The organism is Xanthomonas nasturtii (assembly GCF_023337365.3).
In the GTDB taxonomy this organism is placed as follows: Bacteria; Pseudomonadota; Gammaproteobacteria; order Xanthomonadales; family Xanthomonadaceae; genus Xanthomonas; species Xanthomonas nasturtii.
The window spans coordinates 1,259,016-1,489,701 of record NZ_CP142084.2; the positions used below are offsets into that span (position 1 = coordinate 1,259,016).

Below are 230,686 nucleotides of genomic sequence, written 5' to 3' on the forward strand. Positions count from 1 at the left end.
TGGCATCATGGCGTGCTGCTGGGGGCGGGCAGGGGAGTCTGCCGCCCTGTGCGCCGCACGGCAATTGCATGAGTGAGGCCCCATGAATGGGGCCATTTGACAGGGCCACTGCGGGTCTTTAACATTCTGCGGCTTATGTCCGCGAACGTACCCGAAATGCTGGATGCTTGGCGGATGGTCGCAGCGCGCAGGCGCTTCGATGGCCGCATCCCGCTCTCTGCGATGACCCGTCTGCAAGGAAGCCTTGTCGATGCCGAGGGTGAATGCGTCTATTCGCTCCAGTTCGACCAGGACGATCTGCTCAAGGTCGCCTATGTCGAACTCAGCATCGATGTCGAGCTTCCGCTGGCCTGCCAGCGCAGCCTGCAGCGTTTTCTGTATCCGGTGCAAATCAGACAGCGTCTTGGTTTGATCCGTGACGAAGCCGACGAAGCCGCATTGCCGGCCGAGTACGAAGCGTTGCTGGTTCCGGAAGATGGCATGCTGCGGGCCGTAGACATGGTCGAAGACGAACTGGTGCTCTCGGTACCAGTGGTGCCGATGGCGCCGGGTAGCGAAGCGATCGATGCCGAATGGGTTCCGACCCAGGAAGAGCAAGACAAGGCCAGCCCGTTCGCGGCGCTGGCAGCGTTGAAGAAACAGTAACCGCCGCTGTTAAGGGCGGTAAGACAGGTCGACGCGGGCTTAGAGCGTGCTGTTCGACTCAACAGACAAGTTATCGAACTAAAGTTGGAGCAACCCCATGGCTGTGCAGAAATCCCGTGTCACCCCGTCCCGTCGCGGCCAGCGTCGTTCGCACGATGCCCTCACCGCCAAGCAGTTGTCGACCGACCCGACCAGCGGCGAGATCCATCTGCGCCACCACATCACCGCTGACGGTTACTACCGCGGCAAGAAGGTGATCACGACCAAGTCGTCGGCCGTCCAAGAAGATTGATTCGTGGCGCCCGCCGCGCTCGACGCGGCCGGGCGACCCTCGCTTCTTCCGGAGCCGCCGGTCACCGCGGCTCTTGCAACAGGAAACAGTATGAGCAAGCGGATCTATTCCAGAATCGCGGGCACGGGTAGCTATTTGCCCGAAAAGGTGTTGACCAACGACGACATGTCCAAGATCGTCGACACCAGCGATGAATGGATCTTCTCGCGCACTGGTATCCGAGAGCGCCACATCGTCGCCGACGACCAGACCACCAGCGATCTGGCGTATTTCGCCTCGCTCAAGGCGATGAAGGCGGCCGGCGTCACCGCCGACGAGATCGACCTGATCGTCATCGGCACCACCACCCCGGACCTGATCTTCCCGTCCACGGCCTGCCTGCTGCAGGCGCGGCTGGGCAACGTCGGTTGCGGTGCGATGGACGTCAACGCCGCCTGCTCGGGCTTTGTCTACGCCCTCAGCGTGGCCGACAAGTTCGTGCGCAGTGGCGACGCCAAGACCGTGCTGGTGGTTGGCGCAGAGACGCTGACCCGTATCGTCGACTGGACCGACCGCACCACCTGCGTGCTGTTCGGCGACGGGGCCGGCGCGGTAATCCTCAAGGCCGACGAAGAAACCGGCATCCTCAGCACCCACCTGCATGCCGATGGCAGCAAGAAAGAGCTGCTGTGGGACCCGGTGGGTGTGTCGGTCGGCTTTGGCGAAGGCAAGAATGGCGGCGGCGCGTTGCTGATGAAGGGCAACGACGTGTTCAAGTACGCGGTCAAGGCGCTGGATTCGGTGGTCGATGAGACCCTGGCCGCCAACGGCTACGACAAGCACGACCTGGATTGGCTGATCCCGCATCAGGCCAACCTGCGCATCATCGAGGCCACCGCCAAGCGGCTGGACCTGCCGATGGAGCAGGTGGTCGTCACCGTGGATCGCCACGGCAACACCTCGTCGGCCTCGGTGCCGCTGGCGCTGGATGAGGCGGTGCGCTCGGGCCGCGTGCAGCGTGGCCAATTGCTGCTGCTGGAGGCCTTCGGTGGTGGATTTACCTGGGGCTCGGCGCTGCTGCGCTACTGAGGGTAGCTAACAATACTGCTGCGCTGCCGCCAGGCGGGCGCGGCCGGTGCTCGGTGGGGCATGTACAACTCGTACACTCCGGTTTCTTCGCTGCCCTCCACACCCACCTGACCTCGCTCGCTACGTTTGTTGGTGGCTACTGAGGTCCCAGGCGCTGCCGCGTTCGCCGGCGGTGCTTTCGATATCGATCCGGACTGCCGCGCACCTGCGTGGCGGATGCGATTGCATGCCCGATCCGGACCGAACCGGCGCGCGGTTTTGCGACTTCGGGCCCCGCCCCGACGGCCCCTGCATACGCGGCAGTACAGACGCCAGGGCGATTTCGCACGTATGATCCCGGCTCGATTTTTGCAGGCAGCAACGCGTGACCGAATCCACTCTCGCCTTCGTGTTTCCCGGCCAGGGCTCGCAGTCCTTGGGCATGCTGGCCGAACTGTCCGAATTGCATCCGCAGATCCGCGAAACGTTTGCCGAAGCCTCCGAAGGCGCTGGCGTCGACTTGTGGGCGCTGTCCCAGAGCGGCCCGGAAGAAATGCTCAACCGCACCGAATACACCCAGCCGGCCTTGCTCGCCGCAGGTGTGGCGGTGTGGCGTTTGTGGACTGCCCAGCGCGGGCAGCGCCCGGCGCTGCTGGCCGGTCACAGCCTGGGCGAATACACCGCCCTGGTCGCCTCTGGGGCCTTGTCGCTGCACGATGGCGCGCACCTGGTGCGGCTGCGCGGCCAGTTCATGCAGGCCGCCGCGCCGGCGGGCGTTGGCGCGATGGCGGCGGTGCTGGGCGCCGAAGACGCCATGGTGCTGGAGGTCTGCGCCGAAGCGGCAGCCAGCCAGGTGGTGGTGCCGGCCAATTTCAATTCGCCCGGTCAGATCGTGATCGGTGGCGATGCCGCCGCAGTGGACCGCGCGCTGGCATTGCTGGCCGAGCGCGGCGTGCGCAAGGCGGTCAAGCTGGCAGTGAGCGTGCCCTCGCACACCCCGCTGATGCGCGATGCCGCCAATCAGCTGGCCGAAGCAATGGCCGGGCTGAGCTGGCAGACGCCGCAGATTCCGGTGGTGCAGAACGTCGATGCGCGTGTGCACGAGGGCAGCGCCGCAATCCGCCAGGCGCTGGCCGAGCAGCTGTATCTGCCGGTGCAATGGACCGGGTGCGTGCAGGCGCTGGCCTCCCAGGGCATCACGCGGGTTGCCGAGTGCGGCCCGGGCAAGGTGCTGAGCGGGCTGATCAAGCGTATCGACAAGAGCCTGGATGCGCGCCCGCTGGCAATGCCTTCCGACTATGCCGGTGCGCTCGACGCGTGGGCGCACTGATCCAACGCCGTTGCCGGTCATGCCGGCACCCCTCGACGTTCGCAGCCCCGGTTGCGACGTCCCCCTTCGAGGAACAGCATTCATGAGCAAGCTTCTGCAGGGAGAAATCGCCCTCGTCACCGGTGCCAGCCGCGGGATCGGCGCGGCCATTGCCGACACGCTGGCTGCCCAGGGCGCCACCGTTATCGGCACTGCCACGTCGGCCTCCGGCGCTACGGCAATCGGCGAGCGCCTGGCCGCCCACGGCGGGCATGGTCGCGAACTCAACGTCACCGATGCGGCAGCGGTCGATGGCCTGATCGATGCGATCGGCAAGGAGTTCGGCGCGATTTCGATCCTGGTCAACAACGCCGGCATCACCCGCGACAATCTGTTGATGCGGATGAAGGACGACGACTGGCAGGCCATCATCGACACCAACCTGACCAGCGTGTTCCGCACCTCCAAGGCGGTGATGCGCGGCATGATGAAGGCGCGCAAGGGCCGTATCGTCAATATCGCCTCGGTGGTCGGGGTGACCGGTAATCCGGGCCAGACCAACTACGCCGCGGCCAAGGCCGGCATCATTGCGTTCTCCAAGTCGCTGGCCAAGGAAATCGGCTCGCGCGGAGTCACCGTGAATGTGGTGGCGCCCGGTTTCATCGACACCGACATGACCAAGGCGCTGCCGGACGAGGCCAAGACCGCCTTGCTGCAGCAGATCGCGCTGGGGCATCTGGGCGTCCCGGAAGACATCGCCAATGCGGTGGCATTCCTGGCTGGCCCGACCGCACGCTACATCACCGGCGAGACCCTGCACGTCAACGGCGGCATGTACATGCCGTGAGCGTGCGGCGCCGGGAGGCGCTAAGTGGTTGATCGGCCGGGACTTGTGATGCAATGCAAGGCTCGGGCGCTTCCACTACACTATCCAACGCGGCCATCGCAGCGGCGATGGCGTTTTTTTGTACCACCACTACTCCATCTGGAGCGATATCCCCAATGAGCACCATCGAAGAACGCGTCAAGAAAATCGTCGTCGAACAACTCGGCGTCAAGGAAGAGGAAGTCACCACCAGCGCATCGTTCGTCGATGACCTGGGTGCCGACTCGCTGGACACCGTCGAGCTGGTGATGGCGCTGGAAGAAGAGTTCGAGTGCGAGATCCCGGACGAAGAGGCCGAGAAGATCACCTCGGTGCAGCAGGCGATCGACTACGTCAAGTCTCACGTCAAGAGCTGATGCGTTGTCCCTGATCGTGGCGGCGCGCGTCAAGCCGCTGCCGCGTCAGACATTCCATGGGGCCGCTGATGCGGCCCTGTGTTTTTACGCGTCACCCGCAAACCGCAAGCACCGTTCGTTCCGTGGTGAGGAGATCTGCAATGAGTCGTCGTGTTGTCGTTACCGGCATGGGCATGGTGTCGCCGCTGGGCAATGATCTGGCCAGCAGCTGGGATGGAATCATCCACGGGCGCTCCGGCATTGGCCCGATCACGCAGATCGATGCCTCGCAGTTCACCACCAAGATCGCCGGTGAAATCAAGAATTTCGACCCCACGCTTTTTGTGTCCGCCAAGGACGTCAAGAAGATGGATTCGTTCATCCACTACGGTGTCGGCGCCTCGTTCATGGCGCTGGACGATTCCGGGCTGGAAATCGACGAAAGCAATGCCGAACGCATCGGTGCCATTCTCGGCTCCGGCATCGGCGGGCTGCTCGGTATCGAAGAGCAGACCATCAAATTCCACGAGGGCGGCGCGCGCAAGATTTCGCCGTTCTATGTGCCCAGCACCATCATCAATATGCTGCCGGGCCAGGTCAGCCTGATCAAAGGCCTGAAGGGCCCGACGTTCTCGGCCGTGTCCGCGTGCGCCACCTCCAACCATTCGATCGGTACCGCGATGCGGATGATCCAGTACGGCGATGCCGACGCGATGCTGGCCGGCGGCGCCGAGCGCGGCTCCTCGCCGAGTTCGGTGGGCGGCTTCTGCGCGATGAAGGCAATGTCCACCCGTAACGACGACCCCACCGCTGCATCGCGTCCCTGGGACAAGCAGCGCGATGGTTTCGTGCTGGGCGATGGCGCCGGCGTGCTGGTGCTGGAAGAGTACGAACACGCCAAGGCGCGTGGTGCGCGCATCTATGCCGAGCTGGTCGGCTTCGGCGCCAGTTCCGATGCCTTCCACATGACCGCCCCCAGCGAAGACGGCGAAGGCGCGGCGCGCAGCATGGTTGCAGCGATGCGCGATGCCAAGCTCAATCCCGAGCAGATCGGTTACCTCAACGCGCACGGCACCTCCACGCCGCTGGGCGATCTGGCCGAAACGCTGGCGATGAAGCGCGCGCTGGGCGACCACGCCTACAAGACCATGGTCAGCTCGACCAAGTCGATGACAGGTCATCTGCTTGGCGCGGCCGGCGGTGTGGAAGCGATCTTCTCGGTGATGGCGCTGCACACCGGCATCATTCCGCCGACCATCAACCTGGAAGAACCCAGCGAAGGCTGCGACCTGGATTACGTGCCGAACGTGGCGCGCGAGGTGCAGGTGGACGCGGTGATGTCCAACGGCTTCGGTTTCGGCGGCACCAACGGCACGCTGGTGTTCAAGCGCGTCTGAGTCGATGCGCCGTTTTCTTCGCAGAAAACGGTGTGCAATGTGCCTCAGCTGCCACGCGTGATGCATCCGCGTGGCAGTCGCTGCTGCCGTTTCCGAATGACAGTCGATCCATCTCATCGCGCGCGCTGCGTTTACCGTAGCGGCGCGCGTCTGCACCTTACGCCACGCCGGACCGATGACGCTCACCCGATCACTGCACGCGGACATCGACCTGCTGGCGCTGCATCGGCTGGCACCGCAGCGCTATCCGGCCCTGCTCGAATCCAGCGCCTCCGGCACCGCCCACGGGCGCTGGGATGTGCTGCTGCTGGCAGAGGGCCCCAGCCTGCGGCTGGATGCCGATGGCCGCACCCGCGATGGCGAGGGCCGGGTACGCGAATGCACGTTTCTGGACGCGCTGGATGCCGCCTGGCAGGCCGAGCGTCTGCCGCACGATGCGGCAAGCCCATGGCCGTTCCGTGGCGGTTGGGCGGTGCTGCTGGATTACGAACTGGCCGCGCAGGTCGAACCGATTCTGCAGCTGCCCGGGCGCACCGATGGCTTGCCCACTGCGCTGGCGTTGCGCGCGCCGGCAGCGGTATTGCGCGACCGCGTGGAAGGGCGCTGCGTTGCGCTGGCCGAAGCGGGGCGCGAGGACTTGCTGCAGCAGATCGACGACGACATCGCTGCGTGCGCTGCACTGCCGCCGTTGCCTGCGTGGAGCGGGCCGGTTGCGGTGGAAGAAGACGCGCCCGAGCGCTTCACCGCCGCGGTGGAGCGCGTGCTCGATTACCTGCGCGCCGGCGATGTCTTCCAGGCCAATATCTCGCGCGCCTGGCATGCGGTATTCGCTGCTGTGGTCGACCCGGCCGCGCTGCACGCGCGTTTGCGTGCTGCAAATCCGGCACCGTTTGCCGGCCTGTTTGTGGCGGCCGGGCGTGCGGTAGCCAGTTCCTCGCCCGAACGGCTGGTGTCGGTGCAGGGCGATGTGGTGCAGACGCGCCCGATCGCCGGCACCCGCGCGCGCTTTGCCGGCGACGACGATGCCGCACGCATCCGCGAGCTGGTCGGCCATCCGAAGGAGCGCGCCGAACACGTCATGCTGATCGATCTGGAGCGCAACGACCTGGGCCGCCTCTGCGCGCCCGGCACGGTGGAGGTGGACGAGCTGATGTGCGTGGAGAGCTACGCGCATGTGCACCACATCGTCAGTAACGTGCGTGGCCGCCTGCGCGCCGGGGTGACCCCGGGCGCGGTGATCGCGGCGGTGTTTCCCGGCGGCACCATCACCGGTTGCCCCAAGGTGCGCTGCATGCAGATCATCGCCGAGCTCGAACAGACCGCGCGCGGCGCCTATACCGGCGCACTCGGCTGGCTCAACCGCGATGGCGACATGGATCTGAATATCCTGATCCGTACCGCCGAAGTCGCAGGCCAGCAGGTGCGTTTCCGCACCGGCGCCGGGATCGTGGTGGATTCGGACCCGCAGCGCGAGCTGGACGAAACCCGCGCCAAGGCGCGCGGCGTGTTGCGCGCGATCGAGCAGACATGAGCGCTTCAACGGGACATCACCGGCGCGCGGTATCCTGCGCGGCGCTGGGGCAATGACGAGGTGGGTGTGGCGGTGACTGGCAAACGCGGATGTCTGGCCGTGCTGGGCACGGCATTGCTGCTCGCAGCGCTGCTGGCGATTGCCGCGGTGGTGGCGTGGCGGCATTACCTGCACTTCGCCGATACACCAGTGAGCGCGAGCGCGCCCAGTGTGGTGATTGCGCCCGGCGATTCGCTCAATGTCACGCTACGCAAGTTGCGCGATGCCGGCGTGGCGCAGGGCACGGATCTGGAATGGCAGCTGCTCGCGCGCCAGGTCGATGCGGCCGGCAAGCTCAAGGTGGGCGAATATGCGCTGGCGCCGGCCTTGTCGCCGCGCGAGTTGCTCGTGCGCATGCGCCAGGGCCGGGTGATCCAGTACCGCTTCACGATCGTGGAGGGCTGGAATTTCCGCCAATTGCGCGCGGCACTGGCTACCGCCACGCCGTTGCAGCACTCCATCGGCGCGCTGGACGATGCGGCTGTGATGGCGCGGTTGGGATTTGCCAAGCAGCATCCGGAAGGGCGCTTCCTGCCGGAAACCTATCTCTACCAGCGCAGCGACAGCGATCTGGACGTGCTCAAGCGCGCACACGCGGCCATGGACAAGACATTGGCGCAGGCCTGGGAACAGCGCGCCCCCGATCTGCCGCTCGGCTCGCCGGAACAGGCATTGATCCTGGCGTCGATCATCGAAAAAGAAACTGCCCTGGGCTCCGAGCGCCCGCTGATTGCCGGGGTGTTCCTGCGCCGCCTGCAGCGGGGTATGAAGCTGCAGACCGACCCGACCGTGATCTACGGCATCGGCAGCAGCTACGACGGCAATATCCGCCGTCGCGACCTGACCACCGACACGCCGTACAACACCTATACGCGCACAGGCCTGACGCCGACGCCGATTGCCATGCCGGGCCGTGAAGCCTTGCTGGCGGCGGTGCGCCCTGCGCCCGGGGATGCCTTGTACTTCGTCGCGGTTGGCGATGGCACCGGCGCGCACGCGTTCTCGGCCACGCTGGCCGAGCACAATGCGGCGGTGGCGCGTTACCTGCGGCGCCGCCGCCTGCCGAGCGCCCCGCAAACGGAGCCCACGCCATGACCGCCACATTTTCGCCCTGGCAGCAACGCGCCTTCGACCAGACCGTGGCCGCGCTGGATGCCGGACGGCTTGGACACGGGTTGCTGATCTGCGGCCCGGAAGGGCTGGGCAAGCGCGCGGTCGCCCTGGCGTTGGCCGAGCATGTGCTGGCCAGTTCGCCGGACCCGGCGTTGGCGCAACGTACGCGGCAGTTGATCGCCGCAGGCACCCACCCGGACCTGCAACTGATCTCGTTCATTCCCAATCGCACCGGCGACAAGCTGCGTACCGAGATCGTCATCGAGCAGGTGCGCGAGATTTCGCAAAAACTCTCGCTCACACCGCAGTACGGCATTGCCCAGGTGGTGATCGTGGACCCGGCAGATGCGATTAATCGCGCTGCCTGCAATGCCTTGCTCAAGACCCTGGAAGAGCCGTCGCCGGGCCGCTATCTGTGGTTGATCAGCGCCCAGCCGGCGCGCTTGCCGGCGACCATCCGCAGCCGCTGCCAGCGCCTGGAATTCAAACTGCCGCCGGCGCACGAAGCGCTGGCCTGGGTGCTGTCGCAAGGCGTCAACGAAGGCGTCGCGCAGGAGGCGCTGGACGCCGCCCGTGGCCATCCAGGCCTTGCCGCGCAGTGGTTGCGCGAAGACGGCCTGGCGGTGCGGCGTGCGGTGGCGCAGGATCTGGAGCAGATCGCCAGCGGCCGCGTCGGCGCGGTGGATGTCGCGCAGCGCTGGACCAACGACGGCCAGGCCGATCAACGCCTGCGCCATGCCGCCGATCTGGCACTGGCGCAGGCATCGGCCGGCTTGACCGATCCATCGCGGTTGCACAAGCTGGCGACCTGGTTCGACGCCGCCAACCGCACCCGCGACCTGCTGCGCACCACCGTCCGCGCCGACCTGGCAGTGACGGAACTGTTGCTGGCCTGGCGCGAGGGAGAGCGCCAGCCACGTTCTAGGGGAACTCGATGAGTGCAATGAATGCACGCCAAGGCATTTTGTCGCTGGCGTTGAAAGACAAGCCAGCGCTCTACAGCGCCTACATGCCGTTCGTGAAAGGTGGCGGCATCTTCGTGCCCACGCCCAAGCGCTATATGCTGGGCGACGAAGTGTTCCTGCTGCTGACCCTGCCGGACTCCAGCGAGCGCCTGCCGGTGGCCGGCAAGGTCATCTGGACCACCCCGGCCGGTGCCCAGGGCAACCGCGCCGCCGGCATTGGCGTGCAGTTTCCCGATGGCCCGGAAGGCGAGGCGGTGCGCAACAAGATCGAGACCCTGCTGGCGGGGTTGACCACATCGGATAAGCCGACGCATACGATGTGACGTAGTTGGTGCCACGGCACCATCTTGCGCGAGGCATACGGCTGAGCCGCCGTGTCAGATCGCCAGCGAGACGGGTGTGGATTCGTTGCGTAACAGGCGCATGTAAACAACTGTTGACGACTGCTGCAGCTGCCCTATAATGTGCGGCTCGCGTCACCGGGCGGTTAGCTCAGCGGTAGAGCATTGCCTTCACACGGCAAGGGTCACAAGTTCGAACCTTGTACCGCCCACCATTGAAATCCAGTAGCAGCAAGGGTTTCAGCGCGAGAAGAAAAGAGCCGGCCACGTGCCGGCTTTTTTGTGGGTCATCTTCAGACGTTGTCGATTGGCAGATCAAGGTAAAGCGTCCTTTTCGCGCTCAATCATTTCAATCGCGTCACATAGTGCGTGACATATCCGAGCATGCTGTCGACCAAGTCGAACTAAGAACCTGTTCACGATCTTCGCAGATCAGTGCAGACTATGCGGATGCGCCAAAAGACCTATCCGAGTGACATGAGCCGGGAGCAGTTCGCACACGTGCTGCCGATCCTGGAACAAGCGCGCAAGCGCACCAAGCCACGCCGTGTGGATTTATATGAGGTGTGGTGCGCAGTGTTGTACGTGCTGCGAACCGGTTGCCAATGGCGAGCGCTACCCAGCGACTTTCCGAAGTGGCGGACCGTGCACTCGTACTTTGCCAAGTGGAGCGAGTGCGACGATGAGGGGGTGAGCCTGCTGGAGCGGGCGCTCAAAAAATCAGGTTGGCGTGGCCCGCGTGAGACAGGGGCGCAACGCTTGCACCAGGTTCTTGATCGTGGACGCGCAGAGCGTCAAGAACACGGACACAGCTGGGCAAAAGGGGTATGACGCAGGCAAGAAGGTGTCGGGCATCAAACGGCATATCGCTGTTGATAGTCAGGGGTTGCCCCACGCAATCGCGGTGACGACGGCGGAGGTGACCGACCGCAAAGGTGCGCTGCAGGCGTTGGAGCGCTGTCAGTCAAACCTGACGCTTGTACAAAGCTTACTGTGCGACGGCGGTTACACCGGAGTACCGTTTGCCAGCGGCGCGCGAGAGATTTTAGGCGAGCAGCTCACGGTGCAGATTGCCAAGCGCAGCGAACTGCACACCTTCAAGGTCATGCCCAAGCGATGGATTGTCGAGCGTAGTTTTGCTTGGCTGGAGAAGAACCGAAGGCTATGGAAGAACTGCGAGCGCAAACTCAACACCAGCCTGCAGTTCATCCATTTGGCCTTCTTGGCACTGTTACTCAGAAGATTGTGAACAGGTTCTAACACGCTGACGTATGAGGCGGGCATCACGGTTTCGTGCTGCACCCATCCGGCCAAGGTTGAGAGTGGCACCGAGAGTGCTCGTGCCATAGGGTGTTGCCAACGGGTTCCGTAGATGCGGGATGCAATTGCTTGTAACGCTTGAAGACGGGGGTACAACGCTGTCGGTTGCATGGTCGCCATTCCTGTTTTGAAAGCTTGGCAGTACACCAGATCGGCGCGCCCGTTCAATGGTTGGTACTCGACTTGAAGCGAACCGAAGACACTTCACCCAGCCCAGGCGCCTCTCGCTCGTGCCTGCTTGTTGCGAGCTCAGCAAGGACTTGCCATCCTGCGAGGCCCCGCGTTGAAGAGGTGTGGCGATGAAGGCGCTGCTTGGAAGTGCTCTGGTTGCGATGGTGTTGCTGAGTGGCTGTGCCCGCGATGTGGGCGAGCAGTACGTGGGCAAGTGGGTCAATGTGAAGTCGGAAAAGAACGTGCTGAGCATCGAGCACAATGGCGAGAGCTTCATCATTCGCGACACCCGGCCGGAGCTGTTCGGCAACGGCGTCAAGACCCGGAATCATCCGGCGCTGCTGACCAAGGGCATTCTGCAGGTGTCCAACGGGGTTGGCACGGTCAACTACGCGATCGACGAGGCGACCGGCAAGCTGAGCACGGGCGACACCGAGTACACGCGGGTCAAGTGAGCGCGAAGCGCTCGGTCAGTGGGCGTGCGCTGGAGTGAGCGACGCTGCCCTGGCGACATGATGGCTTCGCCAGGCAATCGGAATATGTCGCCTCGAGTGCACAGCGCGGCGTTGCGATTGCGGACCGCGCGTCTGCGGGTTTACCCGCGCAATGCCGCGTGTTTGTCTGCAGCCTGGGCGGGGAAGCCCAAGCGTGCGCGTAGTTCGATGGGTCATGGAAGTACGCGCCTGTGTCTTACGCGCGCGATGCTGCCGCCTGCGCCTGCATCCAGCGCCACAGCGTCGTACGTGAAACGCCGAGTGCCTGCGCGGCAAGCGCGCGGTTGCCGTTGGCGCGATCGAGTGCGGCGCGGACTGCGGCGGCGGTGAGCTGCAGGCGGGAGGTTGCCAGGTTGGAGTGCTCAAGTGGGGCGTCGCGGTTGCGCAGATGCGTATCGAACAGTTCCGGTGCCCAGCGTTCGAGTTGTTCCAGGCTCAGGCTGTCGTGCGGTTGGGCTTTCCAGTGAATGCACAGGCGTTCGACCAGATTGCGTAGCTCGCGCACGTTGCCGGGCCAGGTGTGTTGTTGCAGCCGTTGCAACGCGGTAGGCGACAGCGGCGAGGCGATGTTGCCGAGTTGCTGGAAGTAATGCGTAAGCAGCAACGCGATGTCGTTGCTGCGATCGCGCAGCGGCGGCAGTGCGATGCGCAACGCGGCAAGGCGATAGAACAGATCGCGGCGGAAGCGGCCTTGTTCGACCAGCTGCTGCACCTCTTGCAGGCTGGCGGCGACCACGCGCACGTCGACTGCGACGGGCACGGTTGCGCCGACGCGCAGCACTTCGCGCTCTTCCAGCACGCGCAGCAGCCGTGTCTGTAGCGGCATCGGCAGCTCGCCGATTTCGTCGAGAAAGAGCGTGCCGTCCTGCGCGGCTTCGATCAGGCCGGTGTGGCCGCCGCGGCGTGCGCCGGTGAAGGCGCCATCGCTGTAGCCGAACAGTTCCGCTTCCAGCAACGACTCGCTGATGGCGCCGCAATTGATCGCCACGAAGCGGCCGCGGCGGCGACTGCCGGCATGCAGTTGCCGCGCCACCAGTTCTTTGCCGGTGCCGGTCTCGCCGCTGATCAACACGGTGCCGGCATGTGGGGCGTACAGCTGCACCAATGTGCGCACCTGCAGCAGCGCGCTGTCTTCGCCGAGCAGGGCGTCGGTCCGGCGTGCGCGTCGCGTGGCAGTGCGGCCGGCAACGCGGTCGGTGCCTGGTGCGATGCCCAAGGTGATGGCCTGTTCCAGCGCATGGCGCACCGAATCGGCCGAATACAGCAGCACGCCGGGCAGCCCGGCCTGTTCGGCGAAATCGATCGCCATGCCGGTGCCGACGATGACCTGGATGCCGCTGGCGCGCAGGTCGGCAATGCAGTCGCGCGCGTCTTCGGCGGTGACGAAGCGGCGATGTTCGATGTCCAGTTCGAAGCTCTGCTGGAAGGCACGAAACGACGGTACATCGCTGGCATGGGTGACCACGCCGATACGTGGCGCGATGCGGCGCGCGCGCGCCAGTGCTTCCATCAGATCGAACCCGGTGGCCTGGATCGGCGCCAAGGGCAATGCAAGCCGGCTGCGCAGGTACGCGGCATTCGAACCGCCGGCCACCAGTGCGTCGCAGCGTTCGCGGCGCAAGCGCTGGCCGATGACCTCTACCGCTTCGGCAAAGCCGAGGTTGATCTGCTCGATGCGCGCGCGCTGGTCGAACTCGGGAATGACATCGGCCAGCAACCCGGTCAGGCGCGAGACGCTGACGGTCCAGATGACGGGCAGGGAGGTGTCTGTGGACTCGGCAGGCAGATGGCTTTGCACAGGATCGCCGCGTTACGAGATGTTTCATGCTGAAACAAGCGATGCATGATTGCAACATCTGGTGGAGCGATGCGCATAAGAATCAACGGCTTGCGCTTGGCACGATGTTTGCGCATAAGCCACTGTACCCACTCAAGGAACCGCCATGACGCCCACATCCACCTCTTCCGCCGGAGCACGTTTCCGGGCTGCGCTGGCTGCCGAATCGCCGCTGCAGGTGATTGGCGCGATCAACGCCAACCATGCGTTGCTGGCCCAACGCGCCGGCTATCAGGCGATCTACCTGTCTGGTGGTGGCGTGGCGGCCGGGTCGCTGGGCCTGCCGGACCTGGGCATCAACACGCTGGAAGATGTGCTGATCGACGTGCGCCGCATCACCGACGTGTGTGCGCTGCCGCTGCTGGTGGACGTGGACACCGGCTTCGGCCCGAGCGCGTTCAACATCGAACGCACCATCAAATCGCTGATCAAGGCCGGCGCGGCCGGTTGCCATATCGAAGACCAGGTGGGCGCCAAGCGCTGCGGCCACCGGCCGGGCAAGGAGATCGTGAGCCAGGGTGAGATGGTGGACCGGGTCAAGGCGGCGGCCGATGCCAAGACCGATGCGGCGTTCTTCCTGATTGCGCGCACCGACGCGATCCAGATGGAAGGCGTGGACGCGGCGATCGAGCGCGCCATCGCCTGCGTGGAAGCAGGTGCCGACGGCATCTTCGCCGAGGCGGCATACGACCTGGAGACCTATCAGCGCTTTGTCGACGCGGTGCAGGTGCCGGTATTGGCCAACATCACCGAATTCGGCAAGACCCCGCTGTTTACGCGCGACCAGCTGGCGCAAGCCGGTGTGGCGATCCAGTTGTTTCCGTTGTCGGCGTTCCGCGCCGCCAACAAGGCGGCCGAAGCGGTTTACACGGCGATCCGGCGCGATGGTCATCAGCAAGCGGTGCTTGGCAGCATGCAGACGCGCGAAGAGCTGTACGAACGCATCGGGTACCACAGTTACGAGCAGCGCCTGGATGCGTTATTTGCACGCAAAGGCGCATGATCGCGCTCTGCCGATCGCCTTCGTTGCCACCTCGTCAGTCACAACGCGACACGCCATAGTTTGGGAGCTCATTGCATGAACGACACCGTCAACCCTGGTTTCAAGCCGAAAAAATCCGTTGCCTTGTCCGGCACTGCCGCCGGCAACACGGCCCTGTGCACGGTGGGGCGCAGTGGCAACGATCTGCATTACCGCGGCTACGACATTCTCGATCTGGCCACCAGCAGCGAGTTCGAAGAAATTGCGTACCTGCTGGTGCATGGCAAGCTGCCCAATAGCGGCGAATTGCGCGGTTACAAGGCCAAGCTGCGCTCGCTGCGCGGTGTGCCGGCGGCGGTGAAAACCGCGCTGGAACAACTGCCGCCGTCGGCGCATCCGATGGATGTGATGCGCACCGGCGTCTCGGTGCTGGGCTGCCTGCAGCCGGAAAAAGACGACCATAACCACCCGGGTGCGCGCGACATCGCCGACAAGCTGATGGCCTCGCTGGGCTCGATGCTGCTGTATTGGTACCACTACAGCCACAACGGCAAGCGCATCGAAGTGGAGACCGACGACGATTCGATTGGTGGTCACTTCCTGCATCTGCTGCATGGCTTTGCGCCGAAAGACTCGTGGGTGCGCGCGATGCACACCAGCCTGATCCTGTATGCCGAGCACGAGTTCAATGCGTCCACGTTTGCGAGCCGGGTGATTGCCGGGACCGGTAGCGATATGTACAGCGCCATTGCCGGTGGTATCGGCGCGTTGCGCGGGCCCAAACATGGGGGCGCCAACGAAGTGGCCTTCGAAGTGCAGAAACGCTACGACACCCCGGACGAAGCAGAAGCCGATATCAAGGCGCGTGTGGAGCGCAAGGAATTAGTGATCGGCTTCGGGCATCCGGTGTACACGGTGTCCGACCCGCGCAACAAGGTGATCAAGGACGTGGCGCGCGAACTCTCTGACGAACAGGGCAGCCGCAAGATGTACGACATCGCCCAGCGCCTGGAAAGCGTGATGTGGGACATCAAGAAGATGTTCCCGAACCTGGACTGGTTCAGTGCGGTGAGCTACCACATGATGGGCGTGCCGACGGCGATGTTCACCCCGCTGTTCGTGCTGGCACGCACGGCCGGCTGGAGCGCGCACATCATCGAGCAGCGTGTCGACGGCAAGATCATTCGCCCTTCGGCCAATTACACCGGGCCGGAAGATCAGGTGTTCGTGCCGCTGGATCAGCGCAGCTGAGGATGCCGTGTAGGCGTTGACTTGCCCGCCTTGGTCGCCTTCTTCAATGAAGGCGATTGCGCCTTGCGAGTGCGATCAGCCGCGGCAAAGTCTGCAGGCCTATGAAACGCTGACTTCGATTCCCGATTCCCGATTCCCGATTCCCGATTCCCGCTCCAAAGCCCCCGCCCGCCTCGTGATGTCGCCAGCCATGAACAGCCAGTACCGCAAGCCCTTGCCGGGCACCTCGTTGGATTACTTCGATGCGCGCGCCGCCGTCGATGCGCTGCAGCCCGGCGCGTACGCGACCTTGCCGTACACCGCACGCGTGCATGCGGAAAACCTGGTGCGGCGGGCCGGGCCACAGATGCTGGAGGCGTATCTGCGCCAGCTGATCGAGCGCAAGCGCGAGCTGGATTTTCCGTGGTTTCCGGCGCGCGTGGTCTGCCACGACATCCTTGGGCAGACCGCATTGGTGGATCTTGCCGGCTTGCGTGATGCGATTGCCGAGCAGGGCGGCGACCCGGCGCAGGTCAATCCGGTGGTGCCGGTGCAGCTGATCGTCGATCACTCGCTGGCGGTGGAATACGCCGGCTTCGACAAGCAGGCCTTTGCCAAGAACCGCAGCGTGGAAGACCGCCGCAACGCCGATCGCTTCCATTTCATCGAGTGGACCAAGCGTGCGTTCGAGAATATGGAAGTGATTCCGCCGGGCAACGGGATCATGCATCAGATCAATCTGGAGAAGATGTCGCCGGTGATCTATACGCTGGACGGTGTGGCGTTTCCGGACACCTGCGTGGGCACCGACAGCCACACCCCGCATGTGGATGCGCTGGGCGTCATCGCGGTGGGCGTGGGTGGCCTGGAAGCGGAGAACGTGATGCTGGGGCGCGCCTCGTGGATGCGCTTGCCGGACATCATCGGGGTGGAATTGACTGGTCGGCCGGCGCCCGGCATCACCGCCACCGACATCGTGCTGGCATTGACCGAATTCCTGCGCCAGCAACGCGTGGTGGGCGCCTATCTTGAATTCTATGGTGCAGGTGCCAGTGCGCTGACCATCGGCGACCGCGCGACCATTTCCAACATGACGCCGGAATTTGGCGCGACTGCGGCGATGTTCTACATCGACCAGCAGACCATCGATTACCTGCGGCTCACCGGTCGCGACGACGCGCAGGTGGCATTGGTGGAGAACTATGCACGCCATACCGGGCTGTGGGCCGACGATCTGGCCACCGCGCAGTACGAGCGTGTGCTGCAGTTCGATCTGTCCAGCGTGGTGCGCAACATGGCCGGGCCCTCCAACCCGCACAAGCGCGTGGCGACCAGCGAGCTGGCTGCGCGCGGCATTGCCGGTACGTGGGAAGACGTGCCAGGCCAGATGCCCGATGGCGCAGTCATCATCGCGGCGATCACCTCGTGCACCAATACCTCCAACCCGCGCAATGTCATCGCCGCCGGCTTGCTGGCGCGCAATGCCAACGCGCGTGGATTGACCCGCAAACCATGGGTGAAAAGTTCGCTGGCGCCGGGCTCCAAGGCAGTGCAGCTGTACCTGGAAGAAGCCGGTTTATTGAGCGAACTGGAACAGCTGGGCTTCGGCATCGTGGCGTTCGCCTGCACCACCTGCAATGGCATGAGCGGTGCGCTGGACCCGACCATCCAGCAGGAGATCATCGACCGCGATCTGTATGCCACGGCCGTGTTGTCGGGCAACCGCAATTTCGATGGGCGCATCCATCCGTATGCCAAGCAGGCATTTCTTGCCTCGCCGCCGTTGGTGATCGCTTATGCAATCGCCGGAACCGTGCGCTTCGATATCGAGAAGGACGTGCTGGGCATCGATGCCGACGGCGTGGCGGTCACGCTCAAGGATCTGTGGCCGAGCGATGCGGAGATCGACGCAGTGGTGGCGCGCAGCGTCAAGCCGGAGCACTTCCGCAGCGTGTACGACCCGATGTTCAAGCGCAGCGTGGGGCAGGGCATCAGCGTGAACCCGCTGTACGACTGGCGGCCGACCAGCACGTACATTCGCCGCCCACCGTATTGGGAAGGTGCATTGGCCGGCACCCGTACGTTGCGCGGCATGCGCCCGTTGGCGGTGCTGGGCGACAACATCACCACCGACCATCTGTCGCCGTCGAACGCAATCATGGCCGGCAGCGCGGCAGGCGAATATCTGGCGCAGATGGGCGTGCCGGAGGAAGACTTCAATTCCTACGCCACCCATCGCGGCGACCACCTCACCGCGCAGCGCGCTACTTTTGCCAACCCTAAATTGATCAACGAAATGGCGGTGGTCGATGGGCAGGTCAAGGCCGGCTCGCTGGCGCGCCTGGAACCGGAAGGCCAGGTGCTGCGCATGTGGGAGGCGATCGAAACCTATATGACCCGCAAGCAGCCGTTGATCATCATTGCCGGCGCCGATTACGGGCAGGGTTCCTCGCGCGACTGGGCGGCCAAGGGTGTGCGGCTGGCCGGTGTGGAAGCGATCGTGGCCGAAGGCTTCGAACGAATCCACCGCACCAACCTGATCGGCATGGGCGTGTTGCCGCTGGAGTTCAAGCCGGGCACCGATCGCAAGACCCTGGGTATCGATGGCAGCGAAACCTTCGATGTGGTGGGTGAGCGCACGCCCGGCGCCACGCTGACGCTGTCGATCCACCGGGGCGATGGCGAGCAGCTGCAGGTGCCGGTCACGTGCCGGCTGGATACTGCAGAAGAAGTATCGATTTACGAGGCCGGTGGTGTGCTGCAGCGGTTTGCGCAGGATTTTCTCGAGAGCCGGGAATCGGGAATCGAGATTCGTTGAAAGCGAGATCTGCACCGCAAGCGCACTAACGGCACTGGCTGCCGCCATCGCACCGCCGCCCTAATCCTCAATCCCGGCCTCCCATGACCCATCTTCCCCAACTCCGTATCCCCGCCACCTACATGCGTGGCGGCACCAGCAAGGGTGTGTTTTTCCGTCTGCAGGATTTGCCGACGGCCGCGCAGCAGCCGGGCGCTGCACGCGATGCGCTGTTGCTGCGGGTGATCGGCAGCCCGGATCCGTATGCCAAGCAGATCGATGGCATGGGCGGGGCGACGTCCAGCACCAGCAAGAGCGTGATCGTCTCGGCCAGTACGCGTGACGGGCACGATGTGGACTATCTGTTTGGCCAGGTGTCCATCGATAGCGCATTCGTGGATTGGAGCGGCAACTGCGGCAATCTGTCGGCGGCGGTAGGTCCGTTCGCGATTGCCAGCGGCTTGATCGATCCGGCACGCGTGCCGCGCGATGGCGTGGCCACGGTGCGGATCTGGCAGGCCAATATCGGCAAGACGATTGTGGCGCATGTGCCCATGACCGATGGCCAGGTGCAGGAAACCGGCGACTTCGAACTGGACGGCGTGACCTTTCCGGCGGCCGAAGTGCAGCTTGAGTTTCTCGACCCGGCCGATGATGCCGAAGGCGAGGGCGGGGCGATGTTTCCCACCGGCAATCTCATCGATCGATTGGAGATTCCCGGGCTGGGCACGCTGGATGCCACGCTGATCAATGCGGGCATTCCGACCATCTTCGTCAACGCGCGCGATCTGGGCTACACCGGCACCGAGTTGCAGGAGGCCATCAATGGCGACCCGCGGGCGTTGATCATGTTCGAAACGCTGCGCGCGCACGGCGCGGTGCGGATGGGCTTGATTGCGAAGATAGAAGACGCCGCTACACGTCAGCACACGCCCAAGGTCGCCTTGGTGGCGTCGCCGGCCGACTACACCGCATCCAGCGGCAAGCCGGTGCACGCGGCCGAGATCGACCTGCTGGTGCGTGCGATGTCGATGGGCAAGTTGCACCACGCGATGATGGGCACGGCAGCGGTGGCGATCGGCACTGCTGCGGCGGTGCCGGGCACCTTGGTCAACCTGGCTGCCGGCGGCGCGGCGCGCTCGGCGGTGCGCTTCGGGCATCCGTCCGGCACGTTGCGGGTGGGTGCGCAGGCGCAGCTGGTCGACGGGCAGTGGCAGGTGACCAAGGCGCTGATGAGTCGCAGTGCGCGAGTCGTGATGGAAGGCTGGGTGCGGGTGCCAGGTGCCGTTGTCGAGGTTGAGTGAGCGGCACTGGTTGGGCGCTCGATGTTTGGGTGAACGACGATAGTTTGCGATCAGGATTGCCGCCACGCTCCCGCCCAGGCGCCACATGTTGCAAGCATCGCTGACTGAGACTCTGTATGTCCCAGCGCACAAATTGCGCCGGCGTGTTGCATTAATTCGAACGCTTTCCTAAATCCTGGACACTTTTTCGTACGGGTTCTGCCATATTTGTGTAAATCGTGTTAATTCTGTTGCGCCGCGGCACGCAGGCCGGGCCGCCCCGCCACCAGAATCCGGAGTTCTCCCCATGTCCGCCAGCCGGTCGCTCAAGATCAGCGCGCTCGCCGTTGCCGTCGCTTCCCTTCTTCCGCTTTACGCCGCCGCCCAGCAGGCGCCCAGTGACGACGGTGTGGTGCGTCTGGATGCGGTCAAGGTCACGGTCGAGCGCCGCTCGGAAGACTCCAAGGACGTGCCGGTGTCCGCCTCGGTGTTGCGTCCGGAATTTCTGGATGCCATCTCCACCAGCGGCTCGGATATCCGCGTGCTGGCCGGCAAGGCGCCCAGCCTCAACATCGAATCATCCAACGGCCGTGTGTTCCCGCGCGTGTATATCCGCGGCTACGGCAACACCGACTTCAATACCTACGCCTCGCAGCCGGTGTCGTTGATCTATGACGACGTGGTCCAGGAAAACGCATTCCTGAAGGGCTTCCCGATCTTCGATCTGGAAGGCCTGGAAGTGCTGCGCGGCCCGCAGGGCACGTTGTTCGGCCGCAATACGCCGGCCGGCGTGGTCAAATTCAATTCGGTCAAACCGACGATCGGCGCCAATGACGGCTACGCCAGCCTGTCCTACGGCACCTACGGCACCATGACCCTGGAAAGTGGCCTGAGCATCGCGATGGGCGAGCACTGGGCAGCGCGTCTGTCCACCTTGGGCCAGCGCCGCGACGATTGGGTGGAAAACCGCGATGGCCGCGATCTGGAAGGCTATACCGATTCGGCCGTGCGCCTGCAGCTGCTGTACCAGGCCAGCGACGATTTCAGTGCGTTGTTCAACGCGCATGCGCGCCATCTGGACGGCACTGCGCGGCTGTTCCGCGCCAACATCATCCAGCCCGGTACCAATCAGCTGGTGGACGGTTTCGACGAAGAAAAATCCTTCATCGACGGCGCCAACAACCAGGAACTGCAGACCTACGGCGGCAGCGCCAACCTGACCTGGGACCTGGGCGACATCGCGCTGCACTCGATCACCGCGTATGAGGGCATCGGCAAGTACTACAGCCGTGGCGACATCGACGGCGGCTTCGGCGCGGTGTTCGCGCCGCCGTCCGGCCCGGGCGTGATTCCGTTCCCGGTGGAAACCGCCGGCGGCATCAAGAGCCTGGACCAGTACAGCCAGGAACTGCGTGCCGAATCGCAGTACGAAGGCCCGCTCAACTGGCAGGCCGGCCTGTACTACTTCCACGACGATGTGGAAGGCGAAAATTACACCTACAACACCTTCAGCGGCGGCGACCTGGCCAGCTACCAGCTGACCCGCCAGCGCAACACCTCGTGGGCGGCATTCGGCTCGTTGAACTACGCGGCCACCGACCGCCTGAACCTGCGCGCCGGCATCCGCTACACCTACGACAAGAAGACCTTCGACGTGCTGGCGCTGGACCGCGTCACCCTGGTCGAGCCATCCAGCGGCGAGACCGACAACTCCAAGGTCACAGGCGATCTGGCCGCAACGTTCTCCATCAACGACGACGTCAACGTGTACGCACGTGCGGCACGCGGCTTCCGTGGCGCCAGCTTCGGCGTGCCCTCGGACACCGCGCCGCTGACCGTGGCCGAGCCGGAGACGGTGGATTCGTTCGAGGTCGGCATCAAGTCGGACCTGTTCGACAACCGTGCGCGTCTGAGCTTCGACATCTACGATTTCCGGGTCAAGAACCAGCAGCTCACCGCAGTGGGCGGCACGTCCAACGACGTGCGTCTGCTCAATGCCGACAAGACCAAGGGGCGCGGCGCCGAGTTCGACTTCGAAGCGCTGCTCACCCAGAATCTGCGCGTCACCGCCGGCGGTGCCTACAACTGGACCCGCATCGACGACCCGGCCCTGTCGGTGGGCGTGTGCCGTACCTGCACCGTGACCGACCCGCTCAATGCGGCCGGCAACGCGTTGATCGACGGCAACGACCTGCCGCAGGCGTCCAAGTGGATGGCCAACGCCACGCTGCGTTACGGCATCCCGATGGGCAACGACGGCGAGCTGTTCTTCTACACCGACTGGTCGTACCGCAGCGAAGTGAATTTCTTCCTGTACGACTCCAAGGAATTCACCGGCCAGCCGCTGGTCGAGGGCGGCGCCAAGATCGGTTACAACTGGGGCGCGGGTGCGTACGAGTTGTCGGTGTTCTGCCGCAACTGCACCAACCAGATCCGCGTGACCGGCGCGATCGACTTCAACAACCTCACCGGCTTCATCAACGACCCGCGCATCGTAGGCGCGCAGTTCCGCGCCAACTTCTGATCGGCGTTGTGGTGTAGCACCATCGAACCGCCGGCGATCATGCCGGCGGTTTTTTTATGGCGGCAGGAGGAGATGCATGCGGCGGATCATTCGAAATGCGTGGTTGACTGCGGGGCTGTGCTGCGCGGCTGCCGTGGCCCAGGCGCAGGCGGCTGCGGTGACGACAGCGCAGGCCGCGCAACCGCCCACGGCCACCGAGCTGCTGGTGGTCTCCACCGACATTGGCGACGACATCGACGATGCGTTTGCGCTGGGGCTGCTGTTGCGCAGCCCGCAGTTGCAGGTGCTGGGCATCGCATCGGCATGGGGCGACACCTCGTTGCGTGCGCAACTGTTGCAGCGCTTGTTGCAGCAGGCCGGGCGCAGCGAGATTCCATTGGCGGTGGGTGCACGCACGACCAGCAGCATTGCCTTCAGCCAGGCACGCTGGGCCGCCAAGGGACAGTTGCCCGGCAAGCTGCCGGATGCGGCGGCAATGATCCTGCAGCAGGCGCGCCGGCATCCGGGCGAAGTCACCTTGCTGGTATTGGGGCCGATGACCGATGCGGCGTTGGCGCAGCAGCGCGACCCGGCCGGCTTTGCCAAGCTCAAGCGCATCGTGGCGATGGGCGGCTCGGTGCGGGTGGGTTACGGCAAGTCTGCCTATCGGCCGGCAAGCGTACCGGCGCCGGAGTACAACATCCTCTCCGATGTCTCGGCGGCGCAACGTGTGTTCGCGGCTGGTGTACCGATCGTGCTGCTGCCATTGGACGCCACCCAGATCATGCTGGAAGAACCCGAGCGCATCGCCTTGTTCGCCCATGGCGACGGCCTGACTGACGCACTGACCCAGCTCTATTACCAGTGGCGCACTACCGACCAGCCCTGGGCCAGCGCCACCCCGACCGTGTTCGACGTGGTGCCGGTCGCCTGGTTGCTGGATCCGCGCTTGTGCCCGACCACGCCGCTGCATCTGGATGTGGATGGGCAGGGGTACACGCGCGAAGGCGCGGGCACGCCGAACGTGCAGGCCTGTTTGCGCGCGGACAAACCGGCGCTGATCGAGATGTACATGCGTACGGTGCTGCAGTTGCGCTAGGAGTGACTGTCAAAATGTGGTGAGCGCCGACTTGGTGGCGAGCGCAGTGGTTTCATTGGCCGTACTTTTGGGATGCAGTCAAAAGCCTGGTTGGTCGTGCGCACGGTGTCCTCACCGCTCGCGGGACACGCCGCAAGTACGTCCTTGTAGGCTCGGTGGCGGCATCCATGCCGCCACACGGTCCCGCAATCGGCGAGGACACCGCACCAGAAAATGCGTCGGTTGCTTTGTTGAACGCCTGCTTGTTGCTCTGCTTGTGATGGAACGTTTGTTGGACGCACCATCATCCGAACAATGCACGCCATGCCCTGTTTGCGCCCTGCACACCGACCATCTTGACTGGTCCTTGCACGCCCACCATCGCGGGACCTTACGCGGCATGGATGCCGCGTAAGAGCCTACAGGGACGTACTTGCGGCGTGTCCCGCGATGGTGGGCGGGCAAGGGCCCTGCAGCCAAGCCGCAACTCAGCGATCTGCCATGGACCGGCGTCAAACCACTGCGCTCACCGTCGGTCGGGCACGCAGGTGCCATCGCAGCGCTGGCCCGGTGGCGCATCATCGCCGCCCATCGGCAAGTCGCTGCGTCCTCCCATGCCACCATCGGTGACGTGAACGGCATCGCTATACTTGCGTCCTCAGTCATGGGGTAGCACGAATGGACAGCCAGGGATCACGGATGATGCGGTCGGGCACGCGGCGCATGCTGCTGTGGGTGGTGCTGCTGACCGTGGCGATCGGCGCGGTGGCGTGCAAGCGCAACGAAAGCGGGCAGCTGCCTGCCGCCAGCGGCGAGGCGATCAAGGCCGACAAGCAGGCCATCACCGGGTTTGCGTTGGCGCGTGCCTATCCCGACCAGACCGGCGACGGCCTGTCGTTGGCGCTGGAATTTTCGCGTCCGCTGGTGGGTACGCAGGATTTCGATGCGCTGGTGCGCTTCGAAGAAAAGGTCGGCACCGGCGACAGCAGCTGGTCGCTGTCCGAGGACGGCAAGACGCTGCGCTATCCGTACGTGGAAGCGGCCAAGGACTATACGGTTCTGGTCGACGGCAACCTGCTGGCCGCCGACGGCAGCCGCCTGGGCAAGCCGCTCAAGCAAAAGGTCTACACCGGCGAACTCAAGCCTGTGGCCGGGTTCGCTTCGCAGGGCAGTGTGCTGCCGGCGCGCGAGAGCCGCGGCCTGCCGGTGGTGTCGGTGAACGTGCCGGAAGTGGATGTCGAGTTCCTGCGCGTGCGCGAGAAGTCGCTTCCGGCGTTCTTCCAGCAGTTCCAGCGCGGCGGCCGTCGTGGCAGCTGGGAGCTGGAGAGCGAATACAACGACAAACAACCGCTGTCCAAGCTGGCCGAGCCGGTGTACGTCAACCGTTTCATCCTGGGCGGCAAGCAGAACGAGCGTGTGCTGACCTACCTGCCCACGCAGGACATCAAGGAGCTGCAGGAGCCTGGCCTGTACTTTGCGGTGATCAAGCGCGCCGGCAGCTTCGAGAACGAACAGGAGACGTCGTTCTTCACCGTCAGCGACATCGGCCTGCACACGCGCGCCTACAGGGACAAGCTGTTCGTGCACACCGCCTCGTTGCAGAGCGGTGAGCCGATCAAGAACGTGGAAGTGCGCATCCTCGATGCCAAGGGCGAGCTGTTCCTCAAGGGCGCCACCGACGGTAACGGCAATGCGCTGCTCAACTACACGCTCGACGCCGGCCATGTGCTGACTGCGCGCAGCAAGACCGGTATCTCGGTGTTGCCGTTCAACCAGCCGGCGCTGGATCTGAGCGAATTTGCGGTAGCCGGGCGCCAGGGCGCGTGGTTCGACGTGTTCGCCTGGGCCGGCCGCGATCTGTACCGCCCCGGCGAAACCATGCGGGTGTCGGCGATCCTGCGCGACAACGACGGCAAGCCCACCAAACCGCAGCCGGTGTTCCTGCGTCTGAAACAACCGGACGGCAAGACGTTTCGCGAGACCAAACTGCAGCCCGGCGAACAGGGCTATTTCGAATTCACCCAGCAGATTCCGGCCGATGCGCCAACCGGCCGCTGGCAGGTGGAATTCCGCACCGACCCGGCCAGCAAGGACGCCGTGCAGGGCATGACCGTGCGCGTGGAAGAGTTCCTGCCCGAGCGCATGAAGCTGGACCTGGACAGCACGCAAAAGACCTTGAGTGCAGGGCAGCCGTTCAAGCTGGTGGCCAACGCCGCATACCTGTACGGCGCGCCGGCCGATGGCAACCGTTTCACCGCCAAGTTGGCGGTCAGCGTGGAGCAGCATCCGCTCGAATCGTTGCCGGGCTGGTTCTTCGGCGACCCCACGCTGGAGTTGCCGCGCGACGCCAAGGACGTGATCGACACCGAGTTCGGCAGCGACGGCATCCTGCGCGAAGACATCGCATTGCCGGCCGAAGCCAAGCCGGTCAGCACGATTGCCGCGGTCGTCTCCGGCAGCGTGTATGAAACCGGCGGGCGCACCGTCACCCGCACCCTCAAGCGTGTGCTGTGGCCGGCCAAGGCTTTGGTCGGCGTGCGCCCGTTGTTCGACGACAAAGACGGCGCCGATGCGAATGGCACGGCGCGCTTCGAGGTCACACGCGTGGATGCCGACGGCAAGCCGCAGCCGGCCAAGGGCCTGAAGGTCACCCTGGTACGCGAGCTGCGCGATTACCACTGGAACTACACCGACAACCACTGGGACTACGACTTCACCCGGCGCTTCGAAAACAAGGACACGCGCACGCTCGACGTGGGCAGCGTCAATGCCAAGATCGATTTCCCGGTGGAGTGGGGCGAATATCGCCTGGATGTGTTCGACCCGGCGAGCGGGCTGACCACGCGTTACCCGTTCCGTGCGGGCTGGAGCTGGAACGACGAAAACCGCGGCCTGGATGCGCGCCCGGACAAGGTCAAGCTGGCGTTGGACAAGACCGGCTACCGCGCCGGCGATACGCTGAAAGTGACGCTGACCCCGCCGCATGCCGGCAAGGGCGTGTTGCTGGTGGAAAGCGACACGCTGCTGTACGTGCAGGACATCGACGTCAAGCCGGGCAGCACGTTCGAGATTCCGGTGACCGAGGCGTGGGAGCGCCACGATGTGTATGTCACCGCACTGGTCTTCCGCGGCGGCAGTGCGCCCAGCAAGATCACGCCGGCACGTGCGGTGGGCGTGGCCTATGTGCCGATGGATCGCAAGGCACGGCGTGTGGCGGTGGGCTTGTCCGCACCCAAACAGATGCGTCCCGAGCAACCCTTGCCGGTGACGGTGAGCGTGCCCGAGCTGGCCGGCAAGGCTGCGCACGTGACCATTTCGGCGGTGGACGTGGGCATCCTCAACATCACCCGTTTCCCGGTGCCCGATGCCAACGCGCAGTTCTTCGCGCAACGTCGTTTGGGTACCGATGCCTATGACATCTACGGGCGGGTGATCGAAAGTTTTGAAGGCGCCAGCGGCAAGCTCAAGTTCGGTGGCGACATGGCATTGGAAGCCTTGCCGCAGGCCAAGCGCCCGACCGCGCGCGTGCAGACGGTGGACCTGTTCTCCGGCTCGGTGACACTCGATGCCCGTGGCAATGCGCGGGTGCAACTGCCAGTGCCGGATTTCAACGGCACTTTGCGGGTGTCGGCATTGGTGTACTCGGACACGCGTTATGGCAACCGCGACATGGAAACCATCGTGCGCGCGCCGATCCTGGCCGAAGCCAGCATGCCGCGGGTGATGGCGCCAGGCGACCGCAGCACGGTGACGCTGGATGTGCAGAACTTCACCGGCAAGCCGGGCGAGTTCAACGTGCGCGTGGAGGGCATCGGCCCGCTCGCCATCGCCGAGGCGGCGCGCAGTGTCAAGCTGGGCGTGGACGCCAAGCAGACGCTGAGCTTCCCGCTGAGCGCCACCGAAGGCTATAGCGTGGCCAAGGTGCGCGTACGCGTGGACGGCAACGGCTTCAAGGTCGACCGCAGCTATGAGCTGCCGGTGCGCGCCGGCTGGCCGCAGGTGTTGCGTGCGCAGACGCGCGTGCTCGACCCGTTGGCGCCGATCACCCTGGACAGCGGCTTTGCCGACGGCCTGATGTCTGGCTCGGTGACCGCGCGCATGGTGGTCAGCGCGTTGCCGCCGATTCCGTTCGCCAGCGCCCTGCAAGGCGCGTTGGAGTATCCGTACGGCTGCGCCGAACAGACCACCAGCAAGGGCTACGCAGCGCTGTTGCTCGACGATGCCACCGCCAAGGCGCTCGGCAGCAAGGGGCTGGACGCGGCGACCCGGCGTGCGCGCATGGAAGGTGCGTTTGGCCGCTTGGCGTCGATGCAGATCGCCAGCGGGCATTTTTCGATGTGGGGCGACGATGGCTACATCAATCCGGGCCTGACGCCCTACATCGCCGAGTTCCTGCTCGATGCCAAGGATGCGGGTTTTGCGGTGCCCGACAACGTGCTGCAGAAGGCGCTCAATCGCCTCAGCGAAGACCTGTTGTCCGGCGGTAACGAGTTCTACGGGCAGGACCGCCGCGATAACTTGAAGTTCGCCAATCAGGCCTGGTCGGGCTATGTGCTGGCACGCGTCAATCGCGCTCCGCTGGGCACCTTGCGCGCGCTGTACGACAACCAGCGCGACAAGGCGCTCACTGGCCTGTCGCTGGTGCATCTGGGCATCGCCTTGTCGCTGCAGGGCGACACCAAGCGGGGCGATGCGGCGATCAAGGCCGGGTTTGCCAAGGACAGCAGCGAGCGCCCGCCGTACTTCGCCGATTACGGCAGCGCCATCCGCGACGATGCCTTGATGATGGCGTTGCTGCACGAGCGCGGCTTGTCCAAGCCCGAGTACGACACCCGTGCGGTGGCACTGGGACGCGCGCTGGACGCACGTCGCGCCACCGGCTGGCTGTGGCTGAGCACGCAGGAGCAGGTGGCGTTGGCGCGGTTGGGCAAGGCCTTGATGGTCGGGCAGGGCAAGCAGGTCTCGGGCAGTTTGACCATCGGCGATGCGGTGCAGCAGATCGCGCCGGCACGTGTGTTCGGGCGCAGCTTCGACAGTGCAGCGTTGGCGCGCGGCGTGCAGTTTGCGCCGCAAGGCGAGGCACCGATGTACGCCAGCCTGGAAGTGGCCGGCATTCCGCGCAGCGCACCGGAGCCGGACACGCGCAACCTCAGCGTGGAGCGCAGCTGGTACACCACCGACGGCAAACCGTGGACACCGCGCCCATTGAAGGAAGGCGAAGCGTTGATCGTGCGCGTCATCATCACTGCCAACACCAGCATGCCGGACGCATTGCTTACCGACCTGTTGCCGGCCGGCCTGGAGATCGAGAATTTCAATCTCGGCGATGCCAAACAATGGGCCGACGTGGTGGTGGACGGCATCGGCATCAGCGCGCGTTCCAGCGCCGCCGACGTCAAGCACGAAGAGTTCCGCGACGACCGCTACGTGGCCGCGCTGGCGCTGTCCTCCGGCAGCAAGGCGCAGGTGTATTACCTGGTGCGCGCAGTCACGCCGGGCACGTACACGGTGCCGCCATCGCTGGCGGAAGACATGTACCGGCCCGAGCTACGCGGTGTAGGCCGCAGTACGCCGGCCACGATGACGGTGGTGCAGCCGTAAGTGATGCGTTGGGTCTTATCCCGTCGGGAGAATGAGGATGGTCGGCCGCTGAAGCTACCCTTCTCCCGTTGGGAGAAGGTGCCCCGTAGGGGCGGATGAGGGTACGTGTGCAGCCTGGCGTGTTTGGAACGACAGGAGTAGCTTCGCCCCGTACCCTCACCCCAATCCCTCTCCCGGTGGGAGAGGGGCTTATCGTTGCAGCGGGCGAGTTCCAGGTAGTTGCTGAGTGCTTGCTTCGCCCGCTGGGACATCACTGCGCATTGTCTTTTCGATGCGATGCGCGCGACACGCAAGGGTCATTTTTACGGGCTACGGTGGCGTGCTTTCTCATCGGCGCGGCGTGATTGCTGCGCGACTTACGGGATTCCATGCAGCGTCCCGATTCGTACCGTGTACACCTGTCCGGTCTTGCCGTGGCCATCGCGGCCTGCTCGCCAGCTCCGCAGGCATACGCCAGCGAGGGTACGGCGGTTCCAGTCGACCCCGTAGTTCCTACCTCCTCCGATGCGCTGCCCACCACTCCATCAGGTGTGCAGACCCTCGATGCCATGCAGGTCACCGGCGTGCGTCGTGCCAATGCCGCCGCGGTGGAAAGCAAGCGCGCGGCGACCAACATCACCGATGTGATCAGCGCCACCGACGTACGCGCCTTGCCCGACAGCACCATCGTCGAGGCGCTGCGCCGCGTGCCCGGCTTGTCGGTGTTGCCGGCCACCGACAACGAGCATCCGCGCGATGAAGCGGCCACGCCGGTGTTGCGTGGTCTGGGGCCGTCGGGCCGACAGTTGCGCTCAAGGATGTCTGCATGTCGCTCATGTTCCGTGCCTGGCCGATAGTCAGGCATCTGGTGTGGTTGGTCGTGTTGGTTGTCTCTCTGCAGATCCGCGACATCGCCAAGGCCATCGGTCTGCCCATTCCCAAGATCCCGGTGCCCTACGGCGGCGGAATTGCCGACAATTTGCTCAGCGTGGTGGCTGTGCTGATCGCGGCCGCACTACTTCATCGCAGTACGCCTGCCGACATCGCTGCGCGGCTGGGGCTGCGCTGGAGCGGGTTGCGCGGCCCGGTACTGACGCTGCTCGCCACCGTGCCGTGCTGGCTCGGCTTGTGGACGCAGGCCGCCTCGATGGGGACGGACGATTTGCGCGGCCTGTTGTGGTTGGCGCTGCTGTTCCCGCTGGCCGAGGAAATCGTGTTCCGCGGATTCGGATTCGTGTTTGCGACGCGTGCGCTCGGTTGGCGTCCGGCGATCGCCGCGCCGGTGCAGGCGGCCGTCTTCGGTTGCGTGCACTGGCTTGGCGCGGGTGGCGGCGGTGGCGAGGCGCTGCTGATCTTCGCCATCACCGCGATCGGCGCGCTGCTGTTTGCGATTGTGGATGCGCAGGACGGCTACGCGCTCTGGAGCGGCTGGGTGTTGCATGCCTCGCTCAATGCAGCCTGGACCGTGTTTGCAGTGTCAGACTCGGCGGCCAGCGGTTGGCTGGGCATGGCATTGCGCCTGTCGGCGGTGTTTCTGGCCATGGGCGTGCTACGCGCGTTCGTGACGCCGCGCGGGATGGCGTCTGTGCCAGTGGCCGCTGGTGCGCGCCGCGTCCAGTAACCCGTCGGCAACACGCAGCGTCGCCTGGTAACTCGCCCCTGCCTCGCGCCTTCTGTGACGTAGCAGTGGCCGAAAACCGGTTTGCCCTGCATCCTTTGCAGGATGGAAGAGCAATCTCAGGCGCAGGCAGGGACAGAGCGGACGCCGCAGCGCCCGGCAGCAACGAAGGAGCCAGGCCGACCAGGGCGCCGGCCCTGGTTGAAATGGCTGCGCTGGAGCGCAGCAGCACTGCTGAGCGTCTTGCTGCTGCTGGACCTGGCCTTCCCATTGCCGCTGCCAAAGTCGCGCGACACCTCCACCTTGGTGGTTGCGCGCGACGGCACGCCGTTACGTGCGTTCGCCGACCGAAATAGCGTTTGGCGCTATCCGGCCACGCCGCAGAGCGTGTCGCCGTTGTATCTGCAGGCACTGTTGAATTACGAAGACCGCTGGTTCTGGCGCCACCCCGGCGTCAATCCGTGGGCGCTGCTGCGTGCCGGCGGGCAGTGGATCGGGCAGGGCCGCATCGTGTCCGGCGGTTCCACGCTGACCATGCAGGTGGCGCGCATTCTGGACCCGCACACGCGCACGCCATGGGGCAAGGCCAAGCAGTTGCTGCGTGCGCTGCAGCTGGAAGCGCATCTGAGCAAGCGCGAGATTCTCAACCTGTATCTGGAACGCGCGCCTTACGGCGGCACCATCGAAGGCGTGGAAGCGGCCAGCTGGGCGTATCTGGGCAAACCGGCGAAAGCGTTATCGCAGGCCGAAGCCGCGTTGCTGGCGGTGCTGCCGCAATCGCCCAGCCGGCTGCGCCCGGACCGTCACCCGGAAGCGGCGCAACGGGCGCGCGACAAGGTGCTCGATCGCATGGTGGAGCTGGGCGTGTGGTCGCGCGCGCAGGTGGACGATGCGCGCATCGAGCCGGTGGTCACACGCTCGCTCAAGCCGCCGTTGCATGCGGCCTTGCTTGCCCAGCGCCTGCACAGCGCGCAGCCGCGTGCAGCGCGTATCGTCACCACGCTGGATGTGGAGTTGCAGCGCACGCTGGAAGAGCGCGTGGCCACGTATTTTTCGCAATTACCCGAGCGTACCTCGGCCGCCTTGTTGGTAGTCGACAACGCCACGATGGAGGCGCGCGCCTATGTCGGCTCGGCCAGCTTCGGCGACCGCAAACGCCTGGGTCATGTGGACATGGTGCAGGCGTGGCGTTCGCCGGGCTCCACGCTCAAGCCATTTCTGTACGGCATGGCGCTGGACGATGGCCTGATCCACTCCGAAAGCCTGCTGGTGGATGCGCCGCAGAGCTTTGGCGACTACCGGCCCGGCAACTTCGATGCGGCCTTCAACGGGCCGGTCAGTGCGGCTACTGCGTTGCGCCTGTCATTGAACGTGCCGGCGGTGGATCTGCTCGATCGCATTGGCCCGGCACGCTTTGCCGCGCGGCTGTCCAATGCCGGCATCGCACTGCATTTCCCGTCCGGCCGCACCCCCTCGCTGGCGTTGATCCTGGGCGGTACCGGCGCGCAGCTGCAGGAGTTGGTGGGCGCGTTCGCCGCGCTCAATCGCGGCGGCATCGCCGGGCGTGTGCGCTATACGCCGGACGATGCGCGCATCGATCGGCGGTTGATGTCGCCGGGTGCGGCCTGGATCGTGCGCGAGATCCTGCAAAGCAATCCGCGCCCCGGCTACGGCAGCGGTACCTTCGATACCGCCGCGCGCCCGGGCGTGGCATGGAAGACCGGCACCAGTTATGGCTACCGCGATGCCTGGGCCATTGGCGGCACGCGGCGTTACACCGTTGGCGTCTGGGTGGGGCGGCCGGACGGCACGCCGTTGCCGGGCCAATACGGGGCAGTGACCGCGTTGCCGTTGATGTTCGAAGTCATCGATGCCTTGCCACGCAGTGCCGGCGACAGTGCACCGTTGCCAATGCCGTCCACGGTGCAGCCCGTGCAGATCTGCTGGCCGTTGGGCGGCGCTGCCGAGCAAACACCGCCGCCCTTGTGCGCGCGCCGTGCCGACGCCTACGCGCTCGACGGCGCAGTGCCGCCCACCTTTGCCGAACGCGATGCACGCCTGTGGCAGAGCGGGCAGCTGCACTTCGAGGTGGACGCACGCAGCGGTCAACGCCTGTCGCAGGACTGCGCGCAGCCGCACGCGCGTGCGTCGCGCGCAGTGGCGCGCTGGCCGGCGCTGGTATCGCCCTGGCTCAGCACCGCCGAACGTGCAGCTGCGCAACTGCCGCCATTGGCTGCAGATTGCGTGCCGGACGGGCGCATGACCGGCGGCGGTGTGCTGCGCATCGACGGCCTGAGCGACCGCGCCACGCTCGCGCGCGCCAACGACACTGCACGCCCGGTGCGCTTGCAACTGCGCGCACTGGGCAGCGAAGCGCGCATCGACTGGCTGCTGGATGGCCGCTGGATCGCGCAGACCAACGGACGACAAGGATTCCAGCGAGACTTCGAAGAAGTCGGGATGCATACGCTTACCGCAATGGCCAGCGATGGTGCATGGACGCAGGTGCGTTTTCGCGTTTTGCGTTGAGCACCGCAGCAGCGTGATCGATCGCTAGCTGACACATAGCGGTGCGCCGGGCGCGATTGGCGTTATCGGTAAGGCCCATCGCGCCCAAGGGCGCTCCTACGAGAAGCGGTGGGTATCGAGATTGCGATGTGTCGACAGGGGCGTGGTTGCGTTGTCGTGCGACATGCGCCGAAAACAGACAGGGCGCACGCGGCGCCCCGTCTGTTTCGTCATCGCTGTCGTGGTGCCCACGTCATGCCGATGCAATCATCCGGCATGACGTAGCGCATCGCGGTTGCAGGCACGTACAAATGATCGACGGTGCCTGCGCGCGTACTGCATGCAGTGCGCAGCACCACACCGATCACCTCACTCGCCGATCCAGCCTTCCAGCATGTCGGCGAACTCGTCGGCGTGCTTTTCTTCCTGGGCCAGGATGCTTTCGAGAATGCGCTTGGTGGTGGTGTCCTTGTCGCCGATGAAATCGATCATCTCGCGGTAGCTGTCGATGGCGATGCGTTCGGCGATGAGGTTTTCCTTGACCATGTCGCGCAGGTCGGTGCCTTCCTTGTATTCGGCATGCGAGCGCTTGGTCAGGGTGTCCGGGTTGAGGTCGGGCTCGCCACCCAGTTGCACGATGCGCTCGGCAAGTTTGTGCGCGTGCGCCTGTTCCTGCTGCGCATGCTCCAGGAACTCGCCCTTCACTGCGTCGGCCAACATGCCCTTGGCCATGAAGTAGTGGCGGTAGTAGCGCAGCGTGCACACGTATTCGGTGGCAAGTGCGGTGTTGAGCAGGGCGATCACTGCCTCGCGGTCGGCGTGGTAGCTCTCGGTGATGGCGCCGTCTTCGATGCTCTGGCGTGCGCGGGCGCGCAGGGTGGCAGTATCGGTGATACCGGCGGGAGTTGCGTTGGCTGGCTGATCAGACATGGCTGGCCGTTTTCCTTCTGAGTGGATGGGAGAATCGATACATCAATCCGGCAGGTGCTGCAGCACGTAATCGGCGGCAGAGACCTTGAATTCGCCGGGTTCTTCGACAAACAACGCCTTGACCACGCCGTCGTCGGCATACAGCGCATAGCGGCGCGAACGCAGGCCCATGCCCGAACCGCTCGCGTCGATCTCCAGGCCCAGCGCGCGAACCAGTTCGGCGTTGCCGTCGGGCAACAGGTGCAGGCCTTCGGGAATGAGCTGGCTGCGGCCCCAGGCCTGCATCACGAACGGGTCGTTGACCGCAGTGCACAGCACTCCGATACCGCGTTTGCGGAATTCGTCGAAATGTTCCACATAGCCCGGCAGGTGCTTGGCCGAGCAGGTTGGGGTGAAGGCCCCCGGCACCGCGAACAGCAGCACCTTGCGGCCTGCGAACAAGGTGTGGGTGTCGACTGCCTCGATGCCTTCGCGCATGCGCTTGAGCACGACTTCGGGAATGCGGTCACCAACGTGGACGGTCATGCGGCAGGCTCCTGTGGCTGAACGAATTCTAGAAAGTGGCGGGGGAAAAGCGCGTCAACGTGCTTGAAATCCGCACGGCGACGCCTATGTGACGCACACGGCCGGCGCAACTGCGTATGCCGCGGTCGCCGGCCCTTTCATCCACCCTTCTGGAGGCTCGCAATGAATATCGTTCGTTATCCCCAGTGGCCCACCCACGCCCTGCAAAACGAGATCAAGCATGTGTTCGACCGCTTCTTCGAGCAGAACAGCGATACCGACGAATCGGCCGTGGTCACCGCGCAGTGGGTGCCGCGCGTGGACATCAAGGAAGAGCCCAATCACTTCGTGCTGTACGCCGATCTGCCGGGCATTGACCCGAGCCAGATCGAGGTGCAGATGGACAAGGGCATCCTGTCGATCAAGGGCGAGCGCAAGAGCGAATCCAGCACCGAAACCGAGCGTTTCTCGCGTATCGAGCGCCGCTACGGCAGCTTCCATCGCCGTTTCGCACTGCCCGACAGTGCCGATGCCGATGGCATCACTGCCGCAGGCCACAACGGCGTGCTGGAAATCCGCATTCCCAAGCGCCCGGCGGCCACCCCGCGCCGTATCCAGGTCGGCAACGGTCAGGACACCAGCGGCAGCACCGTGCAGTAAGCGCAGCGGGCACCGCGGCGCCGCGCCTGATTGACGCGCGGTCCTGGCAGGGCTGGCCTGTGCTGTGCACGCAGGCCGGCTCAGCCACCGGGGCATCTGGCCGGCAGCCCTGCCGGTCATTGCCGCCCGCTGCAAGACGCTGGACCTGGAGCGAAGTCACCGGCTTCGCTCCCCGGCGACAGGCGCGCCGTAGAATAGGCGCGGTTGTCCGCCCGGCTGCGAATAGATTGGCCAACACCTCGGTTGCGTGACCGCGTTGCGGGCGCGGCTGGTATGCGAACCCGGCACGTACGCCCGTACGGTGCAGGTCTGCATATCGCCCGCCTCGCTACGCGCTGTCCACCGGAGTGCTGGCCGCTCGAACTGGCTCGTGGCCTCGGCTGCGGGCCGTTTTTTTTCCAGAGGTGATTAGATGGAATTCAAGGATTACTACGCAACGCTCGGCGTGGAGCCCAGTGCAGGCGATGCGGAGATCAAGACCGCCTACCGCCGGCTCGCGCGCAAATATCACCCCGACGTCAGCAAGGAAGCAGGCGCCGAAGACAAGTTCAAGGCAATCAACGAAGCCTACGAAGCGCTGCGCGACCCGCAAAAGCGCAAGGCCTACGACCAGTTGAAGGCGCAGGGGTTCCGCCCGGGCGACGAGTTCCAGGCCCCGCCCAATTACGGCGGCGGGCAGGGCTTCGATTACGAAGAGGTGTTCGGCAATGGCGGGGCCGGTGGCGGCTTCAGTGATTTCTTCGAGAGCCTGTTCGCCGGCCAGCGCGGCGGCCGGCCGCGCGGCCCGGGGGCCGGGCCCGGCGCAGGGGCCGGCCCGCAGGCGCGCGGCGACACCCGTGCCAAGCTCGCAGTGCCGCTGGAAGCGGTGCATTCGGGCGACAGCGTGCGCATCACCATCAACGGCAAGCAGCTGGACGTACGCGTGCCCAAGGGCGTGCAGCCGGGCCAGGTGATCCGCCTGAGCGGGCAGGGCAACGGCGGCGGCAACCTGCTGCTGGAGATCGAATACGCGGCGCACCCGCAGTTCGAGGTGGACGGGCGCAACATCCTTTACACCCTGCAGGTCATGCCCTGGCAGGCCGCGCTGGGCACCACCATCAGCGTGCCCACCCTGGGCGGCTCGGTGGAACTGAAGGTGCCGGCCGACTCCGACGCCGGCCGCAAATTGCGACTGCGCGGCCGCGGCCTGCCCGGCACCACCCCGGGCGACCAGATCGTGGAACTGGAAATCCTGGCCCCGGCTCCGACCGACGACGCGCAGAAAAAGGCCTACCGGAATCTGGCCAAGGCGTTCGGCGAGACGGTGTGAGTGAGCTGATCCGCGCGGGCTAGAAGAGCCCCTCTCCCCGCGGGAGAGGGGTTGGGGTGAGGGTGCGGTAGGTCAGCAATGTGGCAGTCGACCTTGACCTGCGCCATCGAACCGCAGCCGTACCCTCATCCGGCGCTACGCGCCACCTTCTCCCGACGGGAGAAGGAATAAGCCCCTCTCCCCGCGGGAGAGGGGTTGGGGTGAGGGTGCGATAGGTCAGTAATGTGGCAGTCGACCTCGACCTGCGCCATCGAACCGTAGCCGTACGCTCACCGGCGCTGCGCGCCACCTTCTGCCCGATGCAGGAGGGCAATGTCCCGATGGGAGATAGGGAATCAACGTCGCTGTCCGTCGATTCCTTTGCTGAATCCAATCGTGCTGGTTCGACGTAGCACTCCTGCAGTCGTCTACAAGAGAATCTCGTGCGCCAGCTCATTGCGTGTCGCAACACTTGCGTGCACCAACCACCAGCCAGGCCCAGCTACCGCAAGCGCGGCCGGCGCACTACACTCGCCGCGCATACTAGGGGAAACACATGGCACGTATTTTGATCGTCGACGACTCGCCGTCGCAGCTGCTGGGGATTCAGCGCATCGTCGAGAAGCTTGGGCACGAGACCATTACGGCCACCGATGGCGCCGCCGGCGTGGAAGCGGCCAAGGAGTCGCTGCCGGATCTGGTGCTGATGGACGTAGTAATGCCCAACCTCAACGGCTTCCAGGCCACGCGCACGCTCAAGCGCGAGCCCACCACCCAGCACATTCCGGTGATTCTGGTCACCACCAAGGATCAGGACACCGACCGCATGTGGGGCATGCGCCAGGGCGCCCGCGCCTACATCACCAAACCGTTTTCCGAAGACGAGCTGCTGGAAGTGATGGAGCGGGTGTTCAGTCAAAAAGACGAACCGCCCAAAGCGTAAGTGCGCCGGCCAGGCGTGATCGACGCCAGAGGTCGGAAATAGGTTTGAGTGAGGGTAGACGGGGGAGAAGGGCAAGCCCCTCTCCCGCGCGGCGAGAAGGCACTGCTTGCGCGCCAGTGGCGAGCGTGCCCTTGAGCGCCCGCGCTGCAAGTGCGCGCCGGGGTGCGGAGCGGAGGCAGGTGAGGGTGCGGGGGTAATCACCTCTGTGCATAGAAACCACGATCGGGTTGAAGGCATGGGCTCCAAGCAAGCGATCGTCTCGCAACGCGCCCGCTTGCCAGATCGCATCACCGCGCCGGCACTCAAGCCCAGCCAAGCAGGTGCGCGCTCGGCAACCCGATGCCACCCGGCCACCGGCGGATCAGTGGCTCGGCTGGGGCCAACGACACGCGTGCACAGCTCCCGGGCAGGCATGGCCCGTGCCAGCGTTCGGCGCATACCCGCGTACCCCCGGGTTCGCGGGTTCCCGGAGCGCCATCCCTTCGTACGAAAACCGCTGCGGTGTTCCCCACCCGCCCAATCCACCCCGCCGGCTAAACCAACAATGCACCGAACCGGGCCTTTCAAAACGGTCGGTCTGCCCCATCTAGTAGAATCAGCGAATCAAACAACACGGCGGCACTGCGGGACTGGCCCGCACAGCCCCTCGATCATGGAGCGTGCATGGCCTGGAACACACCCGGCAACAAGGGCGGAGACGGCCCGGATCCCAACCGTCGCAGGTCCTGGGGCCCGCGCGGTGGTGGCAACGGTGGTGGCTGGGGCAATCTGCCCGCCCCGCTGAAAGAGCTGTTCGACGGTGGTGTGGGGCGCTGGATCCTGGTCGCGGTGGTGCTGATGGTGCTGTTCTCCAGCTTCCAGCTCATCGGCGAGCAGCAGCGTGGCGTGGTGCTGCGCTTCGGCCAGTTCTCGCGCATCCTGCAGCCCGGCCCGAACTTCAAGCTGCCCTGGCCGATCGAGTCGGTGCGCAAGGTCAATGCCACCGAAATCAAGACCTTCAGCAACCAGGTGCCGGTGCTGACCCGCGACGAGAACATCGTCAACGTCTCGCTCAACGTGCAGTACCAGATCAGCGACCCGCGCAAATACCTGTTCGGCTCGCGCAATGCCGATCTGGTGCTGGAGCAGGCCGCGCAAAGCGCCGTGCGTGAGCAGGTAGGCCGTTCGGATCTCAATACCGTGCTCAACAATCGCGGCCCGCTGGCGATCGCCTCCAAGGACCGCCTGCAGGCGGCGCTGGATGCCTACAACACCGGCCTGGCCGTCACTGGTGTGACCCTGCCGGACGCGCGCCCGCCGGAAGAAGTGAAGCCGGCCTTCGACGAGGTCAACGGTGCCCAGCAGGTGCGCGAGCGCCTGATCAACGAAGCCCAGGCGTATGCCGCCAAGGTGGTACCGGAAGCACGCGGCCAGGGTGCACGCACCCGCACCGGCGCCGAAGGTTACAAGCAGGCGGTGATCTCCAAGGCCGAGGGCGACGCCGACCGCTTCACGCTGTTGCAGGAGCAGTACGCCGGCGCGCCCGAAGTCACGCGCAAGCGCCTGTGGCTGGAAACCGTGCAGAAGGTGCTGTCGGAGAACCGCAAGGTGATCGGCAGCGATGGCCGCCAGGTCATCTACGTACCGCTGCCGGCCGATGCCAGCAAGGCGTCCGCGACCAGCGGCAATGGCGGCATGCCGTCGATGGTGCCGCAGGACGTGCTGTTGAATCCGCCGCAGAATTCCAGCAGCGAGGCCATCCGCAACCCGGAACGCGGGCCGCGTCCGACCGGCCGTGAGGGAACCGAACAATGAAGAATTCGCTAGTCATCGGTCTGATCGTTGCCGTGCTGCTGACCCTGATGGGCTCGGTGTTCGTGGTGCGCGAAGACCAGACCGCCATGGTGCTCAACCTGGGCCGCGTGGTGCGCGCCGACCTCAAGCCCGGCCTGCACTTCAAGATTCCGGTGGTGGAATCGGTGCGCGTGTTCGACCGCCGCTTCCAGGTACTGGACACCGCCCCGGCGCGTTACTTCACCGCCGAGCAGAAAGACGTGAGCGTGGACTTCTTCGCCATCGGCTACATCTCCGATGTGCGGGCGTTCTATCGCGCCACCGGTGGCGAGGAGTCGGTGGCCAATTCGCGCCTGGCCCCGATCATCACCGACTCGCTGCGCAACCAGATCAATTCGCGCACCCTGCAGCAGCTGGTTTCCGGCGACCGCAGCGAGTTGATCGCCAACCAGCTCAAGGGCATCAACGGCGCGATCAAGGGCCTGGGCATGCAGATCACCGACCTGCGCATCAAGCAGATCGACCTGCCGACCGACAGCCAGGTGATCACCGACGTCTACGAGCGCATGCGCGCCCAGCGCAAGCAGGAAGCCAGCAAGCTGCGCGCCGAAGGCGAAGAGCAGGCGCTGACCATTCGTGCCCAGGCCGACCGCGAGAGCACGGTGATCAAGGCCGATGCCGAGCGCGATGCGCAGAAGCTGCGTGGCGAAGGCGATGCCAACGCCGCCCGCATCTACGGCCAGGCCGGCGCAAAGGACCCCTCGTTCTACGCGTTCTACCGCAGCCTGGAGGCGTATCGCGAATCGATGACCGACGGCAACGGCGTGATCGTGCTCGACAAGAACGACCCGTTCTTGCAGTACCTCAAGAGCGATCGGTGATCGCTCTGTTTTGAACCGGCAACGCCCGCGTAATGCGGGCGTTGTCGTATGTGCCGTCGCAGCCGGACGGCGTGGGCTACGCCAACGCTGCACCTCAAGATCCCTGCCATGCATGCCGCGTCGTAGGAGCGCACCCAGGTGCGACTGCGTTACCGGGAATGCCCGTCGCGCCCAGGTGCGCTCCTACGCGGCGTGGCGTGGCGTGGCGGGTTGGCGAACCGGGCACACTGCAGCTCCCACGTTGTCCTGGTATTGCTGATGCACGAGTTTCTATCCGCGTTATGCCTGATCGCCGTCATCGAGGGCCTGCTGTTATTTGCAGCGCCCGCCGCCTGGAAGCGCATGGTCGAGCAACTGTTCAGCCTGCCCACGGCCCAACTGCGCGCCATCGGCGGGGTGGTCCTGGTGCTGGGCGCAATCGCGCTGTGGGTCGTGCGCCACTGAGCTGCGCCGGCGCCACCCTGGCTTGCGCCAGTACAAAGGGTAGTGCACGCCACCGGAAACCCGGATAATGCACAAAAGCCGGCCGGGCACGCTCCAACCAGAGCACACCGTTCGGCTTTTTCCGTGTCAGGGCTGTCGCGCCACTGCAACGCTCCCCGATGGAGCCGCGCGCCAGGTGTCGCTGCCAGCCGTGAACCGGTCCCATCCCGCGGCCCCGATGGCCGCCGCAAAACTTAGGAGTTCACCCGTCATGGGTCAGTCAGTTGTCGTGCTCGGTGCCCAGTGGGGCGATGAAGGCAAAGGCAAGATCGTCGATCTGCTTACCGAAGAGATCGGTGCGGTGGTGCGCTTCCAGGGCGGCCATAACGCCGGCCACACGCTCGTCATCAACGGCAAGAAGACCGTCTTGCATCTGATTCCGTCCGGCATCCTGCGCGACGACGCGCTGTGCCTGATCGGCAATGGCGTGGTGATCTCGCCGGCCGCATTGATCAAAGAGATCAGCGAGCTGGAAGACGCCGGTGTGGAAGTGCGTTCGCGCCTGAAGATCTCCCCGGCTGCGCCCTTGATCATGCCGTACCACATCGCGCTGGATCAGGCGCGCGAGAAGGCCGCCGGCGGCAAGGCCATCGGCACCACCGGCCGCGGTATCGGCCCGGCGTATGAAGACAAGGTGGCGCGTCGCGGTATCCGCATCGCCGACCTGCATTACCCGCCGCAGCTGGAAGAGCTGCTGCGCACCGCGCTGGATTACCACAACTTCGTGCTGACCAAGTACCTGGGCGTGGAAGCGGTCGATTTCCAGAAGACCTACGACGAAGCACTGGCCTTCGGCGATTACGTGCAGCCGATGAAGTCCGACGTGGCCGGCATCCTCCACGACCTGCGCAAGCAGGGCAAGCGCGTGCTGTTCGAAGGCGCACAGGGCGCGTTGCTGGATATCGACCACGGCACCTACCCGTACGTCACCAGCTCCAACACCACCGTGGGCGGCGCGCTTGCCGGTACCGGCGTGGGCGCCGATGCGATCGACTACGTGCTTGGCATCGCCAAGGCCTACGCAACGCGCGTGGGCGGCGGCCCGTTCCCGACCGAGCTGGACGACGAGGTGGGCCAGGGTATCCGCGACCGCGGTGCCGAGTACGGCGCCTCCACCGGCCGCCCGCGTCGTTGCGGCTGGATGGATATCGTCGCGCTCAAGCGTGCGGTGGCCATCAATGGCATCTCGGGCCTGTGCATCACCAAGCTCGACGTGCTCGACGGCATGGAAAAGCTCAAGGTCTGCATTGCGTACGAATACCGCGGCAAGCGCACCGAATATGCGCCGCTGGATGCGCAGGGTTGGGAAGAGTGCACCCCTGTGTACCTGGAGTTCCCGGGCTGGACCGAAAACACCCACGGCATCACCGAGTGGGACAAGCTGCCGGTTGCCGCACGCGCCTACCTGCGTGCGCTGGAAGAACTGGCCGGCTGCCCGATCTCGATCGTCTCCACCGGCCCGGACCGCGACCACACCATGGTGCTGCAGGACCCGTTCGCCTGATCGGTTGATCTTGCGTTGTCATACCCAACGGCCCGGCTTGTCCGGGCCGTTGGCGTTTGAGGATTGCTGAGGATTGGCATGACTTTCGCCAGTGCTCGTGCTGACCGCGTCGGGCGATCATTGCCGGGTCGGGCCGTTGCGCCCTGTTTCCAACGAGAAAGTTCATGCGTCTTCCCCTGGCGAGCGCCATTGCGCTGGTCCTGACCGGCACTGCCCTGGTCACCAGTGCCCACGCCGCCGACACCGCACCGGTCGTCGCGGCTGCCTCCACCACCGCGGCAATCTCCACGGCCGTCACCACGCAGCTGCCGCGCACCGCCAGGCCCAGCCACTACGCCATCGAGATCACTCCGCACGCGGAGAAGATGAGCTTCGACGGCAAGGTCCGCATCGACGTGGAGGTGCTCACGGCCACCGACGCCATCGTCTTGCAGGCAGCGCAGCTGACCTTCGGCAAGGCCGCGCTGGCCGCGGCCGGTGGCAAGCCGGTGGCAGCCAAGGTCACCGCCGATGCCGAGGCGCAAACTGCCAGCATCGCCACCGGCGCCGCCCTGGCGCCAGGCAAGTACGTGCTCACGCTGGACTACAGCGGCATGATCGGTACGCAGGCCAATGGCCTGTTCGCCCTGGACTACCCCACCGCGCAGGGCACGCGCCGCGCGCTGTTCACCCAGTTCGAAAACTCCGATGCCCGCCGCTTCGTGCCGGCATGGGACGAGCCCAACTTCAAGGCCACCTTCGATCTGGTCATCAACGCGCCAGCCGGGCAGTTGGCGGTCAGCAACATGCCGGTGGCCTCGTCCACGCCGGGCGCCGATGGGCGCACGCGCATCGCGTTCCAGACCTCGCCGAAGATGTCCACGTACCTGCTGTTCTTCAGCATGGGCGACTTCGAACGTGCCACCGTCAAAGCCGATAACGGCACCGAGATCGGTGTGGTCGCGCTCAAGGGCAAGCTGAGCCAGGCGCAGTTCGCGCTGCAGTCCAGCCGCGATGTATTGCACGAGTACAACGCCTACTTCGGCATCCCGTACCCGCTGCCCAAGCTGGATAACATCGCCGCGCCCGGCAGCAGCCAGTTCTTCGGTGCGATGGAAAACTGGGGCGCCATCTTCACCTTCGAACGCTTTCTGCTGCTGGATCCGGCGGTGTCCACCATCAGCAACAAACAGGATGTGTTCACCTTCGCCGCGCACGAAATCGCGCACCAGTGGTTCGGCAATCTGGTGACCATGGCGTGGTGGGACGACCTGTGGCTCAACGAGGGCTTCGCCAACTGGATGGAGGCGCGCACCACCGCCAAGCTGCATCCGGAATGGGATATCGACAAGACCGGCCCGGCTTACAAAAGCCGCAACGCGATGCCGCTCGATGCCTATGGCACCACCCACCCGGTGGTGCAGCACGTGGCCACCGTGGAGCAGGCCAGTCAGGCGTTCGACACCATCACCTACGACAAGGGTGAGGCGGTGATCAGCATGCTCGAAGACTATGTCGGCTCGGACAACTGGCGCAGCGGTGTGCGCCAGTATCTGCAGCAGCACCGCTACGGCAATGCGGTCACCGGGCAGTTGTGGGAGCAGATCGACAAGGTTGCGCCGGGCAAGCAGTTCATCGATATCGCCCACGATTTCACCCAGCAGCCGGGCGTGCCGTTGATCAAGGCCAGCACCCGCTGCGATGCCGGTACCACCACGCTTACGCTGGAGCAGGGCGAATACACCATCGACCGGCCCAACAAGACACCGTTGGCGTGGCGCGTGCCGGTCACCGTGCGCGATGGTGCGGGCAAGACGCAACGCGTGCTGGTGGATCACACCGCGCAGCTCAAGCTGCCCGGCTGCGATGCGCCGGTGCTGGTCAACGCCGGCCAGAAGGGCTATTACCGCACGCTGTATTCGCCTGCGCAGTTCAAGGCACTGAGCGCGCGCCTGACGACGCTGCCGGCGGTGGATCAGCTGGGCATCCTGCTGGACACCGGTGCGTTGGCGAAGGTGGGGCTGCAGCCGGATGCGGACCTGCTCGACCTCACCGCCAGCGTGCCGGCCGATGCAGCACCGGATCTGTGGCAGGTCGCCTCCGGCACGTTCGTGGGCCTGGATTATCTGTTCGAAAACAATGCAGCCGGCCGCACCGCCTGGCGTCGCCATGCGCTGGCGCGGCTGGCGCCGGTGTTCGCGCGCTATGGCTGGGAGGACCGCAACGGCGACTCGGCACAGGTCAAAAAATTGCGCGCGCAGTTGATCACGTCCCTGAGCTCGCTGGACGACCCGGCAGTCATCGCCGAGGCGCAGCGTCGTTTCGTTGCCTTCCAGGCCAATCCCGCTTCGCTGTCGCCAGAGCTGCGCAGCACCGTGTTGGGCATCGTCGCCCGGCACGCCGACGCCGCCACCTGGAAGATGCTGCAGACGATGGCGCAGAAGGAAACCTCGGCGATGGTGCGCGACAAGTACTACCTGTACCTGGCGCAGGCCAAGGACCCGGCACTGGCGGCGCGCGCGCTGGCGCTGGCGCTCACCAGCGAGCCCGGCGCGACCAATGCCGCCAGCATGATCCGTGTGGTGGCCAAGGAGCACCCGGAGCTGGCCTTCGACTTCGCCGTCGCCCATCGCAGCCAGGTCGACACGTTAGTGGACAGCACCTCGCGTGCGCGCTATTACCCAGGCCTGGCCGATGGCTCGTTCGATCTGAAGACCGTCGACAAGATCAAGGCCTATGCCGACAAGTACATCGCCCCCACCTCGCGCCGCGAAGCGGAAACCGCGATCAGCACCATCCAGACGCGGGTGAAGCTGCGCGACCAGCGCGTGCCGCAAATTGTGGCGTGGTTGAAAAAGCAGAAGAGCTGAGGAGCCTTAAGCATGTCTTGTGGCAAGGCTTGTTTGCGATAGCAGGCAGGCCTTGTCACGGCGGCGGTCTTCCTCTGCCTGCGTCTGCCTTGCCGGACACAGGCCACACGCGCCGCTTGGTGCCGCAAAGCTCGACTGGGTACTCCGCCAGCGGCTCGCAGAGAAACCAATCACGCTGGACAGCAGATGTAGCGGGCCGCATGCACTGCGGCGTGCTGCATCGGCGGCGCGCAGGTGTCGGGTGTGCCGAGGAGCAAGACCCCGAGGAGCAAGACCGGCCAGGGAAGGCGCGGCAGCGACCAGCAGCCAGGCGCAGTCGTGCAAACGCCGCAGGCCAATGGGCCGCGCCGTTGCTTCAGCCCATCCGCATCGTTGCGTTCTCGCGGGTCCGGTTGTCCATGTCCTGCTGCTGACTCTGCGCGAGCGCCTGTTGCCGCTCCACGCTTGCCGTCTCCAGCTGCTGCAGCGACTGCTCCACCGGCGTGCGCACCGCCACATCGGTCGGCATGGCAGCGCGCAGGTGCGCAGGGTTGTTCAACTCGCCCTGCACCACGAAGACCGTGCGCCCTGCCGGGTGTTCGGCGGTCTGATTGCTCAGCACAACGTGATCGACGCGGTCCAGATTGTGCTGGCGGGCGAGTGTCATCACGCTGGCAATCAGGCGCTCGCTACTCTCGTCGTGCGTCCGCCCGGCCTGCGCATCGATGGCGCCCACGCCGGCGCGCACCTGCTGCAGCAAAGGGTAGTTACGGTGGTCGGGGCCGATATCGGCCAGTTTGGTTGGCGCCTGCATCTGATCGGAAACCCCATCGACCGATGCGGTGAACGGGCTGCGGGTGATGGCGCGGTGCGGATCATCGGCATGGAACTGCGTGGCTTTCTGCTGACGCTCCAGACGTACCTCGCGGGCGTCGTTGAGCTCTGCAATCCGACCGGGATTGGTTTCCTCGCGCATGGACGGATGCCCGCCACCGGTGCTGACATTCATCCACTTCTGTTCTTCTTCGAAGTACATCGCGTAGAAGCTGTTGCTGCCGATCACATTGGGGTCGACCGCGGAGCGGCCTTCCAGCATCTGGATCGCCTCGGTAGTGCCGAGCTTGGCCAGGTACTGGCTACCGGCCGCCAAACCCATCTGCGCAAAGGTCTCATAGCCCGTGTTGCTGATGCGGGGGGCGCCGGCATACTCGTTGTCGAGCATGTTGGTCCAGATCTGTTCCAGCTTCTGGGGGCCGCTTTTTTCAAGTGCTGCCTGCAGCAGCACGCGGGGTGTCCAGCAGTTGGGGTCGAGCTCATGGTCCAGGAAGGCTTGGTCATGTGCTCGCATGACGTCAGCACCGGGCAAGTTCTGCGCAAGGTCCGGACGGTGTTCGCTCATCCAGTATCGCCTGACTTCAAGATCCATTTTGAGCAGGGTTTGCCCAAACGCTTCCCATTGCCTCTCGCTCAATTCAGCGTTGGCAAAACGCGAGCCGTTATCGTGTTGGGTTCTGGCGTAATCCTGCGCGTAACTATTTGCGACCCGGCCGGGCAAGCTGTCGTTGCGCACCACGCCTAGCGCCAGCGTTCCGTAGCCATCTGCACCATCTAGTTGCGAAAGATAGTTCCAGTACAGCTCGCGGTTGCCCGCGTCCGCATAGCTGGAAAGAACCTTTAGATCCTGCTCACTCAATCCGCTCATGTCCTGCTCCTGATAGTCGCGCCGATCACTTTGCCTTGGTGCGTGCCAGTACGTTCCGTACCGCCTCTTCCATGCGTTTCCAGTCTTTCAAGAAGGCGCGCTTATAGTTCAGCGTGATGGAAAGCTTGTTCTCGATATCAGAGAAGTAGTGGACACAACTTGCAGCAACAGCACCTTTTTCGTGTACTACTTCAGATCCCTCCAGCCGTACGCCGTCTCCACGAAATTTGGTGCTATCGCACTTGATGAAGGTGACAAGCCCACCGTTTGAATCGCGGGCGACGTACCAGTCATCTTCGTAGGCGGGGTTACGAATCGGCGGTTTTCCATAGCGGTCCTCGTACTCTTTTGAGTACGCCAGCATTTTCGCCTCGTCTATTGCGTAGGGCGTCAAGCCCAAGGTGTCTTGCTGGGCAAGGCGGAGATCGAGGCGCTGCCTCGGGTCTCGGCGTTCCACCGAATTGGCTTCGGTAATTGCCTCATTGGAGGAGTGTCGCTCCAACGATGTCTCAATTGGGACCCGGTCGATGTAGTTGATCCGAACAGAAATCTCCTTCCGGAAATCATTCGTACGCGGGTTGGCCCGCGCACCGGGCGGGGTGGGGGTCATGTCCGGCCATTCAATGACCAGCGTCACGCCTTCGCCCGGCCAAGGTGCGATCTGGCTATCGAGGTAGTTGGCGGGAATGCGGAAGGTATGCGGCCCGAGCTTTACGTCAACCGGAGCGTCCGAATAGGTGTGCCCGTTGATGGTGCGGCCTGTGGTGACGGTGTCCGACATGGGGGAAGTCCTGTTGTGTTCGGGTGATGGCGTCCGTGCACAGGCACTGCCGGTCACAGCGACGGCGAGTGCAAGGGCCAGGCACCGGCCGGATGACATCATGCGCATTGGTCAATCCATTGCAGGGTTCATAGCGAACTATAGGCAACTTGGGATCAGCGCGACAACAAACGGCCCAGCCTGCGGGAGGGGGCATCACCATGCTGCGCGCGGTGCGCGGTGCGCGGTACCGGCGGCGCGCAGGTGTCGGGTGTCCCGAGGAGCAAGACCCCGAGGAGCAAGACCCCGAGGAGCAAGACCCCGAGGAGCAAGACCCCGAGGAGCAAGACCCCGAGGAGCAAGACCCCGAGGAGAAAGACCGGCCAGGGAAGGCGCGGCAGCGACCAGCAGCCAGGCGCAGTCGTGCAAACGCCGCAGGCCAATGGGCCGCGCCGTTGCTTCAGCCCATCCGCATTGTTGCGTTCTCGCGGGTCCGGTTGTCCATGTCCTGCTGCTGACTCTGCGCGAGCGCCTGTTGCCGCTCCACGCTTGCCGTCTCCAGCTGCTGCAGCGACTGCTCCACCGGCGTGCGCACCGCCACATCGGTCGGCATGGCAGCGCGCAGGTGCGCAGGGTTGTTCAACTCTCCCTGCACCACGAAGACCGTGCGCCCTGCCGGGTGTTCGGCAGTCTGATTGCTCAGCACAACGTGATCGACGCGGTCCAGATTGTGCTGGCGGGCGAGTGTCATCACGCTGGCAATCAGGCGCTCGCTACTCTCGTCGTGCGTCCGCCCGGCCTGCGCATCGATGGCGCCCACGCCGGCGCGCACCTGCTGCAGCAAAGGGTAGTTACGGTGGTCGGGGCCGATATCGGCCAGTTTGGTTGGCGCCTGCATCTGATCGGAAACCCCATCGACCGATGCGGTGAACGGGCTGCGGGTGATGGCGCGGTGCGGATCATCGGCATGGAACTGCGTGGCTTTCTGCTGACGCTCCAGACGTACCTCGCGGGCGTCGTTGAGCTCTGCAATCCGACCGGGATTGGTTTCCTCGCGCATGGACGGATGCCCGCCACCGGTGCTGACATTCATCCACTTCTGTTCTTCTTCGAAGTACATCGCGTAGAAGCTGTTGCTGCCGATCACATTGGGGTCGACCGCGGAGCGGCCTTCCAGCATCTGGATCGCCTCGGTAGTGCCGAGCTTGGCCAGGTACTGGCTACCGGCCACCAAACCCATCTGCGCAAAGGTCTCATAGCCCGTGTTGCTGATGCGGGGGGCGCCGGCATACTCGTTGTCGAGCATGTTGGTCCAGATCTGTTCCAGCTTCTGGGGGCCGCTTTTTTCAAGTGCTGCCTGCAGCAGCACGCGGGGTGTCCAGCAGTTGGGGTCGAGCTCATGGTCCAGGAAGGCTTGGTCGTGTGCTCGCATGACGTCCTTGCCGGGAAGGTTCAGTGCCATGTCAGGGCGCTGAACTTCCATCCAGGATTGCCGAATCGCAAGATCCTTCTTAAGTAGAGTCTGGCCAAACTCGTCCCACTGCCGTTCGCTGAGCTGAGCATTAGGGAAGTGCGAGCCATTGTCATGCTGATGCTTTGCATAGTCCTGAGCGTAGCTATTGGCGACCCGGCCAGGCAGGCTGTCATTGCGAACTACGCCTAATGCGAGGGTGCCATAGCCATCAGCGACCTGCAGTTGTGAGAGATAGTTCCAATACAGCTCCCGGTTTCCTGTGTTTGCATAGCCGCTCAAGATCTCGATGTCTTTATCGGTCAATCCGCTCATGTCTTGCTCCCTAATACTTATTCCGTCACTTGACTTTGGTGCGCGTTAGAACGTCCCTCACGGCATCTTCCATGCGTTTCCAGTCCTTCAAGAACGCCCTCTTGTAGTTCAAGTTGATCGAGAGTTTGTTTTCAATATCAGCAAAATAATGAAAACAACTTGCGGCGATGGCCCCTTTCTCATGGATGACCTCATTGCCCTGAAGTCTTACGCCGTCGTCGCGGAACTTGGTGCTATCGCATTTGATGAAGGTGGTCAGGTTGCCGCTGGCATCACGCGCAACGTACCAGTCATCCTCATAAGCAAGGTTGCGGACCGGTGGCTTCCCGTAGCGTGCCTCGTACTCGCTTGAGTACTCCCTCATTTTTGCTTCGTCGATGGCATAGGGTGTTAGCCTCAGGATCTGGTCTTTAGAAACGCGGAGTTCAAGGCGGTTCCTTGGATCCTTTCGCTCCACGGAATTCGCTTCGGTAATAGCCTCATTGGAAGACCGCCTGGCCAACAAGGTTTCGATTGGAACACGGTCGACGTAGTCGATCGACACGGAAATCTCCTTCCGGAAATCATTCGTACGCGGGTTGGCCCGTGCCCCGGGCGGGGTGGGGCTCATGTCTGGCCATTCAATGACCAGCGTCACGCCTTCGCCCGGCCATGGTGCGATCTGGCTATCGAGGTAGTTGGCGGGAATGCGGAAGATATGCGGCCCGAGCGTTACGTCCACCGGTGCGTCCGAATAGGTGTGCCCGTTGATGGTGCGGCCTGTGGTGACGTTGTCTGGCATGGGGGAAGTCCTTTTTTGTTCGGGTGATGGCGTCCGTGCACAGGCACTGCCGGTCACAGCGACGGCAAGTGCAAGGGCCAGGCACCGGCCGGATGACATCATGTGCATTGGTCAATCCATTGCAGGGTTCATAGCGAACTATAGGCAACTTGGGATCAGCGCGACAACAAACGGCCCAGCCTGCGGGAGGGGGGCATCACCATGCTGCGCGCGGTGCGCGGCATCGGCGGCGCGCAGGTGTCTGGTGTCCCGAGGAGCAAGACCGGCCAGGGAAGGCGCGGCAGCGACCAGCAGCCAGGCGCAGTCGTGCAAACGCCGCAGGCCAATGGGCCGCGCCGTTGCTTCAGCCCATCCGCATTGTTGCGTTCTCGCGGGTCCGGTTGTCCATGTCCTGCTGCTGACTCTGCGCGAGCGCCTGTTGCCGCTCCACGCTTGCCGTCTCCAGCTGCTGCAGCGACTGCTCCACCGGCGTGCGCACCGCCACATCGGTCGGCATGGCAGCGCGCAGGTGCGCAGGGTTGTTCAACTCTCCCTGCACCACGAAGACCGTGCGCCCTGCCGGGTGTTCGGCAGTCTGATTGCTCAGCACAACGTGATCGACGCGGTCCAGATTGTGCTGGCGGGCGAGTGTCATCACGCTGGCAATCAGGCGCTCGCTACTCTCGTCGTGCGTCCGCCCGGCCTGCGCATCGATGGCGCCCACGCCGGCGCGCACCTGCTGCAGCAAAGGGTAGTTACGGTGGTCGGGGCCGATATCGGCCAGTTTGGTTGGCGCCTGCATCTGATCGGAAACCCCATCGACCGATGCGGTGAACGGGCTGCGGGTGATGGCGCGGTGCGGATCATCGGCATGGAACTGCGTGGCTTTCTGCTGACGCTCCAGACGTACCTCGCGCGCGTCGTTGAGTTCTGCAATGCGACCGGGATTGGTTTCCTCGCGCATGGACGGATGCCCGCCAACGGTGCTGACATTCATCCACTTCTGTTCTTCTTCGAAGTACATCGCGTAGAAGCTGTTGCTGCCGATCACATTGGGGTCGACCGCGGAGCGGCCTTCCAGCATCTGGATCGCCTCGGTAGTGCCGAGCTTGGCCAGGTACTCGCTACCGGCCGCCAGGCCCATCTGCGCAAAGGTCTCGTAACCCGTGTTGCTGATGCGGGTGGCGCCGGCATATTCGTTGTCGAGCATGTTGGTCCAGATCTGTTCCAGCTTCTGGGGGCCGCTTTTTTCCAGGGCTGCCTGCAGGAGGACGCGTGGGGTCCAGCAGTTGGGGTCGAGACGATGCTGCTCAAACGCGCGGTCGTGCGCGAGCATGACGGAGGCGCCTGGTAGGTTCAGTGCCAGATCTGGGCGATCTTTAAGGAGCCAGTTTTGCCGAAGCTCAAGATCCTTTGTCAGCAGCGTCTGTCCAAATTCCTCCCACTGCCGCTCGGTGAGGTTAGCGTTCGCAAAGCGCGAGCCGTTTTCGTGTTGCGTTCTTGCATAATCTTGCGCGTAACTGTTCGCTACACGTCCCGGCAAACTGTCGTTGCGCACCACGCCCAACGCAAGCGTTCCATAACCATCAGCACCATCTAGCTGTGAAAGATAGTTCCAATACAGCTCACGATTGCCCTTATTTGCATAGGTTGAAAGGATCCTGAGATCCTGCTCCGTCAGTCCGCTCATATTTCACTCCTTGTCAATGCACTGGTCACTTGACCTTGGTGCGGGCCAGTACGTCCCTGATGGCTTTTTCCATGCGCTTCCAGTCCTTGAGAAATGCGCGGTGGTAGTGAAGCGTGATAGACAGCTTGTTCTCGACATCGACGAGGTAGTGAGTGCAATCAGCAACAACCGAGCCCTCATCATCAATGACTTGGTTGTCCTCAAGTCGTATGCCGTCCTTGCGAAATTTGGCGCTGTCGCATTTGATAAAGGTTGTTAGATTGCCGCCAGTGTCGCGCGCAACGTACCAGTCATACTCAAGCGCAGGGTTGCGCGCCGGAGGCTCGCCGTAGTGGGCTTCGTACGCCTTCACGTACGCGGCCATTTTCTCTTCGTCGATGGCATAGGGAATCAATCCGAGCATTTCAGGCTGCGCAATCCGGAGATCGAGTCTCTCCACAGGATTGCCTCGTTCGACCCAATCAGGCTTGGTAAGCGCTTCGTTCGATGAAAAACGTCCCAGCAATTCCTCAATCGGGACCCGGTCAACGTAGTCAATCGCTGCGTGGATCTCCTTGCGGAAATCATTCGTACGCGGGTTGGCCCGCGCACCGGGCGGGGTGTGGGTCATGTCCGGCCACTCGATGACCAGCGTCACCACCTCGCTGGACCACGGTGCGATCTGGCTGTCCAGGTAGTTGGCGGGAATGCGGAAGATATGCGGCCCGAGCTTTACGTCCACCGGAGCGTCCGAGTAGGTGTGCCCGTTGATGGTGCGGCCTGTGGTGACGGTGTCCGACATGGGGGAAGTCCTTTTGTGTTCGGGTGATGGCGTCCGTGCACAGGCACTGCCGGTGACAGCCACGGCGAGTGCAAGGGCCAGGCACCAGCCGGATGACATCATGCGCATTGGTCAATCCATTGCAGGGTTCGTCGCGAACTATAGGCAAATCACGATCAACGCGACAGCAAGGGCTCAGCCAGTGCATGTGCAGTGCGCCGCATGACATTGGAATGCGATCACGCGTTGTGGGCAGGAGGTGCGCGCGGACACAAGGTTGGCCGTGCAGCGGCAGCTCGCCATGTGTGCTGACTCGACCGCTACGCGCAGACCGGTGCCATCCCGTCAATGCTGGCGATCACATGGAGTCGCACGCCGCGTGTTAGTTGAACTTTTCGCTCTATCCGGATTGCTGCCCAACCCGGACGGTCGCACTGAATGCCTGCAGATGGCGTCATTGCTGGATGCAGGGTTAATTCGGGCCAAAATAGGAGCGCCGCTGAACCATTTTGGTCTCCGATCAGTCACTTGACCGAGCCTCCTCGTGCGGCCACAGTCCGGAGCGTTCGTCCTCTCCGTTCAAGGATGCCCGTGAAGAAGTTGACGCATTGCATCGTGGCAACCGTGCTGGTGCCCATCATGACGCTTGGGTGTGCACGGCTTTCGGTGGAGCAGGCTGCCGCAACGCCCTCAAGTAGTGCACACGAAGCATCGTCTTTTCCTGAAGCGCCTGCTGCCACGCCTTCACCTTGGGTGTCCTTCAAACTGGAACGGCAGATGGGTGCCGTCTGCGTGGACCGTACGCAATCGCAGGGCTCCTCGCCCGCACCGTTGCTAAGGGACGGGTTTTGCCAAGGCCCGGCACCTGCGCATATGGCGCGTGCGCTGCTTGCCCTGCCTGCAGATGCGGTTGACGCCTCGCTGCAGGCGCGCGAAGCCAGCTTGCGCGATGCCGTGTATGTGGCCGCACCCGGCCTGGGACGGCGCGCTGACTTCACCGTGGTTGCGGGTGATCTGACGATCCGCTCGTTCGAAAGTGCTGATCCCGAGAAAACGGTGTACCTGGTCTGGTCGGTGAAATGCAGTGCGGACGAGGCAGGTCTTGCGTGCCAGTCAGGCAAAGGACGCAAGGCTTATCGCGTCACCAAGGACGGCACCGCACGCGATGTGAGTGCAGCGGTATTTCCGCCAGCGCCCAGCCTGACTGCACAAGATGTTGGCAGGCAAAACGATCACGGCGGCTCGGAGCTTTTTCTGTTCGACGACAAGTTGCCCGTGGCACCGACAGTGCGCTGGCTGATGGAATTTGATCCCGACCAGCCGCTTGCCACCGATGACCCGAAGCGGGTCGGGTCTTACGCCCATTTTGGTTTTCTTCGATGGACAGGCGAGCGCTTCGAGCTTGTCCAACGGATACCTAGAGCGCAGTGGCCGTGTCGCCAGCAGCGCACAGGCGAACCGGCATGTGCGGATTATCCAGATGGTGAGGACCGTTTCATCAGCGAGTGACCACTTCTGCAAGGAGCATCGAAATGGCGAGATCCAACGATTTAGACATCCGTGCAACGGCCGACCAGATTTCTGCGTTGTTCAACGCCAATCAACAGGCCGAGGCGCTGCTCATGCTTGAGGAGCGCAGACAAGGCCAGTCAGAGGTCGTGCGCGACGCGTTGGATCGCTATGTTGGCGTAGCGTCCGCCGGTGTGATCGCCAATCAACAACAAGGGCCCGTCTCCGCTGCGGATGCCAGTGTGTTGCAACGCTTGCAACAAGCCGCGTCAAACCAGCCAGCAATTCCGCCGCAGGCGCAAATGACTGCCTTGAGCGACGCACAGCGCTATGACGTTTACGCCAGCATCGTGCAGGTAAGAGGTAACGAGGCCGCGCACGAGGCACTCTCGTGACCCAACGAGCGCGTGGTGCTGGGACTTCGCCAGGAAAACTCAACGCTTGCGGCCATGCAGGATCGTGCGCATGCCGGAAGCCTGCGTAGCGACGATCCTGCAACCCCTGCAATCAATGAAGCCCAGGGCGGCACGGGTGTCTACAACGATCGCCTAGTCGTGCTGTGGAAGGATGCCTATGGCACGCGTCATACGCAGGTTGCCCAGCAAGCAAACACCGAGCCGACAGCGCAATACGATCATCATGCCGGCAACACGGGGCGGCGCCCGCGTGCGGAAGGCGGCATAGAGAACAGGACATTTGCGCCGTCGCCGGGCTTTGAGAGCATCACCAGGCCAAGGAAGATCGAAGGCGAGGACGTCAATGCCGATGGCATCAGGGATCTTGGCCGCTTGAGCGAGGGCACCATCGAGATGCGGATGGGGCAGCACCCAAATCCCAGCCGGCCAGGCACCCAAGACAATGCATTACGCCCAAGTCAGGCGGCAGTCGATGCAGGGAGGGGCGGCGTACAGCGGGATAGCAATGCGGACGGCTGGTTTGATCAAGCCGATCTCAACGGTGGGCAAAATCTCAACGACACCTTCAAGATTCATCGCGGTTCCAGCGGCAGTACCGATTCGGCTGGCTGCCAGACAATTCATCCAGCCGACTACGATGGGTTCATCGCGGCGGTTCAAGGCAACCCCGCGCAGACGCGCTGGCAATACGTGCTGACCAGCACTACACCCGGGCCGGTGCAGGAGCAGCAACAGGACCAAGGGCGAGGGCGTGAAGGGGTACAGCCAGGGCAGGAGGAGCAGGGGCATCGGCCGGCCCAGCCGCAGCGGCAGAACGGCGGGCCTGCAGCGCCGGTGCCTGGGAGGCCACGACATGCAGACGCAGAAGACGCCCACCCCGCGCCTCATCCGTTGCATGCACAGGCCAGCACCTTGGTTGGCCGGTTGGATGCCAGCATGGGCCGCGCCAGCGATGCGCACAGGGAGCGGATGAGCGCCAGCCTGGCCCACCTGGCGAAGGAGCATGGGCTTGAGCGGATCGACCATGTATTGCTGAGCAACCAGACACCGCGTGCAGCGGCTGGTGCCACCGTCTTCGTGGTGCAAGGCGAACCAAGCAATCCGGCCCACCTACGCGCTAGCATGCCCACCGACATGGCCGTCAATACGCCGGTAGAGCAATCACTGGCAAAGCTGCAAGAGCTCGATGCGCGTACGTTGGCGCAAGCGCAGAGTCAGGCACAGGAAAGATCGGTGGCGCAGGAAGAGGTGGTCAGGCCCCGGAGTATTGGGTGAGGTCGTCAGCTCCCACCCTTCGGCCGTGAACCAGTGGTGAAGTGACCCCCAAAAGCTGGACAGTTGGGCGATCAGACAGCTAGCTCGGCCTGTTGCCGGTACTTTACCGGGCTCAGGCCGTTCAATTTCAACTTGATCCGGTCTTCGTTGTAGTACCTGATGTACTCCACCAGCCCGGCTTCTAGGCGTTCGATGCTGTCAAAGCTGTTGAGGTAGAAAAATTCTGACTTCAGCGTCCCGAAGAAGCTCTCCATGGCCGCGTTGTCCAAGCAGTTGCCGCGTCGGGACATGCTTTGTTTCAGAGAATGGTTTGCGAGCTTATGCCGGTAATTTTCGTGCTGGTAGTGCCATCCCTGGTCAGAGTGGATCATCGGCCGAGCGTCGGGTGACAGTTTCTTGATTGCCTGATCCAGCATCTGACCTACCAGGTCCAACACCGGCCGGCGTTTCATCTGGTAAGCCACAATTTCGCCGTTGTACAGATCCATGATTGGTGAAAGATAGAGCTTCATGCCCTGCACCTTGAACTCGGTGACATCGGTCACCCACTTCTGGTTAGGCATAGCGGCTTCAAACTGGCGGTCCAGTATATTTGGCACGATGACATTGGCTGCGCCCTTGAATGCGCGGTAGCGCTTGATGCGTACCCGCGATTGCAGGCCCAGTGCGGCCATCAGACGCTGCACCCGCTTGTGGTTGATCGCCTCACCCTGTTTGGCCAATTCCAGTGTGATGCGGCGATAGCCATAGCGCCCTTGGTGTTCATCGTAAATCGCGCGGATGCGCTCGCACAGCGCGACCTCGCCCTGATCGGGATGGGCCAGGGCATGCATCTGGTAGTAAAACGTGCTGCGTGATAGCTCGGCCGCTTCGAGCAAAAGCGGCAGTGCGTGGGTCTGCCTCAATCCTTGGACGGCGTGCGCTTTGTACGCTGCGCCGCCTGCTCTTGCTGGATCAAGGCATCGAGTTTTTTTAGGTAGGCCGTCTCCGCACGCAGGTAGGCCACTTCCTTGAGCAGCTCATCGCGGCTCATGTCCTCGGCGGGCTTGGACGAGCTGGTCTTTTTCATCGGTTTGTGAGGCGGCAATGGAGGTGGCGCTAACGCTTGGGCGCCGCCGTCAGCATACAGCCGTTGCCACTGTGCCACCGCGCCGGCACTGCCTATCTGGAAGTAGCTCGTGGCCTCGCGCGCAGACATCCCCTCCTGGCGCATCTTTTCAAGAACCTCCAGCTTGAACGGGACATCGTAGGACCGAGGCTTGCGGTCAAACCCGCGCCAACCATGTAGCCGGTAGGTCGCTGCCCAACGCCTGACCGTAGAGAAATCCAGACCATAACTGCGGGCCACCGCCTTGAGCGAGATTGAGGTCTTGCAGGCCTCCTTGGCGACCTGAAGTTTGAAGCGTGCGTCATATCGATTCATGAAATCCTCGGAGTTGGACGGGGTGTCCAACTTCCGGGGGTCACTTCATACTAGGGTTCGCTTCCAAAAACCCGCTTGCAAAAATCATTCGCTCGACCGATATTCCATATTCCGGAATATGGAATAAGGCGGGCTTGGCTATGGAATTGAAGCCCCAGGATCTGGTGGTGCTCTACAAGCAGGTCGCGCAGGCGGACCAGGCCTGGACATATGCCGCCCTTGGAGAAGCACTGGGCATGAGCGCCTCTCAGGTGCATCGCAGCGTCAAGCGCGCGGTGGCATCCGGTTTGGCACTGGAAAAAAGCCGTGGTGAGTGGGAGACGGTGCGCACGGCGCTGCACGAGTTTGCGGTCCACGGCGTGCGTTATGCCTTTCCTGCCGTCATCGGGCCGCTAAGGCGTGGCATTCCTACGGCCTTTGGCGTGCCCCCATTGTCCACTGCGATTGCCAGCGCCCCAGGGGATGCACCGGTGTGGCCAAGCGCGCAGGGCACAGCCAAAGGCCCTGGCTTGTCGCCGTTGTCGGCCGGTGTGCCCAACGCTGCGCTGGCCGACCCTGCCTTGCACCAACTGCTGGCGCTGCAAGACGCCCTACGCAGCGGGCGTGCCCGCGAGCGCACGCTGGCAGCGCGCTATCTCAAACAATTGCTGGGGCTTGGCGATGCGCTCTGACGATCCCAATTTGCCGCATCTGCTGGTGATTGCGGATGCACTGGGCGAACTTCGCGACCACGTGGTTTTCCTCGGCGGCGCAGTCGTTGGCCTGCTGGTATCGGATCCATTGGCGGAAAGCGTCCGCGCCACCTATGACGTCGATGCGGTGGTCAATCTTGATTGGGCCCGGTTCCGCGGTATCGAGGCGCGTGTGGAATCGCAGGGCTTCGCGCGCGAGATGCAGCCGAACCGGCACGCGCAAGCGTTGTGCTTCAGGTCTACGTGCCATTGCATCGGCGTAGCTGCGACATCGTCGGCTCAGGTCTGCAAAGAAAACATTGAAGCGCCGGCGCTCGCTTGCGATAATGCATCGCAATTGCAACGCACTGGGCTTGCCATGAAATCCGCATCTCTTCCATCGCTCCGGGTAGATCCCGCGCTGCGCGAAGCGGCCGAAGCCGTGTTGCAGGAGGGTGAGACGCTTTCCAGCTTTGTCGAGCACTCCGTGCGCGCCCAGGTGCAGCAGCGGCAGCAGCAGGAAGCCTTCATTGCGCGCGGGCTGGCCTCGCGTGATAGCGCCAAGGCGTCCGGTCGCTATATCGACACCAAAGATGTGATGACCGGCTTGCAGTCCCAGCTAGACAAGACACGCAACGGCTGATCCAGGGTGCGCTTCAACGTCCGTTTTACCAAGGAGGCGCGTGATGATCTTGCGCGGCTCTACGACGACCTGTTGCAGCGGGCTGGAGCCGATTTCGCTGTGGCCGAGCGCGCTTTGCAGTTCATTGGTGATGGCATCACCGTGCTTGAAGTGGCACCGCTGAGCTGTCGTAAAGTTCGCCAAGGCGACCCTTTTCAGCGTGAGCTGGTGATTGGCTTCGGCCCAAGTGGCTATGCGCTGTTGTTCGAAGTCCAAGACAAGCAGACGGTGCTCGCGCTCGCAGTGAGGCATCAGCGTGAAGACGACTGGTGCTAAGGTCTTGCGACGAAGAATGTATAGAAAATTTTGAATTTAAGAAGAGGGTCGTGATGGCACGGATGTGGATGGTGCGCGGTGAGGGCGGGAGCTTGTACGAAGCATTTCGCGAGCAAGGCGTGGTTGCAGTAGGTTGGACTCAGCTCGCGGCTGAGGCCAAGCCAGGTGTTGATCGCAAGCAATTAATCGCGATTTATCAGGCTGCTGAGCCATTGGCCAGACCTGGTACCGTCATTTCCGGAGCCTCGCAGGTATGGCGTTTCGTAAATGAAATTCAGCAAGACGATTGGGTCATTACTTACTCGCCAGCGAATCGCCTTTACGCAGTTGGCACTGTGGCGGGGCAGGCGGAGTACCTCCCTGAGTCGGCCGAATCAGGGATAGCGCTTGCGCGCAAGGTGCAATGGCTGCAGCAGGAGCTTCCCCGCGATCACCTGGGTATCTCAACCAAGAATAGCCTTGGCTCCACACTGACATTGTTTGAGGTGCCGCCCAGTGCCGCCGACGAGATATTGGCAGTGCTCAAAGGTAAGCCGGTACAGGAGATCGAACAAGCGCTGGACGAAGCCGTTGCCGACCCTCTTGCAGGTATCGAATCCCAGGCGCTTGAGCGCATAAAGGATCTGGTCAGCGAGCTTGGCTGGAATGACATGCAACAACTTGTGGCCGGCATTCTGCGAGCGATGGGTTACAAGACCCAGGTCTCGCCTCCCGGCTCGGACCGTGGGAAAGACATCGTTGCATCGCCCGACGGGTTTGGCTTCGAACATCCACGTATTGTCGTAGAGGTTAAGCATCGTAAGGGGCAGATGGGTAGTCAGGAAATTCGCAGCTTTCTTGGTGGGCGCCACAAGGATGATCGCGGTTTGTATGTCAGTACCGGCGGCTTCAGCAAGGATGCGCAGTACGAAGCCGATCGGGCGTCCATCCCATTGGCGCTGTGGACGCTGGACCATGTGGTGCGCGCGCTGATTGAGCACTATGCGGCTACCGACGCCGAAACAAAACGCATTGTGCCGCTGAAGCGGCTTTACTGGCCCGCCTGAAGCCAGAGGAAGAAAAAGTGACATCTACCGAACAAAAGATCGAGCGCTTCATCGCCGCGTTGGCTTCGCTTGGCGGCAGCGCGGGCAATCAACGCCTGCGTGAGGAACTGGGCTGGCAGGACAGCACCTACCAACGCATCAAGCAGCAACTGATCGACGACGGCCGCATCCGCGCTGGTCGGGGGCGAGGTGGATCGGTTGCCTTGACGGCGGCGATACAAATGCCAGCTGCGCCCAATGTTGCACCCGAGCCAAAGTCGGCACGGGCCAAACCTGCGGCTGCAACTCTCAAGAAGGAATCTGTGTCCGAACTCGACTACGCCGACAAGCTCTGGAAAACCGCCGACAAGCTGCGCGGCAACATGGAGCCCAGCGACTACAAGCACGTTGTGCTCGGCCTGATCTTCCTCAAGTACATCTCGGATGCCTTCGAAGCCCGGCATGCGGCATTGCTGGCCGAAGATCCACAGGCGGCAGAGGACAAGGACGAGTACCTCGCCGAGAATATTTTCTGGGTTCCCAAGCAGGCGCGTTGGTCGCACCTGCAGGCAAACGCCAAGCAATCGAGCATCGGCACGCTGATCGATGACGCCTTGCGCGCTATCGAGAAGGACAACGAATCGCTGAAAGGCGTGCTGCCCAAGGACTACGCGCGCCCCGCGCTCAACAAGGTGATGCTGGGCGAACTGATCGATCTGATTTCCGGCATTACACTTAACGACAAGGGCGCCAAGTCCAAAGACGTGTTGGGCCGCGTGTACGAGTATTTTCTCGGTCAGTTCGCAGGCGCCGAAGGCAAGCGCGGCGGCGAGTTCTACACACCGCGCAGCGTGGTGCACACCCTGGTGGAGATGATCGAGCCTTACAAGGGCCGCATCTACGACCCCTGCTGCGGCAGCGGCGGCATGTTCGTGCAGAGCGAGAAGTTCGTCAACGAGCACGGCGGGCGCATTGGCGACATCGCCATCTATGGGCAGGAAAGCAATTACACGACCTGGCGCCTGTGCAAGATGAACCTCGCCGTGCGCGGCATCGACAGCGACATCCGCTGGAACAACGAGGGCAGCTTTCATAAGGACGAACTACGCGACCTGAAGGCTGACTTCATCCTGGCTAACCCGCCGTTCAATATTTCCGACTGGGGCGGCGAGCGCCTGCGCGATGACGTGCGTTGGGCGTTCGGGCCACCGCCGGTGGGCAATGCCAACTACGCCTGGTTGCAGCACATCGTCCATCACCTCAGCCCGCACGGCTTTGCTGGCGTTGTCCTGGCGAATGGCTCGATGAGCAGCCAGCAAAGCGGCGAAGGCGACATCCGTAAGGCGATGATCGAAGCCGGCGTGGTCGATTGCATGGTCGCCCTGCCTGGGCAATTGTTTTATTCCACGCAGATTCCGGCCTGCCTGTGGATTCTGGCCAAGGACCGCAGCAACGGACTGGTGCTACAGAGCAAGCTACGCGACCGCCGTGGCGAAATCCTGTTCATCGACGCCCGCAACATGGGCGCATTGGTCGACCGCACCCGGCGCGAATTGAGCGATGCCGAGGTGGCCAGGATCGCAGCGACCTATCACGCATGGCGTGGAGAACAGGACGCAGGCGACTACGCTGATATCGCCGGATTCTGCAAGTCCGCCCCGCTCGATGAGGTGCGCAAACACGGCCATGTACTCACGCCGGGCCGCTATGTCGGCGCAGCGGCGCAAGAGGATGACGGCGAACCGTTTGCGAAGAAGATGCAGCGCCTGGCAACGCTGTGGCGGGAGCAGCAGCAGGAAGCGGCGAAGCTTGACGCAGCGATCGAGATGAATCTGAAGAGCCTGGGGTTCTGACAGGAGAGACATGATGAATGAGAAACTCGACCTCACAGCACTGCGCAATGCGGTGTCTTCGCTGGAAGACAGCCTGGACGTGGTCAGCGACAGCACTTGGTTCGACCAGCAATCGAAGCAGGTGAAGAACACGCTGGTGGCAGGCGTCATCCAAAATTTCGAGTTCGTCTATGAAATCGGCATCAAGATGATCAAGCGCCAGATCGAGGCCGAATCCGCCAGCCCGGAGGAGGTGGATGAAACCAACTTCCGCGAAGTGCTGCGTGTGGCTGCCGAAAAGGGCTTGATCGCCGACGTGGAGGCCTGGTTCAAGTATCGGCAGATGCGCAACATCACCGCGCACACCTACGACCACGAAAAGGCGAAGAAGGTGTACCAGGGCACCCTCGACTTCATCGTCGATGCACGCGACTTGTTGCAAAAGCTGGAAGCACGCAATGTCTGACACCCCCAATATCGACATCCGGCCCGATCATTGGCAGATCGTGCGCGACATTCTGTGCAAGCATGTGCCGCAATATGAAGTATGGGCTTTTGGCTCGCGCGCCAAATGGCTGGCCAAGCAGTATTCCGATCTGGACCTGGCCATCATCACCGATCAGCCCTTGTCGCTGGCGGTGAGTGCGGCGCTGGCTGACGATTTTTCCGAATCGGATTTGCCGTGGAAGGTCGATGTGGTTGATTGGGCGACGACTGGTGATTCGTTTCGCAAGATCATTAAGCGTGACAAGGTGATAGTTCAGGAGAGCGATCGTTACTTGGGTATGAAAAAAGGGTGGCCTAGGCGACAATTGAAAGACTGCGCGAAGTGGTATTCAGGTGGCACCCCCAGCAAAGGCGTTGCCTCTTATTGGGGCGGTGATATCCCGTGGATCAGCTCTAAGAGCCTAACCAGTTTCTTCGTTTCTGATTCGGAAGATAGGGTTACCAACGAGGGTGCACATAATGGAACACGCCTTGTTCCAAAGGATAGCATTCTCTTCGTCGTTCGAGGGATGAGCCTTAAGACTGAATTTCGGATGGGTATCGCAACGCGTCCGGTCACTTTCAACCAAGATGTGAAAGCGCTTCTTGCAATCAACGATGTTTTGCCCGCGTACTTGGCATACGCTATAAAGTCTAAGACTAACGAAATTCTTCAGATGGTTGGCGAAGCGGGTCATGGAACTGGCGTATTGCCGACGGATCGTATTCAGTCCCTAGAAATCCCTATCCCTCCTATTGCAGACCAACGTGCCATCGCTCGCATTCTCGGGAATCTTGACGAAAGAATCGAGCTGAATCAGCGTATGGATCAGACACTGGAAGCGATGGTCCGTGCCCTGTTCAAGTCCTGGTTCGTGGACTTCGACGGCGTGGCGTCAGAGGATATGCAGGAATCGGAACTGGGCTTGATTCCGAAGGGTTGGCGGGTTGCTTCATTCGGAGATCTATTGGAAAGCTCGATCGGTGGTGATTGGGGTAAGGAGAAACCAGAAGATGACCATAATGAACCCGTGATTATTATCAGGAGAACTGATTTTTTCGATATAAAAAGTGGTGGTAAGGGCGGGGCGCCAACCCGATACACGACAGCAAAAAAAATGGCGTCGCGTAATCTTCAGGAAGGCGACATAATAATTGAAATTTCTGGTGGTAGCCCAGTTCAGCCAACCGGGCGATCTATGCGAATTTCTAGATCTATTCTCGCCCGCTTTGAAAGTCCTGTTGTCTGTGCAAGCTTTTGCCGCAGATTTCGTCCAGTGAGCCTAAGTGTCGGTGTCTTAGTTGCATGCCATCTGAACTATTTATATGAGAATGGTGGTACGTGGGAGTATCAAAATCAAAGCACTGGCATTGCGAATTTTCAGACGTCGCACTTCCTTAAAGTTGAAAAGGTTGTCATTCCGCCGGATGAGCAGCTGAAGGAATTCGTCACGCTGGTTAGCCCGATTTTAGATTCAATGTCTACCAACCAGAACTTGATGCTCACCCAACTCCGCGACACCCTGCTACCCAAACTGCTCTCCGGCGAACTGCGGGTAAAGGATGCCGAACGAATGGCGGAAACTGTCTGATGGCCTTTCTATCCGAAGCCGCCATCGAGCAAGCCTTGCTCGAACAACTCAGTGGGCTGGGCTACGCCGTCACCTCAGACGAGGCCATCGGCCCTGATGGTAGAGCGCCGGAACGTGAAAGCCACGATGTCGTGGTGCTGCACCAGCGATTGGCCGATGCCGTCAACCGGCTCAACCCGCAGCTGCCGCCGGAGGCGAGGGAAGACGCCATCCGCAAGCTCACCCAAAACGAATTGCCGAACCTGCTGGAAGAAAACCGCCGCATCCACGCGCTGCTGACCGAAGGCGTGGATGTCGAATACTACGCAGACGATGGTGTGCTGACAGCGGGCAAGGTTTGGCTGCTGGACTTCGACAGCCCGGAGAACAACGATTGGCTGGCCGTTCAACAGTTTGTGGTCATCAGCGGCCAGACCAGACGCCGGCCGGACGTGGTGCTGTTCGTCAACGGTCTGCCGCTGGCGGTGATCGAACTAAAAGCACCCGGCAGTGCAGGTGCAAACCTGGTGGGTGCATTCAACCAGTTGCAGACCTACAAACAGCAGATCCCCGCGTTGTTCCATACCAATTCGGTGCTGGTTACCTCCGATGGCATCGCGGCAAGGGTCGGCTCGCTGTCCGCCGATATGGAGCGCTTCATGCCGTGGCGCACCACCGACGGCAGGCAGGTGCTGCCCAAGGGGCAGCCGGAGCTGCCAACGCTGATCGAAGGGGTGTTCGCGCCGCAACGGTTTCTTGAGCTGCTGCGCTGGTTCACCTCCTTCTGCGAAACCGGTGGCGGACTGGTCAAGATCATTGCCGGTTACCACTAGTTCCACGCGGTCAACCACGCAGTGGAATCGACGATTCGCGCCTCACGCAGCGCCGTTGCCGAAGATCCAGCCAAGTACGGTCTGGCCAGCGTCAACACGCAGCCGGCAGGCGACCGCAGGGCGGGGGTGATCTGGCATACGCAGGGCAGCGGCAAGAGCCTGCTGATGGCCTTCTATGCCGGGCGGCTGGTGCAGCATCCGGCGATGCGCAACCCGACGCTGGTGGTGCTGACCGACCGCAACGACCTGGACGACCAGTTGTTCGGCACATTTTCGATGTGCAAGGCGTTGCTCCGGCAGACGCCGGTGCAGGCCGACAGCCGCGAGGATCTGGCGCGCCTGCTCGATCGCGCAAGCGGCGGTGTGATTTTCACCACTTTGCAGAAGTTCGGTGAAGTGGATGGGCCACTGACCACGCGCCGTAACGTAGTGGTCATTGCCGATGAAGCGCACCGCAGCCAGTACGGCCTGAAAGCTAAACTGGACGCGAGGACCGGCGTGGTCTCGTATGGCTTTGCCAAATACATGCGCGATGCGCTGCCCAATGCCTCGTTCATCGGCTTCACCGGTACACCCATCGAAGCGACCGACGTCAATACCCCCGCGCTGTTCGGCCATTACATCGATGTCTACGACATCAGCCGCGCGGTGGAAGATGGTGCAACTGTCCCGATCTATTACGAATCGCGGCTGGCGCGCATTGAACTGGATGAAGACGAAAAGCCCCATCTGGATGCCGAGGTCGAGGCGCTGTTCGAGGGGGAAGGCACGGATGAAAAGGAAAAGCTGAAAGGGCGGGCAGCGGCAGTGGAGCGGCTGGTCGGCAGCCAGAAGCGGCTTGCCCTGGTGGCGCAAGACCTGGTGACGCACTTCGAAGAGCGTGTGGCTGCGCTGGATGGCAAGGCGATGGCGGTGTGCATGAGCCGCGAGATCTGCGTTGACCTCTACACCGAAATCAACAAGCTGCGCCCGCACTGGCACAGCGACGACGACACGCTGGGCGCGGTCAAGATCGTGATGACCGGCGCGGCCAGCGACCCGCCGCACTGGCAGCCACATATCGGCAACAAGGCCCGGCGCGATGCCTTGGCGCGCCGCGGCAAGGACCCGGCCGACCCGTTGAAACTGGTGATCGTGCGCGACATGTGGTTGACCGGTTTCGACGCGCCTTCCATGCACACCATGTATGTGGACAAGCCGATGAAGGGGCATGGCCTGATGCAGGCCATCGCGCGGGTCAATCGCGTGTTTCGGGACAAGCCGGCCGGCTTGATCGTCGACTACATCGGTATCGCCCAGAACCTGAAATCCGCACTGGCGCAGTATTCGCCCCAGGACAAACAGAACACCGGCATCGACGAAGCGCAGGCGATCGCTGTGATGCGGGAGAAGTACGAAGTCGTGCGGGACATGTACCACGGCTTTGATTACCTCACCGCACTGAATGGCACACCGCAGCAGCGTCTGGCGATGATGGCCGGTGCGATCGAGTGGATCCTCGATCAGCAGCAGCAATGGGTGGCTGCGGCAAGCAGCGACGATGGCAAGAAGGCAGCGCAACGCCGCTACCAGGACGCAGTGCTGGCCTTGTCCACGGCCTATGCGCTGGCCTCCGCCTCGGATGAGGCGCTTGCGGTGCGTGAGGAGGTGGGCTTCTTCCAGGCGATCCGCGAAGCCTTGGTCAAAAGCGCGACGGGTTCAGGCGTCAGCTCGCAGGAGCGCGATTTCGCCATCCGCCAGATCGTGAGTCGTGCGGTGGTCTCCACCGAGATCGTGGATATCCTCAAAGCCGCCGGCATCCAGTCGCCGGACATTTCCATCTTGTCCGATGAATTTCTTGCCGAAGTGCAGCGGATGGACAAGAAGAACCTGGCATTGGAAGCGCTGCGCAAGCTCATCAACGACGGTATCCGTTCGCGCAGCAAGCGCAACATTGTGGAGACAAAGGCGTTCTCGGAACGGCTGGAAGATGCGATTGCGCGCTACCACGCCAATGCCATCACCACTGCCGAAGTCTTGCAGGAACTGATCCGCATCGCCAAGGACATCCGCGCGGCACGTGCGCGTGGCGAAGAGCAGGGGCTGAGCGAGGATGAGATCGCCTTCTACGATGCGTTGGCAGAAAACGAATCTGCGGTGCAGGTGATGGGCGACGATGCGCTCAAGGTCATCGCACACGAGCTGCTGGTGAGCCTCAAGGGCAGCGCTTCGGTGGATTGGGCGCGCCGCGATTCGGCGCGTGCGCGCATGCGCGTGCTGGTGAAGCGCATCCTGCGCAAATACGGCTATCCACCTGATTTGCAGGATGCCGCGGTTCGCACGGTATTGCAGCAGGCAGAAGCACTCTCTGCTGCCTGGTCTGCATGAGTTGCGCTATTGACGCCAGACGATAGCAGTAGCAGGATTTCACTACGGAGCCTCGGAACTCCTCGTACAGCGGCTTGCCACCTCCGAAAATGGTGGTTTCTCTTGATGCGAGAGATCCTATGACCGAGGCTCATCGTCAACCCAACGCCGAAGCTGGCTACTTTTTGCCAGAAAACGCGCAATACCGCCTGCAGCAACTACGCGACCACATGCGGTTTTTGGCGCGTCTTGCGCAGCCGCGTACGCAGGCCGAAGAGCAGGCGAGGCAGCCAGCCATCCGCTTGGACGAACTGGCGTGCTGCCTGGAGCTGCTGGCCGAGCAGGTAACGCAGGCGCTGGCACAGGTGCAGTGGCCCGCGGCTTGAGTCCGGCGCCGCTGACAGTGAGCGTGCCGACGCTGGGGAGGTCGCATGAGTAGGCCCGTAATGGCATCGCCCCGCACACGCCGGCGGACAGGGAATGACATGCAGCGTGATGCGTTTGCCTTCGGCATCACGATGGAGCAGGTAGATGCGCTGGATCAGTTGTTGCTGACCATCGCCGCCCATGGCGATGTGATCGCTGACGGCAACGCCGACCGGCTGGACCGCCGCACATTGCCCGTGTTGGGCAGCGCGATCTTTGATGCGGCCGGTGCCGTGCGCACCATCCTGGGCCAGTTGGAGCTTCAGCGGCTTTGATGGACTGTGAGTGATGTCCGGACGCCTGCTATGGCGTAGCACTGCTGTAATGGTGGTAATTGTTCATTGGACGGTCTATGCAACCCATCGTGTCGAATTGAACAAGCGAATTCGAGTAATCGGACCCGCAGTGGCGATGGTGTTGGTTTATAGCGGGGGATTGTCAGGCTTGGTCGATGTCAGCGTTCGCAAACTCGGCATCGGCATGTTGCCTGGAGTGCAGCTGCAATTGACCGAGCAAGGCTGCCAGATCGTCAAGGCGAGTTGGGGTGACGCACGCTGCGAGCGAGCGCAGCCAGAATCGTCAGTTTTTGTGCTGCCGGCAGTTGATGTGCTAACCCGATTGGGCTCGGACTTCTATGTGGCGCCGCCTGGCGGGCTTGCCGACGAACACAAGCCACGCTTCCTGATTCCCGCAGGTCAGGTGCTGGGTTGGAGCAGAGTTGAGGCAGTCAAGAAGCCGCATGCCGCCGCCGCAGTACCTGTCAAATGAGTGACGGCGCGCGCGCCGAACGTTGACGGCGTCTGAGCGATTGTGGTGTTTCGCTGCGCTCGATTACCGAGTGCCGTAGGCAATCATCCGTACGGCGCGGTAGCAATTCGCTACACCGGCGCAGACTTCAAAATCCCCGACAAGCTTTCGCGCAAAATCAACTGCAAATGCATGCGGTTGAGTTCCATGCCGCTGGTCATGACGTTGTGCAGGCCGCCGCACATGGCGGCGACGGCGAAGACGCGGGCCTGGAATTCCTGTTCGCTGCTGGCCGGGTCGGCGTGGCCGCGCAGCAGGCGTTTGAGCAGGGCGCTGAGGTGTTCGATCAGCGATGCGCTCTGCCGGCGCATAAAGGCGGCCAGCACGGGGTCGCGCAGGGTGGCCAGGTGCAGTTCCAGGTCGATGCGGGTGCGCTTGATGTTGATTTCCTGCAGCAGCCAGTCTTCGAGCAGGCCGGCGATGAAATCCACCACGTGCACGTTGGCCGGGCGTTCCACCAGCCACATCTGGCGGATGGCACGCATGTAGTTGCGCTCCAGCAATGCGCGCACCAGCGCGTCCTTGTCTTCGAAGCGTTGCAGCAGGCTGCCGCAGGAGACCTTGGCGCGTTCGGCGATCAGCTCGAAGCTGGTGGCGCCCAGGCCGATGGCGTCGATGCACTGTTCGGTGGCGTCCAGCACCTCTTCCAGGCGCAGTTCTTCGCGCTCTTTCGCCGTGCGTAGCAGCAGAACGTTGGACATGGGGAGCAGGTAGGCGGGGGGCTGCAGTATAGCGGCGTTGCGTTAGTCATCCGTTGCGTTCGCTTGGCTGTAGATCATTGGTCATGGGTGCTGCGTGCGCTGCGTTGCAGTCAGCGCAGATGCGGCGGTCGACCGGTTTTTCACGGCCGCTGTGCGACACGTGACGCTCGGTTGCAGGAGATGCATGTGAGTGAGAACAGTGCGGTTGCAGGGGTGTCGGCGCAGTGGCCGGCGCGGTTGTGGGTGGTGCGGCACGGGCAGAGCGCGGGCAATGTGGCGCGCGATGTGGCCGAGGCCAATGGTGCGGCACTGATCGACCTGGAGCATCGCGATGCGGATATTCCGCTTTCGGCCTTGGGCGAGCGCCAGGCAGAGGCGCTGGGTGCGTGGATGGCCGGGTTGCCCGAGCAGGAGCGGCCGACGCTGATTCTGAGCTCGACCTATGTGCGTGCACGGCAGACCGCTGCGGCAGTGGCGCGGGCGCTGGGCCAGCCAGCCGATGCCGTGAGTGTGGATGAGCGGTTGCGTGAGAAGGAATTCGGCGTGCTCGACCGTTACACCACGTCCGGTATTCGCGATGCGTTTCCCGCGCTGTACGAGCAACGTAACTTGGTGGGCAAGTTTTATTTCCGCCCGCCGGGTGGCGAGAGCTGGTGCGATGTGATCTTCCGCCTGCGCAGCGTTGTGGGCGATTTGCAGCGCAACCATGTGGGCGCGCGCGTGTTGATCGTGGGGCACCAGGTGATCGTCAATTGCTTCCGTTATCTGATCGAGCGGATGGACGAGGCGACCATCCTGGGCATCGACCGCGAGGGCGATGTGCCCAATTGCGGGGTGACCGAATACGCCGCCGCGGCCGACGGGCAATCGCTGGAGTTGGTGCGGACCAAGTTCGTGTCGCCGGAGCTGGCACAGGAGCCGGTGACCACCGAATCCGACCGGCCGGCCGGAGCAGGCTGATGGCCGCCGCCCGCCTGCGCACGTTGAACGCTGCCGCGCTGCGCGCGATGCCGCTGCCACCGCCCGGTGGCGACAAGGAGCAGCGTGGGCGCGTGTTGATCGTGGGCGGCTCGATGCGTGTGCCGGGTGCGGCCTTGCTGGCGGGCGAGGCGGCATTGCGTGCGGGCGCGGGCAAGTTGCAGATCGCCACGGCGACGAGCGTGGCGCCCGGTATGGCGTTGGCGGTGCCGGAAGCCTTGGTGCTGGGGCTGGCGCAAAACGGGCAGGGCGAGATTACGCGTGGGCATCGTGCGCTGGAGGCAGCGTTGGCTGCGTGCGATGCGGCGGTGATCGGGCCGGGCATGGCATCGTCTTCGACGACCGCTGCACTGGTGAAGCTTGCTGCGCAGAAGGCGGTATGCACGCTGGTGCTGGATGCGGGCGCGTTGTCGCGCACCTTGCGTGCGCCGCCTGGCCGCCCGTTCGTGCTGACGCCGCATGCCGGTGAGATGGCGACATTGGCTGGCGACGACAAGGCGGCGGTGGAAGCGGCGCCCGGTGAGTACGCGTTGGCATTTGCAAAGAAGATGCGCAGCGTGGTCATCGTCAAAGGCGCGGACAGTTTTATCGCCGGGCCAAACGGTGCGCTGTGGGTGCACCGTGGTGGCGTGCCGGGTCTGGGCACCTCCGGGTCGGGCGATACCTTGGCCGGGGTGATCGCGGGTTTCGCTGCACGCGGCAGCGATGCGCTGACCGCGGCACTGTGGGGCGTGTTCGTGCATGCGGCTGCGGGCAAGCAGTTGGCGAAGCGGATCGGCACGGTGGGGTTTCTGGCGCGTGAGATTCGGCCGGAAGTGCCAGGCATCCTGGATCGCTTGTCGCGCGGGTGATCTAGCCCCTCTCCCTGCGGGAGAGGGGTTGGGGTGAGGGTACGGCTGCCGGGATTGGTGCAGATTGCGATCTTGTACTTCAGGTTGTTGGCGATGCATTACACGCGTGGCTGGCGCCTTCGCGTGCGCACGTACCCTCATCCGGCGCTGCGCGCCACCTTCTCCCGAAGGGAGAAGGGAACGCTTGCGCTCGTTTGCTGTGCCATGTTGCGGCGCGCTGCTCGGTTAGGCTTGCGCGATCTACCTGGGAGGGTGCGCGGTGAAGCGAGCGATAACGTGGTCGGTGGTGGGAATGCTGGGGATAGGACTGGGCACGGTGAGCAGCGCGAGTGCCGTAACGGCGGCCATGGCGCTCGCGGCGACCCCGTCAGCGTCAGATGCGACCTCGCCAGCGACGCGCAGCGATGGCGCGTTGCGCATCTACACCAGCTCTCAAGGCGCCACGCAACAGTTGCGCGCCAGCACAGCGGCCGCTCCTGTCGCCGGGCATGCCTTGACCGAGAAAGAGAACTCCATCTTCGTCAATCCGCAGCGGCAGTTTCAGGAACTGCTGGGCATTGGCGGGGCCATCACAGATTCCAGCGCCGAGACCTTTGCCAAGCTGCCCAAGCGTGCGCAACGCGCGCTGCTCACCGCCTACTACGACCCGCAAAACGGCATTGGCTATACGTTGGCGCGCACCACCATCCACAGTTCGGACTTCAGTAGCGGCAGCTACACCTACATCAAGGAAGGCGATGCGGCGCTGAAGAGCTTTTCGGTCAAGCACGATGCCAGGTACCGCATCCCGATGTTGCGCCAGGCCATTGCCGCTGCAGGTGGCACGCTCACCACGTTTGCCAGCCCGTGGAGCGCGCCGGCCTTCATGAAAGACAGCAAGACCATGCTCAAGGGCGGCAAGCTGTTGCCGGAGTATGCGCAGGCCTGGGCGCGTTACTACACGCGGTTTATTGCGGCGTACGAGAAGGCGGGTGTCCCGATCTGGGGCATCAGCCTGCAGAACGAACCGATGGCGGTGCAGACCTGGGAGTCGATGCTGTTTTCTGCCGAAGAAGAACGCGACTTCCTGAAAAACCATCTGGGGCCGGCCATGGCCAGCGCCGGCTACGGCGATCGCAAGATCATCGTGTGGGACCACAACCGCGACATGATGGTGCACCGCGCGCATGTGATCTTCGACGACCCGGAAGCGGCCAAATATGCCTGGGGCATGGGCTTCCACTGGTACGAAACCTGGGCCGGATTCGAGCCGATGGTGGAAAACGTGGCGGCAGTGGCGCAGGCCTACCCGGACAAGCATCTGCTGCTGACCGAGGCGGCGGTGGAAAAGTTCGATGCCGCCAAGTTGCAGTATTGGCCTAATGGCGAACGCTACGGCACCGCCATCATCAACGACCTCAATCACGGCGCGGTGGGCTGGACCGACTGGAACATCCTGCTCGACCAGCACGGCGGGCCCAATCACGTGGGCAATTACTGCTTTGCGCCGGTGCATGCAGATACGCGCACCGGCGAGCTGACGTATACGCCGAGCTATTGGTATATCGGCCACTTTTCCAAGTTCATCCGGCCGGGTGCGCGGCGGGTGAGTGCGGCCAGCAGCCGTAGTAATTTGATCACCACCGCATTTGCGAACCGCGATGGGTCACTGGCGACGGTGGTGATGAATGCCACCGACGTGGCGATTCGCTACAACCTGTATGTGGGTGAGGCATCCAGCGAGTTGGAGATCCCGGCGCATGCGATCCAGACGGTGGTGATGATGCGGTAGATGGGGCGTCGATGGCCGGTTTGGATCGCGAGCAAGCGTACCCTCATCCGCCCTGCGGGCACCTTCTCCCGGTGGGAGAAGGGAACCTTTTGTTTGGTTGAAGCCGGCGGCGATTCACCGGTCGATCTCCGTTGCGCGTCCGTCTTCTGGACACATCACCAGTTGATGCAGCCGTCAGCACCAAAACGCCACTAGTGCACTGAATCCGAGGAATCGGATGTGATGCGTCGAGTTGGATCAGCGAAGGTCCATTTCAGCGGTTTTGGGTTTTTGTTGTACTGGCGGATGTAGCGCATGAGCTTCTTATCGAGGTCTTTGACTGAGGAGAAAACCCCGCGTGTGATGACATCACGCTGGATGCGGGCGAACCAGTTCTCGACCTGGTTCAGCCATGACGAGTAGGTGGGGGTGTAGTGCATATGAACGCGGGGGTACTCGGCCAGGAACGCATGCACGAGCGGCGTCTTGTGGCTGCTGACGTTATCGCAGATGACATGGATGTCCCGGCCGTTGGACTGACTGGCGACAACCTCTTCGAGGAAGGTCACGAACTGCTCGCTGGTGTGACGAGCTGCCGTTTTGCCCAGCACTTCGCCAGTGCCCGTATTGAGCGCGGCGAACAGGCTCAGTGTGCCATTACGCTTGTATTCGAATCCGTGGCTTTGCGCGCGTCCGGGTGCCAATGCAAGCATCCGGTCCTTGCGGTCCAGCGCCTGGATCGCGGTCTTTTCGTCCACGCAGAAGACCACCGCGTGCGCAGGCGGGTCCAGGTACAGGCCGATCACGTCTGCGGCCTTGGTCTCAAACTCCGGGTCGTTGGAGACCATGTGGGTGTCCAACCGATGCGGACGCACGCCGTGTTTGCGCCAAATGCGCTGGACGGCCGAGAACGACACATTGCCCAGCTCGGCAGCCAGCTTGCGACTGCTCCAGTGCGTCGAACCGTCTTTGGGCTTGTGCTTGAGCGTGCGGTTGAGCACACGCGCTTCCAGCTTGGCCGTCGGTATCTTCGGCGCACGCCCAGGATGCACCGACACCAGCCCGGCCAGTCCTTGCGCCTCAAACGCCGCCGTCCACTTCGAGACGAATGCGTCGTTGCAGGCAAGCTTAGTGCGTATGTGGACTCGACGTTCTCCATCGCTCCAAAGCACAACACACCGCGCGCGGCGCACCAAAGCGGCGTTGCCGTGACGCTTGCGCATCACCGCCTCCAATTCAGCACGCTGTTGGATCGTCAGCTTCGTTCTTTGCATGACACACTACCTGGGGATCATGCATCCGATTTCAATGATTCAGTGGACTAGACAGATCTTGCTGATCGCTGCGCGCAGCAATCGGCAAGGTTGTCGTGGCGCTAGGGCGAAAGCGCGCTTTCTGCTGGCTCAGGACAGCCTGTTGGCTCAAGACAACAGCAGGCCACCGGTGGCACCGAACACCTCGCCAGTGACGTAGCTCGACTCTTGCGAAGCCAGGATCACGTAGAGCGGCGCCATTTCCACCGGTTGGCCGGCCCGCTTGAGCGGGGTTTCCGAGCCGAAATCCGGGATCTTTTCCGGCGGCTGGCCACCGCTGGGCTGTAACGGCGTCCACACCGGGCCGGGCGCGACCGCGTTGACGCGGATGCCTTTGTCCGCAACCTGCTGGGCCAGGCCCTTGGTGAAGTTGACGATGGCCGCCTTGGTGGAGGCGTAGTCGAGCAGGGTGGGCGAGGGCTGGTAAGACTGGATCGAGCCGGTGTTGATGATGGACGCGCCCGGCGGCAGATGCGGAATGGCCGCCTTGCATAACCAGAACATCGCGTACACGTTGGTCTTGAAGGTCGCATCGAACTGTTCGGTGGTGATGTCGGCAATGTCCTTGATGGCGGTCTGCTTGCCGGCGATATTGACCAGCAGATCGAGCCCGCCCAGTTCGGTGACCGCACGCGCCACCAGCTCGTTGCAGAACGCTTCGTTCGGTGACCGCACGCGCCACCAGCTCGTTGCAGAACGCTTCGTCCCTGAGGTCGCCGGGGATGGGGATCGCCTTGCGGCCTTCGGCCTTGATCAGTTCGACTACTTCTGCGGCATCCTGTTCTTCTTCGGGCAGATAATTGAGCACGATGTCGGCGCCTTCGCGTGCATAGGCAATGGCGGTGGCACGGCCGATGCCGGAATCTGCGCCGGTGATCAGCGCCTTGCGGCCGAGCAGGCGTCCAAAGCCTTTATAGCTCTGCTCGCCGTGGTCGGCCTTGGGTTGCAGCGCATGGATGGTGCCGGGTGCGTCCTGGGTTTGCTCCGGGAACTGCGGCTGCGGGAATTGGGTCAGGGGGTTTTGCATTTCGTACTGGTTCTTCGCGCTGGACATGCACGGACTCCTGCAGTGGGGGATGGCGCGGTACGCGCGGACACAGCGCACCGATGCCGCCCAGTGTGGAAACGCCCCTGCTGTGCACGGGTGAAAAAAACTTGTGCATCATGTGAACGCGTGACGCGACGACGCTGCGCGTGCGTCACTCCAGGGTCACCTCGTCCATTCTTTACGCAAGAGAATCTGTAACCGTGCAACAAGCTTGGTGTGTCGGCGTCGATGGCGCGCGCAGTGGCTGGATCGCCGTGTGGGACAACGGCGACGTACTGGCATTTGCCTACTACCCAACCGTGGCTGCACTGGCAGTGGCCCTGCATGCGGTGGACGTGCTGGGCGTGGATGTCCCAATCGGGCTGAGCGAGCACGCACCGCGCGCGGCGGATGCGCAGGCGCGCCAATTCGTGGGCGGGCGGCGTGCGTGCAGCATCTTTGCTGCGCCGCTGCGTGGCATCTTGCAGGCACGCACGCAAGCGGAAGCCTCTGCGCTGCATCGCGTGCTGGATCATGAGAAGCAGCGTGGTTTTGGCGTGCAGTCGTTTGCGTTGCTGCCCAAGATCCGCGATTGGGACGACGCCCTGCGGGCAGACCCCGCATGGGCAGCACGTGTGTTCGAGGTGCATCCGGAGGTATCGTTTGCGGCGCTTGCCGGCGGGCCGGGCCTGGCTGCAGCAAAGAAAAGCACCGAAGGGCAGCGGCAACGCTGCCGGTTGCTAGGCGGCCACTACGGCGCGGCGCGCGTTGCCTCGCTGCTGGAGCGCGTGCCGCGTGCCTGCGCGCAGCCAGACGATGTGCTGGACGCCCTGGCGGCCTGCTGGAGCGCGCAGCGGATCGCGGCAGGCACCGCCGGCAGCCTGCCGGCGGTGGTCGAGCGCGACGCCTGCGGCCTGCGCATGGGCATCTACTTCTGACTCAGCGGGGCTGCGCCGACATCGAATACGGCCGCTGCGTCGGGTCCGTTGCCCACTGCTGGTTCGGCGTGGCCTGCATGCGGAAACGCAGCTCACCGCCGGCCTGAATCTCCTGATGCGTCAGGTAGGCGCGGTTCAAGGCCTGGCCATTGAGCGTGGCGCTGCCGATATACGGGCGCGATGTGCTCAAGCCATCGGCGACGATGCTGAAGCGCTTGCCGTTGGGCAGATTGAGCGTGGCGCGCGGCAGGAACGGGCGGCCGATGATGTATTGATTGCTGCCCGGCGCCACCGGATAAAAGCCCAGCGTGGTGAATACATACCAGGCCGACATCTGGCCAAGGTCGTCGTTGCCGGCCAGACCTTCGGGGCCGGCGTGATACTGGCTACCGATGATCTGGGTCAGGCGCGCCTGCGTGCGCCACGGCTGGCCGGCGTAGGCGTAGAGATAGGCCACGTGGTGGCTGGGTTCGTTGCCATGCGCATACCAGCCGATCAGCCCGGTGATGTCTTCCATGTGTTCGAACACCTTGGGGTCGACCTTGGCATCGAACACCGCATCCAGGCGCGCGAGGAGTTTGTCTTCGCCGCCATGCGCGGCGGCCAGCCCGGCCACATCTTGCGGCACGTACCACGAGTATTGCCATGCATTGCCTTCGGTGTAGTCGCTGCCGTAGCCGCTGGCCGAAGGGTCGAACGGTTCGCGAAAATTGCCGGCGCGCGTGCGTGCGCGCATGTAGCCAGTGGCCGGGTCGAAGGCGTGTTTCCAATTGCCGGCGCGCTTGTTGAATTCGGCGGCGATCTCTGGCTTGCCGAGCGCCTGGGCCATGCGTGCGATGGTCCAGTCGTCGAAGGGGTATTCCAGCGTCTTGGACGCCGCTTCGCCTTCTTCGTCGATGGGCACATAGCCGAGCTCGCGGTATTGCGCGATGCCGTCGTACGGACCGTAGTCGGCGCTGGCCACCATTGCCTGCAAGGCTTCGTCGGCGTCGAAGCCGCCGATGCCCTTCATGTACGCATCGGCAATCACCGGCACCGCGTGGTAGCCGATCATGCACCAGGTTTCCAGGCCGTGGAATGCCCACACCGGCAGGATGCCGTACGCACTATCGCGACGTGCGGCGAGTAGCGAGTTGACCATGTCGCTGCTGCGTTGCGGCGGCTGCACCAGTGTCAATAACGGGTGCAGAGCACGATAGGTATCCCACAACGAGAAGGTGGAATAGTTGGTCCAGCCGCTGGCTTGATGCACGGCGTTGTCCGGCCCGCGATAGTGCCCATCGCTGTCCATGAACAATGTGGGGCCGAGCAGCGTGTGATACAGCGCGGTGTAGAGCTGGGTGCGTTGTTGCGGCGTGCCTTGTGCATCGATCGCCGCCAGCGCCTGCGTCCATTGCGTGCGTGCATCGGCGCGCACGCGGTCGAGATCGAAGCCCGGCACTTCCGCATCGAGATTGGCGATGGCGCCGGCTTCGCTGACCGGCGATAGCGCGACGGTCACCACCAGCGGCGTGCCGTCGTTGGCCACATCGAACACGCCCACCAGTTGCCGGCCTTCGATCTGCGCGCGCTGCGCCGGGTTGTTCGCGCCGGGCGGTGGGAAGCCCGTGTATGGGATGTCCTGCTCGGTGTCGTGCAGTTGCGTGGCGGTGAGCGGGCGCGAAAACCGCATGGCGAAATACAGTTGCCGGCCGGGCGCCCAACCGCGCGTTTCGCGAAAGCCGGTGACGGTGCCATCGCTGCGCACGCGCAACCGCGACCACTGCACCTTGCCCGGGTAGTCGTACAGGCTGGTGCGCAAATCGACCAGCACATGCGCCGGCGCGCCTTTCGGAAAGTGATAGCGATGCACGCCCACGCGCGCGCTGGCGGTGAGCTCGGCGCGGATGTTGCGGTCTTTCAGGGTTACCGCGTAATAGCCGGGCTGCGCCTGTTCGCTGCTGTGATCGAACTGCGCGGTGTAGCCGCTGCCGGGCGTGTTCGCGTCGCCACGTTCGCGCTTGATCTCGCCCACCTGCGGCATCAGCAGAATGTCGCCCAGGTCCGAATGCCCGGAGCCGGAAAAATGCGTATGCGAAAAGCCGACGATGGTGGTGTCGCTATGTCGGTAACCCGCAGCCCAGCCATAGGCCGCCTTGCGCGGTTTGATCTGGGATGCCGAACGGGACCGTGGCGCCGGGATAGGTGTGGCCTTTGCCACCGGTGCCGACAAACGGGTCTACCGCGTCGAAGGCCGTCGCGGGCGCGCGTGGCGCAGCGTTGCCGGAAACTGCGACGACGGCGGCAAGCACTGCCAGCCAACGAGCCCGACGTGGGGCGATCAACCGAGACGACATGCAGGGTGCTCCAGCGGATGCAACGCCGGACCGTAGCACGGCGCCGCGGGCACGCCACCCACGTGCGCCACCTGATGGCAGTGGCGCCATGGTTGGGTTCGCTGGCTGGGCGTGCGCGGCGTAAAGCTGAACTGGTCGGCCTCGCGCGGCGCACGACGGAATCGTGGTGATGAAATCGGCTGCACGCGCCCGCATATCGCGGCGATGGATTTATTCGACGCGCCCATCGCACCGCTGCAGCTGCTCGACGATCGCGAAGGTGGCGTGCGCTACTGGCCGCAGCTGCTGTCACCTGCGCTGGCACAGGACGCGTTCGAGGTGCTGCGCGATGGCGCGCACTGGCGCAGCCAGCGCCGCGAAATGTACGACCGGGTGGTGGACGTGCCGCGTCTGCTGGCGTCGTACCGTCTGGACGGCGCATTGCCTGCCGGCCTGCCGCTGCAGCGCTTGCTCGATGCCGTGCAGGCGGTGCTTCCGGCACCGTACAACGCGGTGGGCATGAATCTGTATCGCGATGGGCGCGACAGCGTGGCGATGCATCACGATGCATTGCATACGCTGGTGGCGCCGTACCCGATTGCGTTGCTGTCGCTGGGCGCGCCGCGCCGGATGCAGCTGCGCGCCAACGACGCCGGCACGCGCGCGATCACGCTGGAGCTGGCACCGGGGAGCCTGCTGGCGATGAGCCACGCCTCGCAGCGCACGCATACGCACGGCATTGCCAAAACCACGCGCGCAGTGGGCGAGCGCATCAGTGCGGTGTTTCGCGTGCGCCCGGCCGAGCGCATGGCCGCCGGGCAGCATGGCCCGCACTGGGAACCTGCGCAGCTGTAACGCGCATGCTTGGGCTTGATTGGTTGATGGATGGCTGGCGCTGCTCTGCGCGCGCCGGTTTTCAAGCGCTGGCGAACGCAGATCCGGCTGCCGCATCCGCTCGCGTGCGCTTGCCGTGTGTCTGCACGCTGTCGTGGTGGGCATTGCCTATATCGCGTGATTGCCATTGCCATCACCACTGCGCATGCTTGCATGCACTCCCCCTCAAACGCTGCCGATCCATGCCTTTGGACGAGACCCGCCACCATCAGATGTTCCCCGAGCTGGACGCGGGCCAGTTGGCAATCACGCGGCGCTTTGCCAGCGGGCCGGCGCAGCGGTTCGGCGCCGGCGAGGCCGTGTTCGAAGTGGGTGATGCGCACGCGCCGGTGTGGGTGGTGCTGGAAGGCGCCATCGAGGTGGTACGCCGCGACGGCCTGGGCAATGAAAAGCCGATCACCCGGCACACGCCCGGCCAGTTCACCGGCGAGGAGAGTCAGCTGGCCGGGCGCGCATCGCTGGCGGCCGGGCGCGCCGGGCCGGACGGTTGCCTGGCGCTGCCGTTCGACACCGCACATCTGCGCGCGCTGATGATCAGTTCGGCCGAAGTGGGCGAAGTGGTGATGCGCGCGCTGATCCTGCGCCGGGTCGGGTTGATCGAAGGCGATGCCTCCGGCTCGGTGTTGATCGGCGAGCCGGACGACCCGCATCTGACCCGTTTGCAGGGCTTTTTGACCCGCAATGGCTACCCCAACACGGTGATCGATGTCTCCGACGACGAAGGCCGCGCGCTGGTCGAGCGGCTGGGTATCCAGGAGCACGACCTGCCGGTGATGGTGTGCCCCAGCGGCTGCGTGCTGCGCCAGCCCAGCGATGCCGAAGCCGCGCATTGCCTGGGCATGACCCCGGACATCGACCCGGACAAGCGCTACGACGTGGCGATTGTGGGCGCCGGCCCGGCCGGTCTGGCGACAGCGGTGTATGCCGCCTCCGAAGGCTTGTCGGTGCTGGTGCTGGACCAGCGCGCCATTGGCGGGCAGGCCGGCGCCTCGGCACGCATCGAAAATTATCTGGGCTTTCCGACCGGGATTTCCGGGCAGGCGCTGGCTGGCCGCGCCTATAACCAGGCGCTGAAATTCGGTGCGGAGTTGGCCATCCCGCTCGAAGCGGCCACGCTGGAATGCGGGCGCGAGGACGCTGCGCTGCGTCTGGATCTGGCCGATGGCAAACAGGTGCTGGCCAGCACCGTGGTGATTGCGTCGGGTGCGCGCTATCGACGCCCCGACATCGAAGGATTGGAGCGCTTCGAAGGCCACGGCGTGTCGTACTGGGCATCGCCGGTGGAAGCGCGCCTGTGCGAGGGCGGCGTGGTGGCGCTGGTCGGTGGGGGTAATTCTGCAGGGCAGGCGGTGGCGTTTCTGGCGCCGCGGGTCGAGGAATTGCACCTGATCATTCGCGGCAACGGGCTGGAAGCATCGATGTCGCAATACCTGATCGAGCGCATCGCGGCATTGCCCAATGTGCAGCTGCATACCGGCACCGAAGTGTCTGCGCTGGAGGGCGACCCCGAGCGCGGCCTGCAGGCTGCAGTGCTGCGTACGCGCGCAGACGCTGCAACCACGCGCGTGGAGTTGCGCCACCTGTTCCTGTTCGTCGGTGCCGACCCCAATACCGGTTGGCTGAAGGATTGCGTGCACACCGACAAGCGCGGCTTTGTCATCACCGGCACTGCGCGTGGCGATGGCGTGCCAGCCTGCCTGCCGCTGGAAACCAATCGCCCCGGCGTGTTCGCCATCGGCGATGTGCGTGCCGGCTCGGTCAAGCGCGTGGCCGCCGCGGTGGGCGAGGGCGCGGCGGTGGTGGCGCAGGTCCACCAATACCTCGCGCATCAGGCCAACCCGGTGCCGGCCTCTGAACTTGCCAGCGCTGGGGAATAGGGATTCGGGAATCGGGAATCGTTAAGTGGCTTGCGTGCCGGGTGATGTCTTCGGGTGCGGGTGGTGTGTCGGGCGATTGCGCTTGTGCCGATGGGGCGCGATTGGCATGCGACTGCTTACTGCGGCCAGTGCACCTGCGGTAGCGCGCCGATCTGCGGTCTGGCGAACAGATAGCCTTGCTGCAGGTGGATGCCCATGTCGCGCAGGATGCGGTATTGGTCGGGTTGTTCGATGCCTTCGGCGATCACCGCGACGCCGAGTTCTTCGCACATGCGGGTGACGTGGCGCACGATGGCCTGGCGGCTGCGGTCGGTGTCGATGCCGCGGACCAGGGCGATATCCAGCTTGAGCAGATCCGGCTGAAACTCGGCCAGCAGGCCGAGCCCGGCGTAGCCGGCGCCGAAGTCGTCGATGGCGGTCTTCATGCCGCGCGCCTGGTAAGTGCGCAGGATCTCGAGCAGATGCGCCGGGTCGACGAGATGTTCCTGCTCGCTGACCTCGAAGATGATGGCATTGAGCGGCCAGCCGTATTGCTCGGTGGCCGAGAGCGTGGCGCGCAGGCAGTGCTCGGGGTTGTAGACCGCGTTGGGCATGAAATTGATCGACAGCAGCGCGGGCAGTGCGATCTGCGCGGCGCATTCGATGGCCTTGATGCGGCAGGCCTGGTCGAAAGCATAGCGGTTGCGCTCGTCCACCGCGGCCAGGATGCTGCCGGCCGATTCGCCGTTGATGCCGCGTACCAGCGCCTCGCCCGCGTAGATGCTGCGCGTGGCGACATCGACGATGGGTTGGAACGCCATGGTGATGGCGGTCGGAAATTCCTGGCCATCGCGGCAGGCAGTGCAAACAGGAATCTGGGTCATGGCAGGTCCATCGTGCGGCGTCAGTGGAGCCTAGCCCTATCGGCCGCAAGCGCGCGTCATTGAGCCTGAATCGCTCATCGCAGCGCCCTCACCCGGTGGCAGCCGGGTGAGGCGATACTACGCGCATCGCTTGCATCGGACGCCCCATGACTGCTCTCACAGAACGTTACGCCCTGGCCGTTGACTACGCGCGCATCGCCCACGCCGGGCAACTGCGCAAGGGTACGCAGGTGCCGTACCTGAGTCATTTGCTGGGCGTTTCCACGCTGGTACTGGAATGCGGTGGCGATGAAGAGCAGGCCATCGCCGGGCTGCTGCACGACGTGGTGGAAGACTGCGGTGGCGGGCACGAGGCTTCGATCCGTGCGCAATTCGGCGATGCAGTGGCCGACATCGTGATGGCCTGCACCGATGCCACCGCCGAAGACAAGGCCGAGGTGGACAACAGCCAGCGCGCACGCAAACGCGATTGGCGCGAGCGCAAGCAGGCCTATCTCGAGCACCTGCGCAAAACCCCCGAGCGCGCATTGCTGGTGTCTGGCTGCGACAAGCTCTATAACGCGCGCAGCATCGTGCAGGACCTGGAAAACCCCGCTGTCGGCCAGGACATCTTCAACGTCTTCACTGCCGGGCGCGAAGGCACGCTGTGGTATTACGCCGCGCTGGAGGAAATATTCCGCACGCGCGATGCCGCCACCGCGCGGCTGTTCAGTGGCGTGGTGACGCGCATGCAGGCACTGGCCTAGACTGGCGAGCAAGTTGCGCCGGCGCACGCGCTGGGCTGATCGCGTTTTAGAGCGGCTGATCTGCGGGTTTGCTGCAGGGCCCTTGCCCGCCCACCGTCGCGGGACACGCCGCAAGTACCTCCTTGTAGGCTCTTACGCGGCATCCATGCCGCGTAAGGTCCCGCGACGGTGGGCGGGCAAGGACCAGTTGGGATGGTCGCTGCGCATGGTGCAAGCCATGCATGACGTGCGTCGTTTGGGTAACAGCGCGTCCGATCAGCTTCCCAAGGTAAGCCGAGTGACAGAAAGGCTTTCAGCAAAGCAGCCAGCAAACTGTCTGGTGCGGTGTCCTCGCCGCTTGCGGGACCGTGTGGCGGCATGGATGCCGCCACCGAGCCTACATGGACGTACTTGCGGCGTGTCCCGCGAGCGGCGAGGGCACCGCGCACTCGACCGACCAGGCTGTTGACTGTTGACCTAGAGCACTCGACTGCACCTAAACGATGCGACGACGACATCGGCTGCATGCGTCCCGCGCTAGGCTGATGCGTTGTCGAACGGCGGTCTGGTGGTCATGTCAAACGCAACGTCCTCTTCTACCGGCCTGGTGCGCGTGCGCGGGGCGCGCGAGCACAACCTCAAGAATGTGGACGTGGATGTCCCGCGTGATGCGCTGGTGGTGTTCACCGGGGTGTCCGGGTCGGGCAAATCGTCGTTGGCGTTCGGCACCATCTTTGCCGAGGCGCAGCGGCGGTATCTGGATTCGATCTCCCCGTATGCGCGGCGCCTGATCGACCAGGTGGGCGTGCCGGAAGTGGATTCCATCGACGGCCTGCCGCCGGCGGTGGCCTTGCAGCAGGCGCGCGGCGCACCGAGTGCGCGTTCGTCGGTGGGCAGCGTCACCACCATCTCCAACGCGTTGCGCATGTTGTATTCGCGTGCGGGCCAATATCCGCCGGGGCAGGAGATCATCTATGCCGATGGCTTTTCGCCCAACACACCGGCCGGCGCCTGCCCCACCTGTCACGGCCTGGGGCGCATCTACGACGCGACCGAAGCGACCATGGTGCTCGACCGCAGCCTGAGCATTCGCGACCGCGCGGTCGCCGCCTGGCCGGGCGCCTGGCATGGGCAGAACCAGCGCGACATCCTGACCACGCTGGGCCACGATGTGGATGTGCCATGGCACACATTGCCGAAGAAAACCCGCGACTGGATCCTGTTCACCGACGAACAACCGGTGGTGCCGGTGTATGCCGGTTACAGCCTGGAAGAGGTCAAGCGCGCCCTCAAGCGCAAGGAAGACCCCAGCTACATGGGCACCTTCACCAGTGCGCGGCGTTACGTGCTGCACACCTTTGCCACCACGCAAAGCGCGCAGATGAAAAAGCGCGTGGCGCAGTATCTGCTCAGCACGCAATGCCCGCAGTGCGATGGCAAGCGTTTGCGCCGCGAGGCACTGTCGGTGACGTTCGCCGGGCTGGATATCGGTGAGCTGTCGCGTCGGCCACTGGATGAGGTGGCCGAGTTGCTGCGCCCGGCGGCCGATGCCAGGCCGTCCAAAAACGCGCGCAAGGGCGCAAGCCAACATCCGGAAAAGGTGATCGCCGCCCAACGCATCGCTGCAGATCTGCGCGCACGGATCGCCGTGGTGCAGGCGCTGGGCCTGGGCTACCTCAGCCTGGAGCGCAGCACGCCCACCTTGTCGCCGGGCGAGTTGCAACGGCTGCGGCTTGCCACGCAGATCCGCTCGCAATTGTTCGGCGTGGTGTACGTGATGGACGAACCATCGGCCGGGTTGCATCCGGCCGATGCGCAGGCATTGCTGGGCGCCTTGGATCAACTCAAGGCGGCCGGCAATTCGGTATTCGTGGTCGAACACGAAGTGGACGTGATCCGCCACGCAGACTGGATTGTGGATGTGGGCCCGGCCGCCGGCGTGCATGGCGGGCAAGTGCTCTACAGCGGCCCGCCTGCGGGATTGGAACAGGTGCAGGCCTCGTCCACGCGGCGCTATCTGTTTGGCGCACCGCCGCCCGTGCACAGCCATGCACGCGCAGCGAGTGGGTGGCTGCAGTTGCGCGGCATCACCCGCAACAACGTGCGTGAGTTGGAAGTGGACCTGCCGCTGGGTGTGTTCACCACCGTCACCGGTGTGTCCGGCTCGGGCAAGTCGTCGTTGGTGAGCCAGGCGCTGGTGGAATTGCTGGCGGCCCACCTGGGGCAGACGCAGGCAGAAGAAGACGAAGCACCGGATCCGCTGGAGCGCGGCACGCAGGTGCCGCTGGGCGGCGCCATTGTGGCCGGGCTGGAGCAGGTGCGCCGGCTGGTGCGTGTGGATCAAAAGCCGATCGGCCGCACGCCGCGTTCAAACCTGGCGACCTATACCGGCCTGTTCGACCCGGTGCGCAAGCTGTTTGCCGCCACGCCCGCCGCCCGCCGGCGCCGCTACGACCCGGGGCAGTTTTCGTTCAATGTCGCCAAAGGCCGCTGCGCCACCTGCGAGGGCGAAGGCTCGGTCTACGTCGAATTGCTGTTCATGCCCAGCGTCTATGCACCGTGCCCCACCTGCCACGGTGCGCGCTACAACGCCAAGACGCTGGAGATTGAATTGCGCGGCAGCAACATCGCCCAGGTGCTGGAAATGACGGTGGATCAGGCGGCGCTGTTCTTCCCCGACGATGCCAGCGTGCTGCGCCCACTGCAGGTATTGCGCGAAGTGGGGCTGGGCTATCTGCGCCTGGGCCAGCCGGCTACCGAACTCTCCGGCGGCGAAGCGCAGCGCATCAAGCTCGCCACCGAACTGCAACGCGCCCAAAGACGCGACACCGTTTACGTGCTGGACGAACCGACCACCGGGCTGCATCCGGCCGACGTGGATACCTTGATGGCGCAGCTGCAAGGGCTGGTCGACGCGGGCAACACGGTGATCGTGGTCGAGCACGATATGCGCGTGGCCGCCAGCAGCGACTGGGTGCTGGATATGGGGCCGGGTGCAGGCGGTGCAGGCGGCAACGTGGTTGTCGCAGGCACGCCGGCGGCGGTAGCTCAACACGTCAATAGCCGAACAGCTGCATTTCTTGCACCGTTGATCGTTTAGGCGACGCAGGTCGCAACTGATCGATACGGTCGGAATTCGAGTGCGCCACGTTTCGCCATCGCGCGCGGCGCTTCGCATTCGACATTCCGCGCGGTGCTCAGCGCACTACTTTAGGAGGGGAGCAGCGGGACGTTGGATGCCCGACGTGTCCGCAGCGATACATCCTGACGGATGTCATTTCTTCTGGGAGGAAGGACGACATGCGCTTAATCACAGCAAGGCAACAGCGTTACGCTCGGGGCGTGAGCGTGTTCAATTGCGTGCACACCCTGAGTTTGCCATGTCCGCGTGAGCTCGCGTCTCTGGCAGGCTCGCCGTCTGGCCTCAACTGGCTATGCGTCAGTGCGTCAATAGAACGCCTGGGCGTTGCCCGCGCCCATTGAGTGTTGTCGATCAAGCCGAGCGGATTGCCTACGCATGCTTCGCGCACTGTCAGGCATCCGTGGGCCTGCCTGATCGGGAACGCACATCTGCGGTACTTCACGCCGTGTGAGGCGTCGCCCTGCAGACGTCGCGCCGAGCATCCCATCTTTTTTGGATAGTTCGATGACCACATCACATTCCATCGCTTCCTCAAGTGCGCCTCGGTCGCTGCCGGCACCAGATTCGGCCGACGTAGCGGTGCCGACCACAGTCTCACCGCGGCCACCTTTCCCTGAGCCTCCGGCGCATGCGCTGGGCGCCTTGCCGGTAAGTCGACGCGCATCCAGCACATCAACCACCGCGGTCCGCCTGCGCAGTTCCCCGTCGCAGCACGGCCGCCGTGCCAGCGTGCAGCTCGACGGCGCCTCCGCGTCGGATAGCGAGGTCGCTCGCATAATTGACGCTTGTCTTGCGCGTCGGCCGGCGGTCCAGAGCGAATCGCCGCTAGGCGGCGGTGGACGTCTGCTGCGCTATGTTGCCGATCCCAAGGACCCGCGGATGCCACGCAACGAGGCGTTCTTCACCACAACGCCAGGGTTACTGATCGCAGGCTTGACCGTGCATCCGGACGTCGAACGCCGTACCGGCACAGCGCCGACCGCCGACCAGATCGCCAGCCAGCTTGCCGAGCCGCCGATTGGTCTGCTGACCGGTATCTGGCAGGCGACCGATGGTCAGTGTTTCACCTGTCGTGCTAACCAGCTGCATCGCGCCGATGTGCGTGGACGCTGGGTACCGGTTCCGCTGCCTGCCGCGTGCGGTGCAGCGGCCGATATCCGCATGCTCGGCCTGCAGGCCGATGGCGCTGTATATCTGCAGGCGGGGGCTCACTGCTGGCGCGCCGGCAGTGAGCAGATATCCGTCAGCGTCGGCGATCTACCGGACGGCGCCGTGCTTCGTTTCGATGCCGATGGCAGGCCATGCCTGCTGCAGGATGGCCTGTTCCGGCGTTGCGATGAGGATAGGCCCGACCGGGTGGTGGAGTTGTTGCGTCCGGTGTCTGGCGGCCCAGGCTTCGAGCCGACGCCTGCGGTGCCGGTCGATCTGCTGCCGCTGGGGCATCCTGACGCCGGCATCGCGTTGATGCGCGATGACAAGGGGCATGTGTATGAGGCGGATCTGCGCGGCACCGGGCCGATCGCTTCACGGCGCCTGACCCTGCCGGATCGGCTGGAGCACTCACAAGGATGGGCGGTCACGTCTATGGGGTTGGCCAACGACAACAGTGCGCATCTTGTGCTGGAAGATAGCACCGGGCACCGCATCGCGTTGCAACGGCCGGCAGGACAAGCGAGATTCCAGCCGGCGTTCATGCTCGACCGTCCGCTTCTGCTGATGCGCAGCGAAGGGCTGCAGCTGCCCGCCGATGAGGCGATACAGTCGCCGGTGGTGCTGGATGGACATGCCCGGCTGGGGCATCTGGACGGGGTGCTGCACTACTCGCCCGCGCCAGACCAGCCATGGGAGCGGCTAAAGCTTGCCGATGGCGCTCCACTCACCGGCGTTGTCTCGTTGCATACCGGAGCGCGGGGCTTCGTCGACCGTCGGCCAGTGTTTGCGCTGCTGGCTTCGCCGCCGCAACTGGTCTACATCACGCTTCCCGGTCGGACCACCTGGCTGGCGGCCGATGGGTTGCCCACCACGCCTTCCGGTGGGCCGCTCATCGTGGTGCCGGATGTGGTGGAGGTGCGCTGCAAGCCAATCGCCCGTTTCGACGAAGAGCTCGTCCAGGCGGCAGTGCATGCAGATCGCAGCGCGGTAGTGATGACGGTGTCGGGAACGTTGCTCAAGGTGGATGCGGAAGGCAACCGCGGCAGCATCCCCCCGCTGCAACGCCCGCTGGCAATCGCGATCGGGTTGGACGATGTGCTGTATGCGTTAGACCACCCTCACCAAGGGCCTGCGCAGCTATACCGGCTTGCAGAACACGGGCAGTGGGATGCGGTGCAGATCACCTTGCCACAGACGCTACCGCCACCGCGTGGGCTGCGCAGTACGCGCACCGGGCGACTCGAGGTGCAGCTGGGCGCGCGCTGGCACGCCGTGTTGCCGGCAATGACGGCTGCAGATGGCACCCTCCTGGCGGCACGCGTTGCCGCGTCTCCGTCACCCGAGGAAGTCGCCGCTGCCAGTACCCAGTCCGGTACCAATGCCCACATAAACCAGCAGCAGGCAAGTCGGATCAGTACTCCCGACCACGACGCGGCGATCAGCACGACCTTGCTGGGCACGACGTCCACCGATCCGTTAAGTTTGAGCTCGAATGCGCAGGTCCTGGTCGAGAGTGGGCGCGCTCAGGCCAGCGCGCTCGCGCAAGTGATGACAGACATGGTCGGAGGTGCTGTGCGCACGCTGGCCGGATGGACCGGCGTGAGACAGCCACCCTCACCGCAGCAACAGCGACTTGCCGGCGTCCGCCAGGAGGCGATGCAGGCCCAGTCGCTTGCGCTGGAACTGTTCGACAGCTTGCCTGTCCTGGCCGAGGTGCGTATTGCCGCTGCGGCGTCTGAGCGCCAACCGGTTGATGGGCTTTCGCCCAACCAGCATGCGCAACTGGTTGCGTTGCGCGAAACGGCCTTGGCCGGGCTGTTGCGCGATCTGCGCAAGATCGGATTCCGCGATGGCGCGCTGGCCGCCGATTTTTCCATGGCGGACGGGGCCTCCATCCAGCGGACAAGTTCGAATCCCAGCTATCGCGTCGCCGAACTTTGGCGGCGGGCGCGTTCTGCGGTCACTCGCGCTGTGGTGCAAAAGGATGATGACCTGATGCCCTCATTTGACCGTTGCATCGCTGCGCTGGCCGGTGGCGCAGCGCTACATCCGCAGGCACTGAGCGACATCGAGCATGCGCTGCTTGCCGAGTTGCGTGAGGTCGTCCATCGGCTCAAGACCGCCCAGGTCGCCTTGCCGGCCCAACAGGATCAAGCCGGCAACTCAGCAGATGTGCCGAATGCGCTGCGCAGCGCCTGCCTGCTCGCAGGCTTGGTTGAGTACGATGCGCTGCTGAGCGTCGCCGACGCGCAGGCGCTGGAGGCAGCCGACGCCAGGCGGCGGCAGTCAAGGCTGCATGCGCTGGCCAAGCTGGGGCTGTCGTCCTGGCGCGAACTGGAGGCATTCGATGACGTGGTGTCGACCTTTCGGCAGGAGGTCACTACTCCCGGCAGCGCCCGCCAGCTGCAGCTGCTCAAGAGTCTTGGTCTGCCGCAGTGGAGCGCCCCAGATGAAATGGCATCGCGCATGATCGATGTGCTGCAGGACCTGTTCAATCGCAGCACCTTCTTCTCAACTCGGGTGCGCTCGGCCGAGCTGCGCGGCTCGCTGGGGTCGGTGCAATGGATGCATGTAAGTCCGATCAATGTCGGTATGGGAGGGGAGGCCATCCACGCGCTGGGCGTCGAGCGCATCGGCGATTCGAAGGACGGCGACGCGGGCTTGGTGGCCTTCTTCGTGCGCCACGCAAAAGCGACCGCGTCCGCAACCGTAGGCCTGAGGATCGATCTTGAACCGGGCCCGGGGACCGGCGGACATGTGTATGTGGACGCCCCGGGGCCAACAGTGTCTGCAACCTGGGGCGGCGCGGCCAATCTCGGCGTGGGGGGGAGCTATCAACATGGCGTGGGCGCGGCAGTCATCCTGTCGCCGGACACCATCCCCGAATTTGCCAGACTGTTGTTCGACCGGTACGCCGGCGATACCACCGGCCTGTTACGCGCAGGCGTGAATGATGGGGCAATCGGCCTGGACCTGTTCGAAACCAACATCAATGCGTCGCTCAACGTCAACCTGGCTGTGCATCCACTGGCAGTCAGGCATCCCTTCGGCGCGAAACAGCCCACCGCACAGGGCGCAGCCACCGGCAGTCCGCGCAGCGCGATTTCGGTGTCGGTGCCGGTCGGCATGACGGCGCAGATCGGTGTGCAATGGAGTCAGATGGAATTGCATCTGGACCACGCCTGGCAAGACATCATCGGCCTGGAATTCCAGGGTCGCATCGGCATTAATGCCGAGGTCAATGCCGGCATCAATTTAGGTGGCTCATTGACTTCGGTACTGGGACGCAATTTCAAACGGCTGGTCAATGCCGTCACCGGTGCCGGCACGCTGCAGCTGGCCGGTGTGCGGGTGGCGTCTAGCGACGTGCAGTTGCCAACCAACGCAATACTGGACGATACGCGCACCGGTCCGTTATTGGGCACTGCCAGCTACAAGCGCACCCTGGATACGCATGCCGCGCAGCCGGTGACGCGGCATCGATGGGACACGTTGCGCGCACGGCTCAAGGCCGTTTTTCCAGAAAGCAGTGCCGAACTGGGCGCGATGGAGCATCCGTCCACGCCGGAAGAGCGTAGTGTCCTGCTGCGCAAGGCGCTCGAACGTATTCAGGGTCCCGACGCGCTGGCCATCGAAGCTGGCGCGGCACTCGGCGGAGCAGCCCTGGCGCGACAGCGGACGCTCGCCGCGCAAGCGACTGGTGCCGCGGCGGTATCGCTATGGAAAGGCGGTACGGCAGCCGAGCGCGCGGCAGTGGTCGACATGCTGCATCAGCTGCGGCAGGAGGATGCTGCAGCCATCCAGCAGCGGGCGCGCGTGATTCCCGGCGCCCGCGTAGAGATCAACATGTTCGGACGCGAATCGCTCGACGCGGTAATCAGTCATGCCATCGGCCACTGCGCGCTGGGCGAGAAGATGCGTGACGTTGCCGAGATACGACGCAAGATTCCCGGGCTGGATGAGGTGTTGCGCAGATTCAAGGACATCCCGCATGTCAATCAGGTTCGTTTCGTGTTTGAGATGCGGCCGCAGGCGATGGTGGTGATCAACGACGCGCTGGCCGCCAGGCAGCATGCGCAGGCAGCAGGGGCACTGGGATTGCCGGCGTCCAGCGACGGGATGTCCTGGCAGGACGTTCTCGTTGCTGCGCAGCAATCGCCGGATCTGTACCGGCTTGCGGCCATCGCCGTTCACAATACCGACGAAAATCCGGTCACCAGCCGTGTCGGTCTGCCGCTGCTCAATGTGGCGTCGACGGCGGTCGCCTCGCACCAGTTGTTCCAGGCGGAGATTCAGTTCCGTTACGGGTTGTACGACCGCATCGAAGGGGCGGAAGTCCTCGAAGCCGGTGCGCGTGCGCTGCGCCGCCCGCTGGACCGCCTGCAGCAGGCCGGCGTGCAGGCGCTTGGGCAACATCAGCGTGCGCAAGTGCCGCAACCGGGTACGGTCTCTCCGCGGGGCGAGCGCTCAGGGTTACAGGCGGCGCGTGAGCTTGCATTTGAACGGTATCTGCAGACGGGCACGCCGCCGGAGGGTCCTCATCTACGCGCGCTGACGCTCGAATTGGCACGCCTGGAAGAGCAAACGCTTGGAGTTGATGCGCAGCGCCGCAACTGCGCTGCGCTGATGGAGGCAGTGGGGCTCGCACAGGCCAAGGCAGGCGAACGCATCGACCGCTTGCTGGCCAGACTTGCGCCAACAGGCGAGGACATCACCGAAGCGGCGATCGCGCCGTGGAGCTTGCGCCAAGTGCTTGCGTCGTTGCACGCCTGCAGGGATGTGGTGACACAGGCCGAGCACACGCTTGACCAGGCGCACGGTCGCCTAAGTCAACTGATGGCCGGGCGCAGCGCAATGGAGGAGATTGCGGTAGCTCAGCATGCGTTCGAATTACTGCGGCAGGCTGCACAAAGTGAGTCGTCCCTGATTGCAGCGATCGACTACCTTCTGCGTCAGACCGCGGAGGCGTATGACGCGCAAGAGGCGCAACTGCGGGACCTGGACGACAGGTTGAACGACCTGTTGCAGCGTCTGGCGGATCTGCACCGCGTGTCTGAGCTAGAGCGTCAGTCTGTCGAAGATGCCGAGCGCGATGCCGACATCCGACGCCAAGCGCTGCGGGTGTTGCACATGCAGGCCACGAGCACCGATGCGTTGGCGAACGACACCGCCAGCGAGGATGAGGCAGTGCGGGCACTCGAAGAAGCGCAAACGAAGCTGAGCAGGGTCCAGCAGCAATCGGCAGAGACACGCGATCGCATCGGTGCGCTGGTGTCGTTAGCGCACGGCGTGCGCGCCAGGCTGGCTGAAGAAGCCGATGCGTTAGGCGACATCGATGCACTGACACGTGCAGCACGGCAAACCATGACACGTGCGCACGACCTCGGTGAAAAGGCGCGGGCTGCCATGCTGGCGATGTTGAGCGCACGCTACGGCGACGATGCCGCGCCAGCGGCCGATGCTGGCGATGACATCACCCTGGCCGATGAGCAAGGAGCCTGATGCGCCGGGCACACTTGAATGCCTTCCTGACCGCGCAGGCGTACGTGCGCGGGTGTGTTGCATGACGGGAGGGCGCGAGACCGGCTTCGGTGCGCCGCGGGTTGGAGCGTCAATCAGGCGCGTGTAGCCGAGGGTGATCGCGACGCAGCGACCACATGGGCAGACCGTACCGATGGTCCGCGCAGCACGCTGGTCATCGCAGCGTGCATCAGCGCAGCTGTTCAAAACTGGCCGACACAACCGGTAGCGTCGGTCGGCCGTGCCACCCACACATCGAACAGGCCCCGCTACAAGGTCGGCGGTGTGGCAGCGGCTCACCGGGCGCCAGCAGCGTCACGTCGGCACGGCGCCCGGCTGCTACCTGTGGTCTGCAGCGCTCGGATAGCGGGGGGGCGAAGGTGCAGCGCTCCACGACCTGCGGCATGCCGGGGTTTGTCATTCGGTGGCGTTCTTCGCCACTGGTCGCGCAACAGCGGACCTGATAAGTGGCCGAAACCGCGTGCGCGACGTGGAGGACCTGCAGACCGAACTACGGCATCTGTTCGATATATGGGTCGTGGAAGTCGTAGCGGCGGCGGTCGATTCGGAAAACGGTACGGGTCAGCAATTGCGGCGTGCATGCGCCCGAAGCATTGGATGCGCTTTACCGGCAGCTTGAAGACACGCTGTTGCAGCTGTTGCGCCCGCATGGGTGCAGGGGCAGCGGAATGTCGGCCGAAGATTTCGACCAAATCCTGCGTTTGCGACCAACCGGCCTGAAAGCGTCGGCCAACAACGAGTTGGTCTTGAGACGGCTGTTGCCGGCCAGATCACCATGGCTGTGGCCACGGTGCGCATAGGTGCTAGCGAGGCATCAGGCAAGAAGAAGTCCGCGCGACGCTGATGCGGCGACTGACATGTACAGCACCGCTCACACTCGACGCTGCACCGCTGCACCGCTGCACCGCTGCGATAACACGATGGGCCCAGTGCACCGAATACATTGGGCCCATCGTCGTGACCCATGAGAGCAGCGGCAAAGGGGCTGCGTTTTCGTAAGCCATCGTATCGTTGCGCCATACATTCATACAGGCGCAACGTGCCACGCAGGTCAGTCCGCCATCACCTTGTCCGGCGTCATCGGGGTACTGCGGATGCGCTTGCCGGTGGCATGGAAGATCGCATTGCAGATGGCCGCAGACACGCCAACCAAACCGATTTCACCCACACCCTTGGCCCCCAGGCTGCTGACGATGCGATCGTCTTCGTCGGCAAAGATCACGTCGATGTCGTGGATGTCGGCATTGGCGCAGACGTGATACAGCGCCAGATCGTGATTCATGAAGCGGCCGAAGCGGTGATCGGACTGGGTGTGCTCGTGCAATGCCTGGCCGATGCCCCAGACCACGCCACCGACGATCTGGCTGCGTGCAGTGATCGGGTTGAGAATACGCCCGGCGGCAATTGCGCTGACCACGCGCGTCACCCGCACCGTGCCCAGTTCTTCGTCCACGCGCACTTCCACAAACACCGCACCATGCGTGGCACGGGTGTATTTGCGCTGCTTCAACACGTTGGGCAACAGCAGGAACTTGTCTTCGATCTGCTCCAGCCCTGCTGTGCGCAGCAGGTCGGTCAGGCCGATGGCGCTGCCGGCATCGCCGCGCACTGCAAGTGTGCCGTCGGCGAACACCACATCGTCGGGTTTGGCGTTGGCGAAGCGTGAGGCGGGCAGGGCCTGGGCCAGCCGCAATAACCGCGCACGCAGCTTGCCGCAAGCGCCATCCACTGCCGAGCCCACGGTGGCGACGTGCGAAGAGCCGCCTTCGATCGGCGCAACCGGCAAGGTCGAATCGCCGAGTTGAAAGGTCACTTGCTCCAGCGGCAAACCCAAGGCTTCGGCAGCGATCATTGCCATCACCGTGTAGGTGCCGGTGCCGATATCGCTGGCCGCGCTGCTGACCACCAGGCGCCCGTCGGCATGCAGCACCGCATGGGCACGCGCAAACATCTGCATCGCATCCCATTGCCCGGTGGCCATGCCCCAGCCCACCCATTCGCTGCCTTCCTTGCGTGCGCGCGGCCGCAGTGGCCGTTGCGCCCAACCGAAGCGTTCGGCGCCTTGCGCGTAACACTGGCGCAGCGCCTTGCTGGAGTAGGGCTTGTCGTCGGCGGGATTGACCTCGGCATAGTTTCTCAAGCGCAGCGCCAGCGGGTCGATACCGACCTCATAGGACAATTCGTCCATCGCCACTTCCAGCGCATGCACACCATGCGCCGCACCGGGTGCACGCATGTCCATCGGGCTGTACTGGTCCAGGCTCACCAACTTGTAGCCCAGGTGCACGTTGTCGCAGGCGTATAGCTGGCCGCTCCAGTTGACCACCACTTCCACGTAGTCTTCGATGCGCGAGGTCTCGGCGATGGCTTCATGCCAGATGGAGCGCAAGGTGCCGTCGCGGTCGGCACCGAGCTTGAGCCGTTGCAGCGTTTCGGGGCGGTGGCCGAAGGTGAACATCTGTTGCCGCGTCAGCACCACGCGCACCGAACGATCCAGCAGGATCGACGCCATCACCGCAAGCGGCAACTGATACTGCGGGCGCAGCCCGGAGCCGAATGCGCCGCCCACATACGGGTTGCGCACCGTTACCTTGCGCTTGCTCAGGCCGAACACATGCGACACATACCAACGGCTGTTCTGCGAGCCTTGGGTCTTGTCGTAAATGGTGAAGTGACCGTCGTCATCGCGGATCACGGTGGAAGCGAACAACTCCATCGGGTTGTGATGTTCCACACCGCTGTAATAGTCGGCCTGTACCTGGCACGCGGCATTGTCGAATGCGCTCTGCGGCTCGCCCTTGTCCTTGGGGGGCGGGGAAAAACCCGCCTTCAACGGCTTGGGCGTATGTGCACGGTCCAGATTGGTCATCAGGTTGGTGGCGTGCGGGTCCTGCAGCAACTCCACTTCCACCAGATGTGCAGCGTGACGCGCAGCTTCGAAGGTCTTGGCGACCACCAGCGCAATGGGCTGGCCGCTGTACAGGATCTTGTTGTCGTACAACGGACGGAATGGCGAACCGGCCGGCGCGGTCATGTCCTTGTAGAACAAATCCATGCCGCGCATATGCGGGCGGTTTTCGTGGGTGACGATCTCCAGCACACCGGGTACCGCGCGTGCGGCATCCAGATGAAATGCGACGATCTCGCCCTTGGCAATGCTGCTGTTGACCACCACGCCATAGGCCAGATCCGGGACCGGCCATTCGGCAGCATAGCGCGCCTGGCCGGTGACCTTTGCGCGTCCATCGATGCGCGTGACGCCGGTGCCGGTGGGACGATAACCGGTGCCGATGTCGGCAACCGGTGGGGTCAGCTCGCTGTCGGACAGGTCGGTGCTGCGTGCGTTCATGGCGATTCCTCCAGCGCAGTGGTGCGCCCGCGGTTGTCGATGGTGCCCTCGCGTGCAACGCCCAATGCACGCACGATGGCGCGGCGCGCCAGCGGCAGCTTGAAGGCGTTTTCGCCCTGCGGTTGCGCGCCCTGCAGCAGCGCATCGGCCAGGCGGCCGAAGCTGTCGTCGCTGGCCGGTTGACCGACCAGTTGCGCCTCTGCGTCGGGATTGCGCCATGGCTTGTGCGCCACGCCGCCCAGGGCAACGCGCACCTCGCGGATGCTGCCGTCTTCGGCCAACTCCAATGCGGCCGCCACCGACACCAGCGCAAACGCATACGAGAGGCGCTCGCGGATCTTGAGATACGCACTATGCGCGACGAAGCGCTGTGCGTCGGGCAGATCGATATGCACGATCAACTCGTCCGGCGCCAAGGTGCTGTCCAGTTCCGGATGCGCGCCGGGCAGGCGGTGGAACTGCGCAAACGCAATGTCGCGCTCGCCGTTGGCGCCTTGCACATGCACCACCGCATCCAGCGCCGCCAATGCCACGCACATGTCCGAGGGGTGGGTGGCGATGCAGTGTTCGCTGGCGCCGAGAATGGCGTTGTATTTGGTCAACCCGCCAATGGCCGAACAGCCCGTGCCCGGGTCGCGTTTATTGCATGGGGTGGCATGGTCGTAGAAATACATGCAGCGCGTGCGCTGCAACAGGTTGCCGCCATTGCTGGCCATATTGCGGATCTGCGGCGAGGCGCCGGCCAGAATCGCCGCACTCAGCAATGGGTAACGCGCTTCCACTTCCGGGTGGTAAGCGGTGTCTGCATTGCGTGCCAACGCGCCCAGGCGCAGGCCGCCATCGGGTTGGGTGCTGATGCTGTCCAGCGGCAACCGGTTGATGTCGACCAGGCGGCTGGGGCGCATCACCTGCAGCTTCATCAGGTCGGTGAGATTGGTGCCGCCGGCGATCAGCCGCACCGGCGCCTCGGATGGCACCGGCTGCGCATCGCCGCTACGCACTGCGATGGCGCCAAGGGCGGCATCGACGCTGTCCGGGCGCGTATAGGTGAGCGGAATCATGCCGGCACCGTCCCTGGAATCCACGGGGTGGCCGCGCTTTCGCTGCTGTCGCTGGGCTTGCCCATCACCTCCATCACGGCGTCAGTGATTTGCGGATAGGCGCCGCAACGGCAGATGTTGCCGCTCATCAATTCACGCACCTGGTCGCGGTCGTGCGCCTTGCCTTCGTTGATCAGGCCCACTGCCGAGCACAGCTGCCCCGGTGTGCAATACCCGCACTGGAAGGCGTCGTTGGCGATGAAGGCACGTTGCAGCGGATGCAGCTCGTCGCCATCGGCCAGGCCTTCGACGGTGGTGATGTCGGCGCCGTCCTGCATGACGGCCAGGGTCAGGCAGCTATTGATGCGGCGGCCATCGACCAGCACCGTGCAGGCGCCGCACTGACCGTGGTCGCAGCCTTTCTTGGTGCCGGTCAGGTCGAGGCGGTCGCGCAGCAAATCGAGCAGGCTCACCCAGGCTTCGAGTTGCAGGTGATAGGGCTGACCGTTGATGCGCAGGTTGACCGGGTAGGTCGGCGCGCTGGTGGTGGCAGTTGCCGGCGCCGTGTCATGGGCAGTGGCGGGTGTGGCATTCATGCGAACCCCGTGGCGATGGCTGAGGAGGGCCACCACCTTGACCGCGCTGTGGTCAACGCGAAGTGACCACGCGTGCGATTCGCATCGATACACCGCTGCGCAAACGCATTCAGGCGCAGCAGTGTGATCACTGCACGCTTGCGCTTGCATGCAGTGCGTGTGCGCAAGTGAGGACGGAGTGCAGTGCACTGCTGTGCGCTGAATTCGTCAGGTTGCGCGCGTACTGCAGCGCCTGCGTCCCAGCTGCTGCGACGCTGCGCCGTTATCCTTGCGGCAAGAAGATGAGGTGGCAGCAATGAGCCGGCGCGGCGGCAGTGCAGATCTTCCCTTGCATGGCGGGCGCGTTCCGCAATGGTTGGGGCAGCGGATGACGCGGCTTGGCGCGGTGATGTGCGAGGCCATCGTGCACACCTACGGGCGCGATGAATTGTTGCGGCGGCTTGCGCACCCGTTCTGGTTCCAGTCGTTCGGTGCGGTGATGGGGATGGATTGGCATTCGTCCGGTATCACCACCAGCGTGATCGGCGCACTCAAGCGTGGGCTGACGCCGCTGTCCGGCGAACTTGGCATCCATGTCTGTGGCGGCCGCGGCCGGCATTCGCGTGCCACGCCTGCGGAATTACTGGCAGTGGGCGATGCGGTGGGACTGGATGGCGCCGCACTGGCGCAGGCCAGCCGGCTGGTCGCCAAGGTGGACAGCGCGGCCGTGCAAGACGGCTTCGATCTGTATCTGCACGGCTTCATCGTCAGCGACGACGGCCGCTGGGTGGTGGTGCAGCAATGCATGCACGGGCAGCGCAAGCAGGCACGCCGGTATCACTGGCTGTCCGAAGGCTTGAGCAGTTTTGTGGATGCCCCGCATGCCGCCATGCGCGATGTGCTCGATGGGTATCAGGCCGTGGACGTGCCGCTGCACGCGCATCTGCCCGAACACCTCTGGGCCTGGTATTGCCGCACCGCCTGAGCGCTGTTGCCAAGATGTTGACGTGCGGCGGGCGAGGCGTAGCGTGTTCGCCGGGCGGTTGCACAGGTCTGTGCCGGAGACGCGGATGCGGTCAGTTGCTGTGCAAGCGCGTGGGGTGGCGGGGCGCCAGGCACGCTTCAACGCCAGGTGAGTATCGCGGCCACTGCGCATTGACGCTGCGCTTGTTACATCGAGCCGACATCCACAGCTGAGAAGTGCCATGCCACAGACCCAAACGCGCCGCGCTGCCAGCAAGGACAAGCAGGAAGGAAAGGCGGCCAGTACCCAGGCCGGCGAATATGTGAAAGAAGAAATCGAACAGGTGCGCGAAGGCGCGCATGGGGTCAACAGCACCAAGCAGGCCATTGCGATCGGGCTGTCCAAGGCGCGCCGCGATGGCGTAGATGTTGCACCGCCCAGTTCCGCATCCAACGCCACCAAGAAAAAAGCTGCGCAAGACACTGCAGCTGCAACGTCCGACAAACCGGTTTCGCCCACACGCTCGGCCGGCACCAAGAAAGCCTTGAAGACCGCCAGCAAGAACACCAGCGCCAAGAAGACGGTAAGCAAACAGGCCTTGTCCACGCAGACCACGGGCGCCGCAAAAAAGCGCACGGCCAGTGATCGCTCGACAGCAGCGAAGAAAGCGGCAGAGACCAAGGGCCCTGCAGTGCGCAAGGTGGCTGCGAAGAAGGCGGCTGCAACGCGCAAGCGCGCGGAGTAAAAGCGCCTGCGCCATGTGGCGACGTCAACGCCGACCGAGTTGTGGCATGTCGATACTTGCGCATGCATGTGCCAACACAAGCGTGCTGCTGCCACAGGCATGCTTTCAGCCGTAATGGCCTTGCGGTTCGTGCACTTGCGTGTCCGCGCGCAAACGCACGCGCGGCCGTAGCCATTGCGCAAATGTTGCTTCGCTCCACGCGCCATTGGCCAGACCCATCATGGCAACGTATTTCTCTTCCTGCGAAGCGATGAGCTCGGCGCCGTTGAGCAGCAAAAACACCCGATAGCACACATGGGCAGTGCGTTTATTGCCATCGACGAACGGGTGGTTGCGCGCAAGCCCATAGGCCAGGCTGGCCGTCAGCTCCACCAGATCGGGCGGCGGATCACTGTAGGAGAACAGCTGTTGCGGGCGTGCCAGTGCCGAGGCCAGTAGCGCCTCGTCGCGCACTCCACTCGCGCCGCCGTGCTCGCTCAATTGACGTTCGTGGATCGCCAACGCAAGCGCATGCGTGATCCAGACCAGCATGCGCGTGTTCACTTGGCCAGCTTGTTCAGCACTTGGCGATCCTCGCGCATCACCTGCTCGGCCACATCCATCTGCGCTGCCAACGTCGGGTCGAAGGCGGTCAGCTTGATGCCGTCGGGCGTTTCCAGTGCATAGAGTTCGTCGCCCTTGCCCAGGCGCAGGCGGGCCAGCAGTTCCTTGGGCAGGATGACGCCGGCGGAATTGCCGATGGCGGTGATCTTGAGTTTCATGACGGCATCTCACGTTAGTACGTAAGTTATAACTCCAGCATCGCCCAGCCGCAAGCGGTGTGCTGAATCGGCTCAGCAAGCCAGTCTCGTCTGCTGCGACCGATGGGTGTACAAATGTACACCTTGTCCCGCCCGGCTGCTGCACGCTCATGCTCCCACTGCCCCCCCAACGCGCCGCGGTGCTGGCCTTCCTGCAGGAGCAGGCCCAGGCCGGCGTGTCGCCCAGTCTTGCCGAGATTGCGCAGGCCTTCGGGTTTGCCTCGCGCAATGCGGCGCAAAAACATGTGCAGGCCCTGGCCGAGGCCGGGTTGATCGAGCTGCTGCCCAACCAGAAGCGCGGCATCCGCATGCCCGGCGGGGCCGGGCGCGATGCGTTGCTGGCTCTGCCGGTGCTGGGGCGGGTGGCGGCGGGTGTGCCGATCGGCGCGGACATCGGCCTGGAGCGGCAACTGTGGCTGGACCGCGCGCTGTTCTCGCTACGCCCGGATTACCTGCTGAAAGTGCAGGGCGATTCGATGATCGACGACGGCATCCTGGATGGCGACCTGGTGGGGGTGCACCGCAGCAACGAGGCGCGCGATGGGCAGATCGTGGTGGCGCGGGTGGATGGCGAAATCACCATCAAACGCCTGGAGCGTGGGCCCGAGCGCATCCGCCTGCTGCCGCGTAATCGTGCGCATGCGCCGATCGTGGTGGCAGCCGATGCCGACTTCGCAGTCGAAGGACTGTACTGCGGCCTGATCCGGCAGGGCTGACATGAGCCAGCAGCCGGCGCGCATCGGACAGGACGGCAATGCGGCAGTGGCACTGCCGCTGGACGCCCTGCTGGCCGCGCGCACGGTCTGGCGTGCGGGCCAGGGCACGGCCACCGCCAATGGTGGCCAAGCCACCGGGCATGCCGCACTGGATGCAGTACTGCCCGACGGCGGCTGGCCGCGACGTGCGTTGACCGAGTTGCTGTTGCCTGCGCATGGCATCGGTGAGATCGCCTTGCTGTTGCCCACGCTGGCACGCATGACCGCCAGCAGCAGCCGGGTGGTGTTGGTGGCGCCGCCGTTCATTCCGTATGCGCCGGCCTGGCAGGCGGGCGGGGTGGTGCTGGAGCATCTGGAAGTGGTGCAGGCCGAGCCGCGCGAGGCCTTGTGGGCCTTCGAGCAATGTCTGCGCAGCGGCGCATGCGCGGCAGTGCTGGGCTGGCCGCAGACCGGCGATGCGCGTGCATTGCGCCGGTTGCAGGTGGCGGCCGACAGCGGCAACTGCTGCGCCTTCGCACTGCGCGATCGCCGCCATGCGGTGAATGCATCGCCGGCGGCCTTGCGGCTGGAATTTCTGCCCGAGCGCGATGCCTGGCAGGTACGCAAATGCCGCGGCGGGCAGGTGCCCTCGCAGCCGTTGCGGCTGGCGCATTGAGGCGCGCGCATGTTGTGGGCCTGCATATTGCTGCCGCAGCTGGCGCTGGATGCCGTCCTTCGGCGTCTGGAAGAGCCGGACGTACCGCTGGTGCTGGTGGAAGGTCCGGCGCAGTTGCGCAGCCTGCACTCGGTCAATGCCGCGGCCGCCGCGGCCGGGCTGAAGGCCGGCATGCGGCTGTCGGCGGCGCATGCGTTGATGACCCAGGTACGCACCATCGATTACGACGCACAGAGCGAAGCACGCACGCAGCGGTTTCTTGCGGCCTGGGCATATCGGCATAGTTCGTTGGTGAGCCAGCAGTGGTCGCGCGCCATCGTGCTGGAAGCCGGCGCCAGCTTTCGCCTGTTCGGCCCCTGGCCACGGTTCGAGCGGCGCCTGCGTGACGAGCTGCAGGCGCTGGGCTTCCAGCACCGGCTTGCGCTGGCACCGACACCGCGCGCCGCACGCGTGCTGGCCGGCCTGCGCGATGGCATGGTGGTGACGGAATTGCCGTCCTTGCACAGCACCCTCGACAAGGTGCCTGTACGCCGCGCCGCGTTGCCCGGCGATGTTGGCGAGCGTCTGCAGCACATGGGGGTGCGCACGCTCGCAGCGCTGCGCGGGTTGCCGCGCGATGGGCTGCGCCGGCGCTTCGGTGCCAGCCTGCTGGATCACCTGGATCGCCTCTACGGGCAGGTCGACGACCCGCTGGAGTGCTACGCGCCGCCAGACCATTTCGACCATCGTGTGGAGCTGGGCTATGAGGTGGAAACGCATCCGGCGCTGCTGTTTCCGTTGCGCCGGCTGATCGGCGACCTGTGCACGTACCTGTCCATTCGCGATGGCGGCGTACAGCGTTTTTTGCTGCGCCTGGAACACGAAGAGGGCGCCACCGATGTCGAGATCGGCCTGCTGACGCCGGAGCGTGCGCCCACGTTGCTATTCGAGCTGGCGCGCAACCGGCTGGAGCGGGTGGAGATTCCGCGCCCGGTGGTGGCGATGCGCTTGCTGGCGCGGCAACTGCCGCCGTTCGTGCCGGCCATGCGCGACCTGTTCGATCAACGCGCGCAGCAATCGGTGGAGTGGCCGCAACTGCGCGAACGCCTGCGTGCGCGGTTGGGCGATGACGCGGTGTATCGCATCCTGCCGGCCGACGACCCGCGCCCGGAGCGCGCCTGGCGTCGCGCCATCGGCGATGCGGTGCGCGAAACTGCTGCGCCGCCACGTCCGCCGCGCCCCACCTGGCTGCTACCGCAGCCGGTGCCGCTGCACGACCCGCATCTGCGCATCGTGTCCGGCCCGGAACGGCTGGAAAGCGGCTGGTGGGACGACGACGACGCGCGTCGCGATTACTACGTGGTGGAAACCGCGCGCGGCCGGCGCGGTTGGGCATTCGCCGCGCCTGGCCGGCTGGATGGCTGGATGCTGCATGGGTGGTTTGCGTGAGCGCGCACGCCTGCGCGATATCGGAGCACGGGCTGCCTGGCTGCTCATTGCGGTTTGGCGCACGCGGCCGGTGCCACGGCTCCAGACAAAACGCGGCAGGACCTGCGGCGGCGCGATCTGCTGCGCACTGGGCATCTGCAGGGCGCAGCACACAGTTGAAGGCATCCGTGCATGAGCTGGGATGACGCCATCGATGGCGTGGACCGCGACACGCCCGGCGGGCGCATGCCGCGCGGCTGGAATGTTGCCGCGCGGCTGCGCGCAGCAAACGACGACATCACCCATGCGCAGGTCGCCGATGGCTTGCCCGCGTATGCCGAGCTGCATTGCCTGTCGGATTTCTCGTTTCTGCGCGGCGCCTCCAGTGCAGAGCAGTTGTTCGTGCGCGCACAGCACTGCGGCTACAGCGCCTTGGCCATTACCGACGAATGCTCGCTGGCCGGCATCGTGCGTGGCCTGGAAGCGTCGCGCGCCACTGGCGTGCGGTTGATCGTCGGCAGCGAATTCACCCTGGTCGATGGCACGCGCTTGGTGCTGCTGGTGGAAAACGCGCAGGGCTATCGGCAGTTGTGCGCGCTGATCACCAGCGCGCGGCGTGCCGCAAGCAAGGGCGCGTATCGGTTGGGACGTGCCGACGTGGAAGCGCAGTTTCGCGACGCTGTACCAGGTGTGTTTGCACTGTGGTTGCCTGGCGTGCAGCCGCAGGCAGAGCAGGGCGCCTGGCTGCAACAGGTGTTTGGCGAGCGTGCGTTCCTGGCGGTGGAACTGCATCGCGAACAAGACGATGCCGCACGCCTGCAGTCGCTGCAATTGCTTGCCCAGCAATTGGGCATGACCGCGTTGGCCAGCGGCGATGTGCACATGGCGCAGCGCCGCGAGCGCATCGTGCAGGACACCTTGACCGCCATCCGCCACACCACCCCGCTGGCCGAATGCGGCGCGCATCTGTTTCGCAATGGCGAACGCCATCTGCGTACGCGGCGTGCGTTGGGCAATATCTACCCGGATGCGCTGTTGCAGGCCACGGTGGAGTTGGCGCAACGCTGCATATTCGATATTTCCAAGATCAGCTACACCTACCCCAAAGAGCTGGTGCCGGAAGGGCATACGCCAACCAGTTATCTACGTCAGCTTACCGAAGCCGGCATTCGCAAACGCTGGCCGGGCGGCATCTCGGCAAAGGTGCGCGAGGACATCGAAAAAGAGCTGGCGCTGATCGCGCTCAAGAAGTACGAGGCATTTTTCCTCACTGTGCAGGATGTGGTGCGCTTCGCGCGCGAGCAGGACATCCTCTGCCAGGGGCGTGGCTCATCGGCCAATTCGGCGGTGTGTTATGCGCTGGACATCACCGCAGTCAATCCCGACGAAACACGTTTGTTGATGGCGCGCTTTCTCTCCGAAAAACGCGACGAGCCGCCGGACATCGACGTGGATTTCGAACACGAACGCCGCGAGGAAGTGCTGCAGTACGTCTACAGCAAGTACGGCCGCGAACGTGCGGCGCTGGCGGCAACGGTGATCTGTTATCGCGGCAAGAGTGCGGTACGCGACGTGGCCAAGGCCTTCGGCCTGCCGCCGGACCAGATCGCGCTGCTGGCCAATTGCTACGGCTGGGGCAATGGCGAAACGCCGATGGAGCAGCGCATCGAAGAAGCCGGGTTCGATCTGGCCAACCCGCTGATCAACAAGATCCTTGCAGTGACCGAGCAGCTGCGCGATCACCCACGGCATCTCTCCCAGCATGTCGGCGGCTTCGTCATCTCCGACGAGCCGCTGTCGCTGCTGGTGCCGGTGGAAAACGCCGCCATGGCCGGGCGCACCATCATCCAGTGGGACAAGGACGATCTGGAAACGATGAAGCTGCTCAAGGTCGATTGCCTGGCCCTGGGCATGCTCACCTGCATCCGCAAGACGCTGGAGTTGGTGCGCGGCCACCGCGGGCGCGACTACAGCATCGCGACATTGCCCGGCGACGACGCGCCCACCTACAAGATGATCCAGCGCGCCGATACGGTGGGCGTGTTCCAGATCGAATCGCGCGCGCAGATGGCGATGCTGCCGCGGCTCAAACCTGCGGTGTTCTACGACCTGGTGATCGAAGTGGCGATCGTGCGCCCCGGGCCGATCCAGGGCGACATGGTGCACCCGTATCTGCGCAGGCGACAGGGCCGCGAAGATGTGAACTATCCATCGCCGGAAGTGGAAGACATCCTCAAGCCCACCCTGGGCGTGCCGTTGTTCCAGGAGCAGGTGATGGAGCTGCTGATGCATGCCGCCGATTACAGCGAGAGCGAGGCGGACAATCTGCGCCGTTCCATGGCGGCCTGGCGGCGCGGCGGCGACATGGAGCAACACCGCACGCGCGTGCGCGAGCGCATGCAGGGCAAAGGCTACGCCTCCACCTTCATCGACCAGATCTTCGAGCAGATCAAGGGCTTCGGCTCCTACGGGTTTCCGCAAAGCCACGCCGCCTCGTTCGCCAAACTCGTCTATGCCAGCTGCTGGCTCAAACGCCACGAACCGGCCGCCTTCGCCTGCGGGCTGCTCAACGCGCAGCCGATGGGGTTTTATTCGGCCAGCCAGATCGTGCAGGACGCGCGCCGCGGCAGCCCCGAGCGCGCGCGCGTGGAGGTGCTGCCAGTGGATGTGTTGCACAGCGACTGGGACAACACCCTGGTCGGCGGCCGGCCTTGGCACAGCGCTGCCGACCCTGGCGAACAACCGGCGATCCGGCTGGGCATGCGGCAAGTCGCCGGGTTATCGGAGGTGGTGGCCAATCGCATTGTCGCTGCACGCACGCAACGGGTTTTCACCGATATCGGCGATCTCTGCCTGCGCGCTGCACTCGACGAAAAAGCGCGCCTGGCCCTGGCCGAAGCCGGTGCCTTGCAGGGCATGGTGGGCAACCGCAATGCCGCGCGCTGGGCCATGGCCGGCGTGGAGGCGCGCCGCCCGCTGCTGCCGGGCAGCCCGGAAGAGCGCCCGGTGGAGTTTGAAGCCCCGCGTGCGGGCGAAGAGATTCTTGCCGATTACCGCTCGGTCGGTCTGAGCCTGCGCCAGCACCCGATGGCGCTGCTGCGCCCGCAGATGCGGCAGCGGCGCATCCTGGGCCTGCGCGAATTGCAAGGCCGCCGCCACGGCAGCGGCGTGCATGTCGCCGGCCTGGTCACCCAGCGCCAGCGCCCGGCCACTGCCAAGGGCACCATCTTCGTCACCCTGGAAGACGAGCACGGCATGATCAACGTCATCGTCTGGTCGCACCTGGCGCTGCGCCGCCGCCGCGCACTGCTGGAATCGCGCCTGCTCGCCGTGCGTGGCCGCTGGGAACGCGTGGACGGCGTGGAACACCTGATCGCCGGCGACCTGCACGACCTCAGCAACCTGCTCGGCGAAATGCAGCTGCCCTCGCGCGATTTTCATTGAGCGCTGCCCGAAGGAGCACATACCGGCAACGCAACGATGCGTCATGTCCATGCGCATGCTGCGGCTGTGCTCATACAACGCTGCATCACTGCGTGCTGTCCCGCGCATCGACAGCCAAACCGCATCACTGCCGGCATCCACGCCATCGCTTGTGACATCCCGTCGAGTTCGCTCGTGGCCACGCTCATCGCCCGGCGGGGTGCGAGATACCGCCGCCAGCGCAAAACCACAGGCGTAGGTGAATCCATCCCGCCACCGGTCACTGGCAGCAAACCGGTCTGTGCTACACCATGCAGGTCCGCGCGGCCGCGCTGGCTTGTCTTTCACCCACGAGGCGATCATGAAGTTGGAGGCGTTGTTCGACCAGTTGCACACCTTGCCCACCGTGCCCAAGGTGGCGCAGGACCTGATCCGTCAATTCGACGATCCGCAGACCGATATCGATACGCTGGCGCACAGCATCGAGCGCGATCCGGTGATCGCCGCCAAGGTGCTGCGGCTGGCCAATTCGGCGCGCTTTCACGGCCTGCGCGATTCCACCAGTGTGGAAGACGCCGCGATGCGCCTGGGCTTCAATACGCTGCGCACCCTGGTGCTGGCCTCGGCGATGACTGGCGCCTTTCGCGCCGGCCCGGGTTTCGACCTCAAGGCATTCTGGCGGCACAGTTTCGAAGTGGCCGGCATCGCCCGCCTGCTGGCGCGCCAGCATGGCCTGGACCCGGAAACCGCCTTTACCTGCGGCATGATGCACAACATCGGCGAGCTGCTGATCCAGTCCGGCGCCCCGGATTACGCCAGCCGCATCAACCACGACACCTCGTCTGCCGGCCATGCCGCCGAAGAGACGCTGCAACTTGGCTTCGGCTACCCGGAAGTGGGCGCCGAGCTGGTGCGTCGCTGGCAGTTGCCGGTGGTGATCCAGGAGGCCATCGCCTACCAGGTTCGCCCGGCCGCCGCACCCGACGGCGCGCGCATGCCGTTGCTGGTCGCCCAGGCCGTGCAGGTCTCCGACGCCCTGCATGCCCATCGTGGCGACCCTGCGGCGGCACTGGAGGCGGTGCGTGGCCCGCTGATGGACGGCGTGGATCTGGACGCGTTGTTCGCCGCGCTGCCTGATGTCATCGAGGCCGACCGCGCGTTTGCCGAGTTGCTGAATTGAACAGTGGTTGCCGCTGCGTCACTCCAGGCGCAGCGGCTCGAACGCGCAGTCCGCCGCGCTGCGGATGTCCTCGCTCCGGGAACAGGCATAGAACTGATCCTGCCCAGGCGCTGGCGCTTGATCGAGCTGCCAGCGGGATGGGTGCTGCAGTGTGACGATCAGGTTGCGTTGCGTTTTCGGCGTCAGGCGATCGAAGTAGGCCAGATCCACCACCGTGTCACCGCGTAACGCGTAGCTGCAATTGACCAGTACTCCGGTGCTGGGCGCCGCTGCGGCGCGAGTGCCGTAGTAGAGCGCCGATGACAGATGCCGTGGACTGCCCGCGTTGGGCTGCAGCGTACTGGCCCACACGCCGCTTCCGGAGCCGACGTCGAGCCGGACAGGGGCGCGATAGCGTCCGGCCTCGTAGTGCACCGTTTCAGGTGCCGGGCATTGTGCCGCATCCTGCGCAGGCTGCTTGCCGGCTGCATCGGCTGCGGCCGGCGGCAGCAGCATGCCGGCAAGAATCAATGGTGTCAGCGGACGGATCATGTGTCGGACCTTTGGGTACGTGGCTGCGGTATGCGATGGAAGGCCGATGAAACGGGCTTGGCGGTCAGCGCACGCCGCATCGGCCGGAGCGGGGCGCACAGGCTCCTGTCGACGCGCTGCTGTGCAGGACAATAGCGAACGCCACGCCCTGGCCGGCGCCGTGTGCGAATGCGTAGCGCCCTGGGCGCACAGATCCACACATGCTGCCGCCGGTTGGCGTCTCCATCGCGCCACGCAAGGCGTCGCCGCCGATGTCGTTGGCGCCGCACGCCATACCTTGCACACTGTCACGCCGCGCCGCAGCTGGACTCGGCTGGGCGCAGGCGCTAGCGTGATGCGGATTTTTTGCCTACAGGGGAATGCCCAATGCGCCATGACGCGCAGCCGCGCCAGCTCACTTTTCGTGCCGTCGTGCTGGCCATCGTGCTGGCGGTGGTGCTTTCGGCCGCCAATGCTTATCTCGGCCTGTTTGCCGGCCTGACCATCGCCACCGCCATTCCGGCGGCGGTGGTGTCGATGGGCGTGCTGCGCCTGCTCGGCGGCGGCACCATCCTGGAAAACAACATCGTCCAGACCGGCGCCTCGGCCGGTTCGTCGATCGCGGCCGGGGTCATCTTCACCATCCCGGCGCTGGTGATCATGGGCTACTGGCCGGACTTCAAGTACTGGTGGGTGCTGGGCATCGCCGGTATGGGCGGTTTGCTGGGCGTGCTGTTCTCGGTGCCGTTGCGGCGCTCGATGATCGTCGAAGACCCGCTGCCGTTCCCCGAAGGCAAGGCCGCGGCCGAAGTGCTCAAGGCCGGCGAAAACCCCGGCCCGGGCCTGAAGATCCTGGCCGCCTCCGGCGCCATCGGCGCGCTGGTCAAGCTGGCTGCGGCCAGTGGCTTGCGGGTGATCCCGGACACCTGGGCGCAGGCCACCTACCTGGGCAGCAGCCGCCTGGTGGGTTACCTGGGCACCAACCTGTCGCCGGCACTGTTGGGCGTGGGCTACATCGTCGGCTTGAACGTCGGCATCGTGGTGTTGTCCGGTTCGATCCTGTCCTGGCATATCGCCATTCCGCTGTATCAGCAGTTTTTCATGGGCTCGGACCCGGCGCTGGCGCAGAGCCTGGTCGGTGCCCCGGCTGCCGATACGGCGTTTGGCATCTGGGGCGCGAAGATCCGCTACCTCGGCGTCGGCGCGATGTTGATCGGCGGCGTGTGGACCTTGTTCTCGCTGCGCAAGTCGCTGTTTTCCGGCGTCAAGAGCGGCTTTGCGGCCGCGCGCAAGAGCGGTGGCGGCGTGGTTGCAGAGACCGAGCGCGACCTGCCGATGAAGTGGATGCTGGTGGCGCTGGTGTTGTGCACGCTGCCGCTGCTGGGCCTGTACCAGGCCATTGTGCAGCAGTGGCACGTGTCGATCCCGATGACCATCATCATGATCGTGGCCGGCTTTCTGTTCGTGTCGGTGTCCGGCTATCTGGCCGGGTTGATCGGTTCGTCCAACAACCCGGTGTCGGGTATCACCATCTCCACCATCCTGTTCGCCTCGGCGGTGCTGGTGCTGTTGTTGGGCAAGAGCGGCCTGGTGCCGGTGGGCATCGGCGCCGCACCGCTGGGCGCGGTGGCGGCCATCATGATCGGTGCGGTGGTGTGCTGCGCGGCGGCGGTGGGCGGCGACAATCTGCAGGACCTCAAGGCCGGTTATCTGGTCGGTGCCACGCCGTGGAAGCAGCAGTTGATGCTGGGGATCGGCGCGTTCTCGTGCGCATTGATCATGGCGCCGGTGTTGAACCTGCTGGCGCAGGCGTACGGCATTGGCCCGGCCACGCCGCAGCATCCCAACTCGCTGGGCGCGCCGCAGGCCACGTTGATGGCCTCGGTGGCCAAGGGCCTGTTCGGCGGGCAGCTGCCGTGGTCGATGATTGCGATCGGTGCTGCTGTGGGCGCGGCGATCATCGCGCTGGACGAATGGTTGAAGGCCACCGGCAAGCGCTTCCGTGTGCCGGTGCTGGCCGCGGCCATCGGTATCTATCTGCCGCTGGAACTGATGGTGCCGATCTTCATCGGTGGCCTGATCGCGCACCTGGTGGAGCGCTTCCACAACATTCGCGCCGACGACGAAGACGGCCGCGACCGCGTGCATCGCCCGGGCGTGCTGTTCGCCGCCGGCCTGATCACCGGCGAGGCGTTGATGGGCATCGCCATTGCGGTGCCGATCGTGCTGTCCAGCCGTGCGGATGTGCTGGCGCTACCGGCCGCCCTGCAGCTCAATCAATGGGTCGGCCTGGCCATTCTCGCCCTGGTCGGTTGGCTGCTGTACCGCGTCGGCAAGCGCGGCGAACAAGCCGCCTGAGCCTGCGACAGACACGGCGCATGCGCTGCATGCGCCGTCCTGGCAGGCGCGCAAGGCGACCTGCCTGCAGCGGATGCCGCTGCCATCATCTGCATCATCCCCATGCACCGCCGCTGCAGACTCCATCGACCGTCCCTGACGGCACCTCGTTGCCTGCAGCCTGTCTTTGCGTCAGCTTTATGCCAGGTCCAGGACTCGTGCATAGCACCTTTATGCCGCTGCTGCGTATCGTGCCGTCTCCCGCACGGATGATGCGCCACCACTGCCGCACGCCTGGATCGACCCCGCTGATCTCCGCGCCATAGGCCATCGCGCCGCCGCTGCTGCCGACAAAAACGTTAGCCCAATCACACTGCGCTTCTTCCAAGGCACGGTTGCGGCCGCTTTTTGTCTGGCGAGCTCGACAGTTGGATAGGATCGACCAGACGCCGCCGTTTGGGCGTCATGCGGTCGCCTTACCTCTCCACCCGCATTCCCCCACTCACTGCTGGCCTGTTGTGTCTTGGCCCAGCGCCCTGCCATGGAGTTACTGCAATGCTGACTGTTATTTCCGGTTCTTCTTCCCGCGCACGCCGCATCTCGCTGCTGACCATCGCCGTGGCCGGCATGCTGTGCGGCCTGGCCACGCAAGCGCAGGCGCAAGACGCCACCGAAGCGGCGCTCTGCACCGACCGGCCGACCAGGGCCAATTCCACCTGTACCGTGCCGACCGGCGCCTGGCAGCTGGAAACCGACATCGGCAGCTATACACGCGACAGCCAGCCCGGCACACGCATCGAAACCTCGGTGTTTACCAATCCCACGCTCAAGTACGGCGTCAGCGACCGCATCGATCTGCAGCTCAACTGGGCGCCACAGCTGCAGGTCAAGACCACCGATCGCACCACCGGCGCACGCAGCAGCCTGAGCGGCGGTGGCGATATCTATCTGCGCATGAAGGCGCGTTTCTACGAAAGCGACACCGCCACCGTGGCGGTACTGCCGTTCGTCAAGGCGCCGACCGCCCGCACCGGCCTGGGCAACGACGAGTGGGAAGGCGGCGTCGCTCTGCCGATCAACTTTGCGTTGCCCAACAGCTTCTCGTTGACCTTCGGCCCGGAGCTGGACTGGTTGGCCGACAGCGAAGGTAGCGGCAAGCACATCGCAGTGATCAATGCGATCAACCTGGCTCATCCGCTCACGCCGAAGCTGTCGATGGCGGTGGAGGTGTGGTCCTCGATCAACCGCGACCCTGCTCAAACCATCGAACAATATTCGGCCGATATCGCCGCTGCGTATCTGATCAACCCGCTGTTGCAGCTGGACGTGGGCACCAACTTCGGCCTCAACGAGCGCACCCCGGACGCGCAGGTGTATGTGGGCATGTCGCACCGCTTCTGATGCGCTGCCGCCCGTGCCGCCCATAGGCGGCATGGGCATGGCGCGCGACGGCGTGCCGCACCCTTTCACGCCGCATGACGTCCTGCCTTTGCGCGTGCGCCGCAGCAACGCCTACCATCGACGTTTTGCCGTTGCCGGAGATGTCGATGAAGCTGCGTCACGCCGTATTGCCCTTGTGTTTGCTGGCCGCCTTGCCAAGCCTTGCCGCTGCGCGCGGTTTCGACGTGCGCGACATGGTGGCGCTGGACCGGGTGTCCTCGCCCACGCTCAGCCCGGATGGCAGCGTGGTGCTGTTCGCCAAGCGCCAGGCCAAGACCGCCAATGGCAAGCCGGCTACCAGCCTGTGGGTACGCAATCTGCGCACCCGCGATCTGTCGCCGCCCAAGCGGCTCACGCCCGAAGGCTGGAACGTCAACAGCCCGGCGCTGTCGCCGGATGGCAAGGCGGTGTACTTCCTCAGCAGCAAGTCCGGCAGCCAGCAGCTCTATGCGCAGCCGTTGGCTGGCGGCACCCCGCAGCAGCTCACCGCGTTTGCGGTGGACGTGGACAGCTACAAGCTCTCGCCCGATGGCAAGCGCATCGTCTTCAGCGCCGGCGTGTTCCAGGACTGCGGCTCGGATCTGGCGTGCACCAAGAAAAAGCTGGCCAGCGTCAAGGACGCCAAGGCCAGCGGCGTGGTGTACGACCAGCTGTTCGTGCGTCACTGGGACACCTGGAACGATGGCCGCCGCAATACCTTGTTCGTGGCGGGATTGCCCGCAGCCGGCGCCAAGGCGGTGGCCGGTGCCTCGGCAATCAGCGCCACCCTGGCCGGCGATGCGCCCTCCAAACCGTTCGGTGGCAACGACGATTACACCTGGTCGCCGGACGGCAGCAGCGTGGTGGCCAGCGTGCGCATTCCGCAGCCGCATGGCCCGGAAGCCGGCAAGAACGGCAAGGCGGCTGGCAAGCCCACCGGCAACGACGAGCCGTGGCAGACCAACTTCGATCTGTATCGCCTGGATGCGGCCGGCAAGTCGGCGCCGGTCAATCTCACCGCGGCCAACCCGGCCTGGGACGCCGGCCCGGTGTTCAGCACCGACGGCAAGACGCTGTACTACCGCGCCATGAAGCGCCCCGGCTTCGAGGCCGACCGCTTCGGCCTGATGGCGATGGACGTGGCCAGCGGCAAGACGCGCGAGATTGCGCCGAAGTGGGATCGTTCGGCCGGCGAGATCGTGCTGAGCGATGACGGCAGCAGCCTCTACACCAGCGCCGACAATCTGGGCGAGCACCCGTTGTTCAAGATCGACATCGCCAGTGGCGAAGCGACCAAGCTGGTGGGCGAGGGCAGCGTGCATGCACCGACGCTGGCCGGTAACACCTTGGCGTTTACGCGTAGCTCGCTCAAGAGCGGCGACCAAATCTTCGTGAGCGACGTGCAGGGCCAGGGTCTGCGGGCGATCACCCAGAGCGCCGGCGAGCTGCTGCCGCAGGTGCAGTTCGGCGACTACGAGCAGTTCCAGTTCAAGGGCTGGAACAACGACACGGTGCACGGCTATGTGGTCAAGCCGTACAACTACCAGGAAGGCAAAACCTACCCGGTGGCGTTCCTGATCCACGGCGGCCCGCAGGGCAGCTTCGGCAATGGCTGGAGCAACCGCTGGAATCCGCAGACCTACGCCGGGCAGGGCTATGCGGTGGTCATGATCGACTTCCACGGCTCCACCGGCTACGGCCAGGAATTCACTGACGCCATCAGCCAGCATTGGGGCGACCGCCCGCTGGAAGACCTGCAAAAGGGCTGGGCCGCCGCGCAGAAGCAGTACGGCTTCCTCAATGGCGACAAGGCCTGCGCATTGGGCGCCAGTTACGGCGGCTACATGGTCTATTGGATGGCGGGGACGTGGCTTGACAAAGATGGGAACCACCCATGGAAGTGCCTGGTCGACCACGACGGTGTGTTCGACAACCGCACCATGGGCTACGCCACCGAGGAACTGTGGTTCAGCGAGTGGGAAAACGGCGGCACGCCGTGGCAGAACCCGGCCGGCTACGAGAAGTTCAACCCGGTGCTGCACGTGGACAAGTGGAAGGTGCCGATGCTGGTCATCCACGGCCAGCAGGATTTCCGCATCCCGGTCGAGCAGGGCCTGGCCGCATTCACTGCGCTGCAGCGCAAGGGCATCGACTCCAAGTTCCTGTACTTCCCGGACGAGAACCACTGGGTGCTCAAGCCGGACAACAGCATCCTGTGGCACGACACGGTCAATGGCTGGCTGAAACAGCACATCGGCCAGTAATCCTTCAAAAATAACCGGCATGCCGCCTTGCCGCGACGTGCCGGTTTTTTTTGTGTCGCGGTAGCCTGCAGCAGGCGAGTGCGGCTGGCGATCGAAGAGCCGGCCACTGCGTATTGCCAGGGAATGCGTGGTGTCGCGTCAGAGCAGCTGACACGATGCCGGCACTCACCGGCGGGCCGGCGCGGCCCGGGGCTAGGTGCGGCATGTCCCACGTGTCCACTCGGTGCCTGCGCACCGTCTACACTCTCCTGACGACTGCCTGTTACGTGTGTTGGCCGTTGTTAGAGAGCTGGAAATATGGGGTGTTGCAGCGCTCGCTCAAGCAATACGTTGTGCCGCCGATATGTTCGCAGTCGAGTGCGCTTGCTGCTCGCTGTTGGATAACCGGCGATGAAATGGCTGCTGATCGCGCGCGGGCACCATCGCCCCGTCGTCATGTCGGCATGTCAAAATAGCGCTTCCTTAACTTTCCCAATCCCTGCCAGGATCGCAAGGGTCTTTCGCATGCGCACGTTCGTCCGCCTCGCCTTCCTCGGGCTTGCCCTGATCTTCAGCCCTGCCTGGAGCGCCGCACCGCGGCCTGCGGCGGCTGCGCCTGTACATGCGCCGGTGACCGCTGCGCCCGCCATTGCCAATGCCACAGACGCCGCCAACAGCGAGCTGCTGGGGCCGTTGCCGGCGACGCTCAAGCCGGGCATGAGCTACCGCGCGTTCTCGCAGGCGATTGCCGAGCAGGGCTGGCAGCCGGTCGACCGCCTGGCAGCGGACAGCTGCATGGCCGCGGGCGACTGCGAAATCGAATTTGTAGCGCCCACCGCTGGCGCACGTCTGCGCGTGCAGGTGGGGTCGCAAGCGGGGGCCGCAGTCGTGCAGGCCTGGACAGCGCGGCGGACGCCGGCCGATCGCATGGGCGCCACCAGCGCGTCGATCGACGCCCCGAAGGAGGCCCCGGCTGCAATCGCCGGCACGGTGGCCGAACAGCCGCGCTGAGCGCCTGCAAGCTGTGCGATAGGCGCGGCGTATCATGACGCTGCGCACCTGGTGTGTGCAGACGCCGGTGCGTTGCTGCACCGCTGCGCCACTCCTGGCCCCGAGTCCCTGGCACTGCATGAATCCTCTCGCATGAAGAGCATCGATCCTGCCGATCTGGAAGCGTTGTTCGATGCGGTGCCGGACGTGTTGTTCTTCGTCAAGGATCGCGAGGGCCGCTACACCCACGTCAACCAGACCATGCTGCGGCGCTTGGGGCTGAAGCAGCGCAAGGACTTGATCGGCAAGCGTGTCGCCGAGGTCTATCCAAGTGGCCTGGGCGCCAACTACGCCAATCAGGACGAGCAGGTGCTGGCCGGCGAGGTGATCGACAACCTGCTGGAGCTGCATCTGTTCGCCAACCGCGAGCCTGGCTGGTGCCTCACCTGCAAGCGGCCGCTGCTGGTGGATGGCAAGGTGCAGGGCATCATCGGCATCTCGCGCGATCTGGGCCCCCAGGACGGGCACGAATCGCAGTACGAAAAGCTGCGGCTTGCACTGGCGTATCTCAACGCCAACTACGCGCAAAACGTGCGCATGCAGGCGCTGGTGGAGATCACCGGATTTTCGATGTCCAAGCTGCAGCGCTCCTTCCGCAAGGTGTTCCAGCTGACGCCGCAACAAGTGCTGGCTAAGCTGCGCCTGCAGATGGCGATGCATCTGCTGCACGGAAACAAGAGCCTTACCGAAATCGGCCACGCTTGCGGCTTCAGCGACCAAAGCGCATTTGCGCGGCAATTCAAGCAGGCGGTGGGCATGACGCCACGCGAGTATCGTGCGTTGGCGAATGCCCAGCAGTTTCCTGGCCAAGCGTTGTAGAAAGTAGCTGCCTGCAGCGTGTCCCGCGATGGTGGGCGGGCAAGGGCCCTGCAGCCAAACCGCAGACCCATCGCTGTGTACAGCATCTCTCGAACTGCGCCAATCAACCCACGACAACCAGCATTCACGTCGTCGCATTGTTGGCTAACACCAAGCGCCGTCGGTCGAATGCGGGTGGCTCTTGGTTCACGTAAATAACGGCTAGTCACGTAAGCAACAGCTAGCTCGTCATCTTAGCTACGGCACCTTCATCGCTACCTGCATAAACAACTCGGGCGCGAAACGACCCATGAAAAGTCGCCCGCGCCCAAGTCTTCAGTCGCTAACCAGGTGTGATTACGCCAGCATGCGCACCTTCGGCTCGCGTGCCCATTGGCGTGTCTTCGCTGCGCTAACGAATGCCGTGGTGTCGGCCGCGGGGACCACGCCCGCATCCTTGCCGACATTGCCTGCCTTCAGCAGCAATTGCGCGCCATCGTCGAACGCAATCGCCTTCAGATGCGCCCAGGCAAAGCTCACGAAATCCAGTGCAGCCGATTCGCGTGTCAGCAACTTCGCTGCTTCCGACGACAGCAGCACTGCCACCGCATCGAACACCACCGAAGGCGTGCCTGCCAGCTGCCCATCGGCAGGCAGCTGCTTGCCGTCGCTGAGCTTGGCGCCGCCCAGCTTGGGCGCGACGATCTTGACCGTGGCGCCAGCAGCTTCTGCCGCCTTGCGCACGGCCTTGATCGCCGCTGCATCCGAACCATCGTGAATCAGGATGCCGACCGTGCGTCCCTTCAAGGTGTCTTTCATCTTGCCGATGACCTGCAAGGCAGGCGACAGCGGCATGTCGGTGGGCGCAACCGCTGCAGGAGGTGCCGGCGGCAGGGTGGTCATGCCCATGCCATCGGCCACACGCTGCGCCAACTCCGGGTCGATGTGTCGCAGATGACCCACGATGGCTTCGCGCACATGTGCGGTTTCCACCTTCGACAGTTCAAACACCAATGCCGACGCAATATGTGCCTGTTCCGGCGCGGTCTGGCTGCGGAAGAACAGCCGTGCCTGGCTGTAATGATCGGCAAAGCTCTCTGCACGCACGCGGCCCTTGGCACCTTCTTCGGCCGGGGTCGCATGGCTGGGAAATCCACGCAGCGCCTCACGTGGCGCATCGGCCTGCAGCGAGCTGGGTTCGTAAGCAACACGTCCCTTTGGCACGCCCATCTGCATGTGACCGTCGCGCTGATTGTTGGCGAACGGGCACTTGGGTGCGTTGATCGGAATCTGGTGGAAATTCGGACCGCCCAGACGGCTTAGCTGCGTATCCAGATACGAGAACAGGCGGCCCTGCAGCAGTGGGTCGTTGCTGAAATCGATGCCGGGCACGATGTTGGCCGGGCAGTATGCAACCTGTTCGGTTTCCGCAAAGAAGTTATCCGGCCAGCGGTCGAGCACCATGCGTCCGACGATCTGCAATGGCACCAACTCTTCGGGAATGACTTTGGTCGAATCGAGATGATCGAAGGGAAATGCCTCAGCCTGCGCCTCGGTGAACAACTGCACGCCCAGTTCCCATTCCGGGAAGTCGCCGTTCTGAATTGCTTCGAACAGATCGCGACGGTGAAAATCCTGGTCGGCACCGGCAATCTTGACCGCTTCGTCCCAGATGGTGGACTGCAGGCCCAGCTTGGGGCGCCAGTGGAACTTGACGAAGGTGCTGTCGCCGTTTTCGTTGAGAAAACGAAAACTATGGATGCCGAAGCCTTCGATCATGCGCAGCGAGCGCGGGATGGTGCGGTCGCTCATCGCCCACATGATCATGTGCATCGATTCGGGCGTCAGCGAGATGAAGTCCCAGAAGGTGTCGTGCGCACTGGCGGCCTGCGGGAAGCCGCGGTCCGGCTCCATTTTCACCGCATGAATCAGGTCAGGGAACTTCATTGCGTCCTGGATGAAGAACACCGGGATGTTGTTGCCCACCAGATCCCAATTGCCTTCCTTGGTGTAGAACTTCACCGCGAACCCGCGCACATCGCGCGGCGTGTCCACCGAGCCGGCGCCACCGGCGACCGTGGAAAAACGCGTGAACAACGGGGTTTTTTCGCCGACCTCGGTAAAGATCTTGGCGGTGGTGTATTGGCTCAACGACTTGGTCAGCTCGAAATAGCCGTGCGCGGCACTGCCACGCGCATGCACGATGCGTTCGGGGATGCGCTCGTGATCGAAGTGGGTGATTTTTTCGCGCAGGATGAAATCTTCCAGCAACGTCGGTCCGCGTGGCGTTGCGCGCAGGGAGTTCTGGTTGTCGCCAACCGGGATGCCCTGGTTGGTGGTCAGTTGCGGATGGCTACCGCCGGCCTTCTGGTGCAACTCATCGCCAGTGCCGCGCGACTCATCGGATGTGGCGCTTGCAGGTGCGACGGCATGAACCTGCGCGGATTTACTGGGGGACTTGGCCATGGGGACTCCACTCTGGCGGGCTGGGATGCGGGCTGAGCAATAAAGCCTGGGAGTGGCGCTGTTAATTGCATGTGTCTGCATGCGAACGAATACTCACATGTGCAGCGAACATCGCACTGTGTGGCACTTGCATCCTGCATCGGTCACGCAAGGCGCGTTGCCGTGTTGCTGCATAACAGCGGACGCGACCATTGCGCTGTCAGATCGACGACGAAACGTCGTGAGCACTGTACAAGTGGATGCTAGCGTGCGGAGGAGCCGCAGTGGTTGAGTGGTGCATGCCGCACCGAACCGAACACCGAGCGCGCCCGCAAGCAGCGAGCACGCTCGCTTTGTCCGCCGCTCTTAGAGCAGATCCAGTGGCTGCTTGCGCGTGGGTGGCGCGAAGGCGTGCTCGAGCTCTGCAAGATCTTCCGCATGTAGCTGCAGCGTGCACGCGGCGGCGTTGGCACGCACATGTGCAGGCGTTCCGGATTCGGGAATGGCGATGACACTGCCGCTGCGGATGGCCCACGCAAGCGCCACTGCCGTTGCCGCTACACCGCGGCGCTGGCCGATGACGTGCAGGACCGGGTGATCCAGCAACGCGCGGCTGCCAAGCGGCGAATACGCCATCACCGTCACGTCGTGCGCGGCGCACCACGGCAACAGATCGAATTCGATGCCGCGGCTGCCAGCGTGATACAGCACCTGGTTGACCAGGCAATGCGAGCCGCCGTCGATCGCCCACAACTCTTCCATGTCATCGACATCGAAGTTCGACACGCCCCAATCGCGGATCTTGCCGGCGTCGCGCAGCGCTTCGAACGCATCCACCACCTCGGCCAGGTTGCTGCCGCCGCGCCAGTGCAGCAGGTACAGGTCCATCGTCCTCACCCCCAGCCGTTGCAGGCTGGCTTCGCAGGCACGCGCAATCCCGCGTGCGCTGGCATTGCTGGGCAACACCTTGGAGACCATGTAGGGCGGCTGCGCGCTGCTGATGGCCTGGCCGATCAGTTGTTCCGAGCGGCCATTGCCATACATCTCGGCGGTGTCGATCAGCTGCATGCCCAATTGCTGCCCGAGCTGCAGCGCTTCGATTTCCTGCTGCGGTGCGTGCCGGCCCTGGCCCAGGTTCCAGGAGCCCAACCCTAATGCCGACACGCTGCGCCCATTGCGCAGGCGTACTTGCGCGCAGGTGGATGGAGAGGCTTCGGACATGGCTGGCTCCTGTCGCGTTGGAATGAAAGTGACGGCTGCGTCGTACCGATGTCGCCGCGTCAGTGCGACGATGGCGGCAGCGATGTTGCCGCAGTGTCTGCATGCGCATCCCAGAACGCGCAACGATGACGCTGCACGAAGTCCGGCGTTGCGCCGATCCTGTGCGGCGACAGCGTCAGCGGTGAATCGCCGTCGAAGCGCGGCCACTGCGGCCGCTGACCGCCATTGGGATCCCCGGTGCGCGCAAACGCACCCCAGTAATCCTGCAGCGTATTGGCAAGCGCCTGTTGCGCCGGACTGAACTGCGCATCGCCGCTGAGCACCCACGGGCGCTGAAACAGATACACCAGTTCGGAGGCATGAAAGGCACCCAAAGCGTGCGAAAACGGCAGGCGCAACAGGCCATACGGTGCCTGCGGGTCGTCGAACTCGTACGCGTACACCGGCGCATGGGTACGCAAGGCCTGCCCGAGCCGACGCGTGGGACAGGCGAAGCCACCATCGGTGACGATATCGGCGAATGCCTCCCAGCGCGATTGCGCAGCCACATCGGCGTACTGCGCAAGGATCGGGCCGGGCGAGGCATGCATGTGCTGCACGCGCGCTGCATAGCCGCTGCGCAGGTTGAGCTTGCCGATGTAGGACAGCAGCTGCGCAAACAAACGTCCCTCGTCGCGATTGTTGCCGATCAGTACCGGCACCTGCGCATGCTGGCCGCTGGCAATCGCGGCCGCTGGCGGCAGCGGCATCACCTCACCACCGGACATCGGTGCCCACGCATCGCTGCCGGTGAGCCCGCGTCGTTGTGGTTTTGCATCGGCCAGCGTGTCGGCAGGAAGCGCGCGCAGGCAGGCGGCGATATCGCTGGTCTGCGCGCAGCCCACGCTCTGCGCCATACGCACGCCGCCGCTTTCTGCTTCGTGCTGCGGCACGCTGGAATCGCTCGCCAGGCAACTGCCGCTTTGCAGGATGGCGCGTTGAAACAAGCCGGCTGCACTGGGCGAGGCAAGTTGATAACAGATGCTCCACGCACCGGCCGATTCGCCGAACACGGTGACGTTGTGCGCGTCGCCGCCGAACGCTGCGATATTGCGTTGCACCCAGCGCAAGGCCGCCTGCTGGTCGAGCAATGCATACGCGCCTTCGCCTTCGCCACGCAGACCTGGATGCGCGTAGAACCCGAACACACCCAGCCGGTAATTGGGCGCCACCACGATGACGTCCTGCCGCGCGGCCAACGCGCTCAGGTCGTAGTCGACATTGCTGCCCAGCTCCAGCGCGCCACCATAGATCCACACCATCACCGCGCGTGGATGCGCAGGTACGGGGCCGGGCGGCGCGTAGACATTGAGCGTGAGGCAATCTTCGGAAACATGCTTCTGTCCGAACCGATAGCGCGGCAAGCAGGCGGGCCCGGCCTGGGTGGCATCGCGGACCTGGCTCCATGCGGCCAACGGTTGCGGCGCGCGGAAGCGCAGTGCGCCCACCGGCGGCGCTGCAAACGGCACGCCCAAAAATGCCCGGCCTTGCGCACTGGTAACGCCACGCACCGGGCCGGTTGCGGTCTGCACCACCTCGGCACGCGCATCGGGCGCATGCACCAGCGCCGGCACCTCGCCAGGACGACGCGGTGCGCAGCCGACCAGCAGGCAAGCTGCCATCAGCACGGCGGCAAGAGAGTTCAGTTCACGCATGCGCTAGGGTCCGCTGTGGAGTGAGAGCGTTCGCCATCATCCGCATGGCACGTGTAGGCCAGGCAAACGAGAGAGTGGTGCGCGCGCCGCGCAGCGGATCGCACAGTGAGCCGGCCCCGTGCGCTGCATGGCCGTTCAATCGCGCTGTTTCGGGCATGCGTCGAGCTTCAGCCCGACGTGGATGCTGTTGGCGATGAGATCCAGGGCGAGAGCTGCGCCGGCAATCTGCCAACGCAGCATGCTCGCCGCCGGCAGCGAAACCGCAGTGCTGCGGCTGCCAGCCGAAGTACGCACCGCGCATTGGCATCCATACGCAGCGCATTAAAAAACCCAGCCGTGTGACCGGCCGGGTTTTCTCTTCACCGTCGCTGGTGTGCCGCTCAGGCCTCGGCGTCTTCCTTGTACGCATCCACCGGGATGCAGGCGCACATCACGTTCTTGTCGCCATAGACGTTGTCCACGCGCGCCACCGGCGGCCAGTATTTCTGATGCTTGAGGCTGGGCAGCGGAAAGGCGGCCAGTTCGCGCGGGTAGGCATGGGTCCACTCGCTGGCCGACACCTGCGTTGCGGTATGCGGTGCGTGCTTGAGCGGGTTGTCGTCGCGGTCAAGGCGGCCGTCTTCGATGGCGCGGATCTCTTCGCGGATCTGGATCATCGCGTCGATGAAGCGGTCCAGCTCATGCTGCGATTCGCTTTCGGTCGGCTCCACCATCAAGGTGCCGGCCACCGGGAAGCTCAAGGTCGGCGCGTGGAAGCCGAAGTCGATCAACCGCTTGGCGATGTCTTCGGCGCCGATGCCGCTGGTCTTCTCCAGCGGGCGCACGTCCAGGATGCACTCGTGCGCCACCAACCCGTTGCGGCCGGTGTACAGCGTCTTGTAATGCGGGGCCAGCCGCTTGGCGATGTAGTTGGCATTGAGCAAGGCCACTTGCGTGGCCTTGCGCAGGCCGGCGCTGCCCATCATGGTCACGTACATCCAGCTGATCGGCAGGATGGAGGCAGAGCCATAGCTGGCCGCGCTGACCATGCCCACATCGCCTTCGCCGCCCTTCAATCCGCTGCCATGGATGGCAGCTGTTTGATTTTCGCCGGCACGGATGCCGGCACTAGGAAGCGTCTTCGGGAGATACGGTGCGAGGTGCGACTTCACTGCACACGGGCCCACGCCCGGGCCGCCGCCGCCGTGCGGAATGCAGAAGGTCTTGTGCAGGTTCAGGTGCGACACGTCCGAGCCCCACTTGCCGGGCTTGGCCACGCCGACCAGCGCGTTCATGTTGGCGCCGTCGGTATAGACCTGGCCGCCATGCGCGTGCACGGCTTCGCAGATCGCCACCACGTCTTCTTCGAACACGCCGTGGGTGGAGGGGTAGGTGATCATCAGTGCGGCCAGGCGGTCGGAGTATTTCTCCGCCTTGGCGCGGATGTCTTCGACGTCGACATTGCCGTTGGCATCGCACTTGGTGACCACCACGGTCATGCCGCACATCTGTGCGGAGGCCGGGTTGGTGCCGTGCGCGGATTCCGGGATCAGGCAGATGTCGCGATGCGCCTCGCCGCGCGAGCGGTGATAGGCACGGATCGCCAGCAGGCCGGCATACTCGCCCTGCGCGCCGGAATTGGGCTGCAGGCTCACCGCGTCGTAGCCGGTGCATTCGACCAGCATCGCTTCCAGTTCGTCGATCAGCTGCGCGTAACCGGCCGACTGTTCGGCCGGCGCCAGCGGATGGATCGCGCCGAACTCCGGCCAGGTCACCGGGATCATTTCGGCGGTGGCGTTGAGCTTCATGGTGCAGCTGCCCAGCGGGATCATGGTGCGATCCATCGCCAGATCCTTGTCGGCCAGCGAGCGCATGTAGCGCAGCAGTTCGTGCTCGCTGTGGTGGGTGTTGAACACCGGGTGCGTCATGAAGGAACTGGTGCGCAGCAGGCCTTGCGGCAACGCATCGGCGGTGGCGGCATCGAGCGCATCCACATCTGCCGTGGCGCCGAAAAGAGCGGCCAGCGCAACCACATCGGCACGCGTGCTGGTTTCGTCCAGGCTGATGCCGACCGCTTCGCTGTCGATGGCGCGCAGGTTGATGCCGGCCGCGCGTGCGCGGGCGTGGATGGCGTCGGCATCGACCGCCTTGACGTGCAGGGTGTCGAAGAAATGCTCGCCCACAGTGACGCCGGCACCGCGCAGTGCGGCCGCCAGGATCGCCGTCAGGCGATGGGTGCGGCGCGCGATGCGGGTCAGGCCATCGGGACCGTGGTAGACCGCATACATCGAGGCCATCACCGCCAGCAGCACCTGCGCGGTGCAGATGTTGGAGGTGGCCTTTTCGCGGCGGATATGTTGCTCGCGGGTCTGCAGGGTCAAGCGATACGCCGGGTTGCCGGCGGCATCGATCGACACACCGATCAGGCGGCCCGGCATCGAACGCTTGTAGGCATCGCGGCAGGCCATGAACGCCGCATGCGGGCCACCAAAGCCGAACGGCACGCCGAAGCGCTGCGAATTGCCGACCACGATGTCCGCGCCCCATTCGCCGGGTGCGGCGATCAGGGTCAGCGCAAGCAGGTCGGTGGCCACTGCGACCAGGCCGCCCTGCGCATGCACCGCATTGGCCAGCGCGGCGTGATCGCCGATGTGCCCGAAGCTGTCCGGGTACTGCAGCAACACGCCGAAGCACTCGGCCTGCAGCGCTTCTTGCGGCGTGCCCACGCGCAGCACGATGCCCAGCGGCTCGGCGCGCGTGCGCAGCAGTTCCAGCGTCTGCGGGTGCACCGCGTCGTGCACGAAAAAGATGTCGGACTTCGACTTGGCCGAGCGCTTGGCCAGCGTCATCGCTTCGGCCGCGGCGGTGGCTTCGTCCAGCAGCGAGGCGTTGGCGATCTGCATGCCGGTCAGATCCGCGCACAGGGTCTGGAAATTGATCAGCGCTTCCATGCGGCCCTGTGAAATCTCCGCCTGGTACGGCGTGTACGCGGTGTACCAGGCCGGGTTTTCCAGGATGTTGCGCAGGATCACCTTCGGCGTGTGGGTGCCGTAATAGCCCTGGCCGATGAAGGTGCGCTGCACCTGGTTCTTGCTGGCGATGGCGCGGATCTTGGCCAGCGCTTCTTCTTCGGTCATCGCATCGGGCAGCGCCAGCGCGGCCGGCGATTTGATGTTGCCCGGCACGATGGCGTCGGTGAGCGCATCCAGCGAGGCATGGCCGACCACGGCCAGCATCTGCGCGATTTCTGCGTCGTTGGGGCCGATATGGCGTTCGACGAACGCGCTGTGGTGTTCGAGGTCGCGCAGGGAAGACGGGGGCTGGGACATGGCGGGCATCCGGGGCAGGGGCAGACGAATGGTCGACCCGCACCGCAACCGGCATGGCGCGCATGAGCGCACCACGACCTGCCGCAGCGACGGTCTTCCTCGCGCCCCTCTGTCCTTTTGCCTGAGAGTTTAAAAACGCGGCCTGGCGCCTGGCCTGCCTGCGTTCCGTGCCCCTTCGGCGCCGGCATCGGCCGGTCTCTCCAGAGTTGTACTGCGGATGGTATCGGGCCTGAGCGATTACGGGCTGTTGCGCCTTCGGCAGCGGCAGTGCCGCTTCTCCCACCGTGTTGCCGCGCAATTATAGCGTGGCCGCACGTGCTGCAGCGCCCGCGCGGGTCATCGGCACTGCCCATCTGCTTGGGTTTGCTTAACCTTGTCGGCGCAAGCGCCTATCATCGGCGCCCTCACGCTCTTTCCGGCGCGCGCTGGGCGGATGCCGGCGTGCGTCCCCGATGCACCACGTTGCGGATTCCTGCATGCCCCCCACCACGCCTTCCACCCGTCGCACGGCGCTGCTGCTCGCCGGGCTGGCGATGTTCGGCCCGTTTTCCATCGACACCATCTTCCCGGCGTTCTCGCGGCTCAGCCGCAGCCTGGCGGTGGACCAGGTGGCGATCCAGCAGACCATCAGCGTCTATCTGCTGGCCTATGGCGTGATGAGCATTGCGCACGGGCCGCTGTCCGATGCCTGGGGCCGCAAGCGGGTGATCCTGGGCGGGCTGGTGCTGTTCATCGCCGGCTCGATCGGCTGCGCGCTGTCGCAGGACCTGCCCACGCTGCTGGCGTTCCGCGCGCTGCAGGGCCTGTCGGCCGGCGTGGGCATGATCGTCGGGCGGGCGGTGATCCGCGACCTGTTCCATGGCCCGGATGCGCAGCGGCTGATGAGCCAGGTCTCGATGATCTTCGGCATCGCGCCGGCCATCGCGCCGATCATTGGTGGCTGGATCCTGCTCAGCGGCGCCGGCTGGCCGTTGATCTTCTGGTTTCTGGTGGTGTTCGGCCTGGTGCTGCTGGTGGCCACCATGACCTGGCTGCCGGAAACCCATCCGGTGGAAGCACGCACACCGCTGCAGTTCAAGCGCCTGCTGCAGGACTACGTGCGCATCGGCTTCAATCCGCGCTTCCAGCGGCTGGCCGCGGCCGGGTCGTTCAATTTCGCCGGCATCTTCTTGTACATCGCCTCGGCGCCGGTGCTGATCATGCAGCACCTGCATCTGGGCGAAGGCGACTTCGCCTGGCTGTTCATTCCCACCATCGGCGGCATGACGCTGGGTTCGTTCCTGTCCGGGCGCATGGCCGGCCAGATGAATCCGGTGCGGCAGATCCGCATCGGCTTCATCTGCTGCGGCGTGGCGGCGCTGGTCAACCTGGCCTATACGTTCGCGGTGGCGCAGATCGCGCTGCCCTGGGCGGTGCTGCCGATCTTCCTGGCCGGCGTCGGCATGGCGTTGATCTTCCCGATTCTCGCGCTGGCGGTGCTGGACATGTACCCGCAGCAGCGCGGCCTGGCCTCGTCGCTGCAGGCGTTCACCCAGCTGATGACCAATACGGTGGTGGCCGGGGTGCTCTCGCCGCTGCTGAGTGAACATCCGCGGCATCTGGCGCTCGGCATGACCGGTTTTTTCCTGCTGGGCTGGCTATTCTGGCGCTGGGAGCGCCGCAGCGGCCGCCGTTTACGGCACCGCCAGGCCACCGAGGCAGTGCCTCTGGAGCCGGCCGACCACCTCTGACCCCACAGGAGCCCGCATGTCCACCGATTCCAAGTTGCGCCGCGATGCCCGCAAGCGCGCCGCCGAGCGCCAGCGCAACCAGGCCGCCGCCAATCCCGCGCCGGTCTCCCCGATCGAGGCGCATGCCGAACTGCGCGACCAGCAACGCACGCTGCTGGCGGGCATCGTCCGCCGCGACGGCGAATGGGTACTGGGCATGGATGGCCGCATCGCCGGCGAAAGCACCAGCGCTGCGCAGGTATTGGCGCTGATCATGCGCGCCGCCGAACTGCACGAACGCCAGGGCACGCCGGTGCGGCTGACCTATTCGGACGCGCTGAAAGACGCCGCGCACGCCGAGGCCCAGGCCGACGGCATGGAGTTCGAGCAATTCAAGACCAAGTTGAGCGAACGCTTGCAGGGGGGCACCAAGCTCAATTGAGCCACGCTCGCCGTGTGCCTTCGCTGGCGCCTTGAGGTCTGCGGCATTTAGAACGGGTCACCGGTTTGCCGTGCCAGCTGCAAGGGTGTGCAGCTGGCCGGTGTTGGATCTGCTGCCTGGCAGCTGTGTCGCGCGGCATCGCCGGCCAGCCAGCAGACCATTGTTCCCGTCCAGCGCATGGGGCCAACATCGTGGTTGGCCCCATGCGTGTCTTCGAACGCTTTCGATCGGGGATTCAGCTGCAGCCCCCCAGCGCGCAGTCTCAGCGCGCCTGCGCTTGTCGCTGCGTTTCCTGCTGCGACGCCTGCGCCTGCGTGGGGGCATCGCGCTCCGTGCTGGGTTCCAGCGCCTGCAGGCGTTGCAGGCTGTTGGCAATGGGCTCCTCCTGCACAGCCTTGGCGTCGAAGCTGCCCCGCAGATGCGCTGGCGAGTCGAGCGCTCCCTGCACCACGAACCCGCGCGCGGGATCGTTGCCGAGTAGCACGTGATCCACCCGCTGCAAGCCATTCTCGCGTGCGGCCACCACCGACCCCAAGGCCAGGCGTTCGCTGTCCATCCCGGCCGCGGGGCCGGGTGCCGCCTGCAGGCGCTCCACGGCCGCCATGCATTGCTGCAGCAACGCATGATCCGGGTGCGTTGCATCGCGCGGGTCCGGCAGCGTCGGGGTGGCGTCCGTCGGCCGCGGCAGTACGCTGGCATCCACACGCTGCAGCTGGCCGTCGTATGTCCCGTCGGCACCGTCGGCGATGCGCTGCAGCCGCTCGGCAAACCCATAAGGCGATCCACCCACATTGCGCGCCATCGCGATTGCGAACTGCTCGGGCGACTGCGACGGAGCATTGCGGTCGCCGACCAGCGCCGTCAACGCACTACCGCCGATCTTGCCGGCGTCGGCGCTGGCGCGGGTCTGCTCCAGCAGTGCCTGCATCTGCACCTGGCTGAATTCCAGCGTGGTCTTCTGCCCTGGCGCGATTGCGCCGGTGCCCGTCATCTCGCCGCTCACCGCGCTGTTGAGGGTCTGCGCGAGTGCCTCTTCCTCGCTGGCCTCGTTGCGCCCGCCCAGGCGCTGCAACAAGCCCGGCGCGGCCACATCGCCATCGATCTGGAAACGGTAGCTGCGCTGCTCCACGCGTTCGGCATCGTTGCCGTCGTACTGGCGCACGATCGTCAGCGGCACGTTGTCGCCGTACTGCAGCTGTTGCACCACGGTGTAGCCGTCCTGGCCCGGCGTGCTGATGCGCACCTGGCTGCCTTGGTTGCGGTTGCCGGCGACATCGGCGCTGAGCGGGCCCAGTTCCAGCTGCAGACGCTGCTGCGAGCTGAAATTGATCCGTTCCAGCGTCTGCATCTCATCGACGCCCGGAACGCCCGGGGCAATCTTGCCCTCGCGCACGAACGCGCCCATGGCCGCAAGCGCACGCGGATCGGCCAGGTCGAATTGCGCGCTGTGCACCAGCGACTGGCCCAGAGAGTCGGCGCGCCCGAGCAGGGCCTGCGCCGGTCCGGCCTTGATGCCCAACGCATTCACCGCCTCGATGGCCGCGTTCGGCCCGGTCACCACCCGCACGTGGCGCGCGTCGACGCGTTCGATCATGTAGCTGCGGCCGCTGGCTTCGGTGATCTCGCTCTGCGTGGTCAGCGATCGCAGGCTTGCCGAGGATTCGCGCTGCACAAAAGTCTGGGTGTCCATCACCGCGCGTGCGCCGATCGGAAGGCTCTCCGGCTGCAGCGGATTGACTCGCCTGGCGGCTTCCAGCGGTTGATCGACACCGGGCAGTGTCACTGCGTAGCGCATGCGCTGCCCGGCACTGGCGCCTGCCTCGATGCTCAGCTTGCTGTCGCCCAGCTTGGATTGCAGGCTTTGGTGCTGGCCGGTCTGTGAATCGGCCTCAAGGCTGAAGGTGGTGGTCTTTGCATCGGCATCGCTGAGCATGCCTGCGCTCAGCGCGCCGCCGCGACGCAGGCTGGCCTCGCCCAGTGGCTGCGTCGGGCTGCCGCTGCTTTGCTCGCTGGTCTGCGAATATTTGGCCGACTGCTCTGCCGGGGTGACCGAGACGGTGCCGCTTCCCACCTTTACCGCGTATTCGCTGTTGGAGCTGCTGTAGGTCGGGTCGAATGCGCGATCGTTCGCATCGTCGATGAACTGCGTGTTGCGGTCCACATCGCGTGCGTCCGGGCCGGTCGAGGCGTTGCTCATTAGAATGCTTCCTGCATGCTGCGCCTGTGCAGCGGGCGCGCAGTATATCGCCGGCGTTTTAGGCGTTTATCAAAGGAACGTTAGGCGGCGGCCCTGGTGACGGCCGCCGCATGCTGCATGCCGCAGCGGCAGCGGCGCGTCAGTGCAGCGCGGCAGGCGCAGGCGCGTTGCTCGCGGCAGCAGGCGCAGTCGCCTGCCACCCGCACATCTGCCCCTGATTTTGCTGCTTCAGCCACTCGCTCATCGGCGCGAAATATTCCAGCATCGGGCCGGCGTCGAGTCTGTCGTTGCCGGTGAGTTCCTTCAACGTGGTCTGCCAGGGTTGACTGGAACCACGCTGCAGCATCGACCAGAACTTCTGCCCGGCGTCCTTGTTGCCGTAGAAGCTGCATGCGTACAGCGGGCCCTGATGGCCGGCGGCCTGACACAGCCCCTTGTAGAACTGGAATTGCAGGATATGCGCCAGAAAATAGCGGGTATAGGGCGTGTTGCCGGGCACGTGATACTTGGCGCCGGCATCGAAGAATTCTTCGCCGCGTGCGCTCACCGGCGCCACGCCCTGGTATTTGGCTTTCAGTTCCCACCAGGCCTGGTTGTAATGCTCGGGCGTGATGGAGCCGTCGAACACACCCCAGCGCCAACGGTCGATCATCAGGCCGAACGGCAGGAACGCCACCTTGCTCAGCGCCATGCGCATCTGCGAATTGATCAACGACTCGCGGCCGGTCTGTTGTTCGCCCACCATGCCGATCGACTGCAGGTACTTGGGCGTCATCGCCAGCACGATGGTGTCGCCGATCGCTTCATGAAACCCATCGTTGGCGCCGTTCTGGAACAGCGGCGGCAACGGGTTGTAGGCCAGGTCGTAATAGATGTGGCCCAGCTCATGGTAGATGGTGGTGAAGTCTTCCTCGGTGGGTTTGATGCACATCTTGGTGCGCACATCCGCGCCGATGTTCTGATTCGGCTCGCCGCCCATATTCATGTCCCAGGCGCTGGCATGGCAAACCACATCGCGATCCAGCGGCTTGATGAACTGCGAGCGCTGCCAATACGTGTCCGGCAGCTTGGGCATGCCGAGCGAGATGTAGAAATCCTGCGCGCGTTCGGTCATCTGCTTGGCAGTGCGCAGTTGCGCTTCGCGTTCTGCGTTGAAGCGTGCGGCGGCGCCACCGTCGCCACCGGTGTTGCGTGCCAGCACGGCGGTGAGGTTGCCCTGATACTGCTTTTCCAGTGCAGAGGTGATGTCCAGGTCGCCAGCGCCGGGGTAGGGCTGCAGCAGATCCCACAGATTGCTCCAGTCCTGCTGCCACATGTTGCCCATCAGATGCGCCGGCAACAGGCCGCCGGGGAGCTCGCCCTTGTCCTTGCCGTATGGCGTGTCGAGCTTGCCGCGCGCGTAGCACTGCAACTGCGCGTACAGCGGTTTGACCTGTTCCCACAGGCGGTCGGTTTCGCTGGCCAGTTGGGCCGGCGGCATGTCGTAACCGCTGCGCCACAACACCCCGACATCGGCAAAGCCGAGCCCGCGTGCGCCCTCGTTGGCAAGCTCGACGAAGCGCTGGTAGTCCTTGCGCATGGGCTGTGCGGTGCTGTGCCAGCCCTGCCACGCGTCCAGTTGTTCGGCGTAGTCGCGGCTGCTGGCCAGCACCTGCTCCAGTTCGCCGAGCTGGCGGCAGCGGCGTTGCTCGCCTTCGCCCACGCAGTAACTGCCGGCGCCGTAATCGCCTTCCATCTTGGCGGCGATGCGGGTGAGTTCGGCCAGCTTGGCCGCATCGCGCGGTGCGGGCAGGGCGCTCATCAATGTGAGCAACTGCAGCGCACGCGCGCTGTCGGCCGACATCGGCGTGCCGGCGTACCGCTTGGATTGTTCGATCCAGCGATCCAGCTGCGCCAGCGAACGCTCGTTGGCCTTGGCCGCGAGCAGCTGCGAATCGCCGTTGATATAGGTGGACGACAGCCACTGCGCCGCGGTGGTTTCCGGATAGGCCGCCTTGTATTCGGCACTGATGCGCGCAACGAACTGGTCGGCGCTTTCGGCTGGCGTGGTGTTGGTCGCGGCGGGTGTGGCCGGCGGTGCCGCATCCCGGCGGCAGGCCGACAAGCTCAAGATGCCGGCAGCCACAGCCAAGGCCAGCAACAGCAAACGAGGATTCACGGGTGGTCCTTGCAGTGAAGTCCGGCGAAGGCTAGAGCGCGCCGGGTTTCAGGGCAAGGGCCAGCGCGTGCCACGTGGGCAGTGCGGCAGCCTGGCGGCAGGCGTTGCCGATCAGCGCAGCGTCGTCCCCGTGCACTTGGCGAACAGGTCGCGCTCGGGTGCATAGACGCTGGTCTTGACCTGCATCAGCCCCAGCACCGAGGGGAACAGCGCATCCTGGTCGGTGTATTGGCCCGCACGGTGGCGCAGGCAGGTTTCATCCAAGCCACGGTCGCGCGCGAACTCCGGCGAGAACCACATCACCATGGGCACACGGGTCTGCTCCTTGGGCGCGATCGCATACGGCACGCCATGCAGGTATAGGCCTTTTTCGCCGAGCGATTCGCCATGGTCGGAGAGATAGATCATCGCCGTGTCGTAGTCCTGCAGCCCGCGCAAGGTGTGGATGGCCTGGTTAAGGAAATGGTCGGTGTACAGGATGGAATTGTCGTAAGCGTTCACGATGTCCTGGCGGCTGCAGCTACCCAGGTCGGCGGTCTTGCAGACGGGCTTGAAGCGTTCGAAATGCGCCGGGTAACGTTCGAAGTAGCTCGGCCCATGGCTTCCCAGCTGATGCAGTACCACCACGCGGTCGCCGGGTTTGGCACGCACCTGCGCCGCCAGATCGCGCAACAGGATTTCGTCCATGCAACGGCCATCGGCACACAGGCCCGGCGTAGTGGCGTCATCGAGCCTCTGGATCTCCAGCCCGTCGCAGACACCCTTGCAGCCGGACTGGTTGTCGCGCCACAGCGTGGAGATGCCGGCGTGTTCAAGTACGTGCAGGAACGATTGGTGGCCGCGGATCATGTCTTCGTTGTAATCGCGCCGGCCGTACGGCGAGAACATGCAGGGCACCGAAACTTCGGTGCTGGTGCCGCACGAATGCATGTCGGGGAAGTTGATCACCCCGGCCTGCGCCAGCTCCGGCGTGGTCTGGCGCGCATAGCCATTGAGCCCCCAGTTCTGCGCGCGTGCGGTTTCGCCCAGTACCAGCAGCAACAGACGTGGGCGGCTGCCCGCAGCGCGCGGCGTGGCCATGGCGTCGTGTTCGATCGGCTGTTTGGGCGCATGCTTGATCGGCGATTCGGATTTGAGGTTCTGCCGCAACGCCACGATGTAGTTGATCGGCGTGGCCAGGTAACGCACTTCGCGGTGATTGCGCATCAATGCGGAAATGTCCTGCGACGACAGCATGGTGCCCGCAGCGCCCGCTACCGCGACCGCCAGCAAAAATCCCACCCGCACCAGGAATGCCTTGCCCACGCTGCGCGCGCGCAGACGCGTGCGCCACAGCAACGTGGTCGGAATCAGGAAGTAGCACACCAGCGGCAGGATCAGGCCGGGCGTGAGCAGTTCGCGCGATTCCTTGTGGTCGGTATGCAGCACGTTGCGGAGCATGTCCGCATCCAGATAGACGTTGTAGCTGTCCATGTAGTGCGCGGCCAATGCGGTAGTGAACAGCAATAGCGTCAGCAGCGGTTTTGCGTTCCAGCGCCAGACCAATACGCCCAACAGCAGCGCATGCACCGCCACCAGTAGTGCCATCAGCGAGATCGCAAATCCAAGGCTGCCCGGATGCGTGGCCATCGCCGTGCGCCAGAACAGCTGGTTGCACACCAGCGCGAAAAACAGGCTCGACAGCAGCACCAGTGCTTCGGTCGACACCGTCGGCCGCGTACTCCATGTCAGCGCGCGCAGGCCACTATGCCCGCGCGGTTCCGGTAACCAGGTACTCATGCTGCGTCCCTTGATAGCAACATCACGCCAAGCGCGCGACGCGGCCGTTGCAGCATCACGCCGTACAGTGCCAGTGCGCTCACCCAGCACACCGCCAACGACCAGACATCGTGCGACAGGAAATGCGCACCGCGCAGTTGTTGCGCAACACCGAAAACGAGACCTGCTGCCAAGCCTGCGAACAAACCTGCAAAGCGCCATGCAGGACGGAGCGCCAGCGCACAGAAATACAGCGCCACCCACGCATAGCCGGCACTGGCATGGCCTGCTGGAAAACAACCGGACGCAGCAATGCCGTTGCGCGATTCGAACAGCCCGATCATTGCGTGCGTGCCGCCATAACGGCTCAGATCCCACGGGCAGTCCATCGCCGTCCACGACTTGAACAGCGACACCAGCGAGGTCGACAGTGCTACCGATGCGGCCAGATACGTCAGCGGCCAGCGCAGTGCGTTCAGACGCGGCCGGCACCACGCAACGCTGGCCAGCACCAACGCGCTGACACCGGCAGTCGTGCTCAACCATTTGCCCACGCGGTGGATCACGCCACTGGTGAACCAATGGTCCTTGAGCAGCCACTGCCCGCCTTCCAGCCGATACAGCGCGTCGGCAATCCACTGGTCGCCACCGGCGCCCATCAGCAGCGCACTCGCCAACAGCACGCAGGCCAGCGGTAGCCACAGATGCCGAACAAGAAACTGCGCCTGCACATCGCTGGCGGTATGCGCCACGTTGGGCGCATGGAGAGGAAGAGAACTCATCGAGATGTCGGCCTGTGTCAATGCCCGGCATCTTCGAAACCCGGATGTCGGAAAGCGGTCGGACCGGAGTTGCTCAGTCGTTAACCCGCTACCGAGCGTTCAGTCTGTCTCGCTGTCGCTCCCGGTTTGTTCGCTGTCGGACGCAGTGGCGATGCAACCGGCGTGCCATGCCGTGCCCGGCACCAACTGCCATTGATTGCGATTGGACTCGCCGATATCGATGCGTTGCGCCGGATCGACGCACGCCGGTATCGCCTGCTTGAGCACGAGTAACCAGCGTTTTTGCGGCGCCTGCGCAAGCCATGGGCCAGCGTGAGTCCATTGCTGTTCCCAACTGGCCTTGAAGCCGAAGTCGGTGACCGGGCGGTCGGCCTGCAGCAGGTTCTGCTCGCGCCAGGCCAGCATGCCCAGCTGTGCGTCCGGGCCGATGCGCTGGCCCACGCGCTGCATCAAACGCGCGGACGAACTGTACGGGTCCAGCGCCGGCATCAAGCCCAGTCCGTACACCGTCCACAGCGCGGCGGTCATCACGACCAATGCGGTGCCGGCGCGTTGGCCGCGCGACCATGCAACCGCGGCGAAGCCGACCATGCCCAGGCCGATCAACCAGAACCCCACCGACTGCAGCGAGGCCAGTTCCATCCCACGCTTCAATGCGGTGCTTTCGGCCCAGTGCAGATGCAGCGCAATGCCGCCGCCCAGCACCAGGCCGGCGACCGCGAGCAGTGCCACATAGCCGCTCAGCACCACGCGCACGCCGCGTCGGCGCAACAGCCCGGCCAGCAGCGGCGCCGCTGCAATGCACAGCGCCGGCAGCATCGGAAAGATGTAGACCTCGCGCTTTCCCGGGCTGGCGCTGAAGAACAGCAGCACCAGCACGCTCCAGGCAAGCAACAGCACATAACGCGGGTCGCCGCGCCGCAGCCGCCGCCACCAGGCCGGCAGCAACCACGGCAACAACAGGCAGCCCGGCAGCCACAAGGTGGCAATCACCTGCAGGTAGTACCAGAACGGTTTGACGTGATGCCAGGCATGCGCGTAGCGGGTGCCGGTCTGCTTGAACAACAGCTCGTGCGCGTAGGCATGCAGTTGCGGGTCGTCGCGGTGCAGCAGCGCAATGCACAGCGGCCCCAGCCACACGGCAGTGCCCGCCACGAACGCCGGCAGCACCAGCAACCAGCTGCGCCCTGCCTGCGCACGTGCCGGCAACACGCTCGCATGCGTGCGCGGCAGCGCCATCCACGGCAGCAACAGCAGCAGCGGCAGAAACCCGACGCCCTTGGTCACCGTGCCGACACCGGCGGCAAACAACCCCAGCGTCCATGCGTGCCAGTCCGGCCCGCGCAGCACATGCCGCAGCAGCCCCCACAACGACAGCGTGGTCAGCGCCACCAGCACCATGTCGATCTGCGCACGCTTGGCCATCAGCCCGAACTGCAGCACCGTGAACAAGGCCAGCACTGCATACACCGCCACGCGCCGGTTCCACAGCCGGCGCGCGATGTCCCAGGTCAGCCACAACGTGGCCAGCGCGGCCAGCAGCGACGGCAGCAGGAATGCCACCGGCCAGTGCGGCATCAACGTGTAGGTCGCGGCCTGCAACCACATGAACACCGGTGGTTTTTCTGCGTACAACTCGCTGCCACGGTGCGGCAGCAGCCACTGACCGGTCTCGACCATGGTGCGCGCGGCCAGTACGAAGCGCGGTTCGTCCGGCGGGTTGGGCTGGCGCATGCCCAGCCCCGCCAGCAGGCTGATCACGATCAACAGCAACGCGGCCAGCAGCGCGCGCTGGCGGGATGGGAAGGCAGAGATGGCAGCCGACACGCGCACGCCCTGAGTAAATGCGGGGCACACACTATCTGGCAAGTAGGTCGGAAATTTGTCGGAGCGCGCAAGCGGGTCGCACGTCGCAGTGCAGGCGTTGCAGCGTGATGGGTGCTTGAGCACAACCGATTGCGAGACGGTTCCGGCGATACCGGCCGCGTTTGGCTGGCCTCGGTTAGGATGCGCACACTGCCCCTGCCGGGCCGCCCTGGAACCCCGCTCATGCGGCTGCTGGTCATCGAAGACAACCGCAACATGGTTGCCAACCTGTTCGACTACTTCGAAGCGCGCGGCCATACCCTGGACGCGGCGCCCGATGGCGTCACCGGCCTGCACCTGGCCACCACCCAGCAGTACGACGCGCTGATTCTGGACTGGATGATGCCGCGCATGGATGGGCCGGAAGTGCTGCGCCGGCTGCGCGAGCAGCACCAGTCCGAGTTGCCGGTGATCATGCTCACCGCGCGCGACGAACTGCCCGACAAGATCGCAGGCTTCCGCGCCGGTGCCGACGACTACCTGACCAAACCGTTCGCGCTGCCCGAGCTGGAAGTGCGCATCGAAGCCTTGCTGGCGCGTGCGCACGGCCGCCGTCGCGGCAAGTTGCTGCAGGTGGCCGACCTGCGCCTGGACCTGGCCACGCTGGAAGCCACCCGCGCCGGCCAGGTACTGCACCTGTATCCGGCCTGCCGCAAATTGCTCGAAGTGCTGATGCAGGCCAGCCCGGCGGCGGTGACGCGGCAACGCCTGGAGCAATCGTTGTGGGGCGACGACCCGCCCGACGGCGACATGCTGCGCTCGCATATCTATGAGTTGCGTCGCAGCGTGGATGGCCCGTTCGCGCAAAAACTGATCCACACCCTGCCGCGGCTCGGCTACCGGCTGGCGCAGCTGGATGCGGCCGAGCCGCTGGGCGCAGGCGACTGCAGCGATGTCTGAACAGCGCCCGTTGGGTCGCCGCGTGCTGGTGTGGTTGTTCGGCTACACGCTGTTGATGACGCTGGCGGTGTTCGGCACCGCGCAGTACTTGCACGAACGCGCCGAACACGGCGTGTGGCGCTCGCTATTGAATTCCGAACTGGACAGCATTCTCGATCGCGGCGCGCAGAACCCGGATTACCACTGGCAGGACTCGGACACCTTGCGGCTGTATCGCGTCGATGGCAGCGCGGGCGTGCCGCCGGTACTACGCACGCTGCATCCGGGCCTGCACGACGAACTGGAGATCGCCGGCCGCCAGAGTGCGGTGATGGTGCGCGACACCGCGCAGACCGGCCGTTTGGCCCTGGTGTTGGACATCACCGATTTCGAAGCGCTGGAAAAATTCCTGACCCGCTGGATGCTGGCCGCCGGCATCGCGCTGATCGGCATCACCCTGCTGATGGGCACCTATGCGATGGCCCGGCTGGTGCGCCCGCTGGTCGAACTGGCACGCGACATCGGCGCGCTGCGCCCGGAGCAGCGTGCGCAGCAGATTGCAGTGGGGCCGCAGGGCAGCGCGGAGCTGTACGTGATCGCCGATGCGCTCAACGATTACCTCGCGCGCAACAGCAAGTTCGTCGAGCGCGAGCGCGCCTTCATCGACAACACCAGCCACGAATTGCGCACGCCCGTCGCGGTGATCGGCAATGCGGTGGAACTGGCGCTGGAACAACCCGGCACGCCGCCGGCGGTGCGCCATCAGTTGCAGCGCATCGCGCAGACCAGTGCATCGGTCGAACAATTGATCACCTTGCTGCTGGTGCTGGCCAAGGATCCGGGCCGGCTGGTGCGCAGCAGCGATACGTTGCGGTTGGATCAGTTGCTGCCGGACATCGTGGCCGACCACACGCATCTGTGCGCCGACAAGGACCTGCAACTGGTCATTGACACGCTGCCGCGGTGCAGCCTGGTCGCGCCGGTCGCCATCGTGCAGACCGCCATCGGCAACCTGCTGCGCAACGCCATCGAAAACAGCGACCGCGGCATCATCCGCATCGCGTTATCCGCACCCGGCGTGGTGCGCATCGCCGACCCTGGGCATGGCATGACGCCGGAAGAGATCAGCGCCATCTATACGCGTCTGGCACGCGGCAACGCACGCCAGGGCAGTGGCATCGGGTTGGAACTGATCGGGCGCTTGTGCGAACACCTGGGCTGGCGTCTGCAGCTGGATTCCAACGCAGGGCAGGGCACGGTGGCCACGCTGGATCTTTCCGGTGCCACTGCGGCCGCACACTGACAGCGGCTCACACCACGGCTGCGTTCACCGCCGGGCGGTACGCGGCCACTACCCGCTGCGGCAGGTATCACTCGAACACTGCGCTTGCTGCGTGCCGTCCACGCCTGACTGACGACTGCTCGTAACAGGTTGATAGCCGCTGTAAGGCGCAGCGCAGGATCAGGCCGGCAACAAGCCGCGCGCATCCAGCCAGCTGCGCGCGTTTTCCGCGTCCTGCTCGAACCAGGCGCGCGTGGAACCCAGGCGATAGGTATAGCCCCAGCTGTCCATATCGGCCATCAGGCGCGCGCTGCCCACACCGGGCAACTGCTCGGCCAGCAGAATCTGCAGGTAACAGGTGGCGTCTTCTTCATCCACCGAATCGGTGGCGTCGGTATGCACCGCGGCGCGTTTTTGCGCCGGCAGCACGATCAGATGTCCGGCTTCATGCAGGAGCGAATGCACCGGCGTGTCGTCGCGGACATACACATCGCAGCCGATGATGCCCGCTTCCGGTTCGCCCCAGAAACTGCCCGGGATCGCTGCGCCTGCCTCCACACGGTGCAGGCGCAGGCCGTAGCGCGCAAGCAGCGCGGCAGGGGCGTCCAGGCCGATATCGGCCACGCACAGCACCGCGGACGCATCGGATGTGGCAACAGGATGGGAGGTCACGCGCAATCGCTCGCGGTCGGGCGCGCTGCAAGGGCGCGCAATGGGGCAGATACCAAAACGGTACCGTGCGAACACGGTACCGTCGTGATGCTGGTGCGGCGACTGCCACACAGCGCGCGCGCCGATGGCCTGCACGCTGGCGGCCATGGCCGCGCTACTTGTCGCCTTCTTCCGGCAGCGCGACGGAAATATCCAGCACGTCATGCTCGCCGTCCTTGACCAAGTCGACCCGCACCGCATCGGCGTCGATGTTGACGTACTTCTTGATCACTTCCAGCAATTCGCGCTGCATCAGCGGCAGGTAATCCGGCCCGCCGCGGTGGTTGCGCTCTTGGGCAATGATGATCTGCAGGCGGTTCTTGGCGGTCTCGGCGGTGTTTTTCTTGGCCTTGAGAAAGTCGAATAGTCCCATGCTCACCCTCCGAACAGCTTGCTGAAGAAGCCCTTCTTCTCCACGGATGTGAATCGCATCGGGCGCTCTTCGCCCATGATGCGGGCGACCGCGTCGTCGTAGGCCTGGCCGGCCGGGGACTCGCCGTCCAGGATCACCGGCTCGCCCTTGTTGGAGGCGTTGAGCACATCGCCGGATTCGGGAATCACGCCGATCGCCTTCAGGCCCAGCACTTCTTCCACGTCGGTGATGCTGAGCATCTCGCCGCCTTCCACGCGGCCCGGGCTGTAGCGGGTCAGCAGCAGGAAGGCCGGCACGTTCTTGCCTTCTTCTGCCTTGCGGGTCTTGGAATCGAGCAGGCCGATGATGCGGTCCGAGTCGCGCACCGACGACACTTCCGGGTTGACCACCACCACCGCGCGGTCGGCGAAATACATCGCCAGGAACGCGCCTTTTTCGATGCCGGCCGGCGAATCGCAGACGATGTACTCGAAGCCGTCGGCCGCCAGATCCTTCAGCACCTTCTCCACGCCTTCCTGGGTCAGCGCATCCTTGTCGCGCGTCTGCGAGGCAGCCAGCACGTACAGGTTGTCGAAACGCTTGTCCTTGATCAGCGACTGCTTGAGCGTGGCTTCGCCATGCACCACGTTGACGAAGTCGTACACCACGCGCCGCTCGCAGCCCATGATCAGGTCCAGGTTGCGCAGGCCGACGTCGAAGTCGATGACCGCGACCTTCTTGCCGCGCTTGGCCAGCCCGCAGGCCAGGCTTGCGCTGGTGGTGGTCTTGCCGACGCCGCCCTTGCCGGAGGTGACTACGATGATTTCAGCCAAAGGATTTCTCCGAATATTTCTGTGGTTGGGCCGCGTCAATCAAGCGCAGCGATCTTGATCTGATCCTGCTCCAGCCAGACCTGGACGGCCTTGCCACGCAGGTCCATGGGAACATCGTCCAGCACCTTGTAGTGGCCAGCGATGGCAACCAGTTCGGCGTGGAAGTCGCGGCAGAAGATGCGCGCGTCGGGGTTGCCCTGCGCGCCGGCCAGAGCGCGGCCACGCAGGGTACCGTAGATATGGATGCTGCCGTCGGCGATGACCTCGGCGCCGGCGCCCACCGTACTGAGTACGGTCAGGTCGCAGTTCTCCGCGTACAGCTGCTGGCCCGAACGCACCGCGGTGCGTTGCATCCGGCCCGGTGCAGGCCGGGCGGCCGGCGGTGCCGGTTCGGCCCGTGCGGGCGGCGGCGGCGGCGGGGGGCTGACCGCCACCGGCTCGTACTGCGCACGGAACTTGGCCAGCAGCGGCACTCCCAACTGCTGGGACAGCAGGTCGATCTCGCTGGTGCCGTAGGCCAGCGCCACCGGCAGCACGCCGGCATCGCGCAGGCCGTCCAGCAGCGCCTTGGCGGTGGCCACGTCCGGCACCTGCGACAGCCCGCCGAAATCCAGGATCACCGCTGCACGGCCGAACAACTTGGGCGCACGGGTCACGCGCTCGCGCATTTCCTGTACCAGCCGCGGCACATCCAGCGTGCGCACGCGCAGGTTGGCAATGCCCACCTGGCCGATCTTCAGTTCGCCGGCCTGTTCAAAATCCACATTCACACTCGACACAACTCAGCTCCCCGTCGATGGCTTGGCGGTGGCGGCGGCATGACGCGGCCGGCCCACCCACGGCAAGTGGTCGGGCAACTTGCCGCCATAGGTCTGCTTGACCCACGGATAGCTGCACATGTCTTTCATCAGCATGCTGGCGCGCACTTCCACATCGGCCATGGTGTTCTGGCCGACCTCGCGGAAGCCGAAGCTGCCATGGAACAGCAAGGCCGCATCGGCGCCGTGGTCCAGGAACACCTCGCAGGCCAGCTGCGGATAACGCAGCTCGGTATAGCTCTGCACATCGGCATAGAACGCCCGCCCGACGCCACCGCCGCGGCGGCGGCTGGCGACCACGATGCGGTCGATATAGAAGAATTCCGGGTGACGGTCCCGGAACCAGGCGAAATTGCTGCTGTCGTGGGCACTGCCGCTTCCGAAACCGACCAGAAAGCCGGCCAGGTTGCCATCGCGCTCGGCGACGCGGAAATACTCGGCCTGCGCGTAGAAACGTTGCAGCTTGGTTGAATCCAGCGGCAGGATCGCCAGTCCGGCATTGTTGTTCAGGGCCAGGACGGAATCGAGCTCGTGCTCGCGCACGTCGCGGATGACGATCGACATTGGGACTCCGTGGGGTAACGCGTCGACCCGAAATCGGATCTGCGCCGGATTATTACATGCGTGGCCTGAAGCGGCGACCCGAAGCGCGCGACCGGCCCGGCGCGGCCGGCGCCCGCATGCATCGTTACATCGCCACCGGCACCTTTGCTGCCTGTCAGCGGTTGCCTGCGCGTGTGCGCATCGGCCGCATGCATGACTTCCGGCAAGAGGGCAGCGCCGCCGGTTCCGCCTAAGATGTGGACATGTTGGGATACCTCAGTCATACGCGCGTCCTGCGCTTCGCCGGCCTGTTCACCTGGGCGATGATCGTCATGCCCCTGGTGTACACCTACTGGCCGCCGGCCGAAGAGGGCGACCACCGCAGCGTGGCCGAGGCGGTGATGATGTCGGCGTTCTTCATCGGTTTCGGCGCCAGCTACTTCTGGTTGACCCGCGGTTTGAACAGCGGCGGGCATGCGCACTGGTACGACCGGCTGATCCTGTTGCTGCTCACCGTCTGCGCGCTGGCGGTGAGCTATCTGAGTGGAACCGGGCTCGGCAGCATCCTGATGATGGTGGCGGCCGGGGTGATCCCGTGGCTGCTGCCGCTGCGCGTGGGCGTGCTGTGGCTGGTGCTGAGCCAGCTGGCGGTGCTGCCGGTGTTCTATTACCTGCGCCCGGACTTCACCCTGTTCGCTGCACTGATGCAGTCGCTGTTGTACGGCGGCTTTTCGATGTTCATCTTCGTCACCAGCCTGGTCGCGCGCCAGCAGACCGATGCCCGCGAAGAACAGCGCCGGCTCAACGCCGAACTACGCGCCACCCGCGCGTTGCTGGCCGAGAGCGCCCGCATCAACGAGCGCACCCGCATTTCGCGCGAGCTGCACGACCTGCTCGGCCACCACCTCACCGCGCTCAGCCTCAACCTGGAAGTGGCCGGCCACATCACCGAGGGCCAGGCCCAGGAACACGTGCGCCAGGCGCATACGCTGGCCAAGTTGTTGCTCACCGATGTGCGCGAGGCGGTCAGCCACCTGCGCGACAGCGGCGCGATCGACCTGGAAGCGGCGCTGCGCCCGCTGGTCACCCAGGTGCCGTCGCTGGACATCCACCTGGATATTGCCCAGCCGCTGACCCTGGACGACCCCGAGCGCGCCCACGTGCTGCTGCGCTGTACCCAGGAAATCATCACCAATGCGGTGCGCCATGCCGGCGCGCGCAACCTGTGGATCCAGGTGCGCCGCGATGCCGACACCGTGCTGATCGACGCCCGCGACGACGGCCACGGCGCCGATGCGGTCGCGCCGGGTAACGGGCTGCGCGGCATGCGCGAGCGGCTGAACCAGTATGGTGGGCAGCTCGAAATTCAAACCCGGCGGGGTGACGGCTTCGGCCTGCGCATCTGCGTTCCAGGCGCGCCGGCACTGATGCCTGCGGCCGTGACTCAAGGAGTGTTGTGATGATCCGTGTGTGCCTGGTCGATGACCAAACCCTGGTGCGCCAGGGGATCCGCTCGCTGTTGGCGCTGGACGACGGCATCGAGGTGGTGGCCGAAGCCTCCGACGGCAGGCAGGCGGTGGAGCAGATTCCGCAAATCCAGCCGGACGTGGTGCTGATGGACATGCGCATGCCGGTGATGTCCGGGCTGGAAGCGCTGCAGATGCTCTCGCGCAACGGCACGCTGCCGCCGACCATCATCCTGACCACCTTCGACGACGACCAACTGGTGCTGGCCGGGCTCAAGGCCGGTGCCAAGGGCTATCTGCTCAAGGACGTCTCGCTGGAACAATTGGTCGGCGCCATCCGCACCGTGGCCGATGGCGGCTCGCTGGTGCAGCCGGCGGTGACCCAGCGCCTGCTGTCGGGCCTGGAGCACATGCGCAACGAATTCGTCAGTCTGGACCGGCCCGATCCGCTCACCGACCGCGAGACCGAGATCCTGCGGCTGATGGCAAGCGGCTTTTCCAACAAGGAAATCGCCAATTCGCTCGGTGTGGCCGAAGGCACCATCAAGAATCACGTCTCCAACATTCTGTCCAAGCTCGGCGTACGCGACCGCACCCGCGCGGTGCTGAAGGCGTTCGAATTGCAGCTGGTGTGAGCCCCGTGCAGCGCCGCCGACCTCGGCGCTGCGCCCGGTGGCGGCAAGGTGGGCGTCGCATTCACGGCGCCGCACCTGCGGTCGAACAACCGCAGCGGCCCATGCAATCCCGCACGGCAACTGCGACATCACACGCAGGCAGCGCGCGATGTGCATGATGGCGGCGCGCAATTGCCCAAACCCTTGTGCAGGTTGGGATTGCGCCGCCCCCGCACGCGGTGTTGCGCGGTCAATGACACCGCAAGACCGCGCTATCCGTCGCACAACTGAACATCTTTCTCGAAGCCTGCTAGGATGGTGGCTTCGCTTCACTCAACCCGGCCGTGGGATCGGCCCCGGAGACCTCCTGAATGACCCGTATTATCGAGTTCCTGATCGCCTTGGGGATCGTGGCTGGCTTGTTTGTCGTGGTGGGCTTGGTGTTGCCCTCGGAACGGCAGATGTCCGAGAGTGTTGAGACCAACCGCAGAATGACGATTGTTTACGACACCGTGAACAGCTTCCGTCGTTTCAAGGATTGGAACCCGCTTGTGCTGCGTGACCCGAAGATCCAGCTGAAGCTGGCCGGCCCGCAAGAGGGCAAGGGTGCACGCGTCGAATACAGCTCCACCGAGGGCTATATCGGCAACGGCAGCTGGGAGATCACCAACAGCGTCAAGAACGAGCGTGTTGAGATCGCGATCGAAGATCCCACCAAGGGCTACGACAAGGTCACCAATTTCACCCTGGTGCCGACCGGCAAGAACAACAAGAACGTCAAGATCACCCAGGACTACAGCGTCAAGTACGGTTGGAACCTGTTCGGTCGTTACGCCGGCTTGTACGTTAGCCGCCATGTGGGCGATGACCTGAAGTTGGGTCTGTCGCGCCTGGCAACCGTATTTGCCACCGTGCCGAACTTCGACTACCGCGCACAGCTGGATGGCAAGCCGGTGTTGAGTGATCTCAAGATCGTCGATGTGCCGGCCGAAGACCTGTTGTTCGTCACCGCGGGCAATATCGATCGTGACAACGAGACGATCAAGAAGTCGATCAAGGACAACCAGGAGTGGATCAAGCGCGTCATGGACGCCAATGGTCTGGAAGCTGCTGGTCCGGTGCGCATCGTCACCACCGACTTCGCCACCGACAAGTACGCCTTCGACGTGGTCCAGCCGGTGCGCAAGCGCGCGGGCGGTGCTCCGAAGACCGACGCCAAAGCAGACACCGCCAAGGCCGACGCCAAGAAGGACGACGCGGCTGCCGCTGCACCGGTCGATGCAACGCCGGTCGCTGCAACGGGCGAAGAGCTGAAGCTCAACATCCCGTCGGAAGCGCCGGTGAAGTACGAGCGTACCAAGGCGCACCGTTCTGCCTTTGCGACCTATGCAGGCCACATGGCCGGCCTGGACGCAGTGCGCAGTTCCCTGCGCGCCTGGTCTGCCACCAACGGCAACGACGTGACCGAGCGTCCGTACGAGTCGTGGAAGGGCGGCGTGGACAAGTCGTTTACGCAGGACGGTACCTACGACGTCTACTGGGCCATCAAGTAATCGTCTCACCACGATGACGTGATCCAGACGAAAACGCGCCGCTCGCTTGCGGCGCGTTTTTTTTTGCCCTATCGCACGGTGACGGAACTCGCCTCATGCCTCTGCTCGAACGTCGTAAGAAACATCCTTCGCTGCTGGCGTTTTGCGGCGCCTTGCTGGCGGCCACCGCGGTGGGCGTATCGGCCTATGCCTCGCATGGCGTGAGTGATGCGCTGGTGCAGTCGCGGCTGCAGTTGGCCGCGCTGTATGCCTTCGGCCATGGCGCAGTGCTGGCCGTGCTGGGCACCACCGAGACACGGGTGATCGGGCGGGTGGGCTTGTACCTGCTGTTGCTCGGCACCTTGCTGTTTGCCGGCAGCCTGGTTGGCGGTGCATTGCTGCAGTGGCCCACCCGCCTGGCACCGGTGGGCGGCGTCGGCCTGATGCTGGGCTGGGTGGTGCTGGCCATCGCCGCATTGAGGCGCTGAGCATGCCGCGCCACGCTCTCGGATTCGATGTGGAGGCCGCGTTCGCGCAGTTGTCCCGGCGCGATCGCGCATTGGACGCCTGGATGAAGCGCATCGGCCCGGTCGCCCCGCAGCCGGGGTGGCGCACACCGTTCGACCCGGTCGATGCGCTGGCGCGCGCCATCCTGTTCCAGCAACTCAGCGGCAAGGCGGCGTCCACCATTGTGGCGCGGGTGGAAGTGGCGATCGGCGCGCAGCGGGTGCATGCCGACACGCTCGGTCGCATCGACGATGCGGCGCTGCGTGCCTGCGGCGTCTCCGGCAACAAGGCGCTGGCCTTGCGCGATCTGGCACGCCGCGAAAGCGCCGGCGAGATTCCCTCGCTGCGCAGGCTCGCCTTCATGGACGATGACGCCATTGTCGACGCCCTGGTGCCGGTGCGCGGCATCGGGCGCTGGACCGTGGAAATGATGCTGATGTTCCGCCTGGGTCGCCCGAATCTGCTGCCCATCGACGATCTGGGCGTCCGCAAGGGCGCGCAGCGCGTGGACAAGCAGGCGCAGATGCCCACCCCGAAGGAACTGGCAGCACGCGGCGAACGCTGGGGCCCGTACCGCACCTACGCCGCGTTCTACCTGTGGAAGATCGCCGACTTCAGCGTGGCGACCAAGGTGCCGACGCCGCGTTCGCAGGAGTAATGTCTTCGCAAGCGTGGTCGGCGCGATGGGGTGGCTCTATCAAGCCACGTCGCATGGCGCATGACGCTCCTGCGGCTTACGCTCTCGACCAACGCCAGTGCCACGGCTCGTAGACGATGCCGTGCGGGTTGTCGCGCGGATAACTCAGCCGGAAGCCGAACGCTTGCGCGTTGCTGCGCAACCAGGCGAATGCAGGCGTGGTTTCGAAGGATTCCTCGGCCGGCGGTTCGTCCGGGGTGCCGATATCCAATGCGTCGCCGCTATGGTGTTCGCTGAAGCCGGGCGCCGCGTTGACCGCCAGAATCTGTTCCAGGGTAAGCCCGCGCGCGAACTTGCGTTCGAAGATGCCCAGTTGGTAATCGTGGCTGCGATAGCCGGAAATTGCATCGAGCACGATGTCCGCACGCAGCGCGGCCGCATGCATCTGCCGCCACGCGCGCGCACCGCCTGCGCTGAGCCACAGCGGCCGGCCGAAGCGATCGCGCCCGGCGAACTGCAGCGTTGCCGGTTCGGCGATCAGTCGCAGTCCGGTGTGGCGGACGTAAGCGTCTTCGGCGATGTTCAGTTGTGCCAGGCGCCGTTGCAGGCCGTCGACCGGGAGTTCAACGCCGTCCGGCGACATGCCGGGCATGTCGGCCGCCTGCAGCCGATCGAATGCCTCATCCAGGCCTGGCTCGCGCGCCAGGCGCGGCACCAGCGGCATGACCCCGTGCGCAAGTTGTGCAGCCAGATAGCGCCCGTCGCGCTTGCGCCGCAATAACCAATCCGCCTGCGCAAGCACGCGTGCGTCGGCATTGCTGCGTGCGCGCAAAAGTGCGGCGGGCAACAGTTCGATATAACGGGTATTGAGCAGTCGTGTCGGAACGGAGCGCGTCGGCATGGCGACAGGGTAGTCTGCGCCAGCGCGCTCGGCCAGCTGCATCAGGGTTTGCCCCGATGGTACCTGCTGCTGCGAGGAACTCGCCTGCAGTGCCGCGCACCTCTGCAATCGGCGCAGCGCCCACCACCTTCCAGTTGCCGAGCGGTGCTCGGCGCGGGCGTCAACGTTGTTTCTTGAAGACCAGCAGCGCCGCGCCCAGTGGCGTCTGCATGAGGATGTTGACCAGTTCCCAGCCGAGGTTGCCCTGTTACAGCAGTTCGGACTGGATGTCTTCGCTCTTGATGGTGCCGACAAATGATGGCTTCAGCTCGATGGTCAGGTAGGTCCAGCGCGTGCTCATGGTTGGGATTCCGTGTCGCACTGCGGCTTCGGCAGCCGGCCGGCCTTGCGCAGCGCATCGCGCAATACGTATTCGATCTGCGCGTTGAGGCTGCGCAGCTCATCGTCGGCCCAGCGCTGCACGGCGGCCAGTACATCGGCGTTGATACGCAGCGGGTAGGCCTTTTTTTCGCTCATTGGCCGTCTCTGCGGCTGCCGTGCCGGCGCAGGTGCAGCACCATCGACACGATCAGCGTGTTGACGCCGATGATCATGCCGATCACCACCGCATAGATGCCGGCGCGGTTGTCGCCGGCCCAGTACAGGCACGCGGCGCCGATCAGGATGACCAGGCTGATCAACGCCCAGCGCAAGCCCAGGCCGCGTGCGCGGTCGTCATCGTCCGCGCCGATGGACGCGGCAATCGCCAGCGCGGGCAGGCCGGAAAGCGCAACAATCAGGGGCACCATCACATTCATCGATTGCTCTCAATTGCTCTCAATACAACGAGCCGGCATTGACCACCGGTTGGATACCGCGATCAGAACACAACACGGTGAGCAGGTTGCTGACCATGTGCGCCTTGCGCTCTTCGTCCAGCTGCACCACGCCATTTTTCTGCAGTTCCGACAGCGCCATTTCGACCATGCCCACCGCGCCGGCAACGATGCGCGTGCGTGCGGCGATCACCGCATTGGCCTGCTGACGCTGCAGCATGGCCTGGGCGATTTCCGGCGCATAGGCCAGGTGGCTGATGCGCGCCTCGATCACATCCACGCCAGCCTGGGTCAGGCGCTCGTCCAGATGGCGCTTGAGCTGTTCGCTGATCTCGGCCGGGTGACTGCGCAGCGAAATCTGGTCGTCTTCGTGCTGGTCGTACGGGTAGCTGGTGGCCATCGCGCGCAGCGCCGCTTCCGACTGGATGTGCACGAAGCTCTCGTAGTCGTCGACGTTGTAGACCGCCTCGGAGGCATCCAGCACCTGCCACACGATCACCGCGGCAATCTCGATCGGGCTGCCATCCAGCTCGTTGACCTTGAGCCGGCCGCTTTCGAAATTGCGCACGCGCTGGCTGACGCGTCGCTTGGCGTAGAACGGCACATTCCAGCGCAGGCCGGCGTCCTTGACGGTGCCGACGTACTTGCCGAACAGGCTCAACACCGCGGCCTGGTTGGGCTCCAGCGTGTACAGGCCGGCCAGTATGAAAATGCCCGCCGCCGCGACCAGCACCGCGGCGATGAAGGCGACTGGCGTAGCGCTGGTGCTGGCCATCATCGTCAACACGGACCAGGCCGCACCGATCAGGCCGGCGCCTGCGACCAGGACGACGGGAATGCCGGGCAATGAACCGATCTGCTTCTCTTTCATGAGGGCAAGTCCTTGTGGGATGAGTAAAAGATATCGTTTTGATATCATTGCAGGCAAGGGCCATTCGTCGGCGCAGCCGTTGGCAGCCGTTAGAATGGCGGCCCCCTCGATCTGGACTGCGCTCATGACCACTTTCGGCACGCCGTTGTCGCCTTCCGCCACCCGCGTGTTGTTGCTCGGCTCGGGCGAACTGGGTAAGGAAGTGGCTATCGAGCTGCAGCGTTTCGGCGTGGAAGTGATCGCCGCCGATCGCTATGCCAACGCACCGGCGATGCAGGTGGCGCACCGCTCGCACGTGCTGGACATGCTCGACCCCGTTGCCTTGCGCGCGCTGATCGCCAGCGAGCGGCCGCACCTGATCGTGCCGGAGATCGAGGCGATCCATACCGAAACCCTGGTGGCGCTGGAGCGCGAGCAGGGCCAGAAGGTGATCCCGACTGCGCGTGCCGCGCGGCTGACCATGGACCGCGAAGGCATCCGTCGCCTGGCCGCCGAAACGCTGGGCCTGCCGACCTCGCCGTATCGCTTCGTCGACACCGCCGCCGAATATCGCGAGGCGATTGTCGCAGTGGGCTTGCCGTGCGTGGTCAAGCCGGTGATGTCGTCCTCGGGCAAGGGCCAGAGCACGCTGCGCAGCGACGCCGACCTCGCCGCGGCATGGGAGTACGCGCAGACCGGCGGGCGTGCCGGTGCCGGCCGCTGCATCGTCGAGGGCTTCATCGATTTCGATTACGAAATCACCTTGCTCACCGTGCGGCATGCCGGCGGCACCTCGTACTGCGACCCCATTGGCCACTGGCAGCAGGACGGTGACTACCGTGAAAGCTGGCAGCCGCAGCCAATGTCGGCCGCTGCATTGCGCCGCTCGCAGGAGATCGCCAAGGCCATCACCGACGACCTCGGTGGCTGGGGCCTGTTCGGGGTGGAATTGTTCGTCAAGGGCGACGAGGTGTGGTTCAGCGAAGTCTCGCCGCGCCCGCACGACACCGGCCTGGTCACGCTGGTGTCGCAGGAGTTGAGCGAATTCGCGCTGCATGCGCGCGCCATCCTCGGCCTGCCGGTGGGCGCAGAAGATGGCGGCGTCATCCGTCAGAGCGGCCCGTCGGCATCCTGCGCGCTGCTGGCGCACGGCAATGGCGTGCCGGTGTTCGACAACGTGGCCGATGCACTGCGCGACCCGGACACCGCACTGCGCTTGTTCGGTAAACCGCGCGTGGACGGCCATCGCCGCGTCGGTGTCACCCTGGCACGCGCGGACAGCATCGATGCTGCACGCGAGAAAGCACGTGTTGCGGCTGCGGCGCTGACGATCCAGCTGCAGGGCTGATCGCCGTAGGTTCTGAGCAGTGCAGCGCACCGCTGCACTGCTTCAACCCGCCAAAGCTGCAGGCGTCGCTGCGTCACCATGACCGGCATCCTTGGCCCATGCGATCCGCACCAGGCTTCGCACGCACCCTCATCCGCACCGTCGGGGCACCTTTTCCCCCATAAGCGAGGACAACGTTCCGGCGGGAGAAGCAAGCACGGTAGTGCCGCTTGACTCAGATCACTGGAGGTGAAGCGACATCATCGGTTGGCTCGCTGCCAGCAGAGCTGCGCCTCTCAGCGCGGCTAACGCATGTGACTGCATCCGCCGACCAGACAAGCGCAAAAACGCAGACGGACCAGGAACTCGCCCGTCCCAATCCCAAATCCCGACTCCCCAATCCCAGCTACCAAACAACATCCACCCACACCGCATGGTGGTCGCTGCCATCGGCAATCGCCGCGTCCGGCGCGCCGCTGGCCGGCCAGAAAATGCCGCTGCCGACCAGGGTGAACTGGCGCGACGGCAGCACGTAGTCCAGCCGCATGGTGCCGGCCTGCGGGCCGAAGTCGCCGGTCACCTGCTGCGGGTCGCCGGTATGGGCGATGCCTAGCGTCGCATATTCGGCGGTTTTTTCCGGGCCGCCGTCGCTTTGCGGGGTGGGGTACTGCAGCACGCGCGGGTGATGGATCAGCGCGCGGATCGCATCATGCCGGCCGGCGCCATCGACCGGGTCGTTGTTCAGATCGCCCAGGATGACGAAGCGCGCGTCGACAGGCAGGCCACCGCAGCCGCCCTTGTCGTCGCAGAGCCAGCGCTGGCTGTCGGCGGCGTTGTCCAGATAGGCGCGCCACAGCTGCAGTTCGTCGTGGTTGCGTGCAGCGTTACGTTTCTCGGCACCGTCGAACACCGGCGGGGTGGGGTGCGATACCAATGCATGCACCAGGCCCAGCGGCGTGCGCACCGGCACATCCCAATGCGATTTGGACGACAGGCGAAGCTGCGCCCAGATGGCGTCGCTGTAGAACGAGGTCTTGCTGCCCGGGGCGATTGGCCGCAGCGCGCCCGGTAATGCGCTCCACTTCAGCAGCTGGAAACTACGTACGGCCTGCGCATCGATCGGGTAGCGCGACAACACCAGCATGCCGTACTGGCCGGGGTGCAAGCCGTAGCCCCAGGCATCGTTGCCACGCGAGCGGCCTTCACCGCCGCTGTTGCCGTTGTTGTCCAGATCCAGGCCGCTCGGCACACCGGTATTGACCGGCGCCAGATAGCGGTACGGATAACGCAATGCCTCACCGCCGCCCGGCTGGGCAACCTGCAGATAGCGCTGCTGGAACAGATTGGCAGCGCGGTGGTCCGGGTCGAAATCGAATTCGTTGAGCAACACCAGGTCCGGGCGCACCCGCTGCAGCACGGCGGCGATCTTGCGCGCATGTGCGCTGTCGCCCTGCAACTCGCGGATCAGGCCACCGGCCTGGTCCGAATACAGCGAGGTGTTGTAGGTGGCGATGCGTAGCTGTGTCGCCACGGGTCCGCCAGTGACGCTATCGGAGGTAGCAGCCGATGCCGGCGTGCGATGGGTGCAGGCGGGGCATAGCGCGGTCAGCGCAAGCAAAAGAAGAGGTCTGATCATCGGGCGATTCTCGCATGCCCGAAGCGACAGCCCGATGTCGCGCGCTGCGATTCACGGCGCCGATGCGGTCGCGGGTAATCCGCGCCATTGGCGGCCGTCGTAGGCTTCCAGTGCAGTGAAGCGGCGCTTGTAGTTCATCTTTGCATGGCCGTCGATCCAGTACCCCAGATAGACATGCGCGCGCCGCTCGCGTTGTGCCCAGTGGATCTGCTGCAGGATCGCGAAGGTGCCCAGGCTGCGCGCGGCCGCCTCCGGCGCGTAGAACGTGTACACCGCCGACAGCGCATGCTCGGTGACATCGGTCACTGCGACGGCCAGCAGCCGGCCGGGCAGGTGCGCAGTGGCCGGTTCGCGGATCTCCAGAAAGCGCCCGTGCGACCAACCGCCGATCAGGAACTGGTCGAATTCGGTGGCGCCATGCTCGTCCATGCCGCCACCGGGATGCCGGTGCTTGAGGTACTGGCGATAGAGCGCGAGTTGTTCTTCGGTGCGTTCGGCAGCCACCACGCGCACGACCAGGTCCTGATTACGTGCCAGGCACCGGCGTTGGCTGCGGTCGGGACGAAAGGCATCCACCGCAATGCGCACCGGCACGCAGGCACGGCACCGTTCGCAATGCGGGCGGTAGACCAGATCGCCGGAGCGGCGGAAGCCCCATGCCAGGGCTTGCGGATAGATCGCACCCAGACGCGGGTCGTGTGGGTCCAGCACCAGGTCGCGCGCTTGCCGGTCGGACCAATAGCCGCAGGCATGCACGCCGGTCTGGAACAGGCGCAGGTCGTCGTGAGTGTCGGCATGGATGGCCATGGCCGCAGGATAGCGCCTGTGCGTCGCAGCAGCGGCGACTGTCCGCCGGATGAATACGCCCGGCCCGGACGTCAACGCGCACGCCGACGGCTCGTTGATGTGGGTGTTGGTGGCAGCGCACGGACGATCCGGACGCACCACCCACGCGATGCGGCCCATGCAGGTGCCGCGTGTGCTTTCCATCTTCCAGGAGTGTCCCATGACGTCACGCAAACCTTTCCTCGCCCTGGCCGTGCTGGCAGCGCTATCCACCGGCACCGCGTTCGCCGCCACCGTGCCGGCCCCCGGCGATGCGCCGCGCCCTGCCAAGCTCGACAAGAACGGCGATGGCGTGATCGACCGCAGCGAAGCGGCCGCGGACCCGAAACTGGCCGCGCAATTCGACACGCTGGACGCCAACAAGGACGGCAAGCTGTCGCGCGATGAGCGCCCGCATCATCGTGGGCCGGGCCGTGATGGCCGCGGCGGACGTGGCGAATGGATGGCCAAGCTGGATACCAACAAGGACGGCCGCATTAGCCGCGAAGAAGCCAAGGCCGACCCCAAGTTCGCTGCGCGCTTCGACCAGATGGATGTCAACAAGGACGGCTTCGTCGACCGTGCCGACCGCGAATCGCGCATGCAGCAGCATCGCGATGCATGGTTCGCCAAGGCCGACGCCGACAAGGACGGCAAGTTGAGCAAGGCCGAGTTCGACGCGGCATCGAAGTTGCGTGGCGACCACGGCCCGCGCGGTCCGGGTGAGCGTGGCGACCACGGCAAGCCTGCGATGCCGGCCAAGCCTGCTGCGGGCAACTAAGCAGTTAGGGCGCACCGATGCAGCGGCCGGCGCGTGACAGGCGCGTCGGTCGCTGCAACCAGCAGCAACACGTAGCAGCACCATTGCTGGCCATCATCAGCAGACTGGTGAAGAGACTCGCCTTCACTTCATGACTCCGGGGTCTGGTCGAATTCTCCCTGCTTGTAGCAGCGTGGGCGCTACCCGGTGGCCACTGAAGTCGGGTATGAACGCATCACTTCGGACCATGCGACGTTGCTGCCCGCGGCGTTCACCGTTGCAGGCAGGCAGGCAAGCAGGCAGGCTGCGCCGCAGCGTGCTTCAGTGTGCGTCGCGACAACCATGTCGCCAAGCCTGCGTGACGCAAAGCCGGTGCTGCCGCCAGCGCGGGTGAATCCGCAGCCGTATGTCCTCGTCTCGGAACGGGTTGCAACTGCCGGTACTGCGGTGACGTCACGCCGGCCTCAGAACATTCCCAGCTGCATGTAGTGCCGCACGATCGGCAGAATGACGGCCGCTGTGCTCACCACCATCGCGCCCGGACTGAACATGCAGCGGTACAACAGCGGTGCACGCGTGGCGCCGCGCCTGCGCGCATCGCGTTCCAGCATGGGGCGCATGACGCGTGGCAGCACCCGGATGGATTGATAGTTGATCACCGCCATGCCCGCGCACAGCATCAGCAGCGATGCCCACGCGCCGGCATCCAGCTGTTTCAGCAGAAGCGTGCTGCCGACCACAAGCACCGAGCTCAGGGTGGTGATGTGCATGAAACGACGGATCGCTGCTGCCTCAGCGGCGGTCTGCGCGAAGCGCAGCAGGTACCAGCACGACCAGTACGTGCCGAATCCGGCAACCAGCACCGCGCACGCAGCGAACAGTGCCGGCATGCCGAGCCAGAGGCTGAGCGCGCCAGCGGCGCCGCCGCCGCCGAGTGCCGAGCCGGTCAATCCGCTCACGCCTAGCTTGCCCGCGCCACCCATGCCGGTCAGCACGATGGCTGCGCTTGCGCTGCCGGGCGCAGCAAGCAACGTGGCCGAGGTCACCGCGGTGGCAAACGCCACACTCGGCGCGCTACCGCGTGCGAACTCGCCAAAGCGGCGCAGCAACTCGCTGCGCACGTTGGCACGGGCGCGCGACAGCCGTTTGCGTACCGCCGCGTCGCTGAGCCCGAGCAGCGCGGCAACCTGTTGCGAGCTCTGGCCTTCGCGGTAATACAGCAGCAGCGTTTCGCGGCTCTCTTCCGGCAGTGCAGAAATGATATCGAGCGCGGCGATCTCTTCTTCCACCTGTAGCAGCTGGTCGGCAGGGGAGGGCGCCGGGTCGGCGGCCATCGCAATGGCAAGCTCGGCAGCCTCGCCGCTGAGCGCACGATGGCGGTTGGCGCGCAGCCAGTCGCGCGCAAGGTTGCGGGTGATCTGCCGAAGCCAGGGCAGAAAGCTTGCCGGCTGATGCAGCTGCGCCAACCGCTGCCAGGCACGCAGGAAGGCCTCCTGGGCGATGTCTTCGCTGGCTGCGATGTCGCGGGTGATGGCCAGCGCGATGGCGGTCACCGTGTTCTGGCAGGCGCCCACGATGCGTCCGTACGCCTGCTGGCAGCCGGCCGCGGCGTTGGGCAGTTCGCGTTGCAACATCAGGTCCAGCGTGTTGGCGTTCATCGGCGCAATCCATGTCCTGTTGCCAGCATGACGCATGCCGGCAAGGGATGTGACCGGGCTGATGACGTGCGCGCGGCTATCCCGCCATCAATTGCAATTGGGCGCGCCGCGCTCTGGCCGGCCGCGCTCAGCGCACCGGCTGGATCCGCACACGCATTTCGTCGTCTGCTGCCGGTTGGGCGGCGTCTGGCGCCGGCGCCTGTTGCGACGCCGGCTGTGCCGCCGGCGCCAGTGGCGCAGGTGCGCTGCGATGGCGCATCACCACCACCATGGCCACGGCGCCGATCACCAGCAGCAGCACCAGGCGGAGGCGCCAGGCCCAGCTGCGCGCGCTGGCGCTGGAGCCGTTTTCGCCTTCGCGGAAGGTGTATTCCACATTCGGCAGGTCGCGGCGGGTGGTGTCCAGCAGGCGGGCGTCACGCAGCAGTTCGCGCGCGCGCGGCTGGTCGTTGGCATGCACGATCCACACGGTGGGCTGCGCCTGGGCGTGGCTCTGTTCCAGATAGCTGAACTGGCCGCCGCGCTTGCTCTGGTAAGAGCGGCCGTTGCTGATGCGGATCTCGATGCCCGCATCGCGCAATAGATTGGCGACGCCTTCGGCGGTTTCGATACGTTGACTGCTGAAGATCTTGCGCATGGTGGAAAACGCCGTTGGGTCCGGAACAGATGGCGCCGCTGGGGCGCCGGTTCAAGATGAAACATCAGGATGCGGAGTGCGCGGTCAGCTGAGCGTGGGCGCGCGGCGGTGGAGCATGCCAGCTTGCCGCTACTGTGGCGCGCAGGGAGCACGTGCCTGGGCGCGTACCTCAGGGCCAGTACGAAACTTCAATCGACTACACGCGCTGCCGCGCTCCGGCGGTTACTCCCTGGCCGGCACGGCAATCGCGCTGCCCTCGGGCACCACCCGGATCAAGCCTTCCTGCGTGGTGCTGGCCACCAGCACCCCGTCGCGGGTGAAGAACTGCCCGCGCGCCAGGCCGCGCGCGCCTTGCGCAGTGGGGCTGTCCAGCGAATACAGCAGCCAGTCGTCGGTGCGGAACGGGCGATGGAACCACAGCGCATGATCGAGCGAGGCCATCTGCACATTCGGCGTGTAATAGCTGATGCCATGCGGAAACGTGGAGGTGCCCAGCAACTGGAAATCCGACGCGTACGCCAGCAGCACCTGATGCAGCCCCACATCGTCGCCGATCGGGTCGTTCAAGCGCAGCCACATCTGCTGGAACGGCGGGCGCTTGGGCGGCTTGAGTTCGTCGCGCGGAAGCACATGGCGAAACTCGAACGGGCCGCCGCGCGAGAGCCAGCGCTGCACCTTGGCCGGCAGTTTCGCCAACACCTCCGGCGCCAGCGGCGCGGCCGGTTCGATGTCTTCCGGTGGCGGCACCACCGGCATCGCCGACTGATGCTCGGCGCCGTCTTCGCGTTCCTGAAACGAGGCCGCGCAGAAAAAGATCACCTTGCCGTGCTGGATCGCCGTGACCCGGCGCACCGAAAAGCTGCCGCCATCGCGGGTGCGATCGACGTCGTAGACGATCGGGTGGTCGATATTGCCCGCACGCAGGAAATACGCGTGCAGCGAATGCGCCTGGCGCCCGTTTTCGACCGTCGCCTGCGCTGCCGACAATGCCTGTCCCAGTACCTGTCCGCCAAAGACGTACTTGGTGCCGATGTCGCGGCTCTGGCCGCGAAACAGGTTGTCCTCCAGGCGCTCCAGCGACAGCAGGCTGATCAGTTCGGAGACGACGGGTTCGGCAGTGGCGGACAAGGGGCTGGCCTGGGCGTGCGACGGACCGCGAGTATACCGGCCCGCCCAAGGGGCGCTGCGAGGGCGCGGCTCAGGCCTTTTGCAGGCGCGCGACCAGGGCGTGCAGCGCGGTTTGCGCATCCGCTGCGTACCAGCCATCGATGAAGCGCTCCAGCTGGATCAATTCCGGCGCCAGGGCCGCGCGCAGATCGGCACGCGCGATCGCACGCGTGGTCAGCATCGGTTGGCGCGGCAGCTGCTGCAGCTCCTGCAGCCATGCCACCGCACGCGCGGTGACCAACTCGCCATCGACCAGCTCGTCCACCAGGCCGATCGTGACCGCCTGTTCGGCCGGCAGCAGTTGCCCGGAGATCAGCAGGCGCTCGGCGCGGTGCGCACCGACCACGCGGCGCAACAGGCGCTGGATGCCCTCCGGCGCGGCAAGGCCCACTTGCACTTCATTGAGACCGATCGCATAGGGTTTGGCGGTATCGGCACTGCGCGCCATCACCCGGTAGTCGCAGCACAACGCCAGCACGCAGCCGCCGGCCGGGGCATGCCCGCCGATGGCTGCCACCACCGGCACGCGGCTGTTGGCCAGCGCCTGCGCCGCAGCGAAGAACGCGGTCCAACTGGCCAGCAGCGCGGCGCGGTCGGTGCCGTGCGCCAGCAGATGCGGCACATCCATGCCGCCGGAGAAAATCCGCTCGCTGCCCGACAGCACGATGCCATCGACCTCGTCGCCCGCCTGCTGCACCGCAACGCTCAACGCCTGGCACAGCGCGCTGTCCAGCGCATTGACCGGCGGACGCGCCAGACGGATTTCGCGAAGACGGCCATGGTCTAAGATCTGGATGCTCATTCGGGGCTCCTGGAGGTCGGGTCATGATAGACGGCAGTCGAAGCAGGTGGCGTATGCGTGCCGGCGTGTTGCTCGCGGCGTTGGCAGTGCTGGCAAGTGCGGGCGTGTCGGCGCAGTGCCTGCCCGAATTCAAGAACGGCTGGATCCGCATCCCGCCGCCCGGAGGCATGGGCATGGCGGCCGGCTTCGGGCAGTTTCAAAACGGCTGTGCGCAGCCGCTGAAGATCACGGCAGCCACAAGCAGCGTGTTCGCCGATGTGTCGCTGCACGAAACCACGCAGACCAACGGCGTCAGCCGCATGCGGGCAGTGCCCGAGCTGGCGTTGCCGGCCGGCAAGTCGGTGCCGCTCGCGCCGGGCGGCCTGCACCTGATGCTGATGGACGCCAACGCGCCCTTGCAGGAAGGCGCGCAGGTGCCGGTGAGCTTTACCTTGCAGGATGGTCGCCAGATCAAGGCCACGCTGGAAGCACGCAAACGCGCGCCAGGGTCCTGATCGTTCGCTGTCGCGCAGTCACGCCAGCGTTCAAACGAAAACGGCGGCTCTTCACGGAGCCGCCGTTTTTTTGCGTTGACGGAGTCAACGACCGCGCCGATCGGAACTCAGCTGCTGGCTGCGCGCACCGCATCCGGCAGCGCGGCGCTCTTGCCGGTCTGCGTATCGATCCACACCACCACCACGTTGCCATCGGAGTACAGCTTGCTGTCGTCCTTCTGGTCGAAGATGCGGTGGCCGATGGTCACGCTGCTGTTGCCCAGCCGCTCCACGAACAGCTCCACGGTGATGTCGTTGGGCCAGATCAGCGGCTGCTTGTAATTGACGTTGGTGGCCGCGACCACCGGCGCTATGCGGTCGGTCATTGACACGCCTTGCACGCCCAGCATCCAGCGCACGCGCGCTTCTTCCAGATACGAAATGTACTTGGCGTTGTTGACGTGGCCCATGCTGTCCATGTCGCGCCAACGCACGCTGATCGGGATGCGTGCCAGGATCTTGTGTTCGCTCATCAGCTTGCCTTCTTCTTCGCAGTCTTCTTGGTGGCGGACTTGGCGACCTTGGCCACCTTCTCCGGTTTGACCTTGCGCGGCGGGCGCGCATCGGGCTTGTTGGCCATCGCCGCCGGACGCGTCTCGCGCGCCTTCACCGACGGCAGCATCTTGGCCAGGAATTGCCCGGTGTAGGACGCCTTGTGCGCGGCCACATCTTCCGGCGTACCGGAGACCAGGATGGTGCCGCCGCGGTGGCCGCCTTCCGGGCCCAGATCCACGATCCAGTCGGCGGTCTTGATCACGTCCAGATTGTGTTCGATCACCACCACTGTATTGCCTTCGTCGCGCAGCTTGTGCAACACGCCGAGCAAGGCTTCGATATCGTGGAAGTGCAGGCCGGTGGTCGGTTCGTCCAGGATGTACAAGGTGCGTCCGGTATCGCGACGCGAGAGTTCCTTGGACAACTTGACCCGTTGCGCTTCACCGCCGGAGAGCGTGGTCGCGCTCTGGCCCAGCTTGATGTAGCTCAAGCCGACATCGACCAGCGTTTCCAGCTTGCGCGCAATCGACGGCACCGGCTCGAACAGGCGCAGCGCGTCTTCAACAGTCATCTGCAGCACGTCGCTGATGTTGAAACCCTTGTAACGGATCTCCAGCGTCTCGCGGTTATAGCGCTTGCCATGGCAGACATCGCAGGGCACGTACACGTCGGGCAGGAAGTGCATCTCCACCTTGATCATGCCGTCGCCCTGGCAGGCTTCGCAGCGGCCGCCACGCACGTTGAAACTGAAACGGCCGGGCGAATAACCGCGTGCACGCGATTCCGGTACCTGCGCAAACAGCTCGCGCAACGGCGTGAACATGCCGGTGTAGGTGGCCGGATTCGAGCGCGGCGTGCGCCCGATCGGCGACTGGTCGATATCCACCACCTTGTCGAACAGGTCCAGATTTTCGACCTCGCGATGCGGCGCCACCGTGTGCGAGGCGCCGTTGATTTCGTTGGCCGCCAGCGTGAACAAGGTATCGTTGATCAGCGTCGATTTGCCCGAGCCGGACACGCCGGTAATGCAGGTCAGCAGGCCGGCCGGAATGTCCAGATCGACATTCTTGAGGTTGTTGCCGGTGGCCCCACGCAGATGCAGCATCATCTTCGGGTTGGGCTTGTGGCGCTGCTTCGGAATCTCGATGCGGCGCTTGCCCGACAGGTATTGCCCGGTCAGCGAACGCGGCGATTCCAGGATGTCCTGCAGCGTGCCTTGTGCGCAGATTTCACCACCATGCACGCCGGCACCCGGGCCGATGTCCAGTACATGGTCGGCCAGGCGGATCGCGTCTTCGTCATGCTCGACCACGATCACCGTATTGCCCAGATCGCGCAGCCGCGTCAGTGTGCCAAGCAGGCGTTCGTTGTCGCGCTGATGCAGGCCGATCGAGGGCTCGTCCAGCACGTACATCACGCCCACCAGGCCGGCGCCGATCTGGCTGGCCAGACGGATGCGTTGCGCCTCGCCGCCGGACAAGGTGTCGGCCTTGCGTTCCAGGGTCAGGTAATCCAGGCCGACATCGACCAGAAAGCCCAGCCGCTCGCCGATTTCCTTGACGATCTTGCTGGCGATCTCGCCGCGCCAACCCGGCAGCGACAAACCACGGAAAAAGTTCAGCGCCTCGTTGACCGGCAGCACCACCAGTTCCGGCAGCGGGCGATCGGCCACGAATACATTGCGCGCAGCGCAATTCAAACGCGTGCCGTTGCAGGCCGGGCAGGGCTGCTGGCTTACGTACTTGGTCAGCTCTTCGCGCACCGCCGGCGATTCGGTTTCGCGGTAGCGGCGTTCCAGGTTCGGCAGGATGCCTTCGAAGCGGTGCTTGCGCGTGGTGCGCCCGCCCGCATCGGTGAAGTAGGTGAAGCTGATCACCTCATCGCCACTACCGAACAGCACCGCCTGGCGCACCTTGGCCGGCAGCGTGTTCCACACCGCATCCACGTCGAACTTGTAGTGTTTGGCCAGCGAGGCGATCAGCTGGAAGTAATAGGCATTGCGCCGATCCCAGCCGCGTACCGCACCGGCCGACAGCGACAACTCGGGATGCACGACCACGCGGTCCGGGTCGAAGAATTCGGCCACGCCCAGGCCATCGCAGCTTGGGCAGGCACCCACCGGCGCGTTGAAGGAAAACAAGCGCGGTTCCAGCTCCGGCAGCGAGTAATCGCACACCGGGCAGCTGTACTTGGACGAGAACAGATGCGGCGCGGCGGCCGGGTCGTCCAGCGACTGCACCGCCACCATGCCTTCGCCGAGCTTGAGCGCGGTTTCGAAACTTTCCGCCAGCCGCTGCTTGATGTCCTCGCGCGGACGGAAGCGGTCGATCACCGCCTCGATGGTGTGCTTCTGGCGCAGCGCCAGTGCCGGCACCGCATCGATCTCGTACAGCTCGCCGTCCACGCGCACGCGCACGAAACCTTGCGCGCGCAGTTGTTCGAACACCTGCGCATGTTCGCCCTTGCGATCGCGGATCACCGGCGCCAGCAGCATGTAACGCTGTTCCTGGTCCTGGGTGAGCATGTGGTCGACCATCTGGCTGACCGTCTGTGCTTCCAGCGGGAATCCGTGGTCCGGGCAGCGCGGCTGGCCCACGCGTGCGTAGAGCAGGCGCAGGTAGTCGTAGATCTCGGTGATGGTGCCGACGGTGGAGCGCGGGTTGTGCGAGGTGGACTTTTGCTCGATTGAAATGGCCGGGGACAGGCCTTCGATGTGGTCCAGGTCCGGCTTTTCCATCACGCTGAGGAACTGGCGCGCATACGCCGACAGCGACTCGACGTAGCGGCGCTGGCCTTCTGCATAGATGGTGTCGAACGCCAACGACGACTTGCCCGAACCGGACAGGCCGGTGATCACGATCAATTTGTCGCGAGGCAGGTCGAGATCGATGTTCTTGAGGTTGTGCGTCCGCGCGCCGCGGATGCGGATGAAATCCATCGCCATGGGGGATCCGATGTCGGGCCGGCGAACCGGCAGTGGTGCGAGCGTGCTCAGCAGGAATGAGTGGCAGTCGATCAGCCTACCCGCCGACCTAAGTGAGGGCAATTGCCGCAAATGCCAGTCTGACCGGGCCGCTGTGGCGGCCGGATGATGCGTTGCATTGGCGCGATTGCGCTCGGTTGCGGCGAGCCGGCCTGCCGTCGGTCGGGAACCGGCCGGCATCCGGCTTGCGGGTTGACCCGAAACCCGCTAGGCCAGTACAATCCCGCTCCTGTCTGCCCCAGGGCACGTCAGATGCGACCATAATAACTACAGAGGAACACCTGGTCATGTACGCAGTTCTGGTAACCGGCGGTAAGCAATACCGCGTCGCGCAGGGCGAAACGCTCCGCGTGGAAAAGCTCGAAGTCGAAGCTGGCAACGAGATCACCTTCGACACCGTCCTGATGCTGGGCGATAGCGATGGCATCAAGCTGGGCGATGCGCTGAAGGGCGCCTCGGTCACCGCCAAGGTCGTGGCCCATGGCCGCGCCGACAAGGTGCGCATCATCAAGTTCCGTCGCCGCAAGCACCACATGAAGCGTCAGGGACACCGTCAGTACTACACCGAAATCGAGATCACCGGCATTGCCGGTGGCGACAAGAAGTAAGGAGAACCAGTCATGGCACATAAAAAGGGCGTAGGTTCCTCGCGCAACGGTCGCGATTCGAACCCGAAGTACCTCGGCGTGAAGATCTTTGGTGGCCAGGCCATCGACGCCGGCAACATCATCGTGCGTCAGCGCGGCACCCAGTTCCATCCGGGCGCCGGCGTCGGCCTCGGCCGTGACCACACCCTGTTCGCCCTGGTGAACGGCAAGGTGGAGTTCTCGGTCAAGGGTGCGAAGAAGCGTCGTACCGTCAGCGTGGTTGCCGAGGCGTAATCGCCCGCTCCATGCAGGCCGGTTCGCAGCGCAGTAATGCGCTGTGAACGAAACGGAAAGCCCCGCTTCGGCGGGGTTTTTTGTTTGAAGGCCGGGAGTCGGGAATGGGGAATCGGGAATCGCAAAAGCGGTTCTGCGCCCCGACCGGATTCTGCGGCCGTGCCGGCAAGCATTCTTGCTGGCAGGAAGCGGCCACTCGCTGTGCCGATTCCCTATTCCCCATTCTCAATTCCCGGTTGCAAGCTCATGAAGTTAGTCGACGAAGCAGAAATCCTGGTCACCGCCGGTAATGGCGGCAACGGCTGTGTCGGCTTTCGCCGCGAGAAGTTCATTCCGCTGGGTGGACCCGATGGTGGCGATGGCGGTAGTGGCGGCAGCGTCTGGATCGTGGCCGACGAGAACGTCAATACGCTGGTCGATTTCCGCCATGAGCGCATCTTCAAGGCGCAGCGCGGCGAGAACGGCATGGGCCGTCAGGCCTACGGCAAGGGCGGCGAAGACCGCATCATCGTGGTGCCGGTCGGCACCGTGGTGATGAACGTGCAGACCGACGAAGTCATCGGCGACCTCACCCAGCATGGCGATCGCTTGCTGGTGGCCAAGGGCGGCAAGGGCGGCCTGGGCAACATGCATTTCAAAAGCTCGGTCAACCGCGCGCCGCGCCAGTCCACCACTGGTGAAGAGGGCGAGGAGCGCTTGCTCAAGCTGGAACTGAAGCTGCTGGCCGACGTTGGCCTGCTGGGCTTCCCGAATGCCGGCAAGAGCACCCTGATCCGTGCGGTGTCGTCGGCCACGCCGAAGGTGGCCGATTATCCGTTTACGACGCTGTACCCGAATCTGGGCGTGGTCAGTGTCGAGGCGTACCGCAGCTTCGTCATCGCCGATGTGCCGGGCCTGATCGAAGGTGCGGCCGACGGCGCCGGTCTGGGTACGCAGTTCCTGCGCCATCTGCAGCGCACCCGCCTGTTGCTGCATCTGGTGGATATGGCGCCGATGGATGGTGGCGTGGACGGTGTATCACCGGCCGAGCAGGTGCGCACCCTCGAGCGCGAGCTCGAACGCCATGATCCCGAATTGCTGAAGAAGCCGCGCTGGCTGGTGCTCAACAAGGCCGACCTGATGTTCGAAGACGAGGCGCGTGCGGCCGCTGAAGCCATCGTGGCCGAGCTGGGCTGGACGGCGCCGTGGTACCTGGTGTCCGCCCTCGGGCGCGACGGCACCTTCCCGATCATGAAAGACGTCATGGCGTTCTTCGACCGCCAGCGCGAAGACGAGCTCGATGCGCGCAATGCGGTCTGAGTGCGGGCGCAGGCACACAAAAAACCCGGCCAAGGCCGGGTTTTTCTGTATTGCCGGAAGCCAGGCTCCCGGCAATGAACCAACTGATCGCTTACGCGGCCTTGATAGCCTTGATGCGAGCGGTCAGGCGGCTCTTGTGACGCGCAGCCTTGTTCTTGTGAATCAGGCCACGGGCGCTGAAACGGTCGAGGATGGGCTGAGCAACGGCGAAAGCGGCTTCGGCGCCTGCAGCATCGTTGGCGTCAAGGGCCTTGATCACCTTCTTGACGGCGGTGCGCAGCATCGAACGCTGACCGGTGTTGCGCTCATTGCGCACAATGGTCTGCTTGGCGCGCTTCTTGGCGGACTTGATATTGGCCACGGTGGTGGGTTCCTGAAAAATCGGTATGGTGGAAAAAGCAAGCGCGAAAGTATGATGGACCCAGATATGTACGTCAAGTCAGTTGTCAAGAGGGATGCAGCGTGAGCAAGCCCGGCATGTTGAGAGGCCTGCTCTCATTCAGCAGTATGACCATGATCTCGCGGGTGCTGGGCCTGATCCGCGACCAGGCGATCTCCACCACCTTCGGCGCCAATGCGGTGACCGACGCGTTCTGGGTGGCGTTCCGGATTCCCAATTTCCTGCGCCGGTTATTTGCCGAAGGCTCGTTCGCCACCGCGTTCGTGCCGGTGTTCACCGAGGTCAAGGAGACCCGCCCGCACGCCGATCTGCGCGAGTTGATGGCGCGCGTGTCCGGTACCTTGGGCGGGATGTTGCTGGTGATCACCGCGCTGGGATTGATCTTCACCCCGCAGCTGGCCGCGGTGTTTTCCGATGGCGCGGCTACCGATCCGGAAAAATACGGTTTATTGGTCGATCTGCTGCGGCTGACCTTCCCATTCCTGCTGTTCGTCTCGTTGACGGCGCTGGCCGGCGGCGCGCTCAACAGCTTCCAGCGCTTCGCCATTCCGGCGCTGACGCCGGTGATCCTCAACCTGTGCATGATCGCCGGCGCCTTGTGGTTGGCGCCGCGGCTGGAAGTGCCGATCCTGGCGCTGGGCTGGGCGGTGCTGGTCGCCGGCGCGTTGCAGCTGTTGTTCCAGCTGCCGGCGTTGAAGGGCATCGACCTGCTGACGCTGCCGCGCTGGGGCTGGAATCACCCGGATGTGCGCAAGGTGCTGACCTTGATGATCCCGACCCTGTTCGGCTCGTCGATCGCGCAGATCAACCTGATGCTGGATACGGTGATCGCCGCGCGCCTGGCCGATGGCTCGCAATCGTGGCTGTCGTTGGCCGACCGGTTCCTGGAGCTGCCGCTGGGCGTGTTCGGGGTGGCGCTGGGTACGGTGATCCTGCCGGCGCTGGCCCGCCATCACGTCAAGACCGACCGCACTGCCTTCTCCGGCGCGTTGGACTGGGGGTTTCGCACCACGCTGCTGATCGCGATGCCGGCGATGCTGGGCTTGCTGTTGCTGGCCGAGCCGCTGGTGGCGACCTTGTTCCAGTACCGCCAGTTCACCGCCTTCGATACGCGCATGACCGCGATGTCGGTGTACGGCCTGAGCTTCGGTCTGCCGGCTTACGCCATGCTCAAGGTGCTGCTGCCGGCCTTCTATGCGCGCCAGGACACCCGCACCCCGGTGCGTGCCGGCGTGGCGGCGCTGATCGCCAACATGGTGTTCAACTTCGCGCTGCTGGCAGTGGTGTATCAGGTCATGGTACCGCCCGAGCTCAAGGCGCAGGGCGTGATGCAGGCGCTGGGCAAGCAGCCGGGCCTGCACCTGGCGCTGGGCATCGCCAGTGCGTTGTCGAGTTATCTCAACCTGGGATTGCTGTGGTACTGGCTGGGCAAATCCGGCGTGTATCAGCGCCGGCCAGGGTGGGGCAGCTATGCGTTGCGTCTGCTGCTGGCGTGTGCGGCCATGGTGGCAGTGCTGCTGAGCCTGCTGTGGTGGCTGCCGTCGTTTACGCAGATGGACAAGTGGAGCCGCATTGGCTGGCTGGCAGTGCTGGTGGGCAGCGGCGGGGCGACCTATCTGGTCGCGCAGCTGGCACTGGGGCTGCGGCCGCGGCATCTGCGCGAAGGCTAGGGCGACTGTCGAAGTGAGTGGGTGTGCTGCAAGGCCGCCTGGGCTGTGGCGTATTTCGGGCAACCAATCGCACTGCGATCAATCGGGCGCTGCCGCGCCCAAGTGCGCACCCATGCGGCTTGACCGGCCCGGCTATACTTGCAGGTTATGTATCAGCGAGGGTCGGCCGCCGGGCCGGCATCTGTTTGGAACGAGGAATGAGCAGGCTGTTTAGAGACGTCGAGGGCGGGACGCTGTTCCCGCGCGGAAGCGTGGTCTGCATCGGTGCCTTCGATGGCCTGCACCTTGGGCATCGGACGCTGGTGCAGCACGCCGTGGCGCGTGCGCGCGTCCTTGGCGTGCCGGCAGTGGCAGTGAGCTTCGAGCCGTTGCCGCGCGAATTTTTTGCGCCCGCTGCGCCGCCGCCGCGCCTGACCCTGGCGCGTGCCAAGATCGAAGGCTTGTACGGTTTTGGCGCCGACAGCGTGGGCATGATCCGTTTCGACGGTCGTCTGTCGAAGATGAGCGCGGATGATTTCGTGCGGCTGGCACTGGTTGGCCGGCTATGCGCGCGCGAGGTCTGGATCGGCCCGGAATTCCGCTTTGGTCATCGGCGCGGTGGTGACATCGGCCTGCTGCGTACGCTCGGCGAACAGCATGGCTTTGCGGCCGGCGAAATCGCACCGGTGCATCTGCACGGCGAGCGGATTTCGGCAACGCGCATTCGCGAACTGCTCGGCACCGGCGAATTCGCCCATGCCGGCGACTTGCTGGGCCGCCCGTACGCCATCGGTGGCCGGGTGGTGCGCGGCAAGCAGCTCGGTCGCAGCTTGGGTTATCCCACGGCCAACTTGCGCTTTCCGCGCACGCCGGCGTTGTCGGGAATCTATGCGGCCTGGGTGCACGGTGTGGCCGAGACGCCATGGCCATCTGTCTCGAGCTTCGGCACGCGGCCGACGGTGGCCGGTGTGGAGCCGCTGCTGGAAGCGCATCTGTTCGATTTTCAGGGCGATCTGTATGGCCGGCACATCGAAGTGGAATTCGTCGCCAAGCTGCGCGACGAAGAAAAGTTCGATGGCCTTGAGGCGCTGACCGTGCAGATGCACCGCGATGCCGCCAAGGCGCGTGCCGTGCTCGCTGCTAGCCCTTCGCGATTGCTTGCCGCCGACCGGGACCTTGCCCGCTCCGTCGGTTCTTTCCTGGATGGTCGACATGGCAGTTCTTCGCAACGCGCTGCAGATGCAGATGCCCTGGATGCGACGCCTTTGCAAGATCCCCGCACATCACCTCACGCAGCGCAACGGTAGATTCCTGTGACCCAAGACTACAAAGCCACTCTCCATCTGCCTGCGACGGAATTTCCGATGCGCGGCGACCTGCCCAAGCGCGAGCCGGCGATGCTGGACCGCTGGGAGCGCGAGGGCCTGTATGCGCAGCTGCGCGCAAACGCGGCCGGGCGCCCGCTGTTCGTGCTGCACGACGGCCCGCCGTACGCCAACGGCCAGATCCATCTCGGCCATGCGGTCAACAAGATCCTCAAGGACATCATCGTCAAGTCGAAGTATCTGGCTGGCTTCGATGCGCCTTACATCCCCGGCTGGGATTGCCATGGCTTGCCGATCGAAATTGCGATCGAGAAGAAATACGGCAAGGTTGGCGTCAAGCTCGACGCAGCGCAGTTCCGCCAGAAATGCCGCGAATACGCGGCCGAGCAGATCGATCTGCAGCGCCGCGATTTCAAGCGCCTGGGCGTGGTCGGCGATTGGGACAACCCGTACAAGACGCTGGATTTCCGCTTCGAAGCCAACGAGCTGCGCGCGCTGGCCAAGATCGTCGACAACGGCCATCTGACCCGCGGCGTCAAGCCGGTGCACTGGTGCTTCGACTGCGGTTCGGCGCTGGCCGAAGCCGAGATCGAGTACGCCGACAAGGTGTCGCCGACGGTGGACATCGCCTATCCGGCGCGCGATCCGGGCGCTGTCGCTGCCGCATTCGGTGCGGCGCTACCGGCGGGCGTGGGCGTAGCAGTGCCGATCTGGACCACCACGCCATGGACGCTGCCGGCCTCGCTGGCGGTCAGCCTGGGTGCGGAACTGGATTACGTGCTGGTCGAAGGCCCGGCCGAGCGCGGCCAACCGCGTTGGTTGGTGATCGCCGAAGCATTGGCGGCCAAGGCACTGTCGCGCTACGGCGTGGACGAGGTGGTGGTGCATGGCCATGCCAAGGGCGCAGCGCTGGAGCAACTGCTGTTGAACCACCCGTTCTATGCCGAACGTGAGATCCCGCTGCTGCTGGGCGACCATGTGTCGGCCGAGGACGGTACCGGTGCGGTGCACACCGCGCCAGGGCATGGTCAGGAGGATTACCAGGTCTCCAAGCACTACGGGCTGCTGGAGCGCTACGGCGCTGCGCAGATCAACCCGGTGGACGGGCGCGGCGTTTATCTGCCATCGACCCCGCCGCTGGGCGACACCGTGCTGGCCGGGCTGCATATCTGGAAGGCCAACGACGTCATCATCGACGCGCTGCGCGACACCGGTGTGTTGCTGGCCGCCAGCAAGATGGAGCACAGCTATCCGCACTGCTGGCGCCACAAAACGCCGATCGCCTTCCGCGCCACGCCGCAGTGGTTCTTTTCGATGGAGCAGGCGCATCTGCGCGCCGATGCGCTCAAGGCGATCGAACAGGTGACCTGGTATCCGGCCTGGGGCCAGGCACGTATCGCCGGCATGGTCGAAGGCCGCCCGGACTGGACCATCTCGCGGCAGCGCACCTGGGGCGTGCCGATCGCCCTGTTCGTGCATCGCGAAACCGGCGAGCCGCATCCGCGCAGCACCGAGCTGCTGCGCCAGGTGGCCGACCGGGTGGAGCAGGGCGGCGTGGACGTCTGGTACACGCTGGAAGCGGCCGACCTGCTGGGCGACGAAGCGGCCGATTACGACAAGATCACCGACATCCTGGATGTGTGGTTCGACTCGGGCGTGACCCACGAGGCGGTGCTGGTGGACCGCGGCCTGCCCACGCCGGCCGACCTGTATCTGGAAGGCTCCGATCAGCACCGCGGCTGGTTCCAGTCCTCGCTGCTGACCGGCGTGGCGATGAATAAGGCGGCGCCGTACAAGCAGTGCCTTACCCATGGTTTCACCGTGGACGAGCACGGCCGCAAGATGTCCAAGTCGCTGGGCAACGGCATCGAGCCGCAGGACATCATGAAGACCCTGGGCGCGGACATCCTGCGCCTGTGGATCGCATCGGCCGACTACAGCAACGAGATGTCGCTGTCGCAGGAGATCCTCAAGCGCAACGCCGATGCCTATCGCCGCCTGCGCAACACTGCGCGTTTCCTGCTCGGCAACCTGCATGGCTTCGACCCGCTGCAGCATCTGGTGGCGTTGGACGACATGGTGCTGCTGGACCGCTGGATCGTGCATCGCGCGCATGAGCTGCAGGAAAAGATCGTGGCCGCCTATGCGCGTTACGACTTCGCCGAGATCGTGCAGGCGCTGCTGAATTTCTGCAGCGTGGATCTGGGCTCGTTGTACCTGGACGTCACCAAGGACCGTCTGTACACGATGGCCGAAGACGCGCGCGGCCGGCGTTCGGCGCAGAGCGCGATGTATCACGTTGCCGAAGCGTTCGTGCGCTGGGTGGCGCCGGTGCTGACCTTCACTGCCGAAGAGTTGTGGGCGTATCTGCCGGGCGCGCATGTCGGCAACGTGCTGTTCGCCACCTGGTACGACGGCCTGGCGCCATTGCCCGCCGATGCCGCGCTGACCAGTGCCGACGTCGACAAGCTGCTGGCCCTGCGCGAGCAGGTGGCCAAGGTGCTGGAACCGATGCGTGCCAATGGTGCGATCGGTGCGGCACTGGAAGCGGAGATCACCGTGGCCGCCGATGCGCAGACCGCCGCGCGCTGGCAGCCGCTGGCCGAGGAGCTGCGCTTTTTGTTCATCAGTGGCGATGTCACCGTGACTGCGGCCAGCACCGACGACATCTTCGTCAGTGCGCAGCCCACGACCAAGGCCAAGTGCGTGCGCTGCTGGCATCACCAGGCCAGCGTGGGCAGCGACCCGCGTCACCCGGAACTGTGCAGCCGCTGCGTCAGCAATATCGAAGGCCCCGGCGAGGTACGTCGCTGGTTCTGATGCAGGGCAACGTCGGCAGCGTGTTGCGGAAGATGTCGCTACACGCTGCCGAGGTCCTTCATTGCAACGCGCTTTGCTGGAGTAGCTTGCCGCGTCACGCGGATTGAAGCGACACACGTTCGCGTAGCGCCGCACGCATCGCTATCGTCGCGCCCGCTTGCTGAAGCGTGGCGCATGCGACAACGCGGGGCAGGGCAGCTGACCGAAGCCTGCATGCCATCCTCGTCTGCCTGTCATCCAGTGTTCGCCTTCGTTCTCTGCAATTCTCATCTGTGCCATCGCCCACGCCATCCAGGCATCTTCTCCGGCGTCGGAGAAGCCACCACCACCTGCGACCTTCCGACATGAGTCAACGACCCACCCCCTCCGCCCTGATCTGGCTGCTGCTGTCCGCCCTCGTGGTCGGGCTCGACCAGTGGAGCAAGGCCTGGGTGCTGTCCAGCCTGCCCGAATACACCGCCGTGCCGGTGATCGACGGGTTCTGGAACTGGTACCGCACCTACAACACCGGCGCGGCATTCAGCTTCTTGAGCGATGCCGGTGGCTGGCAGCTGTGGTTCTTCACCGCTTTGGCAGTGGGCATCAGCGGCCTGCTGGCGTTCTGGCTGTCGCGCATCGCGCGCGGGCACTGGCGCAGCGCGCTGCCATACGCGCTGGTGATCGGCGGGGCGATCGGCAACGTGATCGACCGGCTGATGCACGGCCACGTGGTCGATTTCATCCAGTGGTACATCGGTAGCCACACCTGGCCGTCGTTCAACATCGCCGATTCGGCCATTGTGGGCGGTGCGATCGGGATCGCCGTGTTCGGGCTGTTCGACAAATCCGGCAATCGCGAGTCCGGAACCGGGAATCCGCGCTGAAGCGAGCCCGGCAGACGCATGCCCGCCGGTCCGACCCCTCTTTCTCCATTCCCGTAGAATGCCCGCCATGGATGTCCTGCTCGCCAATCCCCGTGGTTTTTGTGCCGGTGTCGACCGTGCGATCGAGATCGTCAAGCGTGCGATCGAGACGCTGGGCGCGCCGATCTATGTGCGCCACGAAGTCGTGCACAACCGCTTCGTGGTCGACGACCTCAAACAGCGCGGCGCGATTTTCGTCGAAGAGCTCGACGAAGTGCCCGATAACGCCACCGTGATCTTCAGCGCCCACGGCGTCTCACAGGCAGTGCGTCAGGAGGCTGAACGCCGCGGCTTGAAGGTGTTCGACGCCACCTGTCCGCTGGTGACCAAGGTGCATTTCGAGGTGGCACGGCACTGCCGGGCCGGGCGCGACGTAGTGCTGATCGGCCATGCCGGGCACCCGGAAGTGGAAGGCACGATGGGCCAGTGGAGTCGCGAGCGCGGTCCGGGCGCGATCTACCTGGTCGAGGATATCGAGCAGGTTGCCACGCTGCAGATCAATCAGCCGGACAACCTGGCCTACACCACCCAGACCACGCTGTCGGTCGACGACACCATGGGGATTATCGAAGCCCTGCGCGCGCGCTACCCGGCGATGCAGGGGCCGCGCCACGACGATATCTGCTACGCCACCCAGAACCGCCAGGACGCGGTGCGCGACCTGGCACGCCAGTGTGATCTGGTACTGGTGGTCGGTTCGCCCAATAGCTCCAATTCCAACCGATTGAGTGAGCTTGCCCGCCGCGACGGGGTGGAGTCCTACCTGATCGACAACGCCAGCGAGATCGACCCGGCCTGGATTGTGGGCAAGCAGCAGATCGGCCTGACCGCCGGCGCTTCTGCGCCGCAGGTGCTGGTCGATGGTGTGCTGGCGCGCTTGCGCGAGTTGGGCGCAGGCACTGTGTCCGAGCTGGAGGGCGAACCGGAATCGATGGTGTTCGCGCTGCCCAAGGAATTGCGGCTGCGTCTGGTCAGCTGATCGTGCGACGGCGGCCAACAATGGTCGGGCAGGGTGGGCAGCGTATGGATCCACCGCAACCGACGCCAGCCACGCAGTGCACGGCCGCCTCGGCGATTGACCAGCCCCCGGCTCCGCTCCTACAATGGAGGGCTAGCCGGAATAGCTCAGTTGGTAGAGCGGCGCATTCGTAATGCGTAGGTCGTAGGTTCGATTCCTATTTCCGGCACCATTGCTTCAGCGCTGGGTCGGCCCTCGGTCGGCCCAGTTGCGTTTGGCGTATTTCAACCAGTTTTCGCATGCAATCCGGTGCGGCTGCAGGATGCGGGCTGCAGCGGCGGTGGTTATGATCTTTTTTCGGTTGCGCTGCACTGCGACAACATGTCGCACGGTATTGCGCAAATTTATTGCGGCGGACCAGCGCCGATGGGTTTCGCGCAGGTGCAGCAAAGATTAAAATTGAGGCGTCACTCCGTGACTTCGATCTGCGCGGGCCAGCCTTCTAGAGGAAGGTCGCCGTCGGATATCTCCTTAGCGGGAGGCGAAGCGCGGCTGGCGTTCCTTCGCACTTGGATCGACCGATGATTCCGCTGAACCACCTCGGGCGTTTACTTCGTCCAGGTCTGATGTTGCCGTTCCTGCTGCTGGCAGGTTGCAACTCGGCCATCCTCAATCCGAAAGGCCAGATCGGCCACGATGAGAAGCAACTGCTGATCACCTCTGTGGTGTTGATGCTGATCGTGGTCATCCCGGTGATCGTGATGACGATTGCGTTCGCGTGGAAATACCGCGCATCCAATACGAAGGCGCGCTACGAGCCGGATTGGTCGCACTCCACCGCCATCGAAGTGGTGGTCTGGTCGATCCCGTGCGTGATCATCCTGGTCCTGGCGGTGCTGACCTGGCGCTCGTCGCACGCGCTGGATCCTTACCGGCCGCTGGATTCGGACGTCAAGCCGATCAATATCGAGGCGGTGTCGCTGGACTGGAAGTGGATGTTCATCTACCCGGATCAGGGCATCGCCACGGTCAACGAAATTGTGTTCCCTGTGCATGCTCCGCTGAACTTCAAGATCACCTCCGACACGGTGATGAATGCCTTCTTCATTCCACACCTGGGCAGCATGATCTATTCGATGGCAGGCATGGAGACCAAGCTGCACCTGATTGCTGACGAGCCGGGCGAATATTTCGGTCTGTCCAGCAATTACAGTGGTCATGGTTTCTCGAAGATGAGCTTCGTGGCGCGTGCCACAGATCAGGCCGGCTTCGAGGCGTGGGTGGCCAAGGTCAAGGCGTCGCCGAAAGTGCTGACCGCTGCCGAATACCAGGTGCTGGCCGCCAATCGCAACGATAAGGAGCAGTATCCGGTTACCTATTATTCTGCGGTACCAGACGGCATGTTCCGGTCGCTGATCGATAAATACATGATGGGTAGCCATCATTCTGAAAGCCATGCCGGCGGTAAGGCAACGGTCGTAGAGCCGTTTGCTATGTGTACTTCGGAGACAACTGATGTTAGGTAAGCTGACGATCGAGGCGGTTCCGTACCATGAGCCGATCATCATGATTGCTCTCGGTGGCGCGGGCCTGCTCGGCCTGCTCATCGCGGGTGCCATCACCAAGTACAAGCTGTGGGGCTACCTTTGGACGGAGTGGTTCACCTCCGTGGATCACAAGCGCATCGGTGTGATGTACATCATCGTGGCGCTCGTCATGCTGCTACGCGGTTTTGCCGATGCGGCGATGATGCGCACCCAGCAGGCGCTGGCGGGTAACGGCGGCGAAGGCGTGCTGCCGCCGCACCATTACGACCAGATCTTTACTGCGCACGGCGTGATCATGATCTTCTTCATGGCCATGCCGTTGATGACCGGGTTGTTGAACCTGGTCGTGCCGCTACAGATCGGTGCGCGCGATGTGGCGTTCCCGTTCCTCAACTCGCTGAGCTTCTGGCTGTTCGTGGCCGGTGCGGCGCTGATCAACATTTCGCTGGGCGTTGGTGAGTTCGCGCAGACCGGCTGGCTGGCGTATCCGCCGCTGTCGGGGCTGGAATACAGTCCAGGGGTCGGTGTCGACTACTACATCTGGGCGTTGCAGATCTCCGGCTTGGGCACGTTGCTGACCGGCGTCAATTTCTTCGTGACGATCATGCGGATGCGCGCACCGGGTATGACCCTGATGCGCATGCCGATCTTCACCTGGACGGCGTTGATCACCAACATCCTGATCATCGCTGCATTCCCGATCCTGACCGTGGCACTGGCGCTGCTGGGTGCCGACCGTTACCTGGGCACGCACTTCTTTACCAACGACGGTGGCGGCAACGCCATGATGTACGTCAACCTGATCTGGATCTGGGGTCACCCGGAGGTCTACATCCTGATCCTGCCGGCGTTCGGCATCTTCTCGGAGCTGATCGCCACCTACAGCCGCAAGCGTTTGTTTGGTTACACCTCGATGGTGTACGCCACCTCGTGCATCGGTGTGTTGTCGTTCGTGGTGTGGTTGCACCACTTCTTCACCATGGGCTCGGGCGCCAACGTCAATGCCTTCTTCGGCATCACGACGATGATCATCTCGATCCCGACCGGCGTGAAGATCTTCAACTGGCTGTTCACCATGTTCCGCGGTCGCGTGCACATGACCTCGCCGGTGCTGTGGACGATCGGCTTCATCATCACCTTCACCATCGGCGGCATGACCGGCGTGATGCTGGCGATTCCGGCCGTGGACTTCGTGCTGCACAACAGCCTGTTCCTGATCGCACATTTCCATAACGTGATCATCGGCGGCGTGGTGTTCGGTTACCTGGCGGGTCTGACCTACTGGTTCCCCAAGGCGTTCGGCTTCAAGCTCAACGAGAAGATCGGCAAGGCCTCGTTCTGGTGCTGGATCATCGGTTTCTTCGTGGCCTTCATGCCGCTGTATGTGCTCGGCTTCATGGGCATGACACGCCGCATGAGCACCTATAACCACCCCGAGTGGGCGCCGTGGCTGTACGTGGCTGCAGTGGGCGCTGCAATCATCGGCATGGGTATCTTCTTGAACCTGTTGCAGATCGCCTACAGCGTCTGGAAACGTAAGGAGCATATGGACTACACGGGCGATCCGTGGGACGGCCGCACGCTGGAGTGGGCGACCTCTTCGCCGCCGCCTTTCTACAATTTCGCCGTGCTGCCGCACATCGAAGACCGCGACCAGTTCTGGGCCGACAAGCAGAACGGTAAGGGTTGGGTGCGTCCGTCCAAGTACGAGGCCATCCACATGCCGCGCAACACGGGTGCAGGCGTGTATATCGGTGCCTTCAGCGTGTTGATGGGCTTCGGTCTGATCTGGCACATCTGGTGGCTGGCCATCATCGGCCTGGTCGGCATGATCGGTAGCTTCATCGTACGTACCTTCGACGACGACATCGATTACTGGGTGCCGGCCGACGAAGTGGAACGCATCGAAAATGCGCGCTTCGCCTTGCTCGAACAGCAACAAGCGGCGCAGGCCGCGAAGGTGGTATGACCATGTCTTCCTCGACCACGCTTGACCACGCCGCCCATGCGGGCGGGCACGACGACCACGAGCATCACGACGGCGGTGGCAACACCGTCTTCGGGTTCTGGGTCTATCTGATGAGCGACTGCCTGCTGTTTGCTGGTCTGTTCGCGACCTATGCGGTGCTCTCGGGCGCCACGGTGGATGGGCCGACCGCCAAAGAGCTGTTCGATCTGAAGTTCGTGTTGGTGGAAACCTTCGTGCTGTTGTTCAGTAGCTTGAGTTTTGGCCTTGCGATGATTTCAGCGCACAAGCGCAGCATGGCCGGGCTGTATGGCTGGTTGGGCGTGACCGCGCTGCTGGGTATCGGCTTTCTGTGCATGGAAGTGTGGGAATTCAATCACCTGATCCATGAGGGTGCGGGTCCGGGGCGCAGCGCGTTCCTGTCCGCTTTCTTCACCCTGGTCGGGACCCACGGCTTGCACGTGGCGTCGGGCCTGTTGTGGATGGCGGTGCTGGTGATCCAGATCTCCAAGAACGGCCTGACCGCGCGCAACAGCACGCGTCTGGCGTGCCTGAGCCTGTTCTGGCACTTCCTGGACATCATCTGGATCGGTGTGTTTACCGTCGTCTACCTGCTGGGAGCGCTGTAATGGCCAATCACCACCACACCGAGACCGCGGCCGATGCACATGCCGGCGGTCTGAAGTCCTACCTGATCGGTTTTGTCATGGCCGTCATCCTCACCGTCATCCCGTTTGCGATGGTGATGAGCGGGGCGTTCTCCAGGGGCGTCACCATCGTCGTGATTTCGGTCATGGCCGCCGTGCAGATGCTGGTGCATATGGTGTACTTCCTGCATATGGATCGCACGCCCGAGCAGCGTTCCAACGTGCAGGTGGGCCTGTTCTCGTTGCTGATCATCGGTATCGTGATCGTCGGTTCGCTGTGGGTGCTTCACAACATGAACGTCAACATGATGCATTGAGACGGCACCCGCCGGATCGACGCACCGTTGAAGAAGAAGCCGCCAAGTGATTGGTGGCTTTTTTTTAAGCGTCAATCGCCCGCAGCATGACCAATGGCATACGGGGAAGCTCAGGCAGGCGCTTAGCATCGTGGGCTTGCCTGTTCCAGGTCACCTGCGGAGTTGCGATGAAAATGCCCACCCTATTGTTCGTGTCGCTGCTGGCAGCGCTGTCGTTGCCCGCTGCCGCGCAAACCGCGCCGCCGCAGGACGTGCCGTTCGAGGGCACCTTGAAGATCGACGTGGATGCCACCGACCTGGCGCACCGCATCTTCAAGGTCAAGACCACCATGCCGGCCAAGCCGGGCCCAATGACGCTGCTGTATCCGCAGTGGATCCCCGGCAACCACTCGCCGACCGGCCCGATCGACAAACTGGCCGGTCTGGTGATCAAGGTTGATGGGAAGGTGGTGCCATGGACGCGCGATCAATTCGACGTCTACGCGTTCAAGGTAGACGTGCCGCAGGGCGCCACCGAGCTGACCGCCGAGTTCAAGTTCCTCTCGCCGCAGGCCCCTAGCCAGGGCCGGGTGATGATGACCCCGGAAATGCTCAACCTGCAATGGAACACTACGGCGCTGTATCCGGCCGGTTACTTCGCGCGCAACATCAAGGCGCAGGCCAGCGTCACCCTGCCGGCCGGCTGGAGCTATGCCACCGCGCTGGAAACCGATCGCCGCGTCGGCGACACGGTGAGCTTCAAGCCGATCGATTTCGACGATCTGGTCGATTCACCGATGTTCGCCGGCAAGTATTACAAGCGCCTGGAGCTGAGTACCGGGAAGCAGCCGGTTTACCTCAATGTGTTTGCCGACGAGGCCAAGTCGCTGGAGGCCAAGCCGGAGCAGATCAAGGCGCATGCGGCGCTGGTCCAGCAGATGGACAAGCTCTATGGCGCGCGCCATTTCGATCACTACGAATTCCTGCTGGCGCTGACCAAGAAGTTGGGCGGCATCGGCCTGGAGCATCACCGTTCCAGCGAAAACAGCGGCGTGCCGACCTACTTCACCGAGTGGGACAAGAGCTGGACCGGGCGCGACCTGCTCGCGCACGAATTCAACCATTCCTGGAACGGCAAGTATCGCCGTGGCGCCGATCTGGCCACGCCCAATTTCAACGTGCCGATGGGCGACAGCCTGCTGTGGTTGTACGAAGGCCAGACCCAGTTCTGGGGCGAGGTGATGGCTGCGCGGTCCGGGTTGTGGACGCAGGATCAGGCCCTCGACATGCTGGCCGGCGTGGCGGCCCAGTACGAGCGTGGTCGCCCCGGCATGGCCTGGCGCACGGTGCAGGACACCACCAACGACCCGACCATGTCGATGCGCCGCCCGAAGGCGTACCGCAACTATCAGATGAGCGAGGATTACTATTCCGGCGGCCAGATGATGTGGCTGGAAGTGGACAGCAAGCTGCGCGCGTTGACCAACAACAAGCGCTCCATCGACGATTTCGGCAAGGCGTTCTTCGGGATGAAGAACGGCGATTGGGACGTCAACCCATACACTTTCGACGACATCGTGAGCACGCTCAACGGCGTGGCGGCGTACGACTGGGCGAGCCTGTTGCGCGAGCGCATGAACGGGCACGGCTCGTTGAATGGCGGCATCGAAGCCAATGGCTGGAAGCTGGTCTACACCGAAGAGCCGAACCTGGCCACAAAGGCCGACGAGAGCGATGACAAGGACGCCAGCCTGACTTATTCGCTTGGCCTGTCCTTGAAAGCCTCGGGCGAAATCAGCGATGTGCTGTGGGACGGCCCTGCGTTCAATGCGGGCCTGATTACCGGCAACACCATCATTGCGGTCAATGGCCGCGCTTTCAGCGCAGACGTGATCAAGGACGCAATCAAGGCGGCCAAGGGCGCCACCGCGCCGATCGAACTGCTGGTCAAGCGCCTGGACTGCTACGACACCGTGCGCATCGATTATCACGGCGGCCTGTTGTACCCGCATCTGGAACGCATCGCCGGCAAACCGGATCGCCTGAGCGAGTTGTACAAGGCGCGCTAAGCGATGCACTCCCACGGCATTGCGTAACGTGGGAGGTGGAGCCAAAGCTGCCTGACTGGTCGTGCCGGTCAGGCAGCTTTTTGTAGGTGCATCAATGCATCAATGCCTCGGCGCATCGATGTGATCCGAGACCGGCGGCAACGAGACATCGGCGAGCGCATGTGCATCGTCTGCACGCAAGTCATTGCATAGCGCAACAGATTGTCTTCGACTCTGACGATTCACGATTCACGATTCACGATTCACGATTCCCGCATCCCGCATCCCGCATCCCGCATCCCGCATCCCGCAAGGCTCGCGTCGCGCACGTTGAGACCGTCAGCCACTATCCTGATGCTTCAGCAACGACGGACAGGAACGATGGCGAAGGCGAAAACGGCCTATGTCTGCGGCGAGTGCGGCGCCGAGTACAACAAGTGGCAGGGGCAGTGCACCGACTGCGGTGTCTGGAACACGCTGAGCGAAATCGTGCTCGAAAGCGCCACGCCGGGCGGCAAGGCCTCGCCTGCGGCATCGCGGCGCAGCGGCTGGGCCGGCAAGGCCGAGGCGCCCAAGATCACCGCGCTCAAGGACGTGCAGCAGTCCGAGCAGGCGCGCGTGTCCACCGGCATCGGCGAGTTCGACCGGGTGCTGGGCGGCGGGCTGGTGGAAGGGGCGGTGGTGTTGATCGGCGGCGACCCGGGTATCGGCAAGTCGACGTTGCTGCTGCAGGCGCTGGCGAGCATGGCCGGCAGTCTGCCGGTGTTGTACGTGACCGGCGAAGAGTCGCTGGCGCAGGTCGCCGGGCGCGCGGTGCGGCTGGATCTGCCGCTGGAAGGCCTGAACGCCCTGGCCGAAACCGGTATCGAAAACATCCTGCAGCACGCCAGCGTGGCGCGGCCCAAGCTGATCGTGGCCGATTCGGTGCAGACCTTGTGGACCGAATCGCTGACCGCAGCACCAGGCTCGGTGAGCCAGGTGCGCGAGAGCGCGGCGCGGCTGGTGCGTTACGCCAAGGAAACCGGCACCGCCGTGTTTCTGGTCGGCCATGTGACCAAGGAAGGCGGCATTGCCGGCCCGCGCGTGCTCGAGCACATGGTCGATGCGGTGCTGTATTTCGAAGGCGAGAGCGGCAGCCGGTTCCGTTTGCTGCGCGCGTTCAAGAACCGCTTCGGTGCGGTCAACGAGCTGGGCGTGTTCGCGATGGGTGAGAAGGGCCTCAAGGAGGTCTCCAATCCGTCGGCCATCTTCCTGTCCGGCGGCAGCACCCAGCAGCCGGGCAGTTGCGTGATGGTCACCCGCGAAGGGACCCGCCCGCTGATGGTGGAGGTGCAGGCATTGGTGGATGCCTCGCCGTTGTCCAACCCGCGTCGGGTTGCGGTGGGGCTGGAGCAGAACCGGCTGGCGATGTTGCTGGCGGTGCTGCATCGGCACGGCGGCATCGTGGTGGGCGATCAGGACGTGTTCGTCAATGTGGTCGGCGGCATCCGCGTGCAGGAAACTGCGGCGGATTTGCCGGTGCTGCTGGCAGTGCTGTCGTCGCTACGCGACCGGCCGTTGGCCGAAAAGACCATCGCGTTCGGCGAAGTGGGACTGTCCGGTGAAATCCGCCCGGTGCCCAATGGCGAAGACCGCCTGAAGGAAGCCGCCACGCATGGCTTCAAGCGCGCGATCGTGCCCCGCGCCAACGCGCCCAAGACGACCAGCATCAAAGGCATGGAAATCATCGCGGTGGAGCGATTGAGCCAGGCACTGGAAGCGGCCGCCGACTGAGGTCTACGCGTGGCCTGCCGGTGGAGTGATCTGTGCATGCGGCGACGTTGTTGTGCGTCGCCGGATGCGCGGCCTCGGCCGTGGTGGCGGCTGGGTGCTGCCATCGCTTCTGCCGATTGCCGTCTGGTCACCGGTGAGCGATCAGCTTGGCGCCGATCAGCGATATCGACTCGACGCTCGGATGCGAGAGACGCGCAAGCCCGTCGCGCGCCTTGCGAGGCGCAGCAAGTCGGTGGGCTGCGCTCATCGCGCTGTGCCTGCACCCCCTGCAAACCGTTTGTCGGACGAGCGCCATTATTGCATTTGCTTTTCGAGAAAGCGTTTTCAGAAAGATTGCAGCTATGGCAACAGGCGCGGCCCGTTGCACTGTGCTCCGGATCACAGACACCGCTCACTGCCGCTTTCAGGAGAATCACGATGGAATGGATGTTATTGCCGCTCAAGCGCTATGCCGACTTCAATGGTCGCTCGCGTCGCAAGGAATATTGGATGTTCGCGCTGATGCAGACCTTGGTGCTGATCGTGCTGACTGGCCTGTTTGCCGTGGCTGCGGCGGTGATGGGCAGCGAGAATAATCCAGGCCCGGTGGCCTGGCTGATTGTCGCGGTGATGGTGATCTTTGTGCTGGCTTTGATCGTGCCGGGCATTGCGGTGACGGTGCGCCGTCTGCACGACCAGGGTAAGTCCGGCTGGTTTTATCTGATTTGCCTGGTGCCGTACGTGGGCGCTTTCGTGCTGCTGGTTTTCATGTGCATTGAAGGCGTGCCAAACCCGAACGAGTACGGCGAGAATCCCAAGCAGTAACTCACGCACTCGCTGGAACCGGGCAACGGCGCAGGGATCTCCCTGCGCCGTTGTCGTTTGTGGCGTGCCTTGATCAGATCAACGCGTCCAATGAGGCATCGATTTCGCGCGATGCCGGCCAGGCGCGCAGCGCGTTGGACAACGGACGCTGGAATCTGCAAGCGCTCGACTGCGGATGCACTGGCTGATTCACAGCGTCGATGCGGTTTAGATGCAGCGCAACGAGCATTGCGATCAATATCGCGTGCCGCGGCACGCAGCATCATCAAACCTTCTGCAGCAGTGCGCGATCAGCGCACTGCAGACCGCGCACTGCATCGCGCATTCGCTCAGCAGGCGGCGGCGCGATGGGCCGGGCTGAGACTGGGGCTGACCGCCTTGCTCATCGTCGTTGCATCCTTGTCGTGCAGCGCAAGTTCCAGCTTGTAGCCGTGCGAATACACGGTTCGGATGCGCACTGCACCGCTGTGGTTGCACAGCTGCAGTTTCTTGCGCAGCTTGTAGATGTGCTGCTCCATGGTGCGGTCGGTGAATTCGGTGTGGCTGCCCCAGACCGCCTTGGCTAACTGGCAACGCCGGAAACACACACCGGGGCTGGAAAACAACAGCCAGGCAATCGAGAACTCGCGTGCGGTCAGCACAACCGGCTTGCCATGCAGGTACACGGTATTTTCGTCGCGGATCAACTGGTATGGCCCAACGCTGAGTTGCTGCGTTTCCGGGCATTCCTGGGTCACCGGCGACATCGCCAGCGCCGCACGGACGTGTAATTCGTGCGAATTGAACGGCAGCGCGAGCACGTCCTGCGCGCCTGCGCGATACCAGCCCAGAATGTCGTTGGCGCTATCGAAACGTCCCACCACGATCAGCGGTGTGGGATGGCCGCTGTGGCAGCGCTGCCATGCCAGCAGCGAGCTGTCGTCGGAGGTAACGCAGCTGGCATCGAAGATCAGCAACTCGCAGGGCGAATGCCGCAGCGAACGCAAAAGTTCCAATTCGTCGGAAAACACCGAAAAATTGGACGAAAGCGGCGCCAAACTGGCGTTGACCTGGGAGGCCAGACGCGCATCCTGCGTCAACAGGAACGCCGATCCGTGCGCGTGAGAAGAATGGTCATGCATTAGCCGGATGTCCGATGCCGGCACGCAGACCCATAGCCGGTCGGATGCCGATGCCGCGCGACCGGTGGCACTGCAAAACCCAGATGGAGAGATGGATGCATCGTCGGACCATTCGGCTGCCAGGGGGAGGGTCCAGCCGAGGCCGGACGAATGGTATGTACCATTGCAAAGGCAGAAAGTTTCACTGTTGCGCACGTTTCTTCGGGTTTGTAGGGGGCAGCTTTAACCTGCGCTCATCTAGACGTAACGGAGCTCTTACATCTAGGGCATGTCTGAGTCCGGGCCGCGCGTTGCGTGTTGCAGCGGCACGACGGCGCAGCAATGAGCCGATGCGCTCGATCCCACGGTCTGGTTTGCAAAGGTCTAGACCAAGGTATTGCGATTCGTCGTACGAACTGGCCCGCCTGGAATATGTCGGGAGCGATTCAGCAGCGCGCTATGCCTGCTGCCATCGCTTTACAGAAACGTTGGCGCACGTGCGCATGCAGTGGACGGTCATCGGCATGACAACGGCCGACATCGATCAATGTGCGTGGAAGCAACCCGTTCGCAGACGTTGCCAGAATGCGCCGCAGCATCGGCGCAGACAAACCCCCTCAATACCCTGCCGAATGGCGTCAAATGTCCCGCGCACGACAACGCTACAGGTATGCAAAAAGTCACCGTATCTCGCGAAATGCACGACGTACACGTTTGACTACAGAGTGAGATTTTTTGATTTTTTCAGTGTCTTCAGGTGAGAAATTCCATTGGATCCGCTGCATACAATCATTTGCGCCAGCGAGCCCGGCGTTTTGTTGTCCTTTGCTCCGCCCCCCCATGAGAGAGACCGGCATGATCCTTTCCACCTACTTCGCAGCGATCTCTGCGTTGTCTTACGCAGAACGTCTTCCTATCTATACGAGCAGGATGCTGGTTGGTGCTTGGCCACAGGGACTGCAACATCTCCAGCAACGACGCGACGGACAGGGTGCAGCCGATGGCACCGACGATGAAGTCAGTCTGTTCGGTGCCAGCGGCGATGCGCTGCTGATCCTGGAATATCAAGAAGAGGCCGAAGACGCCTATCGGCAGGCGCTGAAGGCGATGCGCGGGCATCAGCGCCAGTTGCGGTTGTTGTCGTGCCGGAACACGGCCTGGCTGATGCTGAGCCAGCGGCGCCTGAGTGCGGCGTTGAACTGCTTTGCACAGCTGGCGATGGACCGCGAAACGCCACCTGCCCTGTGCGGCGAGAGCCTGCTGGGCAAGGCGCTGACCCACTTCCACCTGGGCCAGAGCACACTGGCCTTGCAGACCCTGGAGCGCGCCAACGAGGTGCTGGCCGAGCTGGAGGTGGGTGCGTCCGATTGGGTGCGCATCGCCACGGCGCTGCGTCTGGACATGATTGCGCAGCTGCGCATCCGCCGCTCCGACCGCATGGGTGACCATGTGTTCTGGCAGGCCACGCTGCGCCAGGAAGATGCCGCGCATGCCTTCGAGCCCGGCGACCTGCGCGCGTGCATCGCCGATCTGGCCGAAAGCATGCCGGTGCTGGCACAGCGCATGCGGCATGTGCGCAACCTGCTGCGGATCGCCGGCGGCGATACCTTCGGCTTCGATGCGCAGATCGATGCGTTGCCGGCCGCGGCCACCGGCTGTCCGCCGTGCGCCCGTCAGGACGCACAGGTGGAGCTGGCGCTGGCCGCCTTGGCGGTGGGGCGTGCCGATCTGGCCGAGCGTGCGCTGGCCGGTGCCGGCCGTCATCATGCGCCGCGCTGGAACCTGGAGTTCGAGTATTGCCAGGCCAAGATCAGCCAGGCGCTGGGGCGCACCGAACAAGCGTTACTGCTCTACAACCGCTATGCGCTGGGCGCGGTGCAATGCCTGCGCAGCGAGGTGCAGGCACCACGGTTACTGGAAAGCGGCACGCCGGCGCATGTGAGCGACGACATTTCCGCCCGGTTGCCGGCCAAATACCGGCGTGCCTACAGCTACATGATCACCAATGCGCACCGTTCGGATCTGTCGATCAATGAGGTGGCCGCACAGATCGGGGTCACCGGGCGGGCGCTGCAGCAGGCGTTCAAGTCCGCCACCGGGTTGTCGCCGACCCAGGTGCTGCGCCGTTACCGCATGCAGAGCATCCGCGACGAACTGTTGGCCGAGGGCGGCTGCGGCAGCGTATTGCAGGCGGCCAGCCGCTGGGGCGTGGGCAGCCGCTCTGCGCTGGCCAAGGGCTATCGCCAGCACTTCAACGAGGCGCCGATGGAGACCTTGCAGCGCTAATCTCTGCACGCCACGGCCTGGCAGCGCTATCAGGCCGTGGCGGTCGTTTCCAGTAGGTGATGCGGCGGTTGTCGCTGTACGCAACGGAGGGCAGGAGCCTAACCGAGACGTGCGTGCAAGGTGGCTTGCGGCTATCCTTTCGGGCTGGCACTGGCACCCATGAGGCGCGTCCGAGGATGGGCGCGGCCGCCAAGGAAACGACGACCGATCATGCAAGATCACACCCCCGAGGCCACCGACGCCTCGCAGATCCGCCGCGCAGGCGTCGATCTCAATGGACTGATGTCCGTCCTCAGCAAGCATCTGTACTCCACACCGATGGTCGCACTGCGCGAGCTGGTGCAGAACGCGCACGACTCCATCCTGCGTCGCCGCCTGGAACAACCGGATTGGCAAGGCGGATCGCGCATCGAAGTACACGCCGATCCTGCCCAGGGCATCGTGCGCATCATCGATACCGGTGCCGGCCTGACCCAGCAGGAAATTCATGATTACCTGGCCACCGTGGGCGTGGGCTATACGCGTGGGCTGCGCCAGGGCGGGCACGAGGACAGCGGCCTGATCGGCATGTTCGGGTTGGGCTTTCTGTCGGCCTTCGTGCTGGCGCGGCGGGTGACCGTGCGCACCACTTCGTACCAGACCCCCACGCTGGGACATTGCTATATCTCCAGCAATGCCGAGCAGTACACGGTGAGCCCGATCCCGGCGTGCGCGCAGGTGGGCACCGAGGTGGTGCTGGAACTGCATGCCGATTATCTGTCGTTGGCACAGGAAGGGCGGCTGCGCGAGATCCTGTCGCGCTACTGCGCGCTGTTGCGCGAGCCGATCTGGATCGGTGCCGACACGCGGCCGATCAACCCCGAGCCGCCACCGTGGCGCACGCACGATGCGGTGCCGCTGCATCCGGTGCAGGCATGGCGCCGTCAGCGCGAGTTTGCCGCGCGTTTCGAGCGCAACTTCGAACCGCTGTGCTGCATGCCGGTGCGTGCGGAGGAGGGCAGCGATGCCGTCGGCCTGTTATGGGTGCAGGACGGTGCGACCTACGGCACCAGCGACAACCGCAATCTGTCGGTGTTCCTGCGCGGCATGTTGCTGGACGACAACGCGCGCGAACTGCTGCCGCCGTGGGCAGGTTTTATCGGTGGGGTGATCGAGTCCAACCGGTTGACGCCTACCGCAAGCCGCGAGGATCTGCAGCGCGATACGGTCTACAGCTCGGTACAGCACGCCTTGTCCGAGGCCTTGGTGCAGGGCCTGGCCGATGTCGCACGCCAGCAGCCGGAGGCGTGGCGACGCATCCTGCTGCGGCACAACGAAGCGTTGCTGGGCGCGGCGCTGTGCGACGAGCGCCTGTTCGACTTGCTGCTGGAGCATGTGCGGGTGCCGACTTCGCAAGGCGATCTGCCGGCACAGCAATTGCCTGCGCGCGGTGCGATGCATGTGATCCTGGATAGCGACAGCGGTTTCGAAGAGATGCTGTTCCGCGCGATGGGCGTGCCGGTGGCTTACGGCAACCGCTACGCGGTGGTGCCGTTTCTGCGGCGCTGGGCGCAGGCAAAGGGTGTGCGCCTGGTCGAGCTGGGCACCGAACAGGGCAACCGCCAGTTGTTCCATCTGGACACGTTGCCGGCCGACGAACTGACCTGGCTGGAACAGCATCTGGGCGATGGCGAAGCGCTGGTGCCTGCGCGTTTCGCACCGCAGGAGTTGCCGCTGGTGGTGGTGCCTGATCGCGAGGCCGAACTCAAACGCCGCCTGGAGCAGGACGAGAACGACAAGCGGGTGTCCACTGCCGCGTTGCGGCTGGCGCGGCAGTTCACTGCGCGTATCGAAACGCGGCAGACCCAGCGGTTGTATCTGAATCTCGATAATCCCGCGCTGCAGGCCTTGTTGGCCGCACAACGTGCGCGCAACCCGCAGGCAGCCGTGGCAGCGCGTTTGCTGCGCTCGCTCAAGGTGATCGTCTCGGCGCAGGGGCGCACGCAGCCGCAGCCCGGCAATGGCGAATCGGGCGTTTCCGATCTCAACAAGGCCTTCGGCGATCTTGCAGAGGCCGTGACCCAATTGCTGGCGCGCTGAACGCCGCCACATCGCAGGAGCGACACGATGGAAATCTGGAGCTGGGTGGAAAAACTGCAGGACGATCTGGGCGAAGCCGGCCAGCCTCAGAATGCGCAGCTGCTGACGCGGCTGACCGACCATATCTGCGATCTGCAGATCGACCGCGCCGAGGCCTTGCTGCCGGAGGCGCGTGCGCTGGGCAAGACGCTGGCAAACCCGTGGCTGGAGGTGTTCGTCGGGCATTGGGAAATGCGTAACCGGGTCGGCAATCTGTGCGAGGGCGAACGCGCGCTGGGCGATGCGGTGGCACTGTTCGAACGTGCGCATCGCGCCGACGCAGTGGAGTGCCCGCAATCGGTGTGCGTGACGCAGGATCTGGCTGCGTGCTACGCCAATATCGATGGCCCGGGCTGGGTGGAAGAGCGCATCGAGGTCTGCGAAGAAACGCTGGGCCGCATCGACCCGAGCTGGTCGTGTTACCAGTGCCTGAGCTGCGAGAAGGCCGATGCCTTGCTCGACGACGGGCGCGGCGAGGCGGCACTGGATTATCTGGAGCAGCAATCGCAGATCATCCTGGCGCACGGCGGCGACATCTACGACGGCGTGCCGGACATGCGCATCTCGATCCTGCTTGCGCTAGGCCGTGCGCAGGAAGCGCTGGCACTGGTGGAACAACGCGAACGCGAAGCCTCCCGCGAGGGCGCCGAGTGGGCCAACTGCAGTCAGCCGCGGCGCTTGCAAAAAGCGCGCGCGCTGGCGCTGTTGCAGCGCGACGACGAAGCGGTGGACGCGCTGCTGCCGTGGCGCGAGGTTGCGCCGCGTTACCGCCTGCACTGGTTGCGCGCAGTGGCGGTGCTGGTGCCGCGCACGCCCCAGCGTAACAGTTGGGATCTGGGTAGCCGCCTGCAGGTGATGCTCGATCATTACGCGCAGGTCGGCGCGCATCGCATCCTGATCGAAGCGGCCGAGCTGGCGATCGAGCTTGCACTGCAGCGCGGTGCGGTATGGACCGCGCGCCGGCATCTGGCGCTTGCGCGCACGCACCTGCCCAAGCTGCGCCAGGACCGTGGCGCTACGCAGTTGCTGGATGGTTTGGCCGCACGTATCGATGCGGCGCCTACGGGCGCGGCCGCGCCGGTTGCGGCCGCGCACTTGCTGGAATGGTTGAACGCGCAAGGCGACGATGTCGTGCGCAACCCCGAGCGCGAAGCGCAATGGTTGCTGCAGGCGGTGGCCGAGTGCCCGGACGATGCCGAGCTTGTCGAAACCACGGCGTCGGCGTTGAACGCCTGTGCGGCCGACGAGGAAGCGATCACGCTGCTGTGGTCGTTCGTGCAGCGGCACGCCGACCGCGAAACCAGCCCCACGTTCCGGCTGATGAATCTGTTGCTTGGCCGTGGCGATGAAGCCGGCGTGCGGCGGCTGGCGCAGCTGTATCGCCCGCAGGTGCCGGTGGCCGCGTTGTGGTGCGAGGCGCAGCTTGCCCAGCGGCTGGCCGACTGGCCGGCGCTGGAACAGGCCTGCACCGCGCTGCTGGAGCTGTCGCCGGGCTCGCACGGCGCACGCGGCCTGCTGGCGCGCATGTATCTCAACACGGGCCGGTTTGCCGAGGCTGCCGCGGCCTACCGGCAACTCACCGCGTTGCTGGAAGAACCGCGTTCTGCGCATTGGGACCACATGACCGCGGCCACTGCGGCGCAGGACTGGGAGGCGGTGCGTGCGTCCGCGCAGGCGATCGGCATGGAACTGAGCAGCACCAGCGGTGTGGTCGAAGAAACCTGGGGCTGGGTGATCGTGCGCTGCATCGACGACGGCGAGGTGGTCGACTGTTACGCGCGCCGCACCGGCCCGGTGACTGCGCGCATCGTCGAAAACGCACCTGCGCACCGGCGCCAGCACGTCGGCGACTGGGTGGTGTTCGACGCAGAACTGCTGTATCCGCCGCCGGAAGACGAGACCGAACGCGAGCGTTTCGTGCCGACCTATGCGCAGGTGCATGTGCTGCAGGCGGGCGGCTATACGGACAGCTGGCTGGTGGACGGCGTGCATCCTGGCGAAGCGGCGATCGATGCGTTGCGCGAAGACATCGAAGCGCGCGGTTGGAAGTTGTGGCTGCACAGCCGCGACGACTATCGGTTGATCGACCCGGAAGACCCGGACGGTTTCGATCCGGAACAGGAAGGTTCGGGGTTGCCGGGCGTGCTGTTCACCGTGGCATTGCCGGAAGCGGTCGCGCCGCTGGAGCTGCATCGCGCCTTGCTTGCCGCAACAGCGCAGTGGCCGCATCCGATGTGCTGGCTGCGCCTGGCCGAGGCCTGCGACCAGGATCCGCAGCCGCATCTGGCCGCGGTGGAGCGTTACGGATTGTAGGTGGCGATCGAAGCTGCCTGGCGGCGGTTGTTGATGCGGCCGCCGCCGGGATTGGAGATCGGGAATTCGGGATTGGCAGGCGTGGTTAAAGTGTGGTGCGCGGGTCGTTCCATGCGTAGCGGCACAGGCCCCCACGGAATCTGTGCGGTCGCCGTGCTCAAACCCATACTGGCGTTGAGATGATCCGCGCCGCTCTGCTTGCAGTTGCGCGTCAGCGCGATGGCTTCCTGCAGGGTCTCTTCATCGCGACCATCGAACTCGATGACGCCAAAACGTGCGGTGAGCGGCAGATGCTCCGGCCAGACCGTGTAGCGTTTCCAACAGGAAGCGTGCGCGGCCCTTTGCGTCGCCGCCGTATTGGTCCTGGCGCTGGTTGACGTGCACCGAGAAGACGCTCTGCGCGAGAGACCCGTGCGCGCAAGGCAGTTCCAGCCATCTGAAACCGGCATCGCGGGCGCGCTGCACGGCGGCGACCACATACCGCGTACGCGTGCGATGTCGTCCAGCGGCATTGCTTCAGCCCGCCGCATGTCCGCAGGCGTGGACAGGCGCACGTTCGACGTGTGCGCTGCAATGTCAAACTGCAGCGGGTGTGGTCCGATGACTGCTACAGGTTGGCTTGCTGGTTGCCGAATCTGAATTGCTTTACTCTGCTGCGCATCGGCGTGGGGGCGCCGCGTCAGTCAGGGCGCAGTCCAGCCCGCATGCCCAGCCTCTTTTCTTTTTCCGGTGGGTGATCTCATGGTGGCATTGCAGCAGCGCTCGATCGATGCGATTCGTGGCCAGGAAAGTGCGTTGTTGGGTGCATGGCTGGGTTCCAGCCTGAGCAATGATGGACGGATTTCGCGGCAGGAACTCGAAACGCAAAGTTCCGAATTCCTGCGCTTGCTGGTCGCTTCGTTGAAGGACGACGGCAGCAGTCTGGACAGCGCCGAGTGGAGCGAAGTGCGCCGCTTCCTGGAAAACCTTTCGCGCGACCGCGCCACCCGCGGCTTCGATTCGCAGGAAACCGCCAACTTCATCTTCTCGCTCAAGCGTGTGCTGTTTGCGATGGTACAGCGCGAATACGCCAGCACGCCGGAAGACCTGGGCGAGCAGTTGTGGGCGCTGTCCGAGCTGCTCGACCGCCTGGGCCTGTACACCGTCAAGGCGTTCCAGAAGACGCGCGAAGACATCATCGTGCGCCAGCAGGAAGAGATGCTGGAGCTGTCCACGCCGGTGGTGAAATTGTGGGATGGCGTGCTGGCGCTGCCGATGATCGGCACGCTGGACTCGCAGCGCACGCAGGTGGTGATGGAATCGCTGTTGCAGCGGATCGTCGACACCGGTTCGGAAATCGCCATCATCGACATCACCGGCGTGCCCACCGTGGACACGCTGGTGGCGCAACACCTGCTCAAGACCGTCACCGCCATCCGGCTGATGGGCGCCGATGCCATCATCAGCGGCGTGCGCCCGCAGATTGCGCAGACCATCGTGCACCTGGGGCTGGATCTGCAGGGCATCGTGACCAAGGCCAACCTGGCCGATGCGTTGGCGCTGGCGCTCAAGCGCACCGGCGTGAGCGTGAGCAAGGCGAGCTGACATGGAGCGCATCCCGATCCTGCGGATGGGCGATCTGCTGCTGGTCACCATCCAGGTGGACATGCACGACCAGCTCGCGCTGCAGCTGCAGGAAGACCTGTCGGAAAAGATCAGCGCCACCTCCGCGCGTGGCGTGCTGATCGACATTTCCGCACTGGATATCGTCGATTCGTTCATCGGCCGCATGATCAGCACCATCTCCGGGCTGGCCGCGATCATGGACGCCAAGACCGTGGTGGTGGGCATGCAGCCGGCCGTGGCGATCACCCTGGTCGAGCTGGGACTGACCTTGTCCTCGGTACGCACCGCACTCAACGTCGAACGCGGCATGCGCCTGTTGCAGCAACCCGAAAACGAGTCATGACGGCCGGTTCGCAACCGGTACGCACCGAACAGGATGTGGTGCTGGCCCGGCAGACGGTGCGCAAGCTGGTGGTGCAGTGCGGCCTGCGCCTGGTCGACCAGACCAAGCTGGTCACTGCCGCCAGCGAACTGGCGCGCAACACCGTGATTTACGGCGGCGGCGGCGAAATGGACTGGGCGCTGGTGGAAAGCGGCATCCGCAAGGGCGTGCAGCTGACCTTTCGCGACGAAGGCCCCGGCATTCCCGATCTGGATCTGGCGCTGACCGACGGCTGGACCTCCGGCGGCGGATTGGGGTTGGGCCTGTCCGGCAGCCGGCGGCTGGTGGATGACTTCGTGCTCGACACCACGCCCGGCCAAGGAACGCGTATCACCATCACCAAATGGAAGTGACTGTCACCGGTGCGGTGACCCGTGAGTTGCGTGTCGAGGAGGCGAGCCAGGTTGGGCAGGCGCGCCGCGAAGCAACTGCGTTGGCGCAGACGCTGGCCTTCGACGAGGCGGGCTGTGGCCGGGTGGCCCTGGTGGCCACCGAACTGGCGACCAACATGGTCAAGCACGGGCGTGGCGGCTGGCTGCAGCTGTCCACGGTGGCTGCGCGCGACGGCGGCACGGGTGTGGAGCTGTGCGCTATCGATGACGGCCCGGGCTTTGCGCTTGCAGACGGTGTGCGCGATGGTTATTCCACCGCCGGCACGCCGGGCACCGGGCTGGGCGCGATCAAGCGCCAGGCGCAGCTGCTGGATGCGTATTCCGATGCCAAGGGCGCGATCGTGCTGGCACGTGTGTTCGCCCAGTCTTGCGTCGAGCTGGATCTGCCCTACGGCGCGCTGCGTGTGCCGCTGCACAACGAGGTGGTGTGCGGCGATGGCTGGCACCTGGCGATCGATGCGCAACGGGTGACTGTCAGCATGATCGACGGCCTGGGCCACGGGCCGGGCGCGGCCGACGCGGCCGACGCCGGCACGCGGGCAGTCGCGGTTGCCAGCGGCGAACCCGGCGAACGCATCGCGCGCCTGCACGCCGGTATGAGTGGTACGCGCGGCGGCGCGGCGGCGGTGATGCAGTTCGACAGCACCACCTGCCAGGTACGCTTTGCCGGCGTGGGCAATATCGTCGCCTCGCTCTGCGATGGCGATGGCGTGCGCGGCATGCCATCGCACCCGGGCATCGTCGGGGTGCAGTTTCGCAAGGCGCAGCCGTTCGACTTCCCGCATGCGGCCGGCAAGCTGCTGGTGATGCATAGCGATGGCCTGCAATCGCGCTGGAACCTGCGCGATCATCCCGGTCTGCTGTCGCGCCACCCGCGCATCGTGGCGGCGCTGCTGTTGCGCGATCACGCGCGCGGCCGCGACGATTGTTGTGTGTTCGTCATGCGGCTAGGAGGCATGCAATGAATTCAACCGCCGATGTGCCGGCCGTCGATGCGATGGCCGAGCTGGAAAGTTTGCGCCAGCAGAATCAGGCCTTGCGCGAGGAGTTGGAAGAAACCAATCAGGGCGTGCTGGCGCTGTATGCCGAGCTCGACCAGCAGGCCGAACAGCTGCGCGATGTTTCCGAACTCAAGAGCCGTTTCCTGTCGTACATGAGCCATGAGTTCCGCACCCCGCTGGGTTCGATCCTGAGCATCACCCGGCTGCTGGAGGACGGCATGGACGGGCCGCTCAACGATGAGCAGCTCAAGCAGGTGCGCTTTGTCAGCGCCTCGGCGCGCGAGCTCACCGAGATGGTGGACGACCTGCTGGATCTGGCCAAGATCGAGGCCGGGCGCATCACCATTTCGCCGGGCTGGTTCGACCTGATGGACCTGTTCGCCGCCTTGCGCGGCATGTTCCGCCCGCTCACCGATACCGGCAAGACCATGTTGATCTTCGACGATCCGCCGGTGCTGCCGATGCTCTATACCGACGACAAGAAGCTGGCGCAGATCCTGCGCAACTTCATTTCCAATGCGCTCAAATTCACCCCGCACGGGCATGTGCGCGTGTTCGCGCAGCTGGAAGGCGACACCCACGTGCGCTTTGGCGTGCAGGACACCGGCATCGGCATTCCGGCCGAGCTTCACGGAGCCTTGTTCGAGGATTTTGTACAGGTGGATTCGCCGCTGCAAAAACGCCTGACCGGCACCGGCCTGGGGTTGTCGATCTGCAAGCGGTTCGCCGAGCTGTTGGGCGGCCGGGTGGGGGTCAACAGCGTGGTCGGGCAGGGCTCGGAATTTTACGTGGTGCTGCCGGTAACGCTGGCAGCGGAGGATGCACGTGGGCAGTAAGCAGCACATTCTGGTCGTCGACGACAACGCGGTGACGCGTTATTCGGTGCGGCGCGTGCTCGAACATCACCAGTTCGTGGTCGAAGAGGCCGGCACCGGCACCGAGGGTCTTGCCAGGCTGGCCACCGAGACGTTTGCGGCGGTGGTGCTGGACGTCAACCTGCCGGACATGAGCGGCTTCGACATCGTGCGCACACTGCGTGCCGAGCCGCGCACCGCGCTGCTGCCGGTGGTGCATGTCTCGGCCGCCTCGATTGCCACCGGCGACATGATCACCGGGCTGGAAGCCGGCGCCGATGCGTACCTGATCCATCCGGTCGATCCCAATGTGCTGGTCGCCACGCTGCGCACGCTGTTGCGTGCGCGCAATGCCGAAGAGGCATTGCGGGTCAGCGAGGCGCGCTTCCGCGAGATCTTCGAACACATCAGCGCGCCGATCGCGGTGGTGGATGCCAATCTGCACACGCACGAGGCCAATGCCGCGTTTCAGCGCCTGATCGGCAGTGCCACGCCCGGCGCTGCAATCCACGCCGCCGGGCTGGATCAGGCAGCTACCGTGCACGCACTGACCACTGCGCTGGCGCAGCGCGAGCGTTGGAGCGGTGCGTTGTCGCTGCTGCGCGATGGCAAGCTGTGCGAAACCGAATGGCGGGTGTCGCCGTACCGCGAGCCGGATCTGGGCTTGCTGATGGTGGAGGACGTCACCGAGCGGCGCCTGCGCGAGCGCGAGCAGCGCCAGGAGCTGGACACCGCCACCAGCGAGCTCGCGCACCAGATCGCGCAGCGCCAGCACACCGAAATCCAGCTGCTGCAGGCGCAAAAGATGGACGCGCTGGGCAAGCTCACCGGCGGTATCGCGCACGATTTCAACAACCTGCTGACCAGCATCATTTCCGGCTTGGACATGATCCAACTGGCGGTGGAATCCAATCGCATCGAACGCGTGCCGCGCCTGGCCGAGATCGCCACCGGCTCGGCGCACCGCGCTGCCGCGCTGACCCAGCGCATGCTGGCGTTCGCACGCAAGCAGTCGCTGGACGCGCAACCGTTCGACGTCAACACCCGCGTGCGTTCGCTGGAAGACATGCTGCACCGGTCGATCGGCGAAAACATCGCGCTGGAACTGGATCTTGCATCGATGCCGTTGGTGGCCATTGCCGATGCCAACCAACTCGAAAACGTGGTGCTCAACCTGGTGATCAATGCGCGCGATGCATTGAAGGGGCAGGGCACCATCCGTATCCAGAGCGCGGCCTACACCGCGCACAACGACCCGGAACTGGATGACGGCGACTACGTCGCGGTGAAGGTGATCGACAACGGCAGTGGCATCGCGCCGGCCATTCTCGACCAGGTGTTCGAACCGTTTTTTACGACCAAGCCCATTGGCGAAGGCACCGGCCTGGGCTTGTCGATGACCTACGGGTTTGCACGTCAATCCGGCGGCACTGCGCGCATCACCAGTACCGTGGGCCTTGGCACCACGGTGGCGTTGCTGTTGCCGCGTGGGCTCTCGGCCAACGAGGTGCTGCCGGCACCGGCGCCGAGCGCACCGCGCGCGCGTAACGAGCGCATCCTGCTGGTGGACGACACCGATGTGGTGCGCATGATGGTGAGCGAGGTGCTCGGCGATGCCGGCTACCACGTGATCGAAGCCGAAGATGCCAACGGCGCGCTGGAGCAATTGCGCACCGAGGTGCAGATCGATCTGGTGGTGTCCGATGTCGGCCTGCCGGGCATGAACGGGCGCGACATGGCCGATGTGGCGCGCACGCTGCGCCCGGGGCTGCCGATTCTGTTCATTACCGGCTACGCCGAAAACGCGGCCACGCGGCAGGAATTCCTGGCCGAAGGCATGGCCTTGCTGCCCAAGCCCTTCAGCCTCAACGATCTGCTCAATACGGTAGGGCAGATGCTCGATAGCAGCGTGCTGGCGCGGACATAGGGTTCAGGATTGCGCGCACCGCAGTGAATCGCAACGCGTGCCTCCGCTGCCTTGCTCGACTGCAGCGCAGCGCAGCCATGCAGCTACTGGCGCTCAGCGCGCATACGCATACGGCCCGAATGTGGCGCCCAGAAAACCGCCGGCCGACTCGGTGCTGAGCACACGAGCATCGCCCTGGTCGAGCAGCGTTTGCCACTGCCCGTCGCCGATGGCGTAATCCACATGCACGCGCGCAGCGTCCAGCGCGAAACGCAGTTTCACCGGTTGCGTGGCATCGGGCAGCGGCGCGCGCGCCAGCTCGGTGCCGGTGCTCGGCTGCTGGGTTCCCGCACGGCGATACAGCACCATCACGGTGCCGCTGTCCTCGCGCACCAGCATGGCCGCCAGGAAGTGGCTCTCCTTGGCCACGATCGCCAGGCCCGCCTGTTCGCCGGTGGCCAGCGCGCTGCCGTCCACGCTGGCCATCAAGGTGGCGTGGTGATGTTGCAGGCGGTGGCCCAGATAGGCCGGCTGGCCACGGCCGATCTCGCCCAGCGCAAGCTTCGCCGGCGTCATGCGCAAGCCCTGCGCACCGGGCAGATACCACGGCGTCGTCGGCGGGTGGATGGTCATCCATTGCATCGGCACGCGCGCATCCCCGAAGCGCTCGCTCCACTGCATCGGCCCACTTGTCGGCATGGTCTGCGTGCCTGCCGGCAAGGGCGGGCGCGCGGCTACTGCCGGCACTGCGATGCCATGCGGCAGCACCACCGGCCAACCATCGCGCCACTGCACCGGCAGCAGAAAGGTTTCGCGGCCCAGGGCGTAGTGGTTGCCCTGGTACGGGCGCGTGGCCAGGAACACCGCCCACCATGTGCCGTCCTTGAGTTCGACGAACTGCGCGTGCCCGGCCGAGGTGATCGGCGCACTGCGAGACGGATCCACGTCGCGCTGGGTCAGCACCGGATTGCCGCTCCAGGTTTCGTAGGGCCCGGTGATCTGGCGGCTGCGGTAGATCATCTGCGCGTGCTGCTCGCCGGTGCCGCCTTCGGCTGCGGTGAGGTGGTAATAGCCATCGCGGCGGAACAGATGCGGGCCTTCGATGTGTTCGGCCCGACTACCCGGGTGGGGGCCAACACCTTCGCGCAGATCGACGGCAACCCGCTGCCCAACGCGCCCAAGTACAACCTCAACCTGGCTGCGCGCTACGACATTTCGGTGGGCAACGATGGCGCGTTCTTCGTCTCCACCGACTGGAACAAGCAGGGCCAGACCAGCTTCGTGCTGTACGACTCCACCGAGTTCCGCGCCGACGGCAACTTCGAAGGCGGCCTCAAGCTGGGCTATACCGGTGGCTACGGTGCGTGGGAAGTGGCGGCATTCGCACGCAACATCATCAACGAAAAGAACGTCAAGGGCGTGATCGAAAACTACATGGCCGCGGTCTACAACGAGCCGCGCATTGTGGGTGTGTCGGTCAACGTCAACTGGCAGTAATGGGGTGATGCGTTGAGTGCAGTCACTGCGGGGGATATACCGCAGTGAAGCTTGCCGTGTGTTTGTAGGCCAGCTGCGTGCATGCGCAGCTGGCCTTTCTGTTGCATCACCGGTTGCTCAAGACCGACCGTACCCAGCTGACGATCTGTGCACTGCTCACCGCCCCGGAATGCCGGCCGATCTCATGCCCGTCCTGGATGACCAGCAACGTGGGAATGCTGCGGATGCCAAAGCGCGTGCCCAGCGCCGGATGCAGGTCGGTATCGACTTTGGCCAAGCGCACCTGCGGTTCCAGTGCCGCGGCGGCGGCGGCAAATTGCGGCGCCATGCTCAGGCAAGGCCCGCACCAGGGTGCCCAGAAATCCACCACCAGCGGCAACGCGCTGCGCACTGCGTGCTTGTCGAAATCGGCGGCCGACAACGCCACCGGCGTGCCCGGAAACAGTGGCCTGTGGCAGCTGCCGCAGTTGGGCGCATCGTGCAGGCGGGTGGACGCGATGCGGTTCATCGCAGCGCAACTGGGGCAGGCGATCAGGAGCGGTGCGTCGGTCATGCGGTGATCTCCGGTGGTCGGGCAATGCAGCTGCGCCGCCATCGCGGCGAGCGCAGCTGCGCACTGCCAGTGTACCGATCACGCTGCAAGTGCTTGTGCCGAAGACCGCAAGCGAGCCCGCGCTGCGGATAGCGGCATGCAGGCCATTCCGCAGCATCGCTCAGGCCATGTGGCCCAAGGCGACCACCGGCACGAAGCCGCTATAGATCATGCGCTTGCCATCGAACGGCATCGGGTTGACGTCCGTGTCCATGCGCGGGTCGTCCATCATCTTGCGCATGCCGGCATCGCGGGTGGCCTTGTCCGGCCATTCGACCCACGAAAACACCACGGTTTCGTCGTCGGTGGCATCCACCGCACGCTGGAAGTCGGTCCATTGCCCCTGCTGCACATCGTCGCCCCAACACTCCACCACGCGCAGTGCACCGTATTCCATGATGATTGCATCGCCCGTGTGGGCGTGCTCGATGAATGCGTCCTTGTTTGCCCTGGGGACTGCCAGCACAAAACCATCGACATACGACATGACAACTCCGCTGATGACATGGCGCACGGCGTGCGCCTGATGATGACGAACAGATCTGCTGATGAAACAGTGGGCAGCCGCTGTAGTCGCCGCTACGCTGCCGGCGAGCATACGGTGCATTGCGCTGCCAAGCACTGCTCGCGCTCGCATAAGGCATGTCGGCCGTTGAGCTCGCCGGGCGGGCGATTGCCTGCGAATCACTGCCAAAAAAGCGCCAGGGATCAGGCCGCTAGCGGTGGCGCACAGCCACGCAGCAGGCAGCCAGGCCGCCAGCGTTGCTGTCGCAGGAATGCCATGAGCGCGGCCCGGTTTTTGGCCAGTGCGATAGCGCAGGCGAGTGCGTCTTAGCTCAGCGCAATGCCCGCTGTCGTCACGCCGCCAGGTTGCGCCGGCGCAGTCGTGCTTCGAACACCACGTCGCCATCTTCGTTGCGCGCCTGCAGCGTGCCGCCGTGCGCCTTGACGAACTGGTCGGCAATGAACAACCCGAGCCCCAGCCCCTGGCTGGCGTGGAAGCTGGCCTTGAACGGTTCGAACAAACGCGGCATCAAACTGTCCGGGATGTGCCCGGCGTTGCGCACCGACAGGCGCAACGCATCCTGCTCGCGGCCGTCCAGATGCACCTGCACCGGATGGCGGCCGCCGTGCAGCACGGCGTTGCCAACCAGATTGGAGACGACCTGCGCCAACCGGTCGCCATCGCCGTCGCCATCCAGGTCGCCTTCGGTACGCAGGTCGATGGTGGTGTGCGGATTGGCCTGCGCCACTTCGCCCACCACGCTGTGCACCACCTCGCCGAGGTTGCACGGGCCGAACTGCATCGGCAGACCATCGCTGCGCAGGCGCGAAAAATCCAGCAGTTGCTCCACCATGCGTGCCATGCGGCGCGCGCTGTTTTCCAGATGTTCCAGCGTGCGCGCGGCCGAGCTGCCGGCATCGACATCCAGGCCGAGTTTGTCGGCGCAGAGCAGGATCACCGACAGCGGTGTGCGCAGGTCGTGGGTCAGCACCGCCATCATGGTTTCGTTGAGCGTGAGCGCACGCTCCAGCGACGCGTTACGCGCCTTGAGCAGCCGCCGTTGCTGGTACAACTCGATGAAGACGGTGACCTTGCTCAGGATCACGTGCGGCTCGATGGGCTTGTGCAGAAAATCCACCGCGCCGGTTTCGTAGCCCTGGAAGGCACGCACCGGATCGTTCGGCGAGGCGGTCAGGAAAATGATCGGCACATGCCGGGTGCGCTGCGAGCCGCGCATCAATTCGGCCAGCGAAAAACCGTCCATTTCCGGCATGTGCACGTCCAGCAGCGCCAGTGCCACGTCGTGTTCGAGCAGCAGTTCCAGCGCCTGCGCACCGGAGTTGGCGCATAGCACGCGGATGCCGTCGCGTTGCAGCAGCGCTTCCATCGCCACCAGATTCTGCGGCACATCGTCCACGATCAGGATCTTGGCCGGTTCGGTGCTGTCGCTGCTTGTCGCCGGGCCGGTCGCGGTGAGGTTCATGCGTGAAAAGCTTCCAGTCGGGTGCAGATTGCCTGCAGGGTAAGCACCGCATCCGCACCGGCATGGGCGAGGGCAGAGGCCGGCATCAAGGGGGATGCAGCATCGTCGGGGCGCTGGATCCACGCGGTGCCACCCACCGTGCGCACCGCCGCCACGCCGGCACTGCCGTCGCTGCTGGCTCCGGTGAGCAGGATCGCCAGCAGGCGTGCGCCGAAAACATCGGCAGCCGATTCGAACAGCGGGTCGATGGCCGGGCGCGAAAACAGCACCGGCGCATCCATCGACAACGCCAGGCTGTCGCGGGTTTCCACCAGCAGGTGGTAATCGGGTGGGGCGACGGTGACGCTGCCGGCCAGCAGCGGTTGCTTGTCTTCGGCCTCGCGTACCGGCAACGCGCAGCGCGCATCCAGCAGCTCGGCGATCTGGCTGGGGCGGTCGCGCGGCAGATGCAGCACGACCAGCACCGGCATCGGCAAATCTGCCGCCAGCCCGGACAACAACGCCTGCAAGGCCATCACGCCACCGGCCGAGGCGCCGATCACGATCGCGTCGAAATCCTGCGCTGCGCAGACGCCGCTCATGCGGCCTTCCGATATAAGCGTTGCTCGCGTGCGCAGGCTTCAAATGCCTGTGCGTGCGCGCCGAACTGCAACGATTCCTTGCTGCCCAGCCCAAGAAACCCGCGATGCACCAACGCATCGAAGAACAATCCCACTGCACGGTCCTGCAAGGTGCGGTTGAAATAGATCAGCACGTTGCGGCACGACACCAGGTGCACTTCGGAGAACACCGTGTCGGTGGCCAGGCTGTGGTCGGCGAACACGATGTTGCGCTTCAGGCGGCGGTCGAACACCGCACCGTCGTAGGCGGTGGTGTAGTAATCCGACAGCGATGCGCGGCCGCCGGCGTCCAGATAATTGCGGCTGAACTGCGCAATGCGATCGATGCCGTAGGCGCCGGCTTCGGCCAGGTGCAACGCTTCGGGATTGATGTCGGTGGCATAGATGACCGCCTTTTCCAGCAGTCCTTCTTCGTGCAGCAGGATGGCCAGCGACCAGACTTCTTCGCCGGTGCTGCAGCCTGCTACCCACAGCTTGATCGAGGGATAGGTGCGCAACACCGGTACTGCATGTTCGCGCAGCACCCGGAAATACGCCGGGTCGCGGAACATCTCCGAGACCTGCACGGTGAAGAACTGCATCGCCTGCGCAAAGGTGTCGGGCTCGTGCAGCAGGCGGTGCTGCAGATCGGCCACGTGCGCGCACTCGAACCGCGCCATCGCGTGGCGCATGCGCCGCCGCAACGACGACACCGCGTAGTCGCGGAAGTCGTAGTGATAGCGCTGGTACACCGCTTCCAGCAGCACGCGCAGTTCCAGGTCGAACAGCTCCACCGGGTTCATTGCCGCGTGCACCACACGCGGCACAGCGACACCAGCTTGTCCACATCGATGGGCTTGGCGATGTAGTCGTTGGCACCGGCTTCCAGGCAGCGTTCGCGGTCGTCGGCCATGGCCTTGGCGGTCAGCGCGATGATGGGCAGATCCTGCCACTGACGGTTGGCACGGATCTGCCGCATCGCGGTGATGCCATCCATCTCCGGCATCATGATGTCCATCAGCACCAGGTCCACCTCGTGCTTGGCCAGATGCTCCAATGCCTCGCGGCCATTGCGTGCGATCTGCAGCGTGACGCCCAGCGGTTCGAGCACGCTGGAGAGCGCGAAGATGTTGCGCACATCGTCTTCGGCCAGCAGCACCGTTGCGCCGTCCAGCACCGCATCGCGGCGGCGCGCTTCGCGCAGCAGGCGTTGCTGGTCGCTGGGCAGCGAGGCTTCCACGCTGTGCAGGAACAGCGTCACTTCGTCGAGCAGGCGCTCCGGCGAACGCACGCCCTTGATGATGATGCTCTTGGAATACCGGCGCAGGCGCTGTTCTTCATCGCGGGTGAGCGCACGCCCGGTGTAGACGATCACCGGCGGGAACGCGACCGCGTCGTTGCCGGCCATGCGTTCGAGCAGGTCGTAGCCGCTGCCGTCTGGCAAGGCCAGGTCGGTAACCATGCAATCGAAGGTGGAGCCGGCCAGTTGCTGCATCGCCTCGGCAATGCTGCCCACCGCGACGATCTCCAGCTGGTCGCGCGCCAGCAGCAGTTCCAGATTGGCGCGCAAGGCACTGTCGTCTTCGACGATCAGCAGGCGCCGCACCGCACGCGCGTTGGTTTCTTCCAGTTGGCGGATCGCGCCGGCCAGCAAATCGCGCGTGGCCGGCTTGATCAGGTAACCGACCGCACCCAGTTCCAGCGCAATCTGGCTGCGCTCCAGCGCCGACACCACGTGCACCGGGATGTGGCGTGTGGCCGGGTCGCGCTTGAGGCGCTCAAGCACGCTCAGGCCGGAGGCATCCGGCAGGCCGATGTCGAGCAGGATGCCGCTGGGACGTAGCTCGGCTGCCAGGCGCAAGGCTTCTTCGGCATTGGGAGCCACCACGCAATCGAAATCCAGCTCGTGTGCCAGGTCCACCAGCGCCTGCGCGAACCGGGTGTCGTCTTCCACCGCCAGAATCAGGCGGCCCGGGCGGCTGCGTTGGTCGCGGTCGTCGTCGGCACGCGGGATCGGCGCTGCGCTCGGTGAGGCAATCGGCAGCGGCGCTGTCTGGGCGGCCGCGCGCCCATGCGCACCGGGTTGCACAGCCAGCGCAGTGCCATTGCGTTGCTGCGCGGCGATGGCTGCAGCCGGGGCCGCTGCCGCGGCGGCGTGCGCAGTGGCAGCGGCGGCGGGGATCGCTTCCGCCGGTGCGCCGTCGGTGGGCAGTTCCAGCGTGAAGCAACTGCCGCGCCCGGGCTCGCTGTCCACACTGATGCTGCCGCCCATGCGCTGCGCCAGATCGCGCGAAATCGACAAGCCCAACCCGGTGCCGCCATAGCGGCGACGCGTGCTGCCGTCGGCCTGACGGAACGCTTCGAAGATCACCTCGTTCTGTTCGCGCGCGATGCCGATGCCGGTGTCGGCCACCGCAAAGCGCACACGACCCGGCGCATGCGCGTGGACCGACAAGCTGACCTTGCCGTGTTCGGTGAACTTGATTGCGTTGGCCAGCAGGTTCTTGAGGATTTGCTGCAGGCGCTGGTTATCGACCACCAGCTGCGTCGGCGCGTCTGCATCGGCTGCAATCTCCAGTGCCAGGCCTTTTTGCCGCGCCAGCGGTTCGAAGGTTTCGCGCAGGCGTTGCAACACCGATGTAGTGGCGACGGTTTCGTCGGCCAGCTCGACGTGCCCGGCTTCGATCTTGGACAGGTCCAGGATGTCGTTGATCAGCGTCAGCAGGTCGTTGTTGGACGACAGGATCGCCTGCGCGTACTTCACCTGCTCGGCGCTGAGCGTGCCGTCCTTGTTGTCGGCCAGCAGCTTGGCCAGGATCAACGCGCTGTTGAGCGGGGTGCGCAGCTCGTGCGACATGTTCGCGAGAAATTCCGACTTGTAGCGCGAGGCGGTGGACAACTCGTTGCTGTTGCGCACCAGCTGATCTTGCGCCACCAGCAATGCCTGTTTCTGCGCTTCCAGGGCCTGGGTGCGTTCTTCCAGCTGCACGTTGGTCTGCTCCAGTTCTGCCTGCTGCAACTCCAGATCTCTTTGCGACTGCTGCAGGCTGCGGCTCTGTTCTTCCAGTTCTTCGTTGGCGACGCGCAGTTCTTCCTGCTGGGTCTGCAGTTCTTCGCTCTGGCGCTGGGTTTCTTCCAGCAAGGCCACCAGCTGCGCGCGCAGCAATGCGGTGCGCAGGGCCAGGCCGATGTTTTCGCCGCAGCGCGCCAGCAGTTCTTCTTCGCGCGATCCGGCAGTGCGTGGGTCGGTCACGCGGCCAAGTTCGATGATGCCGATCACCCGGCCATCGGCAGTGACCGGCGCCAGCAGCAGTTCCTGGCAACCGCTGCTGCCAAGCCCCGAGGCAATCTGCAGGTGCCCGGCGTCCACGCCGCGCACGCGCCGCACCGTGCCACGTTGCAGCACTTCGCCCAGTTGCCCGGCAGTGGTTGGCAGCGTCTGTGGCAGATCGGGCGACAACGCCGCGCCACCGGTGAGCCGCAGGCGATCGCCTTCGATGCGATAGAGCGCGCCCACCTGCGCATCCAAGGTCTCGCACAGTGCGCGCACTGCGGCGTCGGCCAGCTCCTGGGGCGCCTGATCGCCGCGCAAACTGGCTTCAACGGTGTTTTCTGCCTGCTGCAGCCACAGTGCGAATTCGGCCTGGCGGCGTGCGCGGATCGCCTGCATCACCACCAGCGCCATCGCCAGAAACGACACGCCGCCGATGCCGCGGTTGACCGACGAAAAACTCGAATTGGTGCTCGGTGGCGCAAGCTGAAAGCCGATTGCCAGCAAGACGCACGACAGCGCGCCCACGAGCAGCGGCACCTGCGGGCGGTTCTGAAACACCGTCACGCCCACCGCCACGAAGTAGGTCAGCCACACCGCATACCCGAGCGGGGTGACCAACTCCACGCCCAGCGTGCCAGCCATCAAGGCCCCCGCGATCACCCAGATCCAGCGGTCGCGTGTGGTCGAGATGCTGTGCATAGGAAGCGTGGACCGAACTGGGGGCGGTCATGGTAGCCGATAAGTTTCACGCGCAAATCGCCGGAAATTTGACGCATTTTGCAGCCGGGTTGGCTTGCACGCAGCCTTCACGCAACCCTCACTAAGGTCGCGCGCTTTTCCGGGGGAAACACCGCGCGATGGATGCGGAAACGGCCGTCGACAGTGCAGGGCCGCTTTCTTACGACAGCCGGCAGTGTCAGCTGTTGGTGCAGAGCGTGTCCGATTGTGCGATTTGCATGCTCGATATCGCTGGGCAGATCCGCAGCTGCAACCCCGGCGGCGAACGTCTCAAGGGTTATCGCGCAAGCGAGGTGTTGGGTACGCATTTCTCGCGGTTCTACCTGCCCGAGGATGCGCAGCGCGACGAACCCGGCCGCAATCTGGAGATCGCCAAGCGCGAGGGGCGCTTCGCTGCCGAAGGCTGGCGCCTGCGCAAGGACGGCAGCCGGTTCTGGGCCAGTGTGGTGATCGAACCGGTGCTGGAATTCGGCGTGCTGGTGGGGTTCGCCAAGGTGACCCGCGATCTGACCGAGCGCCAGCAAGCGCAGCATCTGCTGGAGCAGGCACAGCACGCCTTGTTGCAGTCGCAGAAGCTCGAAGCGCTGGGGCGGCTGACGCTGGGCATGGCACACGACTTCAACAACCTGCTCACCGTGATGGTGACCAGCCTGGATCTGATCGCCCTGCGCGCAGGCGAGGACGCACGCACCCGCATGCTGATCGAATCGGCGCAAACCGCAGTGGATCGCGGTACCTCGTTGACGCGGCAACTGCTCGCATTTGCCCGTGGGCAGCGCCTGAACCCCGAGCGCCACGCCGTCACTGCCGTCGTGACGCGTTCGCTGGAACTGTTGCGGCGCGCTTGCCCGCCAGCGGTAGGGTTATCGCTGCAGTTCGCCGATGTGTTGCCGGATGTGCGCGTGGATCCGGGCCAACTGGAGGCGGCGCTGCTCAATCTGGTCTTCAACAGTTGCGATGCAATGCCTGCTGGCGGCGCGATTGTGCTGACCACTGGCGCGCTGCATCGGGCTGCGCCGTCTGCCCCGCAGGGTGCGCGGCGCCAGTACGTCACCGTGACCGTGCGCGATGATGGCCCCGGCATGTCGGCGCATGTCGCGCAACGCGCCAGCGAACCGTTTTTTACCACCAAGGATGTCGGCAAGGGCGCCGGCCTGGGGTTGAGCCAGGTGTTCGGCTTTGCCTCCCAGTCCGGCGGCTTCGTCGAGCTTGAGACCGCACCCGGACGCGGCACCACCGTCACCCTGTTTCTCCCGGCCATCGAGGAAGCCGAGCATGACTGAATCCCTGCGCCTGTTGATGGTGGAAGACCAGGCAGAACTGCGCGAATTGATCGGCGAAGCGCTGCGCGATGCAGGCATCAGCGTCGACACCGCCGACGACGGCCACAGCGCGTTACGCATGCTGCGCGACAGCGGCCCCTACGATGTGGTGTTCAGCGATGTCCGCATGCCCAACGGCATGTCGGGCATCGAATTGAGCGAGCAGGTGGCGCAACTGTTGCCGCAGGCGCGCGTCATTCTGGCCTCGGGTTTTGCCAAGGCGCAGCTGCCGCCGCTACCGGCGCAGGTCGATTTCCTGCCCAAGCCGTATCGTCTGCGCCAGCTTATCGACATGCTCAAGAGCACCGCCGCCAACGCCTAGACGATGGCGGCGCATGCCGCATCAACGGCTCTGGTAGTACACCTTGTCGATGGCGATCTCCACCGGCGCGGCCGGCGGATCGGCCACCAGCATGAAGGGCTGTTTGACCGCCTGCAGATCCAGGTCGTGGAACGCACTGAACGGGATGCTGACCTGGTGCCAGGCGCCATCCCGCACCAGCCCGTATTGATTGCCGCCAGCGGCAAAATCCACCCAACTATCGCCGAAGCTGGTGTTGATGCCGATCTTGAAGGTCGACGGCGTGGTGGTTTTCAGGTGCAGCTTCAGCGTGCCGCCGGCATAGGCGGCCATGTTGCGATAGTCGGTCTGGATGCCCAGGCCATACCAGGCACCGGCGTTGGCGCGGTAGGCCATCACGTTGCTGCCTTCGAACGGCGCCTGTGCAATCGGGGTGAGGTTGTTCCACAGATACAGCTCGGCATCCTGGCCTAAGTTGAGTCGCCCGCTGGTATCGGCCTGCTCGGTGAACACGCCAAAGCGCCCTGCGGGCGCTGCGTGTTGCGCGCCAACGTACAGCTGCGAACCGGGGTTTTGATACAGGCGGATGTAATCGATCTCCATCCTGCCCGGCAACGGCGCGGTCACCGCCGCGGGTGAGGTGATACCGGTATAGGTGCCGCCCACGGCGAGATTGAGCAGCAGATACTGCTGCTGATGGAATTCGTGCAGCGAGGCGCCTTCGATATTGGAGATCGCAAACTCGAAGTATTGCTGGCCGTCGATCGACACGCGGATGAACTGCGGGTCCCAGGTCATGCGGTACACATGGAAGTCGGCATGCAGATCCACCGGGCTGTTATAGCTGGTGTCGTAGTCGGCCTGCTGGCCGTTGTAGTCCCAGTGCACCGCGGCGCCGATACGGCGATTGGCGGTGCCATTGGCGATCGCCGCTGCCATGCCGGCTTCCATCAGGTCGATCTCGCCGCGACCTGGCCACACGCCGATGGTGCCCAGCATCCAGTACGCCGGCCACAGCCCATTGCCCACCACCGGCGTCTTGATGCGCGCTTCCAGCGTGCCGTACTTGAAATGCATGCGGCCTTCGGTCTTGAGACGCGCCGAGGTAAACGGCATGCCCTGGAACGCTTCGCGCCGTGCTTCGATCACCAGCCGGCCGTTATCGATGCGCGCGTTTTCGGCGCGGCTGGTGTAGTACTGCATCTCGCCGTTGCCCCAGCCGCACAGGCCGATCTGGCAGCCGTTGCCGACGTCATAGGTCCACTTGTTGCCATCGATGCCGGGGCCATTGAAGTTGTCTTCCCAGACCAGGGTTTGCGCGTGCGCGCCTGGTGGCATCGCCACTGCGCATAGCAGGGCGAACTGCACCGCGACACTGCGTAGCGTGTTCATTGTGTGCTTCTCCAAAAAGTGGACCAACGTCCATGGAGACGTGACGCTGCGCAGCAGCAACTTCAGTGTCAAAGCAAATGTCGGCCCTGTTTCAAATCCGTGGTGTTCATTCCGGAATAAGCAATCAATGGCATGACGCCGGTCGCAAATGACGCGGCCTGCATGTTGCGCGGCAGCAGCCGGTGGCGTGCTGCTGCGGCGAGGTGGGCGTGCGCGGTTCAAAACGCAAGCGCATCGGTTACGCATGGATGGGAGCGGCGACACAGGCTGCCCACGCGCGCTGGGTTGTGGCCGTGTCAGCGGCAATTACCGCTAAAAATCACCATTGCTGCGCGCAGCGATGCGCACAGGGCTGCCAGCGTCAACCCGCATCCCCACGCAGGCGGTGCTCACTGCGCCGCATGCACCGTCCACGCCACCAGCCGGATCACCAACGGTCGCACCACCAGCACGCAACAGAACGCGGTCGGCATCGCAATGCGATAGGCATCCAGTACGCGCCAGAGATATCCCGGCGCCAGGCCGGTGTTGGCGCCGGTGATGACCAGGCACATCAGCAACGCCATGATCGCAGCCATGTAGAACGCGAACACGAACGGGGTGGCGCGCGCGCCGAGTTTCCAGCGCGAACGTGCCAAGGCGGAGGAGGGTGGTGACGACATGGGGAGGTCTCGAGGCTGCCGCGAAACAGCGACATGGCCGGCACTGTAGTCACGCCTGCGCCGGCCCGGTAGATCGCGTAGCCTTGCGGCTTACGTAAGTAAATCTTACGAATCGCTCGGGAATACTTGCTTAATAAATGAATATTATTCAGTCGATTCGCAGCTTTGTCAGTACCGTCGATGCCGGCAGCATTGCCGGCGGGGCCAAGTCGCTGGGTGTCAGTCCGGCCGCGGTGAGCCAGAACATCGCGCGCCTGGAGCAGCATCTGGGCGTGCGCCTGCTGCACCGGACCACCCGCAGTCTGGCGCTGACCGAGCGCGGCGCGCTGTACTTCGAACACGTGCGACAACTGGAGCGCGACCTGGAACGCGCGCGGCAATTGGTGGCCGGCCCGCAGCAGGCGCCTGCCGGGCGCTTGCGCGTGGCCAGCACCGCCGCGTTCGCCCGGCATGTGCTCGCACCGATGCTGCCTGCGCTGCGCCAGCGGTATCCGCAACTGGACATCGAATTGTTGTGCACCGACCGGGTGGTGCAGCACGCGCAGGAAAGCGTGGATGTCAGCCTGCGCATCGAAGCGCAGCTGGAAGATGGGCTGGTGGCGCGCTGTATCGCGCAGGTGCCGTTCGTGGTGTGCGCTGCGCCAGACTATCTGGCCCGTTGCGGTACCCCGCAGAGCCCGGATGAATTGAAATATCACGATTGCCTGTTGCTGCGCTATCCGGTGGACGGCCGTTTCCTGCGCTGGAACTTCGTGCGCGACGGGGTGCGCTTCCAGCCGCAACTCGGCCAGGCGATGGTCAGCGACGACGTCGACGCACTTGCCAGCATGGCGGCCGCCGGTGGCGGCATCGCGCGGCTGGCAGCGTTCGTCGTACAGCCCTATCTGCAACGCGGCGCGTTGCAATCGTTATTCGCGGCCGATGCGCACGACACCGCCCGGGCCGCGCCGGAACCGCTGCGGCTCTACCTGTGCGTTTCCGACCGCCGCGACTTTACCCCGAAGGTGCGCGCCTTCATGGACCACGTACTCGAACGCCTGCCCGCGCAGTGGCGCAGCGTCGAGACAACGCCATTGTCTGTTTGACCATTGATGCGTCTGCGGGCGCGCACCACTGCCGCAGGCGGCCACTCACTGCAGTTCGAGCATCACGATCGAGTGCGCCGGCAACGCCACCTGCAAGGCCTTGCCCTGCACGCGCGCGCCCTTGAATACCTCCGGTGCCACCGCATGTGGCTGCGCGTAGGTGTTGTGCGTGGTGATCGCCGGTGCGGTCAGGATCTGTCCCTGCACCGTGCGTAGCGGCAGCCCTTCCACCTGCACGCTGACGGTTGCCGGCACGATCGCGTCCAGATTGGTCAGCGCGACATACACGTGGCCGTCTTTGGCCCTGACCGCCGAGCCGTGCACTGCCGGCACATGCGTAGCGTCATGCCGGTACTCCGGGGGTCTGCAAGTACAGCGGCAGGTAGGTGGCGTCCTGGTATGGCTTGTACAGCGCGAACACGTGATAGGTCGGCGGCAGTACCATCTTGTCCCCGTCGGTGAGGATCATCGCCTGCAGCACGTTGACCATCTGCGCGATATTGGCCATGCGCACGCGCTCGGCATGGTTGCTGAAAATAGCGATATTTCACGATGCGACCAGCGCATCGCGCAGGCTGTTTTGCTGATGCAGAAAGCCCGGGTTCGCATCGGGCAGGCCGGCGTACCAGGTGCCCCATTCGTCCACCACCAGCGCGACTTTCTTGCTGGGGTCGTACTTGTCCATGATGGCGCTGTGCTTGCTGATCAGCTCGTCCATCACCAGCGTGCGCGACAGCGTATCGATCCAGGCGGCTTCATCGAAGTTGGTGGACGAGGCGCGTGGCGGCCAGCCACCGGGCACGGTGTAGTAGTGCAGGCTCAGGCCGTCCATCAGCGTACCGGCCTCGCGCATCATCACCTCGGTCAAGTGGTGATCGTCGTTGTTGGGACCGGGCGCGATTTTCAGGATGTTCTGGTTGGCCGGCGCCTTGTCGAATGTCTGGAACGCCGATACACATCGGCGGCGTAATCGGGCTGGTACTCCTGTGCCGGTCGGCTGTCGGGTGGGCGTCGTTGCCAGGGAAAAAGCGTGGGCTAGCGTAGTGCGCGCAGCAGCGGTTTGTATTGCTGCAGCGCGACCAACGCAGACGAGCGCGGCAGCGCCTCGCCGACGCGGCAGCCGCTTCGCAGGCCAGGATGTGCGCAACGGCATGGTCGGTGGCCACGTCAGGCGGCTATGCTCGCGGGCTTCCCTCATCGGCAGGACGATCCATGCAGCGAGTGTTCGGGCAGTTGCCAGACGGTGTCGAGATTCACGCGCTTACGCTGCGCAGCGAGGCCGGTCTCGAGGCGGAAGTGCTCACCTACGGCGGCATCCTGCACGCGCTGCGCTTGACCACGGCGCAAGGCGTGGTGCCAGTGCTGCTGGCGTTGCCGGACCTGGATGCATACGCCGCCGATGGCGACAGTCTCAACATCCTGGTGGGCCGCTTCGGCAACCGCATCGCCGGTGCGCGCTACACGCTGGATGGTGTCACTCACGTGCTGGCGGCCAATGAAGGGCGCAACCAGTTGCACGGTGGTCTGCGCGGCTTCGGGCGACGCGTGTGGAGCGTGCTGGAGCAGGCGCCGGATCAGGTGCTGCTGGGCTACGACTCGCCGGATGGTGAAGAAGGCTACCCCGGCAATCTGCAGGTGCGTGCGCGCCTGCAACTCCAGGGGCTGAGCCTGCAGCTGGAGTTCGAGGCGAAGTGCGACGCCGCGACTGTGTTGAACCTCACCCATCACCCGTACTTCAATCTCTCCGGCGACCCGCATCACTGCGCCGCCGCGCAGGTGCTGCGCGTGCCGGCCGATCGCTATTTGCCGGTGGATGCCGAATCGATTCCGACCGGCGAGATCGCCCCGGTCGCCGGCACGCCATTCGATTTCCGCCAGCCTGCCGCGCTCGCCGACAACACCGACCCGGCGCATCCGCAGGTGGTGCTCGGCAAGGGCTACGACCAGTGTCTGGTGCTGGCCGCCGACGCGGATTGCATTGCCGAGCTGTATTCGCCGCACAGTGGCGTGGCGCTGCGCATCGGCAGCGACGCACCGGCGGTGCAGCTGTACGAAGGCCAGCATCTGGACGCCCACCATCCCGGCCTGGGCCGCGGCGTGTGCCTGGAACCGCAGGACTACCCGGACGCGCCCAATCACGCCAACTTTCCGTCGACCATCCTGCGGCCCGGCGAGATCTACCGCCGCCGCATCAGCTATCGCTTCGCCAGCGTGGGCCCGGATCAGCCGTGGGAAGCGGTGCAAGCGGCGCTGGATGCCTGAGTGTCGTTGCAGGCATGGCGCCGGCTGCGGCCATGCAGTGAGGGCGCGCAGCGCTGTGTTGATGGCGATGCAAACTTCGCGATTTCGCGCATCAGCGGGTTGCGCGCTGGCGCCGGCGGTAGGTGCGGGCTAGCAAGGGGCCTTGCCGTAGCAACGCGCGATGCCGCGGCGCGATGTTGCGACCGTGGCTGATAGGCCGAGCAGAATCTGCTGTGTCCGCATCGCTTGCTGACACCGCGCTCAGCGTGGCCCCAGCACCAGTTCGATCACGAACTTGCTGCCGAAGAACGACAGCACCAGCAGCGCCATCGCGGTCAACGTCCAGTGCACCGCCTTGCTGCCGCGCCAACCGTTGCGCCAGCGGCCGATCAACAGCGCGCCGAACACGACCCACGACAGGATGCTGAGCACGGTCTTGTGCAACAGGCGCTGTGCCAGAAAGTCCTGCACGAACAGCAGGCCGGTCAGCAGGGTCAGGCTCAACAGCACAAAGCCCACCGTGATCGTGCGGAACAGCAGCGTTTCCAGCTCGGTCAACGGCGGTAGTGCGCGCAACCAGGTATGGAAATCGCGCCGACGCAGTGCGCGCTCCTGCAGCCACAGCATGATCGCCAGTAGCGCGGCGATACCCAACGTGGCATAGGCCAGCAGTGCCATCCACGCGTGCAGTTCCAGGCGCCAGCCCAGATCCGAGCTCGGCTCGTGGCCGTAAGCGTGATAGCTGGCCAGCAGGATCGCCGAGAGCGGGAACACCACCACACCCACCGCCGCCATCCGCCCGCGGCCGCCGAACACCGCCGTCAGTGCGGCCATGCCCAGCCCGCACAGCGACAGCGCCGCGAAGAAATGCATGTCCGGGCCGCCGGCGGTTCGCAAGGCCACCAGCACGTGGTAACCGGCATGCAAGGCTACGGCTGCCAGCGCAGGTGCCAACCAGCGTGCTGGCGCCTGGTTGCCATCGCGCAGCACCGCCCGGGTGAGCAGCGCGGTGGCCAATAGATACAAGGCGAACGCGATGAGAACGATTGTCATCGTAGAAGTTTCGCATGGTGGGGCGGGGATTTGGGATTCGGGGATTCGGGGATTCGGGGAATCGGGGAATCGGGAATCGGGAATCGGGAATCGGGAAAGCAGGGGCTCGGGCTACAGGGCTCGGGGTGGGCAGGCAGTGCGCGGGCAGGCAGTGCACCTGGGCATGCCTGCGAGCAGGGCAGGGCTGGACATCCCTGCCGGCTTGGGTGTGATGCCTCCTGGCTGTTGCAGCGCTGCTGTCCTGGATGATCGCGCGTGGTGCCGCGCGCCGGTTCAGCTCCCCCTGGGCCGGTTCGCCTCTCAGGCGCTAGACGGGTCGGGGCGGGGCGTTGGCCGGTGCCGCTATAATCGGCACCCGTTTCCCCTCACGCGGTCCTTTGCGCATGTTCGAGTCCCTTACCCAACGTCTCTCCGGCACCATGGAGCGCCTGCGCGGCCGCGGCCGCCTGACCGAGGAAAACATCCGCGAAGCCACCCGTGAAGTGCGTATCGCGCTGCTCGAAGCCGACGTCGCGTTGCCGGTGGTGCAGGCGCTGATCGAACGCATCAAGGTGCGCGCGGTGGGCCAGGAAGTGCTCAAGTCGCTGACGCCGGGCCAGGCGCTGATCAAGATCGTGCGCGACGAGCTCACCGCCGTGATGGGCGCGGCCGCCACCGACCTCAATCTCAACGTGCCGGCGCCGGCGATCATCCTGATGGCCGGCCTGCAGGGCGCGGGCAAGACCACCACGGTTGGCAAGCTTGCCAAGCACCTGAAGGAAAAGCGCAAGAAAAAGGTCATGGTGGTCTCGGCCGACGTCTACCGCCCGGCCGCGATCGAGCAGCTCAAGACCCTGGCCGAACAGGTCGGCGTGCTGTTCTTCCCCTCCGACGCCTCGCAGAAGCCGGTCGACATCGTGCGCGCGGCCATCAGCGATGCGCGCAAGTCGTTCGCCGACGTGCTGCTGGTCGACACCGCCGGTCGCCTGGCGATCGATGCGGCGATGATGGACGAGATCAAGGCGCTGCACGCCGCGGTCAATCCCACCGAAACCCTGTTCGTGGTCGATGCGATGACCGGCCAGGACGCGGCCAACACGGCCAAGGCGTTCGGCGAGGCGCTGCCGCTGACCGGTGTGGTGCTGACCAAGACCGACGGCGACGCCCGCGGCGGTGCCGCGCTGAGCGTGCGCTACATCACCGGCAAGCCGATCAAGTTCGTCGGTACCGGCGAAAAGACCGACGGCCTGGATGTATTCCATCCCGATCGCGTCGCCAGCCGCATCCTGGACATGGGTGATGTGCTGTCGCTGGTGGAGCAGGTCGAGCACAGCGTCGACCAGGAAAAGGCCGCCAAGCTGGCCGCCAAAGTCGCCAAGGGCAAGAAGTTCGACCTCAACGACATGAAAGAGCAGCTCGAGCAGATGCAGAACATGGGCGGCATCCATGGGCTGATGGACAAGCTGCCGGGCATGGGGCAGATCCCGGACAACGTCAAGCAGCAGGTCACCGGCAAGGAAGTGCCGCGCATGATCGCGATCATCAATTCGATGACCAAGAAAGAGCGCCGCAACCCGGCTTTGCTCAACGGCTCGCGCCGCGCCCGCATCGCCCGCGGTTCGGGCATGCTGCCGGCCGACGTCAACAAGCTGATGAAGCAGTACCAGCAGATGGAAAAGATGATGGGCAAGCTGGCCGGCGGCGGCATGAAGGGCCTGATGCGCAACATGAAGGGCATGATGGGCGCCATGGGCGGCCGCGGCGGCATGCCGTTCCGCTGAGCAACCTGCGAACCAAGCTGCGCTGGCCGCGCACGCCGTGAGGGCATCGGCAGGCGCGCATTGCGTGCATCTGGCGCTGGCCTTTCGTGCTGGCGTGGCAGGTCACATCGGGGTGGGCGCTCGCACCGGCAGGCTTTGTAGTCTGGCTGTGCATCGCACTGGTCGCTGCAGGCATCGATCGCCTGTTTACCTCGCCTCCGGTGGAGGTGCCGGCGGCACCGCCCGCCGCTGAAAACACCAAGGACAGCACCGGTCCGGCGCATGAGCTTCCTCGCCTGCCGAAGCTCGAGGCAGCAGCAAGGCGGGGCGTCGAGGACAGCGCCCGCGCCACGTCGGTGCGGCAGTGGCGGCGCCACATCGCCGACGTGGTGCCTTACGAAGAAGAGCGCTATCCGCGGCAGGGCATCTGCACCACGGTCCAGTGGTTCCTGCGCGCCGGCGACCAGCTTGTGTTGGCATTTCATCCCGACGCGCATGGCAGTACGCCATGCACACGCATGGCGCTGCGATCTGTGGCCGCCAGGCGCCACGCAATCGCAGTGGCTGGAGGTGCCCGCAAGGGGTGAGGCGGACGTGCCGGTGATGCATGCCGGGGTGTATTCGATCGGCATCGGCCAGGCCGACGGGCACTGCCCGGGTGTGATCGGGGTGTGGCTGCGCGTGCCCGAGCCGGACCGTCTGGCGTTGTCGCTGAAGCCGGCGTTCGGGTCGAGCCTGCGCTACGCACGTCGCGATGACGGTGCGGCGGTCGTGCATATCGAAAACGAAGCGCATGTGGCGTCGCACGCATGTCTCGACAGCTCGCCTGTGCACGCCACGCCGGCTGTTGTTCGCCAGTGCCGACGATGTCTGGGACGTGTCCGCATGCGCCGACCCCGCAACGACGTGGCGCGCGGAAAATACCCATCTGCATCGCTACTTTCTGCATCTGAGCCAGGGCGATGTACTGACGCTGGAGCTGGCCTGGGCCAGCACGCACTTCGACTGCCCGTTGCCATTGGCCGACCAGTGCATCGGTCGCACGCAAGGTGCGTTTGTTCAAGCTGGTACGCGGGCCGGATCTGGCGCATGTGTGGGCGAGCGCAGCGCCGGCCGATTGCACCCAGCTCACCTGTCCCGCCGATGGCGATTACTGCCTGGAGTTACGGCTGTTCGGGCCACCGGCATGGCGCACGCAGCCCGTCTCGTCGTTTGTCGATTTGCGCCTGTGGGGCGCTTACCTGCAGCGTCCGCAGAGCTTGCGTGCGTTCGCGTTGCAGGATGTCTGGGTCGAAGACTGGTACCGGCAAGTGATGCCGGTGCCGGTGGATTGAGAGAGTGACGAACGAACCACTGCGCTCCACGCCACATGGGCGCGGCCGGAGTTCGGTGCGGCCTGTAGCAGCGGTATCCACCGGCAACTTCATGTTCACCTGATCCCGGTTGCCACGTGTTGATGGCTGCTCCAAACGCAACGTGCGGCATGCAGTGCATACGCGACTGACCGTCTCGCGCGTGCCGGCATCGGCATCGGTCCATCGCGGTTACCATGCGTTGTTTCATGGCCGCTGAGGTGGTGGATGACCAGATTCTCCAGCGTCGATGCCTTCCAGCAACGCTTCGGCCTGCGCCTGCCGATCCTGCTCAGCCCCATGGCCGGCGCCTGCCCGGTGCCGCTGTCGGCGGCGGTCGCCAATGCCGGTGGCATGGGCGCGATGGGTGCGGTGCTGTCGCAGCCGCAGGACATCGTGACGTGGATGGCTGCTTTCCGTGAAGCAAGTGCCGGGCCCGCGCAAATCAATCTGTGGATTCCCGATCCGGCGCCTGCGCGCGATGCCGCTGCCGAAGCGCGTCTGCGGGTGTTTCTTGCGCAGTGGGGGCCGCCGGTGCCGGAGGCTGCAGGCGACGCCACACCGGCCGATTTCGACGCGCAATTCGATGCCTTGCTGGACGCGCGCCCGGCGGTGGCCTCATCGATCATGGGCGTGTTCCGGCCCGATCAGGTTGCGCGCCTCAAGCATGCGGGCATCGCCTGGTTCGCCTGCGCCACCACCCTGGATGAAGCGCTTGCGGCGCAGGCAGCTGGTGCCGATGCAGTGGTCGCGCAAGGTGCCGAAGCCGGCGGCCATCGCGGCGCGTTCGATGCCGGTCGCGCCGCGCAGCAGATGACCGGGTTGTTCGCGCTGTTGCCGCGCCTGGTCGATCGTCTTGATGTCCCGGTCATCGCTGCCGGCGGCATCGCCGACGCGCGCGGCATTGCGGCAGCGCTGACCTTGGGCGCAAGCGCGGTGCAGATCGGTACCGGGTTGCTACGCACGCCTGAAGCGTCGCTGCCAAGCGCCTGGGCCGATGCGCTGGCTGCCGCCGAGCCGGAGGACACCCAGCCAACCCGTGCGTTTTCCGGTCGGCTGGGGCGCGCGCTGGCCACGTCCTACGTGCATGCGGCAAGCGCTGCAGATGCGCCCCTGCCTGCGGCTTATCCGGTGCAACGCGGGCTTACCGCACCGATGCGCCAGGCGGCAGCGCGCGACAATCGTCTGGAGGCGATGCAGGCCTGGGCTGGGCAGTCCGCCTGGATGGCGCCCGCGCAACCGGCCGGTGAACTGGTCACGCGGTGGTGGGAGCAGGCGCAGGCACTGTTATGTCGCTGATCTTCTGCAATGGCGCGCCGGCAAGCGCGCAACAGCTCGGCGCTGCTGCGCTGATCAACTACGGCCACTTCACCACGCTGCAGGTGCGCAACGGCGCCGCGCTGGGGCTGGACCTGCATCTGCAGCGCCTGCAGGAAGGCAGTCGCGCGCTGTTCGGCCAGGAACTGGACGCGGACCAGCTACGCGCGCAGTTGCGTGCTGCGCTGGCTGCATCGGCCATGGCCGATGCCAGCCTGCGGGTCACCGTGTTCGCGCCCGATTTCGATTTCCGAAACCCCTTGCGCGAGGTCGCACTGGCCGTACTGGTCGCCATTTCGCCGCCGGCCAACATGCCCGAGACCGGGCTGCGCGTGCAGGTGACCGATTACGTGCGCGAGCGGCCGGAACTCAAGCATGTGGGCACGTTTCCGCTGCTGCATCTGCGCCGGCAGGCCATGCAGGCCGACCACGACGATGTGGTGTTGCAGGACCGGCAGGGCAGGGTACTGGAGGGGGCGTTCTGGAATCTGGGGTTATGGGAGCGCGGCGGGGTGGTCTGGCCGCAGGGGCCGGCGCTGCGGGGAACCCGGCAGCAGTTGCTGCAGTCAGGCCTGAACACGCTGGGCGTTGCCCAGGTCAGTCGGCCGGTGGAGTTGACCGAGCTGGACCGGTTCGAGGGGGCATTCGCCTGCAATGCGCGTGGTCAGCAGGCCATCGTGGCGCTGGGGCCGGCCCGCTGGGGCGCGCATGCCGCGCAGCTGCCGCTGCTGGAGCGGGCCCTGCAAACCCATGCCTGGCAAGCGATTTGAGCATTCTGGCGCTGCCGCGCCGGCTGACTTGGCTTCGCCGCCGCAGCCCGCTATAATCGCCGGCTTACCGCGCCACTCTGGCGACTGGGCAACTCAGGAAAACGACACCATGGTCAAGATTCGACTGACCCGCGGCGGCGCCAAGAAGCGTCCGTTCTACCACATCATCGTGACCGACGTGCGCAGCGCGCGCGACGGCCGCAACATCGAGCGTCTGGGTTACTACAACCCGGTTGCCCAGGGCGCAGAGCCGCGCATCGTGCTGGACACCGCACGCGTCGACCATTGGGTCGGCAACGGTGCGCAGCTGACCGACAAGGTGCGCAACCTGTATCGCGAAGCCAAGTCCCAGGCCGTCGCGGCCTGATCTTGAGGGCCGGGTGTCGCCACCTGGCCCAGAGTCGACGCAGATGAAGCAGACCGAGCGCCGCATCCTGTTAGGCAGGGTTGTCGGCGCTTTTGGTGTCAAGGGCGAGCTCAAGCTCGAATCCTGGACCGAGCCGCGCAGCGCAATCTTCCGGTATCAACCGTGGATCGTGCGCTCGCCATCGGGGCAGGAAACCGTGCTGAGCGGCGTACGTGGGCGCGACCAGGGCAAGAACCTGATTGCGGTGTTCCCGGACGTGACCGACCGCGATACGGTCGAGGCCATGCACGGGACCGAGATTTATGTCGCCCGGAGCGCGTTGCCGCCGCCCAAGCCCGACGAATACTACTGGGTGGATCTGGAAGAATTGCAGGTGGAAACCGTCGGGGGCGTCAAGCTCGGCACGGTGTCGCATCTGTTTTCTACCGGTTCCAACGATGTGGTCGTGGTGCGCGGCGATCGCGAGCGGATGATCCCGTTCGTGTTTCCGGAGTTCGTCAAATCGGTGGACTTCGAGGCCAATATGATCGTGGTCGACTGGGACCCGGATTTCTGATCAAGGCGGTGCTTCGGCTTCGCTCTTGCTCTACACCATTCCCCACTCCCGATTCCCGATTCTCCAGTGCGCATCGACGTCATCAGCCTGTTCCCGGAGTTCATCGCGCAATGCGCGGCGTTTGGTGTGGTCGGGCGCGCGCAGGAGCGCGGCCTGCTGGAATTGCAGGGCTGGAATCCGCGCGAGCATGCGCAGGGCAACTATCGCCGCGTGGACGACCGTCCATTCGGTGGCGGGCCCGGCATGGTGATGCTGATCGAGCCGCTGCGGGCCTGTCTGGACGCGGTGCAAGCTGCAGACGCGCGGCCGGCACCGGTGATCTACCTCAGCCCGCAGGGGCGCCCGCTCACCCAGGCGCTTGCCCGCGAGCTGGCGCAGTTGCCGCGCATGGTGTTGTTGTGCGGCCGCTATGAAGGCGTGGACGAGCGCTTCCTGGCCCAGGCGGTGGATATGGAAATCTCCATTGGCGACTACGTGTTGTCCGGTGGCGAGTTGGGCGCAGCGGTGGTGGTGGATGTGGTGACGCGGTTGCAGGACGGCGTGTTGAACGACGCCGAATCTGCCGCCCAGGACAGTTTCGAAGGTCCGCAAGGGCTGCTTGATTGCCCGCATTACAGCCACCCGGCCACCCACGCATGGGGCGATGTGCCGGATGTGCTGCGTTCGGGCAACCATGCCGCAATTGCGCGCTGGCGCCGGCAGCAGTCGCTGGGCCGGACCTGGCTGCGTCGTCCGGATCTGCTCGACGAAGCCGGGTTGGAGAAGAACGATCGCCGTCTGCTGGACGAGTTTCGCCGCGAACGCGCCCCAGGCGACGATCAACCCGGTGACGAGAAATAAGGGCTCACCCCTAGCTCTAGCAAGATTGATTGGGGTACAATATGCGGCTTGCTGGCCAGCCTTGCGTCTGGCCCTCTTACGAACCTCGAGCAATCGCCGTGCGGCGACTGCCGGTCCAATATCACCAGACACGCGGTGCCCATCATGAGCAAACTCAACAAGACCATCCTGGCTGACTTCGAAGCCGCCCAGATTCAGCGCCAGCTGCCGGAATTCAACCAGGGCGACACCGTTGTGGTGAACGTCAAGGTGAAGGAAGGCAACCGCGAGCGCGTGCAGGCCTATGAGGGCGTCGTGATCGGTACCAAGAATGCCGGCCTGAACTCCGCATTCACCGTGCGCAAGATTTCGCACGGCTTCGGCGTCGAGCGCGTGTTCCAGACCCACAGCGCCATCATCGACTCGGTCGAAGTGAAGCGCCGCGGTAAGGTCCGCGCCGGTAAGCTGTACTACCTGCGTGGCCTGGAAGGCAAGGCTGCCCGCATCAAGGAAGATCTGGCCGCCGCTGCACAGGCCAAGGCCGCTCGCCAGGCTGCTGCCAAGGCCGAGTAAGCCACGCTGCTGGCAGGTCTGATCGATCTGCCACTGCCAGACGGCCGCCCTCGGGCGGTCGTTTGCGTTTGTGGAACGGGAATAGCGGCGGCGCTCGAAATCGGCATGTGCCACTCCCGCACTGCGGTTCTGGGCGCGATGCCCGTAACCACCTGACAACCGCGCGCCTTGTTTTGTTAGCCGTCTTACGTAGCAGCTTGAGTCCGATTGATGCAGCGCATCTGCATCGATCTCGTAGCTTGACTGCGGCCGGCATGCACGAATCAGCGTGCACGAATCAGCGCGAGCGTGTCCGGGTTGGCTCGGTGATCGGCTCGGCAATGGGGGCGGGATCGGCGACCGGCGATGCAGGATGTGCGGGTACCTCGGCTGCCGCCGCCAGTGCGGAAGGGTGGTTCGGTGTGGTCAGCATGCGCGCCTTGCGCCAGCCGCCCCAGCGGTAATACGCCAGCGACAGCAGCATCGAGCAGGTGGAACTGATCGGAAAGCTCCACCACACTGCGTCTGCGCCCATATGCGGCAGCAGGATATTTGCGAGAGGCACGCGCACGCCCCAGAGCGAAAACGCCAGAATCAACAGCGGCGGGATCACGGCACCGGTGGAGCGCACCACGCCAGACACCACAAAGCTGACGCCGAACAACAGGAACGACCAGATCGCGATGTGGTTGAGATGCCGCGCGATTTCCAGGGTGGCGCTGCCTTCGGGCAGGAACAGGGCCAGGGTCCAGCGATCGAACAGGATCAACAGCACGATCAGCAGGCCGGTCATCAGGAAGTTGGCGGCGATGCCGGTACGGGCAACGGCATCCACGCGCGACCACAGGCCGGCACCCACATTCTGGGCAGCCATGGTCGAACAGGCAGCACCAACCGCCATTGCCGGCATCTGTACGTAGTTCCACAGCTGCAGCCCGGCACCAAACGCGGCGGCGGTGTCGGTGCCGAAGCCATTGACCAGCGACAGCATCGCGATCATCGCCAGCGAGATCATCACCATCTGCAAGCCCATCGGCACGCCCTTGACGATGAGCGCGCGCAGGATGGCGGCATCGATGCGGAACAGATGCAGGTCGCGTCGCCCCAGCCACAGCACATGTTTTTTGTGCCGCAGATAGATCAGCAGGCCGGCCAGTGCAACCACCTGTGCAATCAGCGTGGCCCAGGCCGCACCGGCAATGCCCAGCGCCGGGAACGGGCCGATGCCGAACAGCAGCAGCGGGTTGAACACGATATCCAGCAGCACCGACAGCAGCAGAAAACGGAACGGCGTGCGCGCATCGCCGGTACCGCGCAGCGCTGCCGATAGAAAGGCGAACAGGTACAGCGTCGGCATCGCCAGGAAGATCACGCGCAAATAGTCTTCGGCCAGCGTCTGCGAGGCAGCGGGCGTGCCCATTGCGGTGAGCAGATGCGGTGCCAGGAACCAGCCCAGCACGGCAATCAGCGCCGACAGCCCGCCGAAGAAGCTTGCGCTGGTGCCCATCACCTTGCGTGCCTGGGCAATATCGCGCGCGCCCATGGCCTGGCCGATCAGGATGGTGGAAGCCATGCCGATGCCGAACACCGAGCCGATCAGGAAGAACATGATGCTGTTGGCGTTGGCCGCAGCGGTCAGCGCTTCTTCGCCGAGATAGCGGCCGATCCAGATTGCGTTGACCGAGCCGTTGAGCGACTGGGCGATGTTGCCGGCCATGATCGGCAGTGCGAACAACAGCAGGTTCTTGCCGATCGGGCCTTCGGTCAGGACAGCGGATTTGGGCATCGCAGTCGTATCTTCGCGCAGAAGGTGCGCACACTAGCATTGCGCGGGTGAGCCCGGATGCAAGCTGCATGCGGCTGCGATGCGAGAGGACCGGCGTCAGGATCGGCTCGCCTGGATGTTGTGGCTGAAGCTGGGCAGCGCAGTGTTGCCGCGCCTTTCCCGGCGACGCGCCTGGTTCTGGCCGCTTGAGTTCCGCAGCCACTGCCCAAATATCGGGCTTGGCGCAAACCATCGTCGCCGACCACGCCGGCAGCCACGCCGGCGTTCCCGAGATCGCAGTGTTTGCGCGCATCCACGATGTGGGCGCGAGCCAACGCACCACACGAGACCGCAAGACGCATGAATCTTGAGCTGGAACAAGCGGCAACGGTCAGGCTGGATGTCTGGCTGTGGGCAGCACGCTTTTTCAAAACGCGCAGCCTGGCCAAGACGGCGGTGGACAACGGCAAGGTGGATGTCGCTGGGCAGCGGCCCAAGCCCTCGCGCACGCTGCGCAGTGGCGAGCACCTACGCATCGACCGTGGCGGCGAAATTTTTGAGGTCACCGTCGCTGCATTGAGCGATGTGCGCGGCCCGGCACCGGTCGCCCAGGCGCTGTACGCAGAAAGCGATGCCTCGCGTGAGGCGCGTGCGCAATGGCGGCTGCAGCGCGCCGCCGAACGCACCGGCTATCGGGCGCCGGAAGGAAAACCGGACAAGCGTGCGCGCCGGCTGATCAATGCGCTGGGCGATATCGACGCGTTGTAAGGCATTGCCGCGGAAGGGCGCTGTGCAGCAATCTTGTAAACGCAAACGCCCCGGTGACCGGGGCGTTTGCGTTGCGGTGCTCGCTCACATGGGTGGCGGCGGATGCACGTGGGTGAAGGCGCTTACGCCAGGTCGAACCGATCCAGCTGCATCACCTTGGTCCAGGCGGCGACGAAGTCGTGCACGAACTTCTCTTGTGCATCGCTGCTGGCATAGACCTCGGCAACAGCACGCAGGATGGAGTTGGAGCCGAACACCAGATCCACGCGCGTGCCGGTCCAGCGCAGTTCGCCGCTGCTGCGGTCGCGGCCTTCGTAGGTCTCCTTCGCCTGCGACGTGGCCTTCCATTCGGTGCGCATGTCGAGCAGGTTGGCGAAGAAATCGTTGCTCAGCACGCCGGGCCGGGTGGTGAACACGCCATGCTTGGTGTCGCCGACAGTGGCGCCCAGCACGCGCAGGCCGCCGACCAGTACGGTCATCTCGGGCGCGGTCAACGTCAGCAACTGGGCCTTGTCGATCAACAGCGCTTCGGCAGGCACGGCATAGCTGCGCTTGGCGAAATTGCGGAAGCCATCGGCCACCGGTTCCAGCACGGCAAACGATTCGACATCGGTCTGTTCCTGTGAGGCATCGGTGCGGCCTGGCGCGAACGGCACGGTGACGCTGTGGCCGGCGGCCTGCGCGGCCTGTTCCACCGCGGCGTTACCGGCCAGCACGATCAGGTCGGCCAGCGAAATCTTCTTGCCACCCGACTGCGCGGCGTTGAAATCGGCCTGGATGCGCTCCAGCGTGGCCAGCACCTTGGCCAGCTGCTCGGGTTGATTGGCCTGCCAGTCTTTTTGCGGCGCCAGACGGATGCGTGCACCGTTGGCGCCGCCGCGCTTGTCAGAGCCGCGGAAGGTGGATGCCGAGGCCCACGCGGTGGACACCAGCTGCGCCACGCTCAGGCCCGAGGCCAGGATGGTCTGCTTCAGTGCGGCCGCGTCCTGCGCATCGACCAGTGCATGGTCCACGGCCGGTACCGGGTCCTGCCACAGCAATTCTTCGCTCGGTACCTCGGTGCCCAGGTAACGCGAGCGCGGGCCCATGTCGCGGTGGGTGAGCTTGAACCAGGCGCGGGCGAAGGCATCGGCGAACTGCTCGGGGTGTTGGTGGAAGCGACGCGAAATGGCTTCGTACGCCGGGTCGAAGCGTAGCGCCAGATCGGTGGTCAGCATGGTCGGGCGATGCTTCTTCGACGCGTCGTGCGCATCGGGAATGATGGCGTCGGCATTCTTGGCCACCCACTGGTGCGCGCCGGCCGGGCTCTTGCTCAGCTCCCACTCGAAGCCGAACAGATGGTCGAAGTAGTCGTTGCTCCACTGCGCCGGGGTGGTGGTCCAGGTGACTTCCAGGCCGCTGGTGATGGTGTCGGCACCCTTGCCGCTGCCGTAGCGGTTGTGCCAGCCCAGGCCCTGGCTTTCCAGCTCGCCGGCTTCCGGTTCGGCGCCGACGTTGTCGGCCGGGCCGGCACCGTGGGTCTTGCCGAAGGTGTGGCCGCCGGCGATCAGCGCCACGGTCTCTTCGTCGTTCATGGCCATGCGCGCGAAGGTGTCGCGGATATCGCGCGCGGAGGCGATCGGGTCGGGCGTGCCGTCCGGGCCTTCCGGGTTGACGTAGATCAGGCCCATTTGCACGGCCGCCAGCGGGTTTTCCAGGTCGCGGGTATGCGGCACCTGGCTGTCGTCGTCCTTCACCAGCACGCCGTGCGCTTCGTCCACGCCAGGCGAGCCGCGCGAATAGCGGTCGTCGCCCCCCAGCCACTTGGTTTCGCGGCCCCAGTACAGGTCCTGATCCGGTTCCCAGGTGTCTTCGCGGCCGCCGGCAAAGCCGAAGGTCTTGAAGCCCATCGATTCCAGCGCGACGTTGCCGGTGAGAATCATCAGATCTGCCCAGGAAATCGCCTGGCCGTACTTCTGCTTGATCGGCCACAGCAGGCGGCGCGCCTTGTCCAGGCTGACGTTGTCCGGCCAGCTGTTGAGCGGTGCGAAGCGCTGCTGCCCGCGGCCGCCGCCGCCACGTCCGTCGCCAATGCGGTAGGTGCCGGCGCTATGCCAGGCCATGCGCACGAACAGCGGACCGTAATGACCGAAGTCGGCCGGCCACCAGTCCTGCGAAGCGGTCATCAACGCGCGCAGTTCCTGCTTGAGCGCTTGCAGATCGATGCGCTTGAACGCTTCCGCATAGTTGAACGACTGGCCCAACGGGTTGGATTTGCTCGAATGCTGGCTGAGCAGGTCCACGCGCAATTGCTTGGGCCACCAATCGCGGTTGGTGGTTCCGGTACCGACGACGGCGTGGTTGAACGGGCACTTTGCTTCGGTGGTCATGGCGTTTACCTGTGTGCGAGTGCACTTGGGGAGCTGCGTGCCGACGCTGCGGGCACGTACTGGTGGAATCGAAATGGCGGGCAGTGCTTACGGCTGGGTCAGCGGGAATGAGGGTGATTGCGAGCGATGCCGATCTGGACCGCTCACAAGGTTCGCCGATGCTAGCGCCTGCCAGGATGGCCCGGAATAGGTCGACGGGCGGTTGGCGGGGATTGCGAGCAGGCGCATCAGGCGGACGCATCATGGTGGCATGCACACACGATAAAGAGCATCGATCATTTGGTGAATTCGAATTATTCAACCATATCGATAGGGTGTCGCTATGGATGGTACGCCGGTGCCCGACCAGCCTGCCATACCGTCATTGCGCCGGGGTTGCAGGCGGTCACCAAGCGCCTGCAACAGATTTGCCGGTTGAATGGTCTGCCGGCTCAGCGCTTGCCGAACAGGCTGCCGCCCAACTTCATGACATCGCCCAGGCCCAACTGCCCGTCGCCGTCCTGATCCAGCACGCTGGTCAGCAGCCCACCGGCGCCGGGTTTGCTACTGCGTACTGGTTGATGTTCCTGCGCCAGCGCGGGGCCGAGCTGGCTGCTGGCTGCGGTGTCGCCGCCCAGAAAGCGCTTGGCCAGATACGCCATCACGATGGGGGCGAGCAGCTGCAGCAGCTGGCTGGCCTTGGTGGTTTCCAGCCCGGTGGCCTGACCCAGCCCGGCGGCGGCCTGCGGCGCCTTGTCGCCGAACAGGTGTCCGACGATCCCGGCACCGTTGGCGGGTGCACCGCTGGCTGAGCCGCCGAGCAGCGAGCCCAGCAGGCTACCGATGTCCGGGCTGCCAGCGTGGTCGCGTTGCAGGGCGCCCAGCAAGGCATCGGTGCCGCCGGCCTGCTGGCTATTGCGGCCCAGCGCGCTCATCAACAGCGGCAGCGCGGTCTGCACGGCCGATTGCGCCTGCTCGGGCGCAATGCCCAGGCGGCCGGCGAGTTGCTGCAGCTGCGGGCCCTGCAACTGTGCGGCGAGTTGATCGGTCAATGAGGCAGCCGTGGTCATCGGAAGGTTTCCTGTTGGACGAAGCGTTGCGGCAGCGTGCGCCCCTGGCGCCGACAGAGCAATCCGCAAACCTGCACCAGAACGGTCACCGAGCCCTGCAGTGCAATACATCCGCAAGCGCAGCAAACCTCAGTCATGCAGCTACGCTCTTTCGATTCCCGATTCCCGATTCCCGATTCCCCGCCCTCAAAGCAGCGCCTTCAACCGATACAGCGCCTCCAGCGCCTGCTTGGGCGTGAGCTCGTCTGGATCCAGTGCCTGCAGCGCTTCCTGCGCGGCGGAAGAGGGCGCGGTGAACAGCCCGAACTGTTGCGGCGCATCCAGCGCGGCCGGCGCCATCTGCGCGCTGTGGCTTTCGCCGCCGCGTTGCTCCAGCTCGGCCAGGCGACGTCGCGCCTGTGTCACCGCCGCCTTCGGCAGGCCGGCCAACGCGGCCACCTGCAGGCCGAAGCTGCGATTGGCGGGGCCATCCTTCACTGCATGCATGAACACCAGGCGCTCGCCGTGTTCGACCGCATCCAGATGCACATTCGCAATACCGCTGGCGCCGCCGGCATGCGACTCGTCGGCCAGCGCGGTGAGTTCGAAATAATGCGTGGCAAACAGCGTGTAGCAGCGATTGGTGTGTGCCAGATGGCGCGCCACCGCATCGGCCAGTGCCAGGCCATCGTAGGTGGAGGTGCCGCGGCCGATCTCGTCCATCAGCACCAGCGAGTGCGGCGTGGCGTGATGCAGGATGTAGCTGGTTTCGGCCATTTCCACCATGAAGGTGGATTGCCCGCGTGCCAGGTCGTCGCCGGCGCCGATGCGGGTGAGGATGCGGTCGATCGGCCCGATCACCGCGCGGCTGGCCGGCACGTAGCTGCCGATATGCGCCAACAGCACGATCAAGGCGTTCTGGCGCATATAGGTCGACTTACCGCCCATGTTCGGGCCGGTGATCACCAGCATGCGGCGGTCGCTGTGCAGATCCAGATCGTTGGGCTCGAACGGTTGGTCGCGTACTGCTTCCACCACCGGGTGACGGCCGCGTTCGATGCGCAGGCACGGCGCGCTACCGAGTTCCGGCTGCGACCAATCCAGCGCCTGCGCGCGTTCGGCAAAGCCGGCCAGCACGTCCAGTTCGCTGAGCGCGCCGGCGCAACGCTTGAGACCTTCCAGTTCGGTGCCCAGCGCATCCAGCAGGCCTTCGTACAACAGTTTTTCGCGCGACAGCGAACGCTCGCGCGCCGACAGCACCTTGTCTTCGAAACTCTTGAGTTCTTCGGTGATGTAGCGCTCGGCGTTGGTCAGCGTCTGCCGGCGGCTGTAGTGCAACGGGGCTTTCTCGGCCTGGCCCTTGCTGATCTCGATGTAGTAACCGTGCACGCGGTTGTAGCCGACCTTGAGCGTGGCGATGCCACTGCTGGCGCGTTCGCGTTGTTCCAGATCGATCAGGAATTGGTCGGCATTGGTGGACAGGCGGCGCAGCTCGTCCAGATCGGCGTCGTACCCGGTGGCGATGACGCCGCCGTCGCTGAGTTTGAGCGGCGGTTGCTCGGCCACGGCGCCGATCAACAGATGCGCGGTGGCATCGTGTTCGCCGAGTTCGGCAAACAAGGTCTGCAGTCGCGGCGAATCCAGCGGTGCCAGGATCGCGCGCACCTTCGGCAACAGCGCCAGACCGTCGCGCAGGGTGGAAAAGTCGCGCGGGCGCGCCGAACGCAATGCCACGCGGGTAAGAATGCGTTCCAGATCGCCAAGTGCGCGGAAGGCTTCGCGCACGTCGGCATCGGCGCCCGCGTCGATCAAGGTGCCGACCGCATGGTGGCGTTGCACCAGCACCTCGCGCAGGCGCAGCGGGCGGTGCAGCCAACGCCGCAGCAGGCGTCCGCCCATCGGCGTGACGGTGCTGTCCAACACGCCAAGCAAGGTATTGCGCGTGTCGCCATCGACGCGCGTATCCAGCTCCAGATGCCGGCGCGTGGCCGCGTTCATCGAGATCGCCTCGCTGGCCACTTCCATCGCAATGGAAGTCAGGTGCGGCAGACGTTGTTTCTGGGTCTCTTCGACATACCCAAGCAATGCGCCGGCCGCTGCGGTGGCGCAGGGTTTGTCGTCGATGCCGAAGCCGGACAGATCGTGCAGTTTGAAGAACGCCAGCAGCTGCCGACGACCGCTATCGGCATCGAACAACCACGGCGGCCGACGCCGCACACCGATACGCCCGCGCAGGAATTCCGGCCAGTTGTCCTCGTCGGGCACCAGCAGCTCGGCCGGCTCCAGACGCGCGATCTCCGCTTCCAGCGCATCCACGCTGTCCACTTCGTTGACCAGGAAGCGCCCGCCGGCCAGATCGGCCCAGGCCAGGCCGTAACCTTGCTTGCTGCGCGAAATTGCCATCAGCAAGGTGTCGCGGCGCTCGTCCAGCAATGCCTCGTCGGTGACCGTGCCCGGCGTGACGATGCGTACCACCTTGCGCTCGGCCAGGCCCTTGGCCAGCGCCGGGTCGCCGATTTGCTCGCAGATCGCCACCGACTCGCCCAATGCCACCAGTCGCGCCAGATAGCCTTCGTAGGCGTGTACCGGCACGCCCGCCATCGGAATCGGCGCACCGCCGGAGCTGCCGCGCTGGGTCAGGGTGATATCGAGCAGGCGCGCCGCCTTGCGCGCATCGTCGTAGAACAGCTCGTAGAAATCGCCCATACGAAAGAACAGCAGCAGGTCGGGGTAGCCCGACTTGGCCGCGAAGAATTGCTTCATGAGCGGTGTGTGCTCGGGAGCACCGGTGCTGATCTTGGTCTTGTCTTTGCTGTCGGCGGTGTGCAAGCAACGTCCTTCCGGAATCTGACTGCTGCGCAGGTGCGTGGCGCACTGCGGTGGCGGGGGGTGTTGGTGTGCCAGGTCTGCGACCCATGCATGCGGCGGTTGCGGCAGCGGCCGCGCAGGCTGGATGGGCCGGATTGCCGCAATGACCGGCGCGGGCATGGCGGTGGAGGGCAAGTTTAAGCCGAGCGGCGCTCAATCCCCAATCGTCGCGCCGGCGTGGTGTCGCATGGTCGTGCCTTGGAGGCAACGCTGCGGGCAACAGGCCGCGCCTGCGCTGTCGAGCGACCTTGCAGCTGGCCGTCGCCGTTCGTTGAGCCGGGCGGCCGGATGGTAAGCCGTGCACGAAGAAGGCCGGCTGTTCGCACAGCCGGCCTTGTGAGCATGCGTTCTGATGTTCTGGAACGGCTGCTGCTGCACCTTCTATTTTTTAGAATTCTTGCCAGTCCGCGCCGTCGCTCGCTGCGGTGGCTACCGCGGCCGCCGGCCGGGTAGTGCGCCGGGACGGGCTCGCCGCGCTGCGGGTTGGCGTTGCAGCAGGCGCGGCTTTGGGGCGCAGCACGGTCGGCGCTGCGGTGCGTACGGCAGCAGGGCGTTCGGCTTCGATCTTGAAGATCGACACCGCCTGCGTGAGTTCCCCGGCCTGTTCTTCCATCGAACGTGCGGCGGCGGTGGCTTCTTCCACCAGTGCGGCATTTTGCTGGGTGGCTTCGTCCATCTGGGTGACGGTGAGGTTGACCTGTTCGATGCCGGCCGACTGTTCCTGCGAGGCAGCGGAAATCTCGCCCATGATGTCGGTGACGCGCTGCACGCTGGCGACGATTTCCGCCATGGTGGTGCCGGCGGTGTGCACCAGGGTGGAGCCTTCGGTCACACGCTGTACCGAATCGTCGATCAGGCGCTTGATCTCCTTGGCCGCTGCCGTGGAGCGCTGCGCAAGCGTGCGTACTTCGCTGGCCACCACGGCAAAGCCGCGGCCTTGCTCGCCCGCGCGCGCCGCTTCCACCGCCGCGTTGAGCGCCAGGATGTTGGTCTGGAAGGAGATGCCGTCGATGACGCTGATGATGTCGGCGATCTTTTTCGACGATGCCTCGATGCCGCTCATGGTGCCCACGACCTTGCTGACGATATCGCCGCCCTGCGAGGCCACGCTGGCGGCACCGATCGCCAGTTGATTGGCCTGGCGTGCGTGTTCGGCATTCTGGCGCACGGTGGATGTGAGTTCTTCCATCGATGCGGCGGTTTCTTCCAGGTTGGCGGCTTGCTGTTCGGTGCGCTGCGACAGGTCCTGATTGCCGGCAGCAATCTCGCTGGCGGCGGTGTTGATCGATACCGCCGAATGCTGGATGCGCCCGACGATTTCGGCCAGCTGCGTGGCGGTGGCATTGGCGTCGTCGCGCATCTGCGCGAACACACCCTTGAAGTCGCCGGTCATCCGCGCGGTCAGGTCGCCCGCGGCGATGGACTGCAGCAGTGCCGACAGCGATTGCAGGTTGCCGTCTGCAGTGGCCATCAGCTGGTTGAGGCTGTCGACCATGAGGTGGAAGTCGTACTGGAAGCGGTCGGCATCGCCACGCGCGCTGAAGTCGCCGTTGGCTGCGGACAGCGCCAGCTGCTTGATTTCCGCATTCATCGCCGAAAGATTGGCCTTGACTTCGTGCATGGTCTGCGTGAGCACGGCCTTTTCGCCAGGCAACACGTCCATGCTGACGCTCAAATCGCCGATGGCGTAGCGGCCCATGATGCGGGCCAGCGTGGTCTGCACTTCAAGATGTGAGGCGACCAGCGTGTTGGTGTCCTGCGCCATGCGGCCGTAGTCGCCGGGGAATGCATTGGCGTCGATCCGGAAACTGGTCTGCCCTTCGTCATGTCGCTTGGCCATGTCGGCCTGCGCGCGCAACAGCGACTGCAACTGTGTCTGCATGCCGCTCATGGCACGCAGCAGGCGACCGGTTTCATCCTGCGCGTCGGTTTGCACCTGGTTATCCAGCTGGCCATTGGCGATGGCCTCGGCGGCCTTGGTGGCGCGCGCGAGCGGGTGGGTCAGGCTGCGCGTGATCAGCCAGGCGAGCAGGACGCTGATGGTGACCACGGCCACGCCGCCGATCAGCAGCAGCAACTTGGCGCGGGTCATGGACTGCACTGCTTCGGTGTAGGCCTGCCGGCTCTGTTCTTCCTGCCGGCTGACCAGCTGACGGATCTTGTCCTGCCAGGCTGCGTTGGCTTGGCTCCCCTTCTCGTTGAGCAATGCCTGCGCCGGGCCGTTGTCGTCATGGGCGGCGAGTGCCATTACTTCATCGTTGATCTTGCCGGAAATGGCGCGTTGCGCATCCATCTCTGCGCGAATCTTGCGGCCTTCTTCGGAGCTGGGCAGCGTATCGAGCTTTTCGCGCAGTTCCTTGTAGCGCTGGCGTTGCGCCTTGATCGCTGCCAACGCCTGTGCGTCAAGTTCGGCGCTGGTGGCCATGGCGTAGGTGCCCAACGCGATCATGATCGAGGAGTTGGCATCCAGCATGCCGTTGCCGAGCTGGATCTTGGCCATGCGGTCCAGCACGATGAAGTCCAGCTGCTTTCTGGCGCTGACCATCGAGCTCAGCCCGATGGCAACAAGCAGACCCGACAGGAGAATCATCAAGCCGAACGCGGCGCCCAGGCGATGGCCGACGGAATAGCGTTGGAGTAAGGCAGTCATGCGGCAATCCCGGATACGAAGTCGAAGGGTGCCGTCGGGGCAGTTGCGTGAAGAACGCATGAGTGTCGGGCCGGCACCGTGGATAACGACGCACCGATAGGAAACTTGACCCTACGGTACCGCTCGGATTTAGGCCCAGGTTGTGAACGGCAGCAGTCGGGAATCGCCCGACTGGCGCGTGCTGCACGAACACGCGCAGACTGCGAAAACGAGCGGCTCGGGTGCGCTCACCAAGGCCGCCGACTGCTACACGGCGTCGTTGCGGCCGCCACGCTAAAGTCGCCGGTCACACAGTAGCTACGACACGCCGCACATGGATAACCGTAATCAGGAATGGATGCACGCCGTCACCGATGCGCTCAGCGATCTGCTGGCTGCACGCGTTGCGCAAGCCACGCTGCTGGAAGCCATGCTGGTCTCGCATCCCGACCCGGTCGCCTTGAGAAAGGCCTGGGACGAACTGTCGTCCCAGCGCATCGCAGTGGTGGCACAGAACAAGGCAGTCGCCGCGGTGGAACGGCCAATGGACGAATACACGCTGGAACAATTCCAGGCATGGGAAGAGAAGTTCCGCCGCTACTTTCCGCGCGATGTGGACCTGCGATAGGTGCGCGAACTAGCGTTGTCGCCGTCGTTAAAAAAAATACAGCAAGCGAGGGTGCGCAGTGCATTTGCTCGACGCGTGCGTGCTTGTTCCGATGATGCACGCGGTGCACGAAGAAGCGGCCACGATTCTTGAGGTTCATCGACACCGCCGGGACAACGCGCGTAGTGGCCTTGAGCTTGGGGGCACGCCACAGCAGGCGGATCTCGTGCAGTGTTTCTTCCATTGTTTGAATCGCTCAACGTAGACCGCTGCTGCAGCAGATGAATCTGCAACAGCCTCGCTACCGCGTACGGTTGCCGGTCAGGGCGTTTCGATACCGGAGCGTGTGACTCGTCGGTCAATGCACTGCTGCGACGTAGCCACCCGTGGACAGAATCAAGTCAGTGACAGACAAAATAAGGAGTCTGCGGACAATAGTGATGCCAAGACTTGGCTGGTGGTGGCCCGCCCACAGTGTCGTGCCGACTATGTTGGTTGTCGTCACCCAGCCCTTGTTTTGTCCTGCTCGCGAAGCTCACTTCGCGTGCGGAAGATGCACCGCCATGCAGGTGCTACATCGCAGCGTAGGACGGGGCAATCAGCCATACATTA

The 230,686-nt window shown here is 64.6% G+C and carries 180 protein-coding genes, 2 tRNA genes, 4 other RNA genes, 9 pseudogenes and 1 riboswitch (1 of these 196 running past the window's edge); of the genes and pseudogenes, 125 read left to right on the plus strand and 70 right to left on the minus strand.

The window, feature by feature from the left end; genetic code table 11:
• Window positions 1-9, minus strand: the beginning of a protein-coding gene (locus M3O59_RS05535) for a Maf family protein (RefSeq protein WP_116906600.1). 567 nt of this gene lie to the left of the window's left edge; the window shows 9 of its 576 coding nt (coding positions 1-9); it begins with the start codon at window positions 7-9; its stop codon lies off the left edge, out of view.
• A gap of 126 nt (window positions 10-135) precedes the next feature.
• Between M3O59_RS05535 and M3O59_RS05540 the strand changes: the two genes are divergently transcribed.
• From M3O59_RS05540 to M3O59_RS05610, 15 genes are all read left to right on the plus strand, one after another.
• Window positions 136-645, plus strand: coding sequence for a YceD family protein (locus M3O59_RS05540; RefSeq protein ID WP_116906601.1), 510 nt, complete (start codon window positions 136-138; stop codon window positions 643-645).
• A gap of 97 nt (window positions 646-742) precedes the next feature.
• Window positions 743-937, plus strand: a complete 195-nt coding sequence (gene rpmF / locus M3O59_RS05545) for a 50S ribosomal protein L32 (protein ID WP_010368401.1) — start codon at window positions 743-745, stop codon at window positions 935-937.
• 90 nt (window positions 938-1,027) lie between these two features.
• Window positions 1,028-2,005 carry a beta-ketoacyl-ACP synthase III gene (locus M3O59_RS05550; RefSeq protein WP_116906602.1) on the plus strand — a complete coding sequence of 326 codons (978 nt, stop codon included), beginning with the start codon at window positions 1,028-1,030 and terminating at the stop codon, window positions 2,003-2,005.
• A 60-nt stretch (window positions 2,006-2,065) separates the two neighbouring features.
• Window positions 2,066-2,140, plus strand: a non-coding RNA gene (locus tag M3O59_RS05555) — sX9 sRNA.
• A gap of 229 nt (window positions 2,141-2,369) precedes the next feature.
• Window positions 2,370-3,314 (plus strand): ACP S-malonyltransferase, encoded by a 945-nt coding sequence (fabD, locus tag M3O59_RS05560; RefSeq protein WP_249046072.1) that lies wholly within the window; start codon window positions 2,370-2,372, stop codon window positions 3,312-3,314.
• A gap of 82 nt (window positions 3,315-3,396) precedes the next feature.
• Window positions 3,397-4,140, plus strand: coding sequence for a 3-oxoacyl-ACP reductase FabG (gene fabG, locus M3O59_RS05565; RefSeq protein ID WP_064631607.1), 744 nt, complete (start codon window positions 3,397-3,399; stop codon window positions 4,138-4,140).
• 155 nt (window positions 4,141-4,295) lie between these two features.
• Window positions 4,296-4,535, plus strand: a complete 240-nt coding sequence (gene acpP, locus M3O59_RS05570; RefSeq protein ID WP_010368407.1) for an acyl carrier protein — start codon at window positions 4,296-4,298, stop codon at window positions 4,533-4,535.
• Between the two features lie 140 nt (window positions 4,536-4,675).
• The gene (fabF, locus tag M3O59_RS05575) at window positions 4,676-5,911 is read left to right on the plus strand and encodes a beta-ketoacyl-ACP synthase II (RefSeq protein ID WP_064631605.1); all 1,236 of its coding nucleotides are present in this window, start codon (window positions 4,676-4,678) and stop codon (window positions 5,909-5,911) included.
• A gap of 175 nt (window positions 5,912-6,086) precedes the next feature.
• Window positions 6,087-7,442 (plus strand): aminodeoxychorismate synthase component I, encoded by a 1,356-nt coding sequence (locus M3O59_RS05580; protein ID WP_116906604.1) that lies wholly within the window; start codon window positions 6,087-6,089, stop codon window positions 7,440-7,442.
• Window positions 7,443-7,502: 60 nt separating this feature from the next.
• A complete protein-coding gene (gene mltG, locus M3O59_RS05585; RefSeq protein WP_064631601.1) occupies window positions 7,503-8,576 on the plus strand; it encodes an endolytic transglycosylase MltG in 1,074 nt (357 codons plus the stop codon).
• A complete protein-coding gene (locus M3O59_RS05590; protein ID WP_116906605.1) occupies window positions 8,573-9,532 on the plus strand; it encodes a DNA polymerase III subunit delta' in 960 nt (319 codons plus the stop codon). The genes mltG and M3O59_RS05590 overlap by 4 nt, the downstream gene beginning before the upstream one ends.
• Window positions 9,529-9,882, plus strand: a complete 354-nt coding sequence (locus M3O59_RS05595) for a PilZ domain-containing protein (protein ID WP_003483889.1) — start codon at window positions 9,529-9,531, stop codon at window positions 9,880-9,882. The genes M3O59_RS05590 and M3O59_RS05595 overlap by 4 nt, the downstream gene beginning before the upstream one ends.
• A 158-nt stretch (window positions 9,883-10,040) precedes the next feature.
• Window positions 10,041-10,115 (plus strand) — tRNA-Val (locus M3O59_RS05600).
• A 235-nt stretch (window positions 10,116-10,350) separates the two neighbouring features.
• A protein-coding gene (locus tag M3O59_RS05605) for an IS5 family transposase (protein WP_373419007.1) occupies window positions 10,351-11,149 on the plus strand; the annotation gives its coding sequence in 2 pieces (ribosomal slippage) (window positions 10,351-10,622 and window positions 10,621-11,149; 801 coding nt in all).
• A gap of 370 nt (window positions 11,150-11,519) precedes the next feature.
• Window positions 11,520-11,846 (plus strand): hypothetical protein, encoded by a 327-nt coding sequence (locus tag M3O59_RS05610; protein WP_116906533.1) that lies wholly within the window; start codon window positions 11,520-11,522, stop codon window positions 11,844-11,846.
• A gap of 235 nt (window positions 11,847-12,081) precedes the next feature.
• Here the strand turns inward: M3O59_RS05610 and prpR are convergent, their stop codons facing one another.
• Complete coding sequence (prpR, locus tag M3O59_RS05615; protein WP_116906534.1) at window positions 12,082-13,683, minus strand: propionate catabolism operon regulatory protein PrpR; 1,602 nt, start codon at window positions 13,681-13,683, stop codon at window positions 12,082-12,084.
• A 145-nt stretch (window positions 13,684-13,828) separates the two neighbouring features.
• Here prpR and prpB point away from each other — a divergent pair, with 145 nt between their 5' ends.
• From prpB to pbpC, 10 genes and pseudogenes are all read left to right on the plus strand, one after another.
• Window positions 13,829-14,725: a methylisocitrate lyase gene (prpB, locus tag M3O59_RS05620; protein ID WP_116906535.1), complete on the plus strand. Its 897-nt coding sequence runs from the start codon at window positions 13,829-13,831 to the stop codon at window positions 14,723-14,725.
• 75 nt (window positions 14,726-14,800) lie between these two features.
• On the plus strand, window positions 14,801-15,955 hold the full coding sequence (prpC, locus tag M3O59_RS05625; RefSeq protein ID WP_116906536.1) for a bifunctional 2-methylcitrate synthase/citrate synthase: 1,155 nt from the start codon (window positions 14,801-14,803) through the stop codon (window positions 15,953-15,955).
• Window positions 15,956-16,145: 190 nt separating this feature from the next.
• Entirely contained in the window at window positions 16,146-18,752 is a 2,607-nt protein-coding gene (gene acnD, locus M3O59_RS05630) for a Fe/S-dependent 2-methylisocitrate dehydratase AcnD (protein WP_116906546.1), read from the plus strand.
• 83 nt (window positions 18,753-18,835) lie between these two features.
• Window positions 18,836-20,035 (plus strand): 2-methylaconitate cis-trans isomerase PrpF, encoded by a 1,200-nt coding sequence (gene prpF / locus M3O59_RS05635; protein ID WP_249046076.1) that lies wholly within the window; start codon window positions 18,836-18,838, stop codon window positions 20,033-20,035.
• Window positions 20,036-20,321: 286 nt separating this feature from the next.
• Entirely contained in the window at window positions 20,322-22,538 is a 2,217-nt protein-coding gene (locus tag M3O59_RS05640; RefSeq protein ID WP_116906538.1) for a TonB-dependent receptor, read from the plus strand.
• A 76-nt stretch (window positions 22,539-22,614) separates the two neighbouring features.
• Window positions 22,615-23,616, plus strand: a complete 1,002-nt coding sequence (locus tag M3O59_RS05645) for a nucleoside hydrolase (RefSeq protein ID WP_116906539.1) — start codon at window positions 22,615-22,617, stop codon at window positions 23,614-23,616.
• A 678-nt stretch (window positions 23,617-24,294) separates the two neighbouring features.
• Window positions 24,295-29,196, plus strand: a complete 4,902-nt coding sequence (locus M3O59_RS05650) for an alpha-2-macroglobulin family protein (protein WP_181920636.1) — start codon at window positions 24,295-24,297, stop codon at window positions 29,194-29,196.
• 368 nt (window positions 29,197-29,564) lie between these two features.
• Window positions 29,565-29,972, plus strand: a pseudogene (locus M3O59_RS05655) (TonB-dependent receptor plug domain-containing protein); the annotation flags it as partial.
• Between the two features lie 29 nt (window positions 29,973-30,001).
• Complete coding sequence (locus M3O59_RS05660) at window positions 30,002-30,796, plus strand: CPBP family glutamic-type intramembrane protease (RefSeq protein ID WP_116906541.1); 795 nt, start codon at window positions 30,002-30,004, stop codon at window positions 30,794-30,796.
• A gap of 102 nt (window positions 30,797-30,898) precedes the next feature.
• A complete protein-coding gene (gene pbpC / locus M3O59_RS05665; RefSeq protein ID WP_116906542.1) occupies window positions 30,899-33,322 on the plus strand; it encodes a penicillin-binding protein 1C in 2,424 nt (807 codons plus the stop codon).
• Window positions 33,323-33,670: 348 nt separating this feature from the next.
• On the opposite strand, the gene M3O59_RS05670 is transcribed toward pbpC, so the two are convergent.
• Complete coding sequence (locus tag M3O59_RS05670) at window positions 33,671-34,231, minus strand: ferritin-like domain-containing protein (protein ID WP_116906543.1); 561 nt, start codon at window positions 34,229-34,231, stop codon at window positions 33,671-33,673.
• Window positions 34,232-34,273: 42 nt separating this feature from the next.
• Window positions 34,274-34,756 carry a peroxiredoxin gene (locus tag M3O59_RS05675; RefSeq protein ID WP_116906544.1) on the minus strand — a complete coding sequence of 161 codons (483 nt, stop codon included), beginning with the start codon at window positions 34,754-34,756 and terminating at the stop codon, window positions 34,274-34,276.
• Window positions 34,757-34,918: 162 nt separating this feature from the next.
• Here M3O59_RS05675 and M3O59_RS05680 point away from each other — a divergent pair, with 162 nt between their 5' ends.
• The 8 genes from M3O59_RS05680 to M3O59_RS05715 all read left to right on the plus strand — a co-directional run bounded on the left by M3O59_RS05680 (window position 34,919) and on the right by M3O59_RS05715 (window position 45,116).
• Window positions 34,919-35,395, plus strand: coding sequence for an Hsp20/alpha crystallin family protein (locus M3O59_RS05680; protein WP_005996158.1), 477 nt, complete (start codon window positions 34,919-34,921; stop codon window positions 35,393-35,395).
• Window positions 35,396-35,807: 412 nt separating this feature from the next.
• Entirely contained in the window at window positions 35,808-36,704 is an 897-nt protein-coding gene (locus M3O59_RS05685) for a DnaJ C-terminal domain-containing protein (protein ID WP_064634514.1), read from the plus strand.
• 535 nt (window positions 36,705-37,239) lie between these two features.
• Entirely contained in the window at window positions 37,240-37,626 is a 387-nt protein-coding gene (pilH, locus tag M3O59_RS05690) for a twitching motility response regulator PilH (protein WP_064634513.1), read from the plus strand.
• Between the two features lie 663 nt (window positions 37,627-38,289).
• Window positions 38,290-39,420 (plus strand): FtsH protease activity modulator HflK, encoded by a 1,131-nt coding sequence (gene hflK / locus M3O59_RS05695; protein ID WP_116906545.1) that lies wholly within the window; start codon window positions 38,290-38,292, stop codon window positions 39,418-39,420.
• Complete coding sequence (gene hflC / locus M3O59_RS05700; protein ID WP_064634511.1) at window positions 39,417-40,280, plus strand: protease modulator HflC; 864 nt, start codon at window positions 39,417-39,419, stop codon at window positions 40,278-40,280. Before hflK ends, hflC begins: the two co-directional genes overlap by 4 nt.
• Window positions 40,281-40,538: 258 nt before the next feature.
• Window positions 40,539-40,724, plus strand: coding sequence for a DUF2065 domain-containing protein (locus tag M3O59_RS05705; RefSeq protein WP_064634518.1), 186 nt, complete (start codon window positions 40,539-40,541; stop codon window positions 40,722-40,724).
• A gap of 250 nt (window positions 40,725-40,974) precedes the next feature.
• Window positions 40,975-42,267 (plus strand): adenylosuccinate synthase, encoded by a 1,293-nt coding sequence (locus M3O59_RS05710; protein ID WP_019300370.1) that lies wholly within the window; start codon window positions 40,975-40,977, stop codon window positions 42,265-42,267.
• A 164-nt stretch (window positions 42,268-42,431) separates the two neighbouring features.
• Complete coding sequence (locus M3O59_RS05715) at window positions 42,432-45,116, plus strand: M1 family metallopeptidase (protein WP_249054720.1); 2,685 nt, start codon at window positions 42,432-42,434, stop codon at window positions 45,114-45,116.
• Window positions 45,117-45,471: 355 nt separating this feature from the next.
• On the opposite strand, the gene M3O59_RS05720 is transcribed toward M3O59_RS05715, so the two are convergent.
• The 6 genes from M3O59_RS05720 to M3O59_RS05745 form a co-directional block, all read right to left on the minus strand.
• Window positions 45,472-46,797 (minus strand): Smlt3024 family type IV secretion system effector, encoded by a 1,326-nt coding sequence (locus tag M3O59_RS05720; RefSeq protein ID WP_330462324.1) that lies wholly within the window; start codon window positions 46,795-46,797, stop codon window positions 45,472-45,474.
• A gap of 25 nt (window positions 46,798-46,822) precedes the next feature.
• Window positions 46,823-47,686, minus strand: coding sequence for a Smlt3025 familytype IV secretion system inhibitor (locus M3O59_RS05725; RefSeq protein ID WP_116907059.1), 864 nt, complete (start codon window positions 47,684-47,686; stop codon window positions 46,823-46,825).
• Window positions 47,687-48,017: 331 nt separating this feature from the next.
• Window positions 48,018-49,343, minus strand: coding sequence for a Smlt3024 family type IV secretion system effector (locus M3O59_RS05730; protein ID WP_330462325.1), 1,326 nt, complete (start codon window positions 49,341-49,343; stop codon window positions 48,018-48,020).
• A gap of 25 nt (window positions 49,344-49,368) precedes the next feature.
• Complete coding sequence (locus tag M3O59_RS05735; RefSeq protein ID WP_116907055.1) at window positions 49,369-50,232, minus strand: Smlt3025 familytype IV secretion system inhibitor; 864 nt, start codon at window positions 50,230-50,232, stop codon at window positions 49,369-49,371.
• Between the two features lie 235 nt (window positions 50,233-50,467).
• Complete coding sequence (locus M3O59_RS05740) at window positions 50,468-51,793, minus strand: Smlt3024 family type IV secretion system effector (protein WP_330462326.1); 1,326 nt, start codon at window positions 51,791-51,793, stop codon at window positions 50,468-50,470.
• Window positions 51,794-51,818: 25 nt separating this feature from the next.
• Window positions 51,819-52,682, minus strand: coding sequence for a Smlt3025 familytype IV secretion system inhibitor (locus M3O59_RS05745; RefSeq protein WP_116907016.1), 864 nt, complete (start codon window positions 52,680-52,682; stop codon window positions 51,819-51,821).
• Window positions 52,683-53,144: 462 nt separating this feature from the next.
• On the opposite strand from M3O59_RS05745, the gene M3O59_RS05750 reads away from it, so the two are divergent.
• Window positions 53,145-54,062: a hypothetical protein gene (locus M3O59_RS05750; protein WP_181920692.1), complete on the plus strand. Its 918-nt coding sequence runs from the start codon at window positions 53,145-53,147 to the stop codon at window positions 54,060-54,062.
• Between the two features lie 41 nt (window positions 54,063-54,103).
• On the opposite strand, the pseudogene M3O59_RS05755 reads toward M3O59_RS05750, so the two are convergent.
• Window positions 54,104-54,322: pseudogene (locus M3O59_RS05755) on the minus strand (hypothetical protein).
• 147 nt (window positions 54,323-54,469) lie between these two features.
• Here M3O59_RS05755 and M3O59_RS05760 point away from each other — a divergent pair.
• A complete protein-coding gene (locus tag M3O59_RS05760) occupies window positions 54,470-55,753 on the plus strand; it encodes an XVIPCD domain-containing protein (RefSeq protein WP_343242922.1) in 1,284 nt (427 codons plus the stop codon).
• Window positions 55,754-55,824: 71 nt separating this feature from the next.
• Here M3O59_RS05760 and M3O59_RS05765 read toward each other — a convergent pair.
• Window positions 55,825-57,176 (minus strand): IS3 family transposase gene (locus M3O59_RS05765; protein WP_409350120.1). Its coding sequence is split into 2 segments (ribosomal slippage): window positions 55,825-56,720 and window positions 56,720-57,176, totalling 1,353 coding nucleotides; the frame shifts between segments, so codons are not numbered across the junction.
• 140 nt (window positions 57,177-57,316) lie between these two features.
• On the opposite strand from M3O59_RS05765, the gene M3O59_RS05770 reads away from it, so the two are divergent.
• The 11 genes and pseudogenes from M3O59_RS05770 to M3O59_RS05820 all read left to right on the plus strand — a co-directional run bounded on the left by M3O59_RS05770 (window position 57,317) and on the right by M3O59_RS05820 (window position 68,092).
• Window positions 57,317-57,847 carry a hypothetical protein gene (locus M3O59_RS05770; protein ID WP_064634690.1) on the plus strand — a complete coding sequence of 177 codons (531 nt, stop codon included), beginning with the start codon at window positions 57,317-57,319 and terminating at the stop codon, window positions 57,845-57,847.
• The gene (locus M3O59_RS05775; RefSeq protein WP_309544550.1) at window positions 57,837-58,490 is read left to right on the plus strand and encodes a YlcI/YnfO family protein; all 654 of its coding nucleotides are present in this window, start codon (window positions 57,837-57,839) and stop codon (window positions 58,488-58,490) included. The genes M3O59_RS05770 and M3O59_RS05775 overlap by 11 nt, the downstream gene beginning before the upstream one ends.
• Window positions 58,491-58,496: 6 nt before the next feature.
• Window positions 58,497-58,805 carry a type II toxin-antitoxin system RelE/ParE family toxin gene (locus tag M3O59_RS05780; protein WP_064634692.1) on the plus strand — a complete coding sequence of 103 codons (309 nt, stop codon included), beginning with the start codon at window positions 58,497-58,499 and terminating at the stop codon, window positions 58,803-58,805.
• A gap of 92 nt (window positions 58,806-58,897) precedes the next feature.
• Window positions 58,898-59,851, plus strand: a complete 954-nt coding sequence (locus M3O59_RS05785; protein WP_239687042.1) for a restriction endonuclease — start codon at window positions 58,898-58,900, stop codon at window positions 59,849-59,851.
• A gap of 17 nt (window positions 59,852-59,868) precedes the next feature.
• Window positions 59,869-61,683 carry a class I SAM-dependent DNA methyltransferase gene (locus M3O59_RS05790; RefSeq protein ID WP_258872264.1) on the plus strand — a complete coding sequence of 605 codons (1,815 nt, stop codon included), beginning with the start codon at window positions 59,869-59,871 and terminating at the stop codon, window positions 61,681-61,683.
• Window positions 61,684-61,696: 13 nt separating this feature from the next.
• The gene (locus M3O59_RS05795) at window positions 61,697-62,128 is read left to right on the plus strand and encodes a nucleotidyltransferase substrate binding protein (RefSeq protein WP_249051982.1); all 432 of its coding nucleotides are present in this window, start codon (window positions 61,697-61,699) and stop codon (window positions 62,126-62,128) included.
• Complete coding sequence (locus M3O59_RS05800; RefSeq protein ID WP_116906862.1) at window positions 62,121-63,740, plus strand: restriction endonuclease subunit S; 1,620 nt, start codon at window positions 62,121-62,123, stop codon at window positions 63,738-63,740. Before M3O59_RS05795 ends, M3O59_RS05800 begins: the two co-directional genes overlap by 8 nt.
• Window positions 63,740-66,919: pseudogene (locus tag M3O59_RS05805) on the plus strand (type I restriction endonuclease subunit R). Before M3O59_RS05800 ends, M3O59_RS05805 begins: the two are co-directional and overlap by 1 nt.
• A gap of 119 nt (window positions 66,920-67,038) precedes the next feature.
• Window positions 67,039-67,284 (plus strand): XAC0095 family protein, encoded by a 246-nt coding sequence (locus M3O59_RS05810; protein ID WP_116906863.1) that lies wholly within the window; start codon window positions 67,039-67,041, stop codon window positions 67,282-67,284.
• 99 nt (window positions 67,285-67,383) lie between these two features.
• Window positions 67,384-67,599, plus strand: coding sequence for a hypothetical protein (locus tag M3O59_RS05815; protein WP_373418999.1), 216 nt, complete (start codon window positions 67,384-67,386; stop codon window positions 67,597-67,599).
• Window positions 67,600-67,612: 13 nt separating this feature from the next.
• On the plus strand, window positions 67,613-68,092 hold the full coding sequence (locus tag M3O59_RS05820; protein WP_147308588.1) for a hypothetical protein: 480 nt from the start codon (window positions 67,613-67,615) through the stop codon (window positions 68,090-68,092).
• Between the two features lie 110 nt (window positions 68,093-68,202).
• On the opposite strand, the gene M3O59_RS05825 is transcribed toward M3O59_RS05820, so the two are convergent.
• Window positions 68,203-68,832, minus strand: a complete 630-nt coding sequence (locus tag M3O59_RS05825) for a TetR/AcrR family transcriptional regulator (protein ID WP_116906866.1) — start codon at window positions 68,830-68,832, stop codon at window positions 68,203-68,205.
• A 180-nt stretch (window positions 68,833-69,012) separates the two neighbouring features.
• On the opposite strand from M3O59_RS05825, the gene M3O59_RS05830 reads away from it, so the two are divergent.
• From M3O59_RS05830 to M3O59_RS05840, 3 genes are all read left to right on the plus strand, one after another.
• Window positions 69,013-69,792 (plus strand): histidine phosphatase family protein, encoded by a 780-nt coding sequence (locus M3O59_RS05830; RefSeq protein WP_116906869.1) that lies wholly within the window; start codon window positions 69,013-69,015, stop codon window positions 69,790-69,792.
• A complete protein-coding gene (locus tag M3O59_RS05835; protein WP_116906867.1) occupies window positions 69,792-70,661 on the plus strand; it encodes an NAD(P)H-hydrate dehydratase in 870 nt (289 codons plus the stop codon). The genes M3O59_RS05830 and M3O59_RS05835 overlap by 1 nt, the downstream gene beginning before the upstream one ends.
• Before the next feature lie 292 nt (window positions 70,662-70,953).
• Window positions 70,954-72,432 carry a glycoside hydrolase family 30 protein gene (locus M3O59_RS05840; RefSeq protein ID WP_147308589.1) on the plus strand — a complete coding sequence of 493 codons (1,479 nt, stop codon included), beginning with the start codon at window positions 70,954-70,956 and terminating at the stop codon, window positions 72,430-72,432.
• A 191-nt stretch (window positions 72,433-72,623) separates the two neighbouring features.
• On the opposite strand, the gene M3O59_RS05845 is transcribed toward M3O59_RS05840, so the two are convergent.
• Together M3O59_RS05845 and M3O59_RS05850 are read right to left on the minus strand one after the other, a co-directional pair.
• On the minus strand, window positions 72,624-73,685 hold the full coding sequence (locus tag M3O59_RS05845) for an IS630 family transposase (protein WP_330462187.1): 1,062 nt from the start codon (window positions 73,683-73,685) through the stop codon (window positions 72,624-72,626).
• A 147-nt stretch (window positions 73,686-73,832) separates the two neighbouring features.
• Window positions 73,833-74,778, minus strand: a pseudogene (locus tag M3O59_RS05850) (SDR family oxidoreductase).
• A gap of 194 nt (window positions 74,779-74,972) precedes the next feature.
• On the opposite strand from M3O59_RS05850, the gene M3O59_RS05855 reads away from it, so the two are divergent.
• Window positions 74,973-75,689: a DUF429 domain-containing protein gene (locus M3O59_RS05855; RefSeq protein ID WP_116904648.1), complete on the plus strand. Its 717-nt coding sequence runs from the start codon at window positions 74,973-74,975 to the stop codon at window positions 75,687-75,689.
• 1 nt (window position 75,690) lies between these two features.
• On the opposite strand, the pseudogene M3O59_RS05860 reads toward M3O59_RS05855, so the two are convergent.
• A pseudogene (locus M3O59_RS05860) lies at window positions 75,691-78,025 on the minus strand (GH92 family glycosyl hydrolase).
• 204 nt (window positions 78,026-78,229) lie between these two features.
• Between M3O59_RS05860 and M3O59_RS05865 the strand changes: the two are divergent.
• Window positions 78,230-78,859, plus strand: a complete 630-nt coding sequence (locus M3O59_RS05865) for an alpha-ketoglutarate-dependent dioxygenase AlkB (RefSeq protein WP_116904649.1) — start codon at window positions 78,230-78,232, stop codon at window positions 78,857-78,859.
• Window positions 78,860-79,080: 221 nt separating this feature from the next.
• A complete protein-coding gene (locus M3O59_RS05870; protein WP_116904650.1) occupies window positions 79,081-80,775 on the plus strand; it encodes an FAD-dependent oxidoreductase in 1,695 nt (564 codons plus the stop codon).
• A 116-nt stretch (window positions 80,776-80,891) separates the two neighbouring features.
• On the opposite strand, the gene M3O59_RS05875 is transcribed toward M3O59_RS05870, so the two are convergent.
• Entirely contained in the window at window positions 80,892-81,638 is a 747-nt protein-coding gene (locus tag M3O59_RS05875) for an EAL domain-containing protein (protein ID WP_064632374.1), read from the minus strand.
• A gap of 146 nt (window positions 81,639-81,784) precedes the next feature.
• Here M3O59_RS05875 and M3O59_RS05880 point away from each other — a divergent pair, with 146 nt between their 5' ends.
• The 3 genes from M3O59_RS05880 to M3O59_RS05890 all read left to right on the plus strand — a co-directional run bounded on the left by M3O59_RS05880 (window position 81,785) and on the right by M3O59_RS05890 (window position 92,159).
• Window positions 81,785-82,384, plus strand: a complete 600-nt coding sequence (locus M3O59_RS05880) for an HD domain-containing protein (RefSeq protein WP_116904651.1) — start codon at window positions 81,785-81,787, stop codon at window positions 82,382-82,384.
• Window positions 82,385-82,937: 553 nt separating this feature from the next.
• Window positions 82,938-85,463 carry an excinuclease ABC subunit UvrA gene (locus M3O59_RS05885; protein WP_249045310.1) on the plus strand — a complete coding sequence of 842 codons (2,526 nt, stop codon included), beginning with the start codon at window positions 82,938-82,940 and terminating at the stop codon, window positions 85,461-85,463.
• Window positions 85,464-86,147: 684 nt separating this feature from the next.
• Window positions 86,148-92,159 carry a coiled-coil domain-containing protein gene (locus M3O59_RS05890; protein ID WP_116904652.1) on the plus strand — a complete coding sequence of 2,004 codons (6,012 nt, stop codon included), beginning with the start codon at window positions 86,148-86,150 and terminating at the stop codon, window positions 92,157-92,159.
• Window positions 92,160-93,249: 1,090 nt separating this feature from the next.
• Here M3O59_RS05890 and M3O59_RS05895 read toward each other — a convergent pair.
• Genes M3O59_RS05895 through M3O59_RS05905 form a run of 3 tightly spaced genes read right to left on the minus strand, consistent with a single transcriptional unit; the run spans window position 93,250 to window position 97,183 of the window.
• Window positions 93,250-95,547, minus strand: coding sequence for a xanthine dehydrogenase family protein molybdopterin-binding subunit (locus M3O59_RS05895; RefSeq protein ID WP_116904653.1), 2,298 nt, complete (start codon window positions 95,545-95,547; stop codon window positions 93,250-93,252).
• A complete protein-coding gene (locus M3O59_RS05900; RefSeq protein ID WP_181920383.1) occupies window positions 95,544-96,632 on the minus strand; it encodes an FAD binding domain-containing protein in 1,089 nt (362 codons plus the stop codon). Before M3O59_RS05900 ends, M3O59_RS05895 begins: the two co-directional genes overlap by 4 nt.
• A complete protein-coding gene (locus M3O59_RS05905) occupies window positions 96,605-97,183 on the minus strand; it encodes a (2Fe-2S)-binding protein (protein ID WP_249054337.1) in 579 nt (192 codons plus the stop codon). The genes M3O59_RS05900 and M3O59_RS05905 overlap by 28 nt, the downstream gene beginning before the upstream one ends.
• 295 nt (window positions 97,184-97,478) lie before the next feature.
• Here M3O59_RS05905 and M3O59_RS05910 point away from each other — a divergent pair, with 295 nt between their 5' ends.
• Window positions 97,479-98,147: a DUF763 domain-containing protein gene (locus tag M3O59_RS05910; RefSeq protein WP_330462331.1), complete on the plus strand. Its 669-nt coding sequence runs from the start codon at window positions 97,479-97,481 to the stop codon at window positions 98,145-98,147.
• A gap of 220 nt (window positions 98,148-98,367) precedes the next feature.
• Entirely contained in the window at window positions 98,368-98,871 is a 504-nt protein-coding gene (locus M3O59_RS05915; protein ID WP_064632363.1) for a DUF6496 domain-containing protein, read from the plus strand.
• A gap of 105 nt (window positions 98,872-98,976) precedes the next feature.
• On the opposite strand, the gene M3O59_RS05920 is transcribed toward M3O59_RS05915, so the two are convergent.
• Both M3O59_RS05920 and M3O59_RS05925 read right to left on the minus strand, forming a co-directional pair.
• On the minus strand, window positions 98,977-99,402 hold the full coding sequence (locus M3O59_RS05920) for a type II toxin-antitoxin system death-on-curing family toxin (RefSeq protein ID WP_249054340.1): 426 nt from the start codon (window positions 99,400-99,402) through the stop codon (window positions 98,977-98,979).
• Window positions 99,403-99,410: 8 nt separating this feature from the next.
• Window positions 99,411-99,632 (minus strand): AbrB/MazE/SpoVT family DNA-binding domain-containing protein, encoded by a 222-nt coding sequence (locus M3O59_RS05925; protein WP_003490241.1) that lies wholly within the window; start codon window positions 99,630-99,632, stop codon window positions 99,411-99,413.
• 149 nt (window positions 99,633-99,781) lie between these two features.
• Between M3O59_RS05925 and lexA the strand changes: the two genes are divergently transcribed.
• The 5 genes from lexA (at window position 99,782) to M3O59_RS05950 (ending at window position 107,052) form a co-directional block, all read left to right on the plus strand.
• Entirely contained in the window at window positions 99,782-100,387 is a 606-nt protein-coding gene (lexA, locus tag M3O59_RS05930) for a transcriptional repressor LexA (protein ID WP_064632361.1), read from the plus strand.
• A gap of 1 nt (window position 100,388) precedes the next feature.
• On the plus strand, window positions 100,389-101,042 hold the full coding sequence (gene imuA, locus M3O59_RS05935; RefSeq protein WP_249045307.1) for a translesion DNA synthesis-associated protein ImuA: 654 nt from the start codon (window positions 100,389-100,391) through the stop codon (window positions 101,040-101,042).
• A 9-nt stretch (window positions 101,043-101,051) separates the two neighbouring features.
• Entirely contained in the window at window positions 101,052-102,470 is a 1,419-nt protein-coding gene (locus tag M3O59_RS05940) for a Y-family DNA polymerase (protein ID WP_116904657.1), read from the plus strand.
• A gap of 171 nt (window positions 102,471-102,641) precedes the next feature.
• Window positions 102,642-105,893, plus strand: coding sequence for an error-prone DNA polymerase (locus tag M3O59_RS05945; protein ID WP_181920385.1), 3,252 nt, complete (start codon window positions 102,642-102,644; stop codon window positions 105,891-105,893).
• 340 nt (window positions 105,894-106,233) lie between these two features.
• Window positions 106,234-107,052, plus strand: a complete 819-nt coding sequence (locus M3O59_RS05950; protein WP_116904658.1) for an HDOD domain-containing protein — start codon at window positions 106,234-106,236, stop codon at window positions 107,050-107,052.
• A gap of 18 nt (window positions 107,053-107,070) precedes the next feature.
• Here M3O59_RS05950 and M3O59_RS05955 read toward each other — a convergent pair whose 3' ends face one another.
• Window positions 107,071-107,547, minus strand: coding sequence for a DUF3757 domain-containing protein (locus M3O59_RS05955; protein WP_239686982.1), 477 nt, complete (start codon window positions 107,545-107,547; stop codon window positions 107,071-107,073).
• A 402-nt stretch (window positions 107,548-107,949) separates the two neighbouring features.
• On the opposite strand from M3O59_RS05955, the gene M3O59_RS05960 reads away from it, so the two are divergent.
• From M3O59_RS05960 to M3O59_RS05985, 6 genes are all read left to right on the plus strand, one after another.
• Entirely contained in the window at window positions 107,950-109,920 is a 1,971-nt protein-coding gene (locus M3O59_RS05960; RefSeq protein ID WP_064632350.1) for an OPT family oligopeptide transporter, read from the plus strand.
• A 534-nt stretch (window positions 109,921-110,454) separates the two neighbouring features.
• Complete coding sequence (locus tag M3O59_RS05965; protein WP_181920386.1) at window positions 110,455-111,300, plus strand: transporter; 846 nt, start codon at window positions 110,455-110,457, stop codon at window positions 111,298-111,300.
• A 146-nt stretch (window positions 111,301-111,446) separates the two neighbouring features.
• Window positions 111,447-113,582 carry an alpha/beta hydrolase family protein gene (locus tag M3O59_RS05970; RefSeq protein ID WP_116904749.1) on the plus strand — a complete coding sequence of 712 codons (2,136 nt, stop codon included), beginning with the start codon at window positions 111,447-111,449 and terminating at the stop codon, window positions 113,580-113,582.
• 203 nt (window positions 113,583-113,785) lie between these two features.
• Window positions 113,786-113,859, plus strand: a non-coding RNA gene (locus tag M3O59_RS05975) — sX9 sRNA.
• Between the two features lie 227 nt (window positions 113,860-114,086).
• Window positions 114,087-114,572, plus strand: a complete 486-nt coding sequence (locus tag M3O59_RS05980; protein WP_116904662.1) for a hypothetical protein — start codon at window positions 114,087-114,089, stop codon at window positions 114,570-114,572.
• 132 nt (window positions 114,573-114,704) lie between these two features.
• The gene (locus M3O59_RS05985) at window positions 114,705-115,430 is read left to right on the plus strand and encodes an AraC family transcriptional regulator (RefSeq protein ID WP_064632341.1); all 726 of its coding nucleotides are present in this window, start codon (window positions 114,705-114,707) and stop codon (window positions 115,428-115,430) included.
• Between the two features lie 336 nt (window positions 115,431-115,766).
• Here the strand turns inward: M3O59_RS05985 and M3O59_RS05990 are convergent, their stop codons facing one another.
• From M3O59_RS05990 to gcvP, 4 genes are all read right to left on the minus strand, one after another.
• On the minus strand, window positions 115,767-117,875 hold the full coding sequence (locus M3O59_RS05990) for a catalase (protein ID WP_116904663.1): 2,109 nt from the start codon (window positions 117,873-117,875) through the stop codon (window positions 115,767-115,769).
• A gap of 345 nt (window positions 117,876-118,220) precedes the next feature.
• Window positions 118,221-119,075, minus strand: coding sequence for an aldo/keto reductase (locus M3O59_RS05995; RefSeq protein ID WP_116904664.1), 855 nt, complete (start codon window positions 119,073-119,075; stop codon window positions 118,221-118,223).
• A gap of 59 nt (window positions 119,076-119,134) precedes the next feature.
• On the minus strand, window positions 119,135-120,769 hold the full coding sequence (locus M3O59_RS06000) for a carboxylesterase/lipase family protein (RefSeq protein WP_116904665.1): 1,635 nt from the start codon (window positions 120,767-120,769) through the stop codon (window positions 119,135-119,137).
• A gap of 380 nt (window positions 120,770-121,149) precedes the next feature.
• A complete protein-coding gene (gcvP, locus tag M3O59_RS06005; RefSeq protein ID WP_116904666.1) occupies window positions 121,150-124,077 on the minus strand; it encodes an aminomethyl-transferring glycine dehydrogenase in 2,928 nt (975 codons plus the stop codon).
• Window positions 124,078-124,176: 99 nt separating this feature from the next.
• Window positions 124,177-124,291: riboswitch (glycine riboswitch) on the minus strand.
• A 262-nt stretch (window positions 124,292-124,553) separates the two neighbouring features.
• On the opposite strand from gcvP, the gene M3O59_RS06010 reads away from it, so the two are divergent.
• Together M3O59_RS06010 and M3O59_RS06015 are read left to right on the plus strand one after the other, a co-directional pair.
• Window positions 124,554-125,807, plus strand: a complete 1,254-nt coding sequence (locus tag M3O59_RS06010; protein ID WP_116904667.1) for a multidrug effflux MFS transporter — start codon at window positions 124,554-124,556, stop codon at window positions 125,805-125,807.
• Window positions 125,808-125,823: 16 nt separating this feature from the next.
• Window positions 125,824-126,228, plus strand: coding sequence for a hypothetical protein (locus tag M3O59_RS06015; protein ID WP_116904668.1), 405 nt, complete (start codon window positions 125,824-125,826; stop codon window positions 126,226-126,228).
• A gap of 262 nt (window positions 126,229-126,490) precedes the next feature.
• Here the strand turns inward: M3O59_RS06015 and M3O59_RS06020 are convergent, their stop codons facing one another.
• The 5 genes from M3O59_RS06020 to M3O59_RS06040 form a co-directional block, all read right to left on the minus strand.
• Window positions 126,491-128,425, minus strand: a complete 1,935-nt coding sequence (locus tag M3O59_RS06020) for an XVIPCD domain-containing protein (RefSeq protein WP_116904669.1) — start codon at window positions 128,423-128,425, stop codon at window positions 126,491-126,493.
• Between the two features lie 139 nt (window positions 128,426-128,564).
• On the minus strand, window positions 128,565-130,583 hold the full coding sequence (locus tag M3O59_RS06025; protein WP_116904670.1) for a M2 family metallopeptidase: 2,019 nt from the start codon (window positions 130,581-130,583) through the stop codon (window positions 128,565-128,567).
• Between the two features lie 111 nt (window positions 130,584-130,694).
• The gene (locus M3O59_RS06030) at window positions 130,695-132,362 is read right to left on the minus strand and encodes a phosphoethanolamine transferase (protein ID WP_116904671.1); all 1,668 of its coding nucleotides are present in this window, start codon (window positions 132,360-132,362) and stop codon (window positions 130,695-130,697) included.
• A complete protein-coding gene (locus M3O59_RS06035) occupies window positions 132,359-133,123 on the minus strand; it encodes a phosphatase PAP2 family protein (protein WP_116904672.1) in 765 nt (254 codons plus the stop codon). The genes M3O59_RS06030 and M3O59_RS06035 overlap by 4 nt, the downstream gene beginning before the upstream one ends.
• Window positions 133,124-133,222: 99 nt before the next feature.
• On the minus strand, window positions 133,223-134,956 hold the full coding sequence (locus M3O59_RS06040; RefSeq protein WP_064632321.1) for an ArnT family glycosyltransferase: 1,734 nt from the start codon (window positions 134,954-134,956) through the stop codon (window positions 133,223-133,225).
• Window positions 134,957-135,172: 216 nt separating this feature from the next.
• Between M3O59_RS06040 and M3O59_RS06045 the strand changes: the two genes are divergently transcribed.
• The 3 genes from M3O59_RS06045 to M3O59_RS06055 all read left to right on the plus strand — a co-directional run bounded on the left by M3O59_RS06045 (window position 135,173) and on the right by M3O59_RS06055 (window position 137,309).
• A complete protein-coding gene (locus M3O59_RS06045; RefSeq protein WP_064632318.1) occupies window positions 135,173-135,889 on the plus strand; it encodes a response regulator transcription factor in 717 nt (238 codons plus the stop codon).
• Window positions 135,882-137,171 (plus strand): sensor histidine kinase, encoded by a 1,290-nt coding sequence (locus M3O59_RS06050; protein WP_116904751.1) that lies wholly within the window; start codon window positions 135,882-135,884, stop codon window positions 137,169-137,171. The genes M3O59_RS06045 and M3O59_RS06050 overlap by 8 nt, the downstream gene beginning before the upstream one ends.
• A gap of 62 nt (window positions 137,172-137,233) precedes the next feature.
• Window positions 137,234-137,309, plus strand: a non-coding RNA gene (locus M3O59_RS06055) — sX9 sRNA.
• A 21-nt stretch (window positions 137,310-137,330) separates the two neighbouring features.
• On the opposite strand, the gene M3O59_RS06060 is transcribed toward M3O59_RS06055, so the two are convergent.
• From M3O59_RS06060 to M3O59_RS06080, 5 genes are all read right to left on the minus strand, one after another.
• Complete coding sequence (locus tag M3O59_RS06060) at window positions 137,331-137,828, minus strand: hypothetical protein (RefSeq protein WP_095522341.1); 498 nt, start codon at window positions 137,826-137,828, stop codon at window positions 137,331-137,333.
• Between the two features lie 148 nt (window positions 137,829-137,976).
• Complete coding sequence (gene minE / locus M3O59_RS06065; protein ID WP_064632314.1) at window positions 137,977-138,234, minus strand: cell division topological specificity factor MinE; 258 nt, start codon at window positions 138,232-138,234, stop codon at window positions 137,977-137,979.
• A gap of 2 nt (window positions 138,235-138,236) precedes the next feature.
• Complete coding sequence (gene minD, locus M3O59_RS06070; protein WP_064632313.1) at window positions 138,237-139,046, minus strand: septum site-determining protein MinD; 810 nt, start codon at window positions 139,044-139,046, stop codon at window positions 138,237-138,239.
• Window positions 139,047-139,081: 35 nt separating this feature from the next.
• A complete protein-coding gene (gene minC / locus M3O59_RS06075; protein ID WP_116904673.1) occupies window positions 139,082-139,825 on the minus strand; it encodes a septum site-determining protein MinC in 744 nt (247 codons plus the stop codon).
• Window positions 139,826-139,828: 3 nt separating this feature from the next.
• Window positions 139,829-140,428 carry a GNAT family N-acetyltransferase gene (locus M3O59_RS06080; protein WP_064632310.1) on the minus strand — a complete coding sequence of 200 codons (600 nt, stop codon included), beginning with the start codon at window positions 140,426-140,428 and terminating at the stop codon, window positions 139,829-139,831.
• Window positions 140,429-140,484: 56 nt separating this feature from the next.
• On the opposite strand from M3O59_RS06080, the gene M3O59_RS06085 reads away from it, so the two are divergent.
• From M3O59_RS06085 to M3O59_RS06110, 6 genes are all read left to right on the plus strand, one after another.
• Complete coding sequence (locus tag M3O59_RS06085; RefSeq protein WP_181920387.1) at window positions 140,485-140,661, plus strand: hypothetical protein; 177 nt, start codon at window positions 140,485-140,487, stop codon at window positions 140,659-140,661.
• 9 nt (window positions 140,662-140,670) lie between these two features.
• On the plus strand, window positions 140,671-141,867 hold the full coding sequence (locus M3O59_RS06090) for a sensor histidine kinase (RefSeq protein ID WP_116904674.1): 1,197 nt from the start codon (window positions 140,671-140,673) through the stop codon (window positions 141,865-141,867).
• A complete protein-coding gene (locus tag M3O59_RS06095) occupies window positions 141,867-142,508 on the plus strand; it encodes a response regulator (protein ID WP_064632306.1) in 642 nt (213 codons plus the stop codon). Before M3O59_RS06090 ends, M3O59_RS06095 begins: the two co-directional genes overlap by 1 nt.
• A gap of 350 nt (window positions 142,509-142,858) precedes the next feature.
• Window positions 142,859-144,040 carry a polyketide cyclase gene (locus tag M3O59_RS06100; RefSeq protein ID WP_064632304.1) on the plus strand — a complete coding sequence of 394 codons (1,182 nt, stop codon included), beginning with the start codon at window positions 142,859-142,861 and terminating at the stop codon, window positions 144,038-144,040.
• 95 nt (window positions 144,041-144,135) lie between these two features.
• Entirely contained in the window at window positions 144,136-144,507 is a 372-nt protein-coding gene (locus M3O59_RS06105; RefSeq protein WP_116904675.1) for a DUF423 domain-containing protein, read from the plus strand.
• A gap of 2 nt (window positions 144,508-144,509) precedes the next feature.
• Complete coding sequence (locus M3O59_RS06110; protein ID WP_116904676.1) at window positions 144,510-145,184, plus strand: DNA-3-methyladenine glycosylase family protein; 675 nt, start codon at window positions 144,510-144,512, stop codon at window positions 145,182-145,184.
• Between the two features lie 76 nt (window positions 145,185-145,260).
• Here the strand turns inward: M3O59_RS06110 and M3O59_RS06115 are convergent, their stop codons facing one another.
• The 4 genes from M3O59_RS06115 to M3O59_RS06130 form a co-directional block, all read right to left on the minus strand.
• The gene (locus M3O59_RS06115) at window positions 145,261-146,064 is read right to left on the minus strand and encodes a M15 family metallopeptidase (protein WP_116904752.1); all 804 of its coding nucleotides are present in this window, start codon (window positions 146,062-146,064) and stop codon (window positions 145,261-145,263) included.
• A gap of 336 nt (window positions 146,065-146,400) precedes the next feature.
• Complete coding sequence (locus M3O59_RS06120) at window positions 146,401-146,580, minus strand: type II toxin-antitoxin system antitoxin (protein ID WP_064632298.1); 180 nt, start codon at window positions 146,578-146,580, stop codon at window positions 146,401-146,403.
• Complete coding sequence (locus M3O59_RS06125) at window positions 146,577-146,861, minus strand: hypothetical protein (protein WP_064632296.1); 285 nt, start codon at window positions 146,859-146,861, stop codon at window positions 146,577-146,579. The genes M3O59_RS06120 and M3O59_RS06125 overlap by 4 nt, the downstream gene beginning before the upstream one ends.
• Before the next feature lie 19 nt (window positions 146,862-146,880).
• Window positions 146,881-147,750 carry an SPFH domain-containing protein gene (locus M3O59_RS06130; protein ID WP_116904677.1) on the minus strand — a complete coding sequence of 290 codons (870 nt, stop codon included), beginning with the start codon at window positions 147,748-147,750 and terminating at the stop codon, window positions 146,881-146,883.
• Window positions 147,751-147,874: 124 nt separating this feature from the next.
• Between M3O59_RS06130 and purT the strand changes: the two genes are divergently transcribed.
• Window positions 147,875-149,077 carry a formate-dependent phosphoribosylglycinamide formyltransferase gene (purT, locus tag M3O59_RS06135; RefSeq protein ID WP_116904678.1) on the plus strand — a complete coding sequence of 401 codons (1,203 nt, stop codon included), beginning with the start codon at window positions 147,875-147,877 and terminating at the stop codon, window positions 149,075-149,077.
• A gap of 385 nt (window positions 149,078-149,462) precedes the next feature.
• Here the strand turns inward: purT and M3O59_RS06140 are convergent, their stop codons facing one another.
• Window positions 149,463-150,692, minus strand: coding sequence for an endonuclease/exonuclease/phosphatase family protein (locus M3O59_RS06140; RefSeq protein WP_116904679.1), 1,230 nt, complete (start codon window positions 150,690-150,692; stop codon window positions 149,463-149,465).
• A gap of 51 nt (window positions 150,693-150,743) precedes the next feature.
• Window positions 150,744-151,658, minus strand: a complete 915-nt coding sequence (locus M3O59_RS06145) for an arginyltransferase (RefSeq protein ID WP_147308417.1) — start codon at window positions 151,656-151,658, stop codon at window positions 150,744-150,746.
• Between the two features lie 40 nt (window positions 151,659-151,698).
• On the opposite strand from M3O59_RS06145, the gene M3O59_RS06150 reads away from it, so the two are divergent.
• Window positions 151,699-152,298, plus strand: a complete 600-nt coding sequence (locus M3O59_RS06150; RefSeq protein WP_064632289.1) for an EF-hand domain-containing protein — start codon at window positions 151,699-151,701, stop codon at window positions 152,296-152,298.
• Window positions 152,299-152,741: 443 nt separating this feature from the next.
• On the opposite strand, the gene M3O59_RS06155 is transcribed toward M3O59_RS06150, so the two are convergent.
• The 4 genes from M3O59_RS06155 to M3O59_RS06170 form a co-directional block, all read right to left on the minus strand.
• Window positions 152,742-153,935, minus strand: coding sequence for an RNA polymerase sigma factor (locus tag M3O59_RS06155; RefSeq protein WP_116904681.1), 1,194 nt, complete (start codon window positions 153,933-153,935; stop codon window positions 152,742-152,744).
• Between the two features lie 127 nt (window positions 153,936-154,062).
• The gene (locus M3O59_RS06160; protein ID WP_116904682.1) at window positions 154,063-154,572 is read right to left on the minus strand and encodes a putative signal transducing protein; all 510 of its coding nucleotides are present in this window, start codon (window positions 154,570-154,572) and stop codon (window positions 154,063-154,065) included.
• A 222-nt stretch (window positions 154,573-154,794) separates the two neighbouring features.
• On the minus strand, window positions 154,795-155,700 hold the full coding sequence (gene tesB / locus M3O59_RS06165; protein ID WP_116904683.1) for an acyl-CoA thioesterase II: 906 nt from the start codon (window positions 155,698-155,700) through the stop codon (window positions 154,795-154,797).
• A gap of 70 nt (window positions 155,701-155,770) precedes the next feature.
• Window positions 155,771-156,541: an enoyl-CoA hydratase/isomerase family protein gene (locus M3O59_RS06170; RefSeq protein WP_116904684.1), complete on the minus strand. Its 771-nt coding sequence runs from the start codon at window positions 156,539-156,541 to the stop codon at window positions 155,771-155,773.
• A gap of 65 nt (window positions 156,542-156,606) precedes the next feature.
• On the opposite strand from M3O59_RS06170, the gene M3O59_RS06175 reads away from it, so the two are divergent.
• On the plus strand, window positions 156,607-157,035 hold the full coding sequence (locus tag M3O59_RS06175; RefSeq protein WP_116904753.1) for a copper chaperone PCu(A)C: 429 nt from the start codon (window positions 156,607-156,609) through the stop codon (window positions 157,033-157,035).
• A gap of 107 nt (window positions 157,036-157,142) precedes the next feature.
• On the opposite strand, the gene M3O59_RS06180 is transcribed toward M3O59_RS06175, so the two are convergent.
• Both M3O59_RS06180 and uvrA read right to left on the minus strand, forming a co-directional pair.
• A complete protein-coding gene (locus M3O59_RS06180; protein WP_116904685.1) occupies window positions 157,143-157,547 on the minus strand; it encodes an acyl-CoA thioesterase in 405 nt (134 codons plus the stop codon).
• A complete protein-coding gene (gene uvrA / locus M3O59_RS06185; protein WP_116904686.1) occupies window positions 157,547-160,513 on the minus strand; it encodes an excinuclease ABC subunit UvrA in 2,967 nt (988 codons plus the stop codon). Before uvrA ends, M3O59_RS06180 begins: the two co-directional genes overlap by 1 nt.
• 326 nt (window positions 160,514-160,839) lie before the next feature.
• Here uvrA and rplU point away from each other — a divergent pair, with 326 nt between their 5' ends.
• From rplU to obgE, 3 genes are all read left to right on the plus strand, one after another.
• Window positions 160,840-161,160: a 50S ribosomal protein L21 gene (gene rplU / locus M3O59_RS06190; RefSeq protein ID WP_064632274.1), complete on the plus strand. Its 321-nt coding sequence runs from the start codon at window positions 160,840-160,842 to the stop codon at window positions 161,158-161,160.
• A gap of 12 nt (window positions 161,161-161,172) precedes the next feature.
• Window positions 161,173-161,433 carry a 50S ribosomal protein L27 gene (gene rpmA / locus M3O59_RS06195; protein WP_002807880.1) on the plus strand — a complete coding sequence of 87 codons (261 nt, stop codon included), beginning with the start codon at window positions 161,173-161,175 and terminating at the stop codon, window positions 161,431-161,433.
• Between the two features lie 246 nt (window positions 161,434-161,679).
• Window positions 161,680-162,732, plus strand: a complete 1,053-nt coding sequence (obgE, locus tag M3O59_RS06200; RefSeq protein ID WP_116904687.1) for a GTPase ObgE — start codon at window positions 161,680-161,682, stop codon at window positions 162,730-162,732.
• 91 nt (window positions 162,733-162,823) lie between these two features.
• Here obgE and rpsT read toward each other — a convergent pair whose 3' ends face one another.
• The gene (gene rpsT / locus M3O59_RS06205) at window positions 162,824-163,093 is read right to left on the minus strand and encodes a 30S ribosomal protein S20 (protein ID WP_003484323.1); all 270 of its coding nucleotides are present in this window, start codon (window positions 163,091-163,093) and stop codon (window positions 162,824-162,826) included.
• Between the two features lie 116 nt (window positions 163,094-163,209).
• On the opposite strand from rpsT, the gene murJ reads away from it, so the two are divergent.
• From murJ to M3O59_RS06270, 13 genes are all read left to right on the plus strand, one after another.
• The gene (murJ, locus tag M3O59_RS06210) at window positions 163,210-164,802 is read left to right on the plus strand and encodes a murein biosynthesis integral membrane protein MurJ (RefSeq protein WP_064632400.1); all 1,593 of its coding nucleotides are present in this window, start codon (window positions 163,210-163,212) and stop codon (window positions 164,800-164,802) included.
• 197 nt (window positions 164,803-164,999) lie between these two features.
• Window positions 165,000-166,088 carry a bifunctional riboflavin kinase/FAD synthetase gene (locus tag M3O59_RS06215; protein ID WP_116904688.1) on the plus strand — a complete coding sequence of 363 codons (1,089 nt, stop codon included), beginning with the start codon at window positions 165,000-165,002 and terminating at the stop codon, window positions 166,086-166,088.
• Between the two features lie 6 nt (window positions 166,089-166,094).
• A complete protein-coding gene (ileS, locus tag M3O59_RS06220) occupies window positions 166,095-168,926 on the plus strand; it encodes an isoleucine--tRNA ligase (RefSeq protein ID WP_116904689.1) in 2,832 nt (943 codons plus the stop codon).
• Window positions 168,927-169,270: 344 nt separating this feature from the next.
• On the plus strand, window positions 169,271-169,789 hold the full coding sequence (gene lspA / locus M3O59_RS06225) for a signal peptidase II (RefSeq protein ID WP_116904690.1): 519 nt from the start codon (window positions 169,271-169,273) through the stop codon (window positions 169,787-169,789).
• 67 nt (window positions 169,790-169,856) lie between these two features.
• Complete coding sequence (gene ispH, locus M3O59_RS06230; RefSeq protein ID WP_064632263.1) at window positions 169,857-170,807, plus strand: 4-hydroxy-3-methylbut-2-enyl diphosphate reductase; 951 nt, start codon at window positions 169,857-169,859, stop codon at window positions 170,805-170,807.
• 135 nt (window positions 170,808-170,942) lie between these two features.
• Window positions 170,943-171,018: transfer RNA gene (locus M3O59_RS06235), tRNA-Thr, on the plus strand.
• Between the two features lie 349 nt (window positions 171,019-171,367).
• Window positions 171,368-172,312 carry a ubiquinol oxidase subunit II gene (cyoA, locus tag M3O59_RS06240; protein ID WP_064632261.1) on the plus strand — a complete coding sequence of 315 codons (945 nt, stop codon included), beginning with the start codon at window positions 171,368-171,370 and terminating at the stop codon, window positions 172,310-172,312.
• Complete coding sequence (cyoB, locus tag M3O59_RS06245; protein ID WP_064632259.1) at window positions 172,302-174,302, plus strand: cytochrome o ubiquinol oxidase subunit I; 2,001 nt, start codon at window positions 172,302-172,304, stop codon at window positions 174,300-174,302. The genes cyoA and cyoB overlap by 11 nt, the downstream gene beginning before the upstream one ends.
• Window positions 174,299-174,928, plus strand: coding sequence for a cytochrome o ubiquinol oxidase subunit III (gene cyoC / locus M3O59_RS06250; protein WP_181920389.1), 630 nt, complete (start codon window positions 174,299-174,301; stop codon window positions 174,926-174,928). The genes cyoB and cyoC overlap by 4 nt, the downstream gene beginning before the upstream one ends.
• On the plus strand, window positions 174,928-175,263 hold the full coding sequence (gene cyoD / locus M3O59_RS06255; RefSeq protein ID WP_064632257.1) for a cytochrome o ubiquinol oxidase subunit IV: 336 nt from the start codon (window positions 174,928-174,930) through the stop codon (window positions 175,261-175,263). Before cyoC ends, cyoD begins: the two co-directional genes overlap by 1 nt.
• 167 nt (window positions 175,264-175,430) lie before the next feature.
• The gene (locus M3O59_RS06260) at window positions 175,431-177,311 is read left to right on the plus strand and encodes a M61 family metallopeptidase (protein ID WP_181920390.1); all 1,881 of its coding nucleotides are present in this window, start codon (window positions 175,431-175,433) and stop codon (window positions 177,309-177,311) included.
• 360 nt (window positions 177,312-177,671) lie between these two features.
• Window positions 177,672-179,063: a DNA repair protein RadA gene (gene radA / locus M3O59_RS06265; protein ID WP_116904702.1), complete on the plus strand. Its 1,392-nt coding sequence runs from the start codon at window positions 177,672-177,674 to the stop codon at window positions 179,061-179,063.
• 417 nt (window positions 179,064-179,480) lie between these two features.
• A complete protein-coding gene (locus M3O59_RS06270) occupies window positions 179,481-179,867 on the plus strand; it encodes a DUF805 domain-containing protein (RefSeq protein WP_116904703.1) in 387 nt (128 codons plus the stop codon).
• 329 nt (window positions 179,868-180,196) lie between these two features.
• On the opposite strand, the gene M3O59_RS06275 is transcribed toward M3O59_RS06270, so the two are convergent.
• Entirely contained in the window at window positions 180,197-180,988 is a 792-nt protein-coding gene (locus M3O59_RS06275; RefSeq protein ID WP_064632251.1) for a winged helix-turn-helix domain-containing protein, read from the minus strand.
• Window positions 180,989-181,897: 909 nt separating this feature from the next.
• On the opposite strand from M3O59_RS06275, the gene M3O59_RS06280 reads away from it, so the two are divergent.
• From M3O59_RS06280 to M3O59_RS06290, 3 genes are all read left to right on the plus strand, one after another.
• A complete protein-coding gene (locus M3O59_RS06280; RefSeq protein ID WP_181920393.1) occupies window positions 181,898-183,253 on the plus strand; it encodes a helix-turn-helix transcriptional regulator in 1,356 nt (451 codons plus the stop codon).
• 210 nt (window positions 183,254-183,463) lie between these two features.
• Window positions 183,464-185,332, plus strand: coding sequence for an ATP-binding protein (locus M3O59_RS06285; RefSeq protein WP_116904705.1), 1,869 nt, complete (start codon window positions 183,464-183,466; stop codon window positions 185,330-185,332).
• Window positions 185,333-185,359: 27 nt separating this feature from the next.
• Window positions 185,360-187,684, plus strand: a complete 2,325-nt coding sequence (locus tag M3O59_RS06290) for a tetratricopeptide repeat protein (protein WP_116904706.1) — start codon at window positions 185,360-185,362, stop codon at window positions 187,682-187,684.
• Here M3O59_RS06290 and M3O59_RS06295 read toward each other — a convergent pair.
• Window positions 187,672-187,797, minus strand: coding sequence for a hypothetical protein (locus M3O59_RS06295; RefSeq protein ID WP_258872253.1), 126 nt, complete (start codon window positions 187,795-187,797; stop codon window positions 187,672-187,674). The genes M3O59_RS06290 and M3O59_RS06295 overlap by 13 nt on opposite strands.
• A 127-nt stretch (window positions 187,798-187,924) precedes the next feature.
• Window positions 187,925-188,161 carry an oxidoreductase gene (locus M3O59_RS06300; RefSeq protein ID WP_309544494.1) on the minus strand — a complete coding sequence of 79 codons (237 nt, stop codon included), beginning with the start codon at window positions 188,159-188,161 and terminating at the stop codon, window positions 187,925-187,927.
• Between the two features lie 264 nt (window positions 188,162-188,425).
• Here M3O59_RS06300 and M3O59_RS06305 point away from each other — a divergent pair, with 264 nt between their 5' ends.
• Genes M3O59_RS06305 through M3O59_RS06330 form a run of 6 tightly spaced genes read left to right on the plus strand, consistent with a single transcriptional unit; the run spans window position 188,426 to window position 193,845 of the window.
• A complete protein-coding gene (locus M3O59_RS06305; protein WP_064632243.1) occupies window positions 188,426-189,268 on the plus strand; it encodes an STAS domain-containing protein in 843 nt (280 codons plus the stop codon).
• Between the two features lies 1 nt (window position 189,269).
• Window positions 189,270-189,632, plus strand: coding sequence for an STAS domain-containing protein (locus tag M3O59_RS06310; RefSeq protein WP_116904707.1), 363 nt, complete (start codon window positions 189,270-189,272; stop codon window positions 189,630-189,632).
• A complete protein-coding gene (locus tag M3O59_RS06315) occupies window positions 189,629-190,024 on the plus strand; it encodes an anti-sigma regulatory factor (RefSeq protein ID WP_064632239.1) in 396 nt (131 codons plus the stop codon). Before M3O59_RS06310 ends, M3O59_RS06315 begins: the two co-directional genes overlap by 4 nt.
• Window positions 190,015-191,028, plus strand: coding sequence for an ATP-binding protein (locus tag M3O59_RS06320; RefSeq protein ID WP_116904708.1), 1,014 nt, complete (start codon window positions 190,015-190,017; stop codon window positions 191,026-191,028). The genes M3O59_RS06315 and M3O59_RS06320 overlap by 10 nt, the downstream gene beginning before the upstream one ends.
• Window positions 191,025-191,900, plus strand: coding sequence for a sensor histidine kinase (locus M3O59_RS06325; protein WP_116904709.1), 876 nt, complete (start codon window positions 191,025-191,027; stop codon window positions 191,898-191,900). Before M3O59_RS06320 ends, M3O59_RS06325 begins: the two co-directional genes overlap by 4 nt.
• Window positions 191,890-193,845 (plus strand): response regulator, encoded by a 1,956-nt coding sequence (locus M3O59_RS06330; protein WP_181920394.1) that lies wholly within the window; start codon window positions 191,890-191,892, stop codon window positions 193,843-193,845. Before M3O59_RS06325 ends, M3O59_RS06330 begins: the two co-directional genes overlap by 11 nt.
• 93 nt (window positions 193,846-193,938) lie before the next feature.
• On the opposite strand, the pseudogene M3O59_RS06335 reads toward M3O59_RS06330, so the two are convergent.
• Window positions 193,939-194,940: pseudogene (locus M3O59_RS06335) on the minus strand (family 43 glycosylhydrolase); the annotation flags it as partial.
• Here M3O59_RS06335 and M3O59_RS06340 point away from each other — a divergent pair.
• Window positions 194,938-195,321, plus strand: a pseudogene (locus M3O59_RS06340) (TonB-dependent receptor); the annotation flags it as partial. The pseudogenes M3O59_RS06335 and M3O59_RS06340 overlap by 3 nt on opposite strands.
• A 106-nt stretch (window positions 195,322-195,427) precedes the next feature.
• On the opposite strand, the gene trxC reads toward M3O59_RS06340, so the two are convergent.
• From trxC to M3O59_RS06370, 6 genes are all read right to left on the minus strand, one after another.
• The gene (trxC, locus tag M3O59_RS06345) at window positions 195,428-195,874 is read right to left on the minus strand and encodes a thioredoxin TrxC (RefSeq protein ID WP_116904756.1); all 447 of its coding nucleotides are present in this window, start codon (window positions 195,872-195,874) and stop codon (window positions 195,428-195,430) included.
• Between the two features lie 160 nt (window positions 195,875-196,034).
• Complete coding sequence (locus tag M3O59_RS06350; protein ID WP_116904711.1) at window positions 196,035-196,400, minus strand: DUF1428 domain-containing protein; 366 nt, start codon at window positions 196,398-196,400, stop codon at window positions 196,035-196,037.
• Between the two features lie 370 nt (window positions 196,401-196,770).
• Window positions 196,771-197,901: a hybrid sensor histidine kinase/response regulator gene (locus M3O59_RS06355; protein WP_064632225.1), complete on the minus strand. Its 1,131-nt coding sequence runs from the start codon at window positions 197,899-197,901 to the stop codon at window positions 196,771-196,773.
• Window positions 197,898-198,482, minus strand: coding sequence for a chemotaxis protein CheB (locus M3O59_RS06360; protein ID WP_064632223.1), 585 nt, complete (start codon window positions 198,480-198,482; stop codon window positions 197,898-197,900). Before M3O59_RS06360 ends, M3O59_RS06355 begins: the two co-directional genes overlap by 4 nt.
• Window positions 198,479-199,327, minus strand: a complete 849-nt coding sequence (locus tag M3O59_RS06365; RefSeq protein ID WP_249054331.1) for a CheR family methyltransferase — start codon at window positions 199,325-199,327, stop codon at window positions 198,479-198,481. The genes M3O59_RS06360 and M3O59_RS06365 overlap by 4 nt, the downstream gene beginning before the upstream one ends.
• Window positions 199,300-202,473: a response regulator gene (locus M3O59_RS06370; protein ID WP_249054329.1), complete on the minus strand. Its 3,174-nt coding sequence runs from the start codon at window positions 202,471-202,473 to the stop codon at window positions 199,300-199,302. The genes M3O59_RS06365 and M3O59_RS06370 overlap by 28 nt, the downstream gene beginning before the upstream one ends.
• Window positions 202,474-202,631: 158 nt before the next feature.
• On the opposite strand from M3O59_RS06370, the gene M3O59_RS06375 reads away from it, so the two are divergent.
• Together M3O59_RS06375 and M3O59_RS06380 are read left to right on the plus strand one after the other, a co-directional pair.
• Window positions 202,632-203,795 (plus strand): PAS domain-containing sensor histidine kinase, encoded by a 1,164-nt coding sequence (locus tag M3O59_RS06375; RefSeq protein WP_249054328.1) that lies wholly within the window; start codon window positions 202,632-202,634, stop codon window positions 203,793-203,795.
• Window positions 203,788-204,156: a response regulator gene (locus tag M3O59_RS06380; RefSeq protein ID WP_249050262.1), complete on the plus strand. Its 369-nt coding sequence runs from the start codon at window positions 203,788-203,790 to the stop codon at window positions 204,154-204,156. Before M3O59_RS06375 ends, M3O59_RS06380 begins: the two co-directional genes overlap by 8 nt.
• A gap of 21 nt (window positions 204,157-204,177) precedes the next feature.
• Here M3O59_RS06380 and M3O59_RS06385 read toward each other — a convergent pair whose 3' ends face one another.
• A complete protein-coding gene (locus M3O59_RS06385) occupies window positions 204,178-205,527 on the minus strand; it encodes a glycoside hydrolase family 16 protein (RefSeq protein WP_249054326.1) in 1,350 nt (449 codons plus the stop codon).
• 389 nt (window positions 205,528-205,916) lie between these two features.
• Window positions 205,917-206,189, minus strand: coding sequence for a DUF2798 domain-containing protein (locus M3O59_RS06390; protein ID WP_249049897.1), 273 nt, complete (start codon window positions 206,187-206,189; stop codon window positions 205,917-205,919).
• 137 nt (window positions 206,190-206,326) lie between these two features.
• On the opposite strand from M3O59_RS06390, the gene M3O59_RS06395 reads away from it, so the two are divergent.
• The gene (locus M3O59_RS06395) at window positions 206,327-207,274 is read left to right on the plus strand and encodes a LysR family transcriptional regulator (protein ID WP_064632208.1); all 948 of its coding nucleotides are present in this window, start codon (window positions 206,327-206,329) and stop codon (window positions 207,272-207,274) included.
• 45 nt (window positions 207,275-207,319) lie between these two features.
• On the opposite strand, the pseudogene M3O59_RS06400 reads toward M3O59_RS06395, so the two are convergent.
• Window positions 207,320-208,246 (minus strand): annotated as a pseudogene (locus tag M3O59_RS06400) (alpha-L-arabinofuranosidase C-terminal domain-containing protein); the annotation flags it as partial.
• Window positions 208,247-208,486: 240 nt separating this feature from the next.
• Between M3O59_RS06400 and M3O59_RS06405 the strand changes: the two are divergent.
• Entirely contained in the window at window positions 208,487-209,536 is a 1,050-nt protein-coding gene (locus M3O59_RS06405) for an aldose epimerase family protein (protein WP_249050260.1), read from the plus strand.
• A 240-nt stretch (window positions 209,537-209,776) separates the two neighbouring features.
• Here M3O59_RS06405 and M3O59_RS06410 read toward each other — a convergent pair whose 3' ends face one another.
• Complete coding sequence (locus M3O59_RS06410; RefSeq protein ID WP_064632205.1) at window positions 209,777-210,568, minus strand: cytochrome C assembly family protein; 792 nt, start codon at window positions 210,566-210,568, stop codon at window positions 209,777-209,779.
• A 383-nt stretch (window positions 210,569-210,951) separates the two neighbouring features.
• Between M3O59_RS06410 and ffh the strand changes: the two genes are divergently transcribed.
• The 10 genes from ffh to M3O59_RS06460 all read left to right on the plus strand — a co-directional run bounded on the left by ffh (window position 210,952) and on the right by M3O59_RS06460 (window position 218,243).
• On the plus strand, window positions 210,952-212,328 hold the full coding sequence (gene ffh / locus M3O59_RS06415; protein WP_064632203.1) for a signal recognition particle protein: 1,377 nt from the start codon (window positions 210,952-210,954) through the stop codon (window positions 212,326-212,328).
• 86 nt (window positions 212,329-212,414) lie between these two features.
• Window positions 212,415-212,894 carry a hypothetical protein gene (locus tag M3O59_RS06420; protein WP_249050259.1) on the plus strand — a complete coding sequence of 160 codons (480 nt, stop codon included), beginning with the start codon at window positions 212,415-212,417 and terminating at the stop codon, window positions 212,892-212,894.
• Window positions 212,895-213,356: 462 nt separating this feature from the next.
• The gene (locus M3O59_RS06425; protein ID WP_249050258.1) at window positions 213,357-213,641 is read left to right on the plus strand and encodes a hypothetical protein; all 285 of its coding nucleotides are present in this window, start codon (window positions 213,357-213,359) and stop codon (window positions 213,639-213,641) included.
• Between the two features lie 246 nt (window positions 213,642-213,887).
• The gene (locus M3O59_RS06430) at window positions 213,888-214,958 is read left to right on the plus strand and encodes an NAD(P)H-dependent flavin oxidoreductase (RefSeq protein WP_249050257.1); all 1,071 of its coding nucleotides are present in this window, start codon (window positions 213,888-213,890) and stop codon (window positions 214,956-214,958) included.
• On the plus strand, window positions 214,949-215,746 hold the full coding sequence (locus M3O59_RS06435) for an aminotransferase class IV family protein (RefSeq protein WP_064632199.1): 798 nt from the start codon (window positions 214,949-214,951) through the stop codon (window positions 215,744-215,746). The genes M3O59_RS06430 and M3O59_RS06435 overlap by 10 nt, the downstream gene beginning before the upstream one ends.
• A gap of 109 nt (window positions 215,747-215,855) precedes the next feature.
• Window positions 215,856-216,113, plus strand: coding sequence for a 30S ribosomal protein S16 (gene rpsP, locus M3O59_RS06440; RefSeq protein WP_064632197.1), 258 nt, complete (start codon window positions 215,856-215,858; stop codon window positions 216,111-216,113).
• A gap of 43 nt (window positions 216,114-216,156) precedes the next feature.
• Window positions 216,157-216,669: a ribosome maturation factor RimM gene (gene rimM, locus M3O59_RS06445; protein ID WP_064632195.1), complete on the plus strand. Its 513-nt coding sequence runs from the start codon at window positions 216,157-216,159 to the stop codon at window positions 216,667-216,669.
• 66 nt (window positions 216,670-216,735) lie between these two features.
• Window positions 216,736-217,509: a tRNA (guanosine(37)-N1)-methyltransferase TrmD gene (trmD, locus tag M3O59_RS06450; protein WP_116904717.1), complete on the plus strand. Its 774-nt coding sequence runs from the start codon at window positions 216,736-216,738 to the stop codon at window positions 217,507-217,509.
• A 144-nt stretch (window positions 217,510-217,653) separates the two neighbouring features.
• The gene (gene rplS / locus M3O59_RS06455) at window positions 217,654-218,061 is read left to right on the plus strand and encodes a 50S ribosomal protein L19 (RefSeq protein ID WP_011036399.1); all 408 of its coding nucleotides are present in this window, start codon (window positions 217,654-217,656) and stop codon (window positions 218,059-218,061) included.
• A gap of 105 nt (window positions 218,062-218,166) precedes the next feature.
• A non-coding RNA gene (locus M3O59_RS06460) (sX9 sRNA) lies at window positions 218,167-218,243 on the plus strand.
• Between the two features lie 95 nt (window positions 218,244-218,338).
• On the opposite strand, the gene M3O59_RS06465 is transcribed toward M3O59_RS06460, so the two are convergent.
• Entirely contained in the window at window positions 218,339-219,826 is a 1,488-nt protein-coding gene (locus tag M3O59_RS06465) for an MATE family efflux transporter (protein ID WP_249050256.1), read from the minus strand.
• A gap of 218 nt (window positions 219,827-220,044) precedes the next feature.
• On the opposite strand from M3O59_RS06465, the gene M3O59_RS06470 reads away from it, so the two are divergent.
• Together M3O59_RS06470 and M3O59_RS06475 are read left to right on the plus strand one after the other, a co-directional pair.
• On the plus strand, window positions 220,045-220,176 hold the full coding sequence (locus M3O59_RS06470; protein ID WP_275655044.1) for a hypothetical protein: 132 nt from the start codon (window positions 220,045-220,047) through the stop codon (window positions 220,174-220,176).
• Window positions 220,166-220,573, plus strand: a complete 408-nt coding sequence (locus tag M3O59_RS06475; protein WP_064632189.1) for an RNA-binding S4 domain-containing protein — start codon at window positions 220,166-220,168, stop codon at window positions 220,571-220,573. The genes M3O59_RS06470 and M3O59_RS06475 overlap by 11 nt, the downstream gene beginning before the upstream one ends.
• Window positions 220,574-220,695: 122 nt before the next feature.
• Here the strand turns inward: M3O59_RS06475 and katG are convergent, their stop codons facing one another.
• The 4 genes from katG to M3O59_RS06495 all read right to left on the minus strand — a co-directional run bounded on the left by katG (window position 220,696) and on the right by M3O59_RS06495 (window position 229,488).
• Window positions 220,696-222,942: a catalase/peroxidase HPI gene (gene katG / locus M3O59_RS06480; protein ID WP_249050255.1), complete on the minus strand. Its 2,247-nt coding sequence runs from the start codon at window positions 222,940-222,942 to the stop codon at window positions 220,696-220,698.
• Window positions 222,943-223,373: 431 nt separating this feature from the next.
• Window positions 223,374-223,991, minus strand: a complete 618-nt coding sequence (locus M3O59_RS06485) for a DUF937 domain-containing protein (protein WP_116904719.1) — start codon at window positions 223,989-223,991, stop codon at window positions 223,374-223,376.
• A 186-nt stretch (window positions 223,992-224,177) separates the two neighbouring features.
• Window positions 224,178-226,733 carry a DNA mismatch repair protein MutS gene (mutS, locus tag M3O59_RS06490; protein ID WP_373419012.1) on the minus strand — a complete coding sequence of 852 codons (2,556 nt, stop codon included), beginning with the start codon at window positions 226,731-226,733 and terminating at the stop codon, window positions 224,178-224,180.
• 493 nt (window positions 226,734-227,226) lie between these two features.
• Window positions 227,227-229,488, minus strand: coding sequence for a methyl-accepting chemotaxis protein (locus M3O59_RS06495; protein ID WP_249046826.1), 2,262 nt, complete (start codon window positions 229,486-229,488; stop codon window positions 227,227-227,229).
• 313 nt (window positions 229,489-229,801) lie between these two features.
• Between M3O59_RS06495 and M3O59_RS06500 the strand changes: the two genes are divergently transcribed.
• Window positions 229,802-230,095, plus strand: coding sequence for a hypothetical protein (locus M3O59_RS06500; protein ID WP_064632179.1), 294 nt, complete (start codon window positions 229,802-229,804; stop codon window positions 230,093-230,095).
• A 172-nt stretch (window positions 230,096-230,267) separates the two neighbouring features.
• On the opposite strand, the pseudogene M3O59_RS06505 reads toward M3O59_RS06500, so the two are convergent.
• Window positions 230,268-230,427 (minus strand): annotated as a pseudogene (locus M3O59_RS06505) (IS5/IS1182 family transposase); the annotation flags it as partial.
• Window positions 230,428-230,686: the final 259 nt, after the last annotated feature.

Excerpts from the sequence above, each read along its gene's own strand:
- M3O59_RS05540 (WP_116906601.1), top strand. The coding sequence starts at position 136 with ATGTCCGCGAACGTACCCGAAATGCTGGATGCTTGGCGGATGGTCGCA.
- rpmF (WP_010368401.1), top strand. The coding sequence starts at position 743 with ATGGCTGTGCAGAAATCCCGTGTCACCCCGTCCCGTCGCGGCCAGCGT.
- M3O59_RS05550 (WP_116906602.1), top strand. The coding sequence starts at position 1,028 with ATGAGCAAGCGGATCTATTCCAGAATCGCGGGCACGGGTAGCTATTTG.
- fabG (WP_064631607.1), top strand. The coding sequence starts at position 3,397 with ATGAGCAAGCTTCTGCAGGGAGAAATCGCCCTCGTCACCGGTGCCAGC.
- acpP (WP_010368407.1), top strand. The coding sequence starts at position 4,296 with ATGAGCACCATCGAAGAACGCGTCAAGAAAATCGTCGTCGAACAACTC.
- fabF (WP_064631605.1), top strand. The coding sequence starts at position 4,676 with ATGAGTCGTCGTGTTGTCGTTACCGGCATGGGCATGGTGTCGCCGCTG.
- M3O59_RS05580 (WP_116906604.1), top strand. The coding sequence starts at position 6,087 with ATGACGCTCACCCGATCACTGCACGCGGACATCGACCTGCTGGCGCTG.
- M3O59_RS05590 (WP_116906605.1), top strand. The coding sequence starts at position 8,573 with ATGACCGCCACATTTTCGCCCTGGCAGCAACGCGCCTTCGACCAGACC.
- M3O59_RS05595 (WP_003483889.1), top strand. The coding sequence starts at position 9,529 with ATGAGTGCAATGAATGCACGCCAAGGCATTTTGTCGCTGGCGTTGAAA.
- M3O59_RS05610 (WP_116906533.1), top strand. The coding sequence starts at position 11,520 with ATGAAGGCGCTGCTTGGAAGTGCTCTGGTTGCGATGGTGTTGCTGAGT.
- prpB (WP_116906535.1), top strand. The coding sequence starts at position 13,829 with ATGACGCCCACATCCACCTCTTCCGCCGGAGCACGTTTCCGGGCTGCG.
- prpC (WP_116906536.1), top strand. The coding sequence starts at position 14,801 with ATGAACGACACCGTCAACCCTGGTTTCAAGCCGAAAAAATCCGTTGCC.
- acnD (WP_116906546.1), top strand. The coding sequence starts at position 16,146 with ATGAACAGCCAGTACCGCAAGCCCTTGCCGGGCACCTCGTTGGATTAC.
- prpF (WP_249046076.1), top strand. The coding sequence starts at position 18,836 with ATGACCCATCTTCCCCAACTCCGTATCCCCGCCACCTACATGCGTGGC.
- M3O59_RS05640 (WP_116906538.1), top strand. The coding sequence starts at position 20,322 with ATGTCCGCCAGCCGGTCGCTCAAGATCAGCGCGCTCGCCGTTGCCGTC.
- M3O59_RS05645 (WP_116906539.1), top strand. The coding sequence starts at position 22,615 with ATGCGGCGGATCATTCGAAATGCGTGGTTGACTGCGGGGCTGTGCTGC.
- M3O59_RS05650 (WP_181920636.1), top strand. The coding sequence starts at position 24,295 with ATGATGCGGTCGGGCACGCGGCGCATGCTGCTGTGGGTGGTGCTGCTG.
- M3O59_RS05660 (WP_116906541.1), top strand. The coding sequence starts at position 30,002 with ATGTCGCTCATGTTCCGTGCCTGGCCGATAGTCAGGCATCTGGTGTGG.
- pbpC (WP_116906542.1), top strand. The coding sequence starts at position 30,899 with ATGGAAGAGCAATCTCAGGCGCAGGCAGGGACAGAGCGGACGCCGCAG.
- M3O59_RS05670 (WP_116906543.1), bottom strand. The coding sequence starts at position 34,231 with ATGTCTGATCAGCCAGCCAACGCAACTCCCGCCGGTATCACCGATACT.
- M3O59_RS05675 (WP_116906544.1), bottom strand. The coding sequence starts at position 34,756 with ATGACCGTCCACGTTGGTGACCGCATTCCCGAAGTCGTGCTCAAGCGC.
- M3O59_RS05680 (WP_005996158.1), top strand. The coding sequence starts at position 34,919 with ATGAATATCGTTCGTTATCCCCAGTGGCCCACCCACGCCCTGCAAAAC.
- M3O59_RS05685 (WP_064634514.1), top strand. The coding sequence starts at position 35,808 with ATGGAATTCAAGGATTACTACGCAACGCTCGGCGTGGAGCCCAGTGCA.
- pilH (WP_064634513.1), top strand. The coding sequence starts at position 37,240 with ATGGCACGTATTTTGATCGTCGACGACTCGCCGTCGCAGCTGCTGGGG.
- hflK (WP_116906545.1), top strand. The coding sequence starts at position 38,290 with ATGGCCTGGAACACACCCGGCAACAAGGGCGGAGACGGCCCGGATCCC.
- hflC (WP_064634511.1), top strand. The coding sequence starts at position 39,417 with ATGAAGAATTCGCTAGTCATCGGTCTGATCGTTGCCGTGCTGCTGACC.
- M3O59_RS05705 (WP_064634518.1), top strand. The coding sequence starts at position 40,539 with ATGCACGAGTTTCTATCCGCGTTATGCCTGATCGCCGTCATCGAGGGC.
- M3O59_RS05710 (WP_019300370.1), top strand. The coding sequence starts at position 40,975 with ATGGGTCAGTCAGTTGTCGTGCTCGGTGCCCAGTGGGGCGATGAAGGC.
- M3O59_RS05715 (WP_249054720.1), top strand. The coding sequence starts at position 42,432 with ATGCGTCTTCCCCTGGCGAGCGCCATTGCGCTGGTCCTGACCGGCACT.
- M3O59_RS05720 (WP_330462324.1), bottom strand. The coding sequence starts at position 46,797 with ATGAGCGGATTGAGTGAGCAGGATCTAAAGGTTCTTTCCAGCTATGCG.
- M3O59_RS05725 (WP_116907059.1), bottom strand. The coding sequence starts at position 47,686 with ATGCGCATGATGTCATCCGGCCGGTGCCTGGCCCTTGCACTCGCCGTC.
- M3O59_RS05730 (WP_330462325.1), bottom strand. The coding sequence starts at position 49,343 with ATGAGCGGATTGACCGATAAAGACATCGAGATCTTGAGCGGCTATGCA.
- M3O59_RS05735 (WP_116907055.1), bottom strand. The coding sequence starts at position 50,232 with ATGCACATGATGTCATCCGGCCGGTGCCTGGCCCTTGCACTTGCCGTC.
- M3O59_RS05740 (WP_330462326.1), bottom strand. The coding sequence starts at position 51,793 with ATGAGCGGACTGACGGAGCAGGATCTCAGGATCCTTTCAACCTATGCA.
- M3O59_RS05745 (WP_116907016.1), bottom strand. The coding sequence starts at position 52,682 with ATGCGCATGATGTCATCCGGCTGGTGCCTGGCCCTTGCACTCGCCGTG.
- M3O59_RS05770 (WP_064634690.1), top strand. The coding sequence starts at position 57,317 with ATGGAATTGAAGCCCCAGGATCTGGTGGTGCTCTACAAGCAGGTCGCG.
- M3O59_RS05775 (WP_309544550.1), top strand. The coding sequence starts at position 57,837 with ATGCGCTCTGACGATCCCAATTTGCCGCATCTGCTGGTGATTGCGGAT.
- M3O59_RS05795 (WP_249051982.1), top strand. The coding sequence starts at position 61,697 with ATGAATGAGAAACTCGACCTCACAGCACTGCGCAATGCGGTGTCTTCG.
- M3O59_RS05800 (WP_116906862.1), top strand. The coding sequence starts at position 62,121 with ATGTCTGACACCCCCAATATCGACATCCGGCCCGATCATTGGCAGATC.
- M3O59_RS05810 (WP_116906863.1), top strand. The coding sequence starts at position 67,039 with ATGACCGAGGCTCATCGTCAACCCAACGCCGAAGCTGGCTACTTTTTG.
- M3O59_RS05815 (WP_373418999.1), top strand. The coding sequence starts at position 67,384 with ATGCAGCGTGATGCGTTTGCCTTCGGCATCACGATGGAGCAGGTAGAT.
- M3O59_RS05820 (WP_147308588.1), top strand. The coding sequence starts at position 67,613 with ATGTCCGGACGCCTGCTATGGCGTAGCACTGCTGTAATGGTGGTAATT.
- M3O59_RS05825 (WP_116906866.1), bottom strand. The coding sequence starts at position 68,832 with ATGTCCAACGTTCTGCTGCTACGCACGGCGAAAGAGCGCGAAGAACTG.
- M3O59_RS05830 (WP_116906869.1), top strand. The coding sequence starts at position 69,013 with ATGCATGTGAGTGAGAACAGTGCGGTTGCAGGGGTGTCGGCGCAGTGG.
- M3O59_RS05835 (WP_116906867.1), top strand. The coding sequence starts at position 69,792 with ATGGCCGCCGCCCGCCTGCGCACGTTGAACGCTGCCGCGCTGCGCGCG.
- M3O59_RS05840 (WP_147308589.1), top strand. The coding sequence starts at position 70,954 with ATGCTGGGGATAGGACTGGGCACGGTGAGCAGCGCGAGTGCCGTAACG.
- M3O59_RS05845 (WP_330462187.1), bottom strand. The coding sequence starts at position 73,685 with ATGCAAAGAACGAAGCTGACGATCCAACAGCGTGCTGAATTGGAGGCG.
- M3O59_RS05865 (WP_116904649.1), top strand. The coding sequence starts at position 78,230 with ATGGATTTATTCGACGCGCCCATCGCACCGCTGCAGCTGCTCGACGAT.
- M3O59_RS05870 (WP_116904650.1), top strand. The coding sequence starts at position 79,081 with ATGCCTTTGGACGAGACCCGCCACCATCAGATGTTCCCCGAGCTGGAC.
- M3O59_RS05875 (WP_064632374.1), bottom strand. The coding sequence starts at position 81,638 with ATGACCCAGATTCCTGTTTGCACTGCCTGCCGCGATGGCCAGGAATTT.
- M3O59_RS05880 (WP_116904651.1), top strand. The coding sequence starts at position 81,785 with ATGACTGCTCTCACAGAACGTTACGCCCTGGCCGTTGACTACGCGCGC.
- M3O59_RS05885 (WP_249045310.1), top strand. The coding sequence starts at position 82,938 with ATGTCAAACGCAACGTCCTCTTCTACCGGCCTGGTGCGCGTGCGCGGG.
- M3O59_RS05895 (WP_116904653.1), bottom strand. The coding sequence starts at position 95,547 with ATGAACGCACGCAGCACCGACCTGTCCGACAGCGAGCTGACCCCACCG.
- M3O59_RS05905 (WP_249054337.1), bottom strand. The coding sequence starts at position 97,183 with ATGAATGCCACACCCGCCACTGCCCATGACACGGCGCCGGCAACTGCC.
- M3O59_RS05910 (WP_330462331.1), top strand. The coding sequence starts at position 97,479 with ATGAGCCGGCGCGGCGGCAGTGCAGATCTTCCCTTGCATGGCGGGCGC.
- M3O59_RS05915 (WP_064632363.1), top strand. The coding sequence starts at position 98,368 with ATGCCACAGACCCAAACGCGCCGCGCTGCCAGCAAGGACAAGCAGGAA.
- M3O59_RS05920 (WP_249054340.1), bottom strand. The coding sequence starts at position 99,402 with ATGCTGGTCTGGATCACGCATGCGCTTGCGTTGGCGATCCACGAACGT.
- M3O59_RS05925 (WP_003490241.1), bottom strand. The coding sequence starts at position 99,632 with ATGAAACTCAAGATCACCGCCATCGGCAATTCCGCCGGCGTCATCCTG.
- lexA (WP_064632361.1), top strand. The coding sequence starts at position 99,782 with ATGCTCCCACTGCCCCCCCAACGCGCCGCGGTGCTGGCCTTCCTGCAG.
- imuA (WP_249045307.1), top strand. The coding sequence starts at position 100,389 with ATGAGCCAGCAGCCGGCGCGCATCGGACAGGACGGCAATGCGGCAGTG.
- M3O59_RS05940 (WP_116904657.1), top strand. The coding sequence starts at position 101,052 with ATGTTGTGGGCCTGCATATTGCTGCCGCAGCTGGCGCTGGATGCCGTC.
- M3O59_RS05945 (WP_181920385.1), top strand. The coding sequence starts at position 102,642 with ATGAGCTGGGATGACGCCATCGATGGCGTGGACCGCGACACGCCCGGC.
- M3O59_RS05950 (WP_116904658.1), top strand. The coding sequence starts at position 106,234 with ATGAAGTTGGAGGCGTTGTTCGACCAGTTGCACACCTTGCCCACCGTG.
- M3O59_RS05955 (WP_239686982.1), bottom strand. The coding sequence starts at position 107,547 with ATGCTGCTGCCGCCGGCCGCAGCCGATGCAGCCGGCAAGCAGCCTGCG.
- M3O59_RS05960 (WP_064632350.1), top strand. The coding sequence starts at position 107,950 with ATGCGCCATGACGCGCAGCCGCGCCAGCTCACTTTTCGTGCCGTCGTG.
- M3O59_RS05965 (WP_181920386.1), top strand. The coding sequence starts at position 110,455 with ATGCTGACTGTTATTTCCGGTTCTTCTTCCCGCGCACGCCGCATCTCG.
- M3O59_RS05970 (WP_116904749.1), top strand. The coding sequence starts at position 111,447 with ATGAAGCTGCGTCACGCCGTATTGCCCTTGTGTTTGCTGGCCGCCTTG.
- M3O59_RS05980 (WP_116904662.1), top strand. The coding sequence starts at position 114,087 with ATGCGCACGTTCGTCCGCCTCGCCTTCCTCGGGCTTGCCCTGATCTTC.
- M3O59_RS05985 (WP_064632341.1), top strand. The coding sequence starts at position 114,705 with ATGAAGAGCATCGATCCTGCCGATCTGGAAGCGTTGTTCGATGCGGTG.
- M3O59_RS05990 (WP_116904663.1), bottom strand. The coding sequence starts at position 117,875 with ATGGCCAAGTCCCCCAGTAAATCCGCGCAGGTTCATGCCGTCGCACCT.
- M3O59_RS05995 (WP_116904664.1), bottom strand. The coding sequence starts at position 119,075 with ATGTCCGAAGCCTCTCCATCCACCTGCGCGCAAGTACGCCTGCGCAAT.
- M3O59_RS06000 (WP_116904665.1), bottom strand. The coding sequence starts at position 120,769 with ATGCGTGAACTGAACTCTCTTGCCGCCGTGCTGATGGCAGCTTGCCTG.
- gcvP (WP_116904666.1), bottom strand. The coding sequence starts at position 124,077 with ATGTCCCAGCCCCCGTCTTCCCTGCGCGACCTCGAACACCACAGCGCG.
- M3O59_RS06010 (WP_116904667.1), top strand. The coding sequence starts at position 124,554 with ATGCCCCCCACCACGCCTTCCACCCGTCGCACGGCGCTGCTGCTCGCC.
- M3O59_RS06015 (WP_116904668.1), top strand. The coding sequence starts at position 125,824 with ATGTCCACCGATTCCAAGTTGCGCCGCGATGCCCGCAAGCGCGCCGCC.
- M3O59_RS06020 (WP_116904669.1), bottom strand. The coding sequence starts at position 128,425 with ATGAGCAACGCCTCGACCGGCCCGGACGCACGCGATGTGGACCGCAAC.
- M3O59_RS06030 (WP_116904671.1), bottom strand. The coding sequence starts at position 132,362 with ATGAGTACCTGGTTACCGGAACCGCGCGGGCATAGTGGCCTGCGCGCG.
- M3O59_RS06035 (WP_116904672.1), bottom strand. The coding sequence starts at position 133,123 with ATGAGTTCTCTTCCTCTCCATGCGCCCAACGTGGCGCATACCGCCAGC.
- M3O59_RS06045 (WP_064632318.1), top strand. The coding sequence starts at position 135,173 with ATGCGGCTGCTGGTCATCGAAGACAACCGCAACATGGTTGCCAACCTG.
- M3O59_RS06050 (WP_116904751.1), top strand. The coding sequence starts at position 135,882 with ATGTCTGAACAGCGCCCGTTGGGTCGCCGCGTGCTGGTGTGGTTGTTC.
- minE (WP_064632314.1), bottom strand. The coding sequence starts at position 138,234 with ATGGGACTATTCGACTTTCTCAAGGCCAAGAAAAACACCGCCGAGACC.
- M3O59_RS06080 (WP_064632310.1), bottom strand. The coding sequence starts at position 140,428 with ATGTCGATCGTCATCCGCGACGTGCGCGAGCACGAGCTCGATTCCGTC.
- M3O59_RS06085 (WP_181920387.1), top strand. The coding sequence starts at position 140,485 with ATGCGTGGCCTGAAGCGGCGACCCGAAGCGCGCGACCGGCCCGGCGCG.
- M3O59_RS06090 (WP_116904674.1), top strand. The coding sequence starts at position 140,671 with ATGTTGGGATACCTCAGTCATACGCGCGTCCTGCGCTTCGCCGGCCTG.
- M3O59_RS06095 (WP_064632306.1), top strand. The coding sequence starts at position 141,867 with ATGATCCGTGTGTGCCTGGTCGATGACCAAACCCTGGTGCGCCAGGGG.
- M3O59_RS06100 (WP_064632304.1), top strand. The coding sequence starts at position 142,859 with ATGACCCGTATTATCGAGTTCCTGATCGCCTTGGGGATCGTGGCTGGC.
- M3O59_RS06105 (WP_116904675.1), top strand. The coding sequence starts at position 144,136 with ATGCCTCTGCTCGAACGTCGTAAGAAACATCCTTCGCTGCTGGCGTTT.
- M3O59_RS06110 (WP_116904676.1), top strand. The coding sequence starts at position 144,510 with ATGCCGCGCCACGCTCTCGGATTCGATGTGGAGGCCGCGTTCGCGCAG.
- M3O59_RS06115 (WP_116904752.1), bottom strand. The coding sequence starts at position 146,064 with ATGCCGACGCGCTCCGTTCCGACACGACTGCTCAATACCCGTTATATC.
- M3O59_RS06120 (WP_064632298.1), bottom strand. The coding sequence starts at position 146,580 with ATGAGCGAAAAAAAGGCCTACCCGCTGCGTATCAACGCCGATGTACTG.
- M3O59_RS06125 (WP_064632296.1), bottom strand. The coding sequence starts at position 146,861 with ATGAATGTGATGGTGCCCCTGATTGTTGCGCTTTCCGGCCTGCCCGCG.
- M3O59_RS06130 (WP_116904677.1), bottom strand. The coding sequence starts at position 147,750 with ATGAAAGAGAAGCAGATCGGTTCATTGCCCGGCATTCCCGTCGTCCTG.
- purT (WP_116904678.1), top strand. The coding sequence starts at position 147,875 with ATGACCACTTTCGGCACGCCGTTGTCGCCTTCCGCCACCCGCGTGTTG.
- M3O59_RS06140 (WP_116904679.1), bottom strand. The coding sequence starts at position 150,692 with ATGATCAGACCTCTTCTTTTGCTTGCGCTGACCGCGCTATGCCCCGCC.
- M3O59_RS06145 (WP_147308417.1), bottom strand. The coding sequence starts at position 151,658 with ATGGGCCGCATCGCGTGGGTGGTGCGTCCGGATCGTCCGTGCGCTGCC.
- M3O59_RS06150 (WP_064632289.1), top strand. The coding sequence starts at position 151,699 with ATGACGTCACGCAAACCTTTCCTCGCCCTGGCCGTGCTGGCAGCGCTA.
- M3O59_RS06155 (WP_116904681.1), bottom strand. The coding sequence starts at position 153,935 with ATGAACGCCAACACGCTGGACCTGATGTTGCAACGCGAACTGCCCAAC.
- M3O59_RS06160 (WP_116904682.1), bottom strand. The coding sequence starts at position 154,572 with ATGCGCAAGATCTTCAGCAGTCAACGTATCGAAACCGCCGAAGGCGTC.
- M3O59_RS06170 (WP_116904684.1), bottom strand. The coding sequence starts at position 156,541 with ATGAGCATCCAGATCTTAGACCATGGCCGTCTTCGCGAAATCCGTCTG.
- M3O59_RS06180 (WP_116904685.1), bottom strand. The coding sequence starts at position 157,547 with ATGAGCGAACACAAGATCCTGGCACGCATCCCGATCAGCGTGCGTTGG.
- uvrA (WP_116904686.1), bottom strand. The coding sequence starts at position 160,513 with ATGGCGATGGATTTCATCCGCATCCGCGGCGCGCGGACGCACAACCTC.
- rplU (WP_064632274.1), top strand. The coding sequence starts at position 160,840 with ATGTACGCAGTTCTGGTAACCGGCGGTAAGCAATACCGCGTCGCGCAG.
- rpmA (WP_002807880.1), top strand. The coding sequence starts at position 161,173 with ATGGCACATAAAAAGGGCGTAGGTTCCTCGCGCAACGGTCGCGATTCG.
- obgE (WP_116904687.1), top strand. The coding sequence starts at position 161,680 with ATGAAGTTAGTCGACGAAGCAGAAATCCTGGTCACCGCCGGTAATGGC.
- murJ (WP_064632400.1), top strand. The coding sequence starts at position 163,210 with ATGTTGAGAGGCCTGCTCTCATTCAGCAGTATGACCATGATCTCGCGG.
- M3O59_RS06215 (WP_116904688.1), top strand. The coding sequence starts at position 165,000 with ATGAGCAGGCTGTTTAGAGACGTCGAGGGCGGGACGCTGTTCCCGCGC.
- lspA (WP_116904690.1), top strand. The coding sequence starts at position 169,271 with ATGAGTCAACGACCCACCCCCTCCGCCCTGATCTGGCTGCTGCTGTCC.
- ispH (WP_064632263.1), top strand. The coding sequence starts at position 169,857 with ATGGATGTCCTGCTCGCCAATCCCCGTGGTTTTTGTGCCGGTGTCGAC.
- cyoA (WP_064632261.1), top strand. The coding sequence starts at position 171,368 with ATGATTCCGCTGAACCACCTCGGGCGTTTACTTCGTCCAGGTCTGATG.
- cyoB (WP_064632259.1), top strand. The coding sequence starts at position 172,302 with ATGTTAGGTAAGCTGACGATCGAGGCGGTTCCGTACCATGAGCCGATC.
- cyoC (WP_181920389.1), top strand. The coding sequence starts at position 174,299 with ATGACCATGTCTTCCTCGACCACGCTTGACCACGCCGCCCATGCGGGC.
- cyoD (WP_064632257.1), top strand. The coding sequence starts at position 174,928 with ATGGCCAATCACCACCACACCGAGACCGCGGCCGATGCACATGCCGGC.
- M3O59_RS06260 (WP_181920390.1), top strand. The coding sequence starts at position 175,431 with ATGAAAATGCCCACCCTATTGTTCGTGTCGCTGCTGGCAGCGCTGTCG.
- radA (WP_116904702.1), top strand. The coding sequence starts at position 177,672 with ATGGCGAAGGCGAAAACGGCCTATGTCTGCGGCGAGTGCGGCGCCGAG.
- M3O59_RS06270 (WP_116904703.1), top strand. The coding sequence starts at position 179,481 with ATGGAATGGATGTTATTGCCGCTCAAGCGCTATGCCGACTTCAATGGT.
- M3O59_RS06275 (WP_064632251.1), bottom strand. The coding sequence starts at position 180,988 with ATGCATGACCATTCTTCTCACGCGCACGGATCGGCGTTCCTGTTGACG.
- M3O59_RS06280 (WP_181920393.1), top strand. The coding sequence starts at position 181,898 with ATGCTGGTTGGTGCTTGGCCACAGGGACTGCAACATCTCCAGCAACGA.
- M3O59_RS06285 (WP_116904705.1), top strand. The coding sequence starts at position 183,464 with ATGCAAGATCACACCCCCGAGGCCACCGACGCCTCGCAGATCCGCCGC.
- M3O59_RS06290 (WP_116904706.1), top strand. The coding sequence starts at position 185,360 with ATGGAAATCTGGAGCTGGGTGGAAAAACTGCAGGACGATCTGGGCGAA.
- M3O59_RS06295 (WP_258872253.1), bottom strand. The coding sequence starts at position 187,797 with ATGGAACGACCCGCGCACCACACTTTAACCACGCCTGCCAATCCCGAA.
- M3O59_RS06305 (WP_064632243.1), top strand. The coding sequence starts at position 188,426 with ATGGTGGCATTGCAGCAGCGCTCGATCGATGCGATTCGTGGCCAGGAA.
- M3O59_RS06310 (WP_116904707.1), top strand. The coding sequence starts at position 189,270 with ATGGAGCGCATCCCGATCCTGCGGATGGGCGATCTGCTGCTGGTCACC.
- M3O59_RS06315 (WP_064632239.1), top strand. The coding sequence starts at position 189,629 with ATGACGGCCGGTTCGCAACCGGTACGCACCGAACAGGATGTGGTGCTG.
- M3O59_RS06320 (WP_116904708.1), top strand. The coding sequence starts at position 190,015 with ATGGAAGTGACTGTCACCGGTGCGGTGACCCGTGAGTTGCGTGTCGAG.
- M3O59_RS06325 (WP_116904709.1), top strand. The coding sequence starts at position 191,025 with ATGAATTCAACCGCCGATGTGCCGGCCGTCGATGCGATGGCCGAGCTG.
- trxC (WP_116904756.1), bottom strand. The coding sequence starts at position 195,874 with ATGACCGACGCACCGCTCCTGATCGCCTGCCCCAGTTGCGCTGCGATG.
- M3O59_RS06350 (WP_116904711.1), bottom strand. The coding sequence starts at position 196,400 with ATGTCGTATGTCGATGGTTTTGTGCTGGCAGTCCCCAGGGCAAACAAG.
- M3O59_RS06355 (WP_064632225.1), bottom strand. The coding sequence starts at position 197,901 with ATGAACCTCACCGCGACCGGCCCGGCGACAAGCAGCGACAGCACCGAA.
- M3O59_RS06360 (WP_064632223.1), bottom strand. The coding sequence starts at position 198,482 with ATGAGCGGCGTCTGCGCAGCGCAGGATTTCGACGCGATCGTGATCGGC.
- M3O59_RS06370 (WP_249054329.1), bottom strand. The coding sequence starts at position 202,473 with ATGCACAGCATCTCGACCACACGCGACCGCTGGATCTGGGTGATCGCG.
- M3O59_RS06375 (WP_249054328.1), top strand. The coding sequence starts at position 202,632 with ATGGATGCGGAAACGGCCGTCGACAGTGCAGGGCCGCTTTCTTACGAC.
- M3O59_RS06380 (WP_249050262.1), top strand. The coding sequence starts at position 203,788 with ATGACTGAATCCCTGCGCCTGTTGATGGTGGAAGACCAGGCAGAACTG.
- M3O59_RS06385 (WP_249054326.1), bottom strand. The coding sequence starts at position 205,527 with ATGAACACGCTACGCAGTGTCGCGGTGCAGTTCGCCCTGCTATGCGCA.
- M3O59_RS06390 (WP_249049897.1), bottom strand. The coding sequence starts at position 206,189 with ATGTCGTCACCACCCTCCTCCGCCTTGGCACGTTCGCGCTGGAAACTC.
- M3O59_RS06395 (WP_064632208.1), top strand. The coding sequence starts at position 206,327 with ATGAATATTATTCAGTCGATTCGCAGCTTTGTCAGTACCGTCGATGCC.
- M3O59_RS06405 (WP_249050260.1), top strand. The coding sequence starts at position 208,487 with ATGCAGCGAGTGTTCGGGCAGTTGCCAGACGGTGTCGAGATTCACGCG.
- M3O59_RS06410 (WP_064632205.1), bottom strand. The coding sequence starts at position 210,568 with ATGACAATCGTTCTCATCGCGTTCGCCTTGTATCTATTGGCCACCGCG.
- ffh (WP_064632203.1), top strand. The coding sequence starts at position 210,952 with ATGTTCGAGTCCCTTACCCAACGTCTCTCCGGCACCATGGAGCGCCTG.
- M3O59_RS06430 (WP_249050257.1), top strand. The coding sequence starts at position 213,888 with ATGACCAGATTCTCCAGCGTCGATGCCTTCCAGCAACGCTTCGGCCTG.
- M3O59_RS06435 (WP_064632199.1), top strand. The coding sequence starts at position 214,949 with ATGTCGCTGATCTTCTGCAATGGCGCGCCGGCAAGCGCGCAACAGCTC.
- rpsP (WP_064632197.1), top strand. The coding sequence starts at position 215,856 with ATGGTCAAGATTCGACTGACCCGCGGCGGCGCCAAGAAGCGTCCGTTC.
- rimM (WP_064632195.1), top strand. The coding sequence starts at position 216,157 with ATGAAGCAGACCGAGCGCCGCATCCTGTTAGGCAGGGTTGTCGGCGCT.
- rplS (WP_011036399.1), top strand. The coding sequence starts at position 217,654 with ATGAGCAAACTCAACAAGACCATCCTGGCTGACTTCGAAGCCGCCCAG.
- M3O59_RS06465 (WP_249050256.1), bottom strand. The coding sequence starts at position 219,826 with ATGCCCAAATCCGCTGTCCTGACCGAAGGCCCGATCGGCAAGAACCTG.
- M3O59_RS06475 (WP_064632189.1), top strand. The coding sequence starts at position 220,166 with ATGAATCTTGAGCTGGAACAAGCGGCAACGGTCAGGCTGGATGTCTGG.
- katG (WP_249050255.1), bottom strand. The coding sequence starts at position 222,942 with ATGACCACCGAAGCAAAGTGCCCGTTCAACCACGCCGTCGTCGGTACC.
- M3O59_RS06485 (WP_116904719.1), bottom strand. The coding sequence starts at position 223,991 with ATGACCACGGCTGCCTCATTGACCGATCAACTCGCCGCACAGTTGCAG.
- mutS (WP_373419012.1), bottom strand. The coding sequence starts at position 226,733 with ATGAAGCAATTCTTCGCGGCCAAGTCGGGCTACCCCGACCTGCTGCTG.
- M3O59_RS06495 (WP_249046826.1), bottom strand. The coding sequence starts at position 229,488 with ATGACTGCCTTACTCCAACGCTATTCCGTCGGCCATCGCCTGGGCGCC.
- M3O59_RS06500 (WP_064632179.1), top strand. The coding sequence starts at position 229,802 with ATGGATAACCGTAATCAGGAATGGATGCACGCCGTCACCGATGCGCTC.